At 42.6% G+C, this 230,686-nt stretch carries 179 protein-coding genes (2 of these 179 running past the window's edge); 83 read left to right on the top strand and 96 right to left on the bottom strand.

Annotated elements, in window-relative coordinates:
• Together J4N22_RS07885 and J4N22_RS07880 are read left to right on the top strand one after the other, a co-directional pair.
• Positions 1 to 6,629: the 3' portion of a PKD domain-containing protein gene (locus tag J4N22_RS07885; protein WP_207493383.1), read on the top strand. It extends 5,167 nt beyond the left edge of the window; only the last 6,629 of its 11,796 coding nucleotides appear in the window; its start codon lies beyond the left edge, outside the window; it ends in the stop codon at positions 6,627 to 6,629.
• Positions 6,630 to 6,632: 3 nt separating this feature from the next.
• Positions 6,633 to 7,709 (top strand): PorP/SprF family type IX secretion system membrane protein, encoded by a 1,077-nt coding sequence (locus J4N22_RS07880; protein ID WP_207493382.1) that lies wholly within the window; start codon positions 6,633 to 6,635, stop codon positions 7,707 to 7,709.
• Between the two features lie 101 nt (positions 7,710 to 7,810).
• Here the strand turns inward: J4N22_RS07880 and J4N22_RS07875 are convergent, their stop codons facing one another.
• From J4N22_RS07875 to J4N22_RS07855, 5 genes are all read right to left on the bottom strand, one after another.
• Complete coding sequence (locus J4N22_RS07875) at positions 7,811 to 8,107, bottom strand: type II toxin-antitoxin system RelE/ParE family toxin (protein WP_207493381.1); 297 nt, start codon at positions 8,105 to 8,107, stop codon at positions 7,811 to 7,813.
• Positions 8,104 to 8,325: a hypothetical protein gene (locus J4N22_RS07870; RefSeq protein ID WP_207493380.1), complete on the bottom strand. Its 222-nt coding sequence runs from the start codon at positions 8,323 to 8,325 to the stop codon at positions 8,104 to 8,106. Before J4N22_RS07870 ends, J4N22_RS07875 begins: the two co-directional genes overlap by 4 nt.
• A 208-nt stretch (positions 8,326 to 8,533) precedes the next feature.
• The gene (locus J4N22_RS07865) at positions 8,534 to 9,037 is read right to left on the bottom strand and encodes a hypothetical protein (protein ID WP_207493379.1); all 504 of its coding nucleotides are present in this window, start codon (positions 9,035 to 9,037) and stop codon (positions 8,534 to 8,536) included.
• A 265-nt stretch (positions 9,038 to 9,302) separates the two neighbouring features.
• On the bottom strand, positions 9,303 to 10,871 hold the full coding sequence (odhB, locus tag J4N22_RS07860) for a 2-oxoglutarate dehydrogenase complex dihydrolipoyllysine-residue succinyltransferase (RefSeq protein ID WP_207493378.1): 1,569 nt from the start codon (positions 10,869 to 10,871) through the stop codon (positions 9,303 to 9,305).
• A 164-nt stretch (positions 10,872 to 11,035) separates the two neighbouring features.
• The gene (locus J4N22_RS07855) at positions 11,036 to 13,771 is read right to left on the bottom strand and encodes a 2-oxoglutarate dehydrogenase E1 component (protein ID WP_207493377.1); all 2,736 of its coding nucleotides are present in this window, start codon (positions 13,769 to 13,771) and stop codon (positions 11,036 to 11,038) included.
• A 213-nt stretch (positions 13,772 to 13,984) separates the two neighbouring features.
• On the opposite strand from J4N22_RS07855, the gene rpsT reads away from it, so the two are divergent.
• The gene (rpsT, locus tag J4N22_RS07850) at positions 13,985 to 14,242 is read left to right on the top strand and encodes a 30S ribosomal protein S20 (RefSeq protein WP_207493376.1); all 258 of its coding nucleotides are present in this window, start codon (positions 13,985 to 13,987) and stop codon (positions 14,240 to 14,242) included.
• An 83-nt stretch (positions 14,243 to 14,325) separates the two neighbouring features.
• Here rpsT and J4N22_RS07845 read toward each other — a convergent pair whose 3' ends face one another.
• Positions 14,326 to 15,687 (bottom strand): ATP-binding protein, encoded by a 1,362-nt coding sequence (locus J4N22_RS07845; RefSeq protein ID WP_207493375.1) that lies wholly within the window; start codon positions 15,685 to 15,687, stop codon positions 14,326 to 14,328.
• Positions 15,688 to 15,691: 4 nt separating this feature from the next.
• Positions 15,692 to 16,381 (bottom strand): response regulator transcription factor, encoded by a 690-nt coding sequence (locus tag J4N22_RS07840; protein ID WP_207493374.1) that lies wholly within the window; start codon positions 16,379 to 16,381, stop codon positions 15,692 to 15,694.
• Between the two features lie 30 nt (positions 16,382 to 16,411).
• Between J4N22_RS07840 and J4N22_RS07835 the strand changes: the two genes are divergently transcribed.
• Positions 16,412 to 18,139 (top strand): M14 family metallopeptidase, encoded by a 1,728-nt coding sequence (locus J4N22_RS07835; RefSeq protein ID WP_207493373.1) that lies wholly within the window; start codon positions 16,412 to 16,414, stop codon positions 18,137 to 18,139.
• Here J4N22_RS07835 and J4N22_RS07830 read toward each other — a convergent pair.
• Both J4N22_RS07830 and J4N22_RS07825 read right to left on the bottom strand, forming a co-directional pair.
• Positions 18,072 to 19,352: an MFS transporter gene (locus J4N22_RS07830; RefSeq protein WP_207493372.1), complete on the bottom strand. Its 1,281-nt coding sequence runs from the start codon at positions 19,350 to 19,352 to the stop codon at positions 18,072 to 18,074. The two genes, J4N22_RS07835 and J4N22_RS07830, sit on opposite strands and share 68 nt — an antisense overlap.
• Before the next feature lie 97 nt (positions 19,353 to 19,449).
• Complete coding sequence (locus J4N22_RS07825) at positions 19,450 to 20,121, bottom strand: head GIN domain-containing protein (RefSeq protein WP_207493371.1); 672 nt, start codon at positions 20,119 to 20,121, stop codon at positions 19,450 to 19,452.
• 175 nt (positions 20,122 to 20,296) lie between these two features.
• On the opposite strand from J4N22_RS07825, the gene guaA reads away from it, so the two are divergent.
• From guaA to J4N22_RS07790, 7 genes are all read left to right on the top strand, one after another.
• Complete coding sequence (gene guaA / locus J4N22_RS07820) at positions 20,297 to 21,832, top strand: glutamine-hydrolyzing GMP synthase (protein ID WP_207493370.1); 1,536 nt, start codon at positions 20,297 to 20,299, stop codon at positions 21,830 to 21,832.
• A gap of 40 nt (positions 21,833 to 21,872) precedes the next feature.
• Positions 21,873 to 23,048: a type 1 periplasmic-binding domain-containing protein gene (locus tag J4N22_RS07815; RefSeq protein ID WP_207493369.1), complete on the top strand. Its 1,176-nt coding sequence runs from the start codon at positions 21,873 to 21,875 to the stop codon at positions 23,046 to 23,048.
• A 211-nt stretch (positions 23,049 to 23,259) separates the two neighbouring features.
• A complete protein-coding gene (locus J4N22_RS07810; protein WP_207493368.1) occupies positions 23,260 to 24,285 on the top strand; it encodes a ligase-associated DNA damage response exonuclease in 1,026 nt (341 codons plus the stop codon).
• 2 nt (positions 24,286 to 24,287) lie between these two features.
• Positions 24,288 to 25,952: an ATP-dependent DNA ligase gene (locus J4N22_RS07805; protein WP_242692091.1), complete on the top strand. Its 1,665-nt coding sequence runs from the start codon at positions 24,288 to 24,290 to the stop codon at positions 25,950 to 25,952.
• 210 nt (positions 25,953 to 26,162) lie between these two features.
• Positions 26,163 to 27,536: a c-type cytochrome gene (locus J4N22_RS07800; protein WP_207493367.1), complete on the top strand. Its 1,374-nt coding sequence runs from the start codon at positions 26,163 to 26,165 to the stop codon at positions 27,534 to 27,536.
• Between the two features lie 73 nt (positions 27,537 to 27,609).
• The gene (locus tag J4N22_RS07795) at positions 27,610 to 30,144 is read left to right on the top strand and encodes a ligase-associated DNA damage response DEXH box helicase (protein WP_207493366.1); all 2,535 of its coding nucleotides are present in this window, start codon (positions 27,610 to 27,612) and stop codon (positions 30,142 to 30,144) included.
• Positions 30,145 to 30,298: 154 nt separating this feature from the next.
• On the top strand, positions 30,299 to 31,273 hold the full coding sequence (locus J4N22_RS07790; RefSeq protein WP_207493365.1) for a zinc metalloprotease: 975 nt from the start codon (positions 30,299 to 30,301) through the stop codon (positions 31,271 to 31,273).
• A 59-nt stretch (positions 31,274 to 31,332) separates the two neighbouring features.
• On the opposite strand, the gene J4N22_RS07785 is transcribed toward J4N22_RS07790, so the two are convergent.
• Complete coding sequence (locus J4N22_RS07785) at positions 31,333 to 31,692, bottom strand: rhodanese-like domain-containing protein (RefSeq protein ID WP_207493364.1); 360 nt, start codon at positions 31,690 to 31,692, stop codon at positions 31,333 to 31,335.
• Positions 31,693 to 31,804: 112 nt separating this feature from the next.
• On the opposite strand from J4N22_RS07785, the gene pncB reads away from it, so the two are divergent.
• Positions 31,805 to 32,980, top strand: a complete 1,176-nt coding sequence (gene pncB, locus J4N22_RS07780; protein WP_207493363.1) for a nicotinate phosphoribosyltransferase — start codon at positions 31,805 to 31,807, stop codon at positions 32,978 to 32,980.
• A 135-nt stretch (positions 32,981 to 33,115) separates the two neighbouring features.
• Positions 33,116 to 33,385: a hypothetical protein gene (locus J4N22_RS07775; RefSeq protein WP_207493362.1), complete on the top strand. Its 270-nt coding sequence runs from the start codon at positions 33,116 to 33,118 to the stop codon at positions 33,383 to 33,385.
• A 24-nt stretch (positions 33,386 to 33,409) separates the two neighbouring features.
• Here the strand turns inward: J4N22_RS07775 and dgt are convergent, their stop codons facing one another.
• Complete coding sequence (dgt, locus tag J4N22_RS07770) at positions 33,410 to 34,789, bottom strand: dGTP triphosphohydrolase (protein WP_207493361.1); 1,380 nt, start codon at positions 34,787 to 34,789, stop codon at positions 33,410 to 33,412.
• Between the two features lie 124 nt (positions 34,790 to 34,913).
• On the opposite strand from dgt, the gene pdeM reads away from it, so the two are divergent.
• From pdeM to J4N22_RS07755, 3 genes are all read left to right on the top strand, one after another.
• Positions 34,914 to 35,615 (top strand): ligase-associated DNA damage response endonuclease PdeM, encoded by a 702-nt coding sequence (gene pdeM / locus J4N22_RS07765; protein WP_207493360.1) that lies wholly within the window; start codon positions 34,914 to 34,916, stop codon positions 35,613 to 35,615.
• A gap of 69 nt (positions 35,616 to 35,684) precedes the next feature.
• A complete protein-coding gene (locus J4N22_RS07760) occupies positions 35,685 to 36,521 on the top strand; it encodes a histone deacetylase family protein (protein WP_207493359.1) in 837 nt (278 codons plus the stop codon).
• Between the two features lie 233 nt (positions 36,522 to 36,754).
• The gene (locus tag J4N22_RS07755) at positions 36,755 to 37,129 is read left to right on the top strand and encodes a membrane lipoprotein lipid attachment site-containing protein (RefSeq protein ID WP_207493358.1); all 375 of its coding nucleotides are present in this window, start codon (positions 36,755 to 36,757) and stop codon (positions 37,127 to 37,129) included.
• A 76-nt stretch (positions 37,130 to 37,205) separates the two neighbouring features.
• Here the strand turns inward: J4N22_RS07755 and J4N22_RS07750 are convergent, their stop codons facing one another.
• From J4N22_RS07750 to J4N22_RS07740, 3 genes are all read right to left on the bottom strand, one after another.
• A complete protein-coding gene (locus J4N22_RS07750; RefSeq protein WP_207493357.1) occupies positions 37,206 to 38,405 on the bottom strand; it encodes an acetate/propionate family kinase in 1,200 nt (399 codons plus the stop codon).
• A 155-nt stretch (positions 38,406 to 38,560) separates the two neighbouring features.
• Positions 38,561 to 40,651 carry a phosphate acetyltransferase gene (gene pta / locus J4N22_RS07745; RefSeq protein ID WP_207493356.1) on the bottom strand — a complete coding sequence of 697 codons (2,091 nt, stop codon included), beginning with the start codon at positions 40,649 to 40,651 and terminating at the stop codon, positions 38,561 to 38,563.
• 142 nt (positions 40,652 to 40,793) lie between these two features.
• The gene (locus J4N22_RS07740; protein ID WP_207493355.1) at positions 40,794 to 41,654 is read right to left on the bottom strand and encodes a sterol desaturase family protein; all 861 of its coding nucleotides are present in this window, start codon (positions 41,652 to 41,654) and stop codon (positions 40,794 to 40,796) included.
• A 150-nt stretch (positions 41,655 to 41,804) separates the two neighbouring features.
• On the opposite strand from J4N22_RS07740, the gene J4N22_RS07735 reads away from it, so the two are divergent.
• Positions 41,805 to 42,407, top strand: a complete 603-nt coding sequence (locus J4N22_RS07735) for an HD domain-containing protein (protein WP_207493354.1) — start codon at positions 41,805 to 41,807, stop codon at positions 42,405 to 42,407.
• Between the two features lie 63 nt (positions 42,408 to 42,470).
• On the opposite strand, the gene J4N22_RS07730 is transcribed toward J4N22_RS07735, so the two are convergent.
• On the bottom strand, positions 42,471 to 42,893 hold the full coding sequence (locus tag J4N22_RS07730; RefSeq protein ID WP_207493353.1) for a hypothetical protein: 423 nt from the start codon (positions 42,891 to 42,893) through the stop codon (positions 42,471 to 42,473).
• Positions 42,894 to 43,172: 279 nt separating this feature from the next.
• Positions 43,173 to 43,928, bottom strand: a complete 756-nt coding sequence (locus tag J4N22_RS07725; RefSeq protein ID WP_207493352.1) for an META domain-containing protein — start codon at positions 43,926 to 43,928, stop codon at positions 43,173 to 43,175.
• A 201-nt stretch (positions 43,929 to 44,129) separates the two neighbouring features.
• Between J4N22_RS07725 and J4N22_RS07720 the strand changes: the two genes are divergently transcribed.
• On the top strand, positions 44,130 to 44,765 hold the full coding sequence (locus J4N22_RS07720) for a hypothetical protein (RefSeq protein ID WP_207493351.1): 636 nt from the start codon (positions 44,130 to 44,132) through the stop codon (positions 44,763 to 44,765).
• A gap of 12 nt (positions 44,766 to 44,777) precedes the next feature.
• Here J4N22_RS07720 and J4N22_RS20195 read toward each other — a convergent pair whose 3' ends face one another.
• From J4N22_RS20195 to J4N22_RS07705, 3 genes are all read right to left on the bottom strand, one after another.
• Positions 44,778 to 45,206 carry a CBS domain-containing protein gene (locus tag J4N22_RS20195; protein WP_207493350.1) on the bottom strand — a complete coding sequence of 143 codons (429 nt, stop codon included), beginning with the start codon at positions 45,204 to 45,206 and terminating at the stop codon, positions 44,778 to 44,780.
• Positions 45,207 to 45,312: 106 nt separating this feature from the next.
• The gene (gene holA, locus J4N22_RS07710; protein WP_207493349.1) at positions 45,313 to 46,314 is read right to left on the bottom strand and encodes a DNA polymerase III subunit delta; all 1,002 of its coding nucleotides are present in this window, start codon (positions 46,312 to 46,314) and stop codon (positions 45,313 to 45,315) included.
• Positions 46,315 to 46,512: 198 nt separating this feature from the next.
• Positions 46,513 to 47,502 carry a hypothetical protein gene (locus J4N22_RS07705; protein ID WP_207493348.1) on the bottom strand — a complete coding sequence of 330 codons (990 nt, stop codon included), beginning with the start codon at positions 47,500 to 47,502 and terminating at the stop codon, positions 46,513 to 46,515.
• 36 nt (positions 47,503 to 47,538) lie between these two features.
• On the opposite strand from J4N22_RS07705, the gene J4N22_RS07700 reads away from it, so the two are divergent.
• On the top strand, positions 47,539 to 48,267 hold the full coding sequence (locus J4N22_RS07700; RefSeq protein ID WP_207493347.1) for a ribonuclease H-like domain-containing protein: 729 nt from the start codon (positions 47,539 to 47,541) through the stop codon (positions 48,265 to 48,267).
• Between the two features lie 59 nt (positions 48,268 to 48,326).
• On the opposite strand, the gene J4N22_RS07695 is transcribed toward J4N22_RS07700, so the two are convergent.
• Both J4N22_RS07695 and J4N22_RS07690 read right to left on the bottom strand, forming a co-directional pair.
• Positions 48,327 to 51,803: a hypothetical protein gene (locus J4N22_RS07695; protein WP_242692090.1), complete on the bottom strand. Its 3,477-nt coding sequence runs from the start codon at positions 51,801 to 51,803 to the stop codon at positions 48,327 to 48,329.
• A 105-nt stretch (positions 51,804 to 51,908) separates the two neighbouring features.
• Positions 51,909 to 54,464 (bottom strand): M14 family metallopeptidase, encoded by a 2,556-nt coding sequence (locus J4N22_RS07690; protein ID WP_207493346.1) that lies wholly within the window; start codon positions 54,462 to 54,464, stop codon positions 51,909 to 51,911.
• Between the two features lie 170 nt (positions 54,465 to 54,634).
• Between J4N22_RS07690 and J4N22_RS07685 the strand changes: the two genes are divergently transcribed.
• Positions 54,635 to 54,814 (top strand): hypothetical protein, encoded by a 180-nt coding sequence (locus tag J4N22_RS07685; RefSeq protein ID WP_207493345.1) that lies wholly within the window; start codon positions 54,635 to 54,637, stop codon positions 54,812 to 54,814.
• A gap of 133 nt (positions 54,815 to 54,947) precedes the next feature.
• Here the strand turns inward: J4N22_RS07685 and J4N22_RS07680 are convergent, their stop codons facing one another.
• From J4N22_RS07680 to J4N22_RS07660, 5 genes are all read right to left on the bottom strand, one after another.
• The gene (locus J4N22_RS07680; RefSeq protein WP_207493344.1) at positions 54,948 to 56,573 is read right to left on the bottom strand and encodes an ABC-F family ATP-binding cassette domain-containing protein; all 1,626 of its coding nucleotides are present in this window, start codon (positions 56,571 to 56,573) and stop codon (positions 54,948 to 54,950) included.
• 276 nt (positions 56,574 to 56,849) lie between these two features.
• A complete protein-coding gene (gene hutI / locus J4N22_RS07675; RefSeq protein WP_207493343.1) occupies positions 56,850 to 58,088 on the bottom strand; it encodes an imidazolonepropionase in 1,239 nt (412 codons plus the stop codon).
• Positions 58,089 to 58,555: 467 nt separating this feature from the next.
• Complete coding sequence (locus J4N22_RS07670; RefSeq protein WP_207493342.1) at positions 58,556 to 59,659, bottom strand: sensor histidine kinase; 1,104 nt, start codon at positions 59,657 to 59,659, stop codon at positions 58,556 to 58,558.
• A 90-nt stretch (positions 59,660 to 59,749) separates the two neighbouring features.
• Positions 59,750 to 60,565 (bottom strand): alpha/beta fold hydrolase, encoded by an 816-nt coding sequence (locus J4N22_RS07665; RefSeq protein WP_207493341.1) that lies wholly within the window; start codon positions 60,563 to 60,565, stop codon positions 59,750 to 59,752.
• A 184-nt stretch (positions 60,566 to 60,749) separates the two neighbouring features.
• Positions 60,750 to 61,250, bottom strand: coding sequence for a phosphoribosyltransferase family protein (locus J4N22_RS07660; protein ID WP_207493340.1), 501 nt, complete (start codon positions 61,248 to 61,250; stop codon positions 60,750 to 60,752).
• Positions 61,251 to 61,340: 90 nt separating this feature from the next.
• Here J4N22_RS07660 and J4N22_RS07655 point away from each other — a divergent pair, with 90 nt between their 5' ends.
• Positions 61,341 to 62,660, top strand: coding sequence for a 4Fe-4S dicluster domain-containing protein (locus J4N22_RS07655; protein ID WP_207493339.1), 1,320 nt, complete (start codon positions 61,341 to 61,343; stop codon positions 62,658 to 62,660).
• A 145-nt stretch (positions 62,661 to 62,805) separates the two neighbouring features.
• Here J4N22_RS07655 and J4N22_RS07650 read toward each other — a convergent pair whose 3' ends face one another.
• The 6 genes from J4N22_RS07650 to J4N22_RS07625 all read right to left on the bottom strand — a co-directional run bounded on the left by J4N22_RS07650 (position 62,806) and on the right by J4N22_RS07625 (position 69,044).
• A complete protein-coding gene (locus J4N22_RS07650) occupies positions 62,806 to 64,152 on the bottom strand; it encodes a DUF58 domain-containing protein (RefSeq protein ID WP_242692089.1) in 1,347 nt (448 codons plus the stop codon).
• Positions 64,153 to 64,310: 158 nt separating this feature from the next.
• Positions 64,311 to 65,288, bottom strand: coding sequence for an AAA family ATPase (locus tag J4N22_RS07645; protein WP_207493338.1), 978 nt, complete (start codon positions 65,286 to 65,288; stop codon positions 64,311 to 64,313).
• A complete protein-coding gene (locus J4N22_RS07640; RefSeq protein WP_207493337.1) occupies positions 65,288 to 66,472 on the bottom strand; it encodes a DUF4350 domain-containing protein in 1,185 nt (394 codons plus the stop codon). Before J4N22_RS07640 ends, J4N22_RS07645 begins: the two co-directional genes overlap by 1 nt.
• Positions 66,472 to 67,161, bottom strand: coding sequence for a DUF4129 domain-containing protein (locus tag J4N22_RS07635; RefSeq protein WP_207493336.1), 690 nt, complete (start codon positions 67,159 to 67,161; stop codon positions 66,472 to 66,474). Before J4N22_RS07635 ends, J4N22_RS07640 begins: the two co-directional genes overlap by 1 nt.
• Entirely contained in the window at positions 67,162 to 68,052 is an 891-nt protein-coding gene (locus tag J4N22_RS07630) for a hypothetical protein (RefSeq protein WP_207493335.1), read from the bottom strand.
• Positions 67,998 to 69,044: a stage II sporulation protein M gene (locus J4N22_RS07625; protein ID WP_207493334.1), complete on the bottom strand. Its 1,047-nt coding sequence runs from the start codon at positions 69,042 to 69,044 to the stop codon at positions 67,998 to 68,000. Before J4N22_RS07625 ends, J4N22_RS07630 begins: the two co-directional genes overlap by 55 nt.
• A gap of 78 nt (positions 69,045 to 69,122) precedes the next feature.
• Here J4N22_RS07625 and J4N22_RS07620 point away from each other — a divergent pair, with 78 nt between their 5' ends.
• The 10 genes from J4N22_RS07620 (at position 69,123) to moeB (ending at position 77,707) form a co-directional block, all read left to right on the top strand.
• Positions 69,123 to 69,851: an RDD family protein gene (locus J4N22_RS07620; RefSeq protein WP_207493333.1), complete on the top strand. Its 729-nt coding sequence runs from the start codon at positions 69,123 to 69,125 to the stop codon at positions 69,849 to 69,851.
• A gap of 52 nt (positions 69,852 to 69,903) precedes the next feature.
• Positions 69,904 to 70,356: an RrF2 family transcriptional regulator gene (locus J4N22_RS07615; RefSeq protein WP_207493332.1), complete on the top strand. Its 453-nt coding sequence runs from the start codon at positions 69,904 to 69,906 to the stop codon at positions 70,354 to 70,356.
• Between the two features lie 40 nt (positions 70,357 to 70,396).
• A complete protein-coding gene (locus tag J4N22_RS07610; RefSeq protein ID WP_207493331.1) occupies positions 70,397 to 71,095 on the top strand; it encodes a phosphoadenylyl-sulfate reductase in 699 nt (232 codons plus the stop codon).
• 6 nt (positions 71,096 to 71,101) lie between these two features.
• A complete protein-coding gene (gene cysD / locus J4N22_RS07605) occupies positions 71,102 to 72,010 on the top strand; it encodes a sulfate adenylyltransferase subunit CysD (protein ID WP_207493330.1) in 909 nt (302 codons plus the stop codon).
• A 93-nt stretch (positions 72,011 to 72,103) separates the two neighbouring features.
• Positions 72,104 to 73,435 carry a TSUP family transporter gene (locus J4N22_RS07600; protein ID WP_207493329.1) on the top strand — a complete coding sequence of 444 codons (1,332 nt, stop codon included), beginning with the start codon at positions 72,104 to 72,106 and terminating at the stop codon, positions 73,433 to 73,435.
• Positions 73,436 to 73,452: 17 nt separating this feature from the next.
• A complete protein-coding gene (locus J4N22_RS07595) occupies positions 73,453 to 74,703 on the top strand; it encodes a sulfate adenylyltransferase subunit 1 (protein ID WP_207493328.1) in 1,251 nt (416 codons plus the stop codon).
• A gap of 207 nt (positions 74,704 to 74,910) precedes the next feature.
• Positions 74,911 to 75,840, top strand: a complete 930-nt coding sequence (locus J4N22_RS07590; protein WP_207493327.1) for a PLP-dependent cysteine synthase family protein — start codon at positions 74,911 to 74,913, stop codon at positions 75,838 to 75,840.
• A complete protein-coding gene (locus tag J4N22_RS07585) occupies positions 75,840 to 76,256 on the top strand; it encodes a M67 family metallopeptidase (protein ID WP_207493326.1) in 417 nt (138 codons plus the stop codon). Before J4N22_RS07590 ends, J4N22_RS07585 begins: the two co-directional genes overlap by 1 nt.
• A gap of 9 nt (positions 76,257 to 76,265) precedes the next feature.
• A complete protein-coding gene (locus J4N22_RS07580) occupies positions 76,266 to 76,544 on the top strand; it encodes a MoaD/ThiS family protein (RefSeq protein ID WP_207493325.1) in 279 nt (92 codons plus the stop codon).
• 11 nt (positions 76,545 to 76,555) lie between these two features.
• Positions 76,556 to 77,707 (top strand): molybdopterin-synthase adenylyltransferase MoeB, encoded by a 1,152-nt coding sequence (moeB, locus tag J4N22_RS07575; RefSeq protein WP_207493324.1) that lies wholly within the window; start codon positions 76,556 to 76,558, stop codon positions 77,705 to 77,707.
• Positions 77,708 to 77,764: 57 nt separating this feature from the next.
• On the opposite strand, the gene J4N22_RS07570 is transcribed toward moeB, so the two are convergent.
• Positions 77,765 to 78,313, bottom strand: coding sequence for a hypothetical protein (locus tag J4N22_RS07570; RefSeq protein ID WP_207493323.1), 549 nt, complete (start codon positions 78,311 to 78,313; stop codon positions 77,765 to 77,767).
• Positions 78,314 to 78,591: 278 nt separating this feature from the next.
• Here J4N22_RS07570 and J4N22_RS07565 point away from each other — a divergent pair, with 278 nt between their 5' ends.
• The 3 genes from J4N22_RS07565 (at position 78,592) to J4N22_RS07555 (ending at position 82,111) form a co-directional block, all read left to right on the top strand.
• Entirely contained in the window at positions 78,592 to 80,277 is a 1,686-nt protein-coding gene (locus J4N22_RS07565) for a S8 family peptidase (RefSeq protein WP_207493322.1), read from the top strand.
• Between the two features lies 1 nt (position 80,278).
• The gene (locus J4N22_RS07560) at positions 80,279 to 80,788 is read left to right on the top strand and encodes a DinB family protein (RefSeq protein WP_207493321.1); all 510 of its coding nucleotides are present in this window, start codon (positions 80,279 to 80,281) and stop codon (positions 80,786 to 80,788) included.
• Between the two features lie 108 nt (positions 80,789 to 80,896).
• Positions 80,897 to 82,111 carry a gliding motility protein GldB-related protein gene (locus J4N22_RS07555; RefSeq protein ID WP_207493320.1) on the top strand — a complete coding sequence of 405 codons (1,215 nt, stop codon included), beginning with the start codon at positions 80,897 to 80,899 and terminating at the stop codon, positions 82,109 to 82,111.
• A gap of 117 nt (positions 82,112 to 82,228) precedes the next feature.
• Here J4N22_RS07555 and J4N22_RS07550 read toward each other — a convergent pair whose 3' ends face one another.
• The 7 genes from J4N22_RS07550 to J4N22_RS07520 all read right to left on the bottom strand — a co-directional run bounded on the left by J4N22_RS07550 (position 82,229) and on the right by J4N22_RS07520 (position 88,754).
• On the bottom strand, positions 82,229 to 83,413 hold the full coding sequence (locus tag J4N22_RS07550; RefSeq protein WP_207493319.1) for a thiolase family protein: 1,185 nt from the start codon (positions 83,411 to 83,413) through the stop codon (positions 82,229 to 82,231).
• A gap of 187 nt (positions 83,414 to 83,600) precedes the next feature.
• Positions 83,601 to 84,014, bottom strand: a complete 414-nt coding sequence (locus tag J4N22_RS07545; protein WP_207493318.1) for an EVE domain-containing protein — start codon at positions 84,012 to 84,014, stop codon at positions 83,601 to 83,603.
• A 105-nt stretch (positions 84,015 to 84,119) separates the two neighbouring features.
• On the bottom strand, positions 84,120 to 84,839 hold the full coding sequence (locus J4N22_RS07540) for a (Fe-S)-binding protein (protein WP_207493317.1): 720 nt from the start codon (positions 84,837 to 84,839) through the stop codon (positions 84,120 to 84,122).
• Between the two features lie 202 nt (positions 84,840 to 85,041).
• Positions 85,042 to 85,518 carry a 6,7-dimethyl-8-ribityllumazine synthase gene (ribH, locus tag J4N22_RS07535; protein ID WP_207493316.1) on the bottom strand — a complete coding sequence of 159 codons (477 nt, stop codon included), beginning with the start codon at positions 85,516 to 85,518 and terminating at the stop codon, positions 85,042 to 85,044.
• Positions 85,518 to 86,210 (bottom strand): tetratricopeptide repeat protein, encoded by a 693-nt coding sequence (locus tag J4N22_RS07530; RefSeq protein ID WP_207493315.1) that lies wholly within the window; start codon positions 86,208 to 86,210, stop codon positions 85,518 to 85,520. The genes ribH and J4N22_RS07530 overlap by 1 nt, the downstream gene beginning before the upstream one ends.
• 65 nt (positions 86,211 to 86,275) lie before the next feature.
• Complete coding sequence (gene pdhA / locus J4N22_RS07525) at positions 86,276 to 87,271, bottom strand: pyruvate dehydrogenase (acetyl-transferring) E1 component subunit alpha (protein ID WP_207493314.1); 996 nt, start codon at positions 87,269 to 87,271, stop codon at positions 86,276 to 86,278.
• A gap of 280 nt (positions 87,272 to 87,551) precedes the next feature.
• Positions 87,552 to 88,754 (bottom strand): MFS transporter, encoded by a 1,203-nt coding sequence (locus J4N22_RS07520; RefSeq protein WP_207493313.1) that lies wholly within the window; start codon positions 88,752 to 88,754, stop codon positions 87,552 to 87,554.
• Positions 88,755 to 89,047: 293 nt separating this feature from the next.
• Here J4N22_RS07520 and J4N22_RS07515 point away from each other — a divergent pair, with 293 nt between their 5' ends.
• The 3 genes from J4N22_RS07515 (at position 89,048) to J4N22_RS07505 (ending at position 91,495) form a co-directional block, all read left to right on the top strand.
• Positions 89,048 to 89,308 carry a hypothetical protein gene (locus J4N22_RS07515; protein ID WP_207493312.1) on the top strand — a complete coding sequence of 87 codons (261 nt, stop codon included), beginning with the start codon at positions 89,048 to 89,050 and terminating at the stop codon, positions 89,306 to 89,308.
• 22 nt (positions 89,309 to 89,330) lie between these two features.
• On the top strand, positions 89,331 to 89,765 hold the full coding sequence (locus J4N22_RS07510) for a response regulator (RefSeq protein WP_207493311.1): 435 nt from the start codon (positions 89,331 to 89,333) through the stop codon (positions 89,763 to 89,765).
• A gap of 296 nt (positions 89,766 to 90,061) precedes the next feature.
• Positions 90,062 to 91,495 carry a PQQ-dependent sugar dehydrogenase gene (locus J4N22_RS07505; protein ID WP_207493310.1) on the top strand — a complete coding sequence of 478 codons (1,434 nt, stop codon included), beginning with the start codon at positions 90,062 to 90,064 and terminating at the stop codon, positions 91,493 to 91,495.
• A 40-nt stretch (positions 91,496 to 91,535) separates the two neighbouring features.
• On the opposite strand, the gene J4N22_RS07500 is transcribed toward J4N22_RS07505, so the two are convergent.
• Positions 91,536 to 91,715 carry a hypothetical protein gene (locus J4N22_RS07500; RefSeq protein WP_207493309.1) on the bottom strand — a complete coding sequence of 60 codons (180 nt, stop codon included), beginning with the start codon at positions 91,713 to 91,715 and terminating at the stop codon, positions 91,536 to 91,538.
• A gap of 131 nt (positions 91,716 to 91,846) precedes the next feature.
• On the opposite strand from J4N22_RS07500, the gene J4N22_RS07495 reads away from it, so the two are divergent.
• Complete coding sequence (locus J4N22_RS07495) at positions 91,847 to 94,453, top strand: TonB-dependent receptor (RefSeq protein WP_207493308.1); 2,607 nt, start codon at positions 91,847 to 91,849, stop codon at positions 94,451 to 94,453.
• A 375-nt stretch (positions 94,454 to 94,828) separates the two neighbouring features.
• Positions 94,829 to 96,064, top strand: a complete 1,236-nt coding sequence (locus J4N22_RS07490; protein ID WP_242692088.1) for a DEAD/DEAH box helicase — start codon at positions 94,829 to 94,831, stop codon at positions 96,062 to 96,064.
• A gap of 25 nt (positions 96,065 to 96,089) precedes the next feature.
• Here the strand turns inward: J4N22_RS07490 and J4N22_RS07485 are convergent, their stop codons facing one another.
• From J4N22_RS07485 to J4N22_RS07475, 3 genes are all read right to left on the bottom strand, one after another.
• Positions 96,090 to 96,398, bottom strand: a complete 309-nt coding sequence (locus J4N22_RS07485) for a peptide-methionine (R)-S-oxide reductase (RefSeq protein ID WP_207493306.1) — start codon at positions 96,396 to 96,398, stop codon at positions 96,090 to 96,092.
• Between the two features lie 82 nt (positions 96,399 to 96,480).
• Positions 96,481 to 96,747 carry a hypothetical protein gene (locus J4N22_RS07480; protein WP_207493305.1) on the bottom strand — a complete coding sequence of 89 codons (267 nt, stop codon included), beginning with the start codon at positions 96,745 to 96,747 and terminating at the stop codon, positions 96,481 to 96,483.
• Positions 96,748 to 96,932: 185 nt separating this feature from the next.
• The gene (locus tag J4N22_RS07475; protein ID WP_207493304.1) at positions 96,933 to 98,195 is read right to left on the bottom strand and encodes a nucleoside recognition domain-containing protein; all 1,263 of its coding nucleotides are present in this window, start codon (positions 98,193 to 98,195) and stop codon (positions 96,933 to 96,935) included.
• 252 nt (positions 98,196 to 98,447) lie between these two features.
• Between J4N22_RS07475 and ychF the strand changes: the two genes are divergently transcribed.
• Positions 98,448 to 99,548 carry a redox-regulated ATPase YchF gene (gene ychF, locus J4N22_RS07470; RefSeq protein WP_207493303.1) on the top strand — a complete coding sequence of 367 codons (1,101 nt, stop codon included), beginning with the start codon at positions 98,448 to 98,450 and terminating at the stop codon, positions 99,546 to 99,548.
• Positions 99,549 to 99,740: 192 nt separating this feature from the next.
• On the top strand, positions 99,741 to 100,901 hold the full coding sequence (locus tag J4N22_RS07465) for a zinc-dependent alcohol dehydrogenase (protein WP_207493302.1): 1,161 nt from the start codon (positions 99,741 to 99,743) through the stop codon (positions 100,899 to 100,901).
• A 99-nt stretch (positions 100,902 to 101,000) separates the two neighbouring features.
• Here J4N22_RS07465 and J4N22_RS07460 read toward each other — a convergent pair whose 3' ends face one another.
• From J4N22_RS07460 to J4N22_RS07450, 3 genes are all read right to left on the bottom strand, one after another.
• Positions 101,001 to 103,037, bottom strand: coding sequence for a M13 family metallopeptidase (locus tag J4N22_RS07460; RefSeq protein ID WP_242692087.1), 2,037 nt, complete (start codon positions 103,035 to 103,037; stop codon positions 101,001 to 101,003).
• A gap of 92 nt (positions 103,038 to 103,129) precedes the next feature.
• Positions 103,130 to 103,405 (bottom strand): hypothetical protein, encoded by a 276-nt coding sequence (locus J4N22_RS07455; RefSeq protein WP_207493301.1) that lies wholly within the window; start codon positions 103,403 to 103,405, stop codon positions 103,130 to 103,132.
• Positions 103,406 to 103,529: 124 nt separating this feature from the next.
• The gene (locus J4N22_RS07450; RefSeq protein ID WP_207493300.1) at positions 103,530 to 103,982 is read right to left on the bottom strand and encodes a response regulator; all 453 of its coding nucleotides are present in this window, start codon (positions 103,980 to 103,982) and stop codon (positions 103,530 to 103,532) included.
• Between the two features lie 316 nt (positions 103,983 to 104,298).
• On the opposite strand from J4N22_RS07450, the gene dnaG reads away from it, so the two are divergent.
• Positions 104,299 to 106,227 (top strand): DNA primase, encoded by a 1,929-nt coding sequence (gene dnaG / locus J4N22_RS07445; RefSeq protein ID WP_207493299.1) that lies wholly within the window; start codon positions 104,299 to 104,301, stop codon positions 106,225 to 106,227.
• Positions 106,228 to 106,339: 112 nt separating this feature from the next.
• Here dnaG and J4N22_RS07440 read toward each other — a convergent pair whose 3' ends face one another.
• The 6 genes from J4N22_RS07440 to rpsO form a co-directional block, all read right to left on the bottom strand.
• On the bottom strand, positions 106,340 to 107,020 hold the full coding sequence (locus tag J4N22_RS07440) for a YdeI/OmpD-associated family protein (RefSeq protein ID WP_207493298.1): 681 nt from the start codon (positions 107,018 to 107,020) through the stop codon (positions 106,340 to 106,342).
• A 125-nt stretch (positions 107,021 to 107,145) separates the two neighbouring features.
• Positions 107,146 to 107,964 (bottom strand): M48 family metallopeptidase, encoded by an 819-nt coding sequence (locus J4N22_RS07435; protein WP_207493297.1) that lies wholly within the window; start codon positions 107,962 to 107,964, stop codon positions 107,146 to 107,148.
• 124 nt (positions 107,965 to 108,088) lie between these two features.
• Complete coding sequence (gene plsY, locus J4N22_RS07430; protein ID WP_207493296.1) at positions 108,089 to 108,739, bottom strand: glycerol-3-phosphate 1-O-acyltransferase PlsY; 651 nt, start codon at positions 108,737 to 108,739, stop codon at positions 108,089 to 108,091.
• Positions 108,740 to 108,817: 78 nt separating this feature from the next.
• Positions 108,818 to 109,633, bottom strand: coding sequence for a 50S ribosomal protein L11 methyltransferase (prmA, locus tag J4N22_RS07425; RefSeq protein WP_207493295.1), 816 nt, complete (start codon positions 109,631 to 109,633; stop codon positions 108,818 to 108,820).
• A 60-nt stretch (positions 109,634 to 109,693) separates the two neighbouring features.
• The gene (gene pnp, locus J4N22_RS07420) at positions 109,694 to 111,988 is read right to left on the bottom strand and encodes a polyribonucleotide nucleotidyltransferase (RefSeq protein WP_207493294.1); all 2,295 of its coding nucleotides are present in this window, start codon (positions 111,986 to 111,988) and stop codon (positions 109,694 to 109,696) included.
• A gap of 153 nt (positions 111,989 to 112,141) precedes the next feature.
• Positions 112,142 to 112,414 (bottom strand): 30S ribosomal protein S15, encoded by a 273-nt coding sequence (rpsO, locus tag J4N22_RS07415; protein ID WP_207493293.1) that lies wholly within the window; start codon positions 112,412 to 112,414, stop codon positions 112,142 to 112,144.
• Positions 112,415 to 112,681: 267 nt separating this feature from the next.
• Between rpsO and J4N22_RS07410 the strand changes: the two genes are divergently transcribed.
• Genes J4N22_RS07410 through J4N22_RS07395 form a run of 4 tightly spaced genes read left to right on the top strand, consistent with a single transcriptional unit; the run spans position 112,682 to position 116,830 of the window.
• A complete protein-coding gene (locus J4N22_RS07410; protein ID WP_207493292.1) occupies positions 112,682 to 113,452 on the top strand; it encodes a TIGR04283 family arsenosugar biosynthesis glycosyltransferase in 771 nt (256 codons plus the stop codon).
• A 34-nt stretch (positions 113,453 to 113,486) separates the two neighbouring features.
• Positions 113,487 to 114,569, top strand: coding sequence for an NAD(P)H-dependent oxidoreductase (locus tag J4N22_RS07405; RefSeq protein WP_207493291.1), 1,083 nt, complete (start codon positions 113,487 to 113,489; stop codon positions 114,567 to 114,569).
• Positions 114,570 to 114,616: 47 nt separating this feature from the next.
• Positions 114,617 to 115,708, top strand: a complete 1,092-nt coding sequence (locus J4N22_RS07400; protein WP_242692086.1) for a glycosyltransferase — start codon at positions 114,617 to 114,619, stop codon at positions 115,706 to 115,708.
• Entirely contained in the window at positions 115,709 to 116,830 is a 1,122-nt protein-coding gene (locus tag J4N22_RS07395) for a glycosyltransferase (protein ID WP_207493290.1), read from the top strand.
• Between the two features lie 16 nt (positions 116,831 to 116,846).
• Here J4N22_RS07395 and J4N22_RS07390 read toward each other — a convergent pair whose 3' ends face one another.
• Together J4N22_RS07390 and J4N22_RS07385 are read right to left on the bottom strand one after the other, a co-directional pair.
• Positions 116,847 to 117,536, bottom strand: a complete 690-nt coding sequence (locus J4N22_RS07390; protein ID WP_207493289.1) for a cell division ATP-binding protein FtsE — start codon at positions 117,534 to 117,536, stop codon at positions 116,847 to 116,849.
• Positions 117,537 to 117,615: 79 nt separating this feature from the next.
• Positions 117,616 to 118,785, bottom strand: coding sequence for an AIR synthase related protein (locus J4N22_RS07385; protein ID WP_207493288.1), 1,170 nt, complete (start codon positions 118,783 to 118,785; stop codon positions 117,616 to 117,618).
• A gap of 213 nt (positions 118,786 to 118,998) precedes the next feature.
• Here J4N22_RS07385 and J4N22_RS07380 point away from each other — a divergent pair, with 213 nt between their 5' ends.
• Positions 118,999 to 119,937: a bifunctional riboflavin kinase/FAD synthetase gene (locus J4N22_RS07380; RefSeq protein ID WP_207493287.1), complete on the top strand. Its 939-nt coding sequence runs from the start codon at positions 118,999 to 119,001 to the stop codon at positions 119,935 to 119,937.
• A 242-nt stretch (positions 119,938 to 120,179) separates the two neighbouring features.
• Here J4N22_RS07380 and J4N22_RS07375 read toward each other — a convergent pair whose 3' ends face one another.
• Entirely contained in the window at positions 120,180 to 120,491 is a 312-nt protein-coding gene (locus tag J4N22_RS07375) for a tetratricopeptide repeat protein (RefSeq protein ID WP_207493286.1), read from the bottom strand.
• Between the two features lie 102 nt (positions 120,492 to 120,593).
• Between J4N22_RS07375 and J4N22_RS07370 the strand changes: the two genes are divergently transcribed.
• The 4 genes from J4N22_RS07370 to J4N22_RS07355 all read left to right on the top strand — a co-directional run bounded on the left by J4N22_RS07370 (position 120,594) and on the right by J4N22_RS07355 (position 124,716).
• The gene (locus J4N22_RS07370; protein WP_207493285.1) at positions 120,594 to 121,340 is read left to right on the top strand and encodes an electron transfer flavoprotein subunit beta/FixA family protein; all 747 of its coding nucleotides are present in this window, start codon (positions 120,594 to 120,596) and stop codon (positions 121,338 to 121,340) included.
• A gap of 87 nt (positions 121,341 to 121,427) precedes the next feature.
• A complete protein-coding gene (locus tag J4N22_RS07365; RefSeq protein ID WP_207493284.1) occupies positions 121,428 to 122,390 on the top strand; it encodes an electron transfer flavoprotein subunit alpha/FixB family protein in 963 nt (320 codons plus the stop codon).
• Between the two features lie 128 nt (positions 122,391 to 122,518).
• Positions 122,519 to 123,610 (top strand): hypothetical protein, encoded by a 1,092-nt coding sequence (locus tag J4N22_RS07360; protein ID WP_207493283.1) that lies wholly within the window; start codon positions 122,519 to 122,521, stop codon positions 123,608 to 123,610.
• A 113-nt stretch (positions 123,611 to 123,723) separates the two neighbouring features.
• Positions 123,724 to 124,716, top strand: a complete 993-nt coding sequence (locus J4N22_RS07355; RefSeq protein ID WP_207493282.1) for a class 1 isoprenoid biosynthesis enzyme — start codon at positions 123,724 to 123,726, stop codon at positions 124,714 to 124,716.
• A gap of 196 nt (positions 124,717 to 124,912) precedes the next feature.
• Here the strand turns inward: J4N22_RS07355 and prfB are convergent.
• From prfB to J4N22_RS07340, 3 genes are all read right to left on the bottom strand, one after another.
• Positions 124,913 to 126,005, bottom strand: a protein-coding gene (prfB, locus tag J4N22_RS07350; RefSeq protein ID WP_207493281.1) for a peptide chain release factor 2 whose coding sequence is annotated in 2 segments (ribosomal slippage) — positions 124,913 to 125,956 and positions 125,958 to 126,005 — 1,092 coding nt in all. Because the reading frame shifts where the segments join, the coding sequence is not laid out codon by codon here.
• Between the two features lie 83 nt (positions 126,006 to 126,088).
• Positions 126,089 to 126,658 carry an outer membrane beta-barrel protein gene (locus J4N22_RS07345; protein ID WP_207493280.1) on the bottom strand — a complete coding sequence of 190 codons (570 nt, stop codon included), beginning with the start codon at positions 126,656 to 126,658 and terminating at the stop codon, positions 126,089 to 126,091.
• A gap of 175 nt (positions 126,659 to 126,833) precedes the next feature.
• A complete protein-coding gene (locus J4N22_RS07340; protein WP_207493279.1) occupies positions 126,834 to 129,245 on the bottom strand; it encodes a TonB-dependent receptor domain-containing protein in 2,412 nt (803 codons plus the stop codon).
• A 153-nt stretch (positions 129,246 to 129,398) separates the two neighbouring features.
• Between J4N22_RS07340 and J4N22_RS07335 the strand changes: the two genes are divergently transcribed.
• Positions 129,399 to 130,121, top strand: a complete 723-nt coding sequence (locus J4N22_RS07335; protein WP_207493278.1) for a hypothetical protein — start codon at positions 129,399 to 129,401, stop codon at positions 130,119 to 130,121.
• A 107-nt stretch (positions 130,122 to 130,228) separates the two neighbouring features.
• Here the strand turns inward: J4N22_RS07335 and J4N22_RS07330 are convergent, their stop codons facing one another.
• The 4 genes from J4N22_RS07330 to J4N22_RS07315 form a co-directional block, all read right to left on the bottom strand.
• The gene (locus J4N22_RS07330; protein WP_207493277.1) at positions 130,229 to 133,282 is read right to left on the bottom strand and encodes a choice-of-anchor I family protein; all 3,054 of its coding nucleotides are present in this window, start codon (positions 133,280 to 133,282) and stop codon (positions 130,229 to 130,231) included.
• Positions 133,283 to 133,462: 180 nt separating this feature from the next.
• Positions 133,463 to 134,167, bottom strand: a complete 705-nt coding sequence (locus J4N22_RS07325) for a RibD family protein (protein WP_207493276.1) — start codon at positions 134,165 to 134,167, stop codon at positions 133,463 to 133,465.
• A 210-nt stretch (positions 134,168 to 134,377) separates the two neighbouring features.
• Positions 134,378 to 136,255, bottom strand: coding sequence for a gamma-glutamyltransferase family protein (locus J4N22_RS07320; protein WP_207493275.1), 1,878 nt, complete (start codon positions 136,253 to 136,255; stop codon positions 134,378 to 134,380).
• 48 nt (positions 136,256 to 136,303) lie between these two features.
• Positions 136,304 to 136,654 (bottom strand): SpoIIAA family protein, encoded by a 351-nt coding sequence (locus J4N22_RS07315; RefSeq protein ID WP_207493274.1) that lies wholly within the window; start codon positions 136,652 to 136,654, stop codon positions 136,304 to 136,306.
• Between the two features lie 126 nt (positions 136,655 to 136,780).
• Here J4N22_RS07315 and J4N22_RS07310 point away from each other — a divergent pair, with 126 nt between their 5' ends.
• Positions 136,781 to 137,503 carry an MBT domain-containing protein gene (locus J4N22_RS07310; RefSeq protein ID WP_207493273.1) on the top strand — a complete coding sequence of 241 codons (723 nt, stop codon included), beginning with the start codon at positions 136,781 to 136,783 and terminating at the stop codon, positions 137,501 to 137,503.
• A 126-nt stretch (positions 137,504 to 137,629) separates the two neighbouring features.
• Here the strand turns inward: J4N22_RS07310 and J4N22_RS07305 are convergent, their stop codons facing one another.
• Both J4N22_RS07305 and J4N22_RS07300 read right to left on the bottom strand, forming a co-directional pair.
• Positions 137,630 to 138,202 (bottom strand): DUF4256 domain-containing protein, encoded by a 573-nt coding sequence (locus J4N22_RS07305; protein WP_207493272.1) that lies wholly within the window; start codon positions 138,200 to 138,202, stop codon positions 137,630 to 137,632.
• A gap of 48 nt (positions 138,203 to 138,250) precedes the next feature.
• Positions 138,251 to 139,201 (bottom strand): phytanoyl-CoA dioxygenase family protein, encoded by a 951-nt coding sequence (locus J4N22_RS07300; protein ID WP_207493271.1) that lies wholly within the window; start codon positions 139,199 to 139,201, stop codon positions 138,251 to 138,253.
• Positions 139,202 to 139,458: 257 nt separating this feature from the next.
• On the opposite strand from J4N22_RS07300, the gene J4N22_RS07295 reads away from it, so the two are divergent.
• On the top strand, positions 139,459 to 141,882 hold the full coding sequence (locus J4N22_RS07295) for a TonB-dependent receptor (RefSeq protein ID WP_207493270.1): 2,424 nt from the start codon (positions 139,459 to 139,461) through the stop codon (positions 141,880 to 141,882).
• A gap of 154 nt (positions 141,883 to 142,036) precedes the next feature.
• A complete protein-coding gene (locus tag J4N22_RS07290) occupies positions 142,037 to 143,305 on the top strand; it encodes a PepSY-associated TM helix domain-containing protein (RefSeq protein WP_207493269.1) in 1,269 nt (422 codons plus the stop codon).
• Positions 143,306 to 143,634: 329 nt separating this feature from the next.
• Here J4N22_RS07290 and J4N22_RS07285 read toward each other — a convergent pair whose 3' ends face one another.
• A complete protein-coding gene (locus J4N22_RS07285) occupies positions 143,635 to 144,345 on the bottom strand; it encodes a hypothetical protein (RefSeq protein WP_207493268.1) in 711 nt (236 codons plus the stop codon).
• A gap of 145 nt (positions 144,346 to 144,490) precedes the next feature.
• Here J4N22_RS07285 and J4N22_RS07280 point away from each other — a divergent pair, with 145 nt between their 5' ends.
• A complete protein-coding gene (locus J4N22_RS07280) occupies positions 144,491 to 145,150 on the top strand; it encodes a hypothetical protein (RefSeq protein ID WP_207493267.1) in 660 nt (219 codons plus the stop codon).
• A gap of 4 nt (positions 145,151 to 145,154) precedes the next feature.
• Here the strand turns inward: J4N22_RS07280 and J4N22_RS07275 are convergent, their stop codons facing one another.
• Positions 145,155 to 146,000, bottom strand: a complete 846-nt coding sequence (locus tag J4N22_RS07275) for a methyltransferase domain-containing protein (protein ID WP_207493266.1) — start codon at positions 145,998 to 146,000, stop codon at positions 145,155 to 145,157.
• 100 nt (positions 146,001 to 146,100) lie between these two features.
• Complete coding sequence (locus tag J4N22_RS07270) at positions 146,101 to 146,640, bottom strand: hypothetical protein (protein ID WP_207493265.1); 540 nt, start codon at positions 146,638 to 146,640, stop codon at positions 146,101 to 146,103.
• Between the two features lie 262 nt (positions 146,641 to 146,902).
• Here J4N22_RS07270 and J4N22_RS07265 point away from each other — a divergent pair, with 262 nt between their 5' ends.
• The 3 genes from J4N22_RS07265 (at position 146,903) to J4N22_RS07255 (ending at position 150,315) form a co-directional block, all read left to right on the top strand.
• Complete coding sequence (locus J4N22_RS07265; protein ID WP_207493264.1) at positions 146,903 to 147,856, top strand: calcium/sodium antiporter; 954 nt, start codon at positions 146,903 to 146,905, stop codon at positions 147,854 to 147,856.
• A gap of 205 nt (positions 147,857 to 148,061) precedes the next feature.
• Positions 148,062 to 149,351: a T9SS type A sorting domain-containing protein gene (locus tag J4N22_RS07260; protein WP_207493263.1), complete on the top strand. Its 1,290-nt coding sequence runs from the start codon at positions 148,062 to 148,064 to the stop codon at positions 149,349 to 149,351.
• A 97-nt stretch (positions 149,352 to 149,448) separates the two neighbouring features.
• Positions 149,449 to 150,315: an ATP-grasp domain-containing protein gene (locus tag J4N22_RS07255; RefSeq protein WP_207493262.1), complete on the top strand. Its 867-nt coding sequence runs from the start codon at positions 149,449 to 149,451 to the stop codon at positions 150,313 to 150,315.
• 82 nt (positions 150,316 to 150,397) lie between these two features.
• Here the strand turns inward: J4N22_RS07255 and J4N22_RS07250 are convergent, their stop codons facing one another.
• Positions 150,398 to 151,198 (bottom strand): hypothetical protein, encoded by an 801-nt coding sequence (locus J4N22_RS07250; RefSeq protein ID WP_207493261.1) that lies wholly within the window; start codon positions 151,196 to 151,198, stop codon positions 150,398 to 150,400.
• 275 nt (positions 151,199 to 151,473) lie between these two features.
• Between J4N22_RS07250 and J4N22_RS07245 the strand changes: the two genes are divergently transcribed.
• Complete coding sequence (locus tag J4N22_RS07245; RefSeq protein WP_242692085.1) at positions 151,474 to 152,709, top strand: PQQ-dependent sugar dehydrogenase; 1,236 nt, start codon at positions 151,474 to 151,476, stop codon at positions 152,707 to 152,709.
• Between the two features lie 232 nt (positions 152,710 to 152,941).
• Here the strand turns inward: J4N22_RS07245 and J4N22_RS07240 are convergent, their stop codons facing one another.
• Positions 152,942 to 153,232: a DUF1330 domain-containing protein gene (locus J4N22_RS07240; RefSeq protein WP_207493260.1), complete on the bottom strand. Its 291-nt coding sequence runs from the start codon at positions 153,230 to 153,232 to the stop codon at positions 152,942 to 152,944.
• Between the two features lie 480 nt (positions 153,233 to 153,712).
• Between J4N22_RS07240 and J4N22_RS07235 the strand changes: the two genes are divergently transcribed.
• From J4N22_RS07235 to J4N22_RS07225, 3 genes are all read left to right on the top strand, one after another.
• Positions 153,713 to 154,024, top strand: coding sequence for an RNA recognition motif domain-containing protein (locus J4N22_RS07235; RefSeq protein ID WP_207493259.1), 312 nt, complete (start codon positions 153,713 to 153,715; stop codon positions 154,022 to 154,024).
• 223 nt (positions 154,025 to 154,247) lie between these two features.
• On the top strand, positions 154,248 to 154,937 hold the full coding sequence (locus tag J4N22_RS07230) for a fatty acid desaturase family protein (RefSeq protein WP_242692191.1): 690 nt from the start codon (positions 154,248 to 154,250) through the stop codon (positions 154,935 to 154,937).
• A 162-nt stretch (positions 154,938 to 155,099) separates the two neighbouring features.
• Complete coding sequence (locus tag J4N22_RS07225; RefSeq protein WP_207493257.1) at positions 155,100 to 156,014, top strand: pirin family protein; 915 nt, start codon at positions 155,100 to 155,102, stop codon at positions 156,012 to 156,014.
• 13 nt (positions 156,015 to 156,027) lie between these two features.
• Here the strand turns inward: J4N22_RS07225 and J4N22_RS07220 are convergent, their stop codons facing one another.
• From J4N22_RS07220 to J4N22_RS07210, 3 genes are all read right to left on the bottom strand, one after another.
• Positions 156,028 to 156,759, bottom strand: a complete 732-nt coding sequence (locus J4N22_RS07220) for an energy transducer TonB (RefSeq protein WP_207493256.1) — start codon at positions 156,757 to 156,759, stop codon at positions 156,028 to 156,030.
• A gap of 118 nt (positions 156,760 to 156,877) precedes the next feature.
• On the bottom strand, positions 156,878 to 157,426 hold the full coding sequence (locus J4N22_RS07215) for an SRPBCC family protein (RefSeq protein ID WP_207493255.1): 549 nt from the start codon (positions 157,424 to 157,426) through the stop codon (positions 156,878 to 156,880).
• A gap of 49 nt (positions 157,427 to 157,475) precedes the next feature.
• Entirely contained in the window at positions 157,476 to 157,958 is a 483-nt protein-coding gene (locus J4N22_RS07210) for a VOC family protein (protein WP_207493254.1), read from the bottom strand.
• A 212-nt stretch (positions 157,959 to 158,170) separates the two neighbouring features.
• Between J4N22_RS07210 and J4N22_RS07205 the strand changes: the two genes are divergently transcribed.
• Complete coding sequence (locus tag J4N22_RS07205) at positions 158,171 to 159,154, top strand: GlxA family transcriptional regulator (RefSeq protein WP_207493253.1); 984 nt, start codon at positions 158,171 to 158,173, stop codon at positions 159,152 to 159,154.
• Positions 159,155 to 159,261: 107 nt separating this feature from the next.
• On the opposite strand, the gene J4N22_RS07200 is transcribed toward J4N22_RS07205, so the two are convergent.
• The gene (locus J4N22_RS07200) at positions 159,262 to 160,050 is read right to left on the bottom strand and encodes a 5'-nucleotidase, lipoprotein e(P4) family (RefSeq protein ID WP_207493252.1); all 789 of its coding nucleotides are present in this window, start codon (positions 160,048 to 160,050) and stop codon (positions 159,262 to 159,264) included.
• Between the two features lie 164 nt (positions 160,051 to 160,214).
• Here J4N22_RS07200 and J4N22_RS07195 point away from each other — a divergent pair, with 164 nt between their 5' ends.
• Complete coding sequence (locus J4N22_RS07195) at positions 160,215 to 161,195, top strand: ABC transporter ATP-binding protein (RefSeq protein ID WP_207493251.1); 981 nt, start codon at positions 160,215 to 160,217, stop codon at positions 161,193 to 161,195.
• A gap of 9 nt (positions 161,196 to 161,204) precedes the next feature.
• On the opposite strand, the gene J4N22_RS07190 is transcribed toward J4N22_RS07195, so the two are convergent.
• From J4N22_RS07190 to J4N22_RS07170, 5 genes are all read right to left on the bottom strand, one after another.
• Positions 161,205 to 161,864, bottom strand: coding sequence for a protein-L-isoaspartate(D-aspartate) O-methyltransferase (locus tag J4N22_RS07190; RefSeq protein WP_207493250.1), 660 nt, complete (start codon positions 161,862 to 161,864; stop codon positions 161,205 to 161,207).
• A 175-nt stretch (positions 161,865 to 162,039) separates the two neighbouring features.
• On the bottom strand, positions 162,040 to 163,062 hold the full coding sequence (locus J4N22_RS07185) for a PorP/SprF family type IX secretion system membrane protein (protein WP_207493249.1): 1,023 nt from the start codon (positions 163,060 to 163,062) through the stop codon (positions 162,040 to 162,042).
• A gap of 122 nt (positions 163,063 to 163,184) precedes the next feature.
• Positions 163,185 to 173,672, bottom strand: coding sequence for a T9SS type B sorting domain-containing protein (locus J4N22_RS07180; RefSeq protein WP_207493248.1), 10,488 nt, complete (start codon positions 173,670 to 173,672; stop codon positions 163,185 to 163,187).
• A gap of 209 nt (positions 173,673 to 173,881) precedes the next feature.
• Positions 173,882 to 175,465 carry a peptide chain release factor 3 gene (locus J4N22_RS07175; RefSeq protein WP_207493247.1) on the bottom strand — a complete coding sequence of 528 codons (1,584 nt, stop codon included), beginning with the start codon at positions 175,463 to 175,465 and terminating at the stop codon, positions 173,882 to 173,884.
• A 149-nt stretch (positions 175,466 to 175,614) separates the two neighbouring features.
• Positions 175,615 to 175,974: a DUF6717 family protein gene (locus J4N22_RS07170; RefSeq protein ID WP_207493246.1), complete on the bottom strand. Its 360-nt coding sequence runs from the start codon at positions 175,972 to 175,974 to the stop codon at positions 175,615 to 175,617.
• Positions 175,975 to 176,347: 373 nt separating this feature from the next.
• Between J4N22_RS07170 and glgX the strand changes: the two genes are divergently transcribed.
• The 3 genes from glgX (at position 176,348) to treY (ending at position 184,593) form a co-directional block, all read left to right on the top strand.
• Positions 176,348 to 178,480, top strand: coding sequence for a glycogen debranching protein GlgX (gene glgX, locus J4N22_RS07165; RefSeq protein WP_207493245.1), 2,133 nt, complete (start codon positions 176,348 to 176,350; stop codon positions 178,478 to 178,480).
• A 1-nt stretch (position 178,481) separates the two neighbouring features.
• Positions 178,482 to 180,317 carry a malto-oligosyltrehalose trehalohydrolase gene (gene treZ / locus J4N22_RS07160; protein ID WP_207493244.1) on the top strand — a complete coding sequence of 612 codons (1,836 nt, stop codon included), beginning with the start codon at positions 178,482 to 178,484 and terminating at the stop codon, positions 180,315 to 180,317.
• An 82-nt stretch (positions 180,318 to 180,399) separates the two neighbouring features.
• Positions 180,400 to 184,593, top strand: coding sequence for a malto-oligosyltrehalose synthase (gene treY, locus J4N22_RS07155; protein WP_207493243.1), 4,194 nt, complete (start codon positions 180,400 to 180,402; stop codon positions 184,591 to 184,593).
• 258 nt (positions 184,594 to 184,851) lie between these two features.
• On the opposite strand, the gene J4N22_RS07150 is transcribed toward treY, so the two are convergent.
• Together J4N22_RS07150 and J4N22_RS07145 are read right to left on the bottom strand one after the other, a co-directional pair.
• Complete coding sequence (locus J4N22_RS07150; protein WP_207493242.1) at positions 184,852 to 185,874, bottom strand: PorP/SprF family type IX secretion system membrane protein; 1,023 nt, start codon at positions 185,872 to 185,874, stop codon at positions 184,852 to 184,854.
• A gap of 59 nt (positions 185,875 to 185,933) precedes the next feature.
• The gene (locus J4N22_RS07145; RefSeq protein WP_207493241.1) at positions 185,934 to 198,191 is read right to left on the bottom strand and encodes a PKD domain-containing protein; all 12,258 of its coding nucleotides are present in this window, start codon (positions 198,189 to 198,191) and stop codon (positions 185,934 to 185,936) included.
• A gap of 307 nt (positions 198,192 to 198,498) precedes the next feature.
• Between J4N22_RS07145 and J4N22_RS07140 the strand changes: the two genes are divergently transcribed.
• The gene (locus tag J4N22_RS07140; RefSeq protein ID WP_207493240.1) at positions 198,499 to 199,368 is read left to right on the top strand and encodes a helix-turn-helix domain-containing protein; all 870 of its coding nucleotides are present in this window, start codon (positions 198,499 to 198,501) and stop codon (positions 199,366 to 199,368) included.
• Between the two features lie 58 nt (positions 199,369 to 199,426).
• Here the strand turns inward: J4N22_RS07140 and J4N22_RS07135 are convergent, their stop codons facing one another.
• The 3 genes from J4N22_RS07135 to glgB all read right to left on the bottom strand — a co-directional run bounded on the left by J4N22_RS07135 (position 199,427) and on the right by glgB (position 205,256).
• On the bottom strand, positions 199,427 to 201,877 hold the full coding sequence (locus J4N22_RS07135; RefSeq protein WP_207493239.1) for an outer membrane beta-barrel protein: 2,451 nt from the start codon (positions 201,875 to 201,877) through the stop codon (positions 199,427 to 199,429).
• Positions 201,878 to 202,108: 231 nt separating this feature from the next.
• Complete coding sequence (locus J4N22_RS07130; RefSeq protein WP_207493238.1) at positions 202,109 to 203,134, bottom strand: tetratricopeptide repeat protein; 1,026 nt, start codon at positions 203,132 to 203,134, stop codon at positions 202,109 to 202,111.
• 76 nt (positions 203,135 to 203,210) lie between these two features.
• Complete coding sequence (glgB, locus tag J4N22_RS07125; protein ID WP_207493237.1) at positions 203,211 to 205,256, bottom strand: 1,4-alpha-glucan branching protein GlgB; 2,046 nt, start codon at positions 205,254 to 205,256, stop codon at positions 203,211 to 203,213.
• A 166-nt stretch (positions 205,257 to 205,422) separates the two neighbouring features.
• Here glgB and J4N22_RS07120 point away from each other — a divergent pair, with 166 nt between their 5' ends.
• The 4 genes from J4N22_RS07120 to J4N22_RS07105 all read left to right on the top strand — a co-directional run bounded on the left by J4N22_RS07120 (position 205,423) and on the right by J4N22_RS07105 (position 209,671).
• On the top strand, positions 205,423 to 208,221 hold the full coding sequence (locus J4N22_RS07120) for a TonB-dependent receptor (protein ID WP_207493236.1): 2,799 nt from the start codon (positions 205,423 to 205,425) through the stop codon (positions 208,219 to 208,221).
• A gap of 11 nt (positions 208,222 to 208,232) precedes the next feature.
• A complete protein-coding gene (locus tag J4N22_RS07115; protein ID WP_207493235.1) occupies positions 208,233 to 208,976 on the top strand; it encodes a GLPGLI family protein in 744 nt (247 codons plus the stop codon).
• Positions 208,977 to 208,996: 20 nt separating this feature from the next.
• Positions 208,997 to 209,356, top strand: coding sequence for an MmcQ/YjbR family DNA-binding protein (locus J4N22_RS07110; protein ID WP_207493234.1), 360 nt, complete (start codon positions 208,997 to 208,999; stop codon positions 209,354 to 209,356).
• A 66-nt stretch (positions 209,357 to 209,422) separates the two neighbouring features.
• Complete coding sequence (locus J4N22_RS07105; RefSeq protein WP_207493233.1) at positions 209,423 to 209,671, top strand: hypothetical protein; 249 nt, start codon at positions 209,423 to 209,425, stop codon at positions 209,669 to 209,671.
• Positions 209,672 to 209,836: 165 nt separating this feature from the next.
• On the opposite strand, the gene J4N22_RS07100 is transcribed toward J4N22_RS07105, so the two are convergent.
• The 6 genes from J4N22_RS07100 to J4N22_RS07075 form a co-directional block, all read right to left on the bottom strand.
• Complete coding sequence (locus J4N22_RS07100) at positions 209,837 to 210,100, bottom strand: hypothetical protein (protein WP_207493232.1); 264 nt, start codon at positions 210,098 to 210,100, stop codon at positions 209,837 to 209,839.
• Between the two features lie 100 nt (positions 210,101 to 210,200).
• A complete protein-coding gene (locus J4N22_RS07095) occupies positions 210,201 to 211,457 on the bottom strand; it encodes an aminotransferase class I/II-fold pyridoxal phosphate-dependent enzyme (RefSeq protein ID WP_207493231.1) in 1,257 nt (418 codons plus the stop codon).
• A 180-nt stretch (positions 211,458 to 211,637) separates the two neighbouring features.
• On the bottom strand, positions 211,638 to 212,711 hold the full coding sequence (locus J4N22_RS07090; RefSeq protein WP_207493230.1) for an Ldh family oxidoreductase: 1,074 nt from the start codon (positions 212,709 to 212,711) through the stop codon (positions 211,638 to 211,640).
• A 115-nt stretch (positions 212,712 to 212,826) separates the two neighbouring features.
• The gene (locus tag J4N22_RS07085; protein ID WP_207493229.1) at positions 212,827 to 215,061 is read right to left on the bottom strand and encodes a GH92 family glycosyl hydrolase; all 2,235 of its coding nucleotides are present in this window, start codon (positions 215,059 to 215,061) and stop codon (positions 212,827 to 212,829) included.
• An 80-nt stretch (positions 215,062 to 215,141) separates the two neighbouring features.
• Positions 215,142 to 215,591, bottom strand: coding sequence for a single-stranded DNA-binding protein (locus J4N22_RS07080; RefSeq protein WP_207493228.1), 450 nt, complete (start codon positions 215,589 to 215,591; stop codon positions 215,142 to 215,144).
• A gap of 142 nt (positions 215,592 to 215,733) precedes the next feature.
• Entirely contained in the window at positions 215,734 to 216,723 is a 990-nt protein-coding gene (locus tag J4N22_RS07075; protein WP_207493227.1) for a YihY/virulence factor BrkB family protein, read from the bottom strand.
• A 315-nt stretch (positions 216,724 to 217,038) separates the two neighbouring features.
• On the opposite strand from J4N22_RS07075, the gene mnmA reads away from it, so the two are divergent.
• A complete protein-coding gene (mnmA, locus tag J4N22_RS07070) occupies positions 217,039 to 218,142 on the top strand; it encodes a tRNA 2-thiouridine(34) synthase MnmA (protein ID WP_207493226.1) in 1,104 nt (367 codons plus the stop codon).
• A gap of 120 nt (positions 218,143 to 218,262) precedes the next feature.
• Here mnmA and J4N22_RS07065 read toward each other — a convergent pair whose 3' ends face one another.
• Positions 218,263 to 218,733: an FKBP-type peptidyl-prolyl cis-trans isomerase gene (locus tag J4N22_RS07065; protein ID WP_207493225.1), complete on the bottom strand. Its 471-nt coding sequence runs from the start codon at positions 218,731 to 218,733 to the stop codon at positions 218,263 to 218,265.
• 110 nt (positions 218,734 to 218,843) lie between these two features.
• Here J4N22_RS07065 and J4N22_RS07060 point away from each other — a divergent pair, with 110 nt between their 5' ends.
• The 9 genes from J4N22_RS07060 (at position 218,844) to mnhG (ending at position 225,616) form a co-directional block, all read left to right on the top strand.
• Positions 218,844 to 218,993, top strand: coding sequence for a hypothetical protein (locus tag J4N22_RS07060; RefSeq protein ID WP_207493224.1), 150 nt, complete (start codon positions 218,844 to 218,846; stop codon positions 218,991 to 218,993).
• Between the two features lie 54 nt (positions 218,994 to 219,047).
• Positions 219,048 to 219,680 carry a dTMP kinase gene (tmk, locus tag J4N22_RS07055; RefSeq protein ID WP_207493223.1) on the top strand — a complete coding sequence of 211 codons (633 nt, stop codon included), beginning with the start codon at positions 219,048 to 219,050 and terminating at the stop codon, positions 219,678 to 219,680.
• A 129-nt stretch (positions 219,681 to 219,809) separates the two neighbouring features.
• Positions 219,810 to 222,116, top strand: a complete 2,307-nt coding sequence (locus tag J4N22_RS07050; RefSeq protein ID WP_207493222.1) for a putative monovalent cation/H+ antiporter subunit A — start codon at positions 219,810 to 219,812, stop codon at positions 222,114 to 222,116.
• 62 nt (positions 222,117 to 222,178) lie between these two features.
• Positions 222,179 to 222,595, top strand: a complete 417-nt coding sequence (locus tag J4N22_RS07045; protein ID WP_207493221.1) for a Na+/H+ antiporter subunit B — start codon at positions 222,179 to 222,181, stop codon at positions 222,593 to 222,595.
• Positions 222,595 to 222,948, top strand: coding sequence for a Na+/H+ antiporter subunit C (locus tag J4N22_RS07040; RefSeq protein WP_207493220.1), 354 nt, complete (start codon positions 222,595 to 222,597; stop codon positions 222,946 to 222,948). The genes J4N22_RS07045 and J4N22_RS07040 overlap by 1 nt, the downstream gene beginning before the upstream one ends.
• Positions 222,949 to 222,983: 35 nt before the next feature.
• On the top strand, positions 222,984 to 224,462 hold the full coding sequence (locus J4N22_RS07035; protein ID WP_207493219.1) for a proton-conducting transporter transmembrane domain-containing protein: 1,479 nt from the start codon (positions 222,984 to 222,986) through the stop codon (positions 224,460 to 224,462).
• Between the two features lie 11 nt (positions 224,463 to 224,473).
• Complete coding sequence (locus J4N22_RS07030; protein WP_207493218.1) at positions 224,474 to 224,950, top strand: Na+/H+ antiporter subunit E; 477 nt, start codon at positions 224,474 to 224,476, stop codon at positions 224,948 to 224,950.
• A complete protein-coding gene (locus J4N22_RS07025) occupies positions 224,947 to 225,222 on the top strand; it encodes a cation:proton antiporter (RefSeq protein WP_207493217.1) in 276 nt (91 codons plus the stop codon). The genes J4N22_RS07030 and J4N22_RS07025 overlap by 4 nt, the downstream gene beginning before the upstream one ends.
• Positions 225,215 to 225,616 (top strand): monovalent cation/H(+) antiporter subunit G, encoded by a 402-nt coding sequence (mnhG, locus tag J4N22_RS07020; protein ID WP_207493216.1) that lies wholly within the window; start codon positions 225,215 to 225,217, stop codon positions 225,614 to 225,616. The genes J4N22_RS07025 and mnhG overlap by 8 nt, the downstream gene beginning before the upstream one ends.
• A 160-nt stretch (positions 225,617 to 225,776) precedes the next feature.
• On the opposite strand, the gene lipA is transcribed toward mnhG, so the two are convergent.
• The 5 genes from lipA to J4N22_RS06995 all read right to left on the bottom strand — a co-directional run.
• Entirely contained in the window at positions 225,777 to 226,712 is a 936-nt protein-coding gene (lipA, locus tag J4N22_RS07015; protein WP_207493215.1) for a lipoyl synthase, read from the bottom strand.
• 131 nt (positions 226,713 to 226,843) lie between these two features.
• Positions 226,844 to 227,662, bottom strand: coding sequence for a hypothetical protein (locus J4N22_RS07010; protein ID WP_207493214.1), 819 nt, complete (start codon positions 227,660 to 227,662; stop codon positions 226,844 to 226,846).
• 337 nt (positions 227,663 to 227,999) lie between these two features.
• Positions 228,000 to 229,301 carry a DUF2851 family protein gene (locus tag J4N22_RS07005; protein WP_207493213.1) on the bottom strand — a complete coding sequence of 434 codons (1,302 nt, stop codon included), beginning with the start codon at positions 229,299 to 229,301 and terminating at the stop codon, positions 228,000 to 228,002.
• Positions 229,302 to 229,504: 203 nt separating this feature from the next.
• Positions 229,505 to 230,110, bottom strand: a complete 606-nt coding sequence (locus J4N22_RS07000; protein WP_207493212.1) for a Maf family nucleotide pyrophosphatase — start codon at positions 230,108 to 230,110, stop codon at positions 229,505 to 229,507.
• A 12-nt stretch (positions 230,111 to 230,122) separates the two neighbouring features.
• Positions 230,123 to 230,686: the 3' portion of a geranylgeranylglycerol-phosphate geranylgeranyltransferase gene (locus J4N22_RS06995; protein ID WP_207493211.1), read on the bottom strand. The gene runs 375 nt beyond the window's last position; 564 of the gene's 939 nt are visible here — the last part of the coding sequence; the start codon falls outside the window, past its right edge — the gene reads right to left on this strand; the stop codon is at positions 230,123 to 230,125.

Here is a 230,686-nt window from a genome sequence, read left to right as displayed (position 1 = left end):
TATGTAGTGGAAATACGTTGACGCTTGAAGCATCTACCACTACCACAGGAGCGATAACCTATGCCTGGACCGGGCCTAACGGGTTTATCAATAACACGCAGAACCCTTCGATCAATAATGTAAGCGTAGCCGCTACAGGAACCTATCATGTTACTGCTACGCTAAATGGATGTACGTCCGCCGCAGGAAGCATTGCTGTAGTAGTTAACCAAACACCGGCAGCGCCAACTGTCACTAGCAACAGCCCTGTATGTACAGGTAATACGCTGAACCTTTCTTCTTCTACCTCTTTCAACGGAGCGATCACCTATGCATGGAATGGACCGAATGGTTTTACAAGTGCGTTGCAGAACCCAACCATAGACAATGTGACTACGGCTGCTGCGGGTAATTATTCATTAGTGATCACTGCCACCACCGGCAACTGTCCATCAGCTGCGGGATCAGCCACTGTGGTTGTCAATCCTACACCTGCCATCACTGGTAGTAGTAAAACAGATCCTACCAATTGTAATACTGCCACAGGCACCATTACACTTGATGGGTTAGTACCTGCTACTTCTTATTCTGTCACATATTCAAAAAATGGTGTACCGGTAACGGCCACTATATCCTCACAGCCTTCTGGCTCTCTTACTATACCTGCACTTACTTCAGGCACCTATACTAACATAAGTGTTACATTAAGTGGATGTCCTTCCAATGCAGTAGGACCTTTCACCTTAGTTGATCCTAATCCACCAATGGCGCCGGTAGCTACCAGCAATGGCCCGATATGTAGCGGCAATACGCTTTTGTTGGAAGCTGTTACCACTACCTCAGGTGCTGTCACCTATACATGGAGTGGCCCGAACGGTTTCACCAATACCAGTCAGAATCCATCTATAGCTAATGCTACAATGGCTGCTAATGGAACCTATAGTGTAATTGCTACTTTGAACAATTGTACATCGGCAACAGGAACTGTTGATGTAGTGATTAATGCCACACCACCGGCACCAATAGTTGGAAGTAACACGCCAGTGTGTACTGACAGTACATTGCTGCTAACATCATCCACTTCTTTCCCCGGCACTGTTACATACAACTGGACGGGGCCAAACAACTTTACCAGTAGTCTTGCCAATCCAACCATTGCAAATACAACAATGGCAGAAGCAGGAACCTACAGGCTGGTGCTGACTGCAACTACAGGCAATTGCCCATCTGCAGCGGGAACAACTGCTGTCATCATTCATCCAACACCGCGCATCACCGCTACCAGTTTCACCCATCCAACCAATTGTAATTCTGCTACAGGAACGATCAGGCTTGAGGGATTGACTGCAGCCACATCATACGCGGTAAAGTATACGCAGAACGGAGCACCACAAACAGCTACTATAACAGCTGATGCTAGCGGTATTGTTACTATAGCTAATCTTCCGGCTGGTGTATATACAAACATCAGTGTATCACTAACCGGCTGTCCTTCTAACACTGTTGGTCCGTTCACTTTGGTTGATCCTAATCCACCAGCTGCTCCTGTGGCTACCAGCAACAGCGAGATATGCAGTGGCAATACGTTGAACTTGTTTGCAACAAGTACATCCTCCGGTGCATTAACCTTCGCCTGGTCTGGCCCAAACAACTTTACCAGCACCGACCAGAACCCGGTGATCAACAATGCACCTCTGGCCGCAAACGGCACCTATAGTGTTACCGTTACGCTTAACAGTTGTACATCGGCTGCAGGCACTGTAAATGTTGTGATTAACGAGACACCAGCAACACCTGTGGTAGCCAGCAACACGCCTGTATGTACGGGCAATCCTTTAAACTTAACAGCTAATACTTCTTACAATGGAACGGTTAGTTGGACATGGTCTGGGTCAAATGGTTTTAGTTCTAATTTACAAAATCCGTTTATAGCTTCTACCACCGTTGCAGATAACGGAACATATAATGTGATAGCTACTGCCACTACAGGCAACTGTCCATCGGCAGCCGGCACTACAGTAGCAGTAGTAAATCCTACACCGAATATCAGCAATGCATCTTTCACAAATCCTACCAATTGTAATACTCCTACCGGATCTATTCAACTGGAGGGACTAACAGCCAACACAGCTTATACCGTTCAGTATACATTCAATAGCGCACCACAAACAGTTAACCTTACGGCAGCAGGCAGCGGTACATTAACCATTTCTAATTTGCCTGCAGGTGTTTATGAGAATATAAGTGTAACACTCACAGGATGTCCTTCCAATACAGTAGGTCCGTTCACACTGGTTGATCCTAATCCGCCTGTTATGCCGGTAGCAACCAGCAATGGGCCATTGTGTAGTGGCAACACCTTGAACTTAACGGCAAACTCAGCAACACCCGGCAACCTTACTTATGCATGGACAGGCCCCAACGGCTGGAGCAGCACACAGCAAAGTCCTGTGATCAACAATACTACTGTTGCAGCATCCGGAACGTACGCAGTTACCGTAACGCTGAACAATTGTGTTTCACCAACAGGAACGATTGATGTGGTGATCAATCCTACACCGGCAACACCTACAGTTAGTAGCAATGGCCCGATCTGCGCTTCCAGTACGTTGAACCTTACTGCTGCTACAACTTCTCCTGGCGCCATCGAATATTCATGGACGGGGCCAAATGGTTGGACAAGCAATGTTCAAAATCCTTCTATACTAAATGCTACTACAGCTGCCACGGGAACGTATACAGTGACAGCAACGGCTACTGTAGGCACGTGTCCTTCAACGCCAGCCAGTGTAGCTGTGGTTGTTCATCCTGAGCTGGTAAACAAAATAGATACTACACATCAAACCATCTGTTTCTCGCAACCTGTGACCGTTACCGGCGATGCGCCTTCTGGTGGCAACGGAACATACAACATACAGTGGCAGCAGAGCACCGACAACATCAACTGGGTGAACATTGCAGGTCAGACAGGACAATCTATCACTATCATTCCTACAGGCAGCATATACCTACGCAGAACCATCACCAGTCTGCCGTGTGTATCAAGCAGTCTCTATACATATGTTACCGTACAGCCACCTATTAGTGGCAATAACATCCAGCAGGATAAGAGTATTTGTATCAATACTGCTGCAGGATTAATAACGGGATCATTACCTGTTGGCGCGAATGGCATTTACAATTATGAGTGGCAACAAAGTACAGATGGCGGACTAACCTGGAACACCATTACTGGTGCTACCAATCAACACCATGACCCGGGCGTACTTACTGTTACCACCAGGTATAGAAGAATAGTAACCTCCGATCTGTGCAGTGGCGCACAAAGCAACACCAGCGATGCGATCACCATCACCGTAAACCCGGATGCAAGAGCACAATGGGTGGTGATAAAAGATACTTCGTGCGCACCTTTTCATATAGATAATAATTCGGTGAGGCCTATGCTTGTTCCTACGCAGAATAGTAGTTACAACTGGTATGCAAACGGCATATTCTATGGCACTAGCACGACGGTAAATCCTGGATATACGTTAGTAGCACCGGGAGATAGTGTGCTGATAAAGATGGTGGCTGTAAGCTTATACGGCTGCAGAAATGATTCGCTGGAGCATTGGTTCTTCACTCCACCCCGTCCTCAGCCGGCTTTCGATGTATCGGATACGGTAAAATGCGGACCGGCAGCAATCATGTTTACCAACCTTACGCCGCGACTAAACAACTTCAGGTATGCCTGGAACTTTGGCAACGGTCAAACATCCAACGCGGCACATCCTGGTAGTATCATATTCCAGCCTAATCCTACCTATGGTGATACCACCTATAAGGTAACCATGACGGTTTACTCGCAATGTGATACGCTTACGATCTCGAAAAACATCACCATCAAGTCGAAACCAAAGGCATTTTTCGCGCCTGATAAAACGATAGGATGCTCGCCCCTACCGGTGAAGTTTACCAATACTTCTAAAGGTTTGAATGTTTCTTACCTGTGGGATTTTGGTGATGGCACCACCCTGCCAATGGCAACAACAGCGCAGGTACAGCATACCTATCATACCGCTGTACAGGATACTTTTTATGCTAAACTGATAGCTACCAACGAGTGTGGCAGCGACACCATGCGGTATGCCATCGTTGTTTCACCCAATACTGTACAACTTGATTTTGCCATCAATGGAAATGAGGCTAATGGATGTAAACCACATGATGTAATGTTCATCAACAATTCATCGGGTGCAACTAACTTCCGTTGGGATTTTGGAGATGGAAACATCTTGAACACGACCCGCAACATCGACACCATTCGCCATACATATACGCAGACAGGCAGCTTCACCGTTACCCTTTTTGCAAGCAATGGATGCTCCGATACCACCAGTACCGAAGTAGTTACGGTGTTTGCTAAACCTGTAGTTGACTTTGCTTTTGCACCGTCACCAATATGTATTGGTGATAGTATTCAATTCACCAACCAAAGCGACACCATTACCGGCCTTACGTGGAAGTTTGGCGATGGCAGTAGTACCAATGTTATTCATCCTAAGTACAGGTATGCAACAGCAGGTACATATACAGTGACGCTGGTAGGTGTTCGTCAATATTCACCAGGTAATGCATGTATAGATAGTGCTCAAAAAACAGTAACGGTGTTATCTAGTTTACCAGGCAGCTTTACTGTATCAGACAGCGTGAGCTCCTGTGTTCCATTCACCGTCACGTTTACCAACCAGACCTATCCTTCCATACTTACCACCTGGGACTTTGGCAATGGCAGAAGGGATACAGGCAACATCGTCACGCATACATTCAACTCCGTAGGTACCTACAATGTGCGCATGACTGCCAACACAACAGGAGGTTGTAAATACGTGATGACGAAACCAATTGTAGTAAATGGTCCTGCAGGTTCTTTCACCTATGACCATGGCGTTATATGTGGCAGCACGCCGGTACGTTTCCAGGTTAATGCAACAGGAACAGATTCCATCCGCTATAGTTTTGGTGATGGTAAAGTGGTTACCACTACCAATACCACTGTTTACCATACCTACACGCAAGGTGGAAACTACATCCCTACCGTAACACTTATCGCTGGCCCCACGGCTTCGTGCAGGCTCTTGATACTAGGAGTAGACACTATAAAAGTAGACATAGTGAAAGCCGGCTTCAGGGAAGCAATGACTAGGAGTTGTGGCAGCACGTTGGTTTCTTATACTGATACATCGAGAGCATATGCAGGCGTGGCCAACTGGAGCTGGAAGTTTGGTAACGGCAACACTTCCGCTGTTCGTCATCCACAACAGACCTATACGGCTACCAACAACTACCAGGTACAGCTTGTAGTTACCAGCAACAGCGGATGTGCTGATACTGCCAACAAGGTGGTGTTTGTAAAGGTGAACAACATCCCGGTGATCTCTATCGTAAGCGACAGCCTTGGCTGTGTGAACCAGCCGGTACGATATGCTGCTACTATTTTATCGGAAGATAGTATTGGCAACTACCAATGGTCATTTACCAACGGCGTAGTTTCATATGCACCTACGTTCAGCAACTACTATACTACTACCGGCAGCTACAATGCCACTCTGATCACCAGTACCATCTTTGGATGTAGTGATACTGCCAACAGGCCGATCATCATCAATCCAACACCTACAGTGAAGGCAAGTGATGATAAGGTGATCTGCCGTGGGCAGAGCGTGCAACTGCAGGTTACAGGTGCGCCGGTATATTCATGGGGTCCTTTGTATGGGTTGAATTGTTATACCTGTCCAAATCCTATTGCTAACCCCGCAAACACTACGGCTTACGAAGTAGCAGGTACCAACAGCTTTGGCTGTACGGCTAAAGACACCGTGAACATACGCGTGGTGCAGCCTTTCACCGTACGAGTTTCAGGAAAAGATACCATCTGCATAGGCCAGTCTACACAGCTGATAGCATCTGGTGCTACCCGTTATGTCTGGACGCCATCTACAGGATTGAATGCTGCAAACATTGCCACACCTATTGCATCACCTACACTTACTACAGCCTATACTGTAGTGGGCTACGATGCAGAAGGCTGTTTTACTGACACAGCAAGAATAACAGTAGCTGTGGGTGAGTATCCTACCATTGACCTGGGGCCGGATAAAACACTGTCAACAGGAACAATGTTACCACTGGCTAGCACTGTTACCAATGGACCGATCACCAGGTGGTTGTGGTCGCCGGCTACAGATCTTAACTGCAGCACGTGTGCACTACCCACAGCACATATCAAGAAAGACATCACCTACAGGGTGCTTGCTACCAATGCCTATGGCTGTAGCGCCACCGATACCATCAGCATCAAGGTATTCTGCGAAGGCACACAGGTGTTTATACCAAACCTCTTCACACCCGACAATGACGGCATCAACGACATCCTGGTGGTGAGAGGCACGGGTATCAAGACCGTCAAGAATTTCAGGGTATTCAACCGCTGGGGCGAGCTGGTGTATGAGCGCTCCAACTTCTCACCCAATGATCCTGCATACGGATGGGATGGAATGGTGAAGGGACAAAAGGCACCACCCGATGTATATGTATACACCTGCGAGGTGCTCTGCGAAAATGATGTTCCGTTTGTTTACAAAGGCAATACTGCCATAATCAAGTAATAAATGAAAGAGAAAAAAAGAATGAACCACGAAGGCTCCAAGTTCAATAAGAAGCACAAAGCTTTCTTGGTGTGCCTTTGTGCCCTTAGTGTCTTTGTGGTTCAAACAAAAGCACAAGATTTCCACTTCTCCCAGTTTTACGAGATGCCGATCCTTCGCAATCCTGCGCTGGCTGGTGTTTTCAAAGGTGACATGAGAATGGCGGCAGTACATCGGTCACAGTGGCAAAGTGTAACAGTGCCGTTCCAAACATCAGCTGCTAACATCGAATACAAGTTGCCGGTGTTTAACTTCAACGACTATGTGACGATTGGAGCACAAGTAGTGCACGATGTAGCAGGCGATATCAAACTAAAGCGCACACAGTTGTTCCCTGTTTTGAACTTTCATAAGTCGCTGAGCGAGGATGAAGACAACTACCTGTCGCTGGCTTTCATGGGTGGCCCTGTTACCAGCCAGTTCGATCCCACGCAGGCCAAGATGGACGACCAGTTTGTGAACGGTAGCTTCTCCAGTGGCAATGCCAGTCGCCAGGTTTTTAGCGGTACAGGCTTCACCTATTGGGATGCCAGTACCGGCATTTCCTATAGCAGTGGCTTTGGTTATGAGAGCAGGTATTATATCGGCGTTGGCTACTTCCACTTCCTGAAGCCGCGGATGAATTTTTTCAGCAATAACTCTGAGACCTATCTTCAAAGCAAGTGGGTGTTCAATGCCGGCTTAAATACTCCTACAGGTGATAACAGCCGGTTGATAGGCTTTGCTGATTATTTTGTGCAGGGTGGTCATCGGCAGTTTTTAGGAGGTGCATTATACGAAATGGATGTAGCAGAATATTATAATGAAGATGAGGTTGTCTCGCTTGCACTAGGTGCCTTCTACCGCTGGAACGATGCAGTGATACCGGTTGTAAGGCTGCGCTACTTCAAGTGGAACCTGGGGCTGAGCTATGATGCAAACGTGAGCAAACTAAAAACAGCTTCACAGATGCGTGGCGGTTTTGAGCTTACAGCTTCTTTTAGAGGTTTCTTGAACACAAGAAACTCATCGGCGGAGAAGTTGAGGTGTGTTGCGTTTTGATCCTTTTGCTCTATATGTTGTAAGGAGCATTGGTCACTACATCTCAATAAACCCTGATCTAACAGCAGTACCAATATTTTACATGTCCTTAAAAGACTACTTCAGAATCTACCAGAAAAATTGGTGTTTGTATTTAAAAGACGAAGAATGACAATTTCAGTATCAGACACCTTATACACGATTTTGTTCTGTTTACTGAATAAGAATACACGAAGGTTTTGACCTTTTTTTGCTGGTCTTCCAATAAAAGGCTGCTTCGAAAGAATGGTAAACACTTCAATCAAGTTGTCTCTGAATTTGCGGGCATATATTTCGCCAAACGTAGCTGCTATATAATGATAGATGGCTGCTTCATCATTTTCAGCTTTCTTAGTGGTGAAGACTTCATACTTGTTCACTTGTTTTTTTCAATGAACTCTTTAAGTGAAATAATATCTCCTTTTTCATAGTCGGATATTCCTTCGCTCACCAGGTTCCATTCTTCTTCAGTAAGTTCCACCTCGTGCTGATGTTGAATATCCCACTCCATCTGACGTTTCCAGTGCTTTAACAGTATTTCGTTATCCGTGGAGTCTATTAGTTGTTTTAGCAATTGCTTGTATCTATCTGCACTCATATGCTTGCATTTAGTATAAAGTTACTCATTGTAATTTTAGAAGTCATACTCATGCCATTGAACAAGAAATTGAATTTTTAACTTGTACCCCACACTATCTCAACAGAACTCCATTGATATCTCCTATGTAATTAAGCGGCACTAGCCGAATGTTATTTTTCTTCTAACAATAAAAAAGGCAGCTACTAAAGCTGCCAAATTCGATTTCTTACTCCGCCGGATCATTATATATCTCAGCTTGTCTTTCTGTTCCTGGAAGTAAAGGCCTTCCTACTTGCCTGCCTGGCCAGGGCACTGATGCCATGATAAGAATGAACGCAATGAAGAACATCCAGAACATCTTCTTATGTTTTGCCTTATCAGCAATAGCCTTCTTTGAAGCACTACGTCCAACAGTAATAAGTACAATAGCTATTAGCATTCCAAGTATGTGCTCTACAGCCCAAAAACGTGAGATGCTATTTTTCATCACGCCGCCCATGCCTAGTTCCTGTATCTGCTTCAGTCCCCAAGGACCTACAAACCATTGGTACAAGCCCACCAGCAACATTGTATGAGCTGTGATCATCAGGAACAGCCCGATCTTTTTTTGTCCGCGTGAAAAAGGCTCGTTGCGGCGCATGCCTGCAAAAGCATTGATGATAGCTATAACTAACAATAAGATCAATATCCATCTGCCGATGTTGTGTAGGTGCAGTAGTCCCTGGTACATGTGGTTGGTTTTGTTTGATGCAAAAATAGGGGAAGAAGCAAACGGGTGGAGGACAAGTTTCTGGTTCCTCTTTCAGTTGTTACTACAAAGAAGAACTTTGAACCAAACCAACGAACAACCATCAACATCGTTGCGTCGCACACTTGTACCGCAGTGGTACCTGCAACAGCCAAAAACTTATTTCTAACCGCTCACATTTGAAAAGCAATAAAAAAGCCACCATGACGGTAGCTTTTTAAAATTTATTCAATCAGAAGATATCAATCTATAATTCTAGCAATGCTTTTACAGGATCTTTTCCAAACAACAGCAGCTCTGGATTCTCCAGTAATTCCTTCACACGCACTAGGAAGCTTACACTCTCACGACCATCAATGATACGGTGATCGTAGCTTAGCGCCAGGTACATCATTGGTCTTACTACTACCTGTCCATTCTCCACCATAGCACGCTCTTGTATCTTGTGCATACCCAGTATCGCACTCTGCGGAATGTTGATAATAGGTGTTGACATAAGTGAACCAAACACACCACCATTGGTGATAGTGAATGTTCCGCCTTGCATCTCTTCTATGGTCAGTTTATTATCGCGAGCTTTTGTTGCAAGCTGTACCACTGTTTTTTCAATTTCAAACATGCTCAGGCTTTCTGCATTGCGGATCACTGGCACTACCAGTCCTTTAGGTGCAGATACGGCTATAGAGATATCGCAGTAGTCGTGGTAGATAATGCTGTCACCATCAATAGATGCATTAACAGCAGGCCACTCTTGCAATGCGAAACATGCAGCTTTTGTGAAGAAGCTCATGAAGCCAAGATTAGCGCCATGCTTTTCTTTGAACTTGTCTTTGAACTGCGAACGGATTGCCATGATCCTTGTCATGTCTACTTCATTGAAAGTAGTAAGCATGGCAGTGGTGTTTTTAGCCTCCACCAAGCGACGGCTAATGGTCTTGCGCAGGTTGCTCATCTTCTCCTTGCGCTCGTTGCGGCTAAAGAGCTCCTGCCCTGCTGCAGCTTTTTTACCAGGATTGTTCAGCGCTTCCAGTACATCGTTCTTCAAGATCTTCCCTTGTACACCTGAAGCTTGAATAGACTTAGGATCAACTTTTTTATCAGCAATGATTGCTGCTGCAACCGGTGTTGCTTTCACATCATTAGGAACAGATGTAACAGGCGCTTGTGAGGCTGCTGGCTGGGCAGCTTGTGCTTGTTGCTGCGGCTGTGCAGCTGGTGCAGCAGCCGCTGTTGGTACAGCTACATCGCTATCAATGGCTGCTACTACATCACCTATTTTTATGGTATCTCCTTCGTTTGCTTTGGTAGAAAGTTTACCGGCTATCTCTGCATTTAGTTCAAAAGTTGCTTTCTCACTTTCCATTTCAGCAATCACTTCATCACGCTCTACCAGGTCACCATCTTTCTTTATCCATTTCAGTAGGGTAACTTCTGTAATTGATTCGCCAATGGTTGGAACTTTTATTTCTATAACACCTTTACCGGCAGCTACAGCTTGTTGCTGAGGTGCCGGCTCAGCTGCTTGTGGTTGTGCTTCAGCCTGTGGAGCAGTTTCGGCAGCTGCATTGCCTGCAGGTTGTTGTGCAGATTCGTCAATAATGGCCAATACATCACCAATGTTTAGAGTATCTCCTTCGGCAGCTTTGGTTTGAAGGATACCTGCTTTTTCAGCATTTACTTCAAAAGTAGCTTTCTCACTTTCCAGCTCTGCAATCACTTCATCGCGCTCTACATAATCACCATCTTTTTTTGTCCATTTTATTAGTGTCACTTCGTTAATGGACTCTCCTACCGTAGGTACTTTGATCTCAATCATTGTTATAGTTTCTTTATTCTGTTGGTGGTTTGGTTCAGTTGATCAATAGTTGTTTAAGCTGCTTGAATAACTGCGGCTTGTTGGCCAATTATTTAGTTGCCGTACAAGTGTGCGACGCAACGATGCTGCTCAAGGCTCAACTGCTGGTTACATACTGTTGCTTTTTAAATACTGAAAGCTGTATTGATGATCTCAGCCTGCTCCTGTGCGTGCACCTTGCTATAACCGGTAGCAGTAGATGCACTAGGCTGGCGACTGATAACACCATAATTTATTCCTTTCAGGTTCATTTGCAGGTAGCTGGCAGCGCCCATGTTCAGCGGCTCTTCCTGCACCCAGAACCAGGTGGCTTTGTTGTATTTGTTGTAAAGCTGCGTCAGCTGGTTTACAGGCAGCGGGTACAATTGCTCAACACGTATGATGGCTACATCCTTCTTATCTTCTTTCTGTTGCTTTTCAGCCAGGTCGAAATAGATCTTGCCGCTGCAGAACAACACCTTTGTTACCTGCGACGGATCGCCGGCATTTGGATCATCAATTACTTCCTTGAAGCTACCTGATGTGAACTCTTCTACCTTGCTGTAAGTGCCAGCATGACGAAGTGTAGCCTTCGGACTAAATACAACCATTGGCTTGCGGAACGGCCATGCCAACTGACGGCGAAGCGAATGGAAGAAGTTAGCTGAAGTTGTGATATTGGTGATGACCATATTGTACTCTGCGCACATTTGCAGGAAGCGCTCCATTCTTGCACTGCTGTGCTCAGGTCCCTGCCCTTCGTAACCGTGAGGCAATAGCAATACCATGCCGCTCATCTGGCGCCACTTGGTTTCGCCGGCTGCTATGAATTGGTCAACTATAGGTTGTGCAGTATTGAAGAAGTCGCCAAACTGCGCCTCCCACAATACGAGTGAATTAGGATTGGCAATGGAATAACCATATTCAAAACCAAGTACACCGTACTCGCTCAATAAAGAATTGTAAATGCGGAAACGTCCTTTAGCTCCTGGAATATGGTTTACACGGTTGTGTGCTGCGTCTGTATTTTCGTCGCGAATGATGGCGTGCCTGTGTGAGAAAGTGCCGCGCCTAACGTCCTGACCGCTCATTCTTACATCATGACCTTCCAGGAGTAAGCTTCCATAAGCCATCAATTCACCAGTTGCCCAGTCAATGGCTTTTTCACTTTCAAACAGCTTGATCTTATCCTGTAATAGCTTTTCAACTTTACGCAGAGGTTGCATTCCCTCGGGAATGGTCATCAGTGCATTGAAAATGCTTTCGAACTGATCGTCAGTGATAGCTGTAACCGGAGATTGTTGGAAGTCCTGGTCATTTGCTGGACGCAGATCCTGCCACCACAGTTCTGGCTTTTGGAACTTGTATGGGATTGGATTCTGCTTTATCTCATCCAGGCGCTCCTGCAGATCGCTCCAGAATTTCTTTTCCATTTCCTTGGCCAGCTGTGCATCTATAGAGCCATGGCTTACCAGTTCTTGTATATAAAGTTCGCGTGGATTAAGATGTTTGTCGATCAGTGCATACAGCTTAGGCTGTGTGTACTTTGGATCGTCGCCTTCGTTGTGGCCATGCTTGCGATAGCACACCATGTCAATGAAAACATCGCTATTGAATTTTTGACGATAACGGGTTGCTATTTGTACGCATTTCACTGCAGCTTCAGGATCATCTCCATTTACGTGGAAAACAGGTGCCTGCACCATAGAAGCTACTGATGTACAATAATCTGCCGTCCGTGCATCATCAAAATCTGTGGTAAAACCTATTTGATTGTTGATAACAAAGTGAATGGTTCCACCGGTATAATAGCCGCGCAGGCCACTCATTTGCAGCACTTCGTATACTATACCCTGGCCAGCTACAGAAGCATCGCCATGTATAAGTATAGGAAGAATGCGGTCGTAGTCACTTTCGTAGATAACATCTGCCTTGCTGCGTGCAAATCCTACTACAATAGGATCAACTGCTTCAAGGTGTGATGGATTAGGACAAAGCTGGAGGTTTACTTTTTTACCATCGCTGGTTGTATGCTCTCCACGGAAGCCCATGTGGTATTTTACGTCGCCGCTACCCATGGTAGTATCCGGAAGCATGGTTCCTTCAAACTCAGTGAATATTTGCTCATAGGTTTTACCTAATATATTAGCTAATACATTCAACCTGCCACGGTGCGCCATACCAATCACCACTTCTTCTACTCCACTTTCAGCAGCTGTATTTATAATAGCATCTAAAGCAGCAATGGTAGTTTCACCACCTTCCAGTGAAAAGCGCTTTTGGCCGATATATTTAGTATGCAGGAATCTTTCGAAGATCACGCCCTGGTTTAGCTTTTCCAGAATGCACTTCTTTTGTTCTACAGAAAGAGGTACATGAAAGTTCTGCTCAATCTCTCGCTCAAGCCAGTCAATTCTCTCCTGGTCGTTGATACTTGAATATTCGAAACCAACAGAAGTGGTGTAGCATTTTTGTAGATGCTTGATAATATCTTTCAGCTTAGCATTCTCCATACCTATAATGCTACCTGCTGCAAAAGATTGCTCAAGGTCGGCATCGGAAAGACCAAAATTGCGTAGCTCTAAATTCGCCCGCCTGTCTTTTCTTTCGCGGATAGGGTTTGTTTTAGCAACAAGGTGTCCTTTTTTGCGATAAGCATGTATCAATTGGAATACGGCAAACTCTTTAGACACTTGTTGTTTATCAACCGGGGCTGAAGATGTGGCAGCACCATTAGATCCATTTTGATTGATGGCAAAGTCGAAGCCCTCAAAAAACTTCCTAAGGTCCTGGTCTACACTTTCTGGATTAGCAATGAAATCGTTGTATAAACTTTCGATGTATGACGGATGCGAATTCGTTATATAAGAAAAATCATTCATGAAGCTCGTATATAGTTGGCGCAAATATCGGGCATTGAACCCAGAAAAAAAGAACGGACTTTTGCTTTTTAAACAACTAAATAATCATCATATATAGGGCGCCATTAAATGCTAAAGCCATATAAAACGTGAAAATGAAATATTTCTTCCTGATCTTTGGCTTTAGAACGTGTTTTCCCTTACCTTTGCCGTCCTTAAAAAGAAATTTCAAAAATGGCAAACCATAAAGCTACCAAGAAAGATGTGCGCCAGGCAGCTAAGCGTAGAGATCGTAACCGTTACTATGGCAAAACTACACGTAACGCTATCCGCGATTTAAAAGAAGTAAAAGAAACATCAGCTTATACTGATAAACTGCCTTCAGTTGCTTCTATGATTGACAAGCTTGCAAAGCGTGGAGTGATCCATAAGAACAAGGCTTCCAATTTAAAGCGCAAATTAGCTAAGCACGTTCCTGCAGCAACTGCATAAACTGGTTTACCTGTACATATTTTGTAAAACCTGCCTGGTGCAGGTTTTTTGTTTTACAAATCACTGGCCCCTCCTACTTCTTTTTATTTTGGAAGGATGACGGTAAACCTGTTCAGGTTATTCTCCAGGGCGCTATAGCTTACCTGCGCATGATGCAGGCTAAGAATACGCTGAACAATGGACAGCCCTAACCCAAAGCCTTTTTTATTGGTTGAATTATCCCCCCTGAAAAATGGTATGAAAAGTCTTTGTTGCTCTTCTGCAGACAATTGTCTTCCCCGGTTGTTGAAATGTAAAACGATCCTTGTTGTTTCTGCTTTGATAGCTATAGTCACAAGGTTATCTTCCGAATAATTACAAGCATTCCTTATCAGGTTTTGAAACGCAGACTTGATCAGCATTTCGTTGCCTTTGAAGATGAGTAGCTGCTCATCATCAGGAACTTCTTCAAAATCAACAGATATGACAGCATTCCGGTATACATTCTTGGTTATATCAATGGTTTCGTATACCAGTTCATCAATTCGTATATCCCGCCAATCTTCTATTGAAGTAAGCGTTTCGTATTGCGACAACAGCAACAATGAATTGGTAAGCGAGATCATGTCCTGCTGATCTTCTTTTAGTGATTGAAGGATCCGCCTGTATTGTTCCTTTGTCAGGTCCTGGTTCAGCGCAACTTCTGTTTGAGACAACATATTTGCCAACGGCGTACGTAGCTCGTGCGATGCATGCTGCACAAAACTCTTCCGGGTATCAAAAGAATTTTCCAACCTATTCAGCATTGCATTGAAGTTATTGGCAATCTGGCTGATCTCATCTTTTGAAGTGCCCACATCAAGTCGCTCCATCAGGTTTTTCTCATTGATGTGCTGCATCCGCAACTTCAGTTGGTTGAGCGGCTTCAATATTTGTTTTACATAAAAGAAAGCGAGGAATGCAGATAAGAACAATCCACCCAGGATGGAAAAGATGAGAATAATGAAAAGATTGTTGGCTTTGCTTCTACCATACTTATCAAACCCTGAGATGGCCACATAATGCTCGAATGGTTGATCCCTGTAAAGGACTACATGCTCACGCTTATTTTTAGTAAAATAAAATACCGAACGCTCCTTCGCATTTGTAAAATCACCCGGCTGCAAGGCTATATTATCTCCACCTTGACTGGTATAAAGAGGTTTTAGAACTGAGTCATAAACAGCTACCTTTTCTTCAGGAATGGTGGTTTGGATGTACAGCAGTGCAGAGTCAGGCTGCCACTTCCTGTCATTCTTGCCATTGAAAAAAACATTAGAAACCTTTTTCCCCTCCGCTTCCAGCCTGTTGTAAAACTCATCGCGCCTGAATTCCTCGTTCAGTATTATAATATATATAGCCGATATTGTTAGAATAACAAAAACGGACAGGCTGAAGAGAATTGCAAAGCGAAGCTTGAAACTCATGCTATCAGAGTTCCTTTAAGAAATATCCAAAACCTGGCTTGGTATGTATAAGCTTGGTCTCAAAAGGCTTGTCGAGCTTGTTGCGCAAGAAACTAATATAAACCTCGATGGTATTGGTGCCTGTATCGAAACTTAGTCCCCACACCTTCTCCAGTATCTCCTGTTTAGAAATTACCTTACCATTGGATTTTGCTAACAGAGCTAAAAGCGCAAACTCTTTAGCGGTAAGATTAACTACTGTACTTCCTTTGGTAACTGTTTTATCCAACAGGTCTATCTCCAGGTCACCTACTACTATCTTTTCAGTTACTTCAGTGGCTGCATCCGATCTTTTGAGGAAGACCTTGATACGGGCAAAAAGTTCATTGAAGTGGAAAGGCTTCACTATATAATCATCTGCTCCCAGGTTGAAGGCATGGATCTTATCAGTGATCTCTCCCAACGCTGTAAGCATAATGATAGGGATGTTCTTTTTTGCTTCCCGGAACTCTTTACAGAGCGCCAATCCATTCTTATAAGGCAGGTTTACATCCAGCAAAACCAGGCTATAGTTATGCTGTTGAAATAGCTTTTCTGCAATATTTCCATCAAAGGCTACATCTGTCTGGTACCCCTGCCTGGTCAACTCTTCTTGAATGATCTGACCTAGCTTTGGTTCGTCTTCGGCTAACAATATCCTGTGCGTATTTTCCATTACTTTTAATGAAATTATAAGGACAAATTAATGAAAATTCTAGTTGCAATAACATATATACTATTTTCTACTATAGCACTTCAAGCTCAATCGCTCATTACCACGTTCGAAAAATCATCAGGAAAGGAAACAGCTACTTATTTTGAAGCGATTAAACATTACGAATTACTTGATAAAAAATATTCAACAATTTCTATAAAAAAGTTTGGACTGACCGATGCAGGTTATCCATTGCACCTGGTTGTATTTTCTGCAGCCAAAACTTTTGATCCCGCCCAGTGGGAAAAGAATAAGAATGTTGTACTGCTGATCAACAATGGTATTCACCCCGGAGAACCTGATGGTATAGATGCCAGCATGATGCTACTGCGCGACCTTGCTTCAGGAAAAATAGCCGCGCCTTCTAATGTAGTGATCGGCTTCATACCCGTGTATAATATTGGTGGCGCGCTCAACAGGAATTCTTTTTCGCGTGTAAACCAGAACGGGCCTGTGAGCTATGGCTTCCGCGGCAATGCACAAAATCTTGATTTAAACAGGGATTTCACCAAAAATGACTCGAGGAATGCTAAAGCCTTCGCTACCATTTTCCATTACATGCAACCACATATATTGATGGACAACCACGTAAGCGATGGTGCCGACTACCAGCATACTATGACACTGCTGACATCGCAGCATAATAAACTTGGCGGTGAGGCAGGTAAATACCTGCACGATCATTTTGAACCGGCTCTTTATAAAGGCATGGATGCTAAAGGATGGCCGATGTGTCCTTACGTAAATTTTGAAAGTGCTAATCCAGAGAAAGGATGGCTTGCCTTTTACGATCCTCCCCGCTACAGCAGTGGCTATGCAGCATTGTTCGGCACTATAGGTTTTGTGCCTGAAACTCACATGCTGAAGCCGTACAAAGACAGGGTGCTTTCTACCTACGCGCTTATGCAAACGCTAATTGAAGAAAGCAGCAAACAAGCAGCCAACCTGGTAGAGAACAAGAGAAAAACGCTGCAGGATCAGCTTTCGAAAAATGACTTCCCCCTTAGCTGGACAGTCGATAGCACCAAAAACGACATCATTACTTTTTTAGGCTATGAAGCCGGCAGGAAGACAAGTGAAGTAACTGGCATGCAGCGGCTGTATTACGACCGCAGCAAACCGTTTTCTAAAGAAGTGAAATACTACAATTTCTTTAAGCCAAAAGTTATTGCCACAGCTCCTAAAGTATATATTATTCCGCAAGGCTGGCATTCGGTAATAGACATACTGAAGCTGAACAATGTAAAGATGCAGCAACTGGCAAAAGACACTGTTATGGAAGTACAGGCAGCACGAATTGAATCCTACAAGTCGATGCCACGACCATACGAGAAGCACCATAAGAATTATGACACAGAGATTAGCTGGAGCACACAAAAGATCAGGTTTCTAAAAGGAGATTATATCATTTCCACTAACCAGCCTGCGAAACGTTACCTGGTAGAGATGCTAACACCAAACGGTGATGACAGCTTCTTTGCCTGGAATTTCTTTGATGCCATTTTACAACAAAAAGAAGGCTACAGCGACTACAGGTGGGAAGATGTAGCTGCGACATATTTAGCAGAACATCCTGAACTGAAAGAAAAGCTTGAGCAACAGAAAAAAGCAGATGAGACATTTGCTGGCTCTGCTTCGGCTCAACTAAATTTTATTTATAAGCACTCGCCGTACTACGAGCCTGCTCACTTACGCTACCCGGTGTATAATCTTCGGTAACAATAGGTTGAAATGCAGGCTCCTTGTGTACATGTATCATGCGTGCAATAAAGATGCATGTAAATACAATCACGATACTCAGGTAACCTACAACAGGGTAATGCAGGATCTTACCATCAGGTGCTGTAAGTACTATCATTCCTGCAATGAGCGATGCCATTCCAGTGAACAACTGCTGGATACAACTGTTGAAACTCATAAAGCTTCCACGCTGTTCAGGCTTTACCACATTACTTATGATAGCCTGTGCAGGTATACCCCTGCCGGTGCTTATAGCAAACCAAAAACCGGTTACCACCAGCACATAATAATACTTGATAGCCGGCATGTTGGTTATTAGGAATATAGGCACCAGTGATAGTACGCAGAAAATATAAAATATACGGTGCTTGCCAAATTTGTCAGCCAGTTTACCAATAAAAGGCGAAGCAATAAAACTAGCCACACCGCCTACCATATACACCAGGTTGCGCTGCCATTCTGTAAATCCTACATTCATTTCCATGTATGGGTTAAGAAATGGTATGATCAGGAAGTGTCCCAACATCAGGCTGCCACTTAGCAAAAGCGCAGTTACCTGTTGCCTGTTTGCGAGCAGGTTCCTGATCATGTTCAGTGGGTTTTCTTTTATTTCACGTGCTGCCTCTAAGTGGCCGCGCATAGCAGGCAGAAATTTTCCTACAGCGAAAATGACAAACAGCCCTAATCCACCAATAAGCAGAAAGGGAGCATGCCAACTAAACCTGCCGGCAAGGAACAGCGAGAATGGAACACCAACAATGGAAGCAAGAGAAAAGGCCGAGAATAAAATACCCATTGCCGTAGCACGCCTTTCATAAGAGAAACTGTCAGACACTATACTCAGTACTTGTGCGCCAATAAGTCCACCAAATAATCCTGCAATAATCCGCGATACCAACAACAAGAAATATGTTGGAGCTATACCACAACATACGGTACCTATCACAAAGCCTGTATAGCCAAAGAGCAGTACTTTCTTACGGTCAAATTGGTCTACATAAAAAGCAGCTGAGAAACCTGAAACGGCTGCAGCTATACTGTAAGATGCAACTACTACACTAAACTCCTTTGGGCTGATCTGGAAATAAGGCATGAGGAAATTGCCTAATGGCATCATCACCATAAAATCCAATATATGGGTGAAATTGATAGCTGCCATTAATAGCAGAAGTACCCGCTCCTTCCAGTTCATAATAAAATTTGCGCGAAGGTCGCATGATTACTGCTACCACAGCTGCCGCAGAAGATGCATTTTACACCTATAGCAGAGTTTAAAGGAGCATTAACAATTAAGGGATTTTTGAGATGGAGCCGCTACCTACCACTTTCCTGGAAACCACTGCATTGCCTTTGTAACGCACACTACCACTTCCTAATATATTAGCGGACAGGTTTACATCAGCAAACAGAAATACATCACCAGATCCGGCAATTTTTACTTTGGCATTTTCAGCTTTTAGCTTTTCGCCATCAAAATTTCCACTACCGGCTATATCAACCTCCAGGTCTCTTGTTTCCCCTGAAATGTGCAGGTTTCCACTTCCTGCAATTTTTGCGTCTACTTTAGGTGCATTTACATCCATTGTCACATCGCCACTACCTGCAATGTCTACAGAAGTTTTATCACCATTATCAAAACTGCCTTTGGTTACCACATCACCACTTCCGGCTACTCTTATATTGGTAAGCGTAGGCGTAGATACATACACCTTTATTTTATTATCGGAATTGATTGAGACATTTTCACGCACACGGATCTTTAGCCAATTATCGTCCACTTCAGTTTCTATGTAAGGCAGCAGATTGGCATCAGCCTCTACACGAACGCCCGTTTCACCTGCAATTACCTCCACATCCATAGAGCCAAGAACTTTTATTTTTTTGGCACTTCTAATGTTGCGTTCCTCGCTTTGCAGTTGCCCGTTACCGGAAATACGTTCACGATTGTGGCAAGCTGACATGGAATATAACAGGACACAAAACATTAATAGGGAGGAGAGCTTTATCATATGCAGTGGTTTAAGAGGTGGAAAAGATAGAAATAAATATGAAGTAAGTGAAACCATTTACGTAAAAGGGTGCGAGATAAATTCTATTACCTTCGCATCGTTTTAAACCTACTCTTCTCCGATCTATATGAGCGAAAAAATTATCATCCTTGACTTTGGAAGCCAGTATACTCAATTGATAGCACGCGCTGTTCGTGAAGCAAATGTGTTCTGCGAAATTATCCCCTATCATAAACCATTCACTTTTGATGAGAACCTGAAAGGTGTGATACTAAGCGGTTCTCCTTTTTCTGTGAATGATGAAAAAGCTCCCGTAGTTGATGTTAAAGAATTCAACGAAAAACTACCTGTATTAGGTGTTTGCTATGGTGCACAACTGACAGCCAAGATCTTTGGCGGAAGAGTAGAAAAAAGCAACAAGCGTGAATACGGTCGCGCTCATTTACAAATAGAAAAAGAAGACAAACTTCTGCAGGGTGTTTCGCTGCACAGCCAGGTGTGGATGAGCCACGGAGATTCAATACTTGAACTTCCTACTGATTTTGAAGTGCTTGCTACTACTGAAAGTATACCAGTAGCCGCCTTCAGAAAAAAGGACAACAATGATCATCCCTTGCATGCGCTGCAGTTTCACCCTGAAGTATATCATTCGTTGGAAGGCAAAAAGATCATTTATAACTTCCTGGTAAACATTTGCGGTTGTAAGCAAGACTGGACCCCTTCTTCTTTTGTGCAGGAAACCATTGACAACATAAAGCAGCAGGTTGGTGACGGGCAGGTTGTAATGGCTTTAAGCGGTGGTGTAGATAGCACAGTGGCTGCTACCCTTATCAGCCGCGCCATTGGCGACAGGCTACATGGGATTTTTGTAGACAACGGCGTTCTGCGGAAAAATGAATTTCAACAAGTATTGGATACCTATAAAGAGATTGGTCTTAACGTAAAAGGTGTAGATAAGAAACAACTTTTTTACGATGAACTAAAAGGAAAAGCAGACCCGGAAGAGAAGCGTAAGATAATCGGGCGCCTGTTCATCGATGTTTTCCAGGAAGAGGCAACCTCGCTTACCAAAATTGATTTTCTTGGGCAGGGAACTATTTATCCTGATGTGATTGAAAGTGTAAGCGTTCATGGACCTTCGGCTACCATCAAATCGCATCACAACGTAGGAGGGCTACCGGAAAAAATGCACCTGCAGTTGGTAGAGCCATTGAAGTACTTGTTTAAAGATGAAGTACGAAAAGTAGGTTTAGAGTTAGGCATTCCTCATGACCAGATTTATCGTCATCCATTCCCGGGACCGGGCCTTGCAATCCGCATTTTAGGCGATATAACAGAAGAGAAAGTTAAACTACTGCAGGAGGCAGATGACATCTACGTGCGTGGTTTAAAAGAATACAAGCTATATCCATCTATATGGCAGGCAGGCGCTATTTTACTTCCTGTTAAAAGTGTAGGTGTAATGGGCGATGAAAGGACTTATGAATATACATTAGCCTTACGTGCAGTAACTTCGGTTGACGGCATGACTGCTGATTGGGCACATCTGCCATATGAATTCCTGGCGCACATTTCAAACGAAATTATTAACAACGTGCGTGGAATAAACAGGGTGGTGTACGACATCAGCAGCAAACCACCAGCAACAATTGAGTGGGAATAAAGGCATCAATTTTGTTTCAACAGCAGAAAGTTTTTTAATCATGAGTTTTTTCTACAGGCTTGCTATTTTCATCCTTACCCTTACCAGTTGTTTTAATGTAGCTGCGCAAAATGAACAGCGCGTAAAAGTGGCGGTATTTGCACCACTTTATCTTGATGAAGCTTTCAATGGCAATACTTATAAACTTGGTAAAACAAACCTGCCCAAACACATTCTTCCTGGCCTGGAGTTTTACAATGGTGTTATGATGGCAGTAGACAGCCTTAACCGCGAAGGAGTGAATGCAGAAATTCATGTTTTTGATACCAAACAAGATGCGATAGCACTTAACCAGATCTTACATGGTCCGCAATTCAATGGTACAGGATTGATCATAGCTTCTGTAACCACGCCTGCTGAATTGAAATTGTTTGGTGATGTAGCTCAAAAGCGGCAGATACCTTTTATCTCTGCTACTTATCCTAACTATGTTGGCATCAACCAGAACCCGTATTTTGTCTTACTGAATTCTTCTTTTCAAACGCATATAGAAGGACTGTTCAAGTACATGCAGCGTTATCATTCCATGGATAAGATCATTGCATTGAAGCGCCCGGGAAATACTGAAGACTACATCAAGAATACGATCAATGAATTAAACAAAGCCACACCAGCTTTTCCTTTGATCATTAAATGGGTGGAAGTAAAAGATGATTTGACAGCGGCCACACTTGCCCCACACCTTGATAGCACACGTAACAATGTGGTTTTTGTAGCATCTCCGCTTGAGTCTTTTGGATCCAAAGCTGTGAGAGCTTTAGGCGACAACAGTAACTACCAGGTAACAGCGATAGGTATGCCTACCTGGGATGGCATTAGGGAATTCAACAGGAGAGATAACAAGAACGTTGATATCATCTACTCTACGCCTTTTAATTACGGTAATAACGAGAGTTTAAATGCTGGCATCAACCGTGCATATAAAGCAAAATACTACAGCCGTCCAAGCGATATGGTGTTTCGCGGTTTTGAAACAACTTTTCACTTTACACGCTTGCTAAACAAGCACCGCGGCAACCTGCTCAACAATCTTTCCGACAAAGATTTCACCGTCTTCAACAACTTCGACATTCAACCCATCAAACGTAAGAGTACCAACCCACAGCCTGATTTTATGGAGAACAAGAAATTGTACTTTGTAAAAAAGAGAGAAGGGAATGTGGTAAGCATTTACTAAGTCAGAGGTTTGAAGTTTAAGGTTTAAGGTTTGAAGTTTACTGTGTTTGTTGTTGGATGTTAGAAGTTGGATGTTAAATACTAATTCTAATAGGTCCACTAGTCTCATACCTGATTATAAGTTGAACAGCACTTGATTGTTGATCTACTTCCAACTTCAACCTCCAACCTCCAACTTACCCGATGGCATTATAATTTTACTGCACCAGTGAATGCCATTAATAGAATTTACTAATAAAGGTCTTTGCTGTCCACAAGGTGGCTTTTATATAGATCCATGGAAGCCGGTGGATAAAGCTCTGATCACGCATGCACACAGTGACCATGCGCGGTTTGGTTCCAACGCTTATCTATGTCATACCGACTCCAAAGCAATACTTGAACTACGATTAGGACCCGGCACTTACCAAACCATTGGATGGGGTGAAACCATCAATATGAATGGCGTTAAAGTTTCTTTTCACCCGGCAGGTCATGTTATTGGTTCATCGCAAATAAGGCTTGAGTATAATGGTGAAGTGTGGGTAGCAAGTGGCGATTATAAACTGGAGAACGATGGCATCAGCGGCCAGTTTGAACCTGTGAAGTGTCACACCTTTATTACCGAATCTACTTTTGGCTTACCCATCTACAAGTGGAGATCCAACCAGCAACTTGCTCACGATATTCAGCACTGGATACAGCAAAATATCAGCGACAATAAAACAAGCGTCATCATTGCATATAGCCTTGGTAAGGCACAACGTGTTTTGAAAGCCGTAGAACAGGTTACTAATAAAATCTATGTTCATGGAGCTGTATACAATGTACACCAGGCACTGGTAAATGCAGGTCATTCACTACCACCAGTAAAACGTGTAACCAACGAAACCACCAAAGAAGAACTTAAAGCCAGTGTTGTGATCGCACCACCAAGTGCTGATGGCAGTAGCTGGATGAAACGTTTTACTCCGTACAATTTAGGCATATGCAGTGGCTGGATGCAAGTGCGTGGTAATGCCCGCAGGCGAAATGTAGATGCAGGTTTTGTTGTAAGCGATCATGCTGATTGGGATGGGCTACTGCAGGCGGTAAAAGCAACCGGTGCAGAAAAAGTATTTGTTACACATGGCTTCACCGCTGCCTTTAGCCGCTACCTGAATGAAATAGGCATAGATGCCGCCGAGGTAAAAACGGAATATGGAAACGATGAGGAAGAAGCACCTGCAATAATAGCAGAAGGCGCACCTGAAGAATAACAATGGAAGCAGTCACTGATCATATAAATCCGGAACATAACATTGCCACCACTGCAGGCATGAAGCAGTTTGCACAGTTGGTAAAGATACTCGGTACCAGTACCAAGACAACAGCCAAACTGGATGCATTGGTCGACTATTTTTCTAAAGCAACTGGTAAGGACAAAGTATGGGTGATAGCACTATTCAGCGACCGCAAGCCCAAGAGCATTGTGAATAGCCGCCAGCTGGTAGAATGGTGCGTGGAAATGGCTGCCATTCCGGGTTGGTTGTTTGGTGAAAGCTACCATGTAGTTGGTGATCTTGCAGAGACCATTTCTCTTTTATTACCTGAGGGGGCTCCTGCTACAGATGACAAACCGCTCTACTATTACCTCGAGGCATTTCGAACCATAGAAAAGCAAGATGAAGCTATCCGCAAACAATTCATCCTTGACTGCTGGAGCACCATGGATAGAAATGAATTGTTTGTTTTCAATAAACTTATCACAGGAGCTTTTCGTATTGGTGTTTCACAAAAGATGATCGTGAATGCGCTGGCCAAATTTACCAACCTGGAGCCGTCGGTGATAGCCCATAGAATAAGCGGGCAATGGGATCCAGTAACCACCACTTTGCAAAATTTATTGGATGAAAGTCCGATGATAATTGACCACTCTAAGCCCTACCCTTTTTACCTGGCTTATGCACTGGATGATGAACCAGCAACCTTGGGTGATCCTGCTGAATGGCAGGTAGAATGGAAATGGGATGGTATACGCGGACAGTTGATAAAGCGCAACAACGAACTGTTTGTATGGAGTCGCGGCGAAGACCTGATGACACAAAAATTTCCGGAGTATCACCTGCTGAAAGATGTGCTGCCGGATGGCATTGTGCTCGATGGCGAGATCATTCCGAGCATTGATAAACAGCCGCTGCCTTTTGCTGTTTTGCAAACGCGCATAGGCAGGAAGAACATCACTAAAAAACATTTACAAGAAGCGCCCATTACCTTTTTTGCCTACGATCTTTTAGAGTACAACGGCGAGGATTGGCGAGGAAGGCCTCTCAGCGAAAGACGCAAACAACTGGAGGCTATAATAGAATCTTTGCAGAGCAATGTCATCCTTCTATCGGAGGTGGTAGAGTTCAATGATTGGGAAGAATTGAAGGAGTTGCGTATGACATCAAGAGAACGTAACGCAGAAGGTTTTATGCTGAAGAGAAAATCATCCAGCTACCAGGTAGGCCGCAAGGTGGGTGACTGGTGGAAATGGAAGATTGACCCGCTGACGATAGATGCAGTGATGATATATGCAGAGAAAGGATCTGGACGAAGAAGTAACCTATACACCGCCTACACATTTGCTGTACGCGATGGTGAAAAACTGGTTCCTTTTACAAGGGCGTATAGCGGGCTTACCGATAAAGAATTCAATGAAGTGGATTCATTTGTGAAACGAAATGCCATTGAAAAATTTGGGCCTGTAAGAACCGTTAAACCTGAACTTGTTTTTGAGATAGCCTTTGAAGGAATAGCTGCCAGTAACCGCCATAAGAGTGGCGTGGCACTGAGGTTTCCGCGCATAAGCAGGTGGCGGAAAGACAAGAAAGCTGATGAAATAAACACACTGGAAGATCTGAAAAAGATGCTGGAAGTATATGGGGTGAAGAAGGAAAATTGATCAGTTGATTGGTTGATCAGTTGATCAGTTGATTTAAATTTTGTTCATAAGTTGGTTTATTGGTGATGGTGGCTGGTGTTGATAAATGAGATGCCGATGAACGTAATGCGACGCAACGATGCTCCATCAACGACAAATGCTGGTTCCCATATCCTCTAAAAACCTTCAACAAAATGCTGCGGCTCCAAGGGCTTCCCTTAGTTTTATAACATGAAGAAATGGTGTGCAATATTGGCTATAGTAGCGGTGTGGGTGATGTATGTTGCTTTAACTAATGGAAGTGAAAAACCAGTGCCTGTTCCACCGTCTGTTCAACAGGAAGGTGACCCGGCTAAAGGCTACAACTACCTGGTGACAGGTGACTACATTAAGAGCGGGATACCTTATAAAATGTTTATTCGTGCTGTGGGCAAGGATACGCTTAATCATCTTGGCAGAACTGGCGACAACACTAACCTTAGCTATGCTTATACGGCGGTAGACGCTGCAAACGGTGAACGCATTGTTGCGGTAAATTGCCTGCAGTGTCATGCACAGGTTTTTGACAAGAACCTTGTCATAGGCCTTGGAAATTCGGAAATGGATTTTACCCGCAACCAAAAATTTTCTTCAAGCGATGCGGCGATGTTGTACAACCTGCTTTCAATTACCAACAAGAAGCAGTTCCAGGCATCGAAGCAGTTCTTACGTGCGGCAAAAACCATAGGACCGAAACTATTTACGCAGGTTCGCGGGGTGAATGTAGCAAGCAGATTAGCTGCATTGCTGGTAGCACACCGCGATCCGCAAACATTGGAGTGGAATGACAAACCGATCATGGACATTCCTAATGAAGTAATACCAAGCGATGTGCCTGCATGGTGGCTTTTGAAGAAGAAGAATGCCATGTTCTACACGGGTTTTGGACGTGGCGACTTTTCTAAATTTTTAATGGCTTCCAATCTTCTGACAGTTTCTGATACTACAGAAGCAGCTGAGGTTTATGCTCACTTTGCTGATGTGCTTGCTTACCTGAAAACTTTGGAAGCGCCGAAGTTTCCCGGCAACATCAACCAACAACTGGCTGCACAAGGGCAGAAACTGTTTAATGACAATTGCTCCAAATGCCATGGCACTTATGGTGAAAACGAAACCTATCCAAACCTTCTTATTCCTGCATCTATTATAAGGACTGACACAGCTTTTTTTGCTGCTAATTATGCTAACCCTCAGTTTGTTCAATGGTTCAATAGTAGCTGGTTTACTTCAGGTGCTACTCCTGCACAGTTGGTACCTTATCGCGGTTATATAGCTCCGCCGTTAGATGGAGTTTGGATAACAGCGCCCTATTTTCATAATGGCTCAGTACCTACTTTGGAAGGTGTGCTAAACAGTAAAGCACGTCCAAAATACTGGTCGAGAAATTTTGAGAAACAGGAATACAACTACAATAACCCTGGCTGGAAATACACCAGGCATGATAAAGCCGGTAAGAACATGTACAATACCACGCTGAATGGCTATGGCAACCAGGGACATTATTTTGGTGATAAGCTGCAGGAAAATGAACGTAAGGCTGTGATAGAATACCTGAAAACGCTGTAGTAGTTAACAAGCTGGTAATCTCCTTCTACTGCACCAACTACAGGAGCTTCATCTATTTATCTTTGCCATACGAATGCCAGATTTGAAGAAAACGCCAGGGTACAAAGTTATCAGCCAGTGGCTTGCCGGTAAAGATTTCAAACCATTTGCTTTCCAGTTGGAAGCATGGCAAGAGATACACACAGGCAGCAGCGGTTTGGTGAATGCGCCAACCGGCTTTGGTAAAACTTTCTCTGTATTTCTTGGTGCGATTATCAACTTCATCAACGATAATCCCAAAGATTATAAGACCAGGAAAAAGAATGGGCTGCAACTGCTATGGGTAACGCCTTTGCGTGCACTTGGTAAAGACATAGCACGTGCTATGGAAGAAGTGGTTGCAGAACTTGGAATGAACTGGCAGGTAGGCATTCGCAATGGCGATACCGACATCAATGAAAGGGCGCGCCAAAAACGTAGCATGCCTGAGGCGCTGATAATTACTCCTGAAAGCCTGCACTTATTGCTGGCACAAAAAGGTTATAAAGAAACTTTCGCTTCACTTAAAGTTATTGCGGTTGATGAATGGCATGAGCTACTTGGCAGTAAGCGCGGAGTGCAGGTAGAACTGGCAGTAAGCAAGTTGGTAAAATTGGCATCTGCTAATGAAGTCAAAAGTCAAAATGCAAAAGGTAGAAGGGATGTGCAGGTATGGGGTATATCGGCAACTATAGGCAACCTGGAGCAAGCTAAAGAGGTACTGCTGGCACCTTTGAAACAAACCACTTCTGGTAACAGCGCGGTAGCAAAAGAAGAACGGAAGCAGGTAATCGTAAAAGCCAACCTGAAGAAGAATATCGAGATTGAATCGGTGGTACCTGACGAGATAGAAAAATTTCCATGGGCAGGGCACCTAGGGCTGAACCTTGCTGAAAAGGTAGTAGATATCATTCGCGCTAATGTCACCACCCTCCTTTTCATCAATACACGTGGTATGAGCGAACGCTGGTACCAGACACTCTTGGCTATGGCTCCTGATCTTGCCGGCGCACTGGCACTTCACCATGGCAGTATAGAACAGGACCTGCGTATATGGGTGGAGGAAGCCTTACATACAACGAAGCTTAAAGCAGTGGTATGTACGGCAAGCCTTGACCTTGGTGTAGACTTTCGTCCGGTAGAAACCGTAATACAGGTAGGCTCGCCCAAAGGTGTTGCACGTTTCCTGCAGCGTGCAGGACGCAGTGGTCATCAACCTGGCAAAGTCAGTAAGATATTTTTTGTACCTACACACTCATTGGAACTGGTAGAAGCAGCTGCGCTGAAGCAGGCCATGAAAGAAGAGATCATTGAAGCCCGAGAGCCACGCATACTTTGTTTCGATGTCCTTATTCAGTACCTGTGCACCATTTCCATCAGCGAAGGTTTTGATCCAGCTGAAGTATATGAAGAAGTAAAAAGCACTTACTGCTATGCAGATGTCACTCCTGGTGAATGGCAGCAGTTACTTTATCATATTGTAAGTGGTGGTGTAGCGCTGCAGCAATACGATGAATATAAAAAAGTAGAAGTAGGCGAAGATGGACTGTACCGCATGAAGAACAGGCGGATGGCAATGCGTCATCGTATGCACATTGGTACTATTGTAAGCGATCCAATGCTAAAGGTGAAGTTTCTGGCAGGAGGTTATATAGGTATCATTGAAGAATGGTTCATCAGCCGTCTTGAGCCGGGTGATGTATTTACCCTTGCAGGTAGAAACCTTGAACTGGTAATGATAAAAGACCTAACGGTTCTGGTGAGAAAATCATCATCAAAAAAATCAATTGTTCCCAGCTGGCAAGGTGGGCGGATGCCGCTTTCATCTAACCTGGGCATGATGCTGCGCCGCAAGTTCAATGAAGCATTTACCAACCCGGAAGACATAGAGCTAAAAGTGCTGTCACCTCTATTTGAAAAGCAGGAACAGCTGTCGCATGTACCGGCAGCAAACGAACTACTGGTAGAACAGATTGAGACTAAAGATGGTTTCCATTTGTTTGTTTACCCATTTGAAGGCAGGCTGGTGCATGAAGCTATGGCTGCAGTGCTTGCATTTAGAATAAGCCTCATTACGCCTATCACCTTTTCTATAGCCATGAATGATTATGGCTTCGAACTTCTGAGCGATCAGCCCATACCTGTGGATGACAGCAATGTGTATGACCTCTTTACTACAGAAAATCTTTTTGCAGATATACAACGCAGCGTGAACTCCACTGAAATGGCCCGAAGAAAATTTAGGGACATAGCAGTCATCGGAGGATTGATTTTCCAAGGCTATCCCGGCGAGCATAAAAAGGCAAGGCACCTGCAGTCGTCGGCTTCGCTATTGTTCAATGTGTTCTCTGAATATGATGCAGACAACCTGTTGGTTCGCCAGGCATTTAACGAGGTGATGGAACAACAGATGGAAGAACAAAGGCTACGCGATATGTTGGAACGTATTCAGCAGTCGAAGATCGTGCTCACTTTTCCCACTCAACTTACGCCTTTCTGCTTTCCAATAAAAGTGGATAGTATGCGCGAAAATATGAGTAGCGAAAAACTGGAAGACAGGATAAAAAAGATGCAGGCGCAGCTAAATTAAATTCAGATGTTTATTCATTTGTTTATCACCATTTTGAGCTGAAACCCTTTACAGTACTGCATTCTGGGCAAAACAAAAAATAAAAATTCACCATCATCTTCAGCAACAGCTTCTCAAAATTTCGTTAAATTACAAGTTCATCAAAATTCATCCCATGAGAAAAATTACCACATCTCTACTGGCGGTAGTGATGCTTGTTGCTGCTTGTTCTAAGAAAGATATTAAGACAGCTGAAGAGCCTGCAGTGCTGATTGAAAATCTGACGGAGCGCCAGTGTGCATCGCACGATGTTTTAGAAAAAGAACTTGCTGAAAATCCACAGCGAGCTGCTTTTTTAAATGAATTAGAAAGACAGACACAAGCGTACATTAACCAGCCTGGAATGCATCGTTCTACGGCTTTGCGTACTATCCCGGTTATTCTACATGTACTGGAATCAAGCCCTAATCTGATCACAGATGCACAGATCCAATCGCAGATAGATGTACTAAACAAAGATTTCACAAAGGCCAATGAAGAGCTGAGCCGGAACAATATTTACCTGGCTAATTATCCATTAAGCTCTGTTGCAAATTGCCAGATCAACTTTTCAGTGAAACAAGTAATTCGCAAAACTACCTCTGCAACCTTCGGATCAAATAATGCGGTGAAATTTACAAGCCAGGGCGGCAGTGATGCAGTTAATTCTGACACTCACTTAAACATTTGGGTGTGCAATCTTAGCAGTGGCTTGTTGGGCTATGCGCAGTTTCCAGGTGGAAATGTTGCTACAGATGGTGTAGTGGTAGATTACCAGGCATTTGGAACTTTTGCCAGCTATTCAATGTATGCTGCTTTCAATAAAGGAAGAACTGCAACACACGAAGTTGGTCACTGGCTAAACCTGCGCCATATATGGGGCGATGCAAGATGTGGTAATGATGGTGTTTCTGATACGCCTTCACACGATGCTTCTAATAGTGGATGTCCTTCTGCTGGTTTAAAAAGTAATTGCGCAGGAAAACCTTTGGAGCAATGGATGAATTACATGGATTACACAAATGATGCTTGCATGTATATGTTCTCTGCTGGTCAACGAGACAGAATGGATGCAGCTATTTTGAACTCTAGAAGTGCATACATACAATAAGAAGATTTCATTTTTATCAAAATCCCTCCCATGCACATGGGAGGGATTTTGTTTATTAGCTATTCCACTTCACCGCCTGCTTCTTTCCAGGCTTTCCATCCACCATCCATAGAGTATACATTGTTATAGCCCATTTTCTGAAGGTTATCAGCTGAAAGCGCTGACCTGAAGCCACCACCGCAATACAATACCATCTCGGTATTTTTATCAGGCACCTCTTTTATGATATCTCTTTCGATCACGCCCCGGCCTAAGTGTTTGGCTCCCTTTGCATGACCAGCGTCCCATTCATTGTCCTCACGTACATCTACCAGTAGCGCGCCTGCTTTTACCCTTTCCATTGCCTCGCCTACATTTACTTCTTTGATGCGGCTCTTTGCATCCTGCACTATGGCTAAAAATTCTTTTGAATGTTCCATAAGTAGTTGATTAGTTTATGCGACTAAAGTTAATGAACAGCCAGCTGATTGCAGGTGGTTGTTGGTGTATTCTTTACCTTCAAACATTCTGCTAACCAAAAACACCTCAAGGATGGATACAGGCATTCTTCACTCAATCTTAGATAATGACTTCTATAAATTCACCATGCAGCATGGTGTGGTAAAATTGTTTCCCAAAGCCAGGGCACGCTACCAGTTTATAAACCGCGGCAAACATGCATTTCCTCTAGGTTTTGCTGAAGCGTTAAGAAAGGAAGTGGATGCAATGGCAGGCTTGAAACTAACCATAGAAGAAAAGAAATTTCTTGCCGACGCCTGTCCTTACCTCGATCCAACTTACCTCGACTTCCTGCAGGGCTATTGCTACAATCCAAAGGAAGTGGTGATAGAGCAGCAAGGTGAAGATGTTCAGATTTTTATCGAAGGTTATTGGTACCGGACCATCCTGTGGGAGGTGCCACTGCTTTGCCTGGTGTCTGAGCTATTTTACAAATTCCAGGATACAGAGCGGGTACCAGATGAAACGGTGATAGAAACAACGAAAGACAAAATTGAAAAGTTTAAAGCTTTAGAAATCAAAGTAGCGGAATTTGGAACCCGCCGCAGGCACTCTTACCAGGTGCACCGCATGGTTATGGAAACATTGTGCAGGTATGGCAAACCTTCTTTTGTTGGTACCAGCAATGTTCATTTTGCCATGATCAACCAGGTAAAACCCATAGGCACGCATGCACACGAATGGTTTATGTTTCATGCAGCCAAGTATGGTTTTAAAATGGCCAATACAATGGCTCTTGAGCATTGGGTAGATGTCTACCGCGGAGATCTTGGAATTGCATTATCTGATACCTATACTTCTACCAGCTTCTTTCGCCAGTTTGATAAAAAATTTGCAAAGCTGTTTGATGGCGTACGTCACGACAGCGCAGATCCTGTTGATTTTGCCAAACAAACCATTGATCATTACCGCAGCCTCGGCATAAATCCTATGTCAAAGACAATCATTTTTTCTGATGCACTTAATTACGATAAAGTGAACAGGATAGCATCTTATTGTGCAGGTAAAATAGGCATGTCATTCGGTATAGGAACCAATCTTACCAATGATGTAGGACTGAAGCCAATGAACATTGTTATAAAAATGACAGAAGCACTGCCAGAAGATGGTGAATGGACACCGGTTGTTAAGCTGTCGGATGAAAGAGGAAAATATACAGGAGAAGAAAGCATGATCGCGCTGGCGAAATCGGTGTTACATATCAATTGATTGAAGATTTAGGATTGCAGATTTTATATTTGGGCTGGCTCTGAATTTTATTCGTCTTTTCTTTTCGACTTTCGCCTTTTGCCTTTTGACATTTCCAAGGCACAATCTTTTCTTGTTGTTCAAAAAATGAAGAACATGGATACCAACAACAATACTATTGAACCGGTGAGCAACAAAGAATACAACCAGCATCTACAAACTCAGGATCCGCACAAAAGTGTAGACATAACTGACGAGGAAGAAAATCATAGTACTGCAGCTGATGGTGGTGAATTGAAAACAGAGCCTGGTAGCCAGCAAGGCGAGCAACCGGCTGACATCTCAGAAGGTAACCTACCCGACTCCGAAACCATTTCTAACAATGAAGATGGTGAATATGACAGGGGACACATATCCGATAAGTAGAAAGCTCTGAATTGAAATTAGCTCCTACCTATGCTGTGGTATCTCTATACCTTTCAACTTCCGGTAGAACTCGGTAGCGTATAAATCCGTCATACCCGAAATGGTATCCAGCACGTTCATCACCTTTTCATACGCATTGTCCGTATCCTCAAAACCAGAGTATTGCATGGGGAACAGCTTACGGATCTTCATTTGCTTATGACCAGGCTTGGCAGCAAGCACAGCCGGCACGAACAGGCCAAGTAGTTCAGACATCACATTATAACCCGCTATCTCTATTTCTAAAACAGATTCATGGTTGTAGATCTTCTCTATTGAAAGCTTCAGTAGTTCATCGAAAGCGCCGGTTCGGTCATCAATGTTATCGAGCAGCGTGTCGTTGAAATTCCCTGAAAGAATAGCTTCCTTGTTTTCTAAAAAAACTTCGGCTGCAGTTTGAGTAAGAATATTGATAGCGCGTGCCCTCAGGAAACTGATCTTCTCATTCTGGTCACCGATCTTGTTGTATATCTCCTCCATCCTATTCACGTCCGCTCCTTCCCTGCCTAGGCGGCTAATGACGGTAAACAAAGAATCTTTCACCAACTGGTGAGGCAAAATTCCTAAACGATGTGCATCTTCAAGATCGATGATGCGGTAGCAAATATCATCTGCGGCTTCTACAAGGTATACAAACGGATGCCGCTTGAAACATACATCATCACCTCCTTCCCGTATCATACCAAGCTTTTCAGCAATGTTTACCAGCACATCTTTCTCCGCCTGGAAAAAACCATACTTCTTACGATGCTTGAACTTTTTATCCATTGCCGTTGCTTCGCATGGATATTTTAAAATAGAGGCTATAGTGGTAAAGGTAAGTCCTACTCCTGCCTGCAATCTTCCTTTGAAAGTGCGGGTAAGTAAGCGGAAGGCATTGGCGTTACCTTCAAACTTGCAGATGTCTGCCCACTCCTTTTCGGTAAAATGTTCTTGCAGTGGTTTGCCATCGAACACGACCCCGGCATTGTCAACAAAGTAAGCTGAAATAGCCTTTTCACCTGAATGACCAAAAGCAGGATTGCCAATATCGTGAGCAAGGCAACCGGCAGCAATCACGTTAGCAAGTTCGTACCTGTAAAACTCGTAACTGTCGCTGCTCTTATCAGCAATCTCTTCACTTATCTTTTTACCTACAATACTACCCAACGAACGACCAACACTAGCCACTTCTAATGAGTGCGTGAGCCTGTTGTGAACAAACGTGCTGCCGGGCAAAGGAAACACCTGTGTTTTATTCTGCAATCGCCTAAAGGCTGAAGAAAATACCAGCCTGTCAAAGTCTTGCTGAAAGCCAGACCGTGGTTCCTGCGAAACCTTGTTGTGCCCTACACGCTGTGTAGTAAATATTGTTTCCCACTTCATATATGAAAAAAGTGGAAAGGTAACGCACAAACTGTTTTTAACAGCAGTACATGAACAGCTCTTTCAAATTGAAGCGACGGTATAGCTGTTGCCTGTTATCTTTGCCGCCTAACAAGGACTTGAGGTGCAGGCAGCAAAGAAATTTTTACTACACGAACAAACATTATGGCTATCGCCTGAGCGATGTATTTTTTGGGAAGAACAAAGCACGCTTATTGTTTCAGATCTTCATTTCGGTAAAACAGGTCATTTCAGAAAAGCAGGTATAGGTGTTCCGCAGAATGTATATAAAGAAGACCTTCAACGGTTATTGGCACAGGTACAGCATTACAGGCCGCATCAACTGGTAGTGGTTGGCGATCTTTTTCATAGCAATGCCAACAAAGAGATGGACTTGTTCATGCGGTGGCGCCACGATTTTTCGCAACTACACATTGCCCTTGTAAAAGGCAACCACGACATCCTGTCGAAAGGCTGGTACAGCCAGGCAAACATTGCTGTAAGTGATGATCACCTTGCAGTAGATAGTTTTTGCTTTGTTCATGACATAGCTGCCAAATGCGATGCGGGGAAAGAAATCAAGTACTATTTCAGCGGGCATATTCATCCTTGTATTACGCTACGGGGCGTGGGAAAACAATCTTTGAAATTTCCTTGTTATTTTTTTGGAGCATCTTATGCAGTGTTGCCTGCTTTTGGAAAATTCACCGGCACCGCGCATATAGAGCCCAAAGCCACCGATCGTGTTTTTGCAATTCTCCCATCCGACAAAGTAAGAGGTGAAAAAGCAGCGGTGGTGGACGTTATGCCTAACCATGTAGTTTAACAGCCTGTGCTCAAAATAGCCTTCAATCCTGTTTACGCGCATTCCCTACCAGAGAACCACCGGTTCCCTATGCTGAAGTATGAGCTTATACCGGCGCAGCTATTACATGAAGGCACTGTTACCAATGATAATTTTTTTGCCCCGCATACTTGTCCTGAAGAGGTAGTGCTATGGACACATAAAAAAGCATATTATGATAAACTGGTGCAGCAAACGCTTTCTGCATCGGAGCAGCGAAGGATAGGTTTTCCGCAGTCGCCGCAGCTTACACAAAGGGAGCTGGTAATTACCCAAGGCACAATTGATTGTTGCCACTTTGCTATGCAACATGGAATAGCATTGAACGTAGCAGGCGGCACGCATCATGCATTTGCCGATCGGGGTGAAGGCTTTTGTTTATTAAATGATTTTGCTGTTGCAGCAAATTATTTACTGCAGAAAAATCTTGCTAAGAAGATACTGATCATTGACCTGGATGTGCACCAGGGAAATGGCACAGCCAAACTGTTTGAACACAAAGATGAAGTATTCACCTTCAGTATGCATGGTGCGCACAACTACCCTTTCCATAAAGAAACGTCAGACCTGGATGTACCACTACCCGAAGGCATGCAGGATGATGCTTACCTCGATCTCGTAAGCATTCATGTAAAACAATTGATAGAAAAAGTACAACCCGATTTTGCCTTCTACTTGTCAGGTGTAGACATATTGGAGACAGACAAATTTGGCAAACTTAAAGTGACAGTAGAAGGTTGTAAACAACGTGATGCAATTGTTTTTAACCTGCTAAAGCAACACAACATACCGTGCACCGTAGCCATGGGCGGTGGTTATTCTCCTGATATAAGAACAATTGTAGAAGCCCATTGCAATACCTTCAGGTTGGCTGCTCAACTATATTAATAAGAACATCTTCTAAGACTACCTCAACGGCTACAACCCTTGCCTGTGGCCTTTTCTACAGGTTGATGCGCTAATAAATGTGGTAATGTAAACCCACTATATTAACCAGAGAAGTATTCGAAATTCAATAATTAATTCATTCTGTTTTTCTTATAAAACGGTTGTTTGTTCCCTCGCAATAATAACCTGAGGCTGGCGCACAAATTGTTTCAGTTTAGTAAAATTTAAAATCTATGAAAACGATTATACTTCTAATTTTCAGCTTGGTGATATTATCGGGCTGTTCTAAAAATGTAGCTGTACCAGAAGCTGAAAATGAAACCAAAAACGGACAAGTAACTTCAGCAAAAGATGCAAAGGCATTTGCTACAATCCGCTATACAGGCAGCTTTGAAGATGGAGGATTTGGTTGGGTCTTGCAGATGACAGACCAGGTTTTTGAAGTACCCATCAATCTTGAAAAAGATTTCATGGTAGAAGGAATGGATGTATACGTAGTGTATGGTTATACTGACAAAGAAGTGCATTGCAAATGCCGTGAACCAAGATGGTATGTAGAGATTGTAGATATACAGAAAGCAAGCAGGTACGGTGAAGGAAATGAATGATCATTAGGGGCAAAAAAGTTCCCTGGCTTACTTAACGAATAACAGCACAGGGAACTTTTATTATTAGATAAACTACTTATTGCAGTAGCAGATCATAACACTGCTTCACTATCTCAAGCTCTTCATTGGTAGGTATTACCAGTACTTTTACTCTTGCATCTGCCTGGTTTATTTCACGCAGGTTACTAGAGCGTATGCCATTTTTTTCTTCGTCTAAAGTAATACCTAAGAAGTCCATCTCCTGGCAGATCAGCTGCCTGATCTTTACATCATTTTCTCCAACACCAGCTGTGAACACAATTGCATCCAAGCCGTTGAGTACAGCAGCATACGAACCAATATATTTCCTGATCCTGTAAGCATACATCTGGTAGGCTAATGCTGCATTGTGATTGTCTTCGTCCATAGCTTTTATAATGTCGCGCATATCACTAAAGCCTGTAAGGCCCAACATTCCGCTGCGTTTGTTCAGCAGCGTATTTACCTGCTCAATATCATAACCTAGCTGATTGACCATATGAAAGATAACAGATGGATCTATATCACCTGATCTTGTTCCCATGATAAGACCACTAAGAGGCCCAAAGCCCATGGATGTATCTACCGACTTGCCTGCATCCACAGCGGCCATGCTACAGCCATTGCCAAGATGGATCGTAATGATCTTTGCTTGCGGGTTTTGCAAATATTGCAGTGCTTGCTCTGTTACGTACTTATGACTGGTGCCATGAAAGCCATACGCACGTATGCGCATCTCGTGGTAAAAGTTTTGAGGAATGGCATAACGATACGCATGCTCAGGCATGGTTTGATGAAACGCTGTATCAAACACTGCCACTTGTGTAGCATTGGTGAAGATCTTCTCGGCTACTTCTATACCTAAATAATTAGCTGGGTTATGTAGCGGTGCCAGTGAGAACAAGCGTTGTATTTCTTTCTTTACTTCAGCATTGATGACGGTGGTAGAGGCAAAACTTTCGCCACCATGAACCACACGATGACCAACTGCATTGATCTCAGCAGGATCTTTAATTACGCCTATTTCAGGATCTGCGAGTAATCGTGCTACTTCATGCAAACCTGCTTCATGATCAGGCAGATCAAGTGTGGCTGAAATTTTCTTTTCTTCGCCGCCGGCAAATACCTTATGCGTAATCATAGAATTCTCCAGCCCTATTCTTTCTACCAAGCCACTGCAAATAGGTTTTTCATCAGGCATTTTAAAAAGCTGGTACTTGATAGAACTACTTCCAGAGTTTACAACAAATATGTTCATGTAATAATTTATAATATTTAATGTTTAAGGTCAAGTGGGTTTAAGGTTTGGCGTTTAAGGTTTAAGGTCCACATGTTATATCTAAGAAGAGAACTGCATGAACCGCGTCAAGCATTCAAGCATAACAATCTCAAACCTTATACTTGAACCTTCACTTAATCCTGCGCCTGTATAGCTGTAATGATAACCGTATTGAAAATATCATCTACTGTACATCCACGGCTAAGGTCGTTTACCGGTTTGTTCAAACCTTGCAACATAGGCCCAATGGCTATTGCACCTGTTTCGCGCTGAACAGCCTTATAGGTATTGTTACCTGTGTTCAGGTCAGGGAAAATGAGCACGCTTGCCCTTCCTGCCACTTCGGAATTAGGCAGCTTTTGCTTGCCCACTACAGGATCGACAGCAGCATCATATTGTATAGGCCCTTCCACATTTAGGTCTGGTCGCTTTTGCTTTACGATCTCAGTAGCCTTGCGCACTTTCTCAACATCTTCACCTTCGCCAGATGTACCTGATGAATAAGAAAGCATTGCAATGCGCGGCTCGATGCCAAAGCGCTGGCTGTTATCTGCTGATAAAATGGCAATATCAGCCAGTTGCTCAGCAGTAGGATTTGGATTAACTGCACAGTCTCCAAAAACGGAAACTCTATCGGGCAGGCACATGAAGAAAACAGAAGATACCACGGATACACCAGGCTTTGTTTTTACAAACTGCAGCGCTGGCCTGATGGTATGCTGCGTAGTATGAACAGCACCAGATACCATTCCATCAGCATGCCCTTTGTACACCATCATAGTTCCGAAATAAGACACATCAGTCATAAGATCGGCAGCCATTTCATGCGTAACGTTCTTGCTCTTCCTTAGCTCGTACAGGGTCTGAACATAGTCATTGTACAATGGTGACTCTGCCGGGTTGATGATCTTTACACGTGAAGGATCAACAATCAATCCCAGCCGCTTGAAAGAAGCCAGTACTTCAGCAGGATCACCTAGTATGGTAAGCTTTACAATGTCTTGTTGCAGTAATCTTGTTGCAGCTTTCAATATGCGATCATCATTGCCTTCTGGTAATACAATATGCTTTTGCTGGCGTCTTGCCCACTTGCTCAGTTGGTACTGGAACATGTGTGGTGTCATACCTTCTGATGAATACGTAACGATTTTTTCATCCAGCGCTTTTACATCTACATTGCGCTCAAAGGCATCAATGGCCAACTGTATCTTTTTGTTGTTCTCAGGAGTTATTCTTGAATGAATAGAACCAACTGTGGTAGCGGTCATAAAGCTACCTGTCTTTACACTAATAATGGGAACCACCGTTTGTAAACCTTCCACCAGTTTTAAGATCGGCTCTTCAGGCTCTATACCACCTGTTAGTACAATGCCTGCAACTTTAGGATAACTGGTAGATAGATTAGCCTGCAAAGCAGAGATGATAATATCGCCACGATCACCTGGCGTCATGATCAGTACATTTTCCTTCATGTGCTTCAGGAAGTTAGGCAGCTGCATAGCGCCCATGATAAAATGATCAACCTGGTTTGACATTTGTTGCTCACCAAATAGCAGCTTACCACCAATGCTCTCATTAATCTCCTTCATGGTTGGGCTTTTCAGTCCGCGCTCTTCAGGAATAACTGCCAGGATGATCCCGTTGTTAAATGTTGACTGCAGTAACTCTTTTACATCATCTACCTGTTCAGGTTTTATCATGTTTGCTACAATTGCCAATACCTGCACTTCACGTTGCTGGAAATTCCTGGTAATGGTGATTGCATTGTTGATGATTTGTGCAGTGGTTTTATTATTGCCGGAAATAACAATAATAACAGGTGCATTTAAATTCTTTGCAATAGAAATATTTGCATCGAATTCAAATGCAGTTCCCTCTCCTATAAAATCACTTCCTTCTATTACTGTAAAATCATAATTCTCTTCCAGCTTTTTTACCTTCCTGATAATGGTATCAATCAACTCGCCGCGCTTCTCATTTTCCATGTGCTGCATGGCTTCCTGGCGTGTAAAAGCAAAGGTGTCGTAGTAGGTAATTGGCAAGCCAAAATGGTTAACAACAGTTTCAATATGCACATCCTTTTTTTCGCGTGGATTGTGGTTTATAATGGGCTTGAAATAAGCGATCTTTTTCGCTTTGCCTAATAACATATTTACCAAACCAAGTGCTACAATAGATTTACCACTATAAGGTTCTGCGGTGGCGATGAAGATATTGTTTGTCATACTGTTGTTCCAAAGTTTAAGCAAAATTCTGTTGTCTCATCAATAAAAGAAGTGATAAACATCAGTAATAACTATTTTATGTCTGCAAACGTTTGCACAACATAATTGTGATCACTTGTGCGTGAATGAAGATCTCTTCAACTCACTGCGCCAGCTGATGTATTTCTCCTACTGTGCGATTTTCCTCTCCTACATCTTGCTTCCATTCTCTTATTTTCATAAACGGAAGCTTCCATAAAAAGCCTACAGTAAGTTCCTCTATATGACTATATGCAGGCACTCCTGTTACTATTTTATCCTGCAATACATTCAGTCTTATTGTTTTGTGCAACCTGTCCCACCACGAGAAGATCACAGAGTAATTGCTATCTGTTTCATGTCGTACCTGCGAGTGATGAATGCCATGCATACGCGGCGTAACAATGACATTGCTCATGATCTTTTCCAACCGGTAAGGCAGCTTCATATTGGTATGATGAAATTGTGTAGCACCTTCGAAAACGATTTCATAATACAATACATTACTTGGAGAAGCACCACTTAATAATACAAATGCACCGCGATAAAAAAGAGAGCCGATCATTTCACCAAAGTGAAAGCGGATGGCTGTGGACAGATCAAGATCCGGGTCGCTGTGATGCACCAGGTGAAAGCGCCACAGCAGCGGTATCTTATGATTGAGCACATGCCACAGATAATTGGTGTAATCCATGATCAGAAAAGCAATCGCCTGTTTCACCAAAGGCGGCGCATTGAACCAATGAATAATACCCCAATTTTTCTTTTCATTTTGTTTGGCTAAATAAACCATAGCAGGCAAAAACATGAAGCGCAATAAAGTGAATGCAGGGATAGCAACAATTGCATTGTTTACTGCACGAACAAGCCGGGGCTGTTTTCGCTTGCGCATTTGATATGAACAATCTGCCCAAAACAGTAAAGCAAAACCAGTTACCAAAATGGGTGTTCCTTTATAATCGAATATCCTGCGTATGATACCCATGAAAAAGTTTATCCAACTTCACATCAATTATTGAACCGCCGGCAGAAGAACTTATATCATCTACTAGCGCTGTTTTATTGAAACATTCACTTGCACGTGCTGCACCAACAGCAGCAGGAAATCTATATTTTAGTAGTTAGCAAAATAATTATGAGCTATAAATTAAACAGGAGCACATTTGGCGACCCGGCAAACAATGGTAATACACTAACAAGAGAAGAAGCAAACGCCCTACTGGACGAATGGGTACTGAATGAAAGGCTAAAGCTGCACATGAAACAGGTAGCACACCTGATGAAACAATGGGCAAAAGAAAAAGAACAATTAAATGATGAAGGCCAGTGGCAATGGGAAATGGCAGGCTTACTACACGATGCTGACTGGGACCAGTGGCCAGACCAGCATTGTAAGAAGATCATTGAAGAGCTGGAAGAACGAAAAGTTGATCCATCTATTATTCATGCAATTGCCTCGCATGGCCCGGCTCATTTTGGAGTAGAACCTGAAACGGCCATGGATAAATTGCTTTATGCTTTTGATGAACTAAGTGGGCTGGTACATGCATACTCGCTTATGCGACCAAATGGATACGAAGGAATGGATCTGAAAGGCGTAAAAAAACGATTGAAGGATAAGGCATTTGCTGCCAATGTATCAAGAGATGATATAGCTGACGCTGCTGCCAGGGCAGGCCTGAGCGTAGATGACCTGGTAAACTTTGTTATACAACATCAGCCACATGTAGTTGCTTAAGGTCTTTTATAAACAAACGCCTGTACAATGTACAGGCGTCGCAGTTAGTGGTTATTGTTTGTTTTATTTTACTACAGATAAAAATCCGTTGCTCACTTTCAGAACTACTTTGTTCTCGTCTTTTTTAGCAGAGATAAAATAAGTGCTTTCAGTAGCGGTGGTGAAATTGATTGACTCTACAACAGTGTAATCAGCGTATTTTTTTGCGAAACTCCTTTTAGCAGAAGCAGGCATTTCATCAATGCTGATGGCTTGTATTGTTCCGATCAATTGACCATCGTTATCGTAAAAAGCATTTGTTCTTTTATTGTTCAAAATGAAAGAAGCAGTAGCATAAGAAGCAGTAGTAGACCATTCTACTTCACTTACACCTTTGAAGTCGTAACTAAAGTTGTTCTTAATGGTGTTGTTGATGCGACCACCTTCAGCAAAAGAACTTGAAGTGATAAAAAGAGTAACAAGAGCGGCGAAAAGAAACTTTTTCATTGTGATAGTTTTTATTTTGTTTTTGTTTGTTTGATGATGCAAATATGGTTCAACAAAAGAGCCTTCACAACCGCATAAACAAGTGAAATAAAAACTGTTATTTAGTTAAAGAAGATGTAATGCCTGCAAGCAAAGCTGTTCATCATTTATATCTACCGCTTGTCGCTGATTTAACTAAAAAAGAGCAATACATAAATATGTGACACCTTAATTACAAGCATAAAAAAGCCGGTGAAAAATTTTCACCGGCTGATATATCAACGCTATTGTTGCGAAATATTACTTCCTGCTAAAGACGAAAAGCACTTCTTCTCCATCCAATAATTGTAATTCAGTTCCTGTAGATTTATACTTATTCACCCTCTGCAATGATTGAAGAAAAGCTTTTTCATCATAGTCACCTATACAAGCCATACGTGTAGATGGCGCTGAATGACGGAAGGTTATTCCATTATTTGATTTCAAAGTGTAGCGCCCCGCTATCTTATTGCAACCAGTAAAACCAGAGAACGTTTCGTTCGATCCAAACAAGTTAAGACTTGGTGCCTCTGGTGTATGAAAACTGCTTCCCTGTGGCGGCGTTATCCTTGTTTCAGAAGATTGCTTGTTTACAAGGTACACAGTTGTAGTTGTATTGGTACCATCGTTAACTGTCTCTCTTTTCACTTCTGAACTTCCCTTCATAGCATCGCCTATAACAGCACCGGTATATGGCTTTCCAACTTCACCTTTCACAGATGCAGCATCTTTAATGATGTTGTTGGTATTCTTGAAATTGGTTCCAGGCATAGCAATCATTTCCCATCTGCCTTCCAGGTCAGGATACATACCATTCTCATTTCTACCTGACACCTGCAGGTATTCTGATCCTGTAACGGTAATAGTATCAACAGCACCAACTTTAGCTGGAATGGTAGGAGAAGCACCAGAATTATAACGAGTAGTAGCAGTTGGCTGACCGGTATGTGTAAGCTTGGGTGGACCACAATGAACAAACGCAGCAGAAATACCCAATGCTAGTAAAAAAGGTTTCATTTTTTGTTTTATTATTTCATTGTAAAAATCCATGCCATGTAAACAAACATGCCTGTAAAGCCCTGCCAGCCTGCATCCTGAGAGATTGAAATAACGCTTTTGCTGGTTCTATTATTAACATAGATTTGAAGCTATTAGAAGCTACTTCGGTCGTGGCTAATTCCATAAAGAATTACTTTTAACCCTTTTACATAATACCATATGCGTTTAAGTTTAGTAGTCCTTGTTTCCTTTATTTCTCTTGCAAGTTTTGCCCAGGTAGATGATGTGCCTGATTACAGGAGCAAACGCGAATTGTTTACCCGTATCCAGGAAAAAGATATTCGCAGCGATGTTTCTACATTTAGTATGGGAGGTATAGACGAAGGCGTAGGGAAACTTCCGTTGCAAACCATACCTGTAGCGGAAACAGGTGATAATTTTATCACCTTCAAAGGAGAAAACATCAAGGTTACCATTACCACTGCCCCGTTTGATGCTACCAAGCACAAGCTGGGTTACTACGACAACAAACACCTGGTAAAGATCGATAACAAGGCATTCTTTGGAGATTATGGCAAAGTGCCAAGGACAAAGATCCAGGACGTAACGGTTATTATTGACAAAGACACAATAGCTATTCCGCCTGCCGCATGGGGCGACCTGTACAACCCTATCTTGTATGTAAACGACAGGGGTACGAACAAGACCAACAACAAGGTCCTGTTATCTAAAGATGGAAGAAAAGTATATGTATATATGCTAAAGCAGGAATCAGGCGGCAGCTACGAGGTTACTTGGATTATACAGGACAAGAAATACCTGAAGCGTGTTGTTGATTTTGGTTTCCTAAAGTAAAAGCTACTACGCTTACGATTGAATATAGTTCTGCAGGTAAGATATCGTTTCGCTTTGGCTTAAGATCGTTTCAGTAACTACATCATTGATAGAAATAATACCTGCCAGTCTTTCTCCTTCCATCACGGGCAGGTAACGCAGGTTATTTGCTGAAAGCAATTGCATACAATCCGCTATTGTATCATTTTTTGAAACTGATGGAAAGTCTGAAGACATAATATCTGCAACAGTGGTCTCATCAGACGACCGGCCTTTTAAAACAACCTTTCGGGAATAATCGCGCTCTGTCATTATTCCAAGAAATTCTTCTCCTGACATCACCACAACGGAGCCAATATTTTTGTCAGCCATTAGCCGTAATGCATCTATAACGGAAGTAGAGGGAGAAACGATTTCTACGCTGGCACCTTTGCGTGAAAGAATGTTTGCAACTGTTTTCACTTGGTTAGTTTTAGCTATTAAGTTAAACACTTTTAAGCAGAAACAGGAGCAGGTAAATATTAATTTAGCCGCAATAGAAGTATAACAGGATAATCAATGGCTGATATCAGTTCATCATTTTAACTACCATTTCTTTTAGCAGGTCAGCATCTTCGGTACCCGCATCATGCACACCTATGCTTCGCAGGTTGTATTGGTGCATTAGCAAAATGATCTTTTCTACACCAGCATTTCCATACAGTTTAGCTGCTGATAAAGCATCTCGTGCAGCATAAAAATTATTAGGAAACAAGGCTGATTTCACGCCATTCTCGCTGGTGTCTTCCAACCCAAAAATGGAGTACACTTTGCTAAAGTAACCATACATAGCAGGAAGGATCATCTGGATTGGCGCCGCCTTTGGATTTGCTTCAAAATATTGAATGATGCGGATAGCTTTTGCCATGTCTTTTTTGGCAATGGCAGCCTGCAGTTCAAAAGCATTGAAGTCTTTGCTTATGCCTACATAACGCTCAATAGATTCTTCATCTATGGTTTTCTTAGAACCAAGATTGATGCATACTTTATCTACCTCGTTGGCCAGCCGGCTCAGGTCGTTACCAATATGATCAATCAAAAGCTGTAGTGCTCCCGGGGTGAGCGAGTATCCTTTACCTTGAACCATCTGCTTTACCCAGTCAGGCAATTGGTTTTCGTAAAGTTTTTTCGACTGGAATAGTTCGCCTTTCTTTTTTATAGTTCCTGCAAACTTGGTGCGTCCATCTAGTCTTTTATCCTTGTAAGCAATGATAAGTATGGTAGAACTTAAAGGATTGGAAACATAACCTTCCAGCTTTTCCAGGTCTTTCATGTGCTGTGCTTCCTTTAGCAATACCACCTGCCTTTCTGCAAACATCGGATACCGACGGCAAGCATTTACAATCGCAGCCCAGTCTGCATCCCGACCATAGAAAACAGTAAGATTAAAGCCTGCTTCACTTTCCGATAAAATGTTATGCTCCGCATAATGAACCAACTGATCAATGTAATAAGGCTCATCTCCCTCTAACCAATACACAGGCTTGTAAGCCTTTATTTTCCACTCCTGGAGTATTTTCTCTGCTGACATTACCGGGTTTTAAGAATGCGGTGCAAAATACATTTTTAAGAAGAAGTAATTGCTGCGGCAAATAGCCGGGTGAGTTTATGTTGATAGTATGTTGAGATAAGTCTAAGGCCTATGGTGAATAAGGAAATCATATTAAAATAAAAAGGCAGGATTTACATCCCGCCTTTTCTTGTTTGCCATTTATGCTTAAAGGATTGACTAACCAAACAATCCACCCTTCTTCAATGCCTTTCTACCCTCACCGATTTTGAAGCCGTTATGGTATACTTCTATCTTGTACTCACCTAGCTGGTAATTTCCTTCCTGCTTCCAATCGAAGCTAACATTGCTTCTTTTACCTTGCTCGTAAGGTACAGTTACTTTGTTTGTATAAGTCTTTGTACCGTTGTCACGTGTGTCAAAAGTGCCGCTGCTGCTAGCCATTGTTACAGGACGACCATCAGGTGCTATAACTGAAACATATAATTCTTTAGTACCACTTGGCGCTACACGATTTTCATCCAGGTCGAATGATACACGTAGTAGGTCAACTCTTTTTGCCTTTTCTGTATTTCTTTCTCTACCGCTGTTGCGAACATCAATAGGTACAATGTTCAAATTTGTAGCACGCAGTGTAGATGCAATATCCTCTACTCTTCTGCGCTCAGTTTCTGCTGTTGTTAGGTTCTCTTCCAGTTGAGATTTTTCAGTAGCCAGTTGTTGTCTTTCTACTGTAAGCCTTTGGTTGGAAGAAGCCAGTTGCTGGTTCTCTCCTCTCAATCTTGCTATCTCTGCATACATGTCATCAATGCGCATGTTCAGTTGAGCAATCAGGTTACGAGCTCTTGCAAGGTCAGCTGCAGAAGCATTGCTTTTGGTAGTGATACCACGAATTTCTTTTTTCAAACGATCGATCTCAACTTGTCTTTCGGCAAGCGCACCTTGCAGGTGGGTGTTGTTACCAGTTGCAGAGTCAAGGCGCGTTAATGCATCTTCATATTCGCTTCTTACTTCGCTAAGTGCAGAGTCTTTATTTACATACTCTGTTTGCAATTGCGTATAGCTTTCAGTAGATTTACTTTTGTCCCAGATCAGGTATCCCCATGTACCTAGCAGGGCTGCTATTAATACACCATAGATGATTTTGCGGTTATCGTTTCCTTTTGGTGTCTGGGAAGAGGCAGTTGTTGTTTGAGAAGTGTAAGCCATATTACTTTTGTTTTTTGTTAGTAGAAAAAATATATAGTGATAAACATCCAGGATATAAACAATTTATTATTTGTTGATATAGAAACTGTTCCGCAGGAGTGTGAGCATTGTGATCTGCCTGCAGACAGGCGTCAACTTTTTTTCGACAAGATTTCAAAGAATGTGCCAGAAAATTTTGACGAAGCAGAAGTATATAAACAAAAGGCAGGAATATTGGCTGAGTTCGGTAAGGTGATCTGTATATCTACCGGTTATTTATATACTGATCCATCGGGCAAAACTTGCATGAAGCTAAAAAGCATTTGTAACGATGATGAGAAGATTTTACTAACAACCTTCATTGAACTGGTGGATAAGTTCTGCAAGTCCAAGCCACGCTTCCAGTTTGCAGGGCACAACATCAGGGAATTTGATATTCCATTCTTATGCAGGCGTATGATCATTCACCAGATACCCTTGCCAAAATACTTACAGATACATGGCGCAAAACCATGGGAGGTGCAAATGGTGGATACGCTGCAGTGGTGGAAATTTGGCGACTATAAAAACTATACATCATTGCACTTGCTGGCTAATGTACTGGGTGTGCCCAGTAGTAAAAATGGCATAGACGGAAGCATGGTGCAGCATGTTTATTACAAGGAAAAAGATTTACCACGCATAGTAGAATATTGCCAGCGCGATGTAGTGGTAGTAGCACGCATTGTACAGCGTTTTCACAACCTCCCTATACTGCAGGATGAAGATGTAACGGTAGTAAACTAGGAAAGAAAATAATCCTAAGAATTACTAAGAGCAGGTGCTTACCTCTTCAATGTAAGCATCTATAAAATTGCTCTCAATGAAGCTCTTCCAATATGGATAGTACGCGTTTCGCCAGGCTTACGTCCTTCATATTGGATGCTAACTTCCAGGTTATTGCCAAGCCTGCGCGTAAGATCCAAATTCCATAGCAGGTTCTTTCCAGGCAACAACGCATCCAGCATGATATAGCTGATAGTGCTGTTGAGCTGACCTGAATATTCAATATGGTTGTAGGTGAATTTTCCGGTAAGGCTGGTATTGTTTACAGCATTATATTTTCCTTCAAGATTGAGCGCATTGCTTATAGATCGTTCACCGCCATATTGTATTTCATTCCTTTTTTGCCTGTGCAGGTAACTGCTTTGTATACGATAACTTGTTCCCTTAGTATACGTAAACCGAGGCTCTACTGAATAGTTTGCAATTGCAAAGTTTCGATTGGCAAATTTTGGTGTTGCCAATGTATTGGCTCCTACTTTTTGAATAAGCTCAATGGTATACTGACGCGCAATTGTCCATCTTCCGCGCAGGCCCCATTCTTCCAGCCTGCGTGTTTCTAAACCATAGGTCAACAAGGCACGATTGAAGTTGATATTGTTGCTTACATCTATTCCCCAGCGTGTACTAAAGCGATTAAAGGAAAGGGTGTTTACAATGATATTGTTCACTGTTATCAAGCTGGTATCTTCTACATTTCCTTTGAAAGGATTGAATAAAACATCACCTGAAGATATTTCTTTCAGGTTTACCTGGAACGTAGACTGCAGGTTGAACCTGCCGATGAAATCAGCCAGCTTTTTTTGACTCAGACCTGCCGTGATTGCTTTTGGATTTAATGATAAACTATAGTTGAACTGGGTATAATTTGCTTTTATAAAATCATTGGTTGGCGTAAATACCCTGATGAATTTTGCCTGGTCGGGAAAGAGCGCTACTTCAAATTCATTCAACTGCCTGATGCCATCACCATTGTAATCATTCCATGCAAATTCGCCGCGGCTAGCAGGCACTTCAATAAAAGAAAAATCTCTCCGTTGCTCCTGCCCCGAACCTATCTCATACAAGGCATCACCCGTTACAAATCCACGCCATTCGTTAATTGAATATTGCAGCCTGCCGAGCAGCGAGTTCTCAGGCCGCAGGTTTGTGAGCGAATTATTGATGACTTGCAACTGCCGGTAAGTAACATTCAGCCGCACCTGGTGTTTTTCATTAGCCAGCAGTTCAGATAACAGGCTGTAGTTGTGGCTCCTGTCTACCTGTTCCAGTTTGCTACCGGATGGCAGTTTATCAGACCGTGTAAAGTAGGTAAAAGTCCACCTGTTGTCTTTTGCCTGGTTAGATTTTATATAAGCAGACACGGTAGTAAAAGCAAAGCTTAGCGGCGTCATTACTCCATTCGCATTTTCCTTTAGCTCGTTGTGCTCTAGCACATAGCTGCCACCAATGTTGATGTTTTTTAAGCGGTTGAATGTTTTACTAATGTCAACGCTTGGCCGCAAAAAGAAACCATCATTACGTGAGGAGTTGATAGTGGTAAGGTTGAAAGCATTCTTCAGTTGCCAGCCATGCAGCAGGTGATCGTGCTGAAGCGTATGCCTGAAGCCTTTGTAAGTTTTGTTTCTTGTATAGCTGGTAGCCTGGTATTGCAGACGATTATTGGCGCGATCTGCTATTTCCATGCTGGCAAAAGATAGATGTTCAAAGGCCTGATCAGGTACAAATGGCAGTCCCCAGTCGCGATAGAATTCAACTGTTCGCAGTCGCTCCAACGGGCGGAACCGATGATCAACAAATTCATAACCTGCAGAAGTTTTCAAATCCAATGCTTTGGTAGCAGTGTTCTTCAACTGGAAACTACGCGCAGCCATAAACTTGCCTGCAATGCCTTTATCGTTTCCTTTATCTATCGTTGAAAAACTATTAATGTCATAATTAGAAACCGCTGCCTCTGCAGTTATTTGTGTGCGTGTATCCAGGTCGTACACTGCGCCCACTGTAAGCATCTGCTGCTTTTTAGGTGTAACGAGTAAAGTAGCAGGTTCAAAATTTCCCTGCGGCACACCGTTTACCGGGGCAACCCATTTGAAAACTTTTCCATTGGCGCCATTAAAATCAGGTATATAGTTGCCGCGATTGAACCCGACATCTGTAAAACTCAGGTTGAACTTTGCACTGTCTTTATCGGTAGAGTAAATAAAAATGGTATAGGCATTCCCGTTACTGATCGTGTCTCTTTTTGCATACAAAATTTTGCCTACAGCAAATGTATCGAGCACCGCATTTGGAAAATATGCGCGCTGCACATTGTCGCCAATGTCATTCAGAAATTGCTTTTGCTGTGTATCAAGCTGCTGGTTAATGGGAGAATTTTTAGCATCAGCATTGCTGTACGCAGCTATGTTCAGACGAAAATTCTTATTGATCACCATTTCATTTGTACCATATAAAAATGAGTTCAGATAATTGCGGTCAGCATATTCAAACTCCACCTGTATACGCACATCCTTGGTGATCATGCGCCGGGGCGTAAAAGCTATTTCAGCAGTATTATAATTGATCACATAATCCTGGTCTTCGCCGCGTTGCAGCAATACACCATCAAGGTAAACCCGCTCTGTTCCTGCAAGCACTATAAAAAAGAATTCGTTGTTGGCTCCCTGCAAGCGATACGGCCCCTGGTTGCCTTCCTGTACCTGTAAAATATTACGGGTGAATTTTCCTTTGGCAATTGCCCCACTCACCAATGTTTTATTGCTGATGTTTGGCCCAAGCTGCGTTTTTTGCGCATACGATAAACCCTGCAGGCGCTTGAAAAAACGAAGGAAATAATTCTGATCCTGCCTCAGGTCTATATCACCCATGTTGATCTCCCACCCTCTTTTCTTGAACTGCAGCCAAACGCGGTCAAACTCATTTAACTGCTGCGTGGTACCGTCTGGTTGAATCGGAATATTGTTATCGGTAATGGCCGCAGCTACCTGTATGCTATCGCCAATGAGGCCGCTCAGCTGCAGGTTGAACTGCGAATTCACTACCACATCCTGGTTGTTGCCAAAGCTTAAGGCGCGGCCAAAACTACCGTTGTAGTTCATCTGCCCAAAGTCGAAAAGAGTATTGGTAGCAGGCTGGCGACCATTGCGATTGAAAACAAACGGCTGCGAAATGAAGTTATTCATTACGCTGTCGTAGGTAAATCGTTTGGCAACCGCATTCAGTTTGTACGGAAAAACACGGTATCGAACTTCAACACTATCGGCGTTTATTTCCTTTTTCCAGGTGAGCGTTGCTTTTACAAAATCGAGCTGATAATAAGATGTATCGTACCCTATTACACTAAAAGTATTTGGAACTATACTCAGAGAATCAAGAACTTGAGCTGAAGCTGTTGCTACTTTTCTTGTACGCAGGTTGCTATACCGCAGTGGCTGCGATTGGGCAACAGCAGTACACACCACTACTAACAGGAGAATAAGTATAGGTTTTGCAAACTTCAAAACAGGGGGCTTCAGCGTAAAATTCAGGTCATAAAAATATCGTAGTTGGGGTTAATGGTAAGACAAAATAATACGAAAGTCGCTGCTGGCAAAGGTTTCAAAGTTTTAGAGCCGGATGTTTTCACCAAAGAAGATAGCATTCATAAACAATTTAGAGGTGCCATACCAAAACGCTCTAAAATTTAAATTGTCCACCATAGAGATGATCTTTCCCTTGCCCAGCTGGTCAATGTTGATCACAGCGCTGTTGCGCATGTTCTCCCTGTGGCCTTTGAACATATACCCGCTTTGCAATGGATTATCTGTATACATCACCGGGGAGTCATATGGGTTGTTGTTCTGGTCCATGAACAGGTTGTTGGACTTGAAAACGCTGATAGTTGGCCTGGAGTATCCATAACATAATGGATGTGTCAGGTCCATACGCGCTTCAAAAATGGAACCCGTCATATCTTTTGCCCTTGTTTCATCTGACTGCAGGTGGTAAGGAAGATTGGTAACAGTATCCTTCTTTTCTGTTTCACCTCTAAAGATCACTTTGGTAAAACCGTTGGTGCTAAGAAACCTGGTAGCATCCTCGGTGGCTATAAGTGTACCGCCGTTGGTCACCCACTGGCGAAGCTTGTCTTGTGCTGTTTTATCAAGCGTAGTATAGCGGCCGGAAGGCATAATGATGACATTGTAGCGGCCAGGATTTATCGCATTGAAACGCTCAGCCTCCACTATGGAAACAGGGATCTGGAATTTCTGGTCTAGCAGGTGCCAGATCTCGCCAACATCCAAAGCCGTAGTTCCATTACCAGCAAACAACATGATCTGCGGCTGCTTTAGCGAAAGAAAGCTACCGCTTCCAAGATCTATCCCGCCTGCCGACATGCCTGAAGAAACATTGAAAACCTCTACTCCGCTCCGCTGTACTTCAGGCAACAGCAGGTTGTAAAGTGCCTGCGGTGTCATTCCTTGTTGCTGAACAGGAATCATGATGGCGCCATAGGTCATTTGTTTTACGCCGGCAGCCGTGGCCACCTGCAGCGGACGGCTTGCTACCCGCACTTTTACGCCAGCCTTTTGCAGCGCATACAATAGCCGCGGCGCATAATATTCTTCCCAATTAAATGCATAAGAGTAGTTGCTAAGGCCGCCAACAATATTACCCTTAGGCTCTGATGCTGCAGTTACCTTTGCGCCTGCCAGGCCACCTACGGAAGCAACACCTGCATACTCAAGGTTGAATGCAAGTGGCAGTGTCCATGCAGTAACATCATAAAACAAGCTGTCCTTGTATTCTGTCGTTTTTTCAAACATGGTTTTGATGAGTTTGAACTGCGGCTGGGCCGTAGGAACAAAATATGAACTACCGGGTGCAAATGTTTTTCCTTCTGCATTCACCTGCTGCTTTAGCTCGTATACATCTATTTGATGACGGAGCATCATCTCCACCAGCTTCTGTGTTTTGCTCTTGTCTTTTGCATCCCCGAATACAAAACCCTTACTGGCAAAAGAATTGGCTTCTTTCATTGCATCAGAAAAGAAGTTGCGCTGGTAATTCAGCAGGTCCTTGCGTAATGATTTTGCAGCATCCAGCGTAGATAGCATGGTTACAAACTGGTTGCGGATGGTGAATGGAAAAGTTAGCAAGCCATTGTCCGTTTCCTGCGCATGTCCGCGACTGCTGGCTTGTTCAAAGAGTATTCCTATAGAACCTTGTATGTCAGGGTAAGTAGATCCTTTACCATAATAAAAATCATCATATCCTTCTTTGGTAAAATAGAAAGAACCAATACTGTCAAGATTGCGAGCATGAAAATTAGCAATAGCTGCAGTCAGCTCCTGGTTGCGCATTGGTGTATTGGGATTAACACGCGAAGGCACACCCGGCTGAAAGAAGAAGGTGGCGTTGCTGCCCATTTCATGGTGGTCGGTAAGAATGTTTGGTTTCCAGTCGTGAAAAATCTTTAGCCTGTTCTGGCTTTCTACGTGCTGTGCAGGCAGCCAGTCGCGGTTAAGATCGAACCAATAATGGTTGAACCTGCCGCCAGGCCATACTTCATTGTATTCACGAGCCTGCGGGTCGGTAACTGCAGTATTGCTTTTATGCGTGTTCACCCACGACGCAAACCTATTCAAACCATCAGGATTGAAAGAAGGATCGAGCAGGATAACTGTATTGCGAAGTAGTTCATCTACCTGTGGACCACGGGCCGCTGCCAGGTAATACGCAGCAAGTAATGCGGCATTAGAGCCACTGCTTTCATTTCCATGAATGCTGTTGCCGATCCATACCACAGCAGGCATCTGGTCTATATTTAAAGAGGCAGATTCATTTGGATTGGTTAGTTGTACATGTTGCTGCCTTACCTGTTCTAACCGCGCATGATTTTCAGGAGATGTGATGGTAAGTACCACTTGTGGCCGCCCTTCATATGTATGCCCAATAACCTGGAAAGTGATGCGCGGCGATGCATTGGCTACGGCCTGCATATAACTCACCAACCTGTCGTGCGCAACATGCCACTCGCCTACTTCGTGAAAAATGACTGACTTAGGCGTAGGAATAGCAGGATCATACTGAACATTTTTAGGTAAGTAATATTCTAATGATTGAGAAAAACAGCTGCTTACTACAAGTACTGCCAATGAAAGGAAAAAGCCTTTGATCATTCTAATGATTTAAAGGTGCGGAAGTTACACGAAAGGTCGGAAGGATATTAAAGGAAGTTAATTTTTTCTTACACCGTGAAGGTTATAATTTCATGGAGCGTAATGAAAAATTCATGACGCCATACAATATCCCATATTTTATAACGTTTGCTATTAAAACCCCCTGCCAAATGATCCGAATATTCAAGAAAAAAGTGTCTGTTCAGCTGCACCTCAATAAGAGAAAAGAAGGCTTGCTGTTTGGTGTTCAAAATTTTGATGGTCAACTGGAACTGTGTAACTCCACGGTGAATGTGACTGAGATAGGTTTTTTATTGTTCAGTATTGGAATTATTGTAAGCGATATCTAAGCTTATCATATAGAAAAATATAAACCAGCCTTTGTGCTGGTTTTTTTATGCCTGTACTTCAAGGTTACAAAGTTCCATGCATAAAAAAGCCCACCTTTTGCAAAGTGGGCTCATCAATATTCTCAATTACATTTTAAGCATACATCTCTTCTCTCAGTGCCTGTACACGCTCATCTTCCATGTATTCGTCAAAGGTCATCAGCCTGTCGATGATGCCTTTAGGTGTTAATTCGATTACACGATTGGCAACGGTTTGCATGAAGGTATGGTCATGCGAGGTAAGGAACACGATGCCTTTGAAGTTGGTAGCACTTTCGTTGAACGATTGAATACTTTCCAGGTCAAGGTGGTTAGTTGGCTGGTCAAGAATGATAACATTCGGGTTTTGCAACATCATACGGCTGATCATACAGCGTACTTTTTCACCTCCACTCAGCACTTTTGTCTTCTTCATGATCTCATCACCAGCAAACAACATTTTACCTAAGAAACCTCTTAAGAATGGCTCATCAACATCGGTAACATAAGCCGGAACGTACTGGCGCAACCAGTCCATCAGGTTTAGATCGTTCTGGAAAAACTGGTTATTCTCGTAAGGAAGGTAAGCAGTTGTAACAGTGGTACCCCACTCAAACTTACCGGTGTCAGCCTGTTCGTTATTGTTGATAATCTCGAAGAAAGCAGTAACAGCCAAAGCGTCTTTACTGTAAAAAGCTATCTTGTCATTCTTACTTACGCTGAAAGTCACTTTTTCAAAAAGCTTTCTTCCATCAACTGATTTGCTCAGGTTCTCCACGTTCAATATCTGGTTACCAACTTCGCGAAGCGGGTTGAAAATGATACCAGGATATTTACGATTACTTGGTTCAATCTCCTCAATGGTAAGTTTTTCTAATGCCTTTTTACGGCTGGTAGCCTGCTTACTCTTACTTGCATTGGCGCTAAAGCGGGCAATGAAGTCGAGCAAAGCCTGGCGCTTTTCTTCGTTCTTCTTATTCTTATCGTTTATCTGGCGGGCCATCAACTGGCTACTCTCGTACCAGAAGGTATAGTTACCCGTAAATACTTTGATCTTAGCCCTGTCCACATCGGCAACGTGCGTACACACGGTATCCAAAAAGTGACGGTCGTGGCTCACTACCAATACTATGTTCTGGTAGTCTGCCAGGAAGTTCTCCAACCAGCCAATGGTTTCAATGTCGAGACCGTTGGTAGGCTCATCCAGCAGCAGGATATCAGGATTACCAAAAAGTGCCTGGGCCAATAACACCCTCACTTTAAAATTGCTCGGGATGTCTTTCATCAGGCTGTGATGGTATTCTTCCTTTACTCCTAAGCTGCTAAGCAATGAACCTGCAGAACTTTCCGCTTCATATCCACCCATTTCGCCAAATTCAGCCTCCAGGTGACTGGCGCGCATGAAATCATCTTCGGTAGCATCCGGGTCCATGTAGATGGCATCTTTCTCATGCATCACCTTCCACATTTTGGTGTGCCCCATCATTACCGTATTCAGTACTGTTTGCTCGTCAAATTCAAACTGGTTCTGCTTCAGGAATGCTAAACGTTCACCAGCTGATATTTCAACTGTTCCTTTATTTGGCTCTATCTCACCGCTTAATATTTTTAAAAAAGTAGACTTACCTGCACCATTGGCGCCTATAACGCCATAGCAATTCCCTTTCAGGAAATTTATATTTACCTCATCAAACAATACCCTTTTACCGTAGGCAAGGGTGACGTTTTTAACACTTATCATGTTTACTATCCTCTGTTTTAGGGGCGCAAAGATAGGTGATTGCTTGTCACCATGAGTGGGGAGGAGTTACTGGTTGGTTCCTGGTCTCTATTCTCTAGTTTCTATTCTCTAGTTTCTGATCTCTGGTCTCTGGTCTCTGGTCTCTGGTCTCTGGTCTCTGGTCTCTGGTCTCTGGTCTCTACTTCCAGTTGCAAGCTTGTTATGATGCTGGATCTTGAAATGAAAAATTCAACATCAAGAAACCATTTATAGTTCATCATTTATAGTTTTTACTTATCACACCCACTCTCCCTTTATCATTACCTTATCTATCAAATTACTACCAAAAGAATAAGGCAGGTAAGCAAGTGAAGGAATGGGCTTGGTAACAATAAGATTAGCAACTTTTCCTTTGCTGATACTTCCGGCGAGATCCTGCACTTCCATAGCAAATGCACCATTGATTGTAGCGGCATTGATAGCCTCCTGTGGGAGCATTTTCATTTGAATGCAGCTAAATGCTACCACCAAATTCATGTTTCCACTGGGCGAAGAACCGGGATTATAATCTGACGCAAGGGCAATGGCAGCACCGGCATCTATCAACTGCCTGGCCGGCTGAAAAGGCATCCTTAAGAAGAATGCTGCAGTAGGTAAAAGTGTTCCTATTGTATTACTTCCCACCAAAGATTGAATGGCGTCTTCATCCATCATTTCTAGATGATCTATACTTACTGCTTCCAATTCCACACCCAATTGTACAGCACCCGTAGCAGATAATTGGTTAGCATGAATTTTCGGTTTTAAGCCGTAACTCATGCCGGCTTTACAGATCAGTTCAGTTTCGCTTAAAGAGAAAAATCCTTGCTCACAAAACACATCTATATAATCGGCCAGTTCCTCCTGCGCAATCACAGGCAGCATATTGTAAAGGATGCTATCAATATAGCCCTGCCTGTTCTCTTTATATTCAAGTGGGAACGTATGGGCTCCAAGGAAAGTAGAACGAATGATGACATCTGATTTTTCTTTTAGCCGCTTGATAACACGAAGCATTTTCAACTCTCCTTCTACCGACAAACCATAACCGCTTTTTATTTCTATAGCACCGGTTCCCAGTTTAACCACCTCCTGCAGCCGCGTCCATGCTGCATTGAACAATTCATCTTCAGTAGCAGCATTCAGTTTAGCAGCAGAATTAAGAATACCTCCACCTTTGGCAGCTATTTCGGCGTAAGACATGCCCTGGAGCTTGTATACAAACTCTTCTTCGCGGCTGCCGGCAAATACTAAATGTGTATGACTATCGCACCAGGCAGGCATTACAAAACTTCCTGAAGCATCGTATGATTCGGTAAAGCTCCAGGGAGTGTGGATCAAATCATCCATCACACCATAATCGGCTATCACGCCGTCTTCAATTACCAGGTAAGCATTATTTATAACAGGCAGCTCAGACAAAGCAGCTCCACGAAGCAAAACATTTTCTTCTCGCACATTAACCAGGCTGGTGATGTTGGTAAGGATGGTCGTCATGCCGCTAAGCTATGCCTATTTTAAAAATGGAGAAGTAACCAACGCAGAAGAATACGAAATGTAGGGACATAAAAAAACAGGCTGACAAAATCCTGTGTTTGCGTCAAGACTCTGGCTGCCTGCTTGTAGGGAGCATTTGTTGTGAAACTATTTCTTCGGCTTCTTAAGTTCAATCACTGATGAAGTCCCGGGGGTTTGTTTCACGCCCTCCCTGGCTATACCTTTTTTCGTCACATTCCCCTTTTCATTTAGGAGAAGCAATCGTTGTTTCATATGCGATGCGGCTTTTAGCATCGGCTCCGGTTCTGAACCGGTATCTTTTTAGCTATCAATCTTTCTCCAGATCGGTAAGCTTTATTTGATTTGTTGAAACAAAGATAACTGCGTGTTGCCCCGATAAATATGAGTGACATCAGTGATTTTGCTGATAGTAATCAGCAGGTAATAAGAAATGGAAAATGACCGAACTAGATTGGTAGTATTATTCTAAAAGTAGCGCCTTCGCCAGGATGCGAATACGCATTGATTTTGCCTCTATGGTTTTCAACTATACGTTTACAAATAGCCAACCCTACTCCTAATCCAACCTGGTGAGTAGAAGCTTTTTTGAACATCTTGAAAATATGATCGCCCATCTTAGGATCAAATCCTTCGCCGTTATCCTGTATAGTTATAGAAACATGATCTGTATACCTGTATTTTTCTTTGGTAGCGTAAAACACATTCTCTTTGATCATTGAACCAGAAATGCTGATGTGCAACTGGCCTTCAGGCTTTTTGAAAACGAAAGCATTTTTTAGCAACTGGTAAAACAGCATATTGAGCTGCACAGCTACACCAGGTATCTTTGGCAGTATTTCTACATCCGCCTTACACGCCACATCAGGAAATTGGTTGGAAATAACATTCAGTTGATTGAGTACTACCTTATGCAGGTCAACCAGTTCTACGGTGCCCTGGTGCGATGAGATGTACATATAATCCTGCAGGCTTCGCAGCACATCTTTCATCTTTATGGTAGAACGCATTACCGTATTCAGGTGCGCCTGCGATCTTTCTGTTAATACATTGCCGGCATCTCTTAAAACCTCTCCTCCATAAACACTGATCTTACGTACAGGTTCTTGAAGGTCATGTGCTACCAGGTCGCTTAATTGAACCAGCTCGTTATTGCGATACAGTAACTGGGACATTTGTTTATCCAGTTCTTCCTGGCCTTGCTCCAATTGTTGCTTTGCCTTCAGTAGTTCTTCGTTCTTGTTCAATGCATCCTCAGCCGCACGTTTTGCCTGCAGTATTTCATCTTCGTACTTACGCCGCTGGTTCACGGTTATACACGCAAAAATGTAAACGTCCTCATCAGCCATTACCGCTTTAGATGCATTTAGCAGTACAGGCACATCTGTCCTGTCTTTAGCCATGAGGCTAATAAATATTTCATTGGCTGATCCATGCAGCCTTAGCATAGGATGAAGATGTGTCTGGAAAAAAATGCGTGTAGATAAAGTGAAGAGTTGCTCAATGTTTTTTTCATACAGCTCCTCCAGGTTGTATTGCAGGCTATCCAACATAGAATTGTTGGCATATTTAACTGCACCAGCAACATTGAACGCAATTATCCCACACGGCGCTACTCGATATATATCTTCTACTGGTACCAATTAATTATAAGACAAGTATTCTTTTATCAGTGAGATGGTTTCATCAGGGGCACTCATATGCGGACAATGACCGGTTGCCTTCATTACCTTCAGCGTACTTCCGGGAATAGCATTGGCAAGATATTCTCCTACTTCCAAAGGTGCTATCAGGTCATCTGAGCATTGCAACAAAAGCGAAGGCACACGAACTTTTGAAAGATCATCCCTGTTATCAGAAAAGAAAGTAACCTCTGCAAAATTCCTGGCTATTACAGGATCAGTAGAACAAAAACTTTCAGCCAGCTCTTCGCCAAGTTCAGGCTTGTCAGGATTTTTCATAATAGCCGGCGCAAGAAAATTAGCCCAGCCAATGTAATTCTTCTCCATTGTTTCCAGCAGCTCTTCTATATCCTTCTTTTCAAATCCACCTATGTAAGAAGGCAGATCATTTATATATCGTGCAGATGGACCAACCATAATAAGTTTGCTAAATCTTTCAGGTTGTTTGATAGCTGCTAGCAAGCCGATCATGCTACTTACCGAATGTCCTACAAAGATGACATCAGTAAGCTCCAGCTCTTCACATATTTCCAAAACATCTTCTGAATAGCCGTTCAGGTTGCCATAACGTTCACGGTTATAAAAGGATAAATCTGATTTACCTGAACCAACGTAATCGAACAATATGATCTTATAATTTTCTTCAAATGCCGGAGTCATAAAGCGCCACATGTTCTGGTCACATCCAAACCCGTGAGCAAATAACATGGGCTGATCACCTTTTCCAAATATCCGAACATTGTTGCGCGCTAAAGTAGATGGCTTACTGCTAGTCATAGAAAAATGTTTAAAAATTTGAAGGGCTGAAGGATGAAGAAGTACACAATATTACAGCAAATAATTTACCCTAAAATGTATGATGATTTTATGCAATACCATCACCGCCCATTTTCATGGTGCTAAGGCTTCTTTAAATCATCAACATATAGTGCAGATATAAGTAGTCTTATTATGCAAAAACCTATTGCATATATGCGCCTGTTACTTCGCTCCCTTCCACTTCTACCACTATATGATCGTGCAGTGTGCTGGCTATGGATAAACCAATGTAATCGATCTTTACAGGAAAACTTTTATGCATACGTTCTACCAGCGAAAGCGTTTGTATTCGCTTAGGAAAGTATTCGAGCAATGGCTTGAGAGCATACAATAAGGTGCGTCCGCTGCTGGTCACATCATCTACCAGTAGTACATTCTGTTTGTTGAAATCAACATTGGCATCGTAAGAAATATTAATAGGTTCCCGCTTATTGATAATGCAGGTTATAAGCTGGATAGGCATCGACAACAATGGCTCAAGCAAACGGTGCATATTTTCAGCCACCACCATTCCACTACCATTGATGCCAACTATAATAAGCGGATCTTTTTCATCGTGGAGTTCACCCGCTATTTCCAAAGCCATTCGTTCCATTTTTTTCCATGCTACTTCCTTGGTAAGAATGATGTTCTTGTGTGCCACTGGTATAGGTTTTAAATAACGCCGTAAAAAGAAAAAGGTGCAACAGGTGCAAGATGCAAAAACTTTATCTTGCAAACGTAATCATTCACTATGCAATTAATTCAGCAGGTACTATTTGTACTTCTAACAGGCTTTGCTATATGGTTCTTTATAAGAAACGTAAAAATCATCAGGGGAAATATTCTATTGGGCCAGGACGTAGAAATGCATGGCAATAAAGCCGAGCGGTGGCGCAATGTATTGTTGTTGGCCATGGGTCAAAAGAAGATGTTTAAGTACCCGGTGGTGGCCATCATGCACTTCGTTATCTATGCCGGGTTCATCATAATCAACATAGAAATTTTAGAGATAATACTGGATGGCATCTTTGGTACACACCGCATGTTTGCACCTACACTTGGACCAGTTTATGGCTTCCTCATCAATGCCTTTGAAATTTTAGCCTTAGGCGTAATAGCTGTTTGTATTGGCTTTTTATATCGCAGGAATGTAAAGAAGGTAAATCGCCTGAACCGTGCAGAGCTGAATGGCTGGCCGAAGAGCGATGCGAACTATATCCTTATCATGGAGATTGTGTTAATGAGCCTTTTCCTGATCATGAATGCATCGGATAAGGCACTGCAACAACTGGGAGCAGAACATTATTACCAGACAGGTAATTTTTGGGTTTCAGGATTGATAACACCTTTGTTTGCGCAAATGGACGTGTCCACGCTGGTGGCTATTGAAAGAACAAGCTGGTGGCTTCACATTGCCGGCGTATTGTTCTTCTTAAATTACCTGCCTTACTCAAAGCACCTTCACGTAGTATTGGCTTTTCCAAATGCATATTATGCAAGTACTGCTTCAATGGGACGTTTTACAAATATGCCCGACATACAAAACGAGGTGTTGTATGCTATGCAACCAGAACTGGCGCCTACTGCTACCGGCGACCAGGTGCCGGGTAAGTTTGGTGCTAAAGATGTACCTGACCTTAGCTGGAAAAACCTGCTGGATGCCTATAGCTGTACCGAATGCGGAAGATGTACTGCAGCATGCCCGGCTAATATAACCGGCAAGAAGCTGAACCCGCGTAAGATAATGATGGATACCCGCGACAGGATGGAAGAGATCGGCAGGAACATCAGCAAGAACAAAAAGTTTCAAGATGATGGAAAAACATTGTTGCACGATTATATCACTGCTGAAGAACTGCGTGCATGCACTACCTGCCAGGCTTGTGTAGAAGAATGTCCTGTTAGCATCAGCCCATTAGATATCATTGTCCAGCTTCGCCGCCACCTGATCATGGAAGAAAGCAATGCGCCACAGGAATGGAATGGCATGTTCAGCAATATTGAAAACAACTTTGCGCCATGGAAATTCTCACCCGATGAAAGAGATAAATGGGCACAGGAGATGGGATAATGAAAGGCTGATTAGGTTGATTTGCGAATTCAAAAGTCAAAAGTCAAAATTCAAAATTCAAAACCAACCACACAGTCAACATTAAACCTTAAACCTTAAACCTTAAACATCCAACTTCCAACTTCCAACCTCAAACTTCAAACCCCTAAATCGCCTGCCGTGCCTTTAGCTCCAGGTATTTATTGATGGTATTGATAGTAAGCTGCTGCGGTGGTGTAAGTATAGAAAGTATACCATATTGCTGCAGTTCTTTTGCTATCTGGCGTTTCTCAAAAGCAAATTTTTCAGCTACAGTTTTTACATAAACATCCTCCACTGTTTTGGCAGGTGTCAGCAGTATTTGCTGAAGTTCGGTATTCTCAAAAAATACAGTTAGCAGCAAGTGATGCTGGGCAATCTTGCGCAGGTATGGCAGGTGACGGCGCATACCACTCAACGACTCAAAATTGGTGAAAAGAACAATGAGGCTGCGCTGGTTAATGTTTCTCCTGATGTTGATGTACAACTGTTCGAAATCACTTTCCAGGTAGCGCGTTTTCTGGTTGTACAACAGCTCCAGTATGCTGTGCATCTGGGTAGCTTTTTTGTTGGCCGTTAAAAATGCTCCGGCCCTTTCGCTGAATGTAATGATACCTGCTTTATCCTGTTTGGTAAGCGCAACATTACTTAGCACCAGCGATGCATTGATAGCATAATCCATCAGGCTCAAGCCCTCAAACGGGCTTTTCATAACCCTGCCTTTATCTATAACACAGTATACCTGCTGGCTTTTTTCGTCGGTAAAATTGTTTACCATTAGCTGCCCTTTCCTTGCGGTAGCCTTCCAATTCACCGTGCGATAATCATCACCCTGCACATATTCTTTTATCTGTTCAAACTCCATACTGTGACCGAGCCTGCGCACTTTTTTTACGCCCACTTCATTCAGTCGGTTACTGATGGCCATCAACTGGTACTTGCGCATTTGCAGGTATCCTGGATACACAGGTACATCCGCCGGCTGGTGGAACTTATACCTGCGGCGAAGCAGGTTTAGGCTACTATTCACGAAGATGATTGTTGAACCAAAATTGTAACTACCTCTTTTTACAGGACGAAGACTATAATGAACAGCAGAGGCTTCACCCTTTTTTAAGAAAGCTTGAAACAGTACATCGCGCCGTTGAAATTGGTGAGGAATTTCGTCGATGATCTTTACTTGCACATCAAACCCATACCTGTTCTCCAGGTCGATACGCACAGCATTTTCATCTCCGTTACTAAACCTTTCGGCATGTGTTCGCTTAGAAAATATGCCCTGTTCTTTTGTATACAACAACAGGTAATCCAGTATGAATAGCCCCAGCAATATCAATAGAGCCAGGTAAGGTATAATACCTAACCAGCCAATAAAAAAGCGCGTAACAAACAGCACCACGCACACAAAGATGCCTCCATACAATCGAGGTGTAAGGAACAACGAGCCAATGTAGTATTTGATGAATTGCTTCAAGTAAGTGAGCGAAATTTTGTGTCTCTTTTTTGTTTCTGGTTCCTGGTTTCTGTTTTCTAATCTTTCAACTTTAAAATATAATCTAAAACCTCCAACCCCAATCACTAATCTCTAGTCTCCAATCTCTAATCCCTAACCCCTAACGTCTAACTAAAAATCTACCTCGGCACTTCTACCTTCTTTACAATACTATCAATCACCTCATCCGGTGTACTGCCTTCCATTTCTTTTTCAGGTGTTAGCAGCACACGATGTCGTAGTACTGACGGAACAACTTTTATCACATCATCAGGCGTTACAAAATCACGACCGCTCATAGCAGCTATTGCTTTTGATGCTCTTAAAATAGCTACAGAAGCACGCGGCGACGCACCCAGGAAAAGTGAACGGTTGTTACGCGTTTCATATACTAGTTCAGCAATGTAACGCATAACCTTTGGCTCAATGCGGAGGCTGTTTATCAGCTGGCGATAACGGATGATATCATCTGCACTTAGCACCCGTTCCACTTCTTCATTGTAATGGGTTGTCTTGCCGCTGTGCGTATGTTCCAGTATCAGAATCTCCTCCTCGAGGTTTGGATATTTCACTTCTATTTTAAAAATGAAACGATCGAGCTGCGCTTCAGGCAGGCGGTATGTTCCTTCCTGTTCTATCGGGTTTTGTGTAGCCAAAACCATGAAAGGCGGAGGCATGGGATAAGTAGTTCCATCATAAGTTACCTGCTTTTCTTCCATCACCTCAAATAGTGCAGCCTGCGTTTTTGCAGGCGAACGATTGATTTCATCTATCAGTACAAGGTTGCTGAAAATTGGCCCTTTCTTAAAAGTGAAGTTTGCATTCTGGGGGTTGAAAACAGATGTTCCCAAAACATCACTAGGCATAAGATCAGGCGTGAACTGGATACGGCTGAATGGCACATCCAAGCAACGTGCAATGAGTTTTGCGGTGAGCGTTTTAGCCACACCCGGCACTCCTTCTATCAGCACATGCCCATCGGCTAGTATTGCTGCCAATAGCAGATCGATCATCTCCTCCTGCCCTACTATCACTCTTGCCACTTCTGCTTTTACGCGTTGCATCGCCTCGCGAAGTTGAACCAGTTCTTCACTGGCTGCTTGTTGTTCCAATTCCATTATTGAACCTGTTTATAAAATTGATCAATCTTGTTGTTTAATACCAGCAGGTAGTTATCAGGCACCTGCTCAGCCTGTTGTACAGAATATATAAGTTGAACCAAATGATTGGTCTCTTCTTTACTTACTCCACTCTTGCGCGACAGCAACTCCACAAACTCCTCATTCAAATGATTGGTAGCTATGAAATACCTGTTACGAACAAACTCCAAAAAGTATGTGATCTTTTTACCAGCCAAACTCCTGTTGTCTTTTTGCTGCAAAAAAACAGTAGCAATGGTTTTAATAAAATGTACAGTGGAATTTCGTAATGGCGCAATAACAGGTATGATGCGCTGACGTCTTTTCATTTCAAAAAGTACATAGAGCAACATACCAATAAGCGATAATCTCAGGGCCCATCTTAAGTAGTCGTTACTAAGAAAAAAGCGCAAAGGAGTAGCAGCGCCTAATGGACCAAGATTATAGTATTCATCCCACATGATGCGTTCTACTGTAGCAGGCAGGTACGACAGTACTGTAGCCGTATAAGCGGCGTTATCTTTATGAAGTATGAAGTAATTGCTAAACACTAAAGGATTTGCATGCACCAGGAAAAAACCTTCACCGTAAGGAATGCGTACAAGATTAGCCTGTCCTTTATTGTTCACCCCAAGAATGGCACTACCTGCTGAGTCTATTTTAGAAAAATATTCATTAAGCGTGTTTCTCCTCAGCGAATAATCTTTAGCAGAGCGTATAGCCGGATCAGTAAAATTGATGGTAGCTGAGTCAGCCGAAAAAGCAGTAAGAAATTGTTCCGTATCTAGTTTTAACGTATCGAGCAAGCTTTTAGAAAGATTGCTGGCAGATGCAAGAACATAGTTTCCCTGGCTTACAAATTCAAGCATCTCCTCTACATCCGTATCAGAAACCGGCAGGCTTTCGCTTACAAGCAAGTAGGCGTTATTGTATCCATCAAAGTTATTTAGCTGGTTGTATACCGGCATGCGATACGACTGCACGGCAGCGCCGGGAAACACATCCTTTAACCTGTCAAAAAATATAGAGCATCCAAAAGGATTCTTATCAGTTTTACTTAGCGTTACCCTCCAGTCAACAGGCTTGGGCTTATTGACCTCAGCTATAATGTACAGCGTGAGCACAGCAATAAAAATGAGGATGAATGATTTATATGCTCTCACTATACCAGTTTATGTAGTTGTGTAAATGCTTGCTTCAGGTCTTCAAAACCTTCTGCGGTTACATGCGCTTCTCCATACCATGCATATTCAAACTGGTAGGTAAGCCTGCTGAATAATGGTTGCCATGGCCTGTCTTTTACTTCCCGCACATAGTCGCTGTTGGTCTTGTTCAGCTTCCAGTCTATGATGCTATTGTCGGCCATTATTTTTAGCGATTGCAGGTACAACAATCTTACAGCAAGCCGGTAATCTTTAGCAGCTATTGCATCGTTGATGGCTTCTTGAAACGAAATCTGGTGAATGTCTTCGCTCCCTACGGTGAACTCCAAACCTTTACCAGCTCCACCAGCAAAGAAGCCACCTTTGTTCATCTTCGATATCTTCCATCCAGCAAAGGCAACTCCAATTAGTCCTATAACGATCAGGATCATCCACAACCTGCTCCTGCTCTTTTCTGTTTCAAACAGCTGATCTACCTTCCACCAGAACCAGCGCCAGAATTTCTGCCACAAGTTGTTGGATGGTTTTGCAAGCCTGTCATACTGATAATCTTCATTCTTCTTCAATTCTTCTAAAGCAGCTTTATCGAATTGCCTTACCTGCACAGCAGGAAGTTCACGCTCCTGTGCATGCACCACGCATACATTCGTGGAAAGCAACATCAACATGAAAAGAATGAAATAACGCATCTAGTATTCTTCCTCGGCATTTAAATGATGACCACCCTGTTTATCCGCACTACCTAATGTATCTAACCTGCGCAGGATGCCTGTTCCATCAAATCGTTCTGCAAGGTTGTAATAATTTAAGGTAACGGATAAAAAGAAAAGGATATAGAAGATAAAAGCGAACACATTCAGAACTGAAGTAACAATGGTAACTGTTGCTTTTACATCGTGCGTAGTTAAATAGGAGATCAAGCCGGTTATCAATCCAACAATGAATGAGATGACACCAGAACTAAACCAACTTATTAAAAAAATAACGAAGTAGATACCCAGCGACATCCAGAAGTTGTTTTTTATAAGCGTAAAGCACCTGCTGAATGCGCCTGAGAAATCTTCATTCTCATTCATAATAATAGCAACAAAAGGCGCAAATACAACAGCGAAATATATACCTGGCACCAGGCAAAACATAAAGCCGATAACGGTTACTATAAATAGTGGAATATTAAAAATGCTGATCCTGGCAAAGTATCTTTTAAACTCCGTCCATACCTGGTCAAAGGTTGGAGTTTCCATACCCAGTTCATCATACACTTTTAGGTATGCAGTTATAACCACCTGCATGGCAACACCAGTTAGCCACGCAAAAACGATGACCAGGAAATACAAGCCGGTGAATATTTCGTACGGCTGGCGACTGGTACGTGTTCCGCTAAAAATGTCTTCAAATAAGGTATTGGTATCGCTTTGATACATGCCACTTAGTATGGCTGCAGCCAGCATAAAAACCCCTGCTATGCCTAATACATAAGTGATTAAAGGTTTAAAATTCTGCTTAAGAAATTGAAATGTATCATTTAGGTTTTCGCTAAAATCCCTGACTTTTCTGAGATCAACTTTTTGTTGAGCCATAGGTTGAAATTTTCTGTTTCCACTGCTTCATTACTCAATGCAGCATCCACTCTTTTTTGTAAACGTTTTGGGTAAATAAAAAAATACCAGCAAATAAAGGCTGCACTGCCAGCCAGTATAGATAAACTAATAGGCAAAGGCATGTTGCTATAACGGGTAACAAATCCTTCAAGAAACGCAGCTACTATAAATACAGGCACAAGGCCTACCACTATTTTCAATCCATCTTTTCCACCACGTTCTATAGATACTGCGCGGCTGTATGTACCGGGAAACAGGATACTATTGCCTAAAATAAGACCTGCCGCACCGGCAATAACAATAGCCCATATTTCCAATGTACCATGTATAAAAACAACCGTGATGCTTTTAAGACCAAGCCCTTTTGAAAAGAAATAATATTCAAACGAGCCAAGCATAAGCCCGTTGCTAAGCATGATCCAAAGCGTGCCTACTGAAAAGAAAGCACCCATCATATAAGCTATAAAAGCAACACGTATATTATTGAAGCCAATCGCAAAGAACATCTCAGCCTGTCCACCATGCTTATACACACCGAAAGGATCACCTTTCTCAATGTTCTCATTGGTCATGTTTACATAGTTGTCGCCGAGTATCAGGCGAATAAAATTCTCGTCGTACTTGGCAGATAGTGCTCCCATGGCACAAAACACAACAAAGAATGCCAGGGCATATATGAACTGCTTGCGGTAAACAACAAAGAGGTAAGGCAGCTCAAACTGCCAGAAGTTCCATATCCTGGATGATTTCTCCTTTTTATTCTTGTATATCTTCTGGTGAAACAAACCCGTGAGGCCGTTAAGATAGCGGGTAGTAGAACTTTTAGGATAGAATGTTCGTGCGTAGCTCAGGTCGTCGGTTAACTCAATGAAACGGTCCGCCAATAGATCAGGATGCTGTTGTTGTTTGATCTCAGCTTCGTATTGCTTCCACTTCTCAGCGTTTTGTTTCAAAAATTGGGCTTCGCGCATGTAGGGCTATTAGCTACGCGTAAAAATAATGGACAAATTGGATGTTATGTGTCCGATTTAAAATTTATTTGCAAACGTATGAACACCATCAGCATCACCACGTCGCAGAATATAGCCGTAGACTACGAATTAGGAAGCCTTGGCGACAGGATACTTGGACGCATCATTGATGGTTGTATCCTGTTTGCGTATGGTTTGGTCATCTTAGCCATCATTGGCTTTAGTAACTTCTTCGATTTTGTGGCTGGCAATATGGTGCTTACGCTTGTGCTTATATTACCCATCTTGTTTTACGACCTGCTATGCGAGGTTGTGCTCAATGGACAAAGTGTAGGTAAGAGAGTGATGGATATAAAAGTGGTAAGCCTTAACGGCGAGCAACCAGCTTTAAGCCAGTACCTGATCCGTTGGGTGTTCAGGCTCATCGATTTTACATTTACCGGTAGCATAGTAGCATTAGTGATGGTAGCTGTAACCGACAAAAAACAACGGCTGGGCGATTTGCTGGCGGGTACTGTTCTGGTAAAAACAAATAATAAAACCAGTTTTGCTGATACCATTTACACGCCTACGCCTTCCTTTGAATATAGGGTTACCTATCCTGAAGTTGTAAACCTGCGCGACGCGGATATACAACTGGTAAAAGATGTTTTGGTGAGTGTATCTAAAAGCAGGAATCCTAGCCTTGCTTACCAGGCACAGCAAAAGCTGGAAGATGTATTAAGCATACGAAGTCAACACCAGGAGCCGACAGATTTTCTAAGGATGATACTGGCCGATTACAATCATCTTACGGCGCAGTTGTAAGAAGCGGAAGTTTGTTTATTATATTTCAGTTCAATTAAAGTTTCTCCAATACATGCTTTCACACAAAGCGCAATATGCTTTCAGGGCACTCACGTTGCTGGTAGATAAATACCAGCAGGGACCAGTTCTGATTACTGAAATAGCGGAACAAAAAAATATTCCTATAAAGTTTCTTGAGCGCATACTTCTCGAGCTTAAGAATGTAGGCATATTGGAAAGCAAGAAAGGCAAAGGCGGAGGCTACTACCTGCGCGATCATCCCACTTCCACTTCTATAGCCAATATAATACGCACTGTAGATGGCCCAATTGCTATGCTGCCGTGCGTTAGTTTATACTTCTATCAAAAATGTGCTAACTGCGACGAAAGGAACTGCGGACTGCATAATATAATGGAGAATGTACGCGATGCTACGCTGGCAATTGTTGAGAACAAAACCCTGCAAGACCTGGTGTCGGGTAAAGAAGTTTTACCAAAAACTATAAAGTCTACTAAAAAGGTATAGTAATTGCTTTTGTTGTACTTTCGCTTCAATTCAGCAGCAAATGCAGCAATTACCACAACTACAGCAGTTATTCGCTACACTACCTATAGAGGAAGCGCTAAAGCAGACCGCTGCCTTATTTCCAGGCAAGACAAGGTTCTCCTCTTCTCTTGGCCAGGAAGACCAAATGCTGACGGATATCATAGCACGTAACCAGATCGACATTCATATTTTCACTATTGATACGGGCAGGCTTTTTTACCAGGCTTACGACACATTAGACAAGACAACTGCTCGGTATAAAATAAAGATCGATGTATACTTTCCGCAGGCAGATGCTGTGCAGCACATGGTAAAAGAACATGGTGTAAATCTTTTTTACGAGTCTGTAGCTAATCGTCAATTGTGTTGCAACGTAAGAAAGGTAGAACCGCTGAACTGTGCACTGCAGGATACTGCAGTTTGGATAACAGGCTTGCGGTCTGCGCAAAACGATCATCGTAAAAATATACCAGTAGTAGAGTGGCTGGAAGAAAGAAAGATCTACAAGATCAACCCGCTGCTTCACTATTCTTTTGATGAAGTACTGGCATACCTGGAGGAGCATGCGGTTCCATACAACCCGTTACACGACCAAGGATTCTTAAGCATTGGATGCGCTCCTTGTACAAGGGCTATATCCGAAGGTGAAGACGCAAGAGCCGGACGCTGGTGGTGGGAAACATCGCATAAAGAATGCGGTCTCCACCTGGTAAAATAATTTCTTATGAACGACAAACAACAAGGTATTTTTCCTAGAGAGTTAGAGCATGAGGCTATCTATATCATTCGTGAAGTAGCAGCACAATTTGAACGTCCTGCACTACTGTTCTCAGGTGGTAAAGATTCTATTACGCTGGTACATCTTGCCAGGAAAGCTTTCTATCCTGCAAGTGTTCCTTTTCCAATGTTGCATATAGATACAGGTCACAATTTTAGCGAGACAATAGAATTTCGCGATTGGCTGGCAAAGCATACAGGCATACGATTGATCGTACGCAATGTGCAGGATTCTATAGACCAGGGTAAAGTAAAAGAAGAAACAGGCAAGTATGCAAGCAGGAACGTATTGCAAACAGTAACACTGCTCGACGCCATTGAAGAACTTAAACTGGATGCATGCATTGGTGGTGCCCGTCGTGATGAAGAAAAAGCCAGGGCGAAAGAACGCATTTTCTCTGTTCGTGATGATTTTGGTCAATGGGATGCACGCAAGCAACGGCCAGAGGTTTTTGACATGCTGAATGGCAAGATCAATGTGGGCGAGAATGTAAGGGTATTCCCTATTTCTAACTGGACCGAGCTGGATGTTTGGAATTATATAAAGGAAGAAAATCTTGCGCTGCCATCTATCTACTTCTCTCACGAAAGAGAGATCATAGAACGTGATGGTTTGTACTGGCCATACTCCAACTTCCTGAACACTTCTGAAGATGAAGTGCCTTTTAAAGCTACCGTACGCTTTAGAACCGTAGGCGATATGACCTGCACTGCTGCCGTACTTTCTGAAGCAGATAATATTGATACCATCATTGATGAAATAAAAGAAGCCACTATATCTGAACGCGGTGCACGCATAGACGATAAGCGTTCGGAAGCGGCTATGGAAAAAAGAAAGAACCAGGGCTATTTCTAAGCCTATTACTTCGATTGCTACTTGCTATATACACACCAGGAAAAACTGTTTTATTAACAGCAACAGAATCACGCCCAACGGGTATAACAAAGAATGATCGACGTTATCAGGCATACTACCAAATCACCAGCTGTTCCAACGGTCTTACCTGTTTGGATACAAACAGATGAACTGAAGCTTGTAGTGATTGGTGGCGGCCAACAAGCCTGCGAACTGATCAGCTTACTCATTAGCAGGTATAAGATGAGTGCTATCTCGGTCATTGCACCAACTGTCAGTGATAAGATCAAAGCGCTTGCAACACAGCATAAGCAACTACAGGTGGAAGAGAGAGATCACCTTGCTTCAGACCTGGAAGGTGTGCAGCTACTTTTAGCAGCTACTGATAATGCAGAACTTAATGAAGAAATAAAACACCAGGCATCGCTGTTCAATATTCTTACTCACGTTGCCGGTGCACCTGAACTAAGCGATTTCTCTCTCAATGACACGCATGATCCATCTTCATTGCCTACCACTTCTTTCCTGCAGAAGCTGCACAATGGCGAGCTTCACTGGAAGAACCTGGCTACCTATTTCATTATTGCATTTTCGTTGATGGTCATCGGCCACATCATCATTTCTTATTTACCCTTACCTCCTATAGCCGATGTTTGGACTGGTGTAAAGCCACACCTGACCGGAAGGTTCTTTCTATTTGTTTTAGCAGGCTTCCTGGCGCAAATGGTAGATGGCATGTTAAGTATGGGTTACGGCGTTACTTCGGCCACATGTCTTATTTCTGCAGGAGTAAATCCTGTATCTGTAAGTGCCGCTATACATACATCAGAAATATTTACAACCGGCATTTCCGGCTTCAGCCATTATCGTTTTAAAAACGTAAATAAAAAATTATTCAAACACCTGGTTATACCCGGAGTGATTGGTGCCGTACTAGGTGCTATCGCCCTCGTGTATATTGGTGAAAAAGCAGGCAAATACCTTATGCCGATCATTGCATTATATGCCATGTTCCTCGGTGTAAAAATTCTGATGAAAGCATTTCAGCTGCAGAAAAAAACGGTGAAGGTGAAACGTGTTGGCTGGCTTGCATGGGTGGGTGGTTTTCTAGATTCATTTGGTGGCGGAGGCTGGGGACCTATAGTAACGAGTACATTGATTTCTAAAGGGAAAAATCCTCGTTATACAGTAGGTACAGTAAGCCTTACCGAGTTCTTCGTTACATTCTCAAGTGCGTTCACCTTCTTCTTTACCGTTGGTATCAGCCACTGGAATGTAGTACTTGGTTTATTGATCGGAGGTTCTATAGCAGCACCATTTGCAGCACGACTGGCAGGTAAACTTCCAAGAAAAACGATGATGATAGCCGTTGGCGTCATGGTCATCATCTGGTGTATAAGAATGATCATAAAAAGTTTCGCATAAAAGATAAAGCAGTAACAATGGATATACTTCGCATAGCTACAGCAGGCAGCGTAGATGATGGTAAAAGCACATTGATCGGGAGATTGTTGTACGATACCAAGTCTATTACCAAAGACAAACTAGAAGCAGTAGAAGCCAGTAGCAAAAGAAAAGGTTTAGACTTTGTAGACCTGTCGCTGCTAACAGATGGACTGATAGCTGAACGAGAGCAAGGCATCACCATTGATGTTGCGCATATCTATTTCACTACCGAAAAAAGGAAGTATATAATAGCCGATACTCCCGGACACGTGGAGTATACGCGCAACATGATCACCGGTGCATCCAATGCTGAAGCATCTATCATACTAGTGGATGCACGTAATGGTGTATGGGAGCAAACGAAACGTCACCTGTCAATTTTCGCTTTACTGCATGTACAAACTGTATTTGTGTGTGTAAATAAAATGGATCTGGTTGGTTTTGACGAGCAGGTATATGTGCAGATAACGGAAGAGGTACAACAACTTGCAACAAAGATTGGATTTGAAGGCCAATTGATATTTATACCAATTGCAGCTAAATATGGAGATAATGTAGTAGAACATTCTGCAAGAATGAACTGGTACAGCGGAGAACCTCTTTTACATTACCTGGAAGCATTAGCAGTGCACCAGAAAGACGACACTTTACCGGCACGATTTCCTGTACAATTTGTTATCAGGCCGCATAGCAACGAACACCATGACTTCCGCGGCTATGCAGGAAAATTAATCAGCGGCACTTTATCAGCCGGTGAAAAGGTGGTGGTTTTACCATCATTGAAAACTTCCACTATCAGCACTATAACTGTAGCTGAAGAGGAACGATTGGTAGCCAAAGCAGGTGAAAGTGTGGTGTTACAACTGGAAGATGATGTAGACATCAGCCGTGGGAATATGATTGTACCGGCAAACAGTAAGCACCAGCAGGTTAACAGCTTTACCGCCACCCTATGCTGGATGGACGAAGATAAATTAGCACCTGGCCAGGCTTATTTACTGCAACATGGCGTACATGTTGTGAAAGCAAAAGTGACAGGCATTACAAGTGTGCTTAACCTGGAGACTATGGAAGAGAATACGGAAGTATCATCCTTTAAGTTGAATGACATCGGCAAGGTGAATTTAAAAACAGCTAAGCCCATATTTGCGGACCTGTATGCAGAAAACTCAAGGAACGGTGCATTCATCTTGATCAATGAGTTTTCAAACACTACCGTGGCAGTTGGTTTTATTCAACACCTATAAAAAACAGCCGGCAGTTACTGTTAATGCAATTTCACATTTTGAACCACCTGCATATGGCTAACTTTGAAAAGATGAAAATAGCGATTGCTCTTCTTTGCGTACATGTATGCTGTTGCCATAGTGATGGATAACATGTGGAGAGTATTTATTTAAATATTTATAAAGCTCCACCCCGCGTGGAGCTTTATTATTTTTAATGATCAACAAATGCAAAAGGAAATTATAGATAAACCTTTGCTACAACGGTTGGAGGAAGTAAAGGATAAAATTGGAAATACGCCTTTGGTCAAAATAGAAAACCTGTATAATAAACCCGGTGTTTCTATTTATGCAAAGCAGGAATGGAAACAACTAGGTGGAAGTGTGAAGGCAAGAGCTGCATATAATATCATTCGTTCGGCTATTGAGAACAATGAACTAACCAGTGATAAGATTTTATTAGATGCAACCAGTGGCAACACAGGGATAGCATATGCTTCCATTGCAAAGGAACTGGGGATTCAGGTGGCGCTATGTCTGCCGGGCAATGCAAGTAAAGAACGTAAAGAAATACTTGAAAACCTGGGTGTACAGATCATTTACACATCACCCTTTGAAGGCACAGACGGCGCACAGGAAGAAGCACGTGCATTGGCTGCAAACGAACCAGGTAAATATTTTTACGCGGACCAATACAAGAACAACAATAACTGGAAAGCACACTATTTATTCACTGCTGAAGAAATATTGAAAGACGTTCCGGGCATCACGCATTTTGTAGCAGGCCTTGGTACTACAGGCACATTTATTGGAACAAGTAGAAGATTGAAAGAGCTAAAGCAAGGCATTCAATATATTTCTCTTCAACCCGACTCTGCACTGCATGGACTGGAAGGATGGAAGCATTTAGAGACTGCTGCAGTACCGGCCATTTACGATGCTACCGTAGCAGATGAAAACCTGCAAGTATCCACCGAAGCAGCATACGAAATTTTAAAAAAGGCAATCAAGCTGGAAGGACTGCACCTGAGCCCATCTTCGGCGGCCAACCTTGCAGGTGCAATACAAGTAGCGGAGAAAATAGAACAAGGAACTATAGTTACTGTTTTACCTGATAATGCAGACAAGTACAGTGAAGTAATAAAACGACTGGTTTAATGGCAATACAATTTCAAGCGAATTCATTTCAAGAACTGGTGGCTGATGCAGAAAAGACTTTTCCTGATGAATGCTGCGGCTTCATGGCAGGAAAAGAAGATGGCGAAGAAAGAATAATAACAGCCATTTTACCAGTCATCAATTCTAAAGAAGGCGACAAGAAGAGAAGATACCTTGTATCTCCTATGGACTATATGAAAGCTGAGCAATGGGCTGAAGATAACAACCTGCAATTGCTGGGTATTTATCATTCACATCCTAATCATCCATCGGTACCATCGGAGCACGACCGGGTGGCCGCGCAGCCTTATTTTTCGTATGTAATTGCTTCCATAATGGATGGAGCTTTTGCAAATATTCAATCGTGGAGATTGAATGATGATTTTCAATTTGAAGAAGAAACTATCACTAATTAAAAACACATAATGGCTACTATTTTAATTCCAACACCATTACGCAAGTTTACCAACAACAGCGCAAAATTGCAGGTACAGGCTACCACTATAAAAGAAACAGTTGATGAATTGATCCTGAATTTTCCTGACCTGAAAAAACACCTGTTAGACGATCAAGGAAATATCCGTTCGTTCGTAAACATATTTGTTGGCAACGATGACATCCGCGATCTGCAACAGGAAAATACAGCTGTAAAAGAAGAAACGGTTATCAGCATAATTCCTGCAATTGCAGGAGGAACCTTCTAACATACATACACATGAGTACAGAAAATATAACTTTTTCACCGGCAGAATATGCACGCTACAACAGGCATATCATCATCCCCGAATTTGGTTTAGAGGCACAGAAAAAATTAAAAGCCGCCAAAGTACTGGTAATTGGTTCCGGCGGTTTAGGCAGTCCTGTTTTGCTTTACCTGGCTGCTGCCGGGGTAGGCACTATAGGTATTGTAGATTTTGATGTAGTGGACGATAGCAACCTGCAACGCCAGGTACTTTTTGGAGTGGAGGAAATAGGTAAACCAAAAGTAGAGGCTGCAAAACAAAGGCTGCAATCGCTTAACCCGCACCTCAATATCATTACCTACAACACACAACTTACCTCAGCCAATGCACTTGAAATAATCAAAGAATATGATGTAGTGGCTGATGGTACTGATAACTTTCCAACACGCTACCTGGTAAATGATGCATGTGTTCTGCTAAATAAGCCGAATGTTTATGCTTCCATTTTTCAATTTGAAGGACAGGTCTCTGTCTTCAACTATACAAATGCAGCAGGTGAGTTAGGTCCTAATTACCGCGACCTCTATCCTACGCCTCCGCCACCAGGACTTGTTCCATCGTGTGCAGAAGGCGGAGTATTGGGTGTGCTTCCGGGCATCATAGGCAGCCTGCAAGCCAATGAAGTGATCAAGGTGGTAACAGGCATTGGAGAAACATTGTCGGGTAGATTTTTTGTGTTCGATGCACTCACTTTTGAAGTACGCACCTTCAACATTAAGCGCAATGAAAACAACCCGGTGAATGGTAAGAATCCAACAGTCACAGCTCTTATAGACTACGAACAATTTTGTGGTATGAAGGCTGTAGAAAAAACCATTAAAGAGATCTCTGTAGAAGAATTTGAAAGCTGGCGCGAAGCAGGAGAAAATTTCCAGGTGATAGATGTACGGGAGCCAAATGAGTACGAGGAAGTGAACATTGGAGCCTTGCTTATTCCATTAGGCACAGTAGCGGAGAATGCAGAAAAAATAGACAAGCATAGAAAAGTAGTGGTTCATTGCAAACTGGGTGGACGCAGTGCAAAAGCCATTCGTGAACTGGAGGAAAAACATGGTTTCACCAACCTGTATAATTTGAAAGGAGGCATAACGGCTTATTTACAAAAGACACAGCAAACGGTATAAATAGAAAGCGGCTCAAATTTGAGCCGCTTCTTTTTTATCATCAACAACCTATAAATTTTATCGTGGATCTAACGTAGAAAGCACATGATAAAAAACCGAGAACACTCTACGCAGGTCAGCAGGATTGGTAAGCGCCCGTTGAATTACCAGGTGAAGATGATCTTCTTCAGTCTGGTCTGTTTTATCAATGTGAAAAGAATAACCTGAAAGATTTTGGAACACTGTCCGTAAAGTTTCATCAGCAAACAGCTGCTTCAGCCTTACCTCATCATTAGTTTGTACAAGTACGTTATCATCAAATTCAGGATAGCCTACTTTCACATCCTGCATACCAAAAAACTTTCCTATCCGATTAAGAAAATCTTCGGGAGTAATAGCAAACTTGAAGGTATTACTTGCAGGAAGTGCAGCACGAAAAGTTGTCTGTTCAAATCCCCATCCTTCGTCTCCCCCACCCACTGATTTTACAGTCTCAAGGTCTACTTTATACTTACCGGTATTGATAACTGCACGATAATTATTTGGACTTTCCTGCCAGGTTATATCGGTAGAGAACTGCTCCCATGCTTCATCTACGGTAGTAGCGGTAAAGGTTCTTTGATCCATAAAGCTATATTTTTCAGATTCTTACAAAATAACTACGCCAACCTGCTCTTTATCCATTCCTATCACATCTAAAGCATCACTAAAATATTCCAAAGCCATGCATATGTTTATGATGCTTGTCACCGGCACAAGAGAAACAGGATGATGAATAGCAGAAGAAATCTTGGACCCAAAGTATTTGTTGTAAGGCACTGGGAATTAATGTATTCCTAAAACTGGCGGAAACGGAAGAACAGTGGAATGCATTACGCAAATTTGTAGACGATAAATTTTATTGAATGCAACTGAGAAAAATAACGATCCTTGCCGGGTTACTTATCATACATTTTATTGCTAATGCACAGGCCGATCTCAAAGGTTGGCACCTTCTTGATCCTGGTTCTGATAGTCTTCATGGTATCAGCCTCCAGCGCACTTACGATTTTCTAAAAGGTAAAAAAAGCCAACCTGTTGTTGTGGCTGTTATTGATAGTGGTATAGACACTGCACACGAAGACCTTAAGAATATACTCTGGCGAAATACAAAAGAGATACCTGGAAACGGTATAGATGATGATGGCAATGGTTATATAGACGACGTGCATGGATGGAATTTTATTGGCGGAAAAGATGGACGCAATATTGGCAAAGAATCTATGGAGGCCAGCCGCGTATATCACCGCTACAAAGAAAAGTTTGATAAGAAGCACATTGATGAGTCAAAACTTACCAGCACAGAAAAAGAAGAATATGCTTTATGGAAGAAGGCTGCTGAACTATTGAACATAGATCGTGATGAGCAGGTTGCTGTTATGTTTTTGGAAGTAGCATACAAGGCAGCTAAAAAACATGAAAAGGTTTTGATCAGCGAAATGAAGAAAGAATCATTTACTGCTGAAGAAGTAGAAAAATTTCAACCTACCACTCAACCAGGTAAGCAAGCCAAAATGGGTTATCTCACTTTTTTAAAGATAACCGAGATGGAACGCGAAGAGACCAATACTAGCATGTTCTCTCAACTAGAAGAATATTTAGCTGATAAGAAAATGGCGCAGGATGCAAAAGAGATCGCGCCGGTAAATTACCGCGAAGAGATCATCAAAGATGACTACTTCAACATTGGCGACAGGTACTATGGCAACAATGATGTAATGGGACCTTCGCCTACACATGGCACTCACGTAAGCGGCATCATAGCAGCAGAACGCAATAATGGCGTAGGTGTAGATGGAGTAGCATCTAATGTAAAGATCATGACCATCCGTGCCGTACCCGATGGTGATGAATATGATAAAGACATTGCCTTAGCTATCAAGTATGCTGTAGATAACGGTGCTAAGGTGATCAATATGAGTTTTGGAAAAGGACTTTCTCCTGAGAAGAAGTGGGTAGACGAAGCAGTACGCTATGCTGAATTGAAAGACGTTCTTCTGGTTCACGCAGCAGGAAACGATGGGAAAAATAATGACGAAGAAGCCAGCTATCCTAACAGGAATTTGAAGACATACAACAGTACCGCATCTAATTTCATTTCTGTTGGTGCCAGCAGCGATTTTATTGTTTCAAACAATCTTGTAGCAGACTTTAGCAACTATGGAAAAAGCAGCGTAGATGTGTTTGCACCCGGCGTAAAGATTTACTCAACACTACCAGGTGGTAATGCTTATGGTTTCCAAAAAGGAACAAGTATGGCGGCACCAGTAGTGAGTGGTGTGGCAGCAATCATTCGTTCGCATTTTCCTAAGCTGTCGGCTAAGCAGGTGAAATATGCAATTGAAGCATCGGTTGATAAATTTGATAATACGCCTGTTAACAAACCAGGTTCAAAAGAGAAGACTGCATACAGTGAATTATGTACCTCAGGTGGAAAGATCAATGCTTATAGAGCTATCAAATTAGCATCTACCTTGCAGCCTGAAGTAAAGGAGGTAAAAAAGGAACAACTTCCTCCGTCCACTTTTAAGAACATGCCTGTAAAACAATAATATGCCACGACCTGCAACCGGAACTTTTCCTGCTTACTATGCCAATTACATTTCATTGGTACAGGTAGACGATGTACCTGCAGCAATAGAAACTTACAGCAAGGACATCCTAACCTTCTGGAGAAATATCCCGGTAGAAAAGCATACGCATCGCTATGCCGAAGGTAAATGGGATCTTAAAGAAATGCTACAGCACGTTATAGACACTGAACGCATTTTTGCTTACCGTGCATTACGCCTGGCTCGTAAAGACACCACACCACTTCCTGGTTTTGATGAAGTAGCATATGCAGCCAATAGTAAGGCAAGCGATCGTCCGTGGGATGACCTGTTAGCAGAGTTTGAGTGCACCCGTCAATCAACCAACCTGTTGTTGCTCAGCTTTGATGAAGAGCAACTGCAACAACAAGGTTTTGCCAATGACAACCCGGTAACTGTACATGCTATTTGCTTTATTATATACGGGCACCTGCTTCACCACCAGAATATTATCAGCGAACGCTACCTGTAATCAACTTCATTTTCCATTTATATATGCAGGAGCAGTAGCTGTATAAACCACATGGATATGTGAAAACAACTAATGCGCTAAATATTTTCTTTGTGCAAAATCTGCACAATGAAATATGCAATGTTCCTGGTTGTACTGCTATCATTAACTTTCTCCAAAGTATCCTCGCAACAGAACTTCCGGTTTGACGACTACTTCTATTTCAGGAATAACATTTACCTGCAAACACCCAACGCACTGCTGAACGGAGCGGTTCTAAAAATGGGTTCAAGAGATACAGCAGCTGCCATAGAACTGGTAAAACAAGCCGCTTCAAAAGGCATGTTTGATACCTTGTACATTACTACGAAGAGTAAACTGAAGTTTATCACTACTACTCCTCATTGGAAGCAAATTGCCACTACCATACAAAACAATAGGGATAAATATGCTGATCCTGCTGCTATGGAAATACGTACAGAAGATATAGATAACTTCTGGCGCCTGTTCGATAGGATCCATGATAAAAATTCAGATGAACTTTTTACCAGTGAATACATAGTAAAAGGCTCGCCAGGCATTCGCACTTTTTATGAAGTAAGAATGCAAAGCCGCGCCACCAACCTGCTGGAGTCGGTGCGCCAGAGGCAGAAATATTATGAGAGCATCAGACCAATAACACTACAGGTAAAGAACTATAAACCTGCTATAAAAGAAGCAGCAAGAAAAATAAAAGAACTATATCCTGATGCGATTTTCCCTCCTACTACTTTCATTGTAGCACATTTAAATTCTTTTGGAACAGCAGATGGTGGTGGTGGCCAGCTTATCAGCACTGAGTTCTTTTTAAACCCTTCGCAATTAGACACTGCAGGTATTGGCGAGTGGGAACGCAGCGTTCTTACTGATACTTCCAAACTGCTTGGTATAGTAGTTCACGAGAATATTCATATACAAGAGAAATCAAAGTGGGATCCGTCGCTGCTTGGCAGGTGCACCGTGGAAGGCCTCTGCGATTTTATAACACAACTGGTGCTTGGCTACAACATCAATAGCCGCATCCACGACTATGGCAACCGCCACGAGAAAGAACTATGGGAAAAATTCAGCAAACAAATGCACGGCAAAGACGTGGACGAATGGCTGTACAATGGTATGTCAGCAAAAGATTACCCGGCTGACCTTGGATACTATATTGGCTATAAAATCTGCGAAGCTTATTACGATAAAGCCGTTGATAAAAAGCAGGCAGTAAAAGACATCCTGGAGATACAGGACTTCAAAAAGTTTCTGGCTGATAGCGGTTATGAAGAAAAGATTGCAAAGATGGCAAGCAACCCATAGATAACATAGTTGATGTAAAAGAACAAGCCCATGAAAGATCATGGGCTTGTTCTTTTTTTAAGATTTTACTAAGCGCTATTTCCTCTAAATCTGATTTCAATCCACTCAATCGTGGTTCTACAATCTCTCCACCACCATTGCGCTTGCACCACCACCACCATTACATATACCGGCAGCGCCTATGGTTGCATTATTTTGTTTTAGTACATTCAGCAGGGTTACAATAATACGTGCACCGCTACAACCTAATGGATGACCTAGCGAAACAGCACCACCGTTGGCATTCACTTTAGCAGGATCCAGTTCCATCCGCTGCGTATTTACAATACCTACTATACTAAATGCTTCATTCAGTTCTACGTATTCCACATCCTTCATTTCAAGGCCGGCTTTCTTTACCGCTTTAGGAACAGCAATGCTTGGTGTAGTAGTAAAATTTTCAGGCTCCTGTTCTGCATCAGCATAACTGCGGATGCGTGCGATTGGCTTTATACCTAGCTCATCAGCTTTTTCCTTGCTCATAAGCACTACTGCAGCAGCACCATCATTCATAGTACTGGCGTTGGCAGCTGTTACCGTTCCTTCCTTACTAAAAGCAGCACGCAGCGAAGCGATCTTATCAAACTTAACATTCCATGGCTCTTCATCACGCGCCACCACTATTGGGTCTCCTTTTTTAGAAGGTATTTCCACCGGCACTACTTCTTCGTCAAACTTACCACTCTCCCATGCCGCCTGGCTACGCTTATAGCTTTCAGTGGCAAAGGCATCTTGTTCTTCGCGGCTAACCTTGCTTATTGAAGCAAGCGCATCAGCAGCGCAACCCATAGCGAATGTGCTATAGCAGTCGGTAAGGCCATCTTTTTGTAGTCCATCTAACATCTGTACAGCGCCGTATTTATTACCCCAGCGCATGTTCTCTACATAAAAAGGCACCGCGCTCATATTTTCCATTCCGCCGGCTACTACTACATCAGCGTCGCCAAGCATAATGCTTTGCGCACCTTGCGATATAGCTTTCATACCACTGGCGCAAACCTTATTTACAGTAGTCGCAATTACTTTATCAGGAAGGCCGGCATACCTCGCTGCCTGGCGTGCAGGCGCCTGTCCCAGGTTGGCTTGTATCACACAACCCATCAGTACTTCATCTACCTGGTCAGGAGAAATGCCAGCGCGTTCTACGGCAGCTTTAATAGCAATAGCTCCCAGGCGTGGTGCAGGAATATCTTTTAATGCGCCACCAAAACTTCCCATTGGGGTACGCACAGCAGAAACAATGTAAACTTCTTTGTTCGTCATAATTGGCAATCGTATTTGTTTAAGTCAAATTAAATAATCCAAAGGCGCGGCAAAGATAGCAGCGATTGTGGATGTGCAGATTGTAAAAAAACAAGTTTAGGTTACCAGTCAAAGTACTTGCTTCAACATTGTTGTGTCACTCACTTGTACGGTTATATCGCTATGCACCCATCCCAGCTGTAGTACATCAACCATGCATACCTGCAAGATCCATGATCACGTTCCATTCATCTTCCGTTACGGCACTCACCGACAAGCGGCTGAGCTTGATGATCTGCATATCCTGCAATCTCTTATCCTGTTTGATAGTAGCCAGCGACACCGGCTTCTTCAGTTTCTTTAACGGTTTAAAATCTACCGCCACCCAATTAGGGTCATCCGTAGTTGGATCCTGGTATGCTTCCTTCACAACTTTTGCAATGCCCACTATTTCCAGTCCTTCATTGCTGTGATACCAGAATGCTTCATCACCCTTCTTCATTGCACGCAGGTTGTTACGCGCAGCATAATTACGCACACCATCCCAAAACGTCTGCTTATCCTTTACAAACTGATCCCAGGAATATTTAAATGGTTCAGATTTTATCAACCAATAATTCATAAATCAAAATTCAAAAGTAAAAAGTAAAAAAGCTATAGTGCATCATCTCGATCAGTAATCAAAAGTTCAAGATTTTGACTTTTGACTTTTGACTTTCAACTTACCCTACCATCCACTTGCCAGCACATCAGCTATATGCATGGTCTGTAGTTCATAGCCTTTGTTTTTTGCGTAGCCGCCAAAGTGCATCATACAACTGTGGTCGGTGCTGATAATATATTTAGCGCCGGTTGCCATTGCATTCTTGATCTTTTGATCAGCCATGGCAACACTGATAGGTTCAAATTTTACAGCGAATGTTCCGCCAAATCCACAGCAGGTTTCTACATCTGCCATTTCTACCAGCTCCAGCCCCTGTACATGCTGCAACAGTTGGCGTGGCTCTGCTTTTATCTTGCATTCACGGAGTGCGGCACAACTATCATGATAGGTTGCCTTGCCTTGAAGCTTAGCACCAAAATCTACAACACCCAGCACTTTTACAAGAAACTCAGAGAACTCATGCGTTCGCTCTCCCAGCTTCAGCACTTCATTGTGAACAGATGAATTGTCGAAAAGTTTTGCGTAATAATTTTTTACAAAACCTGCACAGCTGGCACTTGGTGTAACAATGTAATCCGCACCCTCAAAGTCTTTCATAAACTTGGTGCAAATGGTTTTTGCTTCTTCCCAAAAACCTGCATTGTAAGCTGGCTGGCCGCAGCACGTTTGGTTGGTATTGTAAGATACTTTGCATCCAGCCTTTTCAAGCACCTTCACCATATTGAAGGCTGTCTGCGGGTATAACTGGTCTACAAAGCAGGGGATAAATATCTGTACGTTCATATTTTATGAAAGTAATAAGTAGTAGGTAGTAAGTAAAAAGACAAAAACAAATAAAGCGTCACAAACAGAAGCTTTAAAAACACCTCCCTTTGCGTCTTTCGGTTGCAGCAGCTTTGCAGCTCCAGTAGATGATCAACGACTATCAGTACAAGTGTGCGACGCAACGGCTGCTACATAGCAGCACTACTGCCTGGTCCACAAATTACTTCATGCTTCGCTTCAGCGATATCATTTTTATAGCTGTGATAGCAGCTTCTTCACCTTTATGGCCATGTACGCCACCTACACGCTCCATAGCCTGCTGTTCATTATCTACTGTCAGCACACCAAAAATAACGGGTGCTTCAAGAGAAAGATTTAGCTGCATCACACCATCCGTTACGCCTTTACATACATAATCAAAATGGGGCGTATCGCCACGAACCACTGCACCCAATGTTATATAAGCGTCAGCAGGTTTGGCAGAAGCAGCATGTGCTTTTACCGCAAATGGAATTTCAAATGCACCGGGCACAACAACAGTTTTGCTCTTAACGCCTGCAGCTTTCAACACTTTGCGACAGCCTTTCTCAAGCCTGTCGATGATGTGTGCGTTCCATTCCGTTTTTACAATAACAACAAAGGCATCCGCAATTGTTGGGATGCCTCTGATCAATGATGTATTTCCTTTTGTAGCCATTATTTTACGCTAAAGTCATTTTTCTCGATACTCAAACGATAAATGTATTTATCAATAGAAAATCCTTTTTCAGTCCGAGGATATTTTTGCTTGATCTGCTTGTACACATCTACCGCTTCCTGGTTCTTGCCCATGCTTTCCAGCAGGTAACCAGCACGGAAAAGGAATTCAGATGAGTTAACCTCGTCTTCAGGAAAATGCTTACCAGCTTTTTTGTATTGCTCTACAGCTTCCTCTTTCTTTCCTTGTTCGCTATAAGCATCACCCAGTTTACCATAAGCTATCATCTGTACCTGGTCAGCATCGGTAGTAAAATTTTTCAGGTGCTTTACAGCATTGTTGAAGTCTTGCTTTTTCAGGTAAATAACACCTGCATAATAATGAGCAAGATTAGCAGATGGCGTACCACCAAAATTGTTGATGATGTGTAAGAAACCCTTGTACTGGCCATTGCCATTCAAAGCAAGATCAAGGCTGTCGTTGCGGAAGAACTCTTCTGCTTTGAACATTGCTTCTGCAGCGCGTGCATTATTTGGTTCTTTTACAAGATGTTTATAAGCCAACCAACCAGCAGCTAAAACGATGATGGCAGCAGAAACACCAATGATCGCTTTCTTATTCTTTTCCCAAAAACCTTGAACTGAAGTTAGTGACTCATTTGGTTCAACTTCCTGTACTTTATTGTCAGCCATTTTATGTTAGGTGTATTTTTAGAGGGTGTGTTAGGCGCCACTTGTGGTGGCCATTTTATAAAAAATTAATCTACTATGAAAGGATAGTTTTCATCTACGTAAACATCTTTCAGCACTTCGCTATCATCTGGCCAAGGACTTTCTTCTGCAAATCTTACGCTCTCTTCTACCACTTCATTAATTCTTGCATCGATAGCATCCAGTTCTTCCTGTGTAGCATATTGCTCTTCCAGGATCTTCTTAGCTACCATTACAATTGGATCTTTCTCTTTGTACTCTTCCAACTCTTCTTTACGACGATACTTCTGAGGATCACTTATAGAGTGACCTTTGTAACGATAGGTTTTCATTTCAAGCAAAGTAGGGCCACCGCCTTCTCTTGCTCTTTTTACCGCACGTTCTACCGCCTGGTGAACTGGCTCTGGATTCATACCATCCACCATATCTCCCGGCATATCGTATGCGTCAGCCAGTTTATAAATATCAATTACGTTACTGGTACGTTCTATTGAAGTACCCATAGCGTAGTTATTGTTCTCGCAAATAAAAATAACAGGCAGCTTCCATGTCATTGCCATGTTGAAGGTTTCGTGAAGCATACCCTGGCGAGCAGCGCCATCACCAAAGAAACAAAGTACCACATTGTCTGTGCCTTTGTATTTTTCGGCGAAAGCCAATCCTGCACCGGTACCTATCTGTGCACCAACAATACCATGACCACCAAAGAATTTTTGTTCTACACCAAAGAAGTGCATACTTCCACCCTTTCCTTTAGCACAACCGGTAGCTTTACCGTAAAGCTCGGCCATACACGCGTTAGCGGTAATGCCTTTAGCCAATGCCCAGCCGTGATCACGATAAGCTGTAATGAATGGATCGTCCTGGCGGGTAGCAGTCATACAACCGGCAGCTAATGCTTCCTGGCCTACGTATGCGTGGAAGAAGCCACGGATCTTACCAGCCATTTTGTATTTCTCTTCAGCTTTCAGCTCGAACTGGCGGATGAGCTGCATTAGTTCATACCAGTATAAGTAGGTTTCTTTAGAAAATGTAGTTGACAATGTGCCTGAATTTTAGAGCGGCAAATATAGGATAATGTACCAATTAGCCAATTGCAGATTTAGTGCAGGTTTTACGGTATCGTTTGCAGGTATTATTTTCTATAAATGGGCTGAATTACTAGCTGTGTTACCACTGAAGAGAACTTACAAATAAATAAACAAGGATAAGCTTAGCCACTCACCCGCAAGTAAAATAAAAGCATTGCCGTTGAACTGAGCGTAGCAACGATGTGAGATCAAGGATTAAATGCTGGTTCCAAAATCTTCCTAGCCAGTGACATTATTTTGCTGTCATCCTAAACTTGATAACAAAACCAGAAAGCAACGTGAGAACACCCACAAGCGTAACGGCAACAGGCACACCTAAAAGATCGGATATAACTCCTGTTAATACAGCACCTATAGCATACCCGCAATCGCGGAAAAAACGGTAAATACCTACAGTTTCAGCGCGCTGTACAGGGTGTGTATTATCGGCTATGGCTGCAATGAATGTGGGATATACCATCGCTTTACCAATACCTAAAACAATCGAAAGCGCTACAAAATGCTGGTAAGTATTAGCTTGTAAAAACATTAAAAGAGTAGCCGCCTGCAAAAACATACCCCAATACAATAACGGCTTTCGTCCTATGAGATCTGAAATCTTGCCGGAAAATAATTGGCCCATACCCCAGCAGGCCGGGTAAATAGCTGTAATAACCCCGATCTCGGTAAGTGAAAAACCTTTGGCGGTAAGAATGAGCGGGTAAAGTCCCCATACCATTCCATCGTTCAGGTTATTTACCAATCCTCCTTGTACCACCGAACTCAAGTTCCGGTTGAAAAAGATGGTTTCTTTGAAAACGTGGTTCAGCGGAATGAGTGGACCCGGTAAAGCCGCGGCCGACTGCATAAATGGTCGCGTATCTTTTATGGCAAAGATGGAAAGCAAAATTCCGAGAATAGAAAAACCGACACCTGTATAAAACGGGTATGGCCGCAGCCCATAATTGGCAGCTATGTAGGCAACAAGAAAAGTAGTAAGTCCTACAGCCAGGTAACCAATGAATTCATTTAATCCAACTGCAAGTCCGCGATTTTTATCTTCAGCAAGATCAATTTTCATGACCAGCGTGCTCGACCAGGCGATCCCCTGGTTGATGCCAAGCAGGACGTTGGCGAAAATTATCCAGTTCCAGTTAGGTGCATACATCAGGATCCACGGAACCGGCAAAGCGAACAACCATCCAAAGATCAGCAACCGGCGGCGGCCATACTGGTTACTCAACCTGCCCGCCATGTAATTTGAAATGGCCTTACTTATTCCAAATGCTACAATGAAAGAGAATATTGCCGTTTTCGACTCTATACCAAACTCGGTGGTGGCCAGCTTTGGCAATAACGACCTTTCCATGCCTACCATGCCTCCAACAAATGCAGTAACGCATAACAGCAAAAGAAACTGCGGAAGGTTTTGTTTGATCCCCGGTGATTTGTCCATAAAACGAAAAGCGGCAAAGGTTGAAGAAAGGAATCAAATGGTGCTGATATTTCTTAATTCACTTGTTGAGAATGCTTCCATTAACTCACTTAGATGAAGCTTTTTACAGCAATATCATATTAGCTGTAAGAAGGCATTATACATCTGCTTAAATTTAATATACAGCAAAAACAGCAAAAGCAAAATTATAACTAATTGATAATCAAGCATGCTCATTTTTCAAATGTGGATTCTAAAGTTGCATCCTATCTATCTTGAAACGTAGCTTTGCAGCGGGGAAAAAATAGAAGAAGATGACGAAGCGGAATTTTGCTAACCTTGAAAACGGACTGAAAGCAGACATTCTTAGGGAAGATGGCGTATACATTGGTAAAGCGATGCATGGCGAAAGCATTATAACTCTTTACCAGCTAAATACATTTTATGTGGCTGTTCATTATACAGCTTATAGAAAAGCGATAGAAAAATATGTTCTCATTGATGACCCTGCCAAAATCGGCAGCTTCATTGATCAGGTCAACATAAGTGAATTCATAACCGAAACCCTTCAATAACTCTTGTTTAAACCCTTAAAATATGAAAAACAAGCATCTTGTATTGTATGCAGATGATGATGTAGATGATCTTACGTTGATAACAGAAGTATTTGCCAATCACCCCAAAGTAGAGCTCCTAACTTTTTCTAACGGATTAGAAGTATTAAGTTTTTTACAAGGCCTGCCTGAAGATGTAGCCAAACCTTGCTTGATTATTTTAGATATCAATATGCCAATTCTTGATGGTAAGGATACGCTAGTGAGCATAAGAAAGAATCCAGCCTTTGTAAAAGTGCCTATTCTTCTGTTCACTACTTCTAACCAACCAAGGGAGAAGCAATTTGCTTATGAATACAATGCAGGGTTCATTACCAAGCCAATTAATGTAACACAGCTGGAAAATATTGCTGAAATTTTCATTGACCATTGCACCGAAGAAGTAAAAAGTAGCATACGAAGCTTTCATTCTAAATAATAGGCTTCACGTTGTAATTATTGGTATGGGATCATGCCTGCCTTTACTTATTATTCCGAATTACCTGTTCCGAAACCAGTTTTAGTTAGTTCATTTTATACATAAAAGAGTACGCACAACAGTAATGGATGTTGACACCAGCTAACTCCTACTCTTGTTGTGTGCTCATTTTTCTTATTACAAGTTTTGTGTGGCTTTCGCAGGGTACAATATGTCTCCTTAACTTGCCGCTTTTCTAGCAGGATTATTGCAATCACTCTGCTTTTGTTTTACTATTAAAAAGTTACACCCCGAATATGTCCCGAATTGCAGCAACGATCTGTATTATAGCTACGTTAGGAATTGGCACCAGCTTTCTTTTTTCTCATACCAAAAAATTTGATGCGCAGGAGATTGTCCAAGACAGCTCAAGAGCAGAAAAGAATTATGCGAACTTCTGTGCAGGTTGTCATGGAGAGAAAATGGATGCCTTTGTTGACAGGAGATGGAAACACGGCAATACCGACAAAGATCTTTTCAAGGCAATAAAACATGGTTATCCTGATGAAGGGATGCCGGCTTTTGAAAAAGCTTTTACTGATAAAGAGATCAACGAGTTGGTCGAGTTCATGCAAAAAGGTATAGAGAACATTAAACGTTATGAATTCTCTGAGCCTAATAAATCCAATGTTTACAAACATGAATCATTATCTATAAAACTGGATACGGTTCTGACTGGTGTAGATGTGCCATGGGGTATGGCTTTTCTTCCCAACGATGATATACTGGTTACAGAACGTGGCGGCAAGCTTTACCGAGTTTCAAAATCGAAGAAAGCTGTAACCATTGGTGGTGTACCAGAGGTGGTTGCAGAAGGACAAGGCGGATTAATGGACATCATACTGCATCCAAACTTTAAAAAGAACAATGTTGTATACCTCTCCTATTCTAAAGGGAAGAAAACGGATAAAGGTGTATTGGCAACCACGGCTATCACAAGAGCAGTGCTAAAGGGAAATGAATTAGTAGATCATAAAGAGGTATTTGAAGCGCAGCCCTACTCCCGGACAAGACATCACTATGGGTGCAGGTTAGAATGGAGTAAAGATGGCAACTTATTCATCACTGTTGGAGAACGCGGAAACGAAAAGGAAAACCCGCAAGACCTGTCAAGGGATCTTGGCAAGGTGCACAGGATAAAAGAAGATGGTTCTATTCCTGCAGATAATCCTTTTGTAAATACACCAGGAGCCAGGCCTTCTATTTACTCTTACGGTCATCGCAACCCGCAGGGTATGGCTATACATCCTAAAACTGGGGAAATATGGACCAACGAGCACGGCCCACGCGGCGGCGATGAGATCAACATCCTGAAGCCAGCTACCAACTATGGATGGGCAGTTACTTCGTATGGCATTAACTACAATGGCCAGGTTATGACCAAGCTTACCACTAAAGAAGGCGTATCTGACCCGCTACTGTATTGGATACCTTCTATAGCTCCATCTGGAATGGCGTGGGTAACAGGTAAACGCTATAAAGAATGGAAGAACGGTTTGTTGGTAGGTTCACTCAGGTTTAAATATTTAAACCTGTGCACTGTTGAAAATAATAAAGTGATAAAGCAGGAGATTCTCCTAAAGAATATTGGCCGTTTAAGAGATGTACGAATGGCCCCAAATGGATACATCTATGTAGCAGTTGAAAAACCAACGGCAGCAATTTTTAGGCTGTTGCCCGTAAAAGGATAAAGAGAAAGCAGGCTCATTATAGCCTGCTTTTTTATTAATGCTAAACATCATCCGTACTGGCTACCTCTTCTATATCATCAAACGCAGTATGTGTTGGATTTACTTCTGCGTATTCCTTTATCTCAGCCTCGCCCTGTTGCTGGTTCCTTTCGCTTGCCCTTTGATTTTCTTCAACCATTGACTCTTTATCGTCAGCGAGATCTTCTTTTTCCAGGTTCATAAGAAACTTTTTGTTATTAAAACAAAACTTACGCCAGTCAAAGTGTCGCAATTCTTCGCCTCACTGTTTTTGTTTTATACATAAGCATTAAACTTTATTAGTAACTTTCTCCAGCTCCAAAAACTATACGCATGAAACACCTACTACTATTTGTCGTTTTACTGACGACCATTTTACAACTTGCATTGGCACAGCAACAAACGGTATCAGGCCGTGTGACAAACGACCAGGGCGAGCCGGTACCTTACGCTGTGGTGATGTTAAGAAATACCAACCGCCAAACAGTCGCCGATGCAAATGGCAACTTTACCATTGATGCTTCTCCCGGGGATGTATTGCAAGTAACATCCGTTGGACTGGCCACAACAACCATAACAGTTACCTCTGCCTCTACTGTGAACATTACAATGCAGCGCAGTCTTGCAGAACTTGGCAATGTAACTGTGGGTACACGCAGCATCCGCAGAACTGCCACAGAGACCGCAGCTCCTGTTGATGTCATTCCTGTAACACGTGTGATGAACCAACTTGGACAGGTAGATATCAACCAGATCCTGCAGTTCGTTGCACCATCATTTAATTCTAACAAACAAAGTGGCGCCGATGGATCAGACCATGTGGACCCGGCAACTTTGCGTGGATTGGGACCTGATCAAACATTGGTACTGGTAAACGGCAAACGCAGGCACCAAAGCTCGCTTGTAAATATTTATGGAACCCGAGGCCGCGGTAATACAGGAACTGATCTAAATGCTATACCAGCCGCAGCTATTGAACGTATAGAGATATTAAGAGAAGGAGCAAGTGCGCAATACGGATCAGACGCGATAGCAGGTGTTATCAATATCGTTTTAAAAAGCAGCACCAACCAACTTGCCGCAAATGTGATGACAGGTGCAAACATCACAGGCTATGGCAGCTCGCTGAACTCATCCAAAGGAAAGGTGATAGCAAATACCATGGACGGAGAACAAGTAAATGCAAACGTGAACTATGGCTGGAGCATCAAGAACAATGGCTTTTTGAATGTGACTGGAGATATATTAACGAAAGCAAAGACCCATCGTCCTAATTATACTACGCTGTACCCGGACAGCTACCGCAACCAGTTTGGTGACATGTCGCTCACTAATGGAAGTATCTATTACAACAGCCTCTTTCCTTCTACCGGAAGCGCCACCTTTTACAGCTTTGGTGGTCTTAACCTCAGGCGAGGTGATGCTTTTGCATGGACACGTGATGCTGAAAGCGAAAGAAATGTAACCGCTATTTATCCCAATGGCTTTGATCCGCATATCAAATCGAGAATAACAGATGGTTCACTGTCATTTGGAGTGCGCAATAAGTTTGGTGAGTGGAATGCAGACTTCAATGCTACCGGCGGCACCAACCGCTTTCAATATATAGTTGATCAAACTTTGAATGCTTCGCTTGAAGCTGCATCACCACGTCGTTTTGATGCTGGAGGCTTCCAGTTATCGCAGTATGTGTTAAGTGCCAATTTCACACGGTCGTATAGCAACGTAGCCAGCGGCTTCAACCTTGCATTTGGCGCAGAGTTCCGCCAGGAACAGTACAAAATTTTTGCAGGTGAAGAAGGAAGCTATAGAACATACGGCCCGGTTATCTTTAGCATCAATGGCAACGATACGGTTTACCGCCCAGGTGGATCACAAGGCTTCCCGGGTTTCCAACCAAAAGACGAGACCAACAGTGGACGTAACAACCTGGGTGCTTATATAGATGGCGAACTGGATGTTACCAGGAACTTCCTCATTACAGGAGCTATCCGTTTAGAAAACTATAGCGACTTTGGATTTACCCACAACTATAAGCTTTCTACACGAGTGAAATTATCACCTTCTGTTTCGTGGCGTTCATCCGTTAGCACAGGCTTCAGGGCACCGTCGCTACCACAGATCAATTTTAGTTCAACCTTTACTGATGTGTCCGCAGGTGCCGTGGTAGATAAAGTGATTGCTCCTAACAACAGCATCATTACACAGCGGGTAGGTATACCACCACTAAAACAGGAACGTTCTGTAAATATTGGAACAGGCTTCACTGCAAGAACAAAAAATTTCTCTCTTACTGTAGATGGTTATTATGTAAGCATCAAAGACAGGATAGTATTGACAGGCGCCTTTGATGAAAGTGATGATAAGATAGGCAGCATACTAACATCTCTTAATGTTGGTGCAGCACAGTTTTTTACCAATGCAGTGGATACTCGTACGAAGGGTATTGACCTGATAGCAACACACTTCTGGCCAATAGGCAAAGGAAGATTGAATACAACGTTGGCCGGCAATGTGAACGACATGGAGATCAGAAACGTAAAAACAACTAACCTGCTTAAAGGAAAAGAAGATGTTTATTTTGGCGTACGCGAACAGTCTTTCCTGTTGGCTTCAGCACCAAAGAGCAAGGCGAACCTTAGCTTCGACTATGAAGTAAACAAGCTAAACCTGCTGCTGCGTTTCAATCATTTTTCCAGCATACATATAAGAAACTGGGATGATCAACTCGATCATTACTCAAGCAGGTTGACTACAGATATTTCAGTTGGCTACAAAGCAACAAAAAACATTACCATTACCGTTGGTGGCAGCAACATATTTGATGTATACCCTACCCACCAGGACCCAGGTTTAACAGAAAGCGGTGGTATGTGGGATGCAGTGCAAATGGGATTTGGCGGAGCATTTTATTTTGCACGTATAGGACTGAAACTATAGTAAAGACAACTGATATTTAGAGGATCGAATGGCTGGAGCTTAAAGCTTCAGCCTTTGTTTTTTTAGATACTTATGTCGTTCTTATGGTTACCAATCTTCTGCTAAACGCAGGCAAGAGAGTAGTTGATATTGTGCATGCATACTCACAATTAAACAATAATTTTCATCTATACTTCACACAACAACAACAACGGCAGCCAGATTACATTATCTTCGCTGCATTCATATACGCTCTCTTAGCAGACCTGATAAACTTCCTTCTCCTTTAAAGTTTCATTTGGTCAACCCATTTGACCAGTATATACAATCAGTCTTCATGTATTGTGCAGGCTGTACCATTTTAATAATTTTCAATTGTTATTCGAAAATCTGAATTTGATCGAGCCCATATTAAGTGCGCTCAAAACCGAAGGATATACACATCCTACTCCTATACAACAACAAGCTATTCCATATGTGCTCAACAGGCAGGACCTTTTAGGTTGCGCTCAAACAGGCACGGGTAAAACAGCAGCATTTGCTATTCCTGTTTTACAAATTTTGCATCAGCAAAAAAGTGCAAACCGTGGATCACGTGCAATTAAAGCACTTATTCTTACGCCAACCCGCGAACTGGCTATACAGATAGATGAAAGTTTTGCTGCTTATGGCAGAAACACCGGCATCAGCCATTTGGTGGTCTTTGGTGGCGTTTCACAAGTACACCAGGTAAATGCTTTACGGAATGGTGTTGATGTACTGATAGCTACCCCTGGCAGATTACTTGACCTGGTAACGCAAGGATATATCAACCTTTCACAGATAGATATATTTGTTTTAGATGAAGCAGACAGAATGCTTGACATGGGCTTTATACACGATGTAAAAAAGACCATTGCAAAACTACCTGCCAAGCGTCAAACATTATTCTTCTCTGCTACTATGCCACCAGAAATTGCAACACTTGCAAGCACTATACTTCATAATCCTGCGCGTGTAGAGGTTACACCAGTATCGTCTACTGCTGAAAAAGTAGAACAGGCTGTATACCATGTAGACAAAGGAAGTAAGAAAGATCTGCTTTTGCATCTTCTAAAAGATGAGAGCATCGTTTCTGCACTTGTGTTTACACGTACAAAGCATGGTGCCGATAAAGTAGTTAAAGATCTTAGACGTGCTAACATAGAAGCAGAAGCTATCCATGGCAACAAGTCCCAGAATGCAAGACAGCGTGCACTTACACTTTTCAAGGGTGGACAATTGCGTGTATTGGTTGCTACTGACATTGCTGCCAGAGGAATAGATGTGGATGATCTGTCACACGTGATCAATTATGAATTACCTAACGTACCTGAAACTTATGTTCACCGCATTGGCAGAACCGGCCGTGCTGGTGCCAGCGGTATAGCTTTATCTTTTTGCGATGCAGAAGAAAGAGCTTACCTGCGCGACATCCAGAAGGTGATCGCAAGGACAATTCCTGTGATTGAAGATCAACCTTTTCACCTGCAGTTAAGACCACAGGGACATAGCCAGCAAAATATGCAGCGCCCTGCACAGCGTCCTAACCAGAGAAACAATTTTAGAAGAGACGACCGCCGTACCTCAACCATGAGACCGCAGCACGCGTAATCTTTCTAATGTTATAAAGAAGCCATCAGTTATTCAAATAGCTGATGGTTTTTTCGTTTATACAATATCGAACTTTGGTAGGTGTGGAAGCATGTTTGAAAAGATGACCAAGGTGCTGCCCACAGCTCCTGCACAGCAACTGGATCCTGTGCCTGCCATAGGTATCTAAAGGCTTAAATACAACATGATCCTCTATATGCTGGTAGAAACTGGGGAAACCGCAACCTGCATTGAAGCGGCTTTTTGCGGTAAACAATGTTGCCCCACAATTGGAACATCCATATACTCCTGCAGCATCTTTATTTTCATCAATATCAATGATCAGGTGAAACATGTATACAATCTTCTAAATAAAAAAGCGGGCAAGCAGCAACTGCCCACCCGCATTAGCCATCTAAACCCAAAAACTGGCACTGCTACATTCTATCAGTGCCTTCATTGCTACTCGTATTTTCCATACCCTCTCCTGTGCCACCAGAGGCATCATCTCTTCCACTTAGTGCACCAGTGTCTGCCACATCTGCAATCATATTTTCATCCACACCAGCCTGGTTAGCTATGTCCTGCTTTTGACCTTCATCAATGGATGCCAGTGGGCTCTTTTGCTCATCGCGATTGCCGCCGGTTTGCTCTGCTCCCCCTGTACCACCTTGTCCTTGCCTGTTTTCATTATCTGTTGCCATGCGTTTAAGATTTATTTCTGTAAAAATCATTTGTACTTCCTCTATTGCAATCAAAGAAGTTGCCAGCCCTTTTCGTTACGGCATGAAAGAACATGGAAATATGGAACAAGTTCATAACCTTCTGCATTACAATGAGAAGAAGCGGGTGCTGCCAATAAAGAATATATGAAAGTTTTAACCCCAGGTCATTTGAAGAACATATAAGCTATGATGATAGCAACAACCAGTGCCACAAAATCGGCAAATAATCCACACACCAGGGCATGGCGGGCTTTTTTAATGTTCACGCTGCCGAAGTACACAGCCAGTACATAAAAAGTTGTTTCAGTAGATCCTTGTATGATAGCGGCCAGCTTTCCCTGGAAACTGTCTACACCATATGTTTTCATCACATCTACCATCAATCCTCTTGCGCCACCGCCACTAAGCGGCTTCATAAAACCAACGGGCAAGGCAGGTACAAAATCAGTATTTAAACCTACAGCAGCAACAAGATTACCGATACCAAGCACCAGGTAATCCATGCATCCTGTTGTGCGAAACGCACTGATGGCAACCAGTATAGCTACCAGGTAAGGAATGATGGTAATGGCTACACCAAAACCTTCTTTAGCGCCTTCTATAAATGCATCGTAAACGTTTACCCGCTTTACCATACCTAGCACCAGGAAAGAAATGATAATAGAAAAGATGATGAGGCTTCCGAGCATGCCAATGTATATGGCCATCTGCTCCGGCGGGAACTGCTTAAGCCATGTATATGCTCCTACCATCAGTCCACCAAAGCCTAATAAAAACACCAGCACCGGCAGTTTGAAAAGATTGATACGCTGGTAAAAAGCTACTAATGCCATCCCTGCCACAAACGAAATAAATGTGACGATGAGCGTAGGCAGGAATATATCAGCAGCATTGAAACCTTGCAATCCTTGTTCTATAGCCATAGACTGGCGTATGGCAATAACGGATGTGGGTATAATGGTAATGCCTGCAGTATTCAGTACCAAAAACATTACCTGGGCATTACTGGCAGTATCCTTAGTAGGATTTATCTCCTGCAGTTCTTTCATCGCCTTCAACCCAAGTGGAGTGGCTGCGTTATCCAGCCCCAGCATGTTTGCGGAAAAATTCATCATCACGCTGCCATTGGCAGGATGATCTTTGGGAACACCCGGAAACAATACTTTAAAAAAGGGCTGTACAGCACGTGCAAAAATATCAATCATGCCTGCCCGCTCTCCTATTTTCATAATGCCCAGCCACAGCGTCATCATTCCTACCAATCCAATAGATATATCAAATCCTGTTTTTGCACTATCAAAAACACCAGTAAGTAGTTTGGAAAAAATCTGGATATCGCCACCCATGGAAGCCGGCAAGAACAGCTTAACCAAAGCCACCACAAATGAAATTAAGAAGAAGAAAAGCCAGACATAGTTTAGAGCCATAGGTGCGCGGTCTTGTTGTGTTAGTAGTATTTGCCGATCAGGTGATGCGGCTACAACATACAACTTTATTGAAAAAGAGCCTGATGTACTATCACCGGAAAATTTATTACTGGCAGTACAGCCGGAACACGAAACGCTAAACATTTAAAGCGATTGTCATTTCTCACCTTCAATACCTACTTTTGCGCGCTTAAATGCAGTTGGCTGTTTTAGCAGCTGGCTGCAATCTGAAATCAAAAATCTCTTTTAGAAATGGGTTTACAAGCCGGGATAGTGGGATTACCTAATGTTGGTAAATCAACACTCTTCAACGCATTGAGCAATGCAAAAGCAGTTGCTGCAAATTTTCCTTTTTGTACAATAGAACCAAACATAGGTGTTATCACTGTACCCGATGAGCGCCTGATAACGCTTGAAAAACTGGTAAACCCACAGCGCGTGGTGCCCGCTACTGTAGAAATAGTAGACATAGCAGGACTGGTAAAAGGTGCAAGCAAAGGCGAAGGATTAGGTAACCAATTTTTGGGAAACATCAGAAGCACCGATGCTATCATTCACGTACTGCGTTGCTTTGAAGATGACAACGTGATACATGTGGATGGTAATGTAAATCCTGTAAGAGATAAAGAGATTATTGATACCGAACTGCAGCTGAAAGACCTGGAGACAATTGATAAAAAGATTGCTAAGAACGAAAAGCTATCGAAGCAGGGTGATAAAGAAATGTTGCGTGGCCTGGAGCTGGTAAAACAACTGAAGGCATACATGGAGCAAGGTAAAAATGCCCGTGGTTTTGAAGTATCACCAGAAGATAAAGAGAAGCATTTTGGCGACCTGTTTTTACTTACCAGCAAGCCTGTGATATATGTATGTAACGTAGATGAGAAAAGCGTTGTTTCAGGAAACAAACATACAGAAGCTGTAAAAGAAGCTGTTAAAGGTGAAGAAGCAGAAATTTTACTGGTAAGTGCAGCTATAGAAAGTGAGATAGCAGTAATGGAGAGCTACGAAGACAGGCAGTTGTTTTTAGAAGATATGGGCTTGAGTGAAAGTGGTGTGGCTCGTTTAATCAAATCAACTTACCGCCTGCTAAACCTTGCTACCTATTTTACTGCAGGTGTGCAGGAAGTAAGAGCTTGGACCATTACCAAAGGTATGCTTGCACCGCAGGCTGCAGGTGTTATTCATACTGATTTTGAAAAAGGTTTCATTCGTGCGGAAGTTATCAAGTACGATGACTTTGTAAAATATGGTTCTGAAGCTGCTTGTCGCGATAATGGTAAGCTTGCTGTTCAAGGGAAAGAATACCTGGTAGAAGATGGAGACATCATGCACTTCCGCTTCAATGTATAAATAGATCGATATTCATCTTTATAAGCAGCCGCAAACCGGCTGCTTTTTTGTTTGCACCTGTTTGCTCTTTTATAGTTCAATCAACTTAAAGGTTTATTGTACAATAGTAAAACACTGGTATAGTGGCATAAGTTTTTTGCCTTAAACACAGTTCCCGCCCTTTCTAATTAATCAATAAACTTCATCAAGAAAATGAAAGCAGCTGTATTTCACAAACCAAAAGACATCAGTGTAGATAATGTACCCGATCCCGAGATAAAACAACCCGGTGATGCTATCATTCGTGTTACGGCTACGGCTATTTGCGGATCTGATCTTCATATATACAATGGCATGTTTCCTCAGCCTACCGACCTTGTACTTGGCCATGAGTTCATGGGCATAGTAGAAGATGTTGGTACAGGCGTATCCAAACTGAAGAAAGGAGATCGTGTGGTTGTGCCATTCCCCATAGCATGTGGTGGTTGCTATTTCTGCCAAAACCACTGGCCTACGCATTGCGAAAACAGCAACGAAAAAAATTATGGCCCTGAAGGTGGATTGATGACAGATAAAGGAGCCGGTTTGTTTGGATATACAGATCTATACGGTGGTTACGATGGAGGACAAGCCGAATATGTGCGTGTGCCATATGCTGATTTTGGTCCGCGCAAAGTTTCAGACTCGCTTACTGATGAACAGGTGTTGTTCTTAACCGACATCTTCCCTACTGGTTATATGGCTGTAGAATGGGGTGAAATAAAAGGTGGTGAAACAGTAGCTGTATTTGGCTGCGGGCCTGTGGGATTGATGGCAATAAAAGCGGCATGGTTAAAAGGTGCATCACGTGTAATAGCATTGGATATAGAAGACTACAGGCTCCAGGTAGCAGCATCTGTTTGCAGTGCAGAGATCATAAACATAAAAGATAATGATGGCTGGCTGGAAGAAATACGACAGGCTACCAATGGCCGCGGTGTAGATGTAGCTATAGACGCTGTAGGCATGGAAGCTGATCGTAATTTTCTTGACCGTGTAGCTTCTGTTATACGTTTAGAAAAAGGAACCATCAATGCATTGCGGATGTGTTTATCAGCCGTGCGTCGCGGTGGTGTGGTATCAGTTGTGGGTGTTTATGGTTATCCTTATGACAACTTCCCCTGGCACCAGATATTTGAAAAAGGACTAACCATACGTGCTGGCCAGGCGCCCGTTCATCGTGTGATAGACGAATTAGTTTCATGGGTAGAAGAAGGAAAAGTAAAGCTGGATGATATCATCAGTCACCGCATGCCACTGAGCGAAGCTGCACATGCTTATGATATTTTCAACGAGAAAAAAGACAACTGCGTGAAGGTGGTGCTGAAACCGTAAGTCAAATGAAAAATTAAAAAGTAAAAATTAAAAAAGAAAAAGGAGCACTTTTATATGGTGCTCCTTTTTCTTTTTACTTTTTCATTTTGCATTTACTCTCTACCACACACTAATCCTTTGCTCCTTTGGCACAAACATCTTATCAGTAGGTTTTACATCAAACGCCTGGTACCATGCATCCATATTTACTACAGGACCATTGGCGCGATGCATGCCTGGTGAGTGTGTATCTGTAAGTATAAGCTGCGCTTGTGTTTCAGGTAGTGCATTGTTTCTCCAAACCTGCGCCCAACTAAGGAAGAAGCGTTGTGCAGGTGTAAAGCCATCCATCTTCTTTCCTTCTTTAAATTGCTTTGTCTTTGTAAAAGCTTCATAAGCTATACTCAAACCACCAAGGTCAGCCAGGTTCTCTCCTAGTGTCAGCCTACCATTTACCTTGATTGAATCCAGTACAGTATAATTGCCGTATTGAGCTACTACTTTATCTGCAAGCGATTTAAACTTATCTGCGTCCTCTTTTGTCCACCAGTCTTTCAGGTTGCCATCAGCAGCAAATTGCCTTCCCTGGTCATCAAAACCATGTGTCATTTCATGACCTATAACTGCTCCTATTCCACCATAATTCACAGCATCATCTGCTCCAAAATCGAAGAATGGAAACTGCAGGATAGCAGCAGGAAACACAATCTCATTATTAGCTGAATTGTAATACGCATTAACTGTTGGCGGCGTCATCGACCATTGCGTGCGATCAACAGGTTTACCCATGCGGTTCACCATTTCATTGTACGACCATGTTTGTGCACTACGCAGGTTGTTCACAAAATCGTTGCGCGATACCTGTACACCTTCATAATCTTTCCACTTATCAGGATAGCCTATCTTTTTTGTAAATGCATGAAGCTTTTCTAAACCTCTCTTCTTTGTTTCAGCGCTCATCCAGTCAAGGCGATTGATGCGTTGCTCAAAAGTGGTAGCAAGATTATTCACCAGTTCCTGCATACGTTGCTTTGCTTCTGGTCTGAAGTATTTCTCTACATACAACTGCCCAAGCATTTCGCCCAGCGACTGGTCAATAACAGCAGCCATACGCTGCCAACGAGGTGTTTGTTCTTTTTGCCCCGTAAGCACCTGGTTGTATTTAAAATTTTCTTCTACAAACGCAGAGGACAAATATGGTGCAGCCGTCTTCAAAACATTCCATTTCAAATATGCCTTCCAGTCGCGTAGTGGAAGTGCTGTAAGCAACAAGTCAGCTGTTTTGAAGAATGATGGATTGTTTACCAACACGCTATCTGCTCCAACCACTTTCATTTGCACCAGCATATTGTTCCAGTTGATAGAAGGTGTGGTAGCAGAAAGATCTTTAATAGCAAACTTGTTGTACAGCTTATATGGATCACGCATTTCCACACGGCTGTACTGGCTTTTTGCCAATGCTGTTTCCAGGCGTATAACAGCATCTGCACTGTACGACGCGCTGGTGGCATCTTCCCCGGCAAGCATAAACAAGCGATACACATAGTTGCTGTACGCTTCTCTTATGCGCATGCTGCGCGGATCATCTTTTATGTAATAATCTTTATCTGGCAATGTAGTACCACCCTGGCTTAGCTGCGGAATGTACTGGTTCACATTTTTGCGGTCCTGTGCTACAAACATCCCAAAGAGTGGGCTGCCCAAAGCGCGGGTGCGAAGGCTGGCTATTTCCACCAATACCGCTTGAGAATTCTTCAGGTCATTAATCCTATCCAATTCTGCTTTTATGGGTTGAATGCCTGAAGCCTCTATCGCTGCGCTGTCCATAGCACTCAGGTAGAAGTCGCCGATCATTTGGTTTATGCGGTTCTTATTGCGATTTGCTGCTGCTTCTTCTAATAAAGCACGCATACGCTGCGAGCTTTCTTCACGTAAAACATCGAAAGAACCCCAGCGCGTTTTACTGCCTGGAATGGGGTTGTTGCGAAGCCAGTTACCATTCGCATATAGGTAAAAATTATCGCCAGGCTTCACGCTCATATCCATGTTAGCCTTGTCAATGTATTTCCCTTTGTCTGGAGGAATATTACCAGGATCGGCCTGGGCACCGGTTGCAGTCACCAGCATAGTGGCAGCTAGAAGTTTTGAAATTTTCATAATCAAGCTTTATTGTTTGATGATCTTTTAGATACACTAATTTAAGTGAAGCCTGTAAAAGAAGAAAGAATATAAAAGCAGGAGAAATAATATTAGCGTTCAGCTTTGCCATTGGCAAGTCGCCTGGCTATACTGTACATCAGGCAGAAGATATTGTGCTTATGGCAGTTTATATGCTGGCAGGTATGCCATAATTCTATGAAAGTTTTTTCGAGAACAGTTGCAGCAACACCTTCGTCTTTTACCCACTGCAGAATACAGCCATATAAAGCAGCACCATATTTTTCGTAAGCAAGTTCAATGGACTTAGGCTGATGCGCTTTGAGCATACTTACAAGTTGCTCATCTTTAATAACTTCTTTTATCATAGGTGTTGCTATGACATCGCAATTGAAACACCATGATATATGTTAACAATAAATAGAAAGGCTAATTTGAATGACTAAACAAGAAGCTCCCTTAGTATCAATGCAAGTAGAATAATTTCCTCAACTATTCAAAGTCACTTAAAATAAAGCCTTCTGGCGAAGGTTTCTTTTTCCTGAACCAGTCCCTGCTACACACCTTGCGTATCATTTTCATGATATCCTCAAAAGTGCTGGGCTTAACTACGTACAGATCCGCGCCTTTTTCATAACACGCATCTATGTTCATTTTGTAATTGGTAGTAGAATAGATAATGATGGGCATATCTTGAAACTCTTCCTTCGCTCTTATTTCCTGCAAACACTCAATCCCGTTCTTATAAGGCATATTCACATCCAGGAAAAGAAGGTCAGGCTTGTTGGTAGTGTGCAGCATTTCTATAAGAGCATTACCGTCTTCCGCATGCGTAAAGTCTACAGGTATTTCTGATTGTTCAAGAGCTTCATTGAACAAGAAGGAATCATCCGTATCATCATCGGCAAGTAAAATGCGTAATTTGGAAGAAGGGGTAGAACTCATATTTTACTTATTTCATTTAATGCGTAAAGTAAGTATCCCTTTACTAGCAAAAAACAGTCCTAAAAGGATATAAAAAAAGAAACCCTCCGCAGAAGCGGAGGGCAACGTTTAACCTAACATGAAAAAACCCCCTAAAAATTTATATCGAGATGTGATTGTCTTTCTTACTTATTGTATCTAAAACTTTATGCCAAACTTCAGGTTTGCGCTAGCCATGTTAAAAAAACTTTGAAGAAGCTTCCAGCCCCATAGTAATTCAGATGTTTATGAGCATATTAGCGGATATTCGCGCCTAAACCTGAGCGAAAGAAGAGAGATGATTACCCCTAACACCATACAACAGATTACCAGCCGGATTGATATTGTGGAAATTGTTGGTGAATTTGTGAAACTTAAGAAGCGTGGAGCCAATTATTTGGGGAATTGTCCATTCCACAACGAGAAATCTCCTTCTTTCACTGTATCTCCAAGTAAGGAAATCTATAAGTGCTTTGGCTGTGGTAAAAGCGGCAATGCCATTGGCTTCCTGATGGACCACGAGAAGTACTCGTACGTGGAGGCTCTGAAGTGGCTGGCTGTCCGATACAATGTGGAGGTAGAGGAAACGCAGGTAAGCCCTGAGGTAAGACAACAACAGCAGGTAGCAGAGAGCCTGTACGCCATCAACAACTTTGCACAAAAACATCTTTCACGCAATCTTTTTGATACGGAAGAAGGCAAGGCTGTAGGACTTAGCTACCTGCAATACCGTGGCTTCAGGGAAGAGATCATCCAAAAGTTCCAGTTAGGATATAACCTGGAAGCGAGGGATGACCTTGCGAAGACATTGCTCGCTAACCAGTTCAATATTGAGAATGTACAGCGGACTGGATTGGTGGTAGTACGAAATGATGAACCTGTAGATAACTACAGAGGAAGGATCATTTTCCCGGTGCACAATCACACTGGTAAAATAATAGGATTTGGAGCCAGGCTGATTAAGAATAACGATCGCGCTCCTAAATACATCAACACGCCGGAGAATGAGCTTTATATAAAAAGTAAGATCCTCTACGGCACCTACTTTGCCCGGCAAGCCATTGATAAATTTGATGAATGCCTGCTCGTAGAAGGATATACCGATGTTATCAGCTTACACCAGGCAGGAATAGAAAACGTTGTAGCAAGTGGCGGCACCTCGCTTACTACTGATCAGCTACGGTTGATCAGGAAGCATACAAACAACCTAACAATTATCTATGATGGTGACAATGCAGGTGTAAAAGCTGCACTGCGCGGTTTGGATATGGCCATTGAAGAAGGTTTGAATGTGAGGCTTGTGCTAATACCGGATAAAGAGGATCCGGATAGTTATGTAAATAAAGTAGGCGCTGCGGCCTTCAGGGCTTTTGTAGAAGAGAACAAGAAAGACTTTATCATCTTCCAGCTGGATATAATGCTGCAGCAAGCAGGTAATGATTCAGGTAAACGAAGTGCGGTAGTAAACCAGGTGGCAGAGACGCTTAGTAAAATCAATAAGACGGAAGACTTCACGCGCCAGCAGGACTATATCCGCCAATGCTCTGCTATTTTAAAAATCGATGAAACTGGTTTCACCAATCTTGTAAATAAATTTAAGAGAGAGAAGCTGGAAAAGGAAGAACGGGCAAAGCCTTCTGATCTTCCACCCGAGCCACAGGAATGGGATAACCAGCCACCACCTACCGACGATGTTAGTTTATTACTTGAGCAGGATGAACGCCAGGAGAAAAACCTGATAAGGGTATTGCTTGAATTTGGCCTGAAGCAATGGGATGAAGAGCAAACAATAGCAGATTATATTTTAAATGAATTGGATTCTTTTAGTATAGATAGCAGGGAACTGGATCAGATGTTACAGGTATATAAAGACCTTTATTATGCGGGTCAACAACCTACACTGAAATCATTGCTGTACCATGAAGACGAGGCTATACGTAAGCAGGTGGTTAACCTGAGCGTACAGCAATACGAACTGAGTCCAAAGTGGGATGTGATCATGGAAGGCTTGAACATAAACAACCGCGACACCAGCAGGCAGGATGTGATCATGAGCCTGAATTACTTCAAGCTGCGTAAGATCAAAAGAATGTTTGATGAGAACCAGCAAGACATTGAAAAAGCCACATCTTTTGAAGAACAGATGGACCTGATAAGGGTACACGCACAACTAAAAGAAGAAGAGCAGAAAATTACAAAAGCGTTAGGTACAGTAATATTTAAATAAGCTTTTGATCCTAGGCCTGCGAACAGAAGTTTAAAAAATAAAACGAATAGCTATAAAATAAAAGAGGTGCAGCTTCAACTGCACCTCTTCTTTTTATACAAGAACTTCTTAGTTATTTCTCTAATGGTGTCTTTTTACCTGCGAGTAGTTTTTCAACTGTAGCTTCAAGCCTGCGGCTGCGTGTGTCTTTCCGCTTCGCACCTTCTATCCATTCTACATATTCCTTCTGATCTTTTACAGATAGATTTTGGAAAACCTCGTGTGCTTTTTTGTGGCGGGTAAATATCTTTTCAAGTTCTACCGGAGGAACTACCAGGTTTTTATCAAAATCAACAGATTTGATATCAACGGAATTTGAGCTTTCCTCTTCCACTTGTTTACATTCTAATTTAACTGCTGCTGCGTTTGCAGATCTTTTAAACAAGGTAGCAGACCATACATGATCTAGCGTTATCTGCTCTACATTTTCGTAATGGTTGTTACAAAGAATATCCCAGCTACAGTCACGATTTAAGTCGCTTGCAATTTTACTGGAACTCTTAGGTGCAGCTACCCATAATTTTCCTTCACCGTTCAGGCAAGGGATCACTTCTTTCAAAATGCTGTTCAACTGGTTGGCGTTGATGGCAAAAACTAAAGCAAAATCGATCTTTTTGATCTTTAGTAGAGGAGTGACATTTTTGGAGTAAGATAACTTTACAAACTGCTTTTCGATGCTTGAAGGAAGACCCTGGATCAACAAATTCTTTTCATTAACTACCTGCAACTTTTCCAACAAACTTTGTTGAGACATATGTGAAAGAGATTTATGGTTACCTAATAAAGGTGCAAAGGTACAGGTTCTGCAGCAGTTTCACGTAAAAAAAATCCACCAAGGTAATACATTGGTGGATATCAAGACTGTACGATCGAAAATAATTATTTAGAACCTGCAGGTTTGTAATATTTCAGTGCTTCAGGCATCATTCTTTGAAGCTCCCTGATACGTGTATCTTCTGCAGGGTGTGTACTCATGAATTCTGCTGGACGATTACCACCACTCATTGCTTTCATTCGTTCCCATAAAGGAACGGCTTCGCGTGGATTGTAACCTGCCAGTGCTGTATAGATCAAACCAAGCCTATCAGCTTCCAGTTCCTGCTTACGGCTGTGAGGTAGCGTATAACCAACCTGGCTACCTACTCCATATGCTGCATTAAATAGTCCACGTGTTTCTTGCGAACGGCTTGATAAAGCTACATCTAACGCCACACCACCTAATTGCTGAATAAGTCCCTGGCTCATTCTTTCACTTCCGTGCTTAGCCACAGCATGTGCTACTTCATGTCCTACTACTACCGCAAGTGCTGCTTCATTTTGAGTAACAGGTAAAAGACCTGTATAAACAACAATCTTTCCGCCCGGCATACACCATGCGTTCACCGAATTATCATTAACTAAATTGTATTCCCACTGGTAGTTTTGAATTTCATTAGCCAGCCCCTGCCCTTTATAATAACTGGTAACGGCATTGGCAATACGGCTTCCTACCCTGCGCACCATTTCAGCATCTTTATTTTGCGAAGGCGCTACTACCCTATTCTGGCTTAAAAAAGATCGGTATTCAGTTTGAGCCATTTGCTGTAATTGGCTCTCAGGAACGAGAGAGAGTTGTCTTCTTCCGGTGATTGCGTTGGTTGTACAGGCCACAACCAGCATCATGGTGCCTATACTCAACAAGGACATTGATTTTTTCATAGTTCAAATTTTGTTAGCAATAAACAATAATAATACCAACAGGATTGACGCTATGATCGAACTTATTGAGAATGAGTTTAATGAGGGACTGTAGAAATATTTCCTAAAAGAAAAGCAGCAGCAGCTAAAACTTCCTGCGGCTCCTGCGCCTGTCCCTATACTTTAAAATAGGCACTTTGCTTTCTGTGCCGTTAAGAATGCGGTTGATATTTTTCTGGTGCGTCAGTATAACCATTAACGCCACCGCTACGGCAAATACCCTGTATAAGGTTTCCTTCTCGTTGAAAATGAAAAGAATAAAAACAGCAAATGCTATACTTGCCAAAATTGAACTAAGAGAAACAAAACGCGTTAGATAAAGCACCAACAAAAAAACACCTACACAACAGATGGCTACTAATGGCTGAATAGCTATTACCATTCCAAATAGAGTAGCTACACCCTTACCACCTTTAAAATCGGCAAAAACCGGGAATATATGACCAAGCACTGAAGCTAAACCTAAACCAACCATCAGGTTTGTACGGTGCCATTCATCTTGCAAATAATAAGGAATAAGAATATAAAGAGAGGTAGCAATAACTCCTTTTAAAACATCAGCTACCATTACAAATGTTCCCCACCTGGAACCAAGCACACGATAGGTATTGGTTGCTCCTGCATTGCCACTACCATAGTCACGGATATCTATTCCAAAAAAGTATTTACTTACCCAAACGGAAGTTGGAATAGAGCCTATGACATATGCCACTACAATCAGAAGAAATTCATTCATCAGGTGTTGGTTTTTAGCTGGGAGGGCAAAAATAAGGTTAAGCGGTTAATTAAAAACGGCTTAAACGGTCCAAAATTGTTAATATGATAACATGATGGTGATCCAGTTGTTCCTTTCGTTCGTGTGTTTCCACTTAAGACCTTTCGCTTCACATGCAGCAATCACTTCAGTTTCATCAGATTTAAGTAAGCCACTTAACAATAATAACCCACCGCTGGCAAGGCCATTTGCAAGGCCGGCTAAATTATCCAGTATCACATTTTTATTGATGTTGGCCAGGATTATGTCGAACTTTTGGCTGACGCCAAAATGATCAAGCTTAAGTACAGCAATAGCTGAGCAGCCGTTGTTTTCTACATTTTCCTTGGTGTTCTCAATGCTCCATTCATCATAATCAATTGCTACCACCTCCTTAGCGCCAAGCTTTTCTGCTAGTATGGCTAGTATTCCCGTACCTGTACCAAAGTCAGCCACCACTTTACCATCAAAATCAACCTGGCTCATCTCTTTTACCATTAGGTAAGTTGTTGCATGATGACCAGTTCCAAAACTCATCTTTGGCGTTATCAATATTTCATGTTTTGCTGACGCAATAGGTTCATGAAAATGAGCACGGATAGCACAGAAATCTTCTACTACTACAGGATCAAAATTGCTTTCCCATAGTGCGTTCCAGTTTTGTTGAGGTTCTGTAGAAACTGAATAGGTCAGACCAAATTGGTCGATGATCATCTTTAGCTCAGCTTCTTCAAATTTATCCTGCTCCTGGTAAGCTAAAACAGCAGTGTCTGTCTCTTCAAAACCTTCAAAATCCATAAGAGATAAAACAGCCAGCAGTTGATCTTTTACCTGTGCATCCGTAACAGGTATCTCTATTTTTAAGTAATCAGCCATAGAATTTTTGTAAATAAAAATGGCCTGTAAACAGGCCATTTTCTATGATCATCAATAATATTAATTGTCTTGTCCTTCGTTGTTCTGTGCAGAATTAGATTGATCTCTGCGAGGACCTTGTTCACGGTTGCCGCGGTGTTCACGATTAGAACCATGCTCACGGTTTCCGCCATCGCGGTTACCACCGTCCCTGTTTCCACCTTGCGGACGACCACCATCACCGCCTTCGCGTGGTGCGAAATCTGGTTTAGGCATGAGTGCTTTGCGGCTCAATTTGAACTTACCAGTCTTAGGATCAAGACCGATCAGCTTCACCTTTACCACATCACCTTCATTCAATACGCCTTCCATGGTCTCCAGGCGCTTCCAGCTTATTTCACTTATGTGCAATAAACCTTGTTTGCCCGGCATGAATTCAACGAATGCACCGAATTCTTTAATTCCTTTCACAGTTGCTTCGTAAACATCACCCACTTGAGGAACAGCAACGATGCTCTTGATCCACGCTACAGCCTTATCCAATCCTTCTTTCTCAGGAGAGAAAATGCTTACTTCACCTACATTACCAACCTCTTCAAGATTGATGGTAGTTCCTGTTTCACGTTGGATCTCTTGTATCACTTTACCCTGTGGCCCGATAACCGCACCAATGAATTCTTTATCAATGAACAGTTTCTCCATTCTTGGAGCATGAGGCTTAACATCTGCACGGGCAGCTGGCATACACTCATACATTGCATCAAGTATGTGAAGACGGCCGCGACGAGCTTGCTCCAACGCTTCGGTCATCACTTCCATGCTAAGACCATCCACCTTGATATCCATTTGTACACCACAGATACCATCGCGTGTACCAGTTACTTTGAAGTCCATATCACCCAGGTGATCTTCATCACCAAGGATGTCGGTAAGAATGGCGTATTTACCATCTTCACGTGTGATCAATCCCATTGCTACACCACTTACATGCTTAGCGAAAGGCACACCAGCATCCATAAGTGCAAGTGAACCCGCACATACAGTAGCCATTGAAGAAGAACCATTACTTTCTAAAATATCTGAAACGATACGTACAGTATAAGGATAATCATTACCCGGCATCATCTGCTTCAAGCTGCGCATTGCCAGGTTACCATGACCTACTTCTCTCCTTCCTACACCACGCATCATTTTGACCTCACCGGTAGAAAATGGAGGGAAATTATAGTGAAGAATGAAATTGCTGTAATCAGATTTAGCAGCGCTTTCAATCAATAGTTCATCTAGTTTGGTACCGAAAGTTACAGTGGTAAGAGATTGTGTTTCACCACGAGTGAATAATGCAGAACCGTGTGGAGTTGGCAGCGGATCTACTTCCATTGCCAAAGGACGAACATCTTCCAATCCACGTCCATCTAAACGAACGCGATCTTCCAACATCATATTCCTTACTACTTCCCACTTCAGGTCTTCGTAATATTTTTTTGCAAGCTTCTTCTCTGCGTCCGTCACTTCTTCGCCAAGACTTGCAATAACCTCGTCTTTTATAGCAGCATATCCTTCGCTACGTTCGTGCTTGCTACCAAAGCTTTTAGATACCTGGTAAACCTTATCTCTTGCAAATTCTTCTACTTTTTTCTTAAGCTCTTCATTTTGCTCAGGGCGCTTATACTCGCGTACTGCAGTTATACCCACCTTACCGCGTAGTTCACGCTGTGCAGCTATGTGAACACGAATAGCATCGTGAGCAACCTGCAATGCTTCTACAAGGTCAGCTTCAGAACATTCTTTCGCTTCACCTTCCACCATCATCAGGTTCTTTTCAGTAGCTGCAATGATGAATTCATATTCAGCTTTAGCCAATTGTGTACGAGAAGGATTAACAACAATCTCACCATCAATCCTGGCTACTCTTACTTCGCTAATGATCTCTTTGATGGGAATATCAGAAACTGCCAGTGCAGCAGACGCAGCCAGGCAAGCCAATGCATCAGGCAAAACCTCTGCATCACTTGAAATAAGGCTGATCAGCACCTGCACATCGCAGAAATAATCTTCAGGGAATAGCGGACGAAGTGCACGGTCGATCAGTCGGCTGGTTAGAACCTCATAATCATTCAGTCGTGCTTCGCGCTTAAAAAATGAACCTGGGATACGTCCGGCAGAAGCGAACTTTTCCTGGTAATCTACAGACAGGGGAAAGAAATCTTGTCCTTCTCTGGGTTCTTTGTTTGCTACAACTGTAGCTAGTAAAATACAATTACCCTGGCGAACAGTAACAGCACCGTCGGCCTGCCGGGCTAGCTTCCCGGTTTCTATGGTTACCTCGCGGCCTGCGCCTATATCGAAAGTAACACTAGTTGGTTGTGACAACATAGTTAGTTGATTTTTGGCTACAAGTACAAAGAGGGGGATAAATGGTACTATGCAAGCCCGTTAAAAAGTATAGCAGCTAAGGCACGTATACAAACAACTATTCCCAACCGCTATTAAGGACAGTTGGGAATAGGTTATATCATGCAGAAAAAGTTATTTTCTCAATCCAAGTTTTTCAATCAAAGCACGGTAACCGCTTAGGTTATGCTTGCTTAGGTACATCAATAAACTTTTACGTTGTCCTACCATTTTCATAAGACCACGTTGAGTAGAAAAATCTTTTTTGTTAGCTTGTAGATGCTTGGAGATTTGTTGAATGCGCTCAGTCAAAAGAGCGATTTGTCCTTCAATAGACCCAGTATTTTTTGCGTTTCCGCCATATTCGGCAAATATGTTTGCCCTTTTTTCTGTAGTTAGATACGACATCTGTGATTTTTTAAGACACCAAGTTTTATTTTTTCTTATATCGGCTGCAAAAGTAGGGGAAATATGCAGAAAAGCTGCAAAGGAAGCAGGAATATTTTACGGAAAAACTGGAACCCTGCAATATATTTAACATCCTGCTACAGGTGAACCATGACAGACAGCCGGCGGAAAGCAGCGAATGTATAGTAACTTTTACTTGTAACGGAAAACAATTTGCCAGGGTCGCCTGGTCAGAACCGCATTCAATTGAAGGAAACATTTCCATTCTTGAAACAGGTTGCTTTCTTTGTACTTACTGGAAATAAACAAAACGAAGAAGATTTGAACCAACCAATGCCGCCGACCATTAGCATCATCATTCCCACTTATAACGAAGAACAAGAACTACCAAAACTGCTTACTTATTTACAACAGTTACCCGGTGGTCAATCATTGAAAGAGATAATTGTAGCTGACGGTGGCAGTACGGATGCAACTATAGCATTGGCTGAACAGGTAGGAGCAACTGTGGTAGTTGGTGGAAAAGGCCGTGCAAAGCAAATGAATGCAGCTGCAAAACATGCCACTGGCGATATAATATATTTTCTTCATGCAGATAGCTACCCACCGGCAAATGCATTGGCAGAAATAACTAAAGCAGTAAAAAATAAAATTGCTTGTGGTTGCTTTCGGTTACGCTTCAATACAACCAGCTATTTCTTGAAGATGAATGCGTGGCTCACAAGGTTCGACATCAATGCCATCAGGTTTGGGGACCAGAGCCTTTTTGTAACACGCCATGCTTTTGAGGCAGTGCAAGGTTTTGATGAAGCGCATATCATTTTGGAAGACCAAGAGATTATAACTAGGCTTAGAAAACAATTCTCCTTCACTATCATTCCCTACGCGGTCACCACTTCCGATAGGAAATACAGGGAAAATGGCTACGTAAAACTTCAGGCGATCTTTTTTGTTATCTATATTTTATACAAGCTAAACATCCCGCAGCCTAAGCTGGTAAGCCTGTATAGAAAGTGGATCAGGAAAGGCAAGGTGTAAAAAATGCAGTGCTTTATTACATAAAACTCCTCTCATGATACCTAATGATAAAGCAGCCATAGAAAATCCAAACAGTCGCCCGCTTCGTGTTTTGATCATTTCCGGCAGCCAACGCAGGCAATACAACTGCCCCGGCGTAGACAGCAAATCAAGAACATTGATGCTGAAAATGGCTGAGATGCTACCGCAGGAATGGGAAATAGATTATGAAGACCTAGGAAATGTTTTTGCACGGCAACGCATCCAGCCATGCAATGCTTGTGTATCTACCAGTATGGCTTTGTGTGTATGGCCATGTAACTGCTATACAAAAAATAACAAAGACGAACCCGACCTGATGTGGGATCTTGACCTGTACCAACGGCTGGACCTGGCAGATGCATGGGCTATCATTGGACCTGTAAACTGGTATGCACCCAGCAGCAATCTCAAATTGATGTTTGACAGGCTGGTGTGCATGAATGGCGGCAACCCTATTGAGTCTACTATTGATCATAAAGACCCGGAAAAAGCTATAGAACTAGAGCACAAGGAAGAATGGAAAGAAATGAGCCTTAACCACCTGGAAGGCAGAACAGCAGCATTCTTTTGTTATGGCGACGAAGGTGGTGATGAATTTGGAGAGGATGGCCGGCCCAAGCTACTGCGACATAAAGAATACTTCAATCCTGCAGAAGAGATTTTTACCAAAGATACTCGCAATACTTACGCTCCTTTTGTATGGCAATGCAGGTACGGCGGCATAGAAGTGCCTGATGAATTGTGGCAATATGCTATCGTTGGTGATGGCAAGAAATACAGTGAAATGCAAGCGGAGCACATGGTAAGAGAAGATGCCTTCATGAACAGCTTTAGCAACTGGGTGAAAGCATTTACCAGTTTTGTTGGTCAAAAAGGAAAAGTACCACCGGCAAAATATCGTGCTGCCGGCTATACTCCACCAAACCATACCATCGGTGATCTGAAGTTAGGCTGGCGCTACTTCCAGATGATGATTGGAAAAGGACCTAAAGATTCCTCGCCACAACAGCAACATGATGAAGGATTGAATGATGACGCTACCTGGCATCCCAAGAAAGGTGAGGGTGAGAAACTACGCCAGGGGCTAAAAGATTAGCCGACCTGCAAACCTTATATTTGCGCCCAATTCAAGAGCCACTTTTTTTGAAACACCTCACCTTTACCGTTACAAACGATCTTAGCTACGACCAGCGCATGCAACGCATTTGCGGATCACTGGCGGCAAATGAATTCGCTGTAACGCTTGTAGGAAGAAAGCTGGCTTCTTCCATTCCAATCAAGCAGCAGCCTTTTCAACAAAAAAGGCTTCCATCCTGGTTTAGCAAAGGCAAGCTCATGTATTTAGAGTACAACCTGCGCCTGTTCTTTTACCTGCTGTTTGTAAAAACTGACTGCATCTGCGCAATTGACCTCGATACCATTATGCCTGTATATTTTGTTTCTAAGATCAGAAGCAAAAAACGTGTGTATGATGCGCATGAACTTTTTACTGAACAAAAGGAGATTGTAACGCGGCCAGCCATACATAAGCTATGGCTAAAGGTGGAGCGATTTGCTGTTCCTCGTTTTCCGCATGGTTATACTGTTAATGAATTCATCATTGAAGAACTAAACAGCCGATATGGTGTTCAGTACAAAATGGTAAGGAACCTACCCCGGCTCCACCAGGTAGAACCTCAAACAGATAAAGGTGATCCATTCATCATATACCAGGGAGCAGTTAATGAAGGACGAAGTTTTGAAACACTTATTCCTGCCATGAAAGAGGTGCCTGCAAGGCTGGTGATATGTGGCAATGGAAATTTTTTTGAACAAGCGCAGCATCTTGTAAAGGAACATAAGCTGGAAGATAAAGTAGAGATGAAAGGCTATGTAGCACCTGACGAACTTCGAACCATTACACCTCGTGCATTTGCTGCTGTAATGTTGTTTGAGAATACAGGACTGAACCAATATTATTCTTTAGCCAACCGCTTCTTCGATTATATAATGGCAGGCATACCCCAGATATGTGTTGCTTACCCGGAATATAAGGCTATCAATGATCAATACGAAGTAGCGTATTTAATAGATGATACCAAACAAGAAACCATTGCTGCTGCTATCAACAGGTTGCTGAACGACCAGCTTCTTTATGATCGTCTTCAACAAAATGCACTTGCGGCGCGTTTAGAACTTAATTGGTCTTCCGAAGAAAAAGTCTTGATAGAATTTTACCAGAAACTATTCCACTAATTGGATCAGCACATACATATCATCTGTCTGAATGTTCCTTACCCCGTGAATTATGGCGGTGTGTTCGACTTGTTTTACAAGTTGCCTGCACTACATAAGCTGGGTGTAAAGATCCACTTGCATTGCTTTGAATATGGCAGAGGCGAGCAACCTGAATTGAATAAGTATTGCGCTTCCGTTCACTACTACAAGCGATCTACTGGGCCAGGTGCTTTCTCTTTCAGTTTACCTTATATAGTTAGCAGTAGAAAAAATGAGGAGCTACTGGCGAGGCTTGCACAGGATGATCATCCTATTTTGATGGAAGGTATTCACTGCACTTACCTGCTCCATGATACAAGGTTCACGAACCGCAAGTGCTTCGTGAGGCTGCATAATGTAGAATACATTTATTACAACCACCTGGCTGATCACACCAACAACCTGCTGAAAAAAGCCTACTACAAATGGGAAAGTAAACTGCTGACCAGTTATGAAAAGAAGACTGCATGCAAAGCTACTTTCTGGAGTGTGATAGAGCCGGATGCTGAGATCTATCGCAGGCTTGGATGTAAGCGGATCTCTTTTCTTCCATTGTTTCTGCCACCATGGAAAGTTAACAGCAAAGAAGGCAAAGGAACTTATTGCTTATATCATGGAGACCTGAGTGTAGCGGAAAATGAAAAGGCAGTTGAATGGCTGCTGACTAACATATTACAGGACATTGATATTCCTTTAGTCATCGCCGGCAAAAATCCATCGAACAGCCTGTACAAGAAAACGGAAGGAAGAACTGATGTGTGCCTGGTAGCTAACCCGGGAAATGAAGAAATGCAGGACATGATAGCGAAGGCTCACATGCATCTTATCCCTTCCTTCAATAACACCGGGATTAAATTGAAACTGATAAATGCCTTATTCAATGGCAGGCACTGCGTGGTAAACAATAGTACAGTAAAAGGAACAGGATTAGAAGCTGCCTGTTTGATAGCCAACACAGCCGCTGAAATGAAACATATGATCCTGGAATATTATCAAAAGCCTTTTACAGAAAAAGACCTGCAGGTACGTCATCAACTACTGGATCATATGTTTGACAATGATGCCAATGCGCAAAAACTGGTAAAATGGATATGGCAATAAATCTTTAGTACCTCTCCTATTCAGCAGCAATGGTAGCGCTATCAAATACATGTCCTCTTTCCGTCTTTAGCATCCTTGCAGGGTAACGATTGATAACAATGTAGTCGTGGGTAGCCATAATAACGGCAGTATTATAATCGCGTGCAATATGAAACAGCAATTGCATGATCTCATCACTCGTTTCTGGATCAAGATTACCTGTAGGCTCGTCGGCAAGTATTAATTTAGGCGAATTCAATAAAGCACGGGCAATATCTACCCTCTGCTGCTCACCACCACTCATTTCAAAAGGCATTTTGAAGCCTTTACTTTTCAGACCAACTTTATCTAATACATCGTTGATCTTTTCATCCATCAGTTTATTATCCTTCCAACCTGTAGCTTTCAAAACAAACTTCAGGTTTTCGTATACGTTTCTATCCGTAAGCAATTGGAAATCCTGGAAAACAACACCCAATGAACGGCGCAGGAATGGCACCTTCTTCCAGTCCATTTTTCTTAAGTCGTAGCCTGCTACAAATCCTTGTCCTTCTTTCAAAGGCAGATCGCCATAAAGGGTTTTTAGTAAACTACTTTTACCTGTACCGGTTTTACCAACCAGGTAAACAAACTCTCCACGGTTCACGTTCAGGTTTACATTCTCCAAAACAAGATTGCCTCCTTGGTATATATTAGCGCTCGATAAAGAACAGATTGTTTCAGCCATTGCTATTGTTTGTGGGCAAAAATATTGTTTTCACTTAAGTTCTGCTTAACTAAACTTGCAGCAGAGGATGTTAATGTTCTCAAAATCTCAACTTACCAAAACCTCCCTGCAGTATCAATTCTTTTTCAGCTGCTTCTTCTACTCTTCCTACTATTTTGGCATCTATACCAAATGAAGTAGCGATATCAATGATAGATTGAGCGGTCGCTTCATTAGTGAATACTTCTAACCTATGTCCCATGTTGAACACCTGGTACATTTCCTTATAATCAGCTTTAGAAGCTTCTTGGATAATATTGAAAATAACCGGTGGCTCAAACAGGTTATCTTTTATAATGCGCAAAGGCTTTGGCAGGTATTTCATGCACTTGGTCTGGCCACCGCCGCTGCAGTGTATCAATCCATGCACATCCTCAAAATGTTTGTCAAGTATATTTTTTACTACAGGCGCATATGTTCTTGTGGCACTAAGTATCAACTTACCAATATTGGTTGATGTACCATCCACTTCTATAATATCGGTAAGGCGGTGTTTCCCTATACAAACGACGTTCTCATCTAGTGAAGGCTCGTACGTGTTCGGATAATTTTGAGCATACCATTTATTAAGCACATCGTGGCGGGCACTGGTAAGTCCATTACTACCAATACCGCTGTTATATTCCTGTTCGTATGTTGCCTTTCCAAAACTGGCTAATCCTACAATTACATCACCTGCCTGTATCTTCTCATTGCTGATGATCCTGTCTTTTTTCCAACGGGCTGCCAGTGTTCCGTTCACTGCTATTGTTCTTACCACATCTCCTACATCAGCCGTTTCACCACCAAGGAAATGAATATTTACTCCGAATTGTTTCAACCAGTCAAATATCTCTTGTGTACCATTGATGACTGCTTCCAACACTTCACCGGGAATATGCTTCTTGTTTCTGTCTATGGTTGAAGAGAAAAGAAAGTTATCATATACGCCTACACAAAGCAGGTCGTCAAGGTTCATTACTACAGCATCCTGTGCAATGCCTTTCCATACACTTGTATCACCCGTTTCTTTCCAATACAGGTATGCAAGAATGCTCTTGGTTCCTGCACCATCTGCGTGCATAATGTTTACCCAATCCTTATCGCCGCCAAGCGTGTCTTCATAAATTTTACAAAAAGCATGAGGAAACAATCCCTGGTTGAGATGTTTGGTAGCAGCATGTACTTCTTCCTTTTGTGCAGAAACTCCGCGTTGAGCATATAAAGACATTCCGGTATGGTTTGAGAGTGGCAGTTATAGATTTCGCGCAAATATAGCCCGATTGCCCATTGATGCTCCTGCCTGCATATCATTGTCATGCATGCTAGTGTTTTAGCAATATGTATAAGGATGAAAACCTTTAGAGCCAGCCATAATTAAAAAAGCAAGATGTTATAATCTGCCTTCTATTCAATCCAAAATCAAGTTAGTTTTGCGCCACTTATGGTTCATGTACACCGAGACCTTCAGCGGCTACCTTCATTTACAAATGCAGTAATCACCATTGGCACTTTTGATGGTGTGCACACGGGGCACCAGCAGATCATCAATCAATTGCAGGAAGAGGCTAAAGCCATTGGTGGAGAAACCATTATCATTACGTTTCATCCACATCCACGCTCTGTGGTGGCGGGTGGTGCCAAGCAGGTAAAACTGCTGAACACTCTCGACGAAAAAATTGAACTGTTACATAGTAAAGGAATTGATCATGTTGTGGTGGTTCCTTTTGATGAAGCCTTTGCGAGTCAGACTGCTGAAGATTATGTAAAAAACTTCCTGGTGAATACGTTTCACCCGCATACCGTCATCATAGGTTACGATCACAAGTTTGGTAAGGGAAGAGCTGGTGACTACCACCTGCTGGAGCGCATGTGCGTTGACTATAATTTCAAACTGAAAGAAATACCGGAGCACGTTCTAAATAACATCACCGTTAGCAGCACACGTATACGTGAAGCAATTGCTGCCTGCGATATAGACACTGCAAACCGTTACTTAGGCTATACTTTTTTCTTTGAAGGAAAAGTGGTGCATGGCAACAAACTAGGCAGAACACTCGGCTACCCGACTGCTAACCTGCAACCGCAAGAGGAAGATAAATTGCTGCCTGCTGATGGCATCTATGCTGTGGAAGCTAAGGTAGAAGGCAATGCAGACCTCTTAAAAGGAATGATGAGCATAGGCGTAAGACCAACCATTGGCGGCACTTCAAGAGTGATAGAAGTAAATTTCTTTGATTTTAATGCTGACATCTATGGACGCCATGTAAGGGTGTATGTAAAGCACTTCCTACGCAATGAGGTAAAGTTTGAAGGCCTTGAACAGCTGACACAACAGTTGCATAAGGATAAAGATGAAAGCTTACGCAAGCTGCAGGGTTGATACTACTAGGGAACGCAGGTTGTGATGATATTTAAGATTTGTGGGAGGAGTTGATAAAGAACACGGATCATTACGATTAGGCAGATGCTTGAGATGAATTTTTATAATGAATGAGCTTTTGATGAGCAGGGAGGATGAATAAATATATTCATCTTTACATATATCATCACCATTATAAAAACCTGCGTTCCCAAGTTTCACATCTCCTATCATCACCATCATATAAATCAGCGTTCCCGCTACTAATACGTAAGATCTTCGTAAGCCATCTGTAATTCATTATATGCATGCTGATCGCCTGCAGCCTTAGCGGCAGCCATTCCTTTTTCATACCACTCTATTGCACGCTCTGTCTCTCCTATTCGTTCCAGCAGTTTTGCCAGGTGATAATACGAACCTACATAAGCAGGATCTCTTTGCAATATTTCTTCAAACAACTGGCGCGCCTGCGTGTCATCACCAATCTTTATGTATTCCAAAGCCAGCGCATGCTGCAAAAAATTATCGTTGGGCGACGCCTGTAAATATTCCGTTAGCTTCTCTATCCTATCCATAAAATAATTTCAGTAAATACCGTGAGCAAAATAAAGGACAACTATATTTGTAGCACAATTTTAGTTGCATAAGCAACTTATTTATTACCTAAACGTGTTTGCATGAAAATCTTAGTTTGTATCAGCAAGACACCGGACACCACGGCAAAAATAGCCTTCAAAAATGGCAATACCCAATTTGAGGATAATGGTGTTCAGTGGATCATAAACCCATACGACGAATGGTACGCATTGGTTCGTGCCATTGAATTAAAAGAGAAAGATCCATCAACTACTGTGCATTTAATAACTGTAGGCGGTGCAGATGCAGAACCCATCATCCGCAAAGCACTGGCATTGGGTGGCGATGAAGCTATTCGTGTAAATTCCACCGATCTTACTGATAGTTTTTATGTAGCCAGCCAAATAGCTGAAGTAGCACGCGCTGGTGCATACGATCTTATTTTCACTGGTAAAGAAACCATTGATTATAACAATTCTGCAATTGGTGGTATGGTGGCTGAATTGCTTGACCTGCCTTTTGTTTCTATTGCAACCAAGTTCGAGATCAACGGCAACACAGCCACTATCCAAAGAGAGATAGAAGGTGGTGAAGAAGCCAACGAAGTAACGTTACCTGTTGTTGTTAGCTGCGCTAAGGGTATGGCCGAAGCACGTATTCCAAACATGCGTGGTATAATGGCTGCACGTACCAAGCCACTAAAAGTAGTAGAGCCTGTAGCCGTAGAAGCTTTAACAAGCATCAGCAGCTTTGAGTTACCTCCTGCTAAAGCAGGCGTAAAACTGGTAAGCCCTGATAATGTTGGCGAGCTGGTAAGACTACTTCACGAAGAAGCAAAAGTTATTTGATGATGAGCATCACAGAATGATGATGTATCACTTTATCATTCTAATCATCTTTTCAAATGTTGATCTATTAATCTTTAATTGCCAATTATGTCAGTCCTTATATTAGCCGACCAGGCAGATGGTCATTTCAAAAAAACAGCTTACGAAGCACTTTCTTATGGTGCTAAAGTAGCTGAACTAACAGGCACTACAGCAGAAGCTTTGGTGCTTGGAACGGTATCAGAAGATCTTGCTTCTTTGGGTAAATATGGTGTAAAGAAAGTACACCATGTAGCCAATGAAGCTTTGAATACAGTGGATGCACAGGTATATGCTAAAGTAATAGCAGAAGCTGTGAAATCTACAGGAGCTACGATAGTTATCTTTTCTCAAAACACCACAGGCCGCGCAGTAGGACCACGTTTATCTGTACGCTTAAAAGCAGGATTAGTAACTGCCGCTGTTGCACTTCCTGAAACCAGCAATGGCTTCGTGGTTCGAAAAGTATCATTCAGCGGAAAGGCTTTTGCCAATGTTGCTATTAATACAGATATCAAAATCATTTCGCTAAATATGAATGCTTACAAGATTGCAGCCGGCGAAGGCACAGCAGAAGTAAGCACTCTAGATACTGCTGTAGATGCTCCTAAAATAAAAGTTACTGCTACCGATAAAGTAACAGGCGAAGTTCCATTAACAGAAGCTACGCGTGTAGTAAGTGGTGGTCGTGGTCTTAAAGGACCTGAGAACTGGCACTTGCTGGAAGACCTGGCTAAGGCATTGGATGCAGCTACTGCTTGTAGTCGCCCTGTAGCTGATAGCCACTGGAGACCGCACCACGAGCACGTAGGACAAACAGGCGTTGCGATTGCGCCTAATCTTTACGTGGCATTGGGTATCAGCGGAGCAATTCAACACCTTGCAGGAGTAAACAGGAGTAAAGTGATCGTAGTTATCAATAAAGATGGCGAAGCTCCTTTCTTCAAAGCTGCTGACTACGGAATAGTAGGTGATATTTTTGAAATAGTGCCTAAACTCACAGAAGAGATCAGGAAATTTAAAGGAGCCTAAAGCTTAAAAAAATAGACGAAACGGTAGCCCAACAGCTACCGTTTTTTATTTCTACTGCCTTGTTTTATAGCTACACCTTTTAACGCTTCTTTAGAAGCACGTTGTAAATTCAAGGTTACATTTGTTAGATGAAGTTTATTTGTACCCTTCTTTTTTCTTTACTGATCATTTCTGCTAATGCCGGTGCCCAAAACCTCACTGGTATTTGGAAGGGACATTTTGTTCAAAAGAGCTTCGGATACTACGAAGACCGTTACAAATTTGAGATACAGGTAGAGCAACTAGCTAACAATGCGCTGAATGGTGTTACCTATTCATACAAAACCACGGTGTTTTATGGCAAGGCCGATCTTAAAGGCATTTACACAAAGAAGACGAATAACATAGTTTTCAACGAGACAAAACTGCTGGAGGTAAAGATCGGGGACCAAAGCCAGCCATGCTTAATGACATGCTATCTTGAGTATGGCAAAATGGGTTCTTTAGAAACATTAACCGGAACATACACCAGCCGCAACCTGAAGAATGGAACTGATTGTGGTAATGGGCAGGTTTACCTGGAAAAAGTAAAAGAAAGCGATTTTCATAAAGAAGACTTTTTAGTAAAGCGGGAAAATGAACTAAAGCGCAGGCAGAACGCACAGAACAATACAGCTAAAGCGCCACCTACAAGGGCAACTCCAAAAGTACCGCAGCAATCAGTGCAGCCAAAAGGAATCAAGCCAGGAGCTGAAGAAAATATAGTAAGTAAGGACAACAGGACGAACAGGCAAAACGAGATCAATAAGGGTATACTGCCTCCTCCTACTGAAGAATTGGTACAAGCACCACCTACGGAAAGAGCACCCATACAAAAGCCTGATGTAATAAGGAAGCGTACGAATGAACTGGCAAAGAAAGTGATCATTTCTTCTAAAGAATTCAAAATAGACCTGTACGATAATGGTGAGATAGATGGTGACACCATATCTGTTTATCACAACAATAAGCTTATCGTAAGCAAGAAGCTTCTAACGCACAAGCCTATCTCACTGAACATAAAGGTGGATGAGAATGAAACGCATCATGAATTTGTGATGATAGCAGAGAACCTGGGTTCTATTCCGCCTAATACGGCACTGATGATAATAACTGCCGGTGGAAAGCGGCATGAACTACACATCACTTCTACCGAGCAAAAAAATGCAGTGGTGGTGATAGAATACAAACCGGACAATTAACCGTTCATTTTGTAGTTATACAATGCGTACATCAACTGGTTAATATAGTTGTTCTACTTTCTTATCATTATTGCATTTACCTGTCGCCTATTTTTGCCTGATACCACTTCTTCATGAATAACTGGCAATTAGTACAATATGGGCTTTCTCTTACTGCAGATGGATATCGCCAGCTTTCATTCATCAACCGGTTTTTACAACCATTGGTAAACAAGCACACGCACCGCTTACATTACCAGTTAAATCCTACTGAAAAAAAGAAGGTCCTTTTTTATTACCCGATGTATACGGTGCTGGCATGTGCGCAGATGTATGTAGCCATCAAAGGTCGTGGCTTGACAATCAATGAAAGAAAGCGGTTGACATTAGTTGGCGCTATGGCCACTATTTGTGATGACCTGGTAGACGAAGACGGCTGGACAAGAGACGAAATATTTCACCTGCTTTCCACAGACCTTGATGAAACGGGTCTTGCTCCTAAAGCTCAACTATTGGTTTCGCTAAATAATGAGCTAAAAGCCTTCTGGCCAGTAACAGAAAAATATTACCAACAATTAAAGATCGCATTGGAGTGGCAGGCAGTATCTAATAAGCAACAAGATCCAGCCATTTCACTTGATGAGATCGTACGCATTTGTCGAGAGAAGAATGGCAATACATCACTGATGTTTGCCTCACTCGTAGATGAAGATTGGACGGAAAATGAGCTGCAGTTTATTTATCAATCAGCTATTGTTGGTCAACTTACCAACGACAGTTTTGATATCTACTTTGACACACAGGCTGGCATCAAAACCTATTTTAACACAGCGCCTTCTATTAAGCAGGTGAGGCAATTCTTTTTGGATGAATGCCAAACGCTGCATCAAATGGTATTGAGCACAGATAACCAGCGCCAACACCAAATGAATACCATAAGAAGGATGAGCGTATTGCATGGCTTTACACTTACCGCCATTGATCATTTACAGGAAACGGAACATAAATACGGCGCACCCGTAGACTGGAATAAAGCAACCCGCCAGGAAATGATAACCGACATGTGGAAGAATAAGAATCGCCTTAGAACATTGAAGCATATAAAAGAACTGGCGAAAAATATATAAGTCAAAAGTAAAAAGTCAAAAATCAAAACCTGAACTCTTGATGTTGATGCTTGTGTTCAGACTGAAGAACAAATATTTATTGACACATTTTCTGATCAAAAGGCTGACACTAACCAAGTAACTACAAAATGATGTCGCTTAAACAAAAGCTGCTCAAACATGAGCAGCTTTTGAATTTTGACTTTTGATTTCCAGATCACGATTCTTCCTCCTTCTGAAACATCAAATAAGCTTTGATAAAACCATCTAGCTCACCATCCATCACAGGTCCTACGTTGCCTACTTCAAAATCTGTACGATGATCTTTGATCATCTTGTAAGGATGGAAAACATAGCTGCGTATCTGGCTGCCCCACTCTATCTTTTTCTTACTGGCATTGTTAGCATTTTTGATGGCTTCACGCTTACGCATTTCTTCTTCATACAACCTGCTCTTCAGCATGGTCATTGCTTTTTCGCGGTTCTCACCTTGCGTACGTGCCTGCTGGCATTCTACAATTATACCGGTAGGTTTATGTGTTAGTCTTACAGCTGTTTCTACCTTATTTACGTTCTGACCACCTGCACCGCCACTTCTGAAGAAAGCCCATTCCACATCAGATGGATTAACTTCTATTTCTATACTATCATCAATCAGCGGGTAAACATATACACTGGCAAAGGATGTATGTCTGCGTGCATTACTATCAAAAGGAGAAATCCGCACAAGGCGATGTACACCGCTTTCTGCTTTTAAAAAACCATAGGAGAATGCTCCATCGAACTGAAGCGTTGCGCTTTTTATTCCTGCACCATCACCTTCCTGCAGGTCAAGCTCGGTAACGGACCATCCTTGCTTTTCGCCATACATGCGATACATACGCATCAGCATCTGGGCCCAGTCCTGGCTTTCTGTACCACCGGCACCACTATTTATCTGCAGTACCGCAGGCAACTCGTCTTCAGGTTGGTTAAGTGTGCTTTTAAATTCAGCTTCCTCTATAGCCAGTATGGCAGCCGAATGCGCTTCCTTCACCTCTTCTTCAGATGCTTCTCCAGCTTTCCAGAATTCAAAAAGAACCGCAAAATCTTCTACAGCAGAATCCACCTGCTGGTAAAGCTTTGCCCAGTATTCATTCACTTTTATTTCTTTCAGAATGCCGGTGGCTCTGTCATTGTCATCCCAGAAGCCCGGTGACAGCGATAGCTGTTTATCATTATCTATTTTAGCCTGTCGATTATCGACGTCAAAGAAACCTCCTTAGGACCAAAACCCGATCCCTCATTTCCTTAATTTGTTCTTGTGTCATGGCCGCAAAAGTAAGGGAATAACAAGTTGGATGTTCGCCAGGCTGTGTAAATGAGCATAGATTGTAGTTGTTGGTAGCTCAATCTATCTTTTGGCAGATTTCAAAGCAGACAAATGCACCTGGAAACCAAGTTTTACTCTTAAAGTTTTAGGCAATATCAGTTCATCGCTATACTCATAGTTCACTGTACTTTCTAAAGAAACATGAGGGTTAAGAAAAAATACAGGGCCTGCACCAAAGGAATAACCAAAACTCTGGTGTTTACTACTGCCACCTTGGTTTCCACTTTTAGACCAACTACGGTAGTAGCTAGCATCGGCGAGAAGATTAAATTTTTTTGATGCATTCAAGAAATAATATCGAACAAATGGTCCTATGTCAATGGATCTTTGAAACTGCCTGAAATTGTTTGTTTGGGTGGTATACAATTCGGTGTATCTATTATATCCAGTATGGAGACCAGCAGCTAATTTATTTAATATGAAAAAACCAGCATTACCATCAATTTCAAGAGTTCGGAATTTAGTCTCAGCAAAAGTGTATTTACCAGAAGAGAATGTCCCACTCCCTCCTACCAGAAATTGACCTTTATTGATCTGAGCATTTGACTGAAAAAAGAAAATCAGCAGCAGTGAAACCAGGAGCGACCTCATAAAATAGTTTTGGTTATACCAGCAATAATAGATTATTTATTTAGAAGAAACTGATTTAAAACAATATTCTATTCTTAATAATCAACGAATTTAAATGCTTAACTATTGGTAATTATGAAGTCTTTAAAAACTCATCTGAATGTTTTTTTAATATCAGACGCAAGCAAAAAAATATTTACAACCTGTTTAATTCATCAGGACCTGAACGCTGGCGTAATTCAGCTTTTTGTCCTCTACTGAATTTGTAACGCAGGGTAATACCAAAGGTGCGCCAACGCATATACTGGTCAAACTTATTTATATTACCCCCGTAATTAGCTGCCCATCTAAATCGCCATCCTTTTGTCAGGTCAGTGATATTTACTGCAAGCTCAAGCTTCTTTTTGAAAAACGCTTTGCTGAAAGCAAGATCTATGCGGTACATACCCTGCTGGTGATACAAGCCTGATGCGGCAGGCCCACGGTAAAGAAAAGTAGCTTCGGCCCGTAGATCTTTAGGTAGCAAAATAGTATGCGCACTTTGGAAATAATAGAACAATTGTTCATTAACCAATAGTTCATTGTTCTGCATAGCACTAAACCTGCTGTACGATAATTGGGTTGTATTGCGGGTATCCCATTTTCTGCCGAGCTTTACCGGCACAATAGCCGAGATGCCTGTACTATAACTATCATCTACATTACCTGTTGTATACACAGTCACATTGTTTACGGCATCCGGCATTGGCAATTCAATCATCACATCCTTTGTATATTGGTAAAACATCTGCACCACATATATCTTCTTGAATGTCTGGCTAACATTGAACAACTGCGTATACTGTGGCCGCAAGTATGGATTGCCTACTGTCCATGTGTAAGGATCGCGGTAACTACGAAACGGGTTAAGATTACCATAGTTAGGACGGTTTAGCCTGCGGCTATAGTTAACAGCCACATTATAATTATCCGATACTTTATGCTGCAAAAAAACTGATGGAAAAAAGTCGAGGTAATTACGATCATTCACTTCACGTGTGGTAAAAGATTGGCCACGCGATTTGGTTTGTTCAGCACGCAAGCCTGCTTGCATAGATGTCTTCTTACCCAATTGCCCGTTCCAGTTTAAATAAGCTGCATAAATATTTTCTTTATAATGAAAATGATTAGTGCGCTGCGGATCTACCACCAGCCCATTGTTATTAAAATAAAAACGAAAATCATTATCTGAAATAACCTGGCTGACACGTGTACCTGTTTCTAATTTATGCTGTTTATTTAGCGCATAGCTAAAATCAATTTTTCCTGAATAAATATCATAACCATTTGGTGTGTAGGTGTACAGGTTATCAGTAGTTATTTGGCCATCGGTTAATCGTGTAAACGTGTTGAAAAAATCTCCATCACCTTTGTTGCGTATAGGTGCAAAATCAAAATCAGCAGAAAGTGTAGAACCTAATGTATCTAGCTTACCGGAATAATGAATATTAGCTACACCATTAACCAGCGTATTCTTATTATAATTATTGGCTTCTACAAATTGAAAAGGCAGTTTAGGATCCGGGCCAATAAATGTTTTGGTTAAAAATTCAGAATTGGCAGTATTGGTAAAATAAGATGCTATAAATCCAACACTATGTTTTTCATTAATAGTATAATCGGAACCGATGCGCAAAGAAGGAGGTCCAATATTGCTCCAGTTACCAACTGCCGTTTGATCGAAATAGGTAGTAGAATTGTTATTTCTAAATACACGGGTAAATGTAGCTTCCCTGCCACTGCCACGGCGGTTAAAGTCCGATATAAGGAATGAATTCCAGCGATTGCTTTTATGATTCAAAGTTACACCGGCACCATATAAATGTTGCTTCAGGTTTGTAGAATAAGTAGTAGTTACCGTACCATTGGTTCCGCGTAAAACGTTTTTCTTAAAAACTATATTGATAATACCTGAGGTTCCTTCAGCATCATATTTAGCAGAAGGATTAGAAATAATCTCAATGCTCTTTATGTTTTCAGCAGGTGTATTCTCCAGCAGGTTGCGAAGGTCTCTGACAGACAGAAAAGTAAGCCTGCCATCAATCATCAGGGTAACGCCACCACGTCCATTCAATTGAATAGCGCCTTCAGGATCTACAAATACACCAGGTGCTTTACTCAACAATCCAAAGGCAGTATTACCTGCAGCCATGGCTGTCCCTTGCACGTTTATCACCAACTTATCTGCAAGTTGAGTAATGGTTGGTCGCATAGAAAGTACATCTACATTATCCAGCACCTTCCACTCGTTCTTTAGCCTGATAGTTCCTAAGGAGTGAATAGGATCAGTGCCTGCTACAGAAAAAACAGAATCCTTTTTAGCGAAGCCTATAGCACTTAGTGAAAGCTTCCACTCGCCTACGGCTGGTACGGCAACAGAGAATTTTCCGGAAGAATCGGTGAGAGTGGCGCCGGATGCAGCAGCTCCTTTTTTAGTAGAAATTAAAGTAACATTTACAAAAGGAAGCGGACGACCTTGTTCATCAGCTACTATGCCTGTTACAGCAAGTTGTTGTGCTATAGATGCGGTACAAATAAGAGCTGCGATAAGTGTAAATAATATTTTCATAAGCTGATTGCTACAAGTGTTGGTGTTGTATATAAAGTTTACGAAAAGCTTCGTGCTAATGAAACCACTCATCCCATTTCTGTAGAAGGAGGTAATGCTGCAGAAGTATTAGCTGGCCTCTACACTTACAGCATTTTCTACCAATTTTGTACAATGCTTTCACAAGTACCCATTAAGATCAAAGGAATAATTATCCTGTGCATGATGATTGCTCCCGGATGCAGTATCATCAATGAAACTTCCAGGAAAAAGCTGGAGCCAGGAATTTACATGTTGAAAGAACAGGAAAAGAAACGGGTGTTTGTAGATGTAAAGGAAGACACCATCAAGATGTACCCGGTAGCGAAAACCAAAACAGGATGGAATGCTGACACTTCTGCCTTTTCATTAATAAATATGAACCCGGCACAGGGCGGTACATGGAAAAATACAAAATTCATCAACCGCAGTTTTGATCTTGATGTAATGACGATCCTTTTTAAATATCGTCCGTACACAAAAGGGTTACCTAATCAAATAAACACAAACTTCAATGCAGCAGAGTTCATTGGATACAGAACAGATCTTTACATTCTTTCGTACGACAAAACACCACTGAACAAATTTCAGCAGAGAATAAATCACTTTGCTTATAGTGTTGGAGGATTTATAGGCATAGGTGCTACACAAATGAATGCATCGGTAACTGAAAACCATGTGCAATCAGAATATGATGGAGTTGTGCTGACGAAAGGTATCTCTGCCTTGGTAGGCATAGGCGATATAACATTTGGCGCAGCCGTTGGTTTTGATCGTCTGTTAGATAAGAACCGGAAAGTTTGGATATACCAGCAAAAACCTTGGATTGGGTTTACAGTGGGTTTGAACATTAATTAGAACGATTGGGTCCATTAAAATTGAAAGCACCCGGCATAAGCCAGGTGCTTCATGAGAAAACTATATGTGAAATATTGGATGTCTTTACTCTACAGTAGTTCTTTACTTTACTTTTTTACAACCTGAATTGCCTCATGGTAACTGTTGTTAGAATAAGTAACTGTATATATACCAGCAGGTAGTTCCTGCATATCGATCTCTACTTGTTGATTAATTGTTTTTGCAAGTACAACCACACCCGCAAGATTGCTGATGCGTACTTGCCCAGCACCTGTTTGAGATGCATCTACACGCACCACCAGTTTATCTGTTACAGGATTAGGAAATACTTTAACCAATGCCTTATTAGCTACACCTGTTGTTGCTGTCACTACGCGGCTGTATGTGCTGGTGCCATCCACATGGTGAAGCTGCAGCCTGTAGTAGTTTACACCTATTGCAGGACTTTCATCCTTGTATACATAAGCCGAAGGTGTGCCATTAGCATTGATATTAGCTATACTTCTAAAGCTGTTACCATCGGTGCTGCGTTGCAGTTCAAAACGGTCGCCTGTTGCTTCGCTGTGGGTGTTCCAGTTTATTTTGTTGTAGCTGCCATTGTTGCTTGCAGAAATTCCTGCAAGAGCAATATTCAGCACAGGTGTATTGATGTTGTAAAAAGTAAGCGTAGAGGAAACTTCGTTTGCCAAGATCACCATCGGCTTTCCATTAGGCGAGTTGGCTGCAGAAATAAAGATTACGCCTTCTGCACCATTGTCGCCACCGTAAGTAGCCACGCTGCGTGTATTAGCATAATCAACGAACAATGGATTAGCAGGATCCGTTACATCGTATACCATACAACCACCTATACGCTCCAGTGCTACAAAAGCATATTGTTTTCCATTGATCTCTCCCAGTGCTATTCCTTCAGGTTCTGGTCCTTTGTCATCACTGCGGTTCTTCAAGTTGTTGTTAGCATTGCTGGCATTGAAGATGGCACCAAACACCGGGTGCTTAGCTGTGATCACTTCCATTTCATCTTTACTATCCCAAACCAAAGCACCTGTGGTAGCATTCCAGATAGATATAGAGCGTGCACCAAAAGCATGTATTTCATCAAAGTCACCATCACCATCTGTGTCGCCTGAAGCATTGGTTACATTCAAACGGCCAAGATTTGCTTTCAACGCTTCTGCGTAAGGAAACTTCACAGGATCTAATGTATAGCTGCTACTGCCAAGGCGCTGAGCTTCTACGATTGCACCAGTGTATTCTCTTGCATCGCCTTCATTGGCAGTGATGATATATGTTTCTCCGCCTACTCTGTAAGAAGCAATGGCATCAGGCATATAAAGTCCTTTCACCGGCCAATTAGCAATCTGTACCAATCCACCCTGGTCGCTTACATCTAATGCATTACCAGCAGCCATATGATCTTTGATGCCTAAAGGCCGGATCTCAATAACGGTAGCGGTAGCAATATCTACCACTGCTATTGCATTGTTTTCCTGGCAGGCAACATAAGTCAGTTGGTCATTGTCAGAAATGGTGATATACTCCGGTTCCATATCCTGCGCTACTGTAGCACCCGGGCCAAATATACGTACACCTGCTGCTCTTAATGCTGCAGCCTGGCTATTGAAGCTACCAAAGGTGGCAGTAGTAACATTGGCTGCAGTAACATTAGCTACGCCTCCAGAAATATCGATGATAGAGATAGAACCTTCAGGATCTATTGTATAATTGGCATTAGGCTCTCCTTCGTTGGCTGTAAGCACTTTAGTTCCTGCATGATTGAAGGTAATCATATCAGGCATTGCACCTACTTCTACCTGGCTGATAAAGTTACCGCTGGCATTGAAGAAAACCACCTTACCCGGCAGTTGCGGATCTGCATTTTCCACAGCCGCAGCTAACACACCATTGCGAAATGCTATTGAATTGATATTGTCATAAGGCGTCATCGCAATGGAAGAGATGAGAGAAGCACTAGCAGGATTGCTGAAGTCGACGATGTCTATTTTACCACCAATGGAATTGGCAATGAACAAACGCTGTGTAGCAGGGTCGTGGGCTACTATTTCAGCAGAGTTAGTTCCTGCAGTACCGTTGCTAAACGAGGCAACATGTTGTAGCGTCACGCTTTGTGTTGCCACCGGCGCCTGCCTGTCATCATCCATGATCATAACAGTAAAGTGATTGGCTGTAGCCGCAGGAAGTGTAACATTTACCGGGTTTACCAGGCGAACAATAAAATACTCCGCTGGCTCAGCAAGTGCATCATTGTTAATGGTAAAGATGATGGTATCATTCACATTGTCAGCACCAGCCTCCCATTCAAATTTCATGGAAGCAGGAATGACATAATCCGTTCCGGCAGTGGCCGTGCTGATAGGTAGTATCTCCAGGTCAGCAGAGGCTGCTGCGCCACCACCCATTATTTTCGCAACTACTTTTACTTCAGTAGTTGTCTCCATTACATCGGCACGTGTACCTACAAAACTTACCGCACCAAGAGCAGGATAAGTAGTGTCTTTTATAGTAATCATATCAAACCGCCAGGTGCCGGTAGTGGCATAGTTACTGGTAAGTGTGCTGGGTATATAAGTGCTGGTAGCTGGCCTGAAGGCAGCCACTACACGGAAACCTGCATTGGCATTATTGGCTAGAGCAGAAATGCTGCTCATATCGTATGTACGTTTATTCACCCACGTATCGCCGGCTGTGGTAGAATCAACAGTAAATTCAGTCCAAACAACAGGTGAAGCATTTACATCAGTAGTATACTGCACGCTGAAGTGGCGTGGTGCTGTATTGCTGTGGCGCAGGTCGAACATAACAACTATGTTTTGATGACCTACAGTAGAAGCACTGAACTGTATACCTGCAGTTTTATTTGCTGCACCCTGTGCTGGAAAACCACTGATGTTCCAGCCGGTATTATCACTTCCTGGGTCTGATGAGCCACCATTGGCTGAACCCGAAGAAAATGCAGCTGTAGCACCACCTATAGTTGAAATGGTTCCAGTACCAGTAGAGGCAACTGTAGATCCCGTTGTATTGGAAGCATCGGGAGGATTGGAATTAAAATTCCATTGGGTGATGATGTTCTGCGCCTGTAAGCTGGCAGGCAGAATAAAAATCAAGGAAAAGAAAAATAATGTAGCAGTACGAATCATAAGCAGTTTTTGAAGCTGCGAAGTTGGCTGCCGTACATGAACAGGATGTTATGACAAGATTACTTTAATGTGAAGTAAAACAAGGTTGAACTAAAACTATAGGACGCCACTAATAGCATCCTATAGTTTTAGTGATGTTGACTTTTGCTTTTTGACTTTTGACTTTTTAATTTGACTTACCTATCTCCCTACATTATCTTTTATAACCTGGTAGCGGATCCATAAGAAGTCGTCATAAATACGTTCTACAGACTTTATCTTGAACTGTGTTGCTTTTCTATCACCATATCCTTCCTCTGCTTCAAACACTGTAGGCGAGCCGATTGTTCCATCTGCTACAGGAGCCAGCACCAGGCTGAATTCATCTATCAATCCTGCTTTCAGAAAAGAACCATTTACATGACCACCGCCATCTATACGCAATGTCTCTATTCCAAACAGGCCCTTTAGTTTTTGCAAAACAAGCTGCAGGTCCAGCTCTTCTTTTCCACCGAATATGTAAGAAACGTTCTTATTACGAAGGTGCTCTAAATAACCTGTTGAAACCTTTTCAGTAAGTACTTCAATCACCTGTTCGGTAGATACCATATTGCTATCCCAAGTACATTTACCGGAAGGATCAATGACAACCGCAAAAGTTTCGCTCACCTTCTCAGCCACAAAATCTTCATAAGAAATATTAGCTGTAGCTGCAATTGAATGCTGTTGCTTACTTGAAAATTCCTGCATGGTAACACGCCCCACCAGCCATGCATCTGCAGGTATCTTTTCAGCTGTTTCTTCAAAATATTTATGATGATCTGTAAAGCCCCAGATGTCTTGTTTTATCCTTCCATCTACCGAGCCTAACATATGGCAAATAACATACGGTTTTATACTATCCATTTCTATTGTTTTGAAATTATTGGCAAAAGTAGCACCAGGTAGAGATGTATGATGTCTGATGTTTTGATGTCTGATGTCTGATATATGATGTCGATTATCTGGTGTTTGATGTTCTTTTGCCTGATCACCAATCTCTAATCACTGATCTCTAATTTTTTGACTTTTGAATTTTGACTTTTGACTTACAAGTTCTGCTAGCTGACAGCTCCCCTACCATCCTATTCCATAATCTTCACCATAGTTACTGGAACCGCCCCACAGGCTGCCGTGCTTCCAGTCGAAGTAGATGGCATTGATAGGGCCGCTGGTACGGTCTTCAAACGTCATAATGTATCCCATCTTCTTTAGCTGTTCGCGTACCGTTTCCGGGGTGTTCTTGTTCAGTAAAATATTACCTGCTTTAGGTTTCCTGTCGACTGTTTTTGTACCACCTAAAGAAAGCCACAATTGGTTTGAATTGAAATTGGCTGCTTCTGCAGCTTGTTGCACATTCATACCAAACTCTACCATATTCAGGAAAAACTGTAACAGGTTTTGATCTTGTGTATCGCCGCCCTGTACACCAAATGCCAGGAAAGGCTTTCCCTCTTTTAATGCAATAGAAGGCGTAAGCGTAACGCGTGGTCGTTTACCAGGCGCTACAACATTGAATGGGTTAAGCGTAGAATCCAGCACGAAGCTTTGCATGCGCTGGCTCATGCCTATACCGGTGTTACCGGCAATACATGCAGGTATCCATCCACCGCTGGGTGTAATAGAAACAATCCATCCTTCTTTATCAGCCGCTTCTACAGTAGTAGTTCCCATCCAAAGTTTTTCCTGGTATTCATTCTTACCAAGCGTATTCTGCACATCATGTTGCGGCGCAAAATTCCTTCTTGAAGTATCCAACTCATAGCCTCTTTTCTTTAGCATCTCTACATACGGATTTGTTCTGCCTTCAAAAGGATACGGATCGCCGGGACCAATGAACGGATCGTTTTTATCATCTTTTATCAGCTGCGCACGCTGCTTTGCATATTCCTTGCTAAGCAAACCTTTTATAGGTTCTGCCGGGGCAAAATAAGGATCACCATAGTAGAAGTCGCGATCAGCGAAAGCCAGGTTGAGTGTTTGGTACAACGTGTGCAAATACTTTGCGCTGTTGTAGCCCATACACTTCAAGTCAAAGTTTTCCAAAATATTGAGCGACTGCAACAGCATAGGACCTTGCGTCCATTGTTGCATTTTGTAAACATCAATGCCCTTATAATTTACCTTAAGAGGCTCCTCTTCTATCACCTTCCAACGGGCAAGATCCTGCATGGTGATAAGTCCGCCTTGCTCTTTGCTGCCGCGTACAAATTCTTTTGCTATATCACCTTTATAAAAACGATCATAAGCAGCCATGATGGCATCACGTCGGCTTTTACCTTTTTTCAATGCAGCGCGCTCAGCGTCCACCATTTTTTGCAGTGTTTGCAACAGGTCCTTCTGTACAAAAATTTCTCCTGCATGAGGCGCTTCTCTTCCTTCACCCAGGTGGGTCAGCAAAACCTTTTTGCTGTATGGCCATTGCTTGATACGTTCTTTTCCTCTTTCTATACTATTGGCTGTTTGTGCTTCCATAGGATATCCTGCAGCCAACTGCATGGCAGGCTCGAGCACCTGCGCTAAACTCATGGTACCATATTGCGCAAGCATATAACACAGGCCACCAGGCGTACCTGGCGTGGTTGCAGCAAGCGGACCATACTCTGGTGGAAAACTGTATCCTTTGCTTTTGAAAAAATCAGCTGTTGCACCCGTTGGTGCTACACCCATTGCATTGATGGCAATCACTTTTTTTGTTTTGGGATTATATATCAGCGCCTGCGTTTCTCCGCCCCAGCTAAGCACATCCCACATGGTACATGTGGCGGCCAGCATTGCACATGCAGCATCTACAGCATTACCACCTTTTTGAAAAACCATTGAACCCGCTGTGGCGGCTAATGGTTTGCCGGTGATCGCCATCCAATTTTTTCCGTGCAGAACCGGTTTTTGTGTTGTTTGCGCATGGAGTTGAAAACCTAAAAAGATCGAAAGAAGTAGCAACAGGTGTTTCATAAAATGAGTTAAGGAATAAAGGTAGGATAGCAGCCTGAACTTCTTCCACTACTCCTCTATCCATCTTTTCGCCTCATCTTTCTGATCGAGATCAAAAAAACGAACTTCTGCAGGTGTTAATGCTTTAGAAACCTGCGCCATCAGGTTTTGCCACTTCTTGTCGCCGACCATTGCTATTTTATCAAATTTCGCAGTGCGCTTCATCGACTCTAGCGAGTCCTTGAAGAATGAAGTGATGTTCCAGCCTTCAAAGTCATTCATCTCGTAATACCAGCGCAGTTTTTCATGCTTTTCAAGCGCACGATTGATCACATCAAATTGTTGATCTACAGCTGCATTATCTAAAGTACCTGATACTGTGGTGTAAATAATATTGCTCCTCGTTTCGATATGGATCATATGCTTTGACTTTTTAATGGAACCTATAAAATAGTACCAGAGAAAACTCGTTATGTAAATTTAAATGAATACGGCAACGCCATCCGTTATGTTTTACAATTACATTCGTTGCCACAAAAGTTAACCATGAAAAAGCTATTGCTCCTGCTGGTCGTGATCGCATGTTACTTCCAGTCTATCAGCCAGAACTTTAACGCCGGAAGCAGTGTAGAAATATACTGGAGCGGCTCCTGGTACAAAGGGAAAGTAAATGAAGTAAAAGACGGGAAGTACAAGATCTCCTACGATGGCTGGAGTTCCACCTGGGATGAGTGGGTAGGCACCGACAGGTTACGGGCACCAGGATCTAAAAAAGAATACAAACCTGCCGAACAAACAACTGCAGGCACAAACACCAACAGCAGTTCCACACAGAATACTACCACAGCTACCGTTAATGGTTTTGAAACCACCACTCAACCTTCTGATGAGCCGGTAAGGCCTGGGGTATCGCCACTGGCCGGTAAATGGGAAGCAACCATCACCAATGGCTACAAAGGTGACAAGCTGACTTTTGAAGTTTCAAAAGATGGAAAGAAGATACAGAACGTGGTTTTTAAAGGATACTGGAAAAACAGGAGCCGCGGCTTTACTGAAGTTTTGCTAAACCTTGATCCGCCACTGCCGTTCGACATTAGCAATGGATCGTTTGCGCGTGTACAACGTGTACCATCTGCACGTATGTGGTGGGATGTGACAGGCCGCTTTGCCACACCTACAACAGCAGAAGGAACCTACAGGTGCACCTACGCCGGCGGCGAAAGCGACACCTACAAATTGAAGTGGACTGCAAAAAGAGTAGGTAAATAAAAAATGAAAAAAGAAGCCTCAAACTTCCTGACTTAACAACAAAAGCTGCAATAATGCAGCTTTTGTTGTTATAGCATGTACAGTTGAACAAGTGCTGTACATGATCTCGTTTATCCTTTAAATTCTTTAAACTTTCAGCACTCCTCTGAAGCCCCTGCTTCCATAGTAGGATTGCGCACCATTGTGGTAAATAAACACCCTACCGAAACGTAAATCACCAAATATAGCTCCACCTAATTCTCTTATGGCTGCAGGTGTTTTCAACCAACTCGATGTTTTCTGATCAAAATTTCCCAGCTGTTGCAGGTAATGATATTGCTCTTCGGTCAAAAGCTCTATTCCCATAGATGCAGCCATGTCTATTGCATTGTTCTTTGGCCGGTGTTCCTTCCGCGACTCCAGCCCTTCCAGGTCGTAACAAAAACTTCTACGCCCTGCAGGACTTTCAGCTGAGCAATCGAAAAAGATGTACTGGCCTGACTGCTCATCTTTAGCAACCACATCAGGCTCTCCACCTGTTTGCTCCATTTCATGTAGTGACCACAGTTTGTCTTCATTGGCAGCTAGCTTCTCCTGTACATCTTCCCACTTTATCTCTTTATGACGAACCATGTTCTTTTCAAATCGTGTCTTCAATGTAGTCAACAGCTCTTCACGCTGTTGTGGCAACAATTTGTTGGTACTGCCCTTTGTCTTCATGGCTTCAGCGTATTAGTTTATTACGTTCCAATAAAAAAATAGGATTACCTAGAATACTTTACCAAGAAACTTCAATGACTTTGGCACCGGCTTCAGCCTGTCGTTTAGAATAAAAAGGTTATTACCTGTAGAAATATAGTTTAGCTTCTTTCCATTATAGGTCTGCTCTACCTTTTCTCCTGTTTTTATATTTACCAAAGAGGTACGCAAATAAAGTTCTTTGGTGACCATGTTAGAAAGCATAGGAGTATAATAGTAACAGTCTTTGAAGAAGTAATGCGTTACCTGGGAATAACGGGTAGAACCTTCTTTTGTAACAGGCGATCCGCCATGAATGATATTAGATGACCAGATAAGAACATCTCCCTTTTTTGCCAGGAACTTTCTCTTAGGGAAATTGTTTACCTGCACGATCTTCTCAATGAAATCTTCATAATCTTTATAATCATCGTAAGAAGTATCGTGTGCAGTTTCTTTTATCTGGGTAAAATCGTATTCAGGTAAACGATGTGAACCCGGGTGATAAAATACAGGTCCATTCTCTTCTGTGATATCTTCCAAAGCCACCCAAACACCGCACATAAAACGTGCTGGAAGCGAGCTAAAGTGTATGGTATCAGAATGGGCTCTTTGTTGCGATCCTACCCTGAAGTTTAATGTCTGGAATGGAACGGGCTCCCTGCCATAAAGCAACTCCAGCATGTCGAGTATCTTAGGAAAAATAGCCAACTCTTTAGATGCATCCGAAACCATCCAGAAGTCCTGGATCCGTGAATGATCGCGATGGGTTTTGATTTCAAAATCAGGATTGAAAGCTTTCGTCTCTACATCTTCTCTTGTTCTATCAATAAGCGACTCGGGCACAAGACCAGAAATAACAACGTATCCATCATTATGATAATCCTGCACCAATTTCTTTTGCTCTGCAGAAAGGTTCTTCTTTTCCAGTTCTTCTTCAAAAAAGGGTGACTCTACCCATGGCACATTGGCTTGTATCATATATTGTTGATTTTGCTGAAGTCTGCAAAATACAAGTTTAAGAACAAGATTTTCATGCATCTATGGTTACCGGCAAATTTTCATGATATCATCATATTATGATTACCTATTTTCCATTACTCCATTTGCATCATCCATTTCAATCGTCTAGCCTTACCTGAACATCTTATTCCTGATACCGTAACCCGCTTTTCCCGATACAGTAAGTCTTTCCATTTTCGCCAACGGTTATTTGCACCCTCAAAACAAAAGGATTGATGAAACTATACATACTGACTTTCCTGGTATTACTGACAGGAACCACACTAACTGCTCAAATAGAACAAGGAACTATAACCGGTAAAATTTATACAAGTGATGGAAAGCCTGCCCCGCATGTGAACATCACCATTAAAGAAACCAAAGAAAACATAGTGGCGGCTGAAGATGGCACCTACACTATCAATACAGATAAAGAATGCACCTGCACGATCATTGTTTCTTTTGTAGGCCTTGCCACACAAGAGAAGATAGTAACGATCAAAAACGGTGAAACCATCCAATTAGATTTCCAGCTGCACGAGAATGCAGCTGAGCTGAATGAAGTGATCGTGGTTGCAACCAGGTCATTGAACAACCGTTCTACTTCTATAGGAAAATTACCTGTAGCACAACGTGACCTGCCCCAGAGCATAGTGGTGATTGACCAGGCTGTGTTGGAGCGCCAGCAGGTACAGTCAATGACTGACGTGTTGCAAAACACCAATGGAGTGTACATCATGGGTACTACCGGCGGCTACCAGGAAGAGATAGCTGCAAGAGGTTATGCATTTAGCAGCAGCAATACATTTAAGAATGGATCAAGGGTAAACAATGGCATCAGGCACGAGTTCAGCTCTGTAGAAAAGATAGAAGTATTGAAAGGCGGCAGCGCCATCCTTTATGGCAATGTAGCGGCAGGCGGCATCCTGAACATTGTGACCAAGAAACCGAAATTTGAAACTGGCGGAGAAGTCAGCTTCCGCACAGGTAGTTATGATCTTTATAAACCATCCTTTGATGTATATGGAGCTATAGCCGGCAGCAAACATTTTGCTTACCGTGTAAATGGCACCTATGAAAAAGCTGGTAGCTTTCGCGATGGTGTGCAGTCGGAGCGCTTTTACTTCAATCCCTCCCTGCTTTACAAGGTGAGCAACAAAACCCAATTCTTGCTGGAAGGCGATTACCTGAAAGACAATCGCACACCAGATTTTGGTTCGGGCGCAATAAATTATGCAATAGCAGATGTGCCACGTTCACGCACTATCAATGTGCCTTGGGCTTATCTAAAAACACAACAGTATACCACAACCGCCACCGCCATTCACAATTTTTCTGAAAGTGTACAACTACGCGGTGTTGCTTCCTACCAGGGTCTTGGAAACGAGATGTTTTCTGCGTCGCGTCCTGCTTCTATGTCTATAAGAACTGATGGTACATGGATGCGTGGGTTGCAAAAAACAAAAACAGATGAAAGCTATTATTTCTCCTCTGTTGACCTGACGGCAAAGTTGAATACAGGCAAGATCAGGCATACCTTCCTTATAGGAGCTGATGCTGATAAGTACTACACTCAATCATTTGCATTTGCCACTTATAGAAACAACGCAATAGCCAGCAGCAACAAAAATGTTTACGACAGCATCAACATATTTGATCCTTCCACTTTTAACCAGCGCAACGATATACCTGTACTTGCTGCTGAACGTATCACCACCTCGCCTATTACCAGGTATGGTGCTTATGTGCAAGACCTGGTGGCACTGTCTAACAGATGGAAAGTGCTGGCAGGCATCCGCTACTCTTACCAGAAAAACGAGGTAGCTACGGTAGACACATTATTGAAAGGCACACAAGGATTTATTGCAGCCAATGCAGCTGATGCTTTTAGTCCTCGATTGGGTGTTGTATACCAGCCAACCAAAAACATCTCGTTCTTCACCAGCTATACCAATACATTTTCTGTTAACACTGGCGTTGATGTAAACAACCAGGCGCTGCCGCCATCCATCAGCGACCAGTTTGAGATTGGTATGAAGAATGACCTTTTTAAAGGTGCTGTATCAGCCAACCTAACGGTTTACCAGATTGTGAACAGCAACCTGGCACAGACAGCTATCTACCTGCCTGATGGAGGCATCAACACCAATAGCAACATTCGTGAACTTACAGGTGAAACCACCAGCAAAGGCATAGAACTAGATATCATCAGCCGCCCTATCAATGGCTTTAATATCATTGCCGGCTACAGTTTTAACGATATGCGCTACACAGGTGTCAATGGAAACACTGTCAACGGGAACATTAAAGGCGACAGGCTGCGCTACAACCCGTCGCACACCGCCAATGCCAGCGTGTTTTACAACTTCAGCAATAATTCTGCTTTAAAAGGATTGTGCGTGGGTGCAGGTGCCTTTTACATTGGCGACAGGTTGGCGGGTAGAAATCCTACCAACAGCCCAACCAATACTAATAAACTGATAGCACTTCCTGATTTTACCACACTGGATGTGAACATTGGCTACAACCAGCCAAAGTACGCCGTACGACTGAAGGTTTCGAACCTGCTTGACAAGCTTAGCTACAATGCACACGATGACAATAGCATTAACCCTATTGCGCCGCGGCAGGTAATTGCTACCGTTAATTATAAATTTTAGAGTAAGCTTATGATTGCTTTTTTGGGCAACCAGCAGCAGAACAACAATTTTGCGCCCGTTGCGTCGCACACTTATACGGTATATCAATAGGCAGCTGTACAGCTACATTATAATAGGAAGGACAAAGACATAAAAACTTAAGCGCCCCGCTCACATGAAAAAATTCTTCAGAAACATTCACCTCTACCTTAGCCTTGCTGCAGGGTTAGTAATTCTTACCTGTTGTTTTACAGGTGCTGTTCTAGTTTTCGAAAAAGAACTGCAGGAAGCTTTTAACCACGACCGGTACTATGTAACGCAGCAGGAAAAGCAGTTGCCGATAGAGCAGATGATTGCTAATGTGAAGCAGCAATATCCTAAAGCCAAAGTTTCTTCTGTGAAGCTTTATCCTGATCCGGCACGTAGTGTAGAAATTGGTGTCACCATTCCTTCCAAAGAAGATAAAGAAGGCAAAAAAGGTGAGGGCAAAAAAGCTGAAACATCTAAAGACAATAATGCCGCTACTCCCCCGGTTGCAGGTGGCAAAGGCAAACAAGCTGGTCCTCCGGCGGGAGGTGGTCGTCCTACGCATACGGCTTTTGTTAATCCATACACCGGGCAGGTAATAGAACTATACAGCTACCGCGAAACATTTTTCTATACCATGTTCGCCCTGCACCGCTGGCTCCTTGGCAGCGACAGCAGTATCGGGAAAACCATCACCGGTGTTTCTACGCTTATTTTTCTGGTTATCCTTATCACCGGTATCATTTTGTGGTGGCCGAAAAACAAGGCAATCCTGCTACAAAGACTTAAGCTAAAAACCAGTGGCAGCTTCAAACGCATTAACCACGACATGCACGTAGTGCTTGGTTTTTATTCCTCAATCTTCCTTTTCATATTTGCTTTCACCGCGTTGGCGTGGTCGTTCAAATGGTTCAATAAAGGAATTTATACTGTCACCAATTCCAGCATGGAAGCGCCTAAGCCGCCACAATCTGCATTCGTGGCCGATCAATCGAAGATCACTTATGATGCTGCTTTTAGCACTATTAGCAAAGTGGCTCCTGGTGCTGTTTATTATACATTGAGAGCACCCAGCGATAGCACCGGCATCTTTACCGCAACTGTATTACCGGCGGGTGTAATGGAAACTGCCAGCGACAGCTATTACATTGACCAGTATTCAGGACAGGTGATTGGCACACTAGCATTCAACGATAAAAATCTTGGGCAGCGTGTACGATCAGCATTCAAGCCTGTACACACAGGTTCTATCTATGGTTTGCCTTCTAAGGTAATTGCCTTCATTGTCTGCCTGCTGGGTGCATCCTTTCCTATTACAGGTGTTATCATGTGGATCAACAGGCTAAAGAAAAAGAAGCGTAAAGCTGCAGAAAAAAAGCTGCAAAAAGTGCCGGAACTTAGTATGGAACAGGTATAGAGGTGTATCGGTTCATCAAAGCGCTGGCTTATTATGATAGGAAAGGCGTCTTAAACTTTATGTTTATTTCAGATGTGCTGATAACTAATCATATTATATTCATCAGGAACTCTTTTATCTCTGCCGGTTTTTTTTCAAAAAAAGATCAATTACACCTGAATAGTTGTAAAAAAAAAGCCTCTCCTTCTTTAAAAAGAGAGAGAGGCACTACCTTTCGTTCATTAAAAAGCTCATGGAATAACCCCAAAAGACCATGCCATGAGGATGAGCACCAGCTTTGACATTAACATCTTATCTCAGATAAGCACGTATAGAAGCATGCACATTATTTAGTAGATATAAATACGATGTAGCCGGATCTGCTCGTCTTGCATGGGAAATCTTTCAAAACTACTTCCTGAACCTTTGCTTAAAACCCGTATATAAAGTGGGCTAGCATAAGTTTTATCATGTCCATCAAAATAACTGAATACAACATTTGGGATAGTATCTAACACAGTAAGCGTAGTGGCAGGAATGGAAAGGTTGGTATACTGCTTAGAAAATCTCCCACTTGTGGTAGAAGCATTAAGAATGAGTGTATCTGAAGGCAGTATGGCGGTATTGGAAGACACCTGCACTACCAGCTGCCTTACCAGTTTATACAGGTAGATCTCGCCTAACGAGGTATCTGATGCAGGCAGATTTTGCCAAGAGGCATCTATATTATTACTACTTACAGACATGTTGATAGGCATCATACTACTAAATGGAATGCCTATAAACTGTCCCTGGCCCAGGGGAAACTTAGCAGTAAAATGACCATCAGCATTGGTTCTTGCCGTTAAATTAGAGGAACCCGAACTGGATGGGATCCCAATGCCTCCGCTGCCCCTTTGGTAAAACTCCAGCTGTGCATTACTCACAGGAACCCTATTAGATGAAGAAAGCACCAACCTGCCACTGATCGTTATGAACTTTTCTTTTTTGCAGGACGAAAAGAATGTAATTACCAGGATAAGGACCACAAGTAAACAACTGCTTAATAATGTTCTATTCATAATGATCATTTACAGGCTTTGAAGGTACAGTAGTTTCTACATCTTCATTTTGAAAGTAAGCATCAAAATACACATGTTAATGTGGTTCCGCGGAGTGAATGTTTTCGGCATCTTTGCGGCATCAACAACCCTTGACCTTCCTTCCATGAAGCAATTACTTTTCCTGATCCTGCTAGTTGGATTATTTTCTTGCAAAAAAGAAACACCAGGTTATACCACTAAACAATATACTGAGTTTGAATATGAGAAGCTTTCAAACTTTAAGAACTACCGGATGTTCACAAAGCTTGGTGAGATAAATGATGCTTCGCTGGTTGCGCGTTATGCTAACACACATTCGCAGTTCTTTTATACACCATCATCTGAATTCACAGGCAATGAGTACAAGCGCTTCTCGTTTGTAAATGAGGACAGCATCATTAATACCGGAATAGCGCCTGTCGGAGAAATGAAAAGAACATTGGTAGATGCATATGATGTTTTCAAAAGCAAATACACCGTTCCCGTAAATGATACCAACACGCTGGAGCTTCACCTTGGAAAGTACAAGCTGCATTATTTGGAGACCACTTCTTTAGGCTATTCTTATTTTGAATTATATGATCCAGCTATCATCCTAAAAAGAGTGAATGACAAATTGCATCTGCCTATCATTCGCTACATCATCACATCCACCCAGGATTATTCTTTCTCTTTTTCAACGGGCAGGTTCAACAATGTGCTTGATCCTACTGGCATAAATAAGCTCGGCGATAAGGACACTTTACTTGTTCAAAGCTTTGATATTATTCTTCAAAAGAAGTAGCCTCCTACCCTTTCTCTGCTACAATGTGGTGGTAAGTAAACACACCTTGCTCAATAGCATCGGCTTGTTTTAAGGAGCTAAGCATGTTGCCATGCCGTACAGAAGATATGACGCCAGTATTGTACAGCAGCTTGCTTAAAGTTGCATAGCGCCTGCATGTATCACGAAGGTTCCTGTACGACTTCATAACATGTGGAGTGATGTCTTTACAATTGAAAGAACTGAAACCTGTAGCTAGTGCATGTTGTTGGTGCTCTTGTATGGTATCTAGGTCAGGTATTGCCCACGGATCAAATACCTGGTGCAGTAGCTGTTCCTTGTCCGTTTCCATTGGCCGGGATGTCCTGGTATATTCAGCCATCACCACTTTGCCCCCAGGTTTTAAAACCCTTGCAGCTTCTTTATAAAACTCCTGTTTGCTGGCAGCATGACAAACACTTTCAAACGCCCAAACTACATCAAGGGAATTATCTTCAAAAGGCATCTCCAGGTAATCGGCTACTACAAAATCAACTTTGGGCACGGGGTGTTTTGCAAGCCTTTGATGTATGGTGGCAACCTGTTTCTCAACAATGGAAATTCCGGTAACTGTAGCATCCAGGTTTTTCGCCAGCCACTCAGATGAGTGACCGAGGCCACAGCCTGCATCAACTATACGTGCACCTTTTTGTATGCCGGCAAACTCTGCCAGCACCTCGTTAGCCCGCACGATAGCCTGTTTATGATTGGTGGCTTTTTCATCATAATAGCCAAAGTGCAGTGCCGGCGTACTCTTTAGCATCCAGTTCCAGATAAGCTTGTACTCAAACTGTGTGTCAGAATAATATTTTTTGATAGCGTCTTTATGCATAGCCCGGAGTTCTTTTACTTGATAATAACATACGTGAAAAGCACATGAGAATTGGTTGGAAACAACAACATTTGGAAAGGCAGATGTAAACAAATGCTTCTTAATCAGCAATGAATACCGGCTCTTTCTTAACAGGAATAACAAGGGCTTTGTTGTAGTTTGGAAACATCTGGTAAAGCTTGTCTACAGGAATATTGGTAGCATCAATGAACCTCCATGTAACACCTTTATCAGGCGATGTAGCAAGCAGGTAAGATGTACGTGTGAGTTTACCACCGGGAACAGATAACACCAGGTCCTGGGCAACCACTGAGTGAAGTTCAGTTCCTGCTTTTACAATAGGCTTTGCATCGCCTATAGATACGGAAGATATGCTTATGCCTTCCTCCTTCCATTTGTCAACCTGGCTGCGGATCACTTCTACCATCTTTGCTTCACCGCCCACCATTTTTACTACATTAGGATGCGTGTATTTCACAAATGCGGCAAGATTATTCTTATTGAAGTCGATCGCCATTTGCTTAGCCTGTTTCATCAAATTATCTGCAGGCATATTTCCTGTTTGTGCAGTTGCAGGTAAGAAAAAAATGCAACTACTAAATATCATTACCAGGTATCGGTAGCCGGACCGGAAGCTCATATTCATTCAGTGGTTTATAATGGAGCAAAATAAGCATTAAGTATTACAGCTACCGTTTTCTTACCAACCATGATCCTTTGATGAACTATAGATACACATGAAAAGTATAATTTTTGAGCAGGCAGCCAGTAGAAAGGTGGCATAATGAAGGCCGGAATCCCATGGCATATCTTTAGTGATGTATGCAAGAAGTTGAAGCTATTACGCAGATTTGTAACATTCAACATCTACCTAACTTTAGGTATATAATTAAAAGCCCGTGTTGACTTATATACTCTTTGTTGTTGGATTTGTGGTCTTGATTAAAGGCTCCGATCTATTGATAGATGGAGCCTCTTCCATTGCTAAGAAGATGAATATTTCGAACCTGGTGATCGGCCTTACGGTGGTGGCATTCGGCACCTCTACCCCCGAGTTGTTTGTAAACATTTTTGCCAGTGTAGATGGAAATACTGAACTGGCCATTGGTAATATTTTGGGCAGCAACATCGCCAACATTTTATTGATACTGGGCGTAGCTGCTGTTATATATCCCGTTTCTATTCAGAAGTCAACGCTATACAAGGAGATACCATTCAGTCTTCTTGCAGCCGTTGTTTTAGGCATACTTGCTAATGATCGTCTTTTAGATGGCAGCGAAACTTCTGAAGTTACCAGGAGCGATGGCTTTGTGTTGATAGGCTTCTTCATCATCTTTATGTACTATATAATGGGTATTGCTAAAGCATCAGCAACTGATGATGCCAACAGCGTAAAAGTGATGAGCACCTGGAAATCTATATTACTTGTAATATTCGGTTTAGCAGGTCTTGCAGTAGGTGGCCAATGGATCGTAAATGGTGCATTGGAAATAGCTGCCCGTTTTGGTGTCAGCCAGTCCCTGGTGGGATTAACAGTAGTAGCCATTGGCACATCATTGCCAGAGCTTGCCACATCGGCGATGGCGGCTTATAAAAAGAATACAGATATAGCCGTAGGCAATGCTGTCGGCTCAAACATCTTCAACATATTCTGGGTGCTTGGTTTAAGCGCCATTATTAAACCTCTCCCATTCCAGCCAAAGAGCAATACTGATGTCATCATGACCATCATTTCAAGCTTACTGTTGTTCGGGTTATTGTTTCTGGGAAAGAGGCATTTATTACAGCGCTGGCAAGGCGTTCTTTTCCTGCTTACGTACATCGCCTATATCATCTTTCTTGTTTGGCGCGGTTAGCAATTACCAGGTTTTTGTAATGTGATGGTCACTTTGTCTGTGCCTCCATAGTGTTATTACAATTTATCATCATAAAGCAAGCTCATAAAGGCCTGCAAAGGATAAAGCAGCGCTCAAATCGGGTAATACAGCCTGCCTGGTAAAATTTTCTTTCAACCGCCTGCGTTCATGGTGTTCATTTTAAAAAACTGATTCTATCAATTCTATGAACAACAAAATTTTTACCCTAATCCTCGTTGCTATTTTTCAATTATCTGCTGCACCACTATGGGCACAAACTGTTCTAAATCCTGGAGATGTTTCTATTACTGGTTTTAATGCAGGCAATGGTGATATTGCATTTGTATCTTGGGTTCCATTAGCACCCGAAACAAAAATTTGTTTTACCAATAACGGCTGGAACAGTACTGCAACTACCACTACTGCAGGTAATGCAAGAAACATGGAAGAGATTGCTACATGGTCCAACTCAACCGGAAGTACTATTGCAGCTGGTACGATCATAGTTACCAAAACGGCTTCACCGTATACTGCCAATCTTGGTACCACTACAGTATTTAGTAATAGTTCCACATCAACTACACCTGCACTGGCTATCCAGGGAGGCGACCAGATCACCATCTATCAAACCGCCAGTGGCAATGGCTACTCGGATAACAATAATGCGTCTGCTACCTTTAATGGTACTGCTATTGGCATTTTACAGTGGCCATTTGATTTTATATCATCTGGAAATATTGACCATATAACCTCTTACCTGCCTTCTGATCTTAGTGGTTATGCTACCAGGTTCCTGTACACTTTCGAAAATCCATATCAACATTATGTAGGTACTAGAACTGGTAAAACAGTTGAAGAATTTAAACAATTGGTAAGGTCGAGCGGAAACTGGACAAACCACTGGAGCAACCCATTGAATACAACAGCATTTGATGTTCCGGTTACACTTCCTGTTTCATTACTAAGCTTCTCTGCAGCATACAAGGCAAATACGATAGAATTGGTTTGGAGTACATCAGCCGAGGTGAATACTGCAAAGTTTGAAGTGGAGACAAGTTCTAACGGCACTTCTTTTACCAAAGTAACTGAAGTAGCAGCCAAAGGCGGTGGCACAGCAAGAGCAGAGTATCGTTTTGCACATGCAACAACAGAGGGCGTACATTTTTACCGCTTGAAAATGGTAGATAATAACGGCAGTTATACTTACAGCAATGTAGCACGAGTGTCAGTTACAAAAGCTGACAGATCAGTATCAGTGCATCCTAATCCTGTAGTGAATAACAAGATCAATATTCAGCTGGGTAACTTCTTACCTGGCACCTACTCTGTTATCCTTACAGGATCAAATGGACAGGTAGCTTTTCAAGCTAAGATCACAAGCAATGGCGGCAATCACAATACTTCTTTACAACTACCATCGCTGACAAAAGGCATCTACAATATGCAGGTAAAAAATGATGCTCAGGCTTATAATACAAGAGTGCTTATCAACTAATCATTTTATAGAAAGGTTATACTGGAAGGACTGCTTATGGCAGTCCTTTTTATTTACAATTTCATTGGCAGCTAAAAGTAAAGTGAAAAGGCGGCATGTGCTTTATGGTATAAATTGCTCGCTTATAAAACGCGACACTACTTCTATGTTTGACAAACCTTCTATTCTATACATAACTGATCTATATTACCCTGCACGAAACAGGGCTTATTATGCTGAGGACCTTTATATCACCTCGCATTTAAGAAATGATTTCAACATTGCCATATGCCATCCTTTACACTCCGCTCCTTTTGAAGAACGAGTGAACCTGGTAGTAGTGAGAAATTCAGGACCTACCATTCATTACCAGGAATATTACCGGGCATTTTTAGAACGGATGAAAAGCAAGGCCATACCTATATACAATTCATTTGATGGCCGCGGCGACATGCTTGGAAAGAAGTATTTGCTTGTACTTTCCAAAGATGGATATCCTGTAATTCCCACTATTGCATCTTTAGATGATATAGAACTGTTGCCAACCAAAGAAAATTACCTTATCAAGCCAATTCAAGGAGCGGATTCTATAGGTGCACGAACAATTACAAAAGAAGACTTGGTTTCTACTGTTCTGCAGGATGAGATCATTCAACCATTTATTGATTTTGAATATGAGGTATCGTTTTACTTCATTGATGGCAATTTTCAATATGCGCTTTATGCACCAGATAAAGACCAGCGATGGAAGTTGGAAGAATATAGTCCAACTAAAAAAGACATGGCTTTTGCTGAACTCTTCGTTCAATGGAATACACTTACACATGGCATTCAACGTGTAGATGCATGCAGAACAAAAACAGGTGATCTGCTGCTGGTAGAACTGGAAGACCTTAATCCATTTCTTTCATTGGACCTGTTAGACGACAGCACAAGAAATAGCTTTATAAAACAATTCAAAGAAGCACTCCTGAAGATGATATAAATCGAAACGGCAAAGAACTTTCCAATTAATTTGTTCATTACCTAATAAAGCAAAAGAGCGGTATCCCGCTCTTTTGTTATCATCAATTGAATTGTCGTAGAGGAGAGAATACCTGTTTAAGCACTGGCGTTTTTCGCCACATTTTTGATCCTTTAACTAGCCATGCTGTACCAAAGAACCATAAGGCAGTGGTTTCAAAAATAAATGTTGTAAAGGCGAATAAACCTTCTTCATATTTTATGATGAAGCTGAATAAAGCAATACATGCGATACTTACAGCTATACCCCATCCACATATTTTATACAACCACCTTCTCCTGTTGAACATAGCAGCCTCTTCAGCAGTATATGCCTCATCTGGTTTTTGGAAAAAGTGCAGGCAAAAAATAATGAAACAAACAAATAAACCACCGGCAAATGCAAAATGAATTCCGCCCCATAAGCCGGAGATTTCCTGCAGTACTTTCAGGTATTGATTGCTGCCGTTTTCGGCTGGCCTGAAACCTTCAAACTGTGTAGGAAAAGCAGCTACTCCAAAAGAGCAATAACCTGCAATATTTGCCAACCTGCTCTCCCATGGATCGTCGCGTTTGCCTTTGTAGGTAATGAGAAATCCACCCAATACGCATAAGGTGCACAGGAACACAAAGTGCATTTTACTGTAGTAATAGTGGCTGATGGAATGTTGCCAGGAGTTTTCGCCTGCACCAAAAATATAGCAGCCCAATACTAACGCAATAGGCAAACAAACTCCAATTATACCAATGAAGGTCCGCAGCTTCTGGTACGAGATCACTTGTTCATTATCGCTCTGCATAGGTTGTATTTCCTTTTCTTCAAAAAAACCTGAAATGTTCTGAAAGCCCGGTTTTGTAGTTTCCATGATGTTAGGTTTACATTTTTGTAATGAAGATGATGGCTATTGAATGCTGCATAGCCTACTACTAATATAAACAGCAGTTTCTTCTTTTGCAAGCTATAGCTGCAACTGCTTTACTTCCTCAGTATCAAGGTTGTTCTTCATGAGCTACTGCCGGTTGATTACAATTGTTGCATCAACAAATAAGTAATTGAATGAAGACTTATACAAAGCATCAAAAAATGATTGGTGGTATAGTTTTTCTGTCTTAAAAAGTCCAACATCTAAAAATCAAAATCATGGTAAAAATTTCAATTGCAGTAGCTGGAACCATCTTATTCTTTAGTGCATGCAACAGCGGCATGAACAGTGCAAATAAAGAAGAAGCTATAGGCAATGAACAACCAGGAGATCCTGTAGAAATGCGTAAACCAGATATAGGTTATAAGCCTGCTTTTGCAGGACAAACACGTGCACCAGGTGTAAAAACATCTACTCCATATGAAGTTCGTGTGGTAACTGACAAACTAACCAAACCATGGGGTATAACTGAACTACCAGATGGTCGGCTGCTGGTAACAGAGAAGGAAGGCAATATGCGAATAGTAACCAAGGACGGCCAGGTAAGTGAAAAGATCACTGGTCTGCCTGAGGTAGTAGCAGAAGACCAGGCTGGATTGCTGGATGTAAAACTGGATCCTGACTTTGGCAGCAACAGGATGGTGTATTGGTCTTACTCTGCAAAACTGAGTAACGGAAGTACAACAGCAGTAGCTAAAGGAACGCTTTCGGCCGATGAAAAACGTATAGAGAATGTACGGGTAATATACCAGGCGGTGCCGGTGTATAGTGGCACCAAACACTATGGCAGCAGGTTATTGTTTGATAAGAGCGGGAACCTATTTGTAACTACCGCCGATCGTTTTGAAAAAGAAAGGCGACAGCATGCACAGGACCTGGTATCCTCTCTAGGAAAAGTTTTGCATATAACTAAAGATGGTCAACCTGCACCAGGGGGTCCGTTTGCAGGACAACCAAATGCCAAACCTGAGATCTATAGTATTGGCCACAGGAATATTCAAAGTATAGATATGCATCCTGCCACTGGTGACCTATGGATTGCCGAGATGGGGCCAAAAGGAGGTGATGAATTAAATCATGTACAGCCGGGCAAAAACTATGGCTGGCCTATTATAACTTATGGAATGGAATACAGCCATGACACAATCGGCACTGGTATAACTCAAAGAGAAGGCCTGGAGCAACCCGTTTATTTTTGGGATCCTGTGCTTTCACCAAGCGGTATGACCTTTTACCGCGGCGATGCCATTCCTGAATGGAAGAACAGCTTGTTCATAGGAGGCTTGAACAGCCACCACATTGCTCGTTTGGTTATAGAAAACAATCGTGTGGTTGGAGAAGAAAGACTGGCTGCCGATCAGCAACAAAGATTCAGGTCAGTAACAGAAGGCAGAGATGGAGCGCTCTATGCCATCACTGATGAAGGGCGGCTGTATAGGATTGGAAAGAAATAAGTAGAAGAACGGAGAGTAAGAACGAAGTACTAAAACAAGGTACGAAATACGAAGTACGAGGTACGAAGTAAATACATTCCCTCCTGCAGAAGGTAATTTTCATAAGCCTTTTGCAGGAGGGATTTCTTTTTATACAACCACTTCATTTTCAACCTCGGGAAGGAACCTAAAGTAAAACATGACCGTTCTGGTCTTCGGTTTTCTTTTTATTTTTTAATTTTTCATTTTGCATTTACTCCACTCCCGGCAGCACGATCATCCTGGTATGTGCAGCTTGCTGGCGAATAGCTTTAGCTATATTATACTGCTCAGAATTCCACCATTCCTTGGCGCGTTCTACCGAAGGGAATTCAATAACAACAACCCTCTCAGGTTGCCAATCGCCTTCCAGTGTTTCTGCTTGCCCACCACGTACCACAAAACGACCATCAAAGGCTGCAACGGCAGCAGGCGTTAGCTTTTTATAATCTTCATATAGTGCTGTGTCATGAATGGACACCTCAACCAAAACATAAGCTGGCATAGTTATCAATTTTAGCAAATATCATCAATAAGAGAATGTACATGGCTCTCTATAATGGATAAATGAAGACACAACTAAAGGTTATCTTTTTGTGAACACGGCACTTTTACACAGCATGACTATCTTTTTTGGATGTGAAATCGGGAAGCAGAAAAGGCTTTCTCAATCTCACCATATTGCCATGGCTATATGATCCATTAGCTATAACATCATGAAACACAAGAATATTTTAGTCACGCTATTTACAGGTACGGGAAGTAGAAGAAGATCATAATGAAGGAATCCATTACATGTAAGCGATTATTATTGGTAAGCTTAACATATTACGAGCAGCTTCATTAGCATTCATGAGGCAGAATACACTACATTTACACCGTCAATCATTTTTTGAGAAGCTTTAGTATCGTCATTATTATTCAGCGAAGCTGTATTTTTCTGTTCTACTTATTGCTCATCAATCAAACAAACAATACAATAAGTATGAACATTTATGTTTCGAACCTTAGCTTCAACGTAGAAGAAGGTGACCTGAAAGAATTATTTACATCTTTTGGTGAAGTATCATCAGTAAAGATCATCAAAGACAGAGAAACCGGCCGTAGCAGGGGTTTTGGATTTGTTGAAATGGAAGATGGTTTATCTGGTCAAAATGCAATAACAAGCCTGGACCAATCTTCACTACAAGGAAGAAATATCTCAGTTACCAAAGCAAGACCTAAAGAAGAGTCAGGTCAAGGCAACTTTGGTGGTGGTGGTTATGGTAAGAAGAACGACTACAGCAAAAAGTGGTAGTTACATTATAACGAAGTATTGCCGGCAGACCCAGGTCAATTGGCATTACTTCGCCCTTTATTCAACCCGGTTATGTTCAAAGAATTAGTGGACATAACCGGTTTTTTAGTTTGTTACACATTTTTATTGATTTATGATAGTTATTATTTCTTTTTTCCTGTTGCATTGGTTTCTTTCTTTGTTCTTTCACTCCTTTTTCCTGCATCGTTATGCATCCCATAAAATGTACAATGTGAGCAAAGGATGGGAAAGATTCTTCTATTTCTCTACCTGGTTTACCCAGGGATCTTCATTCCTTGTTCCTAGTGCTTATGGCGTGCTTCACCGCATGCACCACGAGTACAGCGATACAGAAAAAGATCCGCACTCCCCGCATTTCTTCAAAGACATTTGGCAAATGATGATGCACACTGCTGCTGTATTCAGAAATTTGCGTTCAGGCAAAAACCTTCCTGATCCTGAGTTCACCAAAGAATATCTTCCAAAATGGAGTTTACTTGATGGCGTTGGAAGCAGCATGATCGTTCGCATAATGTTTGGCATTTCGTACTTTATGATTTACTACATCTATGCTCCTAGTGCATGGTGGTACCTTTTGTTACCGATCCATTTTTTAATGGGACCTATACATGGTGCTATTGTAAACTGGTGCGGTCATAAATATGGCTATAGCAATTTTAAAAACGGCGACCATTCAAAAAATACCACTCCATGGGGTGTAGTAATGATGGGTGAATTGTTTCAAAATAATCACCACCACGACAAGGATAATGCGAACTTTGCCCGTCGCTGGTTTGAGTTTGATATGACCTTCCAAATAATGAAAGTGCTACACGCAGTACGCATTATCAGGTTGGTACCTCATGCTCAGCGTTCTGCTCATGTACATAACAATCATGTGAAAGCCGCATAAGCTACAACCAATAATATATTAGAACCTGCATCATTCAATTGGTGCAGGTTTTTTATTTACAATAATATTCAGTCATTTTTCTCCACTCAGGCTTTTAAAGCCTCAGTTTAATTCTGCCCTTGTACCTCAACATTTCATAGCTTTAGCCAACATACTGAAACTATGCTTGACATCGTAATCACTTCACGCAAAGCATCAATTGGACCGGGCATGGATGTAAAACGCATTCTACCCTTCAGGCAAAGAAGAATGGTTGGTCCTTTTGTATTCATGGATCATGCGGGACCAGTAGAAGTAGCACCGCAGGCAGCATCCAACATGGATGTATTGCCGCATCCGCATATTGGCTTATCAACTGTAAGCTATTTGTTTGGCGGGCAGGTAACGCACCGCGATAGCCTGGGAGTTCACCAGGTGATTCGCCCCGGCGAAGTGAACTGGATGACTGCAGGCAGAGGCATAGCGCATTCAGAACGTTTTGAAGATCCGGCAGCTCTTGCCGGTGGCCAACTAGAGATGATACAGACATGGGTGGCGCTACCAGAACGCGATGAAGAAGCAGATCCTTCTTTTGTCAACTACGCTCCTTCTCAACTTCCTGTTTTTACTGATAAAGGTGTTTGGATGCGCCTGATAGCAGGCAATGCTTTTGGTTTACAGAATGAAGTGAAGACACACTCTCCGTTATTTTACCTGCATGTAGTGCTTAACGCTGGAGCACGATTTGGCTTGCCTAAAGAACATGCAGAAAGAGGAATTTACATTGCTAAAGGAAGCATAGAAGTTGGTGGCAATGTTTATACTGCAGGCCAGATGTTGGTTTTCACAAAAGGCGTAGACCCTGTGATTATTGCAAAGGAAGATACAACCCTCATGCTGCTTGGTGGCGAGCCACTCGGCGACAGGTATATTTGGTGGAATTTTGTTTCATCAAGGAAGGAACGCATAGAACAGGCTAAAGCCGATTGGAAGGAAGGCCGCATTATTCTTCCTCCCAACGACAATCATGAGTTCATTCCACTGCCTGAAGATCGATCCAAACCAGCAGGCGGACCAGCACCAGAAGTACTGTCTTAAACAGGTAATTACGTTACAACCTGAAGGTGATGCTTTGCGTAGCCATGTAAATATCAGTGCGTTTATTTTGAACAGCTGGCTCCCATCGCGGTGATCCTTCTATCAGCCGAACGGCCTCCTCATCCAGCGAAGGATGCACCGACTGCACAACTTTTACATTTGTAACCAAACCTTCTTTTGTTACCAGGAATTGCACTTTTACTGTGCCTTCTATTTTATCCTTGCTTGCTTTGCGTGGGTACCTCAGGTTATTAGAAAGATAATTTACCCATGCCTGCGGGCCACCGGGAAATTGAGCCGCCCTTTCTAACTTATCAAATGAAATGATTTTCGCATCACTTTTTTCGCTGTGCTTGCTGGAGACAAGTGTATTTTCTACAAACACTTCGCTCCACAGGGTATCTCCTTTTTCATTGAAGCCAGCCTTCACGCCATTCAGCCTCCCATTCTCATAACACCGCACCTCCTCCTTATAGCCTTTGTCCTGGTTGAAATATGTATGGCAGTGTAACTTCCTTGTAAAGAGTGTATCGGTGTAATGACCTTTTACCACCAGCACATTCCGCTCATTGTAATCAAGCGAAAGATAACCTGTATCGGTCTTTAATACTTTACGCAGGTATTTACCAGCCGGATCTTTTACAGTATTCCATGGATTTGAAACACGGAAAAAGAGGGTGTCACTAGCAAGTGCAGAAGTGGCAAAAAAAGCAGTGATACAAAGAAGCAAGAAAGCAGCGCGCATGAGCAGTCAGGTTGAATAGCAAATAAAGGATTTTCTCCTAATGATGAACAATAGAACCTGCTTACGATAAACCTCCAAGGTGTTTACCAGGAAGAACCAACGTTTGTAAAAAATCTACCTACAACTCATTCTTCTCCATCCTTGTCTTCAGGTTATTCAATCCAACCTGCAGGTCCTCACCTATCATAGTATCCATATCCATGAACAATATCATCACGTTCATTGGATAAGGCATTTTACTATGAAAGCTCCATGTAACCTTCGTTTGATTTTCGTCTAATGATTGTGTTGTCATACGTGCATCAGCTCTACCTTCAAACGGTTCAATAAAATGAAGATCGAAATCCACGGCATTGCCCTCTTCTATTCTTTTTATGGTTTGCTCACCTTTGCCTACATCGTCCTTGTCACTTTCCCATCCTGATACAAAACCAACAGTACCATCTGTACCACGATACTCTTTACGCATAGCCGGATCCATGGATGCCCACTTACTAAACTTGTCCTGGTTGCGTAAATATTTTATGTAAGAAAAAACTTCCTGCTTTGGTTTGTTGATGGTTACCTCACGTTGTACCGTATACTCCTTCTTTACAAAAAGAGCTACAACGAGTAACAAAACAATAAGGACTGCAAGACCTGCTAAAATGCGTTTCAAAAGTTTCATAAGTTGAGGTTTGGTTGAAAGAAATGTAAAGTTGGACAATTCATGTAAATCAGCAAAGGGGACTGTATTCAAACATCCAGACAATGCCGAACTTATCCATCAATACACCAAAAGTACCACCCCAAAACTTTTCACCCAAAGGATCAAGAACAGTAGCTCCTTCAGAGAATTTTTCAAAGTAGTTATGTATCTCTTCTAAGCTGCTACAGCTTACACAAACTGACATACTGTTGCCTTGTACATGACCACCAGGCGGAGTCATATCACTTCCCATCAGTACCAGGTTACCGCTCTTTAGCATGGCGTGCATCATCATGTTTTCAGCTCCGTTTGGACAGCTATCAGCCATCGGTGTATCCTTCCACGCCAGGAAAGTTGTTTCACCTCCAAGGCAGTCCTGGTAGAAAGTCATAGCTTCTTTACACTTCCCGTTGAAACCAATGTAAGGGCTCAGAAAGCTGGTTTGTTGTACTGGCTCTGTAGCAATCACTTCAGTTTGTGCACCATTCGCAATTTCCATTTCGTGTATCATATTTTTAAGTTTAAAATGTTACAGATTTTTTCTCTTAATGATGGCAGCCATCTAGTTTCCTCTTATGCTTAAAAATGTATAAGCGGTACATCAAAGCTCTGATCATCTTCTTACTTTCAGAGGGTGGACTTACGGCTTTTGTAAGGGTTGATTACGACAAATGCCCGAAGTATATTTGGTAACGCAATCGCAAAAACAATCAGGAGATCATCATGAAACATCTTTCAATACTGGTTCCAAAAGGACACACCAGCCTGACTAATATAGAAGGCACACACCAAATTTTTATGGAGCTAAACTCCATGCGTATGGCTATGGGAATGCCTAAAGTTTTCAATGTACAATTAGTAGGATTAGACAAAGAAACGAGCCAGCGTGATGGTTTGTTCACCATCAAACCTGATGTATTGATACACGAGGTAGAGCGTACAGACCTGGTTATCATTCCTGCTCTCATGGGTGATCCCTTACAAGCCATGAAACAAAATGAAGCGTTCATCCCATGGATCATACAACAGTACAAGAATGGCGCTGAAATAGCTAGCTTGTGCCTTGGAACTTTCTTTCTTGCATCTACAGGCTTGCTTACCGGCAAGCAGTGCGCTACGCATTGGCGCTTTGCTAACGAATTCAGAAACTTATTTCCTGATGCTAAACTGGTAGACGATAAAATAATGACCGAAGACAGCGGCTTGTACACCAGTGGTGGAGCTTACTCCTACTTAAACCTGATTGTATACCTGGTAGAAAAATATGCCGGACGAGATATGGCTATTCTCATCAGCAAAGCATTCATGATAGACATTGACCGAAAGAGCCAGTCTCCGTTTATCATATTCCAGGGTCAAAAAGCACATGATGACGAATCGATAAAACAAGCGCAGGAATACATAGAGAAAAATTTCCAACAAAAAATAACGGTAGACCAACTGGCAACCAAGTTTGCAATAGGAAGAAGAAACCTTGAACGCCGCTTTAAAAAAGCTACATCCAATACGGTTGTGGAATATATACAGCGCGTAAAAATAGAGGCCGCCAAAATGAGCCTGGAGAAAAGCCGTGAGAATGTAAACGATGTGATGTACAATGTAGGCTATACAGATCCTAAAGCATTCCGCACTACTTTCAAACGATTCACCGGCCTGTCACCATTGGCCTACAAAAGCAAGTACAACAGGGAAGCCGCGGTGAGATGAGAAACAGCTTATTTGTAAACAACTGAAAAAGTAAGTATGAGAATGTTATCACTCTCCTTTCTTACTTTTTCTTTTTACTTTCTAATTTTTGACTTTTGCCTTTTGAATTATTTATATCCTCTCAACGATTTCCTGATAACCGAATCCTTTTGAGGTATTGTAAGATTATAGTTGTAGTTCAAGATAGCATTCTCCCAATCACCGTAGGTTGTATTGGGTAATACAATAAACCTGTTACCGAACTCATACGATACTTTATCTGTATTACCGTTTCTTTCAGCAGGCTGGCGCTTGTCAAATAAAGAAGCGAAATCAGAAAGATTATCACCCATCAGCAAGAGAATATCATGCGTTTGCAAAACCTTATTTCTTCTTGCCTCCTTGCTGGTAGCACGTTTCAAAAGCAAGTGTTCTTCATCAGCATTAGGGAAATTGAACTGGCGAAGGTTTTTTAATGTTCCTTCCTTTTCAGACTCTTCTCTATTGGTTAAGTAGAAAATCTCAATGCCTTTTGATGCAGCATATTGTAAAAAAGAAAGAGAGCCAGGTATGGTATCACATTGCGCCATCGCTGTCCATGCCTCCCACTCCTGCGGTGTATGATCGGTTCCGCGCAAGGTTTGATGAACTGCATAAGGTGAGTTGTCCAGTATGGTTTCATCTACATCCGTAACAATAGCTGTTGGTCGTGTGCCAGGTTTCCATGCATCTACTCTTACACGGGCTATATTGAAAGCCTGGTAACACAATGCCCGGTATTCAGCAGCATGTTGCTGGAAAAACGCAGCATACATTTTTCCCTGCACAAGCAACGAATGTTTATTATCCGGAGTGGTAGACCTGGTAGCTGTGCAGCCCAATAGTGTAAACAACAAGAGGTATTTGGTAATCTTCATAATCAACAAGGGTTCTTCATAATCAAAATGGATTGGTAAAAATACGGTATACTGCTCACGTTGCTCCTAATTATCATCAGGTAACCTTACCTGGTAAGATTTCTATAGGAATATCTACAACAAAAAACTGCTGCATTTGTTGCGTTCGTTTACTTTTGGCGATTATGAGTTTTTTACGTGTTTCAGGCATCTCCAAACAGAAGGACCAGGCATTTATTCTGCAGAATATTCACTTCAACCAGGCAAAGTTTCAGCAAATAGCCATAGCCGGCGAAACGGGCTCGGGCAAGAGTACTTTATTGAAAATCATAGCCGGGATTATTCAGCCTGATGCAGGTACTGTTCTCTTTGAAGATGTGCGCGTAAAAGGACCTTTAGAACAACTTCTTCCGGGGCATCCTTCCATTGCTTACCTGTCTCAACATTTTGAATTGCGCAATAACTACCGTGTAGAAGAAGTGTTGGAAATGGCTACTAAATTACCTGCACACGATGCTGCCACTATCTTCACTATCTGCCAGATAAACCACCTGCTGAAAAGAAGAACAGATCAACTTTCAGGTGGAGAAAAACAACGAATAGCAATTGCACGCCTGCTCATCAATACGCCAAAGCTACTGTTGCTCGATGAACCGTTTTCCAATCTTGATATGGTGCACAAGAATACCATGAAGCAGGTGATCAACGCCATCAGCAGGCAACTGCAGATCACGTGCATGATGGTATCGCATGAGCCGGCAGATACACTGGTCTGGGCAGACGAGATCATCGTGATGAAGGATGGGCGGATAGTACAGCAAGGCGCGCCAAGCCTTATCTACAATCAACCTGCAGATGAATATACTGCCGGTTTGTTTGGCAGGTATAACATCCTTACGCTTGGACAGGTGCAGGCTTTCTCGCGTTTGCCTGGTATGCAGCTCCGCTGGGATAATATCATGATCCGCCCGGAGCACCTGTTGCTGACCAATGACAGTGATGGCATAAGAGGCACTGTTGACGCAGTACATTTTCACGGCAGGTATACCGAACTGGAAGTTTCAATAGGTGGTCATCCGTTGGTTGTGCAAACCAATGATACTTCTGTACACCGAGGCGATGTGGTTTACCTGGCGGTACAGCCAAACCATGTATGGTATATGTAGTGAAAAGTTTTAGCCGCCGTTCTTGCCTTCAAGCATAGGAACAAAAGAAAAATTATCAAACCGTTCTTCAGCATATGAACCGTCTGCCAACTTAGTAAGGCGAAGCATTTGCTGAAAAGGCCCTACGTCAACAGGTATAACCATCAAGCCACCAACTTTAAGTTGCTCAATAAGCCTTGGAGGAATGAATGGTGCCGCAGCAGTAATGATCACTTTATCGAAAGGTGCATACGTAGGCAATCCAAGGAAGCCATCACCGTAAAAGAATTTGATGTTGTGGTACTTAGTTTTCAGGCAAAAATTCTTGTTGTGATCGTACAACTTCTTCTGGCGTTCTATGGTGAATACCTTAGCACCCATCTCTGCTAATACAGATGCCTGGTACACGCTTCCGGTTCCTATTTCCAGTATTTTATCGTAAGGCTTTACCTGCAGCAACTGCGACTGGTAGGCAACTGTATAAGGCTGCGAAATGGTCTGTCCTTCACCTATGGGAAAAGCCCTGTCTTCGTAAGCTATCTTATCAAAAGCAGAATCAAGGAAATAATGACGTGGAATATTATTGATGGCAGAAAGAACATTTTCATCTGTAATGCCCTTCTCACGTAAAAGGTTTACCAATTGCCTGCGTAAACCTTTATGCTGGTAAGTATCTTCAAACTTCTTCACAGCTGCAATATTATACAATGAGCAGTATACATAGGTTTATCTTCAAAGCCTAAGCCAGCTTTGTTGAAAAGTAGGAACTACAACCATAATCTTTAAACAAGACTTGACTTGTAATATGTACCTTTTTCTGCAGCACTAAAAGAAAGTATTGTTCTGCTGAACCAACATCAATCGTTTAGAAGTTACTACCAAACCTTGGGCATGGCACATCACCATTATGACCAGCACCTATGGCATTGTTGCGGTATGTTAGGGTAAATTCGAATCCACCCCTGCTCTGCGATGCAGTTTTCAGTTTTGAAGTATTCACATCGTAACTAAGCCCGAAGCTGAAGTTTTGATAGTCGAGTTTTATTACAGGAATGAACGCATCGTTCCAACGATAAGCGCCACCAACGTGCAGGCTGGTCTTGTTCTTATCATCATAGTATTCATCAGCAAGCGCCATTGTATACATCCCACCAATCATGTTTTGCCTGTGGCCTCCCTGGAAAAATGCATCTGTATAAAAGGTAAATGCATCACGTGCACCTGTAGGCACTGTAAGGCCACCATTTAAACCATACTTCCTTTCAAGCCTGTCTTCATTATTAGGATCAAAAGACACACGTGGCCTGGTAATATGAAACATGCTACCGCCGATGTACAAGGTTCCCATTTCACCCAAAGGACGCGTAAAGGCAAGACCTGTAGCCAGTTCAAAATAGTTACGATTGGTATTGCGTATGATCTGCGAAGTAGGATTATTTACGTTAAATGAACCGTTGACAAACTGATCGTCCCAGGTAAGTTTAGTAGGATCAAACTGGCTGCTAACTGCACCTGCCATCATACCCATCGATAGGTAATTCTCCTCTGCTATTTGTAAATGGAAAGTATAAACCGGCAGCACCTGCACGCGGCTCAACCTGCTATCGCCGGCTACATCGTAGGTAGCCTGCATGGCAAGGTTGTGCCAGTTGCCTCTACCTGCATGAAACTTCATTTCGGCACTAATACCAGAAGTACGGTAAGGAGTAGTTACACTCTGCCACTGGTTGCGAAACACAGATTTTGCTCTAAAGTTGCCATCGAAGATGCCAGCTAGAGCAGGGTTCCGCAGCAAAGGCAGTTCGTAAAACTGCGAAAAGTTGTAATCCTGTGCATTAGCAGTACATAAGCTTACTACAACCAATGCCAGGGTAAAATATTTTTTCATGTCAGGTTAATTCAAAAACTAGTAAACCATCTCACAAACAGCAATAACAGTATAGGAAGATAAGAACTTATAGAATATTGTAATGTATTACCCTTTTTACAAGTTGCCTTTCTTCATGTTTTTTATCGAACCAAGGTCACGTTTCCTTTTCTAACAAATGTATCACCTGCGGCACACGTCATCTCTGCTGTATACACATATACATCAGGGTTGGCAGGTACACCATTTATCTTTCCGTCCCACCCGCTTCGCGGATCATTTGCATTGAAGTTGCTGCGTTCAAACACCAACTGTCCCCACCGGTTAAATACCCTGAAGAACTTCACCGTCGACAAACCTTTACCACGTATCATGAACACATCGTTCAGGCCATCTCCGTCAGGACTAAATGCATTCGGTATATATACCTGCGCCGACTCTTCACACTTCACCTTATAGCTAACCGTATCGCTGCTACTACAGCCGTAGATATTCTCTACAGTAAGTTTAAATGTCGTTGGCTTGTTGACAACAGCCAGTGGTCTTGGACAATTGATACAACTTACATCTTCTGCAGGCGACCAGGTATACTTGCGTATAGGGCCATTGCTTATAACTGCACTCAATGGAATAGTTGATCCGACTAATACGGTTCCACCATCATTCAATTTCACCTTAGGATATGCTCCCACCACTACACGCACATAACCTGTATCTGCAAAGCAATTGTAAGGGTCAGTTCCTATTACCATATAATCAGTAGTAGTGGTAGGCGATGCAAGTGGATTGGCAATACTTCCGCTACTTAAACCTACTACAGGGTTCCACATATATCGTGTGGCGCCATTAGCAAACAATTGTGTTGTCTCTCCAATACAGATCGTATCGTTTGACGAAACAGTTATGCGTGAAGGCTGCACCACGTTCACTACTACAGTATCTGTATTGCTACATCCGAGCAAGGTTTTGCCCTGCACTACGTATTGAGTAGACATTGTAGGATTAGCCAAAGTAACTGGACAGGTAGCACAGCTAAGGCTTTGGACAGGACTCCATGTATAAGTGCTGGCTCCTCCTGCAGTAAGCTGCGTTGTTTGCCCGCGACATATTTGAACATCATTACCTGCATTCACCATTGGTGTTGCATCTACACGTATGGTTTTAAAAGTAGTATCTGCACATCCATACATGGTGGTGGTGATCAACCGCACATGGTATACACCCGGCACATTGTAAACTGCGAATACATTTCTACCTACACCAGCTGTGTTGTTTCCAAAGTTCCAGGCAACATTCACTACAGAATCCTGTGATTGAATAAGGGCGTTGAAGTACATCCGTTGACCAGTACAAGCAATGGTATCGCTACCTATATCTCCTACTGGTGCTCTACGTATAGATACATTGATAGGAACACGAAGTGTATCAAGACAGCCGCTTACTCCATTTATCAGTACCTGTACATAGTAGGTGCCATCGCTGAAGTATGCCTTTGTAGGATTTTTAGTTGGCGAAACAGTTCCATCACCAAAGTCCCACTGCCAGCCACCAACACCATAGTACGATTTAGAAGTATCGGTAAATTGATAAGTAGTAATGCCGCAGGTTCTTATACTTGAATAGCTAAAGCCTGCATCCACCTGGTCTACCTTGATTGTATCACCTGTACTGATCTTTATCCGGCAGTTACCATCGAGCAGGTATGCAAATGGCACATAGTTTCCAGGTCTTGTATACTTATGGAAAATGATGGTGCTGTTCGTTGTTAATGAATCTCCGTCACCAAAGATGAACCTATACTGCGCTGCATTGCCATTGCGGATCTCAAAACGCACATCTGCATTTACACAAGCATAGCCACCATTGTATTGAAGATTACCCGTAGGCGCATTAACCTTTATTATTTTACTATCAGTAAAAGTACAACCACCCACATTGCGTGTAGCCATTCGTACCGTGTACATACCTACTGTGGTGAATGTATGCGATACACTGTCGCCGGTAGCGGTGAACCCGTTACCAAAATTCCATGTGGTATAAGCTGATGGACCAGTTTCATTTACAAATTGAACAGTGAATGGAACACAACTACTGATCGAGTCGCTGACGCGGAAGGTACCTGGCATAGTATCGCGGATGATGATATCTGCAAATGCACTGTCGGCACAACTTGAGCTGTTAACGCCACTCCATGTACCAAACAATTTCACTCTATAGGTACCTGGTGCAGAAAATACTTTTACAGGATTGCGTGTATACGATGTGGTACCATCACCAAATCTCCAGAAGCTTTCTGTACCGGCATCGCTGTTGTTGGTAAAACGGATGGTATCACCAATACAAGCTACCATTGGCGTAGCACTGAAACGGATGTTTGGCTTCACCTTTATGTTGATGCGGATTGAAACAGTGGTATCATTACAACTTCCGATGGCTTTCATGTTTACATGATAGATACCAGTAGCACTGTAAGTATGGTAAATGGTATCACGTGAAGCTGTAGTATTAAGTATGTTGCCATCACCAAAGTCCCATTGGAAGTTAGAAGCACCAGTTGTGCTATTTACAAAACGAACTGTGTGTGGCGCACATCCAACCGTATCTCCTGGAAGTGTAGTAAGCGAAGCCAGTATAGCATTAGGCGTAACTACAACAGGGGAAACAAATGAATCAATACCGCAATCATTTGCACCGATCAGCTTTATGTTGAAAGTGGTTTGTACCGCTGCTGTATAGGTTTGTTGTATGGTAGCATTATTGGTAGCAACAGGTGCTGTACCATTTCCAAAATCCCAGGTGTAGTTTGCATTGCTGCCACTGCTAAGATTGGTGAATGTAACAAGGAAAGGACTACATCCTTGTGTTCTGTTTGGCAGGAAGTGAACCTTTGGTTTAGATCTTACCACTACCTTCCTTATTACAGTTATGCTATCACACGAAGTGAAAGCCGTCATACGAATTGTATAGGTAGTATCGCCACCGCTTCTTGCTACAGCAAAAGTTATAGGTGCTGGTTGAATTGCACTGCTTGTTTGTCCATTGCCAAAATTCCAGAAGTAGTTATACTGGCTGGCGTTGTTGGTAGTATTTGTAAAGCTTACTGTTAATGGACCGCAACCAACAGAATCACTTTGCGTGAATGATGGTGAAGGCGCATCAGCAGAAATGAATAAATGTTGTGTTGTATCGTTGGCACATCCAAACCTGCTTACTGCTACCAGCTTAATGATCACGCTATCAAAATTCCTGGTAATGGTATAACCGGGGAAGCTTTGACCACTTCCTATATAGGTGCCATTTGCATACCACCTGTATTCTACAACACCGCTATTAGTAACAAGGTTGATAATAGAAGGTGTGATAGTGAAAGGTGCACATCCTGTAGTAACGGAAGGATTAAATTGTGCAACAGCATTTGGATTGATGGTGATCTTAACTGCGGCACTGGTGCTTGATTGTAATCCATTACAAATGGAAGTAGAAGCTATTCTTCTATACCACATGGTTTGCGACAGTATACCCGGATCGTAATCTTTATCAACAGCACCAGCTATGTTCGTCCATGTTATTCCATCAGTACTGCTCTGCCATTGATAGTTAGGTGCTGTAGTACCACCTGTTATCACCTGCCCTATAATAGGAGCTGCTGCGGTGTTGATACATATTGATTGGTTACCAGAAAGTGTGTTATTGGCTATTCCACTGCTTACAGTTACCTCTACTGTATCTTTTCCTATACATATACCTGTACCAAATGTGTAAATAAGCTTGTAAGTACCTACCACTGATGGTGTAAATACTCCAGCCATAGTAACATGATTACCTGACCAGCTACCACCTGCCGGGTATCCATACATCTGCACAGGGAAGCCTTGGTGACAAACAATGGTATCAGCGCCTGCATTCACTACCGGCGTACCAGAAGCATAGAACATATGATGCACTGTATCATTCTGGCAACCAAACCTGCTGGTAGCAACAAGCGTGATACGCACACTATCAAGGTTATTCAAAATTGTATAACCAGGGAATACCTGTCCTATACCAAGAAGATTTCCATTGGCAAACCACCTATACTCGCTGTTGCCAGCAGTGAATAAACTAAGGTTGATGATAGAAGGAGTAATAACAAAAGGAGGACAACTTGAAGTGATCAGCGGGTTGAACTCAGCCTTCGCATTCGGGTTCACTGTGATCTTTACAGAAGGGCTAAAATTGACCTGAGCACCGCCACATAGTGTTGTACTTGCTTCTCTTCTAAACCAGGTAGTTTGTGTAAGTACACCCGGATCATAATCCAAAGCATTAGCACCAGGAATATTTGTCCAGTTAACATTGTTGGTACTCATTTGCCATTGGTAAACAGCAGCACCGGCACCTCCTGATATAGGAAGTCCTACAATTGTAGCAGCCAGGCTTCCTACACATATTTCCTGTACACCTGTAATTATGTTGTTGGTAATACCTGAACTAACAGTTACTACTATAGTATCTGCACCAATACATGCACCACTACCATAGGAATAAACCAGCGTGTATGCACCTTGCGCAGAAGGATTGAATAAACCATTTACAGAAACAAGAGAAGTACCTGCCCATCTGCCGCCGGCAGGTGTAGCATACAGTTGAAATGGAGCACCGCCTAAACAAACCGTTGTATCAGCGCCTGCATTTACTGCCGGTGTTCCCGATGCATAGAATGTTTGGATTGTTGTATCGTTAGCACAACCATAGGCGCTGGTAAGCACCAACATGATCTTAACGCTGTCGTTGTTATTGGTGATGGTAAAACCAGGAAACACTTCACCAGAGCCAAGATAGCTGCCGTTGGCATACCACAGGTAACCACTGGATGTACTATTGCTTGGTGATACATTTATGATAGAAGGTGTTATGACAAACGGAGGACAACCTGTAGTAACAGTAGGATTGAAATTAGCATCTGCATCAGGCGTAACCGTGATCTTAACCTCGTTGCTTATGCTGGCCTGCAGCCCGGGGCACTTGCTTGTATTGGCAATACGACGGAACCAGGTAGTGCGGGTTAATGTACCCGGATCATAATTGACACCAGTAGCTCCAGCTATGTCAGTCCATGATATGTTATTGAACGATTGCTGCCATTGATAAATTGCTGTACCGTTTCCACCTGTAATGTTTTGTCCGGTTAAAGTAGATGCGGCAACACCAATACATATTGCCTGGTTGCTGCCTATGACATTGTTAGAAATGCCTGGCGCAACAGTAACCTCAATTGTATCACTACCTATACATGCACCGCTTCCAAAGTTGTAAATAAGCGTATATGTACCTGCTACAGCAGGGTTGAATAAACCGGATACTGAAACATAAGTACTACCACTCCATCTTCCTCCTATTGGTGCACCAACAAGTTGGACAGGCACGCTGCCTTCGCACAATGTAGTATCTGCACCTGCATTTACTACTGGAGTACCGGCTGCTTTAAAACCATGCTGAAGCGTATCATTTTTACATCCATAAGCACTTACTGCTACAAGCATGATGGTGGCACTATCGCCATTGTTCTGCAGTGTGTAACCAGGGAAATCAACACCTGTTCCTACAAAAGTTCCATTTACATACCATATATACTGGCTAACAGAATTGAACGGGATCAGGTTGACAATAGAAGGCGTGATAACAAAAGGAGGACATCCTGATGTTACTGTTGGATTAAATAAAGCAGTTGCATTTGGATTAACAGAAATCCTGATGGCATCGCTGGTATTGCCTGCACACAGGTTACTGTTAGCAATACGACGAAACCAGGTAGTTACTGTTAATGCTCCAGGAGAATAATCTCTTCCTGTTGCACCAGTGATATTCGTCCAGGTAATGTTGTTGGTTGACATCTGCCATTGGTAAGATGGTGTACCGGCACCACCTGTTACATCCTGCCCTACAAGTATAGCAGGTATGGCTCCACCACAAATTGTTTGTGCACTACCAATGATGTTGTTTTCTAAACCTGCACTTACAGTTACTACCATAGTATCAGTGCCCAAACATGCACCACTGCCATAGGTATATACGAGTTGGTAAACGCCAGCTGTAAAAGGATTGAATAATCCATTGATAGAAACCAATGTACTGCCTGACCACCTGCCACCTGCTGGTGAACCTGCTAAAATGATAGGAGCACTTCCGGCACAAACTGTAGTGTCTGCTCCCGCATTTACCGATGGTGTACCTGTAGCTTTAAAGCCATGCATCAAAGTATCGTTGGCACATCCAAAAGCGCTGATTGCTATTAATGAAATGGTAACGCTGTCGTTGTTGTTTTGAATGGTGTAACCAGGGAAGGTGCTACCGCTACCTAAGAAGTTTCCATTTGCATACCAGAAATAATCACTTACACCTGCCTCTGGTATATGATTGATAATAGATGGTGTGATAACAAAAGGAGGACAACCGGTGGTAACCAGCGGCTGAAAATTAGCAACCGCATTTGGATTTACGGTCAGCTTCACCGCATCACTTGTATTACCGGCACACAAGGTGCTGTTGGCCACACGCCTGAACCACGTTGTTTGTGTAAGCGCACCTGGTGCATAGTCTTTAGCAGTAGCGCCAGCTATATTTACCCAAGTAAAATTGTTGGTTGAAGATTGCCACTGGTAAGTAGGTGTTCCACCTCCGCCAGTTACAGGAAGACCAACCAGCACAGCAGGCACTTGTCCTTTACAAAGCGTCTGGCTGCTGCTGATAATATTATCAGTTAAACCTGCAGTGATGGTTACCACCATTGTATCTCTTCCAATACATGCACCTGAACCTACAGTATAAATCAAAGTATGTGTACCTGCAGTTGATGGATTGAACATACCGTTCAAGGCAACGAATGTACTACCTGTCCAACTTCCGCCTGCTGGCGAACCAATTAATTGAAAAGGAGCACCACCGGCACACAATGTTGTATCAGCTCCTGCATTTACCGTAGGTGTTCCTGTAGCTGTGAAAACCTGTGAAGCAGTATCATTTTTACAACCAAATGCGCTGATAGCAATCAATGTTACCGTTGCACTTTCGTTGTTGTTTTGAATGGAGTGACCTGGGAAGGATTGGCCACCACCAACAAACACCCCGTTCACATACCACTCGTAGGTACTGTTTTGCGTATTGTACGGAACAAGATTAATAACAGATGGAGAAATAACAAAAGGAGGACATCCTGTTGTTACCAATGAATTGAACTCTGCCTTTGCATTAGGGTTTACTGTTATTTTAACTGCAGCACTGTAATTAGCTTGTGAACCTGAACAAACAGGGGTTGTTACCATTCTGCGAAACCAGGTAGTAGCCGTTAAAGCACCCGGCGCATAATCTTTTCCTGTTGCACCAGCTATATCGGTCCATGTAAAGTTGTTGGTGCTCATTTGCCATTGGTAAGCAGGAGCACCTATACCACCGGTAGCAGTCTGACCTGTTAATGGAGCTGGCGTAGCACCAGTACATACGGTTTGACTGCTGCTGATCGAGTTGTCTGAAATGCCCGGAATAACTGTATGAACAACAGTATCGGAGCCTATACACAATCCACTGCCATAGGTATACACTAAGGTATATACACCGGGAACTGAAATATTGAAAGCACCAGTTTGAGAAACGTATGGGCTGCCGGACCAGCGGCCACCTGCAGGCGTTGCAGTTAATTGAACCGCAACATTCTCCTGGCAAAAAGATGAGTCATTGCCAGCATTTACAACCGGCGTATTGATAACAGAAACAGCTACAGTATCTATTCTTGTACATCCACCGGTAACAATAGTATACGTTAATTGGTAATTGCCATTACCAGCTGCAGGTACATTGAATAACCCTGCTTGTGAAATATGTTGGCTACCTGCCCATGTACCACCTGTTGGAAATGGTGAGAATTGTATAGCCTGGCTGAAACTACAAACGGTGGTATCGTTGCCTGCAAATACTGCCGGGTTAGGTAAAACATTTACCACAACACTTGCCGAAGCGGCACAACCATTGGCTGCAGTTCCTATTACTGTATAGGTGGTAGTGGTAGAAGGATTTGCTACAACAGAACTTCCGGTGGTAGCACTAAGGCCAGTATTGGGAGACCATGAATAAGTATCCGCTCCGCTGGCTGTAAGTGTGGCTGTTGTACCTGCACAGATTGCTGCTACTGGTGCAATGGTTACAGTAGGTTTCTTTTTTACAGTCACCTGTACCACATCTGTAGCACTACACGTAGGACCTGCAGAAGCTGATAAAGTAAAAGTATAAGTGGTATCCTGGTTTGGCCCGTTGTAAGAAAGTGTCAGAGATGGATTCCCGCTGGAAGGATCAGAAATTCCGGTAGCTGGCGACCATGAATAAGTAACGCCTGCAAAAGGTGTAGAACCTATAATGGTAGTTTCACCACTACAGATTGTTCTGTCAGGTCCTGCATCTGCAGTTGGTGCGGTCGAAATGGTAACATTTGTAGTAGCGGTAGTTGTACCACATTCATTAGAAGCCTGCAGTGTTATTGGGTGAACACCAAGAGAAGAATAATTGATTGTTCCCGGCACCAGCTGGTTAGATGTAGAAGGCGACCCATTGGCGAAGCTCCAACTAAGGCTCATGGTAGTATTGCTATAGCAGTTACTCACCTGTGCTGTTGGATTGACAGGCACACCCAAACACACCGCCCCAATAGGATTGATAACGGCTCGTGGCTTGTCAACAACAAAAACTGTATCTCTTGCCACCGCTGTACATGTAGTAGACCCGTTAGCGAAAACATTTAGCGTAACAATGTAGATCCCCGGGTTGATGAATGTCATCACCGGGTTTTTGCTGGCAGAGTTTGTTCCTGCGGTGTAAGTATAATTAGGAGTGCCCGAACAGGTAGAAGGATCCATGTACGACACCTGCCAGTTATATGCATCTCCCAGGCAAGTGTTATCTGTAGAAGATGTAGTGGTGAAACTTGTTGTTACTGGACCACAACCTCTTTTATTATCTAATGTGAATGCAGCAGTAGGTACATTTCTAACACAGATGGTTCTTACTACTTCATCATAACCACAGTCGTTAGCTATGTTCAATTTGATGGTATATGTACCAACCTGGTTGAAGGTAATGTCCAGCGCGTTGCTTCCCGAGGTCCACACCAGGTAATTGTTTGGACTGTTGTTAAGGCTACCAAGATTACCATTATTGATGGTAAAACCAGTTGCAGGTGAAATGGTCCAGACAGATTTGGTGTTGTTTGAACAGGTACTATTACCACCACCGGTTGGTGTAATGGTTCCTCCCATCAAAGAGGTATTAAGTATGGTGGTAGGCATGCCCACACACACTACTTCCGGTGCTCCAATAGAAGCTTTTGGTTTACCTGATACATAAATAGGAATAACACTACCACTGGTGGTACCACATGCATTTTCAATATCAAGTGTTACTCTAAATGAATTAGAGAAGGTTTGTGTACCGTTGCTGCTAAAATTCCCACACGAGCCACTGGTAAACATATGGGTAATATTGGTAGGCGGTGGATGATTATAAGTAACCGGCGCAGACCCGTCATTTACCTGGAATGTATAGGTAGTACTGGATGCATTGGAAGCAGCACCAGTAATAGGGAAGTTCAAAATATTAGGAGCACAAACACTGCTGTTCCCCAAAGGACTTAATCCACCTGCAGGCGTAGTACCAAAAAACACATTGTATTTCTTGATACCCGTACATCCACCGGTAGCAGAATGAGCAGTTACGGTAAGGGTGTATTGACCCACTGCATAAACATGCGAGAATATTTGCCCGGGTGCAAGCGTGGCAAAATTGCTTACAGGTGATCCGTCACCCCAATCCACACTATAACTGCTAATTAATCCTGGTGTTGTAGTAGCAGTCTGAAACTGGAAATTGTGCGTACTTCCACTTAAGATATCACACTTTTTGAAAGTTGGTACATTGTTGAACATGCTGAACTGCACATTCGGATCAGCATTACCAATGGAAGCATCAGGGGTTTTGGTAACGGTAACAACTTTGGTAATCGAGTCCTTACACTGAAGATCATTTGTTACCAGTAGCGTTACATTATAGTTCTGCGTGCCATTCAATCCTACAGCGTTCAGGTATTGGTACGATGGATTTTGGACGTTACTTGTGGCATTTAGTTCTCCAAAATTCCAAGCATACTGCAAACCATTACCGGTTGAATGGCTGGTAAAATCAACCGGGATATTTGCACACTGGTTATTTGGAGAAAAGGAGAAATTGGCTGTTGGCTTTACATCGGTTACAAAAACAAGAATAAATGTAGAGTCTCTTCCTTGTGGCGATGAAACCACTTGCCACGATGTATCTATGCCCGGAGTTAAATATTGAATAGGCTGGTAGCCGCTAATACCCGTAGTTGGTGTACCATTTTTAAAGCGCCAGCGAATAGCAGTAAAATTATTTGCCGTGGTTTCATGTACTACTGTTCCGCCTACACAAACAGTTACTGTATCGCCCGGGTTCATGATCCTTCCATTAGCCCTTATGCCGGCAATAGGCTGCGCCACGGCTGTATTAACAAATACGACAACGAGCAGGGTAATGAAAAGAAATCTTAATGATGCATTCGCACACACGGTGAGCATACACTTGCTCGCTCTCATATTAATGAACTATTTGGGGGTACACGATTAGGTGCCGCGAAAGTAGTGCATCAGTTAAAGAACTTTAAAAATATATTCCCTTATTGGGATTAAAATTCCATGAAAGAGACATTAAAAGGAATTTCCACCTATGGGAAGAAGTAAAAATACGATGCTCATGCAGATTTTGCTGATCTACATGAGCATTAATGAATTGTACAGTAGAAAAACTACTTATGTATCTCCGAACTAAAATGGAATTGTATATCCGGGTTGTTCTGTCTTTCGGTATTTAAGAACCATTCGCTTTGCGCTAGGTATACCATATGCTTATCCTTATCTTCTGCAATATTTGCCTGCTTAAAACGCGCAAATTCCTCCAGCTTTTTATTGTCTCCTGTCAGCCAACAAGCCTTATAAAAAGGCAGCGAATTAAATTGAACAGAAGCTCCATATTCATGTAATAAACGATATTGAATAACCTCGAACTGAAGTTCTCCAACACATCCGATGATCTTTTTGTTTCCACCAAACTGGGTGAACAATTGCGCAACACCTTCATCAGTTAATTGAAGAAGTCCTTTTTCCAATTGCTTGGTTTTCAAAGGATCCTTGTTCACTACCTCTTTAAATATTTCAGGTGAGAAAGTAGGAATACCAGTAAAGTAGAATTCCTCTCCTTCGGTTAAAGTATCGCCGATTTTGAAGTTTCCGGTGTCAAACAAACCAACTACATCGCCTGGAAAAGCCTCATCTACCACTTCTTTTTCACGCGCCATAAAGCTGTACGGGTTACTAAACCGCACGTCTTTATCTATACGCACATGGTGGAAATATTTATTGCGCTCAAACTTACCTGAGCAAACACGTAGGAAAGCAATCCTGTCTCGGTGCTTAGGATCCAGGTTAGCGTGGATCTTAAATATAAACCCGCTGAACTTAGGCTCAGCCACGCTCACTGCCCTTACATTGGTAGCTCTATCACGTGGGGTTGGCGCTATGCTAATGAATGTGTCCAAAAGTTCCTTTACGCCAAAATTATTAACCGCACTGCCGAAGAAAACAGGAGCTACCTTCCCTGCCAGGTAATCATCTACGTTTAGGTCACCATAAACTCCACTTACTAGTTCAGCATCCTCACGCAGCATTTCAGCATCACGCTCACCTATTCTTTCTTCTAGTATTTTATCAGATAAATCCTGGATTTCTACAGTGTCCTCATCACCGCCTTTGGTGTTCGCGGTAAAAAGCACCAGGTTCTTATCGTGCAGGTTGTATACACCTTTAAAATCCTTTCCGTTGTTGATTGGCCAGGTCATTGGGTGAAGGGAGATATTCAGTTCCTTCTCGATCTCTTCCAAAAGATCAAACCTGTTTTTACCGTCGCGGTCCATTTTGTTTATGAAAACGATCACCGGCGTATCACGCATACGACAAACTTCCATAAGCCTGCGCGTTTGCGCCTCTACCCCGTTCACACTATCCACCACCAGTACCACGCTATCTACAGCTGTCAGTGTACGATAAGTATCCTCGGCAAAATCCTTGTGACCAGGTGTATCAAGCAGGTTGATGAGCATGTTCTTATACTCAAAACTCATAACCGATGTTGCTACCGAGATACCACGCTGCCTTTCTATCTCCATAAAATCGGAAGTAGCATGCTTCTTAATTTTGTTACTTTTTACAGCTCCGGCTATCTGAATGGCACCGCCAAAAAGAAGAAACTTCTCTGTAAGGGTTGTTTTACCGGCATCGGGGTGACTAATGATCGCAAAGGTTTTACGTCGGCTGATTTCTTTCTCGTATTTCATAATCGGCCGCAAAGTTAAGTGGTAGCCGCCATTGCTACAGAGGAATAACTTTCTATTCAAAGTTTCCTCTAAACATGCACCGTCAAAATAATTCAGGCATAAAAAAAACCGGTGCTTGTGACACCGGCTCAACATCATATTAGGCTATGCTAATCAGTCATTTCTTTACGTACATAGATCTTTTCCGGAACTGCACCGAAAGCAAGCCTGCTAACATCGCAAATCCACATTTCAGCATTTATCTGTTTACCATCATGTTCGCGCATCAGGTAATAACCTCCGTCTAAGAATGGTTTACAAGAGGAAACCAGTTCAATTTCTTCTGCGTCTTCAAATGGTTCCGTATTGAAGGCTAAAGTAACCTTGTCTTTTCCGTCTGACATGATATTGAGCATCGTATCAGCTCCATCTACCATGTCGAGGTAAGCCTGTCGGTTTCCCTTCTTTTCAGGAGTGGGCACAGTAGCATGCCAGCCTCCATTTTGTTTAAAAAAAGTGTAAGTATTCATATGGCAATATTTAGCAGAAATAAAAAAGCAAGTTGACTTCCAACTGTTTAATGCAAAATGTAGACCTAAATGCACAAGTAAAACCAACCTTTTCATTCTTGGCAAACGTTTTGACTTCCACCGCCCTCCACTTCTCCATAATAATCATAACCTTCATCTTTAATAACCTCCTAATCAAACGGTTGAAGAAGTCTCAGCTGTAATCATCATCATCTTCTTCTGGGGAAAAAGCAATTGGCAAGAAATTTTAATATCAACTTTCCATAATTATTTAATGAAATAGAAGAAACTGTTTCTAAAGCATTCAAGCTAACGAAACAGAATGGGTAAATTTTTCTCCAATTTCTCTAAACCCTATACACATTTTACAAGCATGACTAAGCCAAGTTTTCCAGGATCACCTTTTCCTTTAGGTGCCACCTGGGATGGAAAGGGAACTAACTTCGCCATCTATTCTGAACACGCCACCGGTATTGATTTATGCCTTTTTGACTCCAACGACAGTGGAGAGGCTACAGATGTAATTAAGGTATCAGAACAATCGCACTATGTTTGGCACGTTTACGTGCCGGGTATTCAGCCAGGCCAGTTGTATGGTTACCGTGTTCATGGTCCATTCGATCCAGCTAATGGCCATCGTTTTAACCCAAATAAGTTATTGATTGATCCATATGCCAAAGCTATATCTGGAACAATCAATTGGCATGATTCGCTTTTTGGTTACGAAGTAGGACACCCTGATGAAGACCTAAGTTTCAGCACTTCGGATAGCGCTCCTTATATACCCAAGTCAGTGGTAATAGATCCGAATTTTGATTGGGAAGGTGACACACAACTTAAGATACCTTATCACAAGTCGATCATTTACGAAACGCACGTAAAAGGGTTCACTAAGCTTCACCCGGAAATACCTGAAGAGATCAGGGGTACCTATGCAGCCATCTCCCACCCTGTTACCATAGATTATTTAAAAAAGCTGGGCATTACCGCAATTGAGCTAATGCCTGTTCATCACTTTATAGTTGACCGCCACTTAAAGGATAAGGGGCTGACCAACTATTGGGGATATAACTCCATTGGATTTTTTGCACCCGATGTTCGCTATGCAAGCGCAGGTACACATGGAGAACAGGTTTTCGAGTTTAAGAACATGGTGAAGGAACTGCACAAAGCAGGAATAGAAGTAATACTTGATGTAGTGTACAACCACACAGGCGAAGGAAATCATATGGGCCCTACGCTTTCCTTCAGGGGAATTGACAATGCTTCGTACTACCGTCTTACAGAAGACAAGCGGTATTACATGGATTATACCGGAACAGGAAATACATTGAACGCAAATCTGCCAAATGTTTTGCGCCTCATTATGGATAGCCTGCGCTATTGGATACTTGAAATGCATGTGGATGGCTTCAGGTTTGACCTGGCAGCTACACTTGCAAGGGAACTTCACGAAGTAGACAGGCTCAGCGCATTCTTCGACATCATTCACCAGGATCCTGTGATATCGCAGGTAAAACTAATAGCCGAACCTTGGGATATAGGAGAAGGTGGTTACCAGGTAGGTAATTTCCCTCCAGGTTGGGTGGAATGGAATGGCAAGTACCGCGATTGCATGCGCGATTTTTGGCGCGGTGCCGATAGCATGTTGTCTGAATTTGCAGAAAGATTTACCGGTAGTTCTGACCTCTATAAAAGTGATAATCGTCGCCCCACTGCAAGCATCAATTTCATAACAGCGCATGATGGCTTCACCCTTAACGACCTGGTTAGTTACAATGAAAAACATAACGAAGCCAATGGTGAAAACAACAATGATGGAGAAAGTCATAACAGCTCATGGAATTGTGGCGCAGAAGGCGAAACAGATGATCCGGAGGTGATCAGGCTTCGCAACCGCCAGAAAAGAAATCTCCTTACAACTTTATTTCTTTCGCAAGGTGTGCCTATGCTGGTAGCCGGCGATGAGATAAGCAGGACACAAGGCGGCAACAACAATGCGTATTGCCAGGATAACGAGATCTCGTGGTTGAACTGGGATAAAGCAGATAAAGATCTTCTGCAATTCACACAGAAACTGATCAGACTTTACAAAGACCATCCTGTCTTTTCGCGCCGCCGTTGGTTCATGGGTAGGCCTATTAAAGGAAAAGGCGTAGAGGACATAGCCTGGTTTTCTCTTGATGGCACTGAAATGAATGAAGAAAACTGGAACCAGGATTTCGCGAAATCGTTAGGTGTTTACTTGAGCGGTCATGGCATTCATTATCCTGACAGTGAAGGGAAACTATTGACGGACGACAGCTTTTATATTGTCTTCAATGCATACCACGATACACTAAAATGCACTCTACCTCCTGCCAAATATGGCAAGCAATGGACGAAGGTTATAGACACCAATGAAGGCCTGATAAATGGCAAAGGCGACACCTACCAGCATGGAGAAACTTTTGAAATAGAAGGAAGATCTATCGTTGTTTTAATTCAACCTGCAGAAGAGAAATAAAATGAGAAACGACATTCAAATAGATAAACGATCAATAGGAATAAACTTCATAGACGGGAAAGCAAGTGTAAGAATTTGGAGCCCGGATTCAAAAAGCCTGGAAGTAAAACTGGAAAACAAGAGCATCCCGCTTACAAAAGATGATTTCGGCTTCTGGACAATCACCACTACCAATATACAACCGGGAGACCTTTATAAACTGGTCATCAATAATGAACAAGAATTTCCAGATCCCGCATCCGTTTCGCAACCGGAGGGTGTTCACGGAAGGTCTGCAGCTGTTGATGTTTCATCTTTCAATTGGACCGACCAGTCGTGGAATAATCTTCCGCTAGCGGACTACATACTATATGAGCTTCATACCGGCACATTTACACCCGAAGGTACTTTTGAGGCTATGGTTTCTAAGCTTGATTACCTAAAAGAGCTTGGCGTAAATGCTATTGAGATCATGCCTGTGGCACAATTCCCAGGAAGCCGTAACTGGGGGTATGATGGCGTGTTTCCTTTTGCCGTACAAGATTCATACGGAGGCCCGGAAGGTTTAAAAAAATTGGTAGATGCATGCCATGCAAAAGGCATAGCCGTAGTGCTGGATGTAGTGTACAACCACATGGGACCCGAAGGTAATTACCTTGGCGCCTTTGGACCTTACTTCACCAGCAAGTACAACACGCCATGGGGTAATGCTATCAATTTCGATGATGCACATTGCGATGGCGTTCGCAGTTACTTTATTGAAAATGTACTGATGTGGTTCCGTGATTTCCATATAGATGCTTTGCGTATGGATGCAGTGCATGCAATTAAAGATTTCAGCCCTGTACATATTTTACGCGAAATAAAACTGCATGTAAATGAGTTGTCACAACATACAGGTCGCCAGCATCACCTGATTGTAGAGTTAGACCTAAATGATACCCGCTTCATAAACCCGCTGGAAGAGCAGGGGTTTGGAATGGACGGGCAATGGATCGATGAATTTCATCATGCACTGCGTGTAACGGCAACAGGCGAATCAACAGGATATTACTCTGATTTCTCAGGCATTGCTGACCTCGCAAAATCATATAAGGATGCTTATGTTTTTGATGGACAGTATTCACATCACAGGCAGAAGTTCTTTGGTATAAAAGCTGAAAAAAATCCGGGGCAGCAATTTGTTGTTTTCTCTCAAAACCACGACCAGGTGGGCAACCGCATGCTGGGCGAAAGAACAAGCGAACTGGTAAGCTACGAGATGCAAAAACTTTTGGCAGGCGCTGTTTTGGCCAGTCCATATTTACCTATGCTTTTTATGGGTGAAGAATACAGCGAACCAAATCGGTTTATGTACTTCGTTAGCCATACAGATAAAGAATTAGCCGAAGCGGTTCGCAAAGGACGTAAAGAAGAATTTGCAGCATTTCATGCAGAAGGCGAAGCACCCGATCCTGTTTCTGAAGAGACCTTCAACAATAGTAAACTGCAATGGAACCTGGTGAAAGAAGGACAACATAAAACCATGTTCAACTTTTATCAACAGCTCATTCAGCTGCGCAAAGAACAACCAGCACTGAAGCATCTCAACAGGCAACATCTGAAAGTATCATTTGACGAGGCAGCTAAAACATTACTACTACATCGCTGGCACGAAGACCAACATGTTGTTTGCTTGATGAATTTCTCGCAGCAAGAACAAAAGATACAGGCGCCTACCGAAGCTAGCAACTGGAGAAAGTTACTTGCTTCCCACGAACCTCAATGGTTGGGAAAAACCGAAGCACCCGAAACTTTTGAAGCCGGTGAGGAAATATTGCTTCAACCTGAGTCAATCGTTATTTACCAGAACAGCTAAAAACATTGATATGATAAGAGCCGCTTGCCAATGAAGATTGGCGCGGCTTTTTAATACCAGCTATTCACGAACATTACGACACATGAACAATCCAATTGCAACTTACCGTATCCAATTCCATAAAGAATTTACTCTTGCAGATTTCGAACGCATCATACCTTACCTGCAACGGCTGGGCGTAAGCACTATTTATGCTTCACCAGTATTTGAAGCCACACCAGGTAGCACACATGGTTACGATACTTTAGACACTCATAAAATAAATCCTGAAATAGGAACCGAAGACCAGCTCATCGACATCTGCAGGCGACTGAAATCACAGGGAATAAAATGGGTACAAGACATTGTGCCAAACCACATGGCTTATGATCCACGAAATCCTTGGATCATGTACCTGCTGGAAAGAGGACCACGCTCTGCTTACGCCAAATATTTTGACGTAAACTGGCAGAGCCCAGTACATGAAGGAAAGCTCATGGTACCATTCCTGGGCAGCGATCTCGACAGTGTGATCAATAACAACGAGCTGAAACTGGCAGTAGATAAAGGACGACTTGTACTGAATTATTTTGAAACAGCATACCCGGTAAATTTTGAAACATACAAACAAGTACTTGGTAAAATTGATCATGAAGATGTAGAAAAGCTACTGGAAAAACTGAAGGACCTGCCTGGCGACGACGATGAAAAATTCAGGGAAAAAAGCCTGAAGATTGTTCAACGATTTGAAAGGCTGCTAACGAAGAGAAAGGCTGCTGCGGTCATTCAACAAGCAATAGAGGATGTAAATAACAATAAAGAACAACTGCGCCAGTTAGCAAACGATCAACATTATCATTTATGTAGTTGGCAGGAAACAGATAAGCAGATCAACTTCCGCCGGTTCTTTACGGTGAATGGTTTGATATGCCTCAACATCCAGGACCCGGATGTATTCGGCAACCACCACTCTCTTATACGCTCTATGGTTGAGCAACGCATTTGGCAAGGCTTACGTGTAGACCATATAGATGGATTGTACGATCCTACCGCTTACCTGCAACAGCTAAGGCAGCTGGCGGGTAAAGACACTTATATAGTAGTAGAAAAGATTTTAGAACCGGGCGAAAGTCTTCCTGAGTATTGGGAGATAGAAGGCACGTCCGGTTACGAATTTTTATCGTTGGTGAATAACCTTTTCACCAATAAAAAAGCCGAACAAGTATTCACCAATTATTATAAAGGTTTGGTAAATGACGACAGATCAATTCACCAGCAGATACATGATAAGAAAGCCTATATTCTTTATGAGAATATGGCTGGTGAATTGGACAATCTATACCACCTGTTGATCAGCCTTGATATTGCTGGTGAACTGCCCGGTGAAGAAGTAATGAAAAAAGCCATTGGTGAATTCCTGATCCAATGCCCGGTTTACCGTTACTATGGTAACCTCTTCCCGTTGGTTGGCGAAGAAGCGGACGCCGTAGCTGATATTTTAAAACGGGTACGCGAAAGCAAACCGGAGACTGCAGCCGGTGTAGATGTACTCGAAAAAGTTTTCTTGGGTGAACCAGCTAATGGTGATGATGATTATAAAGCACGTGCTGCAAAGTTCTATCAACGCTGCATGCAGTTTACGGGACCGCTAATGGCCAAAGGTGTAGAAGATACCTTGATGTATACCTACAACCGTTTTATTGGACACAATGAAGTTGGCGATTCTCCTGAAGCCTTCGGGATGTCAATAGAAGAATTTCACCAGGCAATGCAGGAGCGCCAAAGGCTGTGGCCGCTTGCAATGAATGGCACATCAACACACGATACCAAACGCGGCGAGGACGTAAGAGCGAGACTGAATGTGCTGACAGAAATGGGTGAAGAATGGATAAGTGTAGTTGAAGAATGGAGAAAGATAAATGCAGAAAATAAAAAGCAACATGCGCCTGACGACAATGATGAATACCTGGTATACCAGAATATAGTTGGCGCCTATCCTATGCCGGGACAGGATGAAGATAATTTTGCTGAACGCATACAGGAGTATCTTCAGAAAGCTTTACGTGAAGCTAAGATCCACAGCAACTGGACCACGCCTAATGAAGAATATGAAACGGCAACAAAAGAATTTGCAGTAAGCCTGCTCAACCAGCAAGGTTCCTTCTGGCAAAGCTTTCAGCAGCTACAACAAAAGATTGTTGACTTCGGCATCATCAACAGCCTGGCACAAACTGTACTTAAGTTTACCTGCCCCGGCATACCTGATGTATACCAGGGAACAGAACTTTGGGACCTGAGCCTGGTTGATCCTGATAACCGCAGGCCTGTCGATTATACAAAACGCCAGCAATGGCTTGAGCAAATTGACAATGCAGAAGATGTAAACACTCTGCTCCACACACTTTGGGATGAACGTTATTCTGGTGGCATAAAGCTATGGCTCGAAAGCACCTTATTTAGCGAACGCAAACGCAGGTCGCAGGTATTTGCCAAAGGTGCTTATGTACCGTTACAAGTAGAAGGAAAATATAAGGATCATGTGATGGCGTTTGCTCGTCAACACAACAATACTGTGTATGTGATAGCAGTGCCGGTTCACCTGTATACAATATGCAACGAACAACAGGTAACATGGCAAGAGCTTAACTGGGAAGATACAGCCATTGTACTTCCAGAAGGAATACCATCAGAATTACACGATGTTCTTTTGGATATCTCCGGTAAACCTTCTGATACTTTACAGGTACAGGACCTGTTCCATCGCTTCCCTGTTTCTATTTTACGTTTTGAAAAAGTGAATGAACGTGGTGCGGGTATCCTGCTTCACATCTCTTCACTACCCTCTCCTTTTGCCATTGGCGATCTTGGACCAGAAGCAAAATATTTCGCCGACTTCCTGGTGAGAAGTCATCAAAAGTATTGGCAGTTGTTACCGCTCAATCCAACCGAACAAGGACAAGGGCATTCACCATACAGTGCCTTATCGGCCAGTGCAGGTAACCCGTTGCTGATTAGCCCGGAGCTATTGGTAAAAGATGGCCTGCTTCAAGCGTATGACCTGCAGCAATACATGCAGCCGCAGGAAGGCAAAACCAACTATGCTGCAGCAGAGAGTGTAAAAGCTGAATTGCTGGAACTAGCGTACCAGAACTACCGCGAACAAAAGCCAACGCAACTACAACGTGCTTTTGATGATTTCTGCCATACTGAAATAACATGGCTGGATGATTATGCACTGTACATGGTACTGAAAAAACATCACGAAGGAAAGCCATGGTTTCAGTGGGAGGAGAAATATAAACTAAGAGAAGAAGCGGCGCTGCAAGAGATCATGAACCTGGAGTACTACGAGTACAGCAAGATAAAATGGCTGCAGTTCATTTTCTTCCGCCAATGGAAGCAATTGAAAAAATACTGCAACAAGCGCGGCATTAAGTTCATTGGTGATATGCCATTCTATGTTAGCTACGACTCTTCAGATGTTTGGTCGCACCGCCATTTGTTCTCTATAGATGAAGATGGACAACTTACTGGTGTAGCAGGTGTGCCGCCAGATGATTTCAGTGAAGATGGTCAGCTATGGGGCATGCCGCTTTTCAAATGGGAAGCGCACAAAGAAACTGGTTACGAATGGTGGATACAAAGGCTTCGGAAAAACGTGGAGATGTGTGATATCGTCCGCCTCGACCACTTCAGGGCATTTGCAGATTACTGGGATGTGCCTGCATCGGAAACAACAGCACGCAATGGTGAATGGAAAAAAGGACCGGGCAGTGACTTTTTTAATGCAGTAAAAAAAGCGTTTGGCGAGTTGCCTTTTGTTGCCGAAGACCTTGGCGATATAAATGCTGATGTGCTGAACCTGCGCGATGAATTCAACCTGCCGGGTATGAAGATCTTGCAATTTGCCTTTAGCGATAACATGCCGCAGAGCGACTACATTCCGCACAACTATGGCGAGAACTTTATTGCTTATACCGGCACGCACGATAACAACACTATCCGTGGCTGGTACCGTGAACTTGATGAAGAATCGAAAACAAGGTTGAACCAGTACACAGGCCGCGACCTGCACGAAGACGATATACCTTGGGTAATGGCTCGTCTTGCATATGCCTCAGTAGCACGTATAGCTATTCTGCCACTGCAAGACCTGCTGGGACTGGATGAGATAGCACGTATGAACATGCCAGGCCAGGCTTCAGACAACTGGGCTTGGCGACTACTGCCAGGGCAGGTAAACGAACAAGCACAGCATCAACTGCAGGAATGGACGTGGTTGTTTAATAGGGAGTGATAGGTTGACTAGTTGAGTAGTTGATAAGTTGATCAGTGTTTAGGTAAGGGACATGGTGATGGTTGGCAAGTTGTTTCTTTCAAACTTGAACAAAACTTTTGATTGAACTGCTTGCCAATCATCACTTCTTATTATCATGAACTACCAACTAATAACATTCAACTAGAGTAAACCGTTAGCTCTTTCCACTTCTACCATTTACCAACTATTATCTAACAACTACTTCTTGCAACCACCAACTTCCAACTACCAACTTACTTAAAACATCACGCACCGCATTTTGTCTTGCGTAGATGAGCGTGTATTTAGAAAGCCGCGGTAAGATGCAGTAAGTTCGAATCCACCACGCATTTGTGAAGCAGTCTTTAGCTTCGATACATTCACATCGTAACTCAGTCCGGCCTGCCACTCATGCATAGTAACTCTTATGGTTGGAACAAATGCATCATTCCAACGATAGAAACCACCTACAGCAAAAGATACATTATCATCTTCATCATACTGCACCAGGTCAGTTTCGTATAGTACACCTCCAAGGAACTGCCTGTTGCCACCTTGTTTAAACATGTCTGCAAAAAACAGCATTCGGTTGTTGTCGCTCACTGCAGTAGACAAGCCGGCATTAACTGCCCATTTATGATCCACATGTGTCTCTGATGTTTCATTGTAAAAATTCACCTTAGGCCTGTTCAGGTGAAACAATGCTGCTCCTACGTAAAAACGAGATTCGTATCCAAAACCACTACTGAAAGTAAGACCAGTACTTGCATCCCAGTAAGAGAAGCCGGTGCGGCTAAATACCTGAGTAGTTGAATTGGTGGGAGCATAAGCACCATTTACAAACTGGTCGTCAAGTTTTGCCTGCGTAGGATCAAATTGACTTTGCACCGGACCACCCATGAAAGCAAGAGAGATATAATTGTCTACATCATCACTAAGAGACTTGTGGTAGTTAAGCACAGGGAACAACTGCGTACGCTTCAGGCGGATGTCGCCAGCTATATCATGCGATGCCTGCAAACCCAACGTTACATAATCGTTGAAGTTGAACACTGGCAGCTTATACTCCACTCCCACCGCCGATGTTTGAAACGGCACCGTTACACTTTGCCACTGCGAACGATGTACGGCAGTCACACGAAGATCACCTTTGAAAACGCCGGCCAGCGAAGGATTGCGCAGCAGTGGCAGCTCATAGAATTGTGAGAAAGTAAGATCCTGTGCATGCAGTGGCAGCCAGCCTACCAGCACCACCAGGGTGATGAGTAATCTGTGTTTCATGATATTGGATTTTATGTCTTCTTGCATGCCCGCCTGCATTTACAAGCGGGCAACAAGAATTATTTTATTATTGCTACGTTGCCTTTATATATAAACGGCACATCGTTCTCGCATAGTACTTCACACGTATAAACATAAACATCTGCAGGTGCTTTTTTACCTCGAACCTGTCCATCCCATCCATTGTTCTTCACGTTTGGCTCAAAGTTGGACTTATCGAAAACGATCTCTCCCCAACGGTTGAATATCCTGAAGTTCTTCACTGTTTTTATTCCTTTACCGCGTACCATCAATACATCGTTCACACCATCTCCATCAGGAGTAAACAAGTTTGGTATATACACCTGCGACTGTTCGCAAAACACCTTGAACTGGATGGTATCAGAAGCTGTACATCCCATAGTGTTTGTCACCTTTACAGAGTATGCAATGTCGTTCTTGATGTATGCAATAGGCCTGGGACAGTTCAGGCAACTGATGGTTTGTCCCGCGGTCCACTCCCACCTAACTATAGGACCATTTGTAATGGTGGTGTTCAAAGGCACCTGTGTACCTGCAGCTACTACTTTATCAGGTCCCAACGATACGGTTGGTACTCTTCCTACAGTTATGGTAACAGAAGCTGTATCAGTAAAACAATTTGCCGAGTCGTAGCCAACCACACGATAATTGGTAGTTACCAATGGAGTGGCAATTGGGTCAGCCACATCTATACGATTAAGTGTTGCAGCTGGCGACCACCTGTAGTATTCGGCACCGGAAGCATATAAGGTGATGCTTTCTCCCTGGCATACAGTATCGTTGTCCGATGCTCTTATCCTGAATGGCTGGTTGATGACCACCTGTACAGTATCGCGTGCAGTACATCCAAAAGAATTGGTTCCCGTTACTTCGTATGTTGTACTGGAAGATGGAAGCGCTATAGGATCAGCACAGTTGCTACAGCTAAGCGTGGCAGCATTTGTCCAGCTATAGGTTAATGCTCCTGTTGCTTGTAGCTGTGCCGGCTGTCCCTGGCAAATGGATCTTCCACCTGTTGCTACAACAAAAGGTGAAGGATTAACTACAATGGCTTTCCTTACAGTATCTCTACATCCATTTACAGTGCTTACTACCAGCGTAGCATAATGTACACCTGCAGTAGCAAAGTTGTTTGTATAGGATGAGCCGCTTGCATTAGCTCCGTTGGTAAAGCTCCACAAGTACATGCTGATATTGTCAGCAGAAACAATTGAAGAATTGAAGACTATATTTTGTGAAGCACATACAATAGAATCACTAGTAATGGTTGCTATTGGTTTGTTGTTCACTTCTACAGGCAATACCACATCTGCTGTATCACGACATCCTAGTACACTTGTACTGATCAAACGTACAGGCCAGTTATTAGCAGCTGTATAAGCATGTTCAGGATTGCGTGTAGTAGCAGTACCACCATCACCAAAAGCCCACGACCATTGCTGTACACCAAAGAAAGATCTTGTGGTATCGTTGAAAGATATTCTTGTCTGCCCGCACTCTTTCACCATAGTAGTTGTAAAACCAGCTTTAATTCTCTCCACTCTTATAGTATCAGCACCTGGCAGTAGAGTGCGACATGTACCGCCTGCACCTGTTATTAACTGCGCAGAAGGAACATAGGTACCTGGTGTAGTGTAAGTATGGAAAATCACCCGTGATGTAGTAACAAGCGTATTACCGTCGCCAAAGTTCCAGCGTACTGAATCCGTACCAGAGGAGATGGCTTCAAAACGCAATGCTCTTGTGCCACACACTACACCACTTTCGTAATTGATGCTTCCTGAAGGACCGGTAACAGTGATATTTTTTGCTGCAGTATATCTACACCCACCAGGTGCCTGTGCATTCATGGTTACAGCAAATGTGCCCACTGTAGTAAATGAATGAGTAACCACATTACCTGTATCTCTTCCACCATCACCAAAGTTCCAGGTAGTAAGTGCTGATGGTAAAGAACGATTGGTGAACGTAACCGTGAAAGGAACACAACGGCTGATGCTGTCACTTACAGTGAAGTGACCTTCTCTCGTATCTATCACACGCACTGTATGTCTGGCACTGTCCACACAAGTATTTCCTGTACCATATAAACGAGAACCGATGAGTGTGATCGTATAATTACCCGGGGCACTATATGCGTGTACAGGATGCGTTAACGAAGAAACTCCACCGTCACCAAACTTCCATGATGAGTTAGTGATGGTATCGCTCAGGTTACCAAAATTTACTTGCTCTCCCACACATACTTCTGTTGGTGTTGCCGTGAAGTCTACAAGCGGTTTACCATGTACAGTGATGGTTTGATAGGTAACAGCATTTGAACAACTATTTGCCCCCTGCACCTGCACCGTATACACTCCAGGTTGATTGAACACATGCAGAACAGTATCGTTGCTGCGGATGGTGGTAAGGGTATTACCGTCACCAAAATTCCAGATGAAGTTGGTAGCACCTATTGAGTTGTTGATGAAACGAACTGCATGTGGAGAACAACCTGAAAGCTCAGCTCCATTTACGGTAACAAACATTCCAATATTGTTAGGTGATACTATAACTGAGAAACGAGAAGTATCGGCACCACATTGATTACGTGCTATAAGTGTTACCACAAAAGTATCACGAACTGATGTGGTGAACGTATGCTGTATAGCATTGGTTGATTGCGTATTGATGACTGTACCATCACCCATTATCCATGTAAAGTCGTTAGAGCCACGGCTAAGGTTGGTAAAGTTCACGGTTAAAGGAGAACAACCAGTAGTTCTATCAGGACTGAATAATGCACGAGGACTTGCTTTTACAAGAACAGGCTGTGACACTACCACCGAGTCGCAATCTGAATAAACTGTCAGTGACACATTGTATACGGTATCTGCATTGTTAGCGTCAGGCATGAATACGATGTTTCCTGGATTGTAAGCATTACTTACCTGGCCATTGCCAAAGTTCCACCTGAACCTGAACTCTGCAGGATGCGGTGTATTGTTGTTGAAGCTTACTGTTAAAGGACCACAACCATCGTTGGTACTCATAGTAAATGCAGGCTCTGGTTTCAGCTTAGCATAAAACGTATGCTGCATTGTATCATTCTTACAACCAAAAGCATTTATAGCAACCAGCTTGATGGTAACCGAATCACCACTGTTAGAAATGGTATAACCAGGGAATGAAGGCGTGGTACCAATCAAATTGTTACCTGCATACCAAAGGTATCCACCATTGCCGCTAAAGTGGTTGTTGGTAATAATGGTATCAAGAACAAACGCTGGGCAGCTGGTATCCTTCGAAAAAGTAAAGCTGGCTTGCGCGTCAGGATTAACATTAATGATCACGCTATCGCTGTAGTTAGCCGATGAACCAGTACACACACCAGATGAAACATTTCTACGGTATAGTGTTGTGATGTTCAGAACACCAGGCTGGTAATGCTGTCCCGTAGCACCAGGAATATTCAACCATGTAGCACCACCATCAGTACTTTCCTGCCACTGGTAAATGTAATCACCATTAGCACCTGTAGGTAAAGAACCAGTGATAAGTGCCGCAGCTGTATTCATACAGATGTCCTGGTTACTTGCAATCGTGTTGTTCGCTACCGGGGGAAGCACATTGATCCTTGCTACAAGACTAATAGATTCACAAGGTGTAGAAGTAATAATTCTTCTAACGTAGATGGTACCAACCGGAACAATGGTTAATGATTGACTGGTTTGTCCAGCTATGTTCACCCAGCTATTTCCATTGGTGCTTTGCTGCCATTGGTATATATGCACACCATTGCCACCACTTGCCTGCTGCCCATTCACAGCTATAGATTGACCATAACAGATGGTGCGTGTTGTAGTATCAATGGTATTAACAACAGGAGCGTAATTGGTTATCACTACAGTATCTCTCCTGGAAGGACATACGCCATTTGAAATTGTATAAACAAAGGTGTACAAGCCAGGACCTAGATCTGAAACTGTAAGAGTTGGAGTATTGTTTCCTGAAAATGTAGCTGCTACTCCTACCAACTGCAGCCAGCTACCGGTCTCACCAAAGCCGGGAGCATTGCCCTGTAATACAGCTTGCGTCACATTACAATGTACCTGGTCAGCTCCTGCATTCGGTGCTGTTACAGCACTTGCAACTGTTATGATTGTAATGGTTGAAGGCACAGCACCACAATTACCACTTTCAATAATGGCCCTATACCATGTAGTAGTTGTAAGGTTTGAATAGGATTGTTGATTGGTAGTATTAGCTATTGCCACCCATGAGTTACCGCTGGTGATCGAATATTCCCAGCCAATTACATTACCTACATTTCCGGTTAATGTGATGGTACCTGCGTTAGTTCCAGAACATACTGTTGCGTTTGCGGATGTAGTACCAGGATTGGTTGTAGGTGTTACATTCACTACAAGAACATTGCTTGTATCTGCATTGTTACAGCCCATAGCACTACCTGCAGATTCTACAATCACACGGATAGCCATTGTTTGCTGAACACTATAAAAAGTAATAGAAGGTGTTGTAATCAAAGTGTCAATCCAGATATTATCATTGATAGGTGCCGGGTTGTACTGCCACCTGCTTATGTTGCCAGTATGGCTTCCAAGTGTAACAGTAACGTCGTTGCCTGCACATACTTGGTTAGGACCAGAAATAGGTCCGGCAACAGGTCTGTCAAATACATTAATAACAAGCGTATCATTGGAAGGATTACATCCTGCATCATTTGTGATGCTGTACTGTAAAGTATAGGTACCTGCAGCATTGTAGCTGAATATAGCTGAAGGATCTGCAGCATCGCTAAAGCTTGCATTACCTCCTGCAGGCTGGCTGATGATGCTCCAATGCTTTACTTCAAAAGGACGAGCAGGATCATTGCTGCCTTGTAACGTGATGTAGCTACCTGCAGTGAAATTACAAATGACAGTATCATTTCCTGCATAGGCTTGTGTAATAGCAGGACGCATACGAACAACCACCGTATCAGTAGTAGGTGCACAACTGCCGTTACTTATTTGCCATACAAAATGATAGGTTCCTGCTATAAGATTTGTAACACTTACAGAAGGCGTGGTAACAGAAGAGAATGCTGCATTGTTTGGACCAGCAGTCTGGCTCCAGCTTCCGCTTTCGTTGCTGCCAGCTGCATTAGCAGTAAGTGTAACATTGTTTGCACATGTGAGCTGGTCTGCACCAGCGTTAGCCACAGTCACTTGTGGCACAACAGTGATAACAGTTGCAGAAGAATTTACTTGTCCGCAGTTGCTGCTTTCTATTACTGCTCTGAACCATGTAGTGGTTGTAAGGTTTGTATAAGAATGCGTATTGCTCGTGTTGGCTATCGGGCTCCAGCTGTTGCCGTTGTTAGTAGAGAACTCCCATCTTACCACTGCACCTACATTACCAGTAAGCGTAATGGTGCCGCTGTTAGTTCCTGAACATACAGTTGCATTAGGAGCTGTAGTTCCAGGCACTGTACCAGGCGCTACATTTACCACGTGTACATTGCTTGTATCTTCTGAAGTACAACCATAAGCTAATCCTTCTGATTGAACAATAACACGAACTGCAAAGCTGTCGGTAACGCTTAAGAATTGGATGCTACCTGCAGTTACTGCAGTGTCTATCCAAATATTATCATTTAGCGGAGCTGGATTGTACTGCCACTTCTTTATAGATCCTGTCCATGCACTAGAAGTGATGGTTACATCAGTACCGGCACAGAGATCAGTTACACCTGTAACTGTTCCAGCTACAGGTCTGTTGAATGCATGAATAGTAACGGTGTCTTGAGTTGGTGTACATCCTGCATCATTGCTGATGGTCCATACTAATTGGTATACACCTGCCTGTGCAAATGTGAATGCAGCAGCAGGATTATTTACACTTGAGAAAGATCCATTGCCACCAGTAGGTTGGCTGATGATACTCCACGCTCCGCTTTCAAACGGGCGGCTGCTGTTGCTATTTGCAGCAAGTGTAACAGTAGCAGTAGACACAAAATCACATACTACCTGGTCGCCACCAGCATTTGCCGGAGTAACAGCAGGACGTACATGAATAGCAACTGTATCTGTAGTAGCAGGACATGTGCTATTGGATAAAGTCCATACAAATTGATAATTACCTGCTATTAAACCGGTAGCCGATGTAGCAGCTGATGAGGCAGAAGAAAGTGTTGCAGTATTAGGACCAGATATTTGTGTCCATGCACCAGTCTCTCCAGCAGCAGGGGCATTGCCATGAAGGTTTGCACTTGCACCACAGATCAGTTGATCATTTCCTGCATGTGCTGGTTGTACCGGTGGTACAACAGTGATAACAGTTGCAGAAGAATTTACCTGGCCGCAGTTGCTGCTTTCTATCACTGCTCTAAACCATGTAGTGGTAGTAAGATTAGTATAAGATTGAGTATTGCTGGTGTTGGCTATCGGGCTCCAGCTGTTGCCATTGTTAATAGAAAACTCCCATCTTACCACTGCACCTACATTACCAGTAAGTGTTATGGTACCATTATTATTTCCTGAACAAACAGTAGCATTAGGAGCTGTAGTACCAGGCACTGTACCAGGCGCTACATTTACCACGTGCACATTGCTTGTATCTTCTGAAGTACAACCGAAGGCTAATCCTTCTGATTGAACAATAACACGAACTGCAAAGCTGTCGGTAACGCTTAAGAATTGAATGCTACCTGCAGTTACTAAAGTATCTATCCAGATGTTATCATTTAGGGGAGCAGGATTGTATTGCCATTTCTTTATAGTTCCTGTCCATGCACTTGAAGTAATGGTTACATCGGTACCAGCACATAGATCAGTTACACCAGTAACTGTTCCTGTTACAGGCCTATTGAAAGCATGTATGGTAACAGTGTCTTGTGTTGGTGTACAGCCTGCATCGTTGCTGATGGTCCATACCAATTGGTATACACCTGCCTGTGCAAATGTGAATGCAGCAGCAGGATTATTAATACTTGAGAATGATCCGTTACCACCAGCAGGTTGGCTGATGATACTCCACGCCCCGCTTTCAAACGGGCGGCTGCTGTTGTTGTTTGCAGCAAGTGTAACAGTAGCAGTAGTAACAAAATCACATACTACCTGGTCGCCACCAGCATTAGCCGGAGTAACTGCAGGACGTACATGTATAGCCACTGTATCTGTTGTAGCAGGACATGTGCTGTTTGATAAAGTCCAAACAAATTGATAAGTACCTGCTACCAAACCAGTAGCCGATGTAGCAGCTGATGAGGCAGAAGAAAGTGTTGCAGTGTTAGGACCACTTATTTGTATCCATGCACCTGTTTCACCAGCAGCAGGAGCATTCGCTTGTAGGCTAGCAGATGTACCACATATCAGTTGATCATTTCCTGCATGTGCTGGTTGTACCGGCGGCACAACAGTTATAACAGTAGCCGAAGAATTTACCTGTCCGCAGTTGCTGCTTTCTATCACTGCCCTAAACCATGTAGTGGCAGTTAGGTTTGTATAAGTATGTGTATTGCTCGTGTTAGCTATCGGACTCCAGCTATTGCCGTTGTTAATAGAGAACTCCCATCTTACCACTGCACCTACATTACCTGTAAGTGTGATGGTGCCGCTGTTATTTCCTGAACAAACAGTAGCATTAGGAGCTGTAGTACCAGGCACTGTACCAGGCGCAACATTTACCACGTGTACATTACTTGTATCTTCTGAAGTACAACCATAAGCTAATCCTTCAGATTGTACAATAACACGAATTGCAAAGCTGTCGGTAACGCTTAAGAACTGAATGCTACCTGCAGTTACTGCGGTATCAATCCAGATGTTATCATTTAGCGGAGCTGGATTGTACTGCCACTTCTTGATAGTTCCTGCCCATGCGCTGGATGTAATTGTTACATCAGTACCGGCACAAAGATCAGTAACACCAGTAACTGTACCTGCTACCGGCCTATTGAATGCATGAATGGTAACAGTGTCCTGGGTTGGTGTACATCCAGCATCATTGCTGATGGTCCACACCAATTGGTATACTCCTGCCTGCGCAAAAGTGAATACAGCAGCAGGATTGTTTACACTTGATAATGACCCATTGCCACCAGTAGGTTGAGTTATAATACTCCACGCTCCGCTTTCAAACGGGCGGCTGCTATTGCTGTTAGCAGCAAGTGTAACAGTAGCAGTCGTAACAAAATCACATACTACCTGGTCGCCACCAGCATTAGCCGATGTAACAGCAGGACGTACATGTATAGCAACTGTATCTGTAGTAGCAGGACAAGTGCTGTTTGATATTGTCCAAACAAACTGGTAAGTACCTGCCATTAAACCAGTAGCCGAGGTAGCAGCTGATGAGCCAGAAGAAAGTGTTGCAGTACTAGGACCACTTATTTGTGTCCATGCACCAGTCTCACCAGCAGCAGGAGCATTTGCCTGCAGGTTAGCTGATGCACCGCAGATCAGTTGATCATTACCTGCATGAGCAGGTTGTACTTGTGGAATTGCGGTGATAATGGTAGTATCAGAAACAGCAGGAGCACAAGAACCACTTTGGACAATCGCTCTGAACCAAGTAGTAGCAGTAAGATTAGAATAATTGATAGAAGCTGCAGTACTGTTGAAGACTACCCAGCTTATACCGTTGTTGGTAGATGTTTCCCAACGAACAATTGCACCTGTGTTACCTGCTAAAGTGATAACACCTCCATTTGCGCCAGCACATACAGTATCGCTTGTTTGGGTATGTCCACCTACTGATGGAGGTGCTACATTGATAAGAGCAAGTTCGCTTGTATCAGTTGATGTACATCCATAAGCAGCGCCTTCAGATTGCACAATAACACGAACTAGCATTGTATCCTGGATGTTTGAGAAAAGCAGCACAGGTGAGGTAACTATTGTATCTATCCAACTGTTATCAGCAAAAGGCGCAAGGTTGTATTGCCATTTTACAATAGTGCCTGTTACAGGAGCTACAGTTAATTGAACATCTTCGCCACGGCAAATATTTGAAACTGGAGGAGTAACTACACCTGCATACGGTGCATTGAAAACACGAACAACAACAGTATCTGCAGATGGTGTACAACCTGCATCATTTGTTATTGTCCACACTAAAGTATAAGTACCGGCACGATCAAAATTGAAAGTAGTAGCAGCACTATTAGCATTTGCAACAGAAGGATTACTACCTGCAGGAATTGAAGCAACTATTGACCAGCTGCCATTTTCAAAAGCATGAGCTGTTGTGTTGGCAGAAAGAGTTGTACTACCGGTTCCACTGAAATCACAAACAACTATATCTGCTCCGGCATTGGCTAAAGCAACAGCAGGACGATTAACAATAACAACTGTATCAGTAGATGCTGGACAAGGAGCAATAGCCCCGATTGACCAAACAAAAACATAAGTGCTATTTGGCAGCAAGCCATCTACTGATGAATTATGTGCACTAGGAGAAACAATGTTTGCAGCAGGTCCACTTACTTGTGTCCAGCTACCTGTACCTACCACAGGATTGTTACCAGCCAATGTTGCAGATGAAATATTACATAACAATTGGTCTGCACCAGCATTAGCTATGGTCGATGCCGGACTTACAACAACAGTAACTGTTCTTGTTTCACCAGGGCATGATACACCAGCTGTATAAACTTGAACAGTGTATTCAACTACTGCAGGTGTTGTTCCATTATTAACCAGTGTTTGATTGATAGCATTAACGGAAGATGGAGAAGTTTGAGAAGCAGCTCCTGTAACAGTACCAGAAAGTACCGTTGCAGAGTACGTATATCGTGCTCCGCTATAGCTGCTTGCAAAAGAGATATTAGTTGTACCTCCTGTGCAAGTACTATCTGAATAATTCGTTATAGATAATGTTGGAACAGGCTGCACTGTAACGGACAATTCAAAAGCATTGCCTGTACAACCGCCGCCACTTGGTGTAATGTAATATCTAACCACACCTGCAACAGATGATGAACCATTTACCAGCACATCATTGATGTTACCTGTTCCTGCTGGTGTGTTGCCTGTTACAGTTCCTGAGATAACACTTGATGTCCATGAGTAAGTGGTACCAGGCATTGACGATGTTGGTGTGTAATCTACTGTTCCACCACTACAGATGGTTGTATCTGCAGCTGATGTTATTACCACCTGCGCCATAATAGAAATGACAACTTCAGCTGTATCATTTCCACAAGCAGAGTTATTTGGAGCAAAGGCTATATAGCGCAGCCTTACTGTACCTGCAGTCTTATCAGCATTGCTGAATGTATAAACAGGATTAGCAATAGCAGGATCAGAGAAGTTTCCCGAACCATTGATGATACTCCACGTTCCACCAGTATATGGACCCGAAGCAGAAGATGATAATTGAATTGAATTAACCGTGTTACAAACAACGGTATCATTCATAACAGAGGCAATCACAGGTGCATCAAAAACAAAAGTTTTGTTAGCTGTTTGTGTACCGCAGTCGTTGCTAAACTGTACCTGCACATTATAGCTTCCAAAGCTATTGAACTGCACAACAGGGAAAGCTGAAGCAGCGGATGTTCCGTTGATAAAAGTGTAACTACCACCAGTTATGTTCCAGTTGTAGCTTTCGCTGCCACTGCTACTGTTATAATTTGGCCTGTGTGGCGCCACAGAAAAATCTACTGTCTGCAAACCGCAGTAGCGGTTATACGAGTTTGAAAAAGTAACATTGGCTACATCCGTTATTGTAACCGGAACATCTTTCGCATACTCACCACAGGAGTTAGGTATCGTCAACCTTATGTAATATTCACCAGGCACCAGGAATATGAAAGTTGGACTTTGAGCAGAGTCATGAGGATTGATAAGGTAGTGAACACCTCGCGTTGCAGGTGTCATTCCAGGTCTAATCAGTACACTCCACAACCATGGCAGCGGACGACAAGGATTAGCACCAACTACTGTGTTATTCTGCACATTGATAGTTAGCGGTGCGCAACCTGAAATACTATCTAAACCATTTATCTTGAAATCAGGATTGAGTGGCTCTTCTATACAGATCACTTTCTCTATCTCATCGCTACAAGGATCGTTGGCAGCAACAAGCCTGATGGTATGATATCCCGGAGTAGTGAAAGTGTAAGTGAGATTGGTACCAGCGTTTGGTATGTACACACCATCCACGTACCATTCGTAATTAGCCACATCTATACAATTCACCACGTTATTGAAACCTGATAAACCTGCTTCTGAATTATTGATAAATGTTACCGGCGAATTGATACACCAGAACTGTGGGCTATCAAATTCAGCAATTGGTTTTTGCCAAACCTTTGCATAGGTAGTGATGGATGTAAAACTGTTGGGGCAATAAACATTATTCGCCATAACGTTTACTCGAAAAGCATTGTACTGCGTAGGTGTAAGATCCGTGATGGGAGGTCTGCCACATGAAGTATTTACATAATCATGTGTCATCTCACCTTGCCTTGCAAGCAGATCACAATGCGTATAAGTTTCTGTTGTACCATCTCCCCAATCAATGATGTATTGTGTGCCTGGGTAGTTAGTTCTGATACCACCATTACCAACTACGTTCACTGTGTATACTTTGGTATCTGGTAAACAGGCATCGCTGGCTCCTGATGTTTGTAAGCTTAGATTATTTGTAGAAGCATATACCAGGAATGAGCGTACAGTTACGTCGTTGTTAGCATTCCTTGTGAGCTGGATCTTTACTGTGTAGTAGTTTCCAGCCACCATAGTGAATTGCACTGCAGTGCTATTGACTGCAGCAGTTATACTGTTACCTATACTATCGTATACATTAGCAGAGAGGGTATAACCAGCAGGGACATTATTGATAAGCTGTATACCCTGATTGCTGCTGATCTGGCAACGACCAAACGTGCTATCATTAATGGTATTGGAAGTAGTGGAAGCAGGTGAAGCCACCGGGATGATCGGATTATCTGAAATGGAGAAAGCTGCAGTTTCAACTGCAACTACAGGATTGGTAGAAACGATGCGGATTCTATATCCCGTTCCAGGCGCTGTACCGCTGGGTATAAAGCCATTTACAAAGGGTGTGAAAAAACCTGTGAAGCTTCCAATTACAGTACTATTTCCAAAGTTACCGTTGGCATCAGAGAGCAACATCTGGAACTGGTTATTGATATTGAAACAACCAGAAACACGAACAGGCACAGATATACTTGCGCCTTCACCATATGTAGCATTGGTGAAATTCTGAACCTGTATTTGTTGTCCAATAGCAACTGAAAACAGAAAAAGTAATAAGGAGCTGAACCCCAGTTTTTTCCAAATCATGATCCGTGATTTGGTGGTATAACGAACAGCTAAAGGAGATATTATAAACAACAAAATGAGGTAAAGCACGTTGTTCAATCACCAAAATCTTTCATGTCTTTTAAGGGCAGTTTTATGTTTTTTAAAAGCATCAGCAACATGCACAAGATTGGAGAATAAAACATCGGCTGGCGTAGCTAAAACATGCCATTCCTTTTGAACAAGCATACTACCACACAAGTAAATGCACTCCGGCAACGTTGGATAACGGTTATTATTGCAGGAGAAAGTGTAGTGTTTCACTCTCCTTCAAAAACGATTAAAACCTATGGCTAAAGCCGCACCGGATCAGCATGTAGAATTCTTCCACCGCGATCATTTTCACCAGCACTACCATAGAAAGAAAGCAAAGAAGTCGCTTTCAAAATTCATTGATTTCTTTTGGGAAACGGACTTTGAAAACCTGTGGCAACAGTACCCTAATGGTTTTGCAGATATACTATTTCCAAATGTTGGTTATACCTACCTTATCAACCTCGGTACGCCATTCAACATGCAGCTGAACGATGATAGCTTCGCTATGAAGAACGATGGTTTCCTCCCTCGTTTCAGAAACATCAGCACTATTCATTCTGCAGGCAATCGTTTATTTGGCATCAAGTTCAAAGTCTCTCCTATCATCTTCGAAAAGAAGATCAACTTCTCTGAGTATACCTACATCTTCCCGCTGTCGTACCTCATGCCGCGGGAAATTATTCATGCAGTAAAACAAGCAGCTACTTTTGATGTGCGTGTGCAGACCATTTCTAATTATTATGAAGATGTGGTAAAGCAGTACGAAGGTTCACTGAAGTATGTAGATGTAGTAACGAGCATCCTGAACAGTGAAGAAGGTACGAACTACACAACACCTGTAGAAGCTTTGGCGCAACAACACAGCATCAGTACGCGTACGCTTCAGCGTTATTTTGAATCCGCTACAAGTATAAGTTGTAAGCAGGCGCTGCAGATCATGCGCATACGCAAAGCGTTGTCAGAATTCGTAAGTGACCCTGCTATTTTTGATTACAGATCGTTCGGCTATTTTGATTATAGTCACTTCTTTAAGCATGCAAAGCAATTTCTTGCAGGTCATAAGATGGCGAACATTAGCTCTCACATGCAGCTGTTAAAAGGCAATGGTATAATTGATTACTAGCAGGTAAAAAAGAAGGTGACATTGCTGCCACCTTTCTATCATCATCATATTTAGATTATCAATTTCCTGCTCTCCTTCTCTCATCCTCACTTGCAGTAATGCGACGGCGTGCAGCTTGCACTTTATTGTTTCCAAACCGGTACGTGAAGGTTAAATTGGCAACACGTGTTTCTCTATACGCACGCCAATTCTCTATGTAGTTTCCATAGGTAATGGTAGCGCGTGGCAGATTCGTCCAGAAGATGTCGCTGATATTGAACCTAACCGTTCCTTTGTTCTTCATTACGTTCTTCTGTATACCTGCAGCCAGTCCCCATGAAGAACGAAATTCCATATAGCCACTGCGGCCCGGGCTGTTGTAATTAAAGTTTAATTCAGATGTCCAGCCTTTACCCAGTGTCATTGTATTGTTGTTGGACAACCTTGCTGATGGGGTTCCATTGCTTAGTGGCGTATTGGCAATGTTGCTGTTGAAATGAATATAAAATAGATCGGCATTGGTCATCATATTCCACCAGCTGTTTACCCGCACCGGCGCAGCAATATTTAGACCTACATAATCAGACGACTCAAGGTTTAGTGGTATCTGCACCGTCACATTATCTGCTGCAGGATTACTTGGGAATACATCGTTGTAACGAAGGATTGCAGTCGTCATGTTCTGCCTAGTGCGGCTATAGGCTAAAGTAAAGTTCAACTGCTTCAGCGTGTAACTCATTTCGTAAGACCAGGTAAACTGCGGCAACAACCGCGTATTGCCTGTGCTATACAATGTTACATCTATCAGGAATTGGAATGGGTTTAACTGTGAATAACCGGGACGATCTATACGACGGCTGACAGAAAAGCCAAGTGTTTGATCTTTAGCAACATTATATGTAAGGAAGGCACTTGGAAACAGCTGGAAGTAACTTGAGTCAAAACGCATATCATTTACCACCTGGCGTCCTTTGATGTTTGTTTCTTCACCACGCAAGCCAACCTGCAGGCTCCATTTTTTAAACTGCTTGCTTACATTCAGGTAACCAGCATTGATGTTCTCGTCGTAGAAAAAACGATTTGTTTTCTGCACATCATTTTGCGGTGTGCCATTGCTTACATCAAAGAAACGCACATCATTATCCGATGATACAAAACTGGTTTTAAATCCGGCCTCCAGCTTAGCTCCCTTAGGCAAAGGATTTACATAATCTGCTTTAAAAGATTTTATGGTCAACCTGCCATCCTGGTTACCATCAAGTATATAAGGCGGCAGGTAAACTGAACCACGATTGTCTACATATCTTGTAGCAGTACTTGATAAAGAAAGATTATTAAACACACCATAATCGAAGTCTGCAGTCAACTCCTTGCCGGTGCTATCAAACGTGTGTTTGATGTTTGCATTACCTACAATGTTGTCGAACTTATCAAGGCTGGTGGCATGTGTAAGAAAATTAAATGACGGTGCTCTTTGTTGATCAAACACCTGCGCAACGTTATCATTTGTTCTGTCAATGGCTGCAAAGTTGCCGTTTAAAACGAAGCCAATGATTGTTTTCTTGCTCGGAAAATAATCAGCACCAAACCGCGCATTGTGACTGTTCATGGGTGCAGTCATGTAGTTGTCTTTGGTATCAAAGCTGGTGAGCACGCCATTGGTGAAAAAGCTCCTGTCGAGTAGCAGGTGGTTCAGGTTCTTACGGTAGTTGTAGTTGTAGTTACCAAACATGTTCACCTTCTTATTGCGATAGTTGAAGGTTGATCCAGCGTTTGCCTTCGGAAAAACTCCCTGGCCATAGCCGGCGGTATAAGTGCCGTTAAGACCAAGTCGTTGATCTTTCTTCATACGTATGTCAATGATTCCAGAATTACCAGCAGCATCATATTTAGCAGAAGGATTGGTAATGATCTCAATGCGATCTATAGCTGATGCAGGAAGTCCACGCAGGTAATTGGCAACATCAGCGGGTCCTAAGGGCGAAGGCTTACCATCGATCATAATCAGCACACCCTGCCTGCCCCGCAGCGATACCGCATCATTCTGATCAATAGAAACACCTGGAGATCTTTCTAATACATCTAATGCAGAGCTGCCCGCACTTATGATGCTGCTCTCTACATTTACAATCAGCCTATCCGTTAGCTTTTGAATAAAAGGCTTTTTAGCAGTGACTGTAACGCCACCCAACTCAGCTGTTGTATTTACAGAAAGTACTACCGGCCCGTACTTTACATCCGGCTGTTCTTTGGTGATGGAGATAGGGCCTGCTTTAGTAACAGCGAATCCAGTCATTGTTACCCTTGCATGATAGGTGCCTTCTGGTATACGTTCCAGGTCTGCTATACCTGCTCTATCGGAAACGGCTGATCGTACAAGCACAGAGTCTGCAGCTCGTAATAATTCTACAGTAGCACCTTCAAGTGGTGTGTTGTCTGTGTTGTGTATGGTGATGACTAATCTCCCGGGCTGCTGTGCGAAAAGTTGAAGGCTAAGCAGCAAGCTCAATAAAAGTATAGTGCTTCTCATGGTGTAGGTATTTCAGCCAAAACACGAGAAAAAGCTAATGATAGCCTGCTGGTTATTTATCAATCATCTCTTACAATTCATGAACGACAATAGGAATGGATGCTATAAAAAACGCCTGTCTGATTTTTACATAACGAAGTACTAATCAAATGACATTAGAAGCTGTAGCCATTTTAGCACAAATAAAAAAGGCGACTAGAAAGCCGCCTTCATCTAAACTTATTCTTAAAACTAAAAAATCGATTTCGCAGATTTTAATTGTGCAAGGTTTGGATCCATGCGGATCGCTTGCTCGCAAAGAGCGATACCCTTGCTTTTATCACCTTTCTTCTGGTATGCTACTCCACTCATGTACAATGCGCGGCTGTTGCTAGGATCAGTTTCGAAGATCTTGGTATAAGTTGTTGCTGCCTCAGCAAACTTTTCAACTTTGTAATAAGCCTGCGCTACCTGGAACAGAATTTCAGGATTACCTGGCCTCATTTCAAGTACTTTATTCAAAGTAGCTACTCCTTTGTTGATGTCGAAGCTTAGTTGAGCAAGACCTAAATTCTCGTAATAATCAAGATCAGTCTTGTAACCTTTCTCTGCAGCTACTTCAAAATACTTAGCAGCTTCCTTTTCATTATTCATTGCGTAGTACAACAAGCCAAGTTCATAGATCAACTGGTTGTTGTTTGGATCAAGTTCCAGTGTTTTGTTGTAAACAGCAATTGCTTGTTTGTAGTTGCTAAGCTCAATGTAAACTTTACCAAGTAAGGTAACCGCTTCTGTATGCTTTGGATTTTCGTTGAAAGCATCGTTCAGGAAACGCTGCGCCTGGCCATAGTTCTCCAGTTCGTAGTAGCTTTTTCCCAGCATGTATTTTACTTTGTTACCACCACCGGTTTGAGCCAGTTTGTTACCGTACAATACCACATCGTTCCAACGACGTAACTGGAAACTCAGGTCGGTCATTTTCTGCAATGCTACAGGATTGTTCAGGTTTTTTTCAAGCACTTTACCTACCTGCTCTACTGCTGGAAAATATTTACGGTTTTCTACCAGGTAATCAGCATAAGCCAACCTGATCTCATCACTTGTAGGATTGAAGAATAAAGCCTTCTGGAAGTTTTTATCAGCTTCCCATACTTTACGTGCCTGTGAAAGTTCTACGGCTTTACCCAGGTAGAAAGTTGCGCTATCTACGTTGCCCGAAAAAGAAAATGCCGAAAGAGATGAACCTGAAATAAGTGCTGCAAGAAATAGTTTCTTCATGTAGGAATCTTGGGGGATTATAAATACCGCTTGGTTATCAACGTCTAATTTCGTCCCAAATTGAGAAAATAAGCCATCATTTCAAAATAATTCCTGCTAATGGTGGCAAATTTAAGCGCAATTTATACAGCCTTTCATTCTTGTTAATAACCTCTACGTTTATATCAATATTGTAAACGTCGCCTGTCCCCCAATATTTTCTATCATCGCTATTAAATACCTCTTTCCACTGTTTTTTGTCTTTTACGGTTACCTCGAAGTCCATTCGGGGCTGCGGGGTCATGTTTAAAAAGACCAAAACATCATCCTTAGGCTTTGATCCACAGCGCCTAAACACCATTATGCTCTCTGATCTGTGATTAAGATCCACCCACTGAAAACCATCTGAACTAAATTGTTTTTCGTGCAAAGCAGGAAGCGTACGGTATACATTATTCAGATCAGCTACACAATCCTGCATCTTCTGGTGCGGTTCGTATTGTAGCAACTCCCAATTAAGCTCTGTTTTATAGTTCCACTCTTTGGTTTGTGCAAATTCATTTCCCATAAATAGAAGCTTGGCACCCGGATGGGAAAACATATAAGTATACAACAACCTTAGGTTGGCAAACTTCTGCCATTCATCGCCAGGCATTTTATATAGCATTGGACTTTTCCCGTGCACCACTTCATCGTGGCTTAGTGGCAGCATAAAGTTCTCATCGTAGTAGTACATCATACTAAACGTGAACTTGTCCTGGTGAAACTGCCTGAAGATCGGGTCCATCTTAAAATAATCCAGTGTATCATGCATCCAGCCCATCATCCATTTCATGCCAAAGCCTAATCCATCCTGCCAGGTAGGTCGGCTGATACCAGGCCAATCAGTTGCTTCTTCTGCTATGGTTTGAACATCAGGAAAATCGCGGTAAATGGTTTCATTCAGGTCTTTGATAAAAGCAATTGCTTCCAGGTTGCCGTTGCCACCAAACTCATTAGGCTCCCATTCTCCCTCATTACGGCTGTAGTCGAGCCGCAACATAGAAGACACCGCATCTACACGAATACCATCTATATGAAAATTCTCAAACCAAAATCTTGCACTGCTGATGAGGAATGATTTTACCTCTCCCCTTTTATAGTTAAATATGTACGAGTTCCAATCGGGATGAAAACCTTTGCGCATGTCAGCATATTCATAAGTATGCGTACCATCAAACATAAAGAGACCATGCGCATCATACGGAAAATGCGAAGGCACCCAATCCAGTATCACTCCTATCTCTTCCTGGTGAAAAGCATCTACCATGGCTGCAAAATCCTGCGGTGTACCAAAGCGACTGGTAGGTGCAAAGAAACCTGTTCCCTGGTAGCCCCAACTGCCATCAAACGGATGTTCCATTACAGGCATAAACTCTACATGGGTAAAGCCCATTTTCTTTACATAAGGCACCAGCCTTTCTGTTATCTGCTGGTATGAGTTGTAGCTTTCTTCATCATCTTTTATTGGCCGCATCCAGCTTGCCAGGTGCACCTCGTAAACTGAATAAGGAGAGTTAAGGCTATTATGCTTTTTGCGGTTCTTCATCCATTTATCATCTTTCCAATCATACTCCGCATCCCAAACAATAGAAGCTGTGTATGGTCTTTTCTCCCAGAAATGCGCATAAGGATCACCCTTGTCTACAGCAGCTCCATTGTATCCTATGATGTTGTATTTATAAGCCTCACCTCTTAACACACCAGGAATAAAACCTTCCCAAATGCCTGAATGATCGAGCCGCACAAACAGTGGATGAGCAGCTTTATCCCAATTATTAAAATGACCAACAACAGAAATATAGGTAGCATTGGGAGCCCACACGGCAAAATAAGTTCCTTGTTGGCCAAGGACTTCCATCTGCTTGTTACCAAGTAATTTGTAGACGCTATAGTGGGTACCTTGTTGAAAGTTCTTTATGTCCTCTTCTGTAAAAAGCGAATAATTCCACACCGGCTTTTGCGTATCTACAAAATGTATCTCTTCATAACGCTTCTGCGGTGTTAACGCTTCTACTATTTTTTTCACTACTTTCTTAGCTGTTGATTCCGCTGGTGTACCTTTTTCCTTGGGCGCTTTACTCTTAGATTTTTTCTCAGCCATGCGTAGTTGGTTTTTATAAAGATAAGAAAGGCATACTTGCTACCTCTTCACAATTAAAAAAACGTTCTCCTTCATCAATCCATAGAGACCATTGATAATATTTAACGAAACTCATACATGGTTTTCTATTTATTTGCTGCAGCTGCTTATTCCAAAACAACACTGCATGAAACATTACCTGTGGCTACTCTTGCTACTTCTTTCATCTGGCTTTTGTGCCAATGCACAAACCTCTTCTGTCAAAGGCTCCATTTCCGACACGCTCAATCATCTCGAATTAGAAAACGCTTCCGTAGCGGTATTGCGAGCCAAAGACTCTGTTTTAGTAAAACATACCCGAAGCAACAAAGACGGCAAATTTGAAATTGCAGGTCTTGCGCCGGGCGATTACGTGGCCATGATAACCATGCCAACTTATGCTGACTATTTTGATAAGGTAGTTCTGGAGGAAAATAAACCTTTTGATCTTGGCACCGTTTCGCTCACCCTACGCTCCAGGCTTTTAGAAGAGGTGTTTGTAAAGCAAACCATAGCAGCCATACGCATGAAAGGTGACACCATAGAATTTAAGGCCGACAGCTTCAGAGTACGTGAAGGCGCTTCTGTAGAAGAAATGCTGCGCAAGCTGCCGGGGCTGCAGGTAGATAAAGACGGCAATGTGACTGCGCATGGCACGCGGGTAGAAAAAGTGCTGGTAGATGGTGAAGAATTTTTTGGCAACGACCCAACAATGGCTACTAAAAACCTGCAGGCAGATGCAATAGATAAAGTGCAGGTATTTGATAAAAAAAGTGACCAGGCAGCATTTTCAGGTATTGATGATGGAACCTCTATAAAAACCATTAACCTGACGATGAAGGAGGACAAGAAGAAAGGTTATTTTGGAAAAATAGAGCTGGCAGGAGGTCCGGAGAACAGGTGGAACAACAATGTGATGTTGAACTCCTTCAAAGCTAAAAAGAAATTGTCGCTGTATGGCATTATGAGCAGCACCGGCAAGACAGGCCTGAACTGGGAGGAAAGCGAAAAGTTTGGCGGCCAGTCGAACATGCAATATGATGCTGATGGCGGCTATTTTTATTCTTCAGGTGGTGGTGATGAGTTTGATTCCTATGGCTCTTTCTTTGGGCAAGGGATACCTACCAGCTGGAGCGCAGGCACCCATTATTCTGATAAACTAAATGGTGATAAACAATCCATCAACGGCAGCTACAGGTATAATAAGTTGAATACAGAAGGTGGCGGAAATACAATAGCACAAAGCATTTTGCCGGGCAGGCAGTTCATTAACCGCGAACAACGTGAGTTCTTCAATACAAGACAAAGGCACGCAGCTAATGGAACTTACGAATGGCAGATAGATAGTTTCACTTCGCTTAAGATTATCGCCAACGGATTTACCGGCACCAATAACTCCTTCAGCACCTTCATTAGCAGCACTACCAGTGGCAATGGAGCTATGTTAAATAACAGTAACCGCTTTACCAGCAGTATTGGCAATAACAATAGTCTTAACAGCAATGCCTTACTGAGAAGGCGTTTCAAAAAAGCAGGTCGTACTATCTCTCTTACTATAGACCAGCAATACCGCCAAAACGATAATGAAGGAAACCTGCTTTCCATCAACCGCTTCTTCAACGAAAATGGTGGCGGCATCCGCAACGTTGATACAGTGGACCAGCAGAAGATGAATAACATTATCAACAAAGGTTTTTTTACAAGAGTAGCTTACACTGAGCCTGTGGTGAAAAATCTGTTTGTAGAAATTGGTGCTGGCGTAAGGCATAGTAACAGCGAAGCACGCAGGCTATCGTACGACAAGAGTTTTAACGGCAAGTATGATATTCTCAATGACACGTTCAGTAATCATTTCGATTTTAATGTGCTTACGTCCAGCGGTGGAATGATGTGGCGTTACAATAGCAAAAAAGTAAATGTTTCTGGTGGTGGCGATGTAGCCTTTTCAAATTTTAAACAACAGGATGTACTGCACGACAGCATGTACCGCTACCAGTTCAGAAACTTCTTTCCACGCGGCCAGTTCCAGTACAAGTTCAATGCTAACAGCAGGTTTAACATTAACTACAATGGAAATACCCGCCAGCCTACCATTGAACAAATTCAACCCATTCGCGACAATACTAACCCGCTAAATATTGCCCTGGGTAATCCTGATCTGCGGCAGGAATTCCGGCATGTCTTCAATTTCAATTTCAACTCGTATAAAGTATTGCAGCAGCGTGGAATTCACACTTACGGCTCTTATAGTTTTATATCAAATGCTATTTCTGTTAGTGAAACAACAGCTACCAGCGGCGATTCTATTGGTCGCAGAACATACCAGTTTGTGAACCTGAACGGGAACTACAATGGTAATGCAGGTGGTGGTTATAATATGAAGTTGAAGAAAATAGACCTGAACATGAGTATTGGCTTTAGCCTGAATGTGAACCACAACAATAGCATTGTAAATGGCCGGCCAAACGTAACAGACAATAAAGCATACGGTTTAAATTTCTCGCTATACAAGTTTAAGGAGAAGAAGTATGACGTACAGTACTACGGTAATGTTCGCTTCAATACTGCCACGTCTTCTATCAACCGAAATATAGAAACAGATTATATAACACAGTTTCACAACTTCAGTCTCAACATTACCCTACCGTACAAGTTCGAGATTAATACCAATGCTGAGATAAACCTGCGCCAGCGCACGGCAACATTTAACCAGAACAACAACGTTGTACTGCTGAACGGGCATATTGGAAGGAAACTCTTCAAGCACGACAAGGGCCTGATCCGTTTGCAGGCTTTTGATATTCTTGATCAGAACCGCGGTTTCAACAGGATCATTAACACCAACATGGTAAGGGAAGATACCTACCAGAACCTGCGCCGTTATTTTTTGCTCAGCTTCGTATGGAACTTTAGTAAATCACCAGCAGGCATGGCTCCTGGCAACTAAAAAAATTAAGGATGAAACTATTTATAACATTAATAGCAATATTGTTTGCCTCTGCGTCCTTTGCGCAACCACAGTTTATAGCCAAAGGCAAAATAGAGTTTGAGAAGAAGGTGAACCTGCACAAGCAGTTGGATAATGATGAGGATGGCACCTGGAGAGAAATGATGAAGAAGGCTGTTCCACCCATTAAAACAAATTATTTCGACCTATACTTCAACGGGCAGAAAACGGTGTTCAAACCAGGAAGAGAGAACGTAGGAGGTCAAAAAGTTCCTGAATGGATTGATGGACCGGCCAATGACAATATTGTTTTTACTGACCTGCAGCAACAACAATTCACCAGTCAGAAAGCCGTGTTTGAACAGGTCTTCAACATCACCGATACTATTACCAAGCTGGACTGGAAAATTACTGCAGACACCAGGATGATCGCCGGTTTTGAATGCAGGAAAGCAACTACCATCCTCATGGATTCTGTATTTGTTTTTGCATTTTATACTGACCAGATAACAACTACCGGAGGCCCTGAATCTTTGAATGCTTTACCAGGTATGATACTCGGGGTAGCTATTCCTCGAATGAATACCACCTGGTTTGCTACCAAACTGGAGTTGTACGATGTAAAAGACCAGGAACTGGTGGCGCCTAAGAAGGGAAAGAAAACCAACTTATCGAACCTGAACCAGGTACTGCAGGGAGCAATGAAAAACTGGGGCAAATGGCGGGATAAGAACATGTGGCAGATCATTATATAGATATTTATGAAGCAGCAGTTATGCTGCTTTTATTTTTTGCTATGGTTACCGGAGAAGAATTCAGGACAATGGCTCTTGCTTTTGAAGAGGCAGTTGAACAGCCACATTTTGAGAAACCTTCCTTCAGGATCAGGAAGAAGATCTTTGCTACGCTTGATATAAAAAAGCAACAAGCGGTAGTAAAGCTATCGGAGCTGGAGCAATCTGTTTTTTGCGCATACAAAAAATCCATCATTTACCCAGTAGCAGGCACATGGGGAAGGCAAGGCTGGACGATCATTGAACTGGACCAGGTAATACCACAAATGCTACATGATGCACTCACCACTGCTTACTGCAATGTAGCACCAGCCAAACTTGCTGAAAAATACAAGCAGTAAACTGGTAAATCAAATGATCAATAAAGGCACAATTATTTTTACTGCTCCTCCACATACTTTTGCACGATGATCTTATATTTTGAATTTGAAGACAGGAGAGTAAAAGCAAACGTGGATTGGCCGAAAAGTGATGAACCCATTGCTGTTCATCTTACTGATGCTGCAATGGTACGAGAGTTTCCTACTGATCTTTTTTTTGATGTAGAAGCACCGCGTAAAGTTGTTTTTACCATAGAAGATAAAGACAATGAAAGGCTGATAGAGTTGCAGTCTGTACTAGCGAGAAGGCTGCAGGAGTTTGTGACAAAGGAGTAATAGTTGGAAGTTGGAGGTTAGAAGTTGGATGTTAGAAGCTGGATGCTTGATTCTAAATACTTATTGTTTGATAGAAATTTCTTTGTAATTATTACTTATAACCTCACTACTTAATTTTTACGACTTACTACTTACGACTAACGACTTAATACTCCTCGCTCCTCACTACTCCATCACAATCCAAACATAAAATGCGGCTAGTAGTAGCACTATCTCAACCACCCACAACCACAGCAGCCGCTTGATGATCTTGCGTAAAATAAGGTCTGCCACCACCATTCCCAGCACCACCGGAAGCAGTAGCACCAGCAATGTATAACGCACTTCAGCCGGGCTGTTTCTTTCTGCTACCAAAAAGAACAACATACCCAATACTGCCAGCGCACACAACAGGGGGAAAAGCGTTATGCGGGTGTACCACTTCTTCATTGGCTAAATGTATTGAAAAAGAGCAGTAGCCATAACCACTACTGCACAAAAAACCCCGGCATAAACCGGGGCTGAAAAAAATTGTAATATCTATATATTATTAGATTGCTTCTGCCATATCTGGTATCTCGCTTCTCTTGTATTCTCCCGCATCCAGCTTCTTTTTGGTTTCTTCAAAAGCTTTCAATGTCAGATCAATATCCTCATCAGAGTGTGCTGCGGTAGGAATGATCCTGTAGATGATATCTCCTTTTGGAATAACGGGGTAAACCACTATGGAACAGAAGATGTGGTAGTTCTCCCTAAGGTCCATTACCATAGCAGTAGCCTCTGGCACATCACCTTTCATATAAATAGGCGTAACAGGGCTGTTGGTATTGCCAATATCAAATCCACGTGCTTTCAATCCTTCCTGAAGGCGGTTCACATTGTACCAAAGCTTTTCACGCAATTCAGGCATAGAGATCACCATCTCCATACGCTTCAGCATACCTTCTACTATCAATAGCGGTAAACTTTTAGCGAAGATCTGGCTGCGTGTATTGTAGCGCAGGTATTTCAAAACATTCTTCGGTCCACTGATGAATGCACCAATGCTACCCATGCTTTTTACAAACGTAGAAAAATACAGGTCTATACCATCCTGGCAGCCTTGCGCTTCGTCGGCGCCACCACCTGTTGGTCCCATATATCCAAATCCATGAGCGTCGTCTATCAGCACCCTGAATTCATATTTCTGTTTAAGAGCTACTATTTCTTTTAGTATACCCTGCTCACCATCCATTCCAAAAACACCTTCAGTGATCACCAAAATACCACCGCCATTCTTGTTGGCCATCTCAGTAGCACGCTGCAGTTGCTTTTCGCAATCATCTATATCGTTGTGTTTAAAAGCATAACGATGTCCCATGTGCAGGCGCACACCATCCACTATACATGCATGCGATTCTGCATCGTAAACAATAACATCGCGGCGATTAACCAGTGCATCAATACAGCTCATGATACCCTGGTAGCCAAAATTGAGCAGCATGGTATCCTCACGATTTACAAACTTGCTGATAACCCGCTCCAGTTCTTCATGCTTGGTAGAATTACCACTCATCATACGGGCACCCATAGGATTACCCATTCCATATTTTGCAGCCGCTTCGGTGTCTACTTGTCTTACTTCAGGATGATTTACCAGGCCCAGGTAATTGTTCAGGCTCCACACGATCATTTCTTTTCCCCTAAAATTCATCCTCGGTCCCAGTTCTCCTTCCAGTTTAGGAAATGCAAAATAACCATGAGCCCGATCCATATGTTGCCCTATTGGTCCACCATCTTTTACAAGTTTCGCAAAAACGTCTGCCATTATATATTGTAGATTTTAAATTTTAGATTTTTGATTTAGGTTTCAAACTACCGGGAGGTGGTGAGCTAATGTCATTGTACAAATAAGCATTATCTTCTACATCAGCAACAACTTCCCTTCCAAAAATTCGGGCAAAGGTAAGGGTTCGGCACCAACAGAAAGCATGATATTCAACAGCGGTTACAGGCTGATGCCAAACTTCTGTCCTACGGCTACAAGGTCTGTCACTACAGGATCTACCACTGGTATCCCGCTGCTCATTCTCTCTACCTCCATCTCCCTTTCCGGGTCTCCGGGTATGATCACCTTCTCATGCCCCGGTGCAGGTTTAGCCTGCCTGAAGCGCTCGATCCAGTTGTCCATGTTCTGCGTGAACTCATCAGCAGGCCTGAAAGCATCCACACGCATAGCACCAAAAAAATGACCTAATCCTTGCCCCGGCATATTATCTGGCAAGGGTATATATGCAGGAAATGGAGGTGCCCAAGGCCCATAACTTCCCCCGCTTAGTACAGCAGAAAAGATATCAACGATACTTCCAAGCGCATATCCTTTGTGGCTGCCGTGTTCGCGGTCACCACCCAATGGCAGCATTGCACCACCATCTTTTAAAGCATTGGCATTCGTAGTTTCAAAACCTTCTTTATCCTGCACCCAGCCAAGCGGTGCCTCAGCTTGTTTACGTTGTAAAATTTCCAGCTTTCCATTAGAAGCTGTGGTGGTAGCAAAATCAGCTACAAACGGCGGCTGATTACCTGCAGGAATAGCCACTGCTATAGGATTTGTACCCAACATTTTTTCAATGCTGAAGGTAGGCGCCACCAGTGCGCTTGCATTAGTCATTGCTATTCCTATCATCTGGTGCTGCAGCGCCATCATGGCGTGGTAGCCGGCAATACCAAAATGATTACTGTTCTTCACACTCACCCACCCTGTTCCAACTTGCTGTGCTTTGTCAATGGCTACCTGCATGGCAAAGGGAGCTACTACAAGTCCCAGGCCTGCATCGCCATCTACCACAGCTGTTGACGGTGTTTCGTGCACAATCTTCAATGTAGGATTAGCATTTATTCGTTTTGCCTCCCAAAGCCGTACGTAACCACTTAAGCGTGCCACACCGTGACTGTCAACTCCTCTTATATCGGCACTAACCAAAACTTTAGCGGCTGTTTCGGCATGTTCATCAGAACATCCCATAGCTTTAAAAACATTGTAGGAAAAAGAATATAGTTGGTCGTAAGTAAAAGTGGTCATGGCTGCAAAGTAAGGAAGAAGAAGAACCTAAACTGTCACCGTCTCCTCATGTTTTAATACTGAACAAAAAGAAAAGGCTGCCTTGCGACAGCCTTGCATTATAAATCACTTGTTGTTATACTTTAGGTACCAATGGTGCTGTCATGCTTCTTGGCAGGTCACCATTTTCTACGCCCCACTTTTTGTTAGGTACATTTCCCATCTTAATGATCAACATGCCGCCAATCATAATGTCGTGGTGGGTAATGTAGTTCTTCGTGTATGGCTTACCGTTAAGTGTCACAGATTGTATGTACTTGTTTTGTGGGCTGTTGTTTTCCACCACCATTTTAAAAGTCATTCCGGAAGGCAGAAGCATGATGGCCTCATTGACTATTGGGCTGCCAAATACATATTGCCCGCTGGCAGGATTAACAGGATAAAAGCCGAGCGCACTGAATACATACCATGCACTCATTTGCCCGCAGTCTTCGTTACCAACCAAACCATCGGGAGTATTGTTGTAAAACTTCTCCATGATTTCTCTTACTCTTTCCTGCGTTTTCCAAGGCCGCTGTATGTAATTATACATGTAAGCAATATGATGGCTCGGTTCGTTACCATGCGCATACTGCCCGATTAAGCCAGTGATATCCGGCGCAGGGTTACCAGTAAGTTTAGATGAGGTAGTGAATAAAGAATCCAATTTGGCTTCCAGACCATTTTCAGAAACAAAACTCTGGCGAAGCCCTTCTACATCGTGCGGCACAAAGAAACTGTGCTGCCATGCATTTCCTTCTGTATATGGATGTTTCTCTCCTTCAGGATAGGTAGCATATGGGTCAAAAGGTTCTACCCATTTTCCATTCATATTCTTACCCCTGAAGAAACCTGTTTTTTCATCAAACAAATTCTTCCAGTAACGGGCACGCTTGTTAAACTGTGCTGTATCCTCGTACTTCTTCAACTTGCGAGCTACCTGGCCAATACAATAATCATCAAATGCATATTCCAGGCTGATGGTTACGCTTTCGTTCATTTTATCGGCAGGTACAAAACCAAAGTTGCGGTACCACTCAGTACCACGGATGTTCTGTGCTGCACTTCTTTTCATGGCAGCATAGGCTTTGTCATAATCAAAACCACGAATGTTCTTGAGAATGGCATCTGCTATAACCGGTATAGCATGGTAGCCGGTCATGGTATTTGTTTCATTAAAATGAAGATCCCATACTGGCAAATAGCCTGACTGATCATAGAAGGCGAGGTAGCTGTTGATCAGGGGCCCTATCATTTCTGTTTGGGTAATGGTGAGCAGCGGGTTGGCTGCACGGAAAGTGTCCCAAAGAGAATGTGTCGACAAGACCATTTTACCATTCCTGATATCACCTTTTACTCCTTTATAATTGCCATAACGATCGCTGAAGATGGTAGGCGCCAGGTAGGTATGATACAGGGCGGTATAAAATATTTCCTTTGTTTTTTTATCTGGCGTATTAATCTGCACCTTACGTAGCTCACGTTCCCAAAGATCAGAAGCGCCTTTACGCACCGCTCTAAAATCCCACGTTTTGATCTCGTTCAGGCCTTCGAGTGCCCCCTCTATATCAGCAAAACTGATCCCTACTTTCATCAGGATAGCTTCACCAGCTTTGGTATCAAAATTCAGGTAAGCAATGATGTCATCACCTTTTACCTCTGTTTTGTCTGTCTCAGATTTATTTAAAAAAACTGTAGTGCTTTTAACCGGCTTACTCAGCCTGATGGCATAGAACACTTTCTGGTTTTTTGCCCAACCGGTAGAAAAACGGTAGCCTACGAAAGTGGTGTCATTTATCTTTTTAAAACTTGCATCTGTTGTTTTATCCCAGTTGATGGCAAAGCCAAGGTTTAAACGTATTGCGGATTCTTTGCTGGCTGGAAATGCATAACGATGTAATGCGCTCCGCAGGGAGGTGGTCATTTCTGCATATACCTGGAAGTCGCGTAAGCGTACGCCATAAAAACCGGGGCTGGCTCTTTCCTCTTTGTGTGCAAATGTGCTGTAAACTTTGCAAGTGTCTGGCTTTCCTACCACGGGAAGAACTGATATATCACAAAGATCGCCGATACCGGTACCACTAAGGTGGGTATGGCTAAAACCTGAAATGATGCTGTCGGAATAATGATAACCACTTGTCCAGTCCCAACCCTGGGTGCCGTTGTCGGGGCTTACCTGCACCATACCAAAGGGCAATGTCGCGCCGGGATAAGTATGTCCGTGACCACCCGTACCAATAAAAGGATTAACGAAATCAACTAATCGTTGTTGTCCAAAACTTCCACTCACTGCGCCCAAAAGCACAGCCATCACCACGAGGCATCTTTTCATTAAATAGGTTTAAACTTCTGCAAATTAAAAGAGGATGGCCCAATAAAGCGCCACCCTCTTCAAAATTGTGAATATAGGTTCTAGAAAGGTAGATCGTCTAAAGGTTCGGTGATTTCGTTGGCAGGAACCGGTGAATTCTGTTGAGAATAGTTTTGATTGTAGTTGTTTGAGCCTGATTGGTAGCCTCCCGGTTGATCTTGTGATTGTCCTTCGCCGCGGCCACCCAACAATTGTACACTGCTAATGCGTAAGCTTAATGAAGAGCCCTGGCGTCCATCATTGGTAGTATAAGTCCTGATGTCTGGTGTACCCTCTGCATATACCTGGATACCCTTTTTTAAATAAGGTGCAATACCGGTACGATCCGTCCAGTAAGCACACTCTACCCAAATGGTTTTATCTTTTTGCTGACCCTGGCTATCCTTAAACTTTTCTGTGTGGGCCACGCTGAAATTGATAACATTTTTGCCGTTTACATTGTTGACAACGCAATCTTTACCAAGGTTTCCAATTACTTGTAGCTTAATCATAACATTAATATTTTAAAATGGTAATCAGCAAAATAAGTGAAATTTCTGGTGAAGTAAAAGAAACTATCACCGGCTAATTTTCTGAAAATCAGGATTGCCAGGTAAAGGAAGGCAGAGTTGCTGGTTACATGTAATCTATGACTTAGGCTTCCATATCTTTTTGCTCCTGCGTTTGTTTTTGAGTTTCTTCACTATCGGCTTCATTTTCCTGGATGCTCTTCTTATTGCTCTCTACCTCTACCCTTTGAATGGTAACGGTATATTCATTAGGTGTTATTTCACCACCATATTTCAAAGCATATGCTTTGGTGAACTCTGCACCAAAGTATAATATCATCGAGGAAAAATAGATCCACATTATGAGTACGACCAATGAACCCGCTGCACCATAGGCGCTGCCAATGTTGCTCTGGCCTATGTAAAAGGTGATCCCAAACTTTGCCAGCATAAATAAACAAGCAGCGAACAACGCCCCTACTGCTACATCGCGCCACCTGATCTTAGCATCCGGTAATACTTTATAAATAATAGCAAAGAGTGTGGTAGTAACCAATAAAGTAAGTAGCAGGTTGATAATGTAAATAACAGTGACTGCCATGCCGGGAAACTCTTCCCGTATCTTATCCATTAGTCCTTCCAGAAGGCTGTTGATAATTAGCGAGACCAGCAACAGAAATCCAAGTGCAATGACAATGGAGAATGATAATATCCGCGTTAGAACCAGTTTCCACCAACCCGTATCTTTTTTTAAACGCAGGTTCCAAATCATATTGATACTGTCCTGTATCTCGGCAAAAACGGTAGTGGCACCAATGATAAGCGTAGTAATGCCGACCGCAGCGGCAAACGTACTTGTTTCATCGAGCGAGGCATTGATGATGATCTCTTGAATTTGTTTGGCTGCTCCTTCACCTATCAGTGTACCTAACTGTCCTACTAACTTCCCTTCAATTGCCTGGTCGGCCCAAAACAGGTTTGCCAGGTATATCATGATCAACAGCATGGGACCTAGTGAGAAGATTGTATAATAAGCAAGCGAGCCACTCAGCTTTGGCACTTTATCGCGCCCAAAACCTTTACCGGCTTCTTTCAAAACTCCAAACAAACCTTTCGCAGTAATTTTTTCTTGCATACCATTTGATTTTTAGAATAGTACGGATATTGGCGGCTTGGTTCCTGCAGCAGCTATAGTAGTTACTGATAGCAACTTTTGGCAACTCGAACTGCACGCTAACAAAATCAAGCCTTCTACAACTTGTTTCTCATTGTAAACTGTTTGAACTATTCATTGAAGAATTTTCTCATTAACAATTGGGTTCGCTGACTGTTCAATTGGAATGGTTTGCTATTTATTCCTTAAATCGGAAGGTTTTACAGTGAATGCACCTGCCACTATTCTACCTGTTAGTTCAGCATCACGTAAATTTGCCAGCTAAAGTTTTTGTTCATGAGCCGTAAAGGAAAAGTTTTGGTAGCGATGAGTGGCGGTATTGATAGTACCGTAACGGCTCTGATGCTCCATAATGAAGGGTACGAAGTAGTAGGCATTACCATGAAAACATGGGATTATGCCAGTGCGGGTACCAGTAAAAAAGAAACCGGCTGTTGCAATCTTGATAGTTTCAATGATGCTCGTGCTGCAGCTGTTCATCATGGTTTTCCGCATTTCATTTTAGATATACGCGAAGAATTTGGTGATTTTGTTATAGAGAATTTTGTAGAAGAATATATGGCTGGTCGCACGCCTAATCCATGTGTTATGTGCAATACGCACATAAAATGGAGGGCATTGCTGAAAAGAGCCAATGCTATGAATTGCGATTTTATTGCCACTGGTCACTATGCAAAGGTGCGTCAGCACGACAATGGACGCTACGTTATCAGCAAAGGAAAAGATGCCACTAAAGACCAGAGTTATGTACTGTGGGGTTTAGACCAGGAATTATTAAGCCGGACCATTATGCCGCTGGGTGTTTTTCACAAAACGGAAATTAGGCAAATGGCGCACGATATGGGGTATCCTGAACTAGCTAAAAAAAGCGAGAGCTACGAGATCTGCTTTGTACCAGATAATGATTACCGCGGATTTCTAAAGCGTAAAGTAGAAGGACTGGAAGAAAAAGTAGATGGTGGCTACTTTGTTGATAAGGCTGGAAAGATCTTAGGCACTCATCGTGGTTATCCATTTTATACAATTGGCCAGCGCAAAGGATTAGAAGTAGCGTTGGGTAAACCTGTATTTGTAACGCGCATCATTCCGGAAACCAATACCGTAGTACTTGGTGATGAAGCTGACCTGCAACAGAACTCAATGATGGTTGGCAAATTGAACTATGGCAAGTACGATGTCATTACTCCGGGTATGGAAGCTATAACTAAGATCCGCTATAAAGACAGCGGCAGCCTGAGTAACCTATATCCTGAAGATGGAGGAATGAAAGTTTCTTTTTACGAAAATGTAAAAGGAATAGCACCCGGCCAGAGCGCAGTATTTTATGAAGGTGATGACGTGATAGCAGGAGGAATTATCCAGCGTGGAAGCCTGGTGTAAAAGAATGCTTTACAAATAGAACTTATAGGAGGAAAGAAGTAACATCCTTCTTTTTACAATATAAAAGAGCGGCTGCAAATTGATGCAGCCGCTCTTTCTTTTATGAATATGTCGTGTTTTCTAATTCACCTTCTTCAGTTCTATAGTAAATATCAAAGTAGAATTAGGAGGAATACTGCCTGCAGGCGAAGATCCATATCCCAGCGCTGGTGGCAGGTAAAGAATGATCTTTCCGCCCTCACCAATCATTGGCACACCTAATCTCCAACCGGTAATAACGCTGTTAAGGCTAAAGGTGGCGTTAGGATTTGAATCGAAAGTACCGCCGGTAGTTAAGCGACCTGTATAATCAACCGTTACAGAAGAACAAGGTGTAGGTTTCCTTGCCGATCCTGCTGCTTCTATTCTAAAAAAGAAACCTCGCGGATCTTCTTCAGCTGTGATATTATTATTGGCGATATACGCACGCAATGCAGTTATTTGTGAAGGAGGTACAGAAGCAACTACATCAGCACAAACTGGTTCGTCTTTTTTCTTACAACCAAATACTAGCAACAAAGGCAACACCAAAACAAGCAGGCTCTTTTTCATACGTCTCAATTTTATGCCTGCAATATTAAGTGATATGTACATAACTCACCAGAAAACCCTTCACGGTTGAGGAGGCACACTTTCTGTACACAAAGCAGGAAAAAGAAACAATGGACAATATTGATGACAAAAAAACGGAAGCCCAGGAAACGAAGAATGAAAAGAAGCAGCAACAGTCGGATCCACAGATCACTGAGCTAAAAGGACTGACCGATCCAGATGAACCACTGGAAGTAGAAGGAACAGACAACCCAACTTAATCTTCTTTAGTTGGTTGGTCCATTCCTTTACATTTGCCGCATTAACGAGATACAATGCGCAAAAACCTGTTTATAGCACTTGAAGGAATTGACGGAAGCGGAAAAAGCACACAAACAAAACTGCTGGCTGAACGAATGACACAGCAAGGTCATAAAGTTTATACCACCTGTGAACCTACAGCACGCCCTATTGGTGCTATGATCCGCAGCATCCTAAAAGGAGAAATGAAAGCTGATGATCGGACCATTGCAGGCCTTTTTGTAGCCGATCGACTAGATCATTTATTAAACGAGGAAGATGGCATTGTAAAAAAACTGGAAGACGGCTTCACCGTTATTACCGATCGCTACTATTTTTCCTCGTATGCCTACCATGGTACTCATATGGACATGGATTGGGTAATAGCGGCTAATGCCATGAGCGCTGATATCCTTCGTCCTGATATAAATATCTTCATCGATGTACCACCTGAAATATCTATGCAACGTGTAAGCAGGAACAGGCAAAACGTGGAGTTATACGAAACGTTGGAAAACCTGGTACAGGTACGTGCAAAATTCATGGAAGCTTTTGAAAAACTAAAAGATGTTGAAAACATTGTTTCAATAAATGGCGACCAGGAAATGGATGCTATAGCCAATGCTATATGGCAGCAGGTGGAGCAATTGCAGGAGAAAAAAGTATAGTTGCATTAGATAAGTTTTATTCAAAATACCAACTTAGAATGGTCGATCAATAATTGATTCTCTAGTAGCTAGACCACTTACTGGCAGGATTTTTTAGCCACTACACGCAATAATAACTTCTTGTAATAGATGCATATAGCTGTATTGTCTGGTTTTGTGGTGGCTGCAATGGTATTATTAGCTGGCAGGTTGCTGAAAGGTTACCAGTCACTGATACTGTCCCTATTGCCTGTTAGCTTATTCATCTACTTCCTAAGTTTTATTCCTCGCTTAGCTGATGGCAATACTGTGATGTATAGCTATCCATGGATACCATCGTTAGGTGTTCAACTCGATTATCATCTTGATGGCTTATCGCTGTTGTTCTGCCTGCTCATCACTGGTATTGGTTCATTGATCTTCATATACGCAGCTGCTTATATGAAAGGGTACAATTATGTCAACAGGTTTTTCTGCTACCTGTCTATGTTTATGGCCAGCATGCTTGGCCTTGTACTTAGCGATAATGTATTGGCACTTTTTGTTTTTTGGGAACTCACCAGTATCAGTTCATTTTTTCTTATTGGTTTTAATAATGATAATCCTGATTCAAGAAAAAGTTCTTTGTTAGCATTGGCCATTACCGGTGGTGGTGGTTTTTTATTGATGGCTGGCTTCATCTTGATGGGCAGCACCATTGGCAGCTTTTCTATTTCGGAGATGATAACATCACGTTCTGTTTTGCAAAACAGCGAACACTACTGGCTGATGCTACTGTTGATCTGCGGTGGTGCGTTCACCAAATCGGCACAGTTTCCTTTTCACTTTTGGTTACCTGGTGCTATGAAAGCACCTACGCCGGTTTCTGCTTACTTACACTCTGCTACTATGGTGAAAGCAGGTGTCTATTTACTGGCTCGCCTTACTCCTGTTCTTGGGCAAAACATCTACTGGAATAACACGCTCATGATCGTTGGTGGTATTACCATGGTTTATGCTGCATTTCATTCTTTATTCAGAACAGATCTGAAAACCATACTTGCTTATACTACCATTTCTGCTCTAGGCATTCTTGTTTTTTTGTTAGGAATAGGAACCCAGCAAGCGCTGATTGCTGCAGCTGTTTTTATTCTTGTTCATGCATTGTATAAAGCAGGATTGTTTCTTGTAACAGGCATTATTGATCATGAAACAGGCACCCGCGATGTAACGGTGCTTAGCGGCTTACGCAAAGTAATGATGCCTGTAGCTATAGCCGGCATCGTGGCTGCTATATCGAGTGCGGGTATTCCATTCACATTTGGTTTTTTAGGTAAAGACCTTATCTACGAGGGAACCTTAAGTAGCGGCAACAATTTTATTTTTCTTACAGCGCTTGCTGTAGTCACTAATATCATGTTGCTGTATGCAGGTTTCGTTGCCGGCATTAAACCATTCACAGGTAACATTCCTTCACAGTTTCATGATGTACACCTGCCATCGTTGTGGATGTGGCTACCACCCTTGCTGCTGGGAATACTGAGTATGATCTTTGGTTTCTTTCCTGCGCTGATTGATAATAGTTTAGTTCAACCAGTTGTACGCGCCTTACATGGCGGACCGGTAGATATCCCTTTGAAGATATGGCATGGATTCAACCTGGTGCTGCTGTTAAGTGCTATTACTCTTGTTGGTGGTTTCCTGTTGTACAAATACATCAAGCCATCTTCAGAAAGAATACATGCTGTTGATCGTTTCAGAGAATATTCACCTGCATTTATTATCCCTGGTATTGCTACTGGTGTACATGCCTTTGCCAGGCATTACACACGCATCATGCAAAATGGTTACCTACGCATTTATGTGCTGGTAATCGTGCTGTTTCTTGTGGTCTTATTGTCGTATAAATTATTCACTGGCGTAAATATTTACATTGATGAAAGCAAGCTACACGAGATAACGATTTACGAAGCTGTGGTAACGGGAATAATGTTGTTCGCGATTTTCAAAACGGTTTTTACATCATCACGTTTGATAGCAGTAGCAGCAATGGGTGTGGTTGGATATTGTATCTGTTTGCTTTTTGTATTCTACAGTGCACCAGATCTTGCCATGACGCAGTTCACCATTGATACGCTCACAGTGGTGTTGTTCGTGCTTGTGTTATTCAGGCTACCACCATTTTTACACCTTACTAATGCACCTGTAAAAATCAGGGATGGATTGGTGGCATTATCCTTTGGAACCTTACTATCCATCATTGCACTGGAGGTCATCAATGAAACAGCTACAAAAGACATAACTGAATTTTACGCCAAGAACTCCTATGTATTTGCAAAAGGTAAGAATGTAGTAAATGTTATCCTGGTGGATTTCAGGGGCATGGATACACTGGTAGAAATAACTGTACTAACGATAGCTGCTATTGGTGTATACAGCATGCTAAAGCTAAAAATTGGTTTAAAAGAAAAAGAATGACCTGTGCCGGTATATGAGCAGGTGCACAAGATGAAATAGGAATTACAGTAAAAATAAGTTGAATGAAAACGATCATATTAAAAACAGCTTCTAATTATTTGCTCCCGGTATTGCTGCTGTTTTCTGTATTTATTTTACTGAGAGGACACTACCTGCCAGGAGGAGGATTTGTGGGCGGACTGGTAGCATCTATTGCATTTGTACTTCATGCTTTTGCCAATGGGCTAGATAAAACACGTGAGTTCCTCAAGTATCATCCTGGAATTAATATTCCCATAGGTTTAACCATCTCGCTCATTAGCGGGTTTGCACCTATGCTTATAGGGCAACCATTTATGACAGGCCTTTGGTTCGAGAAACCTTTTCCTGTTGTAGGTATGATAGGCTCTGCTTTATTTTTTGATATTGGTGTTTACATCGTAGTGGTAGGTGTTACACTTACCATACTATTTACCATTAGCGAAACAGCAAATGAATAATGGAGTTACTACTGGTTATATTAATTGGCATTTTGTACAGCGCCGGCATCTATATGTTGCTAAGGCGTAGCCTTGTCAAATTGATTCTCGGGCTTATACTTTTAGGTAATGGTGCTAATATGCTCATCTTCCTATTGGGCTCATTGGTAAAAGGAAACCCACCCGTAATACCCGACGATGCAAAAGCACTTACTGGATTATATGCTGATCCAATACCACAGGCGTTGATATTAACGGCTATTGTGATCAGCTTCGGTTTACAAGCGTTTGCCATTATTCTTATAAAAAGAGTTTATGCTGTTATAAACAGCGATGATCTTGATCACTTAAATACCACAGAAGAAGAAGTATGACCGGGCACAACATCATATGGCCAATACTTGTGCATATGTTCACAGCAATTGTTCTGCTCTTCTGCTGGCGAAAAGTGGCGGCGCAGCGTGTGGCAAGTGTTGTAGGAAATTTTGTTTCGCTTACCATCAGTATTATGCTGCTGCACCAGGTTTGGAACAATGGTATTCAAACCATGCAAGCAGGAAATTGGTCGGCGCCTTTTGGTATCACTTTCGTTGCCGATGTATTTGGTAGTACACTAGTATTGCTTACCAGCATTGCAGGACTTGCAGTAAGCATATTTTCTACAGCAGGGATCAGCAAAGCAAGAATGCGTTTTGGCTACTTCCCTATCCTGCATTTTTTGCTTATGGGATTGAGTGGAGCTTTTTTGACCGGCGACATTTTCAACCTATATGTATGGTTTGAGATCATCATCATTGCTTCCTTTGTTCTAATGACATTAGGTGGAAGAAAACCACAGATAGAAGGCGGTATCAAATACGTAACCATGAACCTGCTGGCATCGGTGATTTTCCTTACAGCAATAGGCATCTTGTATGGACTGACCGGCAGTTTAAATATGGCTGATCTATCACTAAAAGTGGCACAGGTGCAAAATCGGGGATTGGTTAATGTAACTGCCTTACTATTCTTTGTTGGTTTTGGAATTAAGTCTGCCATCTTTCCCTTGTACTTCTGGCTACCATCCTCTTATCATACACCACCGTCGGCTATAGCGGCTATATTCGGCGGACTGCTTACTAAAGTTGGCGTGTATGCTATGTTGCGTGTGTTCACACTCATTTTTGTACCCGACGAATTTGTAAGGACCACTTTTACCATCATAGCAGGAGCAACATTATTAACTGGTGTTTTAGGAGCTATAGTAAAAACAGATGTAAGAAAAATATTCTCCTACCTCATCGTTTCACATATCGGTTACATGATTGCAGGTCTTGCTATGTTCAATGAAGCTGCACTTACAGGGGCTTTGTTTTACCTGGTGCACGACATAATGGTGAAGACCAATCTTTTCCTGATCTGTGGTCTCATCTTCAAAATAAAAGGTAGCCTTGAATTTAAAGAAGTAGGTGGATTGTATGATGAATACCCGAAGCTATCGCTGCTGATGGCGGTGGTCTTATTTTCGCTGGTGGGTATCCCGCCGCTTTCAGGCTTCTGGCCTAAGATATTGTTGTTCCAGGGCGGCTTCTCTACAGGAAATTACTTCCTCATCATTTCCATTATAATCGCCAGTTTCTTCACGCTATGGATAGTGGCAAAAATATGGGCTGAGATCTTTTGGAAAACACAACCACAAACAGAAACGGTACAAGCTGATGACCTGGCGCCTATGAAATGGAGCAGGAAAACTCTGTTGGTAGGCCCTGTATTGATGTTGGCAATTGTATCAGTATATATAGGATTGGGTGCGGAAAATATAATGGCTGTATCGCACCATATAGCCATTGAGTTATTAGACCCAACAGCTTACATCAATGCTGTGCTGGGTCCTGTAGCTGCACCATAAAACCAGATGTTATGATCAGACAATTATTAATGAACCTGCTGCTTACACTTGTATGGATGGCCCTTACGGGTAGGTTCGTGTTCATCAATTTTGTGTTTGGTTTCATACTCAGCTATGTCATACTCTGGATGAGTGCGCGAAAGAGCGAAGACAAAAGATATTTCAACAGGGTGCCGCGCATCATTGGCTTTATATTGTTCTTTTTAAAAGAACTACTAAAGGCAAACCTGGAGGTAGCTTATGATGTGATCACTCCACGTTTTTTTATGAAACCAGGTATTGTGAAAATTCCACTGGATGCTAAAACAGACCTTGAAATCACATTGCTGGCAAACCTTATCACGCTTACACCCGGAACGCTAAGCCTGGATGTATCGGATGACAAAAAAGTTTTGTACGTGCATGCGATGTATATAAAAGACAAGGAAAAATTCATAACGAGTATAAAAAGCGGCTTCGAAAGGAAGTTGCTGGAGCTGTTGAGATGAACCTGTACGAATATCTATATTATATTATCCTGCCGATACTGAGCATATCGATCGTGCTGGTGTTTATCCGTTTTTTAAAAGGACCGGGAATAGTAGATCGTGTTATTGCACTAGATCTATTAATCACTATTGGTATTGCTATTATAGCTGTGTATAGTATCATCAACAACCAATCTACTTTCTTAGATATAGCCATGATACTTGCGCTAATTGCTTTCCTGGGCACAATAGCATTCTCGTATTACCTTGAAAAAAGAAAGAAAAATGACTGAGGCCATTATCATGATATTAAGTGGATTGGGAGCATTGTTCATCCTGATCGCATCTATAGGTTTTATCAGGATGCCTGACTTTTACCTGCGTGTATCTGTCACCACCAAAGCGGTTACTCTTGGTATTGGTTTGATATTGGGAGGAGCTGCTCTATATTTTTCAGAAGTATCGGTAGTATCGCGTGTATTTGCCATTATTCTTTTCCTGCTGCTTACAGCACCTGTTGCCGCGCATATGATTGGCCGTACTGCTTATTTCATTGGCACCAAGATGTGGGATAAATCAGTGATTGATGAACTGGAAGGAATGTATAAAACCGAAACACATGAACTGAAGAGCCAATCGGATGAAAAAGGTACAGATGATAAAGGAGAGGTGGGAAGTACGAAGTAAGGCTTTTGGAACTAGGGGATCCCTCCTTCGTCGGGATGACACTCTAGTTTTGGGCACTAAATAATTAGTTCATCCCAAATTTTGATGGCTAACGAACTACTGGAAAAACCTTTACATTTTATAACCAGGAACAAGAAACCAGAAACCAACAACCTGCTCTCTATCCTACCATCATTTCCTTTTCCTTCATCCATTTGTCGCGGCCATAACCAGGTATTACATGTCTTTCGCTATGGTAAGATGATCTTACAAGCGGACCACTTTCTACATAATCAAAACCAAGTTCATAACCTATCTCACGTAGCTCAGCAAATTCATCCGGGTGAACAAAACGATGTACCGGTAAATGTTTTGGAGTAGGCTGCAGGTATTGACCAAGAGTAAGAACATCCACTCCAACCGCTACCAGGTCTTCCATGCTTTGAACCACCTCTTCTTTCTTTTCGCCAAGGCCGAGCATGATACCAGTTTTGGTACGCATTCCTCCTTCCTTTAGCATACGCAAAACCTCCAGGCTACGACGGTACTTAGCCTGTATACGAACCTGGCGCGACAGTCTTTCAACCGTTTCCATATTATGGCTCACTACTTCGGGTGCTGCGTCTATTACCCGCTGTACCTGGTCAGCATAACCACGAAAATCAGGGATAAGCGTTTCTAAAGTTGTACCCGGGTTTAAAGCTTTAACGGCTTTGATAGTATTGTACCAGATGATGGATCCACCATCTTTTAGTTCGTCGCGATCCACGCTGGTTATTACAGCGTGCTTCACCTTCATCAGGTGAATTGCTTCAGCTACACGTTGTGGCTCATCCCAATCAACAGGGTCTGGACGACCGGTAGCCACTGCGCAAAAACCGCAGCTACGTGTACATGTATTTCCAAGTATCATAAAGGTAGCAGTGCCTTCACCCCAGCACTCACCCATATTTGGGCAGTTGCCGCTTTCGCAAATGGTGTGAAGTTTATGCGTGTCTACCAGCCCGCGAACATGCTTATAACTTTCACCTATAGGCAGTTTTACACGCAGCCAATCAGGCTTCTTCACTTTCATTTTTGTCTCGTCTATCTTCTGTACTATGGGTAGCTCTTGCATGCGAAAATTATCATTAAGCTGTGATACCTGGCAAATAATATAGCAGTCGTTGGGATGAGGGCTTTTGCCTTCATTTTATAAGAGGTGAAATAGGTTTTCAACACCCTTCTCTATCTCGGCGCAAAAGTAAGCTACTTTCTCCTTCCGAAGACGATAGAAGCGTAAGCACTAAAAAAGAAGTTGCGCGGTTTGTTCACATCAGGGAAACCTTCACGCCATAACAGTATTGGCATACGCTGGGTGTAAAAATCCCAATTCAATCCAACCTCTATAGCACTTACCGTTTCATTGAAACGACCATAGTCAAAACGTAAGGCTGTTTTTGCATACACACCCGGAACAAACTTAATTTCGTTCCAGCCTTTACCAAAACTGGATGCGCCATAGATATTTTGCGCAGACAAGAAGACTGAATCGTTGCCGCCGTCGAACTTAATGTCTCTCCTATTGCCACCAGCACCATCTACCTCTAAATAATAAGGTTTCAACAGTCCTGCACTAAACCCGCCACCATAGATAGCAGAAATGGCAACACCGTTTTTATTTCCCTTCCCACCTATAAGGCGCTGCTGACCAACACCAAGCTTGGCAAAATAAAAATTGTTCACCTTACCATAGATGTATGGATTGCCTATTGGAATAGCAAAATTTTGCGGAACCTTTTCTTCTTTAGGATGCTTGCGCTCACCTAGTTCAAATGAATAGAGGGTGGTTTTAGTTGGCGTCTTCAATTTTCCAAATTCATAAAAAGCGCCGTATCCGTCAGTAGATAACTTGATACCAAATATGCTTTGCTTATTGAATATCAAAGCACCTTCTTCTTCCTGTTTTATGAGTTGGCTGATCTTTTCTCTGCGTTCTTCTCTTTTTTCCTGCCGGGCATCACGATTTTGAGCGGTAAGATTAGTAAGGGATATTGTGCAAAGAATGGCAATGACGATCTTCTTCACTTTGTAATTATTAGTTGCTTGTAAATTTAGGGCAATTTAAGTATGAATACTTTATGGCTGCAAAGAGTAAACAAACTGGTTTACTGATAGTTCGTTTTTGCAGCACTAAAGTGGCCAGTGTAATGAAGCAATTCCTTCAAATACACATTTTTCCTTCTGAAACTTCTGTATCGTAATTATCAGCAACAAGCATATAGATAGTGATCATCATATGGTTTAGTGGCTGAAGGATCACGTTTTTTTAATATGCCCAGGAAGTTTTTAAAACGAGAAAATAGGTGAAGCTTCTGTAGGTGAAAGAAACGTTATTTCTATTTCAACAGTTATTACCTGGAAGCTACCGCACCACTGAAATCTTGTTTTGCCCATCAGCAGCTTTAAGAACTGAATTACCAACAGAGCAGGAAAGACACCTGCGGTGAGTGCAATAATTATTTTTGAGCTCGATGAGCGCCTGACTATCGGCTGCATGCAGGTTGGTAACACCTTTGGCTTTCCAGTGTTTAGTTATAGCATTCTCTTCAGGCTGTACCTGCGTTAACCATACAGCAGCTTTTTCTTTCAGTGCATCATTTTTATGAAAGACACCGTAACTAAAAACTACAGGAACAATGGTATTGATGATGATATTCTCCGCCATTTGTTGTCCCAATTGTTTGGGCTTGAAAGGTGTTGGTTCATCAGGCAGGTAATGATAGTGCCAGTAATCATTTGCGGTAACATCTAAGTATTTCTTTAAGCCGTTTACATCAACTGCCTCCAACACTGAAGAAAATAAGTGCGAAGAACGGTGTACCAGCATGGCCAGTTGCGCAAGCCTGATAGTAGGAAAATTAGCAGGCCGCATGCGCAGAAAATTTGGCGTAATAGCAGAAGGAACCAGCTTATACTTTTTCTGCAGGAACTGGTATTCTTTGCTAAGCATGACCATATAATCATCAGTGAAAGAGCGTGACAGCAAACCTGCCTGCCCCAGCAGCATAGCCTCCAGCTGGTGAATCTGGTTTTTGTGACGACCTAATGTTGCGACCGGTAGTGAACGAGCAACTGCTTCAAAACAATCTGCATTGATCTTTGAGCCAAAGTTGCGGGCCAGCATCCACCAGAAAACTTCTTCCCAATGATTTTGTGCTGCCTGTAAAAGCTCCAATACATATGCTGACTTCCGCTGAAGTCTCTCCACTAGTAGCCTGTCTTTCCAAACACCCCACTTGAGTTCGGTGAGCGCCGGAAGAAATCGATCGCAGGGAACAAAATGATTGCTTTGTTGCAGTACATCGTAATGCTGGAGCATGAGCTTTGGAACACGATGCTGTAATTGAAGTGTAGGTATAACTGAACCATCAGCATGTTTGATAACTGCATCGTGCTGCCATACTACGTGCAGTATGGTATTGTTGTAGTTTTTATCTGCAGAATGACGGTGACGTATCCAATCTGAAGAACGAATATGCAATTCTATGTTGCCTGCCCATGTAGTATTATCTAATACCACTTTTGCATTTATAAAATCTGGTCCCTGATTGCTGTGGAACTGCCCCTGGTGAATGATCTTTAGCAACTGTCCTTCTTCGGTGGACAGCGAACCAGTATTATAATACTGGAATTGCCAGATGAATTGTAGCAATCGCTCTGTCATAGCGTGTGGCTGATGCTTTACCTGCAGCTACACCTAATGTAATAAAATAATACGATGAAGTATAGCTAAGGCTGCATTAGCCTGCTAGATGATAGCAGTGTTAGTTATAAAAATGCGCATTAAACTACTGCTGCCACAAGCACTGCAGATAAACGGAGCGTCGCAACAATGATTCACCACAGCGGTGAAGCTGGCAAAATAAACTACTCTGGCTGTGCAGGAGGCTCTTCCAGGTTATCCAGTTCGCGTACTACACGGCTAATTGGTAGTCCCATAACATTGTAAAAATCACCATTGATGCGCTTGATGCCAATAACACCTATCCACTCCTGTATGGCGTAAGAACCAGCTTTATCAAAAGGCTTGAACTTGTCTATGTAAAACTCGATCTGGTCGGCAGTAAGCTCGTAAAATTCAACTTCGGTAGTTTCGGAAAATGCCACCTGGTAATGATCGGTATGAATGACAACACCAGTAATAACCTTGTGAGTACGGCCGGAAAGCAGGGTAAGCATACGGATAGCATCTGCCCTGTTGGTGGGTTTGTTTATCACCTGGTCATCGAGCACTACAATGGTATCGGCAGCAAGGATTGTTTTATCGCTGTATTGTTTATGATAAGCTGCATCCAGGTAGCTATTGGTCTCATTTGCTTTTTGACGCGCTATATGAATCGGTATTTCTTCTACAGGCATCCCTTCAGGATAAGTTTCATCAGTAGAACGCGCCACCACCGTATAAGGAACTTCCGCCCAGTCTAATAGTTGTTTGCGTCTCGGAGATTGAGAAGCCAAAATAATTCTAACCATAGTTGCAGTGTTTTATAAATACAGCCTAAAAAAAATCATGGACAAGATGCCGGTGAACATGACCAATTTTATCCATGAACTTAGTTTATGATAATCGGCACTGGTAGTAGCAGGAAAAAGCTTTCTGAATACATACAACAATGGAACAATGATGAAAAGAATGCAATAAGCTGCACTCCACCACCACTTGAATTGTAGTACATAAAACTGCACTATACTTAATGCTGCTATCAATACCACTAACCATACCGCTACAAATACTTTGGTAGCTATAATTCCCCAGGCTATAGGCATAGTAGTACAACCATACCGGCGGTCGCCTTCTATGTCTTCCATATCCTTTACTACCTCGCGGATCAATGATATTACAAAAGCAAAGCCAGCATATAGAAATGTGATGCGGGTAACTTTTTCTGTATAAGATCCTATGGCTGCTGATGTAAGCAGGTTGCTACTTTCACTCCAGGTAACTACCAGTATGACCCATGCAGTAAGAAGCGATATCAATACATTCCCGGCCAGCAGTTTTTTCTTTAAAGAAATAGAGTATACAAACAGCAGCAGTACGCATCCCAG

The organism is Aridibaculum aurantiacum (assembly GCF_017355875.1).
Lineage (GTDB): Bacteria > Bacteroidota > Bacteroidia > Chitinophagales > Chitinophagaceae > Segetibacter > Segetibacter aurantiacus.
The sequence above is the reverse complement of the archived record's forward strand: the minus strand, read 5'-3'. Positions and strand labels throughout refer to the sequence as shown.

Excerpts from the sequence above, each read along its gene's own strand:
- hutI (WP_207493343.1), bottom strand. The coding sequence starts at position 58,088 with ATGACGACCATCCTTACCAACATCACCAGCCTGGTTAATGTGCGAGAA.
- J4N22_RS07250 (WP_207493261.1), bottom strand. The coding sequence starts at position 151,198 with ATGGAAACTACAAAACCGGGCTTTCAGAACATTTCAGGTTTTTTTGAA.
- cysD (WP_207493330.1), top strand. The coding sequence starts at position 71,102 with ATGAACGACAAACAACAAGGTATTTTTCCTAGAGAGTTAGAGCATGAG.
- J4N22_RS07725 (WP_207493352.1), bottom strand. The coding sequence starts at position 43,928 with ATGAAACCTTTTTTACTAGCATTGGGTATTTCTGCTGCGTTTGTTCAT.
- moeB (WP_207493324.1), top strand. The coding sequence starts at position 76,556 with ATGAGTACAGAAAATATAACTTTTTCACCGGCAGAATATGCACGCTAC.
- J4N22_RS07830 (WP_207493372.1), bottom strand. The coding sequence starts at position 19,352 with ATGAACTGGAAGGAGCGGGTACTTCTGCTATTAATGGCAGCTATCAAT.
- J4N22_RS07205 (WP_207493253.1), top strand. The coding sequence starts at position 158,171 with ATGAAACATCTTTCAATACTGGTTCCAAAAGGACACACCAGCCTGACT.
- J4N22_RS07720 (WP_207493351.1), top strand. The coding sequence starts at position 44,130 with ATGCGTTTAAGTTTAGTAGTCCTTGTTTCCTTTATTTCTCTTGCAAGT.
- prmA (WP_207493295.1), bottom strand. The coding sequence starts at position 109,633 with ATGGCTGATTACTTAAAAATAGAGATACCTGTTACGGATGCACAGGTA.
- J4N22_RS07025 (WP_207493217.1), top strand. The coding sequence starts at position 224,947 with ATGAACCTGTACGAATATCTATATTATATTATCCTGCCGATACTGAGC.
- J4N22_RS07040 (WP_207493220.1), top strand. The coding sequence starts at position 222,595 with ATGGAGTTACTACTGGTTATATTAATTGGCATTTTGTACAGCGCCGGC.
- J4N22_RS07585 (WP_207493326.1), top strand. The coding sequence starts at position 75,840 with ATGGCAATACAATTTCAAGCGAATTCATTTCAAGAACTGGTGGCTGAT.
- J4N22_RS07245 (WP_242692085.1), top strand. The coding sequence starts at position 151,474 with ATGGTAAAAATTTCAATTGCAGTAGCTGGAACCATCTTATTCTTTAGT.
- J4N22_RS07200 (WP_207493252.1), bottom strand. The coding sequence starts at position 160,050 with ATGAAGATTACCAAATACCTCTTGTTGTTTACACTATTGGGCTGCACA.
- J4N22_RS07225 (WP_207493257.1), top strand. The coding sequence starts at position 155,100 with ATGCTTGACATCGTAATCACTTCACGCAAAGCATCAATTGGACCGGGC.
- J4N22_RS07230 (WP_242692191.1), top strand. The coding sequence starts at position 154,248 with ATGTACAATGTGAGCAAAGGATGGGAAAGATTCTTCTATTTCTCTACC.
- mnmA (WP_207493226.1), top strand. The coding sequence starts at position 217,039 with ATGAGCCGTAAAGGAAAAGTTTTGGTAGCGATGAGTGGCGGTATTGAT.
- J4N22_RS07545 (WP_207493318.1), bottom strand. The coding sequence starts at position 84,014 with ATGAATTATTGGTTGATAAAATCTGAACCATTTAAATATTCCTGGGAT.
- J4N22_RS07480 (WP_207493305.1), bottom strand. The coding sequence starts at position 96,747 with ATGGCAACAGATAATGAAAACAGGCAAGGACAAGGTGGTACAGGGGGA.
- J4N22_RS07685 (WP_207493345.1), top strand. The coding sequence starts at position 54,635 with ATGATCCGAATATTCAAGAAAAAAGTGTCTGTTCAGCTGCACCTCAAT.
- pncB (WP_207493363.1), top strand. The coding sequence starts at position 31,805 with ATGGATACAGGCATTCTTCACTCAATCTTAGATAATGACTTCTATAAA.
- J4N22_RS07110 (WP_207493234.1), top strand. The coding sequence starts at position 208,997 with ATGCTGCTTTTATTTTTTGCTATGGTTACCGGAGAAGAATTCAGGACA.
- J4N22_RS07120 (WP_207493236.1), top strand. The coding sequence starts at position 205,423 with ATGAAACATTACCTGTGGCTACTCTTGCTACTTCTTTCATCTGGCTTT.
- J4N22_RS07310 (WP_207493273.1), top strand. The coding sequence starts at position 136,781 with ATGAAAAAGCTATTGCTCCTGCTGGTCGTGATCGCATGTTACTTCCAG.
- J4N22_RS07755 (WP_207493358.1), top strand. The coding sequence starts at position 36,755 with ATGAAAACGATTATACTTCTAATTTTCAGCTTGGTGATATTATCGGGC.
- J4N22_RS07210 (WP_207493254.1), bottom strand. The coding sequence starts at position 157,958 with ATGATACACGAAATGGAAATTGCGAATGGTGCACAAACTGAAGTGATT.
- J4N22_RS07185 (WP_207493249.1), bottom strand. The coding sequence starts at position 163,062 with ATGAAAAAATATTTTACCCTGGCATTGGTTGTAGTAAGCTTATGTACT.
- J4N22_RS07680 (WP_207493344.1), bottom strand. The coding sequence starts at position 56,573 with ATGATAAGTGTTAAAAACGTCACCCTTGCCTACGGTAAAAGGGTATTG.
- J4N22_RS07300 (WP_207493271.1), bottom strand. The coding sequence starts at position 139,201 with ATGATACAAGCCAATGTGCCATGGGTAGAGTCACCCTTTTTTGAAGAA.
- J4N22_RS07195 (WP_207493251.1), top strand. The coding sequence starts at position 160,215 with ATGAGTTTTTTACGTGTTTCAGGCATCTCCAAACAGAAGGACCAGGCA.
- J4N22_RS07215 (WP_207493255.1), bottom strand. The coding sequence starts at position 157,426 with ATGAAACTTTTGAAACGCATTTTAGCAGGTCTTGCAGTCCTTATTGTT.
- dgt (WP_207493361.1), bottom strand. The coding sequence starts at position 34,789 with ATGAAGTGGGAAACAATATTTACTACACAGCGTGTAGGGCACAACAAG.
- J4N22_RS07840 (WP_207493374.1), bottom strand. The coding sequence starts at position 16,381 with ATGGAAAATACGCACAGGATATTGTTAGCCGAAGACGAACCAAAGCTA.
- J4N22_RS07355 (WP_207493282.1), top strand. The coding sequence starts at position 123,724 with ATGAATAACTGGCAATTAGTACAATATGGGCTTTCTCTTACTGCAGAT.
- J4N22_RS07060 (WP_207493224.1), top strand. The coding sequence starts at position 218,844 with ATGGACAATATTGATGACAAAAAAACGGAAGCCCAGGAAACGAAGAAT.
- J4N22_RS07815 (WP_207493369.1), top strand. The coding sequence starts at position 21,873 with ATGAGTTTTTTCTACAGGCTTGCTATTTTCATCCTTACCCTTACCAGT.
- guaA (WP_207493370.1), top strand. The coding sequence starts at position 20,297 with ATGAGCGAAAAAATTATCATCCTTGACTTTGGAAGCCAGTATACTCAA.
- J4N22_RS07485 (WP_207493306.1), bottom strand. The coding sequence starts at position 96,398 with ATGTTTCACCTGATCATTGATATTGATGAAAATAAAGATGCTGCAGGA.
- J4N22_RS07050 (WP_207493222.1), top strand. The coding sequence starts at position 219,810 with ATGCATATAGCTGTATTGTCTGGTTTTGTGGTGGCTGCAATGGTATTA.
- J4N22_RS07870 (WP_207493380.1), bottom strand. The coding sequence starts at position 8,325 with ATGAGTGCAGATAGATACAAGCAATTGCTAAAACAACTAATAGACTCC.
- rpsO (WP_207493293.1), bottom strand. The coding sequence starts at position 112,414 with ATGTCGTATCTAACTACAGAAAAAAGGGCAAACATATTTGCCGAATAT.
- J4N22_RS07330 (WP_207493277.1), bottom strand. The coding sequence starts at position 133,282 with ATGATTCGTACTGCTACATTATTTTTCTTTTCCTTGATTTTTATTCTG.
- J4N22_RS07505 (WP_207493310.1), top strand. The coding sequence starts at position 90,062 with ATGTCCCGAATTGCAGCAACGATCTGTATTATAGCTACGTTAGGAATT.
- J4N22_RS07065 (WP_207493225.1), bottom strand. The coding sequence starts at position 218,733 with ATGAAAAAGAGCCTGCTTGTTTTGGTGTTGCCTTTGTTGCTAGTATTT.
- J4N22_RS07285 (WP_207493268.1), bottom strand. The coding sequence starts at position 144,345 with ATGAATAGAACATTATTAAGCAGTTGTTTACTTGTGGTCCTTATCCTG.
- J4N22_RS07235 (WP_207493259.1), top strand. The coding sequence starts at position 153,713 with ATGAACATTTATGTTTCGAACCTTAGCTTCAACGTAGAAGAAGGTGAC.
- rpsT (WP_207493376.1), top strand. The coding sequence starts at position 13,985 with ATGGCAAACCATAAAGCTACCAAGAAAGATGTGCGCCAGGCAGCTAAG.
- J4N22_RS07005 (WP_207493213.1), bottom strand. The coding sequence starts at position 229,301 with ATGACAGAGCGATTGCTACAATTCATCTGGCAATTCCAGTATTATAAT.
- J4N22_RS07735 (WP_207493354.1), top strand. The coding sequence starts at position 41,805 with ATGAGCTATAAATTAAACAGGAGCACATTTGGCGACCCGGCAAACAAT.
- J4N22_RS07450 (WP_207493300.1), bottom strand. The coding sequence starts at position 103,982 with ATGAGTTCTACCCCTTCTTCCAAATTACGCATTTTACTTGCCGATGAT.
- J4N22_RS07150 (WP_207493242.1), bottom strand. The coding sequence starts at position 185,874 with ATGAAACACAGATTACTCATCACCCTGGTGGTGCTGGTAGGCTGGCTG.
- holA (WP_207493349.1), bottom strand. The coding sequence starts at position 46,314 with ATGTCAGCAGAGAAAATACTCCAGGAGTGGAAAATAAAGGCTTACAAG.
- J4N22_RS07035 (WP_207493219.1), top strand. The coding sequence starts at position 222,984 with ATGTTCACAGCAATTGTTCTGCTCTTCTGCTGGCGAAAAGTGGCGGCG.
- J4N22_RS07455 (WP_207493301.1), bottom strand. The coding sequence starts at position 103,405 with ATGATAAAAGAAGTTATTAAAGATGAGCAACTTGTAAGTATGCTCAAA.
- J4N22_RS07570 (WP_207493323.1), bottom strand. The coding sequence starts at position 78,313 with ATGGATCAAAGAACCTTTACCGCTACTACCGTAGATGAAGCATGGGAG.
- J4N22_RS07760 (WP_207493359.1), top strand. The coding sequence starts at position 35,685 with ATGCTGAAGTATGAGCTTATACCGGCGCAGCTATTACATGAAGGCACT.
- J4N22_RS07645 (WP_207493338.1), bottom strand. The coding sequence starts at position 65,288 with ATGGAATTGGAACAACAAGCAGCCAGTGAAGAACTGGTTCAACTTCGC.
- J4N22_RS07555 (WP_207493320.1), top strand. The coding sequence starts at position 80,897 with ATGAAATATGCAATGTTCCTGGTTGTACTGCTATCATTAACTTTCTCC.
- J4N22_RS07075 (WP_207493227.1), bottom strand. The coding sequence starts at position 216,723 with ATGCAAGAAAAAATTACTGCGAAAGGTTTGTTTGGAGTTTTGAAAGAA.
- odhB (WP_207493378.1), bottom strand. The coding sequence starts at position 10,871 with ATGATTGAGATCAAAGTACCTACGGTAGGAGAGTCCATTAACGAAGTG.
- J4N22_RS07180 (WP_207493248.1), bottom strand. The coding sequence starts at position 173,672 with ATGAGAGCGAGCAAGTGTATGCTCACCGTGTGTGCGAATGCATCATTA.
- J4N22_RS07550 (WP_207493319.1), bottom strand. The coding sequence starts at position 83,413 with ATGACGAACAAAGAAGTTTACATTGTTTCTGCTGTGCGTACCCCAATG.
- J4N22_RS07805 (WP_242692091.1), top strand. The coding sequence starts at position 24,288 with ATGGAAGCAGTCACTGATCATATAAATCCGGAACATAACATTGCCACC.
- J4N22_RS07380 (WP_207493287.1), top strand. The coding sequence starts at position 118,999 with ATGGTTCATGTACACCGAGACCTTCAGCGGCTACCTTCATTTACAAAT.
- J4N22_RS07670 (WP_207493342.1), bottom strand. The coding sequence starts at position 59,659 with ATGTTGGATAGCCTGCAATACAACCTGGAGGAGCTGTATGAAAAAAAC.
- J4N22_RS07030 (WP_207493218.1), top strand. The coding sequence starts at position 224,474 with ATGATCAGACAATTATTAATGAACCTGCTGCTTACACTTGTATGGATG.
- J4N22_RS07360 (WP_207493283.1), top strand. The coding sequence starts at position 122,519 with ATGAAGTTTATTTGTACCCTTCTTTTTTCTTTACTGATCATTTCTGCT.
- J4N22_RS07090 (WP_207493230.1), bottom strand. The coding sequence starts at position 212,711 with ATGACCACTTTTACTTACGACCAACTATATTCTTTTTCCTACAATGTT.
- J4N22_RS07610 (WP_207493331.1), top strand. The coding sequence starts at position 70,397 with ATGCAGCAATTACCACAACTACAGCAGTTATTCGCTACACTACCTATA.
- J4N22_RS07270 (WP_207493265.1), bottom strand. The coding sequence starts at position 146,640 with ATGAGCTTCCGGTCCGGCTACCGATACCTGGTAATGATATTTAGTAGT.
- J4N22_RS07370 (WP_207493285.1), top strand. The coding sequence starts at position 120,594 with ATGAAAATCTTAGTTTGTATCAGCAAGACACCGGACACCACGGCAAAA.
- J4N22_RS07290 (WP_207493269.1), top strand. The coding sequence starts at position 142,037 with ATGAAAAAATTCTTCAGAAACATTCACCTCTACCTTAGCCTTGCTGCA.
- J4N22_RS07345 (WP_207493280.1), bottom strand. The coding sequence starts at position 126,658 with ATGAGGTCGCTCCTGGTTTCACTGCTGCTGATTTTCTTTTTTCAGTCA.
- J4N22_RS07690 (WP_207493346.1), bottom strand. The coding sequence starts at position 54,464 with ATGATCAAAGGCTTTTTCCTTTCATTGGCAGTACTTGTAGTAAGCAGC.
- J4N22_RS07510 (WP_207493311.1), top strand. The coding sequence starts at position 89,331 with ATGAAAAACAAGCATCTTGTATTGTATGCAGATGATGATGTAGATGAT.
- treY (WP_207493243.1), top strand. The coding sequence starts at position 180,400 with ATGAACAATCCAATTGCAACTTACCGTATCCAATTCCATAAAGAATTT.
- J4N22_RS07115 (WP_207493235.1), top strand. The coding sequence starts at position 208,233 with ATGAAACTATTTATAACATTAATAGCAATATTGTTTGCCTCTGCGTCC.
- J4N22_RS07740 (WP_207493355.1), bottom strand. The coding sequence starts at position 41,654 with ATGGGTATCATACGCAGGATATTCGATTATAAAGGAACACCCATTTTG.
- J4N22_RS07105 (WP_207493233.1), top strand. The coding sequence starts at position 209,423 with ATGATCTTATATTTTGAATTTGAAGACAGGAGAGTAAAAGCAAACGTG.
- pta (WP_207493356.1), bottom strand. The coding sequence starts at position 40,651 with ATGACAAACAATATCTTCATCGCCACCGCAGAACCTTATAGTGGTAAA.
- J4N22_RS07560 (WP_207493321.1), top strand. The coding sequence starts at position 80,279 with ATGCCACGACCTGCAACCGGAACTTTTCCTGCTTACTATGCCAATTAC.
- J4N22_RS07530 (WP_207493315.1), bottom strand. The coding sequence starts at position 86,210 with ATGGCTGACAATAAAGTACAGGAAGTTGAACCAAATGAGTCACTAACT.
- J4N22_RS07130 (WP_207493238.1), bottom strand. The coding sequence starts at position 203,134 with ATGAAGAAACTATTTCTTGCAGCACTTATTTCAGGTTCATCTCTTTCG.
- J4N22_RS07405 (WP_207493291.1), top strand. The coding sequence starts at position 113,487 with ATGATACCTAATGATAAAGCAGCCATAGAAAATCCAAACAGTCGCCCG.
- J4N22_RS07100 (WP_207493232.1), bottom strand. The coding sequence starts at position 210,100 with ATGAAGAAGTGGTACACCCGCATAACGCTTTTCCCCCTGTTGTGTGCG.
- ychF (WP_207493303.1), top strand. The coding sequence starts at position 98,448 with ATGGGTTTACAAGCCGGGATAGTGGGATTACCTAATGTTGGTAAATCA.
- J4N22_RS07540 (WP_207493317.1), bottom strand. The coding sequence starts at position 84,839 with ATGAACGTACAGATATTTATCCCCTGCTTTGTAGACCAGTTATACCCG.
- J4N22_RS07500 (WP_207493309.1), bottom strand. The coding sequence starts at position 91,715 with ATGAACCTGGAAAAAGAAGATCTCGCTGACGATAAAGAGTCAATGGTT.
- J4N22_RS07795 (WP_207493366.1), top strand. The coding sequence starts at position 27,610 with ATGCCAGATTTGAAGAAAACGCCAGGGTACAAAGTTATCAGCCAGTGG.
- J4N22_RS07630 (WP_207493335.1), bottom strand. The coding sequence starts at position 68,052 with ATGGCTCAACAAAAAGTTGATCTCAGAAAAGTCAGGGATTTTAGCGAA.
- J4N22_RS07340 (WP_207493279.1), bottom strand. The coding sequence starts at position 129,245 with ATGAAAATATTATTTACACTTATCGCAGCTCTTATTTGTACCGCATCT.
- J4N22_RS07260 (WP_207493263.1), top strand. The coding sequence starts at position 148,062 with ATGAACAACAAAATTTTTACCCTAATCCTCGTTGCTATTTTTCAATTA.
- J4N22_RS07775 (WP_207493362.1), top strand. The coding sequence starts at position 33,116 with ATGGATACCAACAACAATACTATTGAACCGGTGAGCAACAAAGAATAC.
- J4N22_RS07855 (WP_207493377.1), bottom strand. The coding sequence starts at position 13,771 with ATGAATGATTTTTCTTATATAACGAATTCGCATCCGTCATACATCGAA.
- J4N22_RS07475 (WP_207493304.1), bottom strand. The coding sequence starts at position 98,195 with ATGGCTCTAAACTATGTCTGGCTTTTCTTCTTCTTAATTTCATTTGTG.
- glgX (WP_207493245.1), top strand. The coding sequence starts at position 176,348 with ATGACTAAGCCAAGTTTTCCAGGATCACCTTTTCCTTTAGGTGCCACC.
- J4N22_RS07275 (WP_207493266.1), bottom strand. The coding sequence starts at position 146,000 with ATGCATAAAGACGCTATCAAAAAATATTATTCTGACACACAGTTTGAG.
- J4N22_RS07095 (WP_207493231.1), bottom strand. The coding sequence starts at position 211,457 with ATGGCAGACGTTTTTGCGAAACTTGTAAAAGATGGTGGACCAATAGGG.
- dnaG (WP_207493299.1), top strand. The coding sequence starts at position 104,299 with ATGATTACCCCTAACACCATACAACAGATTACCAGCCGGATTGATATT.
- J4N22_RS07280 (WP_207493267.1), top strand. The coding sequence starts at position 144,491 with ATGAAGCAATTACTTTTCCTGATCCTGCTAGTTGGATTATTTTCTTGC.
- pnp (WP_207493294.1), bottom strand. The coding sequence starts at position 111,988 with ATGTTGTCACAACCAACTAGTGTTACTTTCGATATAGGCGCAGGCCGC.
- J4N22_RS07790 (WP_207493365.1), top strand. The coding sequence starts at position 30,299 with ATGAGAAAAATTACCACATCTCTACTGGCGGTAGTGATGCTTGTTGCT.
- J4N22_RS07620 (WP_207493333.1), top strand. The coding sequence starts at position 69,123 with ATGAACACCATCAGCATCACCACGTCGCAGAATATAGCCGTAGACTAC.
- J4N22_RS07140 (WP_207493240.1), top strand. The coding sequence starts at position 198,499 with ATGGCTAAAGCCGCACCGGATCAGCATGTAGAATTCTTCCACCGCGAT.
- tmk (WP_207493223.1), top strand. The coding sequence starts at position 219,048 with ATGCGCAAAAACCTGTTTATAGCACTTGAAGGAATTGACGGAAGCGGA.
- J4N22_RS07665 (WP_207493341.1), bottom strand. The coding sequence starts at position 60,565 with ATGACTAGCAGTAAGCCATCTACTTTAGCGCGCAACAATGTTCGGATA.
- J4N22_RS07750 (WP_207493357.1), bottom strand. The coding sequence starts at position 38,405 with ATGAACATATTTGTTGTAAACTCTGGAAGTAGTTCTATCAAGTACCAG.
- J4N22_RS07335 (WP_207493278.1), top strand. The coding sequence starts at position 129,399 with ATGCTTTCACAAGTACCCATTAAGATCAAAGGAATAATTATCCTGTGC.
- J4N22_RS07590 (WP_207493327.1), top strand. The coding sequence starts at position 74,911 with ATGCAAAAGGAAATTATAGATAAACCTTTGCTACAACGGTTGGAGGAA.
- J4N22_RS07515 (WP_207493312.1), top strand. The coding sequence starts at position 89,048 with ATGACGAAGCGGAATTTTGCTAACCTTGAAAACGGACTGAAAGCAGAC.
- glgB (WP_207493237.1), bottom strand. The coding sequence starts at position 205,256 with ATGGCTGAGAAAAAATCTAAGAGTAAAGCGCCCAAGGAAAAAGGTACA.
- J4N22_RS07615 (WP_207493332.1), top strand. The coding sequence starts at position 69,904 with ATGCTTTCACACAAAGCGCAATATGCTTTCAGGGCACTCACGTTGCTG.
- J4N22_RS07810 (WP_207493368.1), top strand. The coding sequence starts at position 23,260 with ATGCCATTAATAGAATTTACTAATAAAGGTCTTTGCTGTCCACAAGGT.
- J4N22_RS07295 (WP_207493270.1), top strand. The coding sequence starts at position 139,459 with ATGAAACTATACATACTGACTTTCCTGGTATTACTGACAGGAACCACA.
- J4N22_RS07145 (WP_207493241.1), bottom strand. The coding sequence starts at position 198,191 with ATGATTTGGAAAAAACTGGGGTTCAGCTCCTTATTACTTTTTCTGTTT.
- J4N22_RS07495 (WP_207493308.1), top strand. The coding sequence starts at position 91,847 with ATGAAACACCTACTACTATTTGTCGTTTTACTGACGACCATTTTACAA.
- J4N22_RS07785 (WP_207493364.1), bottom strand. The coding sequence starts at position 31,692 with ATGGAACATTCAAAAGAATTTTTAGCCATAGTGCAGGATGCAAAGAGC.
- J4N22_RS07385 (WP_207493288.1), bottom strand. The coding sequence starts at position 118,785 with ATGTCTTTATATGCTCAACGCGGAGTTTCTGCACAAAAGGAAGAAGTA.
- J4N22_RS07635 (WP_207493336.1), bottom strand. The coding sequence starts at position 67,161 with ATGCGTTATTTCATTCTTTTCATGTTGATGTTGCTTTCCACGAATGTA.
- J4N22_RS07835 (WP_207493373.1), top strand. The coding sequence starts at position 16,412 with ATGAAAATTCTAGTTGCAATAACATATATACTATTTTCTACTATAGCA.
- J4N22_RS07365 (WP_207493284.1), top strand. The coding sequence starts at position 121,428 with ATGTCAGTCCTTATATTAGCCGACCAGGCAGATGGTCATTTCAAAAAA.
- J4N22_RS07705 (WP_207493348.1), bottom strand. The coding sequence starts at position 47,502 with ATGGCTTACACTTCTCAAACAACAACTGCCTCTTCCCAGACACCAAAA.
- J4N22_RS07825 (WP_207493371.1), bottom strand. The coding sequence starts at position 20,121 with ATGTCAGCTTGCCACAATCGTGAACGTATTTCCGGTAACGGGCAACTG.
- J4N22_RS07865 (WP_207493379.1), bottom strand. The coding sequence starts at position 9,037 with ATGTACCAGGGACTACTGCACCTACACAACATCGGCAGATGGATATTG.
- J4N22_RS07325 (WP_207493276.1), bottom strand. The coding sequence starts at position 134,167 with ATGGATAGTATAAAACCGTATGTTATTTGCCATATGTTAGGCTCGGTA.
- J4N22_RS07240 (WP_207493260.1), bottom strand. The coding sequence starts at position 153,232 with ATGCCAGCTTATGTTTTGGTTGAGGTGTCCATTCATGACACAGCACTA.
- J4N22_RS07170 (WP_207493246.1), bottom strand. The coding sequence starts at position 175,974 with ATGAATACTTACACTTTTTTTAAACAAAATGGAGGCTGGCATGCTACT.
- J4N22_RS07080 (WP_207493228.1), bottom strand. The coding sequence starts at position 215,591 with ATGATTAAGCTACAAGTAATTGGAAACCTTGGTAAAGATTGCGTTGTC.
- J4N22_RS07460 (WP_242692087.1), bottom strand. The coding sequence starts at position 103,037 with ATGAAAATTTCAAAACTTCTAGCTGCCACTATGCTGGTGACTGCAACC.
- J4N22_RS07520 (WP_207493313.1), bottom strand. The coding sequence starts at position 88,754 with ATGGACAAATCACCGGGGATCAAACAAAACCTTCCGCAGTTTCTTTTG.
- J4N22_RS07135 (WP_207493239.1), bottom strand. The coding sequence starts at position 201,877 with ATGAGAAGCACTATACTTTTATTGAGCTTGCTGCTTAGCCTTCAACTT.
- J4N22_RS07465 (WP_207493302.1), top strand. The coding sequence starts at position 99,741 with ATGAAAGCAGCTGTATTTCACAAACCAAAAGACATCAGTGTAGATAAT.
- J4N22_RS07390 (WP_207493289.1), bottom strand. The coding sequence starts at position 117,536 with ATGGCTGAAACAATCTGTTCTTTATCGAGCGCTAATATATACCAAGGA.
- lipA (WP_207493215.1), bottom strand. The coding sequence starts at position 226,712 with ATGCAAGAGCTACCCATAGTACAGAAGATAGACGAGACAAAAATGAAA.
- J4N22_RS07880 (WP_207493382.1), top strand. The coding sequence starts at position 6,633 with ATGAAAGAGAAAAAAAGAATGAACCACGAAGGCTCCAAGTTCAATAAG.
- J4N22_RS07375 (WP_207493286.1), bottom strand. The coding sequence starts at position 120,491 with ATGGATAGGATAGAGAAGCTAACGGAATATTTACAGGCGTCGCCCAAC.
- mnhG (WP_207493216.1), top strand. The coding sequence starts at position 225,215 with ATGACTGAGGCCATTATCATGATATTAAGTGGATTGGGAGCATTGTTC.
- J4N22_RS07085 (WP_207493229.1), bottom strand. The coding sequence starts at position 215,061 with ATGAAAAGATGCCTCGTGGTGATGGCTGTGCTTTTGGGCGCAGTGAGT.
- J4N22_RS07440 (WP_207493298.1), bottom strand. The coding sequence starts at position 107,020 with ATGTCTCAACAAAGTTTGTTGGAAAAGTTGCAGGTAGTTAATGAAAAG.
- J4N22_RS07655 (WP_207493339.1), top strand. The coding sequence starts at position 61,341 with ATGCAATTAATTCAGCAGGTACTATTTGTACTTCTAACAGGCTTTGCT.
- J4N22_RS07595 (WP_207493328.1), top strand. The coding sequence starts at position 73,453 with ATGGATATACTTCGCATAGCTACAGCAGGCAGCGTAGATGATGGTAAA.
- J4N22_RS07305 (WP_207493272.1), bottom strand. The coding sequence starts at position 138,202 with ATGAAGACAAAGGGCAGTACCAACAAATTGTTGCCACAACAGCGTGAA.
- J4N22_RS07730 (WP_207493353.1), bottom strand. The coding sequence starts at position 42,893 with ATGAAAAAGTTTCTTTTCGCCGCTCTTGTTACTCTTTTTATCACTTCA.
- J4N22_RS07315 (WP_207493274.1), bottom strand. The coding sequence starts at position 136,654 with ATGATCCATATCGAAACGAGGAGCAATATTATTTACACCACAGTATCA.
- J4N22_RS07045 (WP_207493221.1), top strand. The coding sequence starts at position 222,179 with ATGAAAACGATCATATTAAAAACAGCTTCTAATTATTTGCTCCCGGTA.
- J4N22_RS07320 (WP_207493275.1), bottom strand. The coding sequence starts at position 136,255 with ATGAAACACCTGTTGCTACTTCTTTCGATCTTTTTAGGTTTTCAACTC.
- J4N22_RS07600 (WP_207493329.1), top strand. The coding sequence starts at position 72,104 with ATGATCGACGTTATCAGGCATACTACCAAATCACCAGCTGTTCCAACG.
- J4N22_RS07175 (WP_207493247.1), bottom strand. The coding sequence starts at position 175,465 with ATGAAATACGAGAAAGAAATCAGCCGACGTAAAACCTTTGCGATCATT.
- treZ (WP_207493244.1), top strand. The coding sequence starts at position 178,482 with ATGAGAAACGACATTCAAATAGATAAACGATCAATAGGAATAAACTTC.
- J4N22_RS07435 (WP_207493297.1), bottom strand. The coding sequence starts at position 107,964 with ATGAAAAAATCAATGTCCTTGTTGAGTATAGGCACCATGATGCTGGTT.
- J4N22_RS07800 (WP_207493367.1), top strand. The coding sequence starts at position 26,163 with ATGAAGAAATGGTGTGCAATATTGGCTATAGTAGCGGTGTGGGTGATG.
- ribH (WP_207493316.1), bottom strand. The coding sequence starts at position 85,518 with ATGGCTACAAAAGGAAATACATCATTGATCAGAGGCATCCCAACAATT.
- plsY (WP_207493296.1), bottom strand. The coding sequence starts at position 108,739 with ATGAATGAATTTCTTCTGATTGTAGTGGCATATGTCATAGGCTCTATT.
- J4N22_RS07625 (WP_207493334.1), bottom strand. The coding sequence starts at position 69,044 with ATGCGCGAAGCCCAATTTTTGAAACAAAACGCTGAGAAGTGGAAGCAA.
- J4N22_RS07000 (WP_207493212.1), bottom strand. The coding sequence starts at position 230,110 with ATGGTTAGAATTATTTTGGCTTCTCAATCTCCGAGACGCAAACAACTA.
- J4N22_RS07580 (WP_207493325.1), top strand. The coding sequence starts at position 76,266 with ATGGCTACTATTTTAATTCCAACACCATTACGCAAGTTTACCAACAAC.
- J4N22_RS07845 (WP_207493375.1), bottom strand. The coding sequence starts at position 15,687 with ATGAGTTTCAAGCTTCGCTTTGCAATTCTCTTCAGCCTGTCCGTTTTT.
- J4N22_RS07565 (WP_207493322.1), top strand. The coding sequence starts at position 78,592 with ATGCAACTGAGAAAAATAACGATCCTTGCCGGGTTACTTATCATACAT.
- J4N22_RS07220 (WP_207493256.1), bottom strand. The coding sequence starts at position 156,759 with ATGCGCGCTGCTTTCTTGCTTCTTTGTATCACTGCTTTTTTTGCCACT.